At 54.9% G+C, this 230,686-nt stretch carries 218 protein-coding genes, 3 tRNA genes, 1 other RNA gene and 5 pseudogenes (2 of these 227 only partly in view); 97 read left to right on the top strand and 130 right to left on the bottom strand.

The window, feature by feature from the left end:
• A protein-coding gene (locus tag AFK62_RS08185) for a CTP synthase C-terminal region-related (seleno)protein (protein WP_007678244.1) crosses the window boundary here: on the bottom strand, positions 1–283 show its beginning. The gene continues 425 nt to the left of window position 1, outside the view; only the first 283 of its 708 coding nucleotides appear in the window; it begins with the start codon at positions 281–283; its stop codon lies off the left edge, out of view.
• A gap of 205 nt (positions 284–488) precedes the next feature.
• Here AFK62_RS08185 and AFK62_RS08180 point away from each other — a divergent pair, with 205 nt between their 5' ends.
• Positions 489–854, top strand: coding sequence for a DUF488 domain-containing protein (locus tag AFK62_RS08180; RefSeq protein WP_053531839.1), 366 nt, complete (start codon positions 489–491; stop codon positions 852–854).
• Here AFK62_RS08180 and AFK62_RS08175 read toward each other — a convergent pair.
• Positions 851–1,156 carry a hypothetical protein gene (locus tag AFK62_RS08175; RefSeq protein WP_032984319.1) on the bottom strand — a complete coding sequence of 102 codons (306 nt, stop codon included), beginning with the start codon at positions 1,154–1,156 and terminating at the stop codon, positions 851–853. The genes AFK62_RS08180 and AFK62_RS08175 overlap by 4 nt on opposite strands.
• Before the next feature lie 426 nt (positions 1,157–1,582).
• Between AFK62_RS08175 and AFK62_RS08170 the strand changes: the two genes are divergently transcribed.
• Both AFK62_RS08170 and AFK62_RS08165 read left to right on the top strand, forming a co-directional pair.
• The gene (locus AFK62_RS08170; RefSeq protein ID WP_032984318.1) at positions 1,583–2,521 is read left to right on the top strand and encodes a VirK/YbjX family protein; all 939 of its coding nucleotides are present in this window, start codon (positions 1,583–1,585) and stop codon (positions 2,519–2,521) included.
• Positions 2,522–2,640: 119 nt separating this feature from the next.
• Positions 2,641–3,837, top strand: a complete 1,197-nt coding sequence (locus tag AFK62_RS08165) for a DUF4303 domain-containing protein (protein WP_007670865.1) — start codon at positions 2,641–2,643, stop codon at positions 3,835–3,837.
• 40 nt (positions 3,838–3,877) lie between these two features.
• Here AFK62_RS08165 and AFK62_RS22570 read toward each other — a convergent pair whose 3' ends face one another.
• From AFK62_RS22570 to AFK62_RS22565, 3 genes are all read right to left on the bottom strand, one after another.
• Positions 3,878–4,051, bottom strand: coding sequence for a hypothetical protein (locus AFK62_RS22570; RefSeq protein WP_007670864.1), 174 nt, complete (start codon positions 4,049–4,051; stop codon positions 3,878–3,880).
• A 122-nt stretch (positions 4,052–4,173) separates the two neighbouring features.
• The gene (locus AFK62_RS08160) at positions 4,174–5,142 is read right to left on the bottom strand and encodes a chemotaxis protein (RefSeq protein ID WP_007670863.1); all 969 of its coding nucleotides are present in this window, start codon (positions 5,140–5,142) and stop codon (positions 4,174–4,176) included.
• A gap of 240 nt (positions 5,143–5,382) precedes the next feature.
• Entirely contained in the window at positions 5,383–5,553 is a 171-nt protein-coding gene (locus AFK62_RS22565) for a hypothetical protein (protein WP_007670857.1), read from the bottom strand.
• Positions 5,554–5,698: 145 nt separating this feature from the next.
• On the opposite strand from AFK62_RS22565, the gene AFK62_RS08155 reads away from it, so the two are divergent.
• Entirely contained in the window at positions 5,699–5,935 is a 237-nt protein-coding gene (locus tag AFK62_RS08155; protein ID WP_004385763.1) for a hypothetical protein, read from the top strand.
• Positions 5,936–6,095: 160 nt separating this feature from the next.
• Here the strand turns inward: AFK62_RS08155 and ymcF are convergent, their stop codons facing one another.
• Positions 6,096–6,296, bottom strand: a complete 201-nt coding sequence (ymcF, locus tag AFK62_RS21055) for a cold shock small protein YmcF (RefSeq protein ID WP_071884303.1) — start codon at positions 6,294–6,296, stop codon at positions 6,096–6,098.
• A gap of 7 nt (positions 6,297–6,303) precedes the next feature.
• A complete protein-coding gene (gene cspE / locus AFK62_RS08150) occupies positions 6,304–6,516 on the bottom strand; it encodes a transcription antiterminator/RNA stability regulator CspE (protein WP_007670849.1) in 213 nt (70 codons plus the stop codon).
• 508 nt (positions 6,517–7,024) lie between these two features.
• Between cspE and AFK62_RS08145 the strand changes: the two genes are divergently transcribed.
• Positions 7,025–7,678: an epoxyqueuosine reductase QueH gene (locus AFK62_RS08145; RefSeq protein WP_032984331.1), complete on the top strand. Its 654-nt coding sequence runs from the start codon at positions 7,025–7,027 to the stop codon at positions 7,676–7,678.
• Between the two features lie 60 nt (positions 7,679–7,738).
• Here the strand turns inward: AFK62_RS08145 and AFK62_RS08140 are convergent, their stop codons facing one another.
• On the bottom strand, positions 7,739–8,218 hold the full coding sequence (locus AFK62_RS08140) for a hypothetical protein (protein WP_007670840.1): 480 nt from the start codon (positions 8,216–8,218) through the stop codon (positions 7,739–7,741).
• 258 nt (positions 8,219–8,476) lie between these two features.
• Here AFK62_RS08140 and AFK62_RS22810 point away from each other — a divergent pair, with 258 nt between their 5' ends.
• Positions 8,477–8,650: a YnfU family zinc-binding protein gene (locus AFK62_RS22810; protein ID WP_007670837.1), complete on the top strand. Its 174-nt coding sequence runs from the start codon at positions 8,477–8,479 to the stop codon at positions 8,648–8,650.
• 174 nt (positions 8,651–8,824) lie between these two features.
• On the opposite strand, the gene AFK62_RS08135 is transcribed toward AFK62_RS22810, so the two are convergent.
• Both AFK62_RS08135 and AFK62_RS08130 read right to left on the bottom strand, forming a co-directional pair.
• On the bottom strand, positions 8,825–9,274 hold the full coding sequence (locus AFK62_RS08135) for a hypothetical protein (RefSeq protein WP_007670835.1): 450 nt from the start codon (positions 9,272–9,274) through the stop codon (positions 8,825–8,827).
• A gap of 82 nt (positions 9,275–9,356) precedes the next feature.
• The gene (locus AFK62_RS08130) at positions 9,357–9,599 is read right to left on the bottom strand and encodes a hypothetical protein (protein WP_129232760.1); all 243 of its coding nucleotides are present in this window, start codon (positions 9,597–9,599) and stop codon (positions 9,357–9,359) included.
• A 27-nt stretch (positions 9,600–9,626) separates the two neighbouring features.
• Between AFK62_RS08130 and AFK62_RS08125 the strand changes: the two genes are divergently transcribed.
• On the top strand, positions 9,627–10,076 hold the full coding sequence (locus AFK62_RS08125) for a hypothetical protein (protein ID WP_032984316.1): 450 nt from the start codon (positions 9,627–9,629) through the stop codon (positions 10,074–10,076).
• Between the two features lie 97 nt (positions 10,077–10,173).
• Here the strand turns inward: AFK62_RS08125 and tolA are convergent, their stop codons facing one another.
• A complete protein-coding gene (gene tolA / locus AFK62_RS08120; RefSeq protein ID WP_007670814.1) occupies positions 10,174–10,581 on the bottom strand; it encodes a cell envelope integrity protein TolA in 408 nt (135 codons plus the stop codon).
• Positions 10,582–10,806: 225 nt separating this feature from the next.
• Positions 10,807–11,649, bottom strand: coding sequence for an SDR family oxidoreductase (locus AFK62_RS08115; RefSeq protein WP_007670812.1), 843 nt, complete (start codon positions 11,647–11,649; stop codon positions 10,807–10,809).
• 101 nt (positions 11,650–11,750) lie between these two features.
• Between AFK62_RS08115 and AFK62_RS08110 the strand changes: the two genes are divergently transcribed.
• Complete coding sequence (locus AFK62_RS08110; protein ID WP_007670810.1) at positions 11,751–12,647, top strand: LysR family transcriptional regulator; 897 nt, start codon at positions 11,751–11,753, stop codon at positions 12,645–12,647.
• Positions 12,648–12,945: 298 nt separating this feature from the next.
• Positions 12,946–14,484, top strand: a pseudogene (locus AFK62_RS08105) (methyl-accepting chemotaxis protein).
• 151 nt (positions 14,485–14,635) lie between these two features.
• Here AFK62_RS08105 and AFK62_RS22805 read toward each other — a convergent pair.
• Complete coding sequence (locus AFK62_RS22805; protein ID WP_275450215.1) at positions 14,636–16,126, bottom strand: methyl-accepting chemotaxis protein; 1,491 nt, start codon at positions 16,124–16,126, stop codon at positions 14,636–14,638.
• Between the two features lie 733 nt (positions 16,127–16,859).
• On the opposite strand from AFK62_RS22805, the gene AFK62_RS08095 reads away from it, so the two are divergent.
• Positions 16,860–17,330 carry a hypothetical protein gene (locus AFK62_RS08095; protein ID WP_321029371.1) on the top strand — a complete coding sequence of 157 codons (471 nt, stop codon included), beginning with the start codon at positions 16,860–16,862 and terminating at the stop codon, positions 17,328–17,330.
• 199 nt (positions 17,331–17,529) lie between these two features.
• Entirely contained in the window at positions 17,530–19,623 is a 2,094-nt protein-coding gene (locus AFK62_RS08090) for a TonB-dependent receptor (protein WP_053531838.1), read from the top strand.
• Between the two features lie 173 nt (positions 19,624–19,796).
• Here the strand turns inward: AFK62_RS08090 and AFK62_RS08085 are convergent, their stop codons facing one another.
• The 5 genes and pseudogenes from AFK62_RS08085 to AFK62_RS08065 form a co-directional block, all read right to left on the bottom strand.
• Positions 19,797–20,369, bottom strand: coding sequence for a TetR/AcrR family transcriptional regulator (locus AFK62_RS08085; RefSeq protein WP_007670795.1), 573 nt, complete (start codon positions 20,367–20,369; stop codon positions 19,797–19,799).
• 92 nt (positions 20,370–20,461) lie between these two features.
• Complete coding sequence (locus AFK62_RS08080; RefSeq protein WP_235509468.1) at positions 20,462–21,838, bottom strand: multidrug effflux MFS transporter; 1,377 nt, start codon at positions 21,836–21,838, stop codon at positions 20,462–20,464.
• A gap of 154 nt (positions 21,839–21,992) precedes the next feature.
• Positions 21,993–22,620: pseudogene (locus AFK62_RS21030) on the bottom strand (IS3 family transposase); the annotation flags it as partial.
• Positions 22,621–22,857: 237 nt separating this feature from the next.
• A complete protein-coding gene (locus tag AFK62_RS08075) occupies positions 22,858–23,091 on the bottom strand; it encodes a hypothetical protein (protein ID WP_226991889.1) in 234 nt (77 codons plus the stop codon).
• 477 nt (positions 23,092–23,568) lie between these two features.
• Positions 23,569–24,387, bottom strand: a complete 819-nt coding sequence (locus AFK62_RS08065; RefSeq protein WP_032984313.1) for a helix-turn-helix transcriptional regulator — start codon at positions 24,385–24,387, stop codon at positions 23,569–23,571.
• Positions 24,388–24,626: 239 nt separating this feature from the next.
• Here AFK62_RS08065 and AFK62_RS08060 point away from each other — a divergent pair, with 239 nt between their 5' ends.
• From AFK62_RS08060 to AFK62_RS08050, 3 genes are all read left to right on the top strand, one after another.
• Positions 24,627–26,027: an MFS transporter gene (locus AFK62_RS08060; protein ID WP_007670784.1), complete on the top strand. Its 1,401-nt coding sequence runs from the start codon at positions 24,627–24,629 to the stop codon at positions 26,025–26,027.
• Between the two features lie 10 nt (positions 26,028–26,037).
• Positions 26,038–27,993, top strand: a complete 1,956-nt coding sequence (locus tag AFK62_RS08055) for a glycoside hydrolase family 127 protein (RefSeq protein ID WP_007670781.1) — start codon at positions 26,038–26,040, stop codon at positions 27,991–27,993.
• 814 nt (positions 27,994–28,807) lie between these two features.
• On the top strand, positions 28,808–30,043 hold the full coding sequence (locus AFK62_RS08050) for a cation:proton antiporter (protein ID WP_007670777.1): 1,236 nt from the start codon (positions 28,808–28,810) through the stop codon (positions 30,041–30,043).
• A 277-nt stretch (positions 30,044–30,320) separates the two neighbouring features.
• Here AFK62_RS08050 and AFK62_RS08045 read toward each other — a convergent pair whose 3' ends face one another.
• The 5 genes from AFK62_RS08045 to AFK62_RS21015 form a co-directional block, all read right to left on the bottom strand.
• Positions 30,321–31,034: a LysR substrate-binding domain-containing protein gene (locus AFK62_RS08045; RefSeq protein WP_007670776.1), complete on the bottom strand. Its 714-nt coding sequence runs from the start codon at positions 31,032–31,034 to the stop codon at positions 30,321–30,323.
• A 245-nt stretch (positions 31,035–31,279) separates the two neighbouring features.
• Positions 31,280–31,753, bottom strand: a complete 474-nt coding sequence (locus AFK62_RS08040; protein WP_007670775.1) for a hypothetical protein — start codon at positions 31,751–31,753, stop codon at positions 31,280–31,282.
• Between the two features lie 282 nt (positions 31,754–32,035).
• The gene (locus AFK62_RS08035; protein WP_032984312.1) at positions 32,036–32,416 is read right to left on the bottom strand and encodes an FAD-dependent oxidoreductase; all 381 of its coding nucleotides are present in this window, start codon (positions 32,414–32,416) and stop codon (positions 32,036–32,038) included.
• 1 nt (position 32,417) lies between these two features.
• A complete protein-coding gene (locus AFK62_RS21020; protein WP_071884301.1) occupies positions 32,418–32,528 on the bottom strand; it encodes an NAD(P)-binding protein in 111 nt (36 codons plus the stop codon).
• Entirely contained in the window at positions 32,525–32,674 is a 150-nt protein-coding gene (locus tag AFK62_RS21015) for a cupin domain-containing protein (RefSeq protein WP_007670773.1), read from the bottom strand. The genes AFK62_RS21020 and AFK62_RS21015 overlap by 4 nt, the downstream gene beginning before the upstream one ends.
• 40 nt (positions 32,675–32,714) lie before the next feature.
• Between AFK62_RS21015 and AFK62_RS08030 the strand changes: the two are divergent.
• A pseudogene (locus AFK62_RS08030) lies at positions 32,715–33,266 on the top strand (MFS transporter); the annotation flags it as partial.
• A gap of 148 nt (positions 33,267–33,414) precedes the next feature.
• Here AFK62_RS08030 and icd read toward each other — a convergent pair.
• On the bottom strand, positions 33,415–34,665 hold the full coding sequence (icd, locus tag AFK62_RS08025; RefSeq protein WP_007670771.1) for an NADP-dependent isocitrate dehydrogenase: 1,251 nt from the start codon (positions 34,663–34,665) through the stop codon (positions 33,415–33,417).
• 115 nt (positions 34,666–34,780) lie between these two features.
• Between icd and rluE the strand changes: the two genes are divergently transcribed.
• The 9 genes from rluE to AFK62_RS07980 all read left to right on the top strand — a co-directional run bounded on the left by rluE (position 34,781) and on the right by AFK62_RS07980 (position 45,055).
• Positions 34,781–35,440 carry a 23S rRNA pseudouridine(2457) synthase RluE gene (gene rluE, locus AFK62_RS08020; protein ID WP_053531837.1) on the top strand — a complete coding sequence of 220 codons (660 nt, stop codon included), beginning with the start codon at positions 34,781–34,783 and terminating at the stop codon, positions 35,438–35,440.
• Positions 35,441–35,450: 10 nt separating this feature from the next.
• A complete protein-coding gene (locus AFK62_RS08015) occupies positions 35,451–35,900 on the top strand; it encodes an NUDIX hydrolase (RefSeq protein WP_007670758.1) in 450 nt (149 codons plus the stop codon).
• Between the two features lie 279 nt (positions 35,901–36,179).
• Positions 36,180–38,129 carry a methyl-accepting chemotaxis protein gene (locus tag AFK62_RS08010; RefSeq protein WP_007670753.1) on the top strand — a complete coding sequence of 650 codons (1,950 nt, stop codon included), beginning with the start codon at positions 36,180–36,182 and terminating at the stop codon, positions 38,127–38,129.
• Between the two features lie 203 nt (positions 38,130–38,332).
• Complete coding sequence (gene mnmA / locus AFK62_RS08005) at positions 38,333–39,442, top strand: tRNA 2-thiouridine(34) synthase MnmA (RefSeq protein WP_053531836.1); 1,110 nt, start codon at positions 38,333–38,335, stop codon at positions 39,440–39,442.
• A gap of 82 nt (positions 39,443–39,524) precedes the next feature.
• Positions 39,525–40,154, top strand: coding sequence for a high frequency lysogenization protein HflD (gene hflD / locus AFK62_RS08000; protein WP_007670749.1), 630 nt, complete (start codon positions 39,525–39,527; stop codon positions 40,152–40,154).
• A 17-nt stretch (positions 40,155–40,171) separates the two neighbouring features.
• A complete protein-coding gene (gene purB, locus AFK62_RS07995; RefSeq protein WP_053531835.1) occupies positions 40,172–41,542 on the top strand; it encodes an adenylosuccinate lyase in 1,371 nt (456 codons plus the stop codon).
• 167 nt (positions 41,543–41,709) lie between these two features.
• Positions 41,710–42,381, top strand: coding sequence for a two-component system response regulator PhoP (gene phoP, locus AFK62_RS07990; protein ID WP_007670746.1), 672 nt, complete (start codon positions 41,710–41,712; stop codon positions 42,379–42,381).
• A complete protein-coding gene (phoQ, locus tag AFK62_RS07985; protein ID WP_053531834.1) occupies positions 42,382–43,884 on the top strand; it encodes a two-component system sensor histidine kinase PhoQ in 1,503 nt (500 codons plus the stop codon).
• Between the two features lie 49 nt (positions 43,885–43,933).
• Entirely contained in the window at positions 43,934–45,055 is a 1,122-nt protein-coding gene (locus AFK62_RS07980) for a ribosomal protein uL16 3-hydroxylase (RefSeq protein ID WP_007670741.1), read from the top strand.
• A 153-nt stretch (positions 45,056–45,208) separates the two neighbouring features.
• On the opposite strand, the gene pepT is transcribed toward AFK62_RS07980, so the two are convergent.
• Positions 45,209–46,438: a peptidase T gene (pepT, locus tag AFK62_RS07975; protein WP_007670733.1), complete on the bottom strand. Its 1,230-nt coding sequence runs from the start codon at positions 46,436–46,438 to the stop codon at positions 45,209–45,211.
• 287 nt (positions 46,439–46,725) lie between these two features.
• Here pepT and potA point away from each other — a divergent pair, with 287 nt between their 5' ends.
• The 4 genes from potA to potD are packed head-to-tail and all read left to right on the top strand — an operon-like array spanning position 46,726 to position 50,567.
• Complete coding sequence (gene potA, locus AFK62_RS07970) at positions 46,726–47,874, top strand: spermidine/putrescine ABC transporter ATP-binding protein PotA (RefSeq protein WP_007670730.1); 1,149 nt, start codon at positions 46,726–46,728, stop codon at positions 47,872–47,874.
• A complete protein-coding gene (potB, locus tag AFK62_RS07965) occupies positions 47,858–48,715 on the top strand; it encodes a spermidine/putrescine ABC transporter permease PotB (protein WP_053531833.1) in 858 nt (285 codons plus the stop codon). Before potA ends, potB begins: the two co-directional genes overlap by 17 nt.
• Positions 48,712–49,524: a spermidine/putrescine ABC transporter permease PotC gene (gene potC, locus AFK62_RS07960; protein WP_007670726.1), complete on the top strand. Its 813-nt coding sequence runs from the start codon at positions 48,712–48,714 to the stop codon at positions 49,522–49,524. Before potB ends, potC begins: the two co-directional genes overlap by 4 nt.
• On the top strand, positions 49,521–50,567 hold the full coding sequence (potD, locus tag AFK62_RS07955) for a spermidine/putrescine ABC transporter substrate-binding protein PotD (protein WP_007670725.1): 1,047 nt from the start codon (positions 49,521–49,523) through the stop codon (positions 50,565–50,567). Before potC ends, potD begins: the two co-directional genes overlap by 4 nt.
• A gap of 121 nt (positions 50,568–50,688) precedes the next feature.
• On the opposite strand, the gene cobB is transcribed toward potD, so the two are convergent.
• From cobB to lolC, 5 genes are read right to left on the bottom strand one after another with little or no spacing between them, the layout of a single operon-like run.
• On the bottom strand, positions 50,689–51,513 hold the full coding sequence (gene cobB / locus AFK62_RS07950) for a Sir2 family NAD+-dependent deacetylase (protein WP_007670722.1): 825 nt from the start codon (positions 51,511–51,513) through the stop codon (positions 50,689–50,691).
• A 1-nt stretch (position 51,514) separates the two neighbouring features.
• Complete coding sequence (gene nagK, locus AFK62_RS07945; RefSeq protein WP_053531832.1) at positions 51,515–52,435, bottom strand: N-acetylglucosamine kinase; 921 nt, start codon at positions 52,433–52,435, stop codon at positions 51,515–51,517.
• A 15-nt stretch (positions 52,436–52,450) separates the two neighbouring features.
• A complete protein-coding gene (gene lolE / locus AFK62_RS07940; RefSeq protein WP_007670717.1) occupies positions 52,451–53,695 on the bottom strand; it encodes a lipoprotein-releasing ABC transporter permease subunit LolE in 1,245 nt (414 codons plus the stop codon).
• Positions 53,696–54,400, bottom strand: coding sequence for a lipoprotein-releasing ABC transporter ATP-binding protein LolD (lolD, locus tag AFK62_RS07935; RefSeq protein WP_007670714.1), 705 nt, complete (start codon positions 54,398–54,400; stop codon positions 53,696–53,698).
• Positions 54,393–55,592: a lipoprotein-releasing ABC transporter permease subunit LolC gene (gene lolC / locus AFK62_RS07930; RefSeq protein ID WP_007670711.1), complete on the bottom strand. Its 1,200-nt coding sequence runs from the start codon at positions 55,590–55,592 to the stop codon at positions 54,393–54,395. Before lolC ends, lolD begins: the two co-directional genes overlap by 8 nt.
• A 140-nt stretch (positions 55,593–55,732) precedes the next feature.
• Between lolC and mfd the strand changes: the two genes are divergently transcribed.
• Both mfd and ldtC read left to right on the top strand, forming a co-directional pair.
• Positions 55,733–59,179, top strand: coding sequence for a transcription-repair coupling factor (gene mfd / locus AFK62_RS07925; RefSeq protein WP_007670709.1), 3,447 nt, complete (start codon positions 55,733–55,735; stop codon positions 59,177–59,179).
• A 129-nt stretch (positions 59,180–59,308) separates the two neighbouring features.
• Positions 59,309–60,283, top strand: coding sequence for a L,D-transpeptidase LdtC (gene ldtC, locus AFK62_RS07920; protein WP_032984311.1), 975 nt, complete (start codon positions 59,309–59,311; stop codon positions 60,281–60,283).
• 58 nt (positions 60,284–60,341) lie between these two features.
• On the opposite strand, the gene bhsA is transcribed toward ldtC, so the two are convergent.
• Positions 60,342–60,599 (bottom strand): multiple stress resistance protein BhsA, encoded by a 258-nt coding sequence (gene bhsA / locus AFK62_RS07915; protein ID WP_007670706.1) that lies wholly within the window; start codon positions 60,597–60,599, stop codon positions 60,342–60,344.
• Positions 60,600–60,851: 252 nt separating this feature from the next.
• Between bhsA and AFK62_RS07910 the strand changes: the two genes are divergently transcribed.
• Positions 60,852–61,484 carry a TetR/AcrR family transcriptional regulator gene (locus AFK62_RS07910; RefSeq protein ID WP_053531831.1) on the top strand — a complete coding sequence of 211 codons (633 nt, stop codon included), beginning with the start codon at positions 60,852–60,854 and terminating at the stop codon, positions 61,482–61,484.
• Between the two features lie 634 nt (positions 61,485–62,118).
• On the opposite strand, the gene AFK62_RS07905 is transcribed toward AFK62_RS07910, so the two are convergent.
• The 8 genes from AFK62_RS07905 to hinT form a co-directional block, all read right to left on the bottom strand.
• Positions 62,119–62,658, bottom strand: coding sequence for a glycine zipper 2TM domain-containing protein (locus AFK62_RS07905; protein WP_007670690.1), 540 nt, complete (start codon positions 62,656–62,658; stop codon positions 62,119–62,121).
• Between the two features lie 190 nt (positions 62,659–62,848).
• Positions 62,849–64,153, bottom strand: a complete 1,305-nt coding sequence (locus AFK62_RS07900; protein ID WP_032984310.1) for an NAD(P)/FAD-dependent oxidoreductase — start codon at positions 64,151–64,153, stop codon at positions 62,849–62,851.
• 233 nt (positions 64,154–64,386) lie between these two features.
• A complete protein-coding gene (gene ycfP / locus AFK62_RS07895; protein ID WP_007670686.1) occupies positions 64,387–64,929 on the bottom strand; it encodes an alpha/beta hydrolase YcfP in 543 nt (180 codons plus the stop codon).
• Positions 64,930–64,970: 41 nt separating this feature from the next.
• A complete protein-coding gene (nagZ, locus tag AFK62_RS07890; protein ID WP_007670685.1) occupies positions 64,971–65,993 on the bottom strand; it encodes a beta-N-acetylhexosaminidase in 1,023 nt (340 codons plus the stop codon).
• Positions 65,981–66,829: a thiamine kinase gene (gene thiK / locus AFK62_RS07885; protein ID WP_007670683.1), complete on the bottom strand. Its 849-nt coding sequence runs from the start codon at positions 66,827–66,829 to the stop codon at positions 65,981–65,983. Before thiK ends, nagZ begins: the two co-directional genes overlap by 13 nt.
• On the bottom strand, positions 66,807–67,460 hold the full coding sequence (gene lpoB / locus AFK62_RS07880; protein WP_007670681.1) for a penicillin-binding protein activator LpoB: 654 nt from the start codon (positions 67,458–67,460) through the stop codon (positions 66,807–66,809). The genes thiK and lpoB overlap by 23 nt, the downstream gene beginning before the upstream one ends.
• 20 nt (positions 67,461–67,480) lie before the next feature.
• Complete coding sequence (locus AFK62_RS07875; RefSeq protein ID WP_053531830.1) at positions 67,481–67,855, bottom strand: YcfL family protein; 375 nt, start codon at positions 67,853–67,855, stop codon at positions 67,481–67,483.
• A 1-nt stretch (position 67,856) separates the two neighbouring features.
• Positions 67,857–68,216, bottom strand: a complete 360-nt coding sequence (gene hinT, locus AFK62_RS07870) for a purine nucleoside phosphoramidase (protein ID WP_007670677.1) — start codon at positions 68,214–68,216, stop codon at positions 67,857–67,859.
• A gap of 344 nt (positions 68,217–68,560) precedes the next feature.
• Between hinT and fhuE the strand changes: the two genes are divergently transcribed.
• Positions 68,561–70,750: a ferric-rhodotorulic acid/ferric-coprogen receptor FhuE gene (fhuE, locus tag AFK62_RS07865; protein WP_007670675.1), complete on the top strand. Its 2,190-nt coding sequence runs from the start codon at positions 68,561–68,563 to the stop codon at positions 70,748–70,750.
• 214 nt (positions 70,751–70,964) lie between these two features.
• Here fhuE and ptsG read toward each other — a convergent pair whose 3' ends face one another.
• The 14 genes from ptsG to yceD form a co-directional block, all read right to left on the bottom strand.
• Positions 70,965–72,398 (bottom strand): PTS glucose transporter subunit IIBC, encoded by a 1,434-nt coding sequence (ptsG, locus tag AFK62_RS07860; protein ID WP_007670672.1) that lies wholly within the window; start codon positions 72,396–72,398, stop codon positions 70,965–70,967.
• A gap of 299 nt (positions 72,399–72,697) precedes the next feature.
• Complete coding sequence (locus AFK62_RS07855) at positions 72,698–73,492, bottom strand: metal-dependent hydrolase (RefSeq protein WP_007670670.1); 795 nt, start codon at positions 73,490–73,492, stop codon at positions 72,698–72,700.
• Positions 73,493–73,502: 10 nt separating this feature from the next.
• Positions 73,503–74,510 carry a DNA polymerase III subunit delta' gene (gene holB, locus AFK62_RS07850; protein WP_007670667.1) on the bottom strand — a complete coding sequence of 336 codons (1,008 nt, stop codon included), beginning with the start codon at positions 74,508–74,510 and terminating at the stop codon, positions 73,503–73,505.
• Positions 74,510–75,148: a dTMP kinase gene (gene tmk / locus AFK62_RS07845; protein WP_007670664.1), complete on the bottom strand. Its 639-nt coding sequence runs from the start codon at positions 75,146–75,148 to the stop codon at positions 74,510–74,512. Before tmk ends, holB begins: the two co-directional genes overlap by 1 nt.
• Positions 75,138–76,160 (bottom strand): cell division protein YceG, encoded by a 1,023-nt coding sequence (yceG, locus tag AFK62_RS07840; RefSeq protein ID WP_007670662.1) that lies wholly within the window; start codon positions 76,158–76,160, stop codon positions 75,138–75,140. The genes tmk and yceG overlap by 11 nt, the downstream gene beginning before the upstream one ends.
• Before the next feature lie 13 nt (positions 76,161–76,173).
• Positions 76,174–76,971 (bottom strand): aminodeoxychorismate lyase, encoded by a 798-nt coding sequence (pabC, locus tag AFK62_RS07835; RefSeq protein WP_032984309.1) that lies wholly within the window; start codon positions 76,969–76,971, stop codon positions 76,174–76,176.
• Positions 76,972–77,079: 108 nt separating this feature from the next.
• Positions 77,080–78,321 (bottom strand): beta-ketoacyl-ACP synthase II, encoded by a 1,242-nt coding sequence (fabF, locus tag AFK62_RS07830; protein WP_032984307.1) that lies wholly within the window; start codon positions 78,319–78,321, stop codon positions 77,080–77,082.
• 92 nt (positions 78,322–78,413) lie between these two features.
• Positions 78,414–78,650 carry an acyl carrier protein gene (gene acpP / locus AFK62_RS07825; RefSeq protein WP_000103754.1) on the bottom strand — a complete coding sequence of 79 codons (237 nt, stop codon included), beginning with the start codon at positions 78,648–78,650 and terminating at the stop codon, positions 78,414–78,416.
• Positions 78,651–78,804: 154 nt separating this feature from the next.
• Positions 78,805–79,539 (bottom strand): 3-oxoacyl-ACP reductase FabG, encoded by a 735-nt coding sequence (gene fabG / locus AFK62_RS07820; RefSeq protein ID WP_007670647.1) that lies wholly within the window; start codon positions 79,537–79,539, stop codon positions 78,805–78,807.
• Positions 79,540–79,552: 13 nt separating this feature from the next.
• Positions 79,553–80,482, bottom strand: coding sequence for an ACP S-malonyltransferase (gene fabD, locus AFK62_RS07815; protein ID WP_007670644.1), 930 nt, complete (start codon positions 80,480–80,482; stop codon positions 79,553–79,555).
• A 17-nt stretch (positions 80,483–80,499) separates the two neighbouring features.
• Positions 80,500–81,453, bottom strand: a complete 954-nt coding sequence (locus AFK62_RS07810) for a beta-ketoacyl-ACP synthase III (protein ID WP_007670641.1) — start codon at positions 81,451–81,453, stop codon at positions 80,500–80,502.
• Between the two features lie 6 nt (positions 81,454–81,459).
• On the bottom strand, positions 81,460–82,494 hold the full coding sequence (plsX, locus tag AFK62_RS07805; protein WP_071884300.1) for a phosphate acyltransferase PlsX: 1,035 nt from the start codon (positions 82,492–82,494) through the stop codon (positions 81,460–81,462).
• A 72-nt stretch (positions 82,495–82,566) separates the two neighbouring features.
• A complete protein-coding gene (gene rpmF, locus AFK62_RS07800; protein WP_004385196.1) occupies positions 82,567–82,740 on the bottom strand; it encodes a 50S ribosomal protein L32 in 174 nt (57 codons plus the stop codon).
• Positions 82,741–82,791: 51 nt separating this feature from the next.
• Entirely contained in the window at positions 82,792–83,313 is a 522-nt protein-coding gene (gene yceD / locus AFK62_RS07795; protein WP_007670631.1) for a 23S rRNA accumulation protein YceD, read from the bottom strand.
• A 140-nt stretch (positions 83,314–83,453) separates the two neighbouring features.
• On the opposite strand from yceD, the gene AFK62_RS07790 reads away from it, so the two are divergent.
• Positions 83,454–84,041, top strand: a complete 588-nt coding sequence (locus tag AFK62_RS07790; protein ID WP_007670629.1) for a Maf family protein — start codon at positions 83,454–83,456, stop codon at positions 84,039–84,041.
• 54 nt (positions 84,042–84,095) lie between these two features.
• Here the strand turns inward: AFK62_RS07790 and AFK62_RS07785 are convergent, their stop codons facing one another.
• On the bottom strand, positions 84,096–84,812 hold the full coding sequence (locus tag AFK62_RS07785) for a DUF3053 family protein (protein ID WP_007670627.1): 717 nt from the start codon (positions 84,810–84,812) through the stop codon (positions 84,096–84,098).
• 123 nt (positions 84,813–84,935) lie between these two features.
• Positions 84,936–85,889, bottom strand: coding sequence for a 23S rRNA pseudouridine(955/2504/2580) synthase RluC (gene rluC / locus AFK62_RS07780; protein WP_007670626.1), 954 nt, complete (start codon positions 85,887–85,889; stop codon positions 84,936–84,938).
• A 567-nt stretch (positions 85,890–86,456) separates the two neighbouring features.
• Here rluC and rne point away from each other — a divergent pair.
• Positions 86,457–89,615 carry a ribonuclease E gene (gene rne / locus AFK62_RS07775; RefSeq protein WP_007670625.1) on the top strand — a complete coding sequence of 1,053 codons (3,159 nt, stop codon included), beginning with the start codon at positions 86,457–86,459 and terminating at the stop codon, positions 89,613–89,615.
• 56 nt (positions 89,616–89,671) lie between these two features.
• On the opposite strand, the gene AFK62_RS07770 is transcribed toward rne, so the two are convergent.
• The gene (locus AFK62_RS07770) at positions 89,672–90,610 is read right to left on the bottom strand and encodes a LysR family transcriptional regulator (RefSeq protein ID WP_007670624.1); all 939 of its coding nucleotides are present in this window, start codon (positions 90,608–90,610) and stop codon (positions 89,672–89,674) included.
• Positions 90,611–90,726: 116 nt separating this feature from the next.
• Here AFK62_RS07770 and AFK62_RS07765 point away from each other — a divergent pair, with 116 nt between their 5' ends.
• Positions 90,727–91,962, top strand: coding sequence for an MFS transporter (locus tag AFK62_RS07765; protein ID WP_007670622.1), 1,236 nt, complete (start codon positions 90,727–90,729; stop codon positions 91,960–91,962).
• Positions 91,963–92,045: 83 nt separating this feature from the next.
• Here AFK62_RS07765 and flgL read toward each other — a convergent pair whose 3' ends face one another.
• From flgL to flgB, 11 genes are all read right to left on the bottom strand, one after another.
• Positions 92,046–93,008, bottom strand: coding sequence for a flagellar hook-associated protein FlgL (flgL, locus tag AFK62_RS07760; protein WP_053531829.1), 963 nt, complete (start codon positions 93,006–93,008; stop codon positions 92,046–92,048).
• A gap of 14 nt (positions 93,009–93,022) precedes the next feature.
• Complete coding sequence (gene flgK, locus AFK62_RS07755) at positions 93,023–94,681, bottom strand: flagellar hook-associated protein FlgK (protein WP_053531828.1); 1,659 nt, start codon at positions 94,679–94,681, stop codon at positions 93,023–93,025.
• A 75-nt stretch (positions 94,682–94,756) separates the two neighbouring features.
• Positions 94,757–95,719, bottom strand: a complete 963-nt coding sequence (gene flgJ, locus AFK62_RS07750) for a flagellar assembly peptidoglycan hydrolase FlgJ (protein WP_007663437.1) — start codon at positions 95,717–95,719, stop codon at positions 94,757–94,759.
• On the bottom strand, positions 95,719–96,816 hold the full coding sequence (locus tag AFK62_RS07745) for a flagellar basal body P-ring protein FlgI (protein ID WP_007663435.1): 1,098 nt from the start codon (positions 96,814–96,816) through the stop codon (positions 95,719–95,721). The genes flgJ and AFK62_RS07745 overlap by 1 nt, the downstream gene beginning before the upstream one ends.
• A 12-nt stretch (positions 96,817–96,828) precedes the next feature.
• Positions 96,829–97,527, bottom strand: coding sequence for a flagellar basal body L-ring protein FlgH (gene flgH, locus AFK62_RS07740; protein WP_053531827.1), 699 nt, complete (start codon positions 97,525–97,527; stop codon positions 96,829–96,831).
• Positions 97,528–97,584: 57 nt separating this feature from the next.
• Positions 97,585–98,367 (bottom strand): flagellar basal-body rod protein FlgG, encoded by a 783-nt coding sequence (flgG, locus tag AFK62_RS07735; protein WP_007663430.1) that lies wholly within the window; start codon positions 98,365–98,367, stop codon positions 97,585–97,587.
• A gap of 16 nt (positions 98,368–98,383) precedes the next feature.
• Positions 98,384–99,142: a flagellar basal body rod protein FlgF gene (locus tag AFK62_RS07730; protein ID WP_007663428.1), complete on the bottom strand. Its 759-nt coding sequence runs from the start codon at positions 99,140–99,142 to the stop codon at positions 98,384–98,386.
• A gap of 20 nt (positions 99,143–99,162) precedes the next feature.
• Complete coding sequence (flgE, locus tag AFK62_RS07725) at positions 99,163–100,395, bottom strand: flagellar hook protein FlgE (RefSeq protein WP_053531826.1); 1,233 nt, start codon at positions 100,393–100,395, stop codon at positions 99,163–99,165.
• Between the two features lie 26 nt (positions 100,396–100,421).
• A complete protein-coding gene (flgD, locus tag AFK62_RS07720) occupies positions 100,422–101,102 on the bottom strand; it encodes a flagellar hook assembly protein FlgD (RefSeq protein WP_007664300.1) in 681 nt (226 codons plus the stop codon).
• An 11-nt stretch (positions 101,103–101,113) separates the two neighbouring features.
• Positions 101,114–101,518 carry a flagellar basal body rod protein FlgC gene (flgC, locus tag AFK62_RS07715; protein ID WP_007664302.1) on the bottom strand — a complete coding sequence of 135 codons (405 nt, stop codon included), beginning with the start codon at positions 101,516–101,518 and terminating at the stop codon, positions 101,114–101,116.
• A gap of 13 nt (positions 101,519–101,531) precedes the next feature.
• Positions 101,532–101,945, bottom strand: a complete 414-nt coding sequence (flgB, locus tag AFK62_RS07710) for a flagellar basal body rod protein FlgB (RefSeq protein ID WP_007664304.1) — start codon at positions 101,943–101,945, stop codon at positions 101,532–101,534.
• A gap of 153 nt (positions 101,946–102,098) precedes the next feature.
• Between flgB and flgA the strand changes: the two genes are divergently transcribed.
• From flgA to flgN, 3 genes are all read left to right on the top strand, one after another.
• Positions 102,099–102,758: a flagellar basal body P-ring formation chaperone FlgA gene (gene flgA, locus AFK62_RS07705; RefSeq protein WP_007664306.1), complete on the top strand. Its 660-nt coding sequence runs from the start codon at positions 102,099–102,101 to the stop codon at positions 102,756–102,758.
• A 95-nt stretch (positions 102,759–102,853) separates the two neighbouring features.
• Positions 102,854–103,147 (top strand): flagellar biosynthesis anti-sigma factor FlgM, encoded by a 294-nt coding sequence (gene flgM / locus AFK62_RS07700; RefSeq protein ID WP_007664310.1) that lies wholly within the window; start codon positions 102,854–102,856, stop codon positions 103,145–103,147.
• A 3-nt stretch (positions 103,148–103,150) separates the two neighbouring features.
• Complete coding sequence (gene flgN, locus AFK62_RS07695; RefSeq protein ID WP_007664312.1) at positions 103,151–103,576, top strand: flagella biosynthesis chaperone FlgN; 426 nt, start codon at positions 103,151–103,153, stop codon at positions 103,574–103,576.
• Positions 103,577–103,735: 159 nt separating this feature from the next.
• Here flgN and murJ read toward each other — a convergent pair whose 3' ends face one another.
• The 4 genes from murJ to rimJ all read right to left on the bottom strand — a co-directional run bounded on the left by murJ (position 103,736) and on the right by rimJ (position 107,561).
• Entirely contained in the window at positions 103,736–105,271 is a 1,536-nt protein-coding gene (murJ, locus tag AFK62_RS07690; RefSeq protein WP_032983895.1) for a murein biosynthesis integral membrane protein MurJ, read from the bottom strand.
• A 115-nt stretch (positions 105,272–105,386) separates the two neighbouring features.
• Positions 105,387–106,310, bottom strand: coding sequence for a Gfo/Idh/MocA family protein (locus AFK62_RS07685; protein ID WP_007664318.1), 924 nt, complete (start codon positions 106,308–106,310; stop codon positions 105,387–105,389).
• A gap of 2 nt (positions 106,311–106,312) precedes the next feature.
• Entirely contained in the window at positions 106,313–106,966 is a 654-nt protein-coding gene (locus tag AFK62_RS07680; protein ID WP_007664320.1) for a YceH family protein, read from the bottom strand.
• Between the two features lie 10 nt (positions 106,967–106,976).
• The gene (gene rimJ / locus AFK62_RS07675; RefSeq protein ID WP_053531825.1) at positions 106,977–107,561 is read right to left on the bottom strand and encodes a ribosomal protein S5-alanine N-acetyltransferase; all 585 of its coding nucleotides are present in this window, start codon (positions 107,559–107,561) and stop codon (positions 106,977–106,979) included.
• Positions 107,562–107,827: 266 nt separating this feature from the next.
• Here rimJ and mdtH point away from each other — a divergent pair, with 266 nt between their 5' ends.
• From mdtH to AFK62_RS07630, 9 genes are all read left to right on the top strand, one after another.
• A complete protein-coding gene (mdtH, locus tag AFK62_RS07670; protein ID WP_053531824.1) occupies positions 107,828–109,036 on the top strand; it encodes a multidrug efflux MFS transporter MdtH in 1,209 nt (402 codons plus the stop codon).
• A 76-nt stretch (positions 109,037–109,112) separates the two neighbouring features.
• Positions 109,113–109,760: a glutaredoxin 2 gene (grxB, locus tag AFK62_RS07665; RefSeq protein WP_007664325.1), complete on the top strand. Its 648-nt coding sequence runs from the start codon at positions 109,113–109,115 to the stop codon at positions 109,758–109,760.
• A 118-nt stretch (positions 109,761–109,878) separates the two neighbouring features.
• Positions 109,879–110,439, top strand: coding sequence for a lipoprotein (locus AFK62_RS07660; protein ID WP_032983897.1), 561 nt, complete (start codon positions 109,879–109,881; stop codon positions 110,437–110,439).
• Between the two features lie 128 nt (positions 110,440–110,567).
• Positions 110,568–111,614, top strand: coding sequence for a dihydroorotase (gene pyrC / locus AFK62_RS07655; protein ID WP_007664329.1), 1,047 nt, complete (start codon positions 110,568–110,570; stop codon positions 111,612–111,614).
• 82 nt (positions 111,615–111,696) lie between these two features.
• A complete protein-coding gene (gene dinI, locus AFK62_RS07650; RefSeq protein ID WP_007664331.1) occupies positions 111,697–111,942 on the top strand; it encodes a DNA damage-inducible protein I in 246 nt (81 codons plus the stop codon).
• A 324-nt stretch (positions 111,943–112,266) separates the two neighbouring features.
• Positions 112,267–112,521 (top strand): biofilm formation regulator BssS, encoded by a 255-nt coding sequence (gene bssS / locus AFK62_RS07645; protein ID WP_071884298.1) that lies wholly within the window; start codon positions 112,267–112,269, stop codon positions 112,519–112,521.
• Between the two features lie 117 nt (positions 112,522–112,638).
• Positions 112,639–113,763: an N-methyl-L-tryptophan oxidase gene (gene solA / locus AFK62_RS07640; protein WP_007664339.1), complete on the top strand. Its 1,125-nt coding sequence runs from the start codon at positions 112,639–112,641 to the stop codon at positions 113,761–113,763.
• A 322-nt stretch (positions 113,764–114,085) separates the two neighbouring features.
• Entirely contained in the window at positions 114,086–114,640 is a 555-nt protein-coding gene (locus AFK62_RS07635) for a cytochrome b (RefSeq protein WP_053531823.1), read from the top strand.
• A 14-nt stretch (positions 114,641–114,654) separates the two neighbouring features.
• A complete protein-coding gene (locus tag AFK62_RS07630) occupies positions 114,655–115,230 on the top strand; it encodes a YceI family protein (protein ID WP_032983898.1) in 576 nt (191 codons plus the stop codon).
• Positions 115,231–115,284: 54 nt separating this feature from the next.
• Here AFK62_RS07630 and trhO read toward each other — a convergent pair whose 3' ends face one another.
• Positions 115,285–116,334 carry an oxygen-dependent tRNA uridine(34) hydroxylase TrhO gene (trhO, locus tag AFK62_RS07625; protein ID WP_032983899.1) on the bottom strand — a complete coding sequence of 350 codons (1,050 nt, stop codon included), beginning with the start codon at positions 116,332–116,334 and terminating at the stop codon, positions 115,285–115,287.
• Positions 116,335–116,560: 226 nt separating this feature from the next.
• Here trhO and AFK62_RS07620 point away from each other — a divergent pair, with 226 nt between their 5' ends.
• Together AFK62_RS07620 and AFK62_RS07615 are read left to right on the top strand one after the other, a co-directional pair.
• A complete protein-coding gene (locus AFK62_RS07620; protein ID WP_053531822.1) occupies positions 116,561–117,481 on the top strand; it encodes a Kdo(2)-lipid IV(A) acyltransferase in 921 nt (306 codons plus the stop codon).
• A 129-nt stretch (positions 117,482–117,610) separates the two neighbouring features.
• Entirely contained in the window at positions 117,611–117,988 is a 378-nt protein-coding gene (locus AFK62_RS07615; protein ID WP_007680450.1) for a MysB family protein, read from the top strand.
• A 3-nt stretch (positions 117,989–117,991) separates the two neighbouring features.
• On the opposite strand, the gene AFK62_RS07610 is transcribed toward AFK62_RS07615, so the two are convergent.
• From AFK62_RS07610 to mdoG, 3 genes are all read right to left on the bottom strand, one after another.
• The gene (locus tag AFK62_RS07610; RefSeq protein WP_007680452.1) at positions 117,992–118,219 is read right to left on the bottom strand and encodes a YceK/YidQ family lipoprotein; all 228 of its coding nucleotides are present in this window, start codon (positions 118,217–118,219) and stop codon (positions 117,992–117,994) included.
• A gap of 108 nt (positions 118,220–118,327) precedes the next feature.
• Positions 118,328–120,856, bottom strand: coding sequence for a glucans biosynthesis glucosyltransferase MdoH (gene mdoH / locus AFK62_RS07605; RefSeq protein WP_032984027.1), 2,529 nt, complete (start codon positions 120,854–120,856; stop codon positions 118,328–118,330).
• Positions 120,849–122,384, bottom strand: coding sequence for a glucans biosynthesis protein MdoG (gene mdoG, locus AFK62_RS07600; protein ID WP_085960954.1), 1,536 nt, complete (start codon positions 122,382–122,384; stop codon positions 120,849–120,851). Before mdoG ends, mdoH begins: the two co-directional genes overlap by 8 nt.
• Positions 122,385–122,656: 272 nt before the next feature.
• On the opposite strand from mdoG, the gene mdoC reads away from it, so the two are divergent.
• Positions 122,657–123,814 carry a glucans biosynthesis protein MdoC gene (gene mdoC, locus AFK62_RS07595; protein ID WP_007666046.1) on the top strand — a complete coding sequence of 386 codons (1,158 nt, stop codon included), beginning with the start codon at positions 122,657–122,659 and terminating at the stop codon, positions 123,812–123,814.
• A gap of 33 nt (positions 123,815–123,847) precedes the next feature.
• Here mdoC and AFK62_RS07590 read toward each other — a convergent pair whose 3' ends face one another.
• From AFK62_RS07590 to csgB, 6 genes are all read right to left on the bottom strand, one after another.
• Positions 123,848–125,335, bottom strand: a complete 1,488-nt coding sequence (locus AFK62_RS07590; RefSeq protein WP_032984028.1) for a phospholipase D family protein — start codon at positions 125,333–125,335, stop codon at positions 123,848–123,850.
• Positions 125,268–125,810: an O-acetyl-ADP-ribose deacetylase gene (ymdB, locus tag AFK62_RS07585; RefSeq protein WP_007666053.1), complete on the bottom strand. Its 543-nt coding sequence runs from the start codon at positions 125,808–125,810 to the stop codon at positions 125,268–125,270. The genes AFK62_RS07590 and ymdB overlap by 68 nt, the downstream gene beginning before the upstream one ends.
• Positions 125,811–125,884: 74 nt before the next feature.
• The gene (locus AFK62_RS07580) at positions 125,885–126,187 is read right to left on the bottom strand and encodes a type 1 fimbrial protein (protein WP_007666060.1); all 303 of its coding nucleotides are present in this window, start codon (positions 126,185–126,187) and stop codon (positions 125,885–125,887) included.
• 140 nt (positions 126,188–126,327) lie between these two features.
• Positions 126,328–126,657: a curli assembly chaperone CsgC gene (gene csgC, locus AFK62_RS07575; protein ID WP_007666062.1), complete on the bottom strand. Its 330-nt coding sequence runs from the start codon at positions 126,655–126,657 to the stop codon at positions 126,328–126,330.
• Positions 126,658–126,701: 44 nt separating this feature from the next.
• Positions 126,702–127,118: a curli major subunit CsgA gene (gene csgA, locus AFK62_RS07570; RefSeq protein ID WP_007666063.1), complete on the bottom strand. Its 417-nt coding sequence runs from the start codon at positions 127,116–127,118 to the stop codon at positions 126,702–126,704.
• A 42-nt stretch (positions 127,119–127,160) separates the two neighbouring features.
• Positions 127,161–127,616 carry a curli minor subunit CsgB gene (gene csgB, locus AFK62_RS07565; protein ID WP_007666064.1) on the bottom strand — a complete coding sequence of 152 codons (456 nt, stop codon included), beginning with the start codon at positions 127,614–127,616 and terminating at the stop codon, positions 127,161–127,163.
• A gap of 704 nt (positions 127,617–128,320) precedes the next feature.
• Here csgB and csgD point away from each other — a divergent pair.
• From csgD to csgG, 4 genes are read left to right on the top strand one after another with little or no spacing between them, the layout of a single operon-like run.
• Positions 128,321–128,971, top strand: a complete 651-nt coding sequence (gene csgD, locus AFK62_RS07560; protein WP_007666068.1) for a biofilm master transcriptional regulator CsgD — start codon at positions 128,321–128,323, stop codon at positions 128,969–128,971.
• A 4-nt stretch (positions 128,972–128,975) separates the two neighbouring features.
• Positions 128,976–129,365: a curli production assembly/transport protein CsgE gene (gene csgE / locus AFK62_RS07555; RefSeq protein WP_007666071.1), complete on the top strand. Its 390-nt coding sequence runs from the start codon at positions 128,976–128,978 to the stop codon at positions 129,363–129,365.
• Between the two features lie 23 nt (positions 129,366–129,388).
• Positions 129,389–129,802, top strand: a complete 414-nt coding sequence (csgF, locus tag AFK62_RS07550) for a curli production assembly/transport protein CsgF (RefSeq protein ID WP_007666075.1) — start codon at positions 129,389–129,391, stop codon at positions 129,800–129,802.
• 28 nt (positions 129,803–129,830) lie between these two features.
• Positions 129,831–130,661 (top strand): curli production assembly/transport protein CsgG, encoded by an 831-nt coding sequence (gene csgG / locus AFK62_RS07545; protein WP_007666078.1) that lies wholly within the window; start codon positions 129,831–129,833, stop codon positions 130,659–130,661.
• A 37-nt stretch (positions 130,662–130,698) separates the two neighbouring features.
• On the opposite strand, the gene AFK62_RS07540 is transcribed toward csgG, so the two are convergent.
• The 3 genes and pseudogenes from AFK62_RS07540 to AFK62_RS07530 form a co-directional block, all read right to left on the bottom strand.
• Positions 130,699–131,175 carry a DUF1097 domain-containing protein gene (locus AFK62_RS07540; RefSeq protein WP_007666082.1) on the bottom strand — a complete coding sequence of 159 codons (477 nt, stop codon included), beginning with the start codon at positions 131,173–131,175 and terminating at the stop codon, positions 130,699–130,701.
• A 110-nt stretch (positions 131,176–131,285) separates the two neighbouring features.
• Positions 131,286–131,861, bottom strand: a complete 576-nt coding sequence (locus tag AFK62_RS07535) for a TorD/DmsD family molecular chaperone (RefSeq protein WP_053531821.1) — start codon at positions 131,859–131,861, stop codon at positions 131,286–131,288.
• 24 nt (positions 131,862–131,885) lie between these two features.
• Positions 131,886–132,227: pseudogene (locus tag AFK62_RS07530) on the bottom strand (phosphatase); the annotation flags it as partial.
• A gap of 64 nt (positions 132,228–132,291) precedes the next feature.
• Between AFK62_RS07530 and AFK62_RS07525 the strand changes: the two are divergent.
• From AFK62_RS07525 to AFK62_RS07510, 4 genes are all read left to right on the top strand, one after another.
• The gene (locus AFK62_RS07525; protein ID WP_007666090.1) at positions 132,292–134,043 is read left to right on the top strand and encodes a recombinase family protein; all 1,752 of its coding nucleotides are present in this window, start codon (positions 132,292–132,294) and stop codon (positions 134,041–134,043) included.
• Positions 134,044–134,467: 424 nt separating this feature from the next.
• On the top strand, positions 134,468–134,992 hold the full coding sequence (locus tag AFK62_RS07520; RefSeq protein WP_032984029.1) for an HNH endonuclease family protein: 525 nt from the start codon (positions 134,468–134,470) through the stop codon (positions 134,990–134,992).
• A gap of 1,358 nt (positions 134,993–136,350) precedes the next feature.
• On the top strand, positions 136,351–136,917 hold the full coding sequence (locus AFK62_RS07515) for a tyrosine-type recombinase/integrase (protein ID WP_032984030.1): 567 nt from the start codon (positions 136,351–136,353) through the stop codon (positions 136,915–136,917).
• Between the two features lie 74 nt (positions 136,918–136,991).
• Positions 136,992–137,177 (top strand): hypothetical protein, encoded by a 186-nt coding sequence (locus AFK62_RS07510; RefSeq protein WP_369834744.1) that lies wholly within the window; start codon positions 136,992–136,994, stop codon positions 137,175–137,177.
• 315 nt (positions 137,178–137,492) lie between these two features.
• On the opposite strand, the gene AFK62_RS22795 is transcribed toward AFK62_RS07510, so the two are convergent.
• The 7 genes from AFK62_RS22795 to AFK62_RS07470 all read right to left on the bottom strand — a co-directional run bounded on the left by AFK62_RS22795 (position 137,493) and on the right by AFK62_RS07470 (position 142,345).
• Positions 137,493–139,625, bottom strand: coding sequence for a tape measure protein (locus tag AFK62_RS22795; RefSeq protein ID WP_007666092.1), 2,133 nt, complete (start codon positions 139,623–139,625; stop codon positions 137,493–137,495).
• Complete coding sequence (locus AFK62_RS07495; protein WP_007666093.1) at positions 139,625–139,999, bottom strand: hypothetical protein; 375 nt, start codon at positions 139,997–139,999, stop codon at positions 139,625–139,627. Before AFK62_RS07495 ends, AFK62_RS22795 begins: the two co-directional genes overlap by 1 nt.
• 171 nt (positions 140,000–140,170) lie before the next feature.
• On the bottom strand, positions 140,171–140,737 hold the full coding sequence (locus AFK62_RS07490) for a hypothetical protein (RefSeq protein WP_007666094.1): 567 nt from the start codon (positions 140,735–140,737) through the stop codon (positions 140,171–140,173).
• Positions 140,738–140,813: 76 nt separating this feature from the next.
• On the bottom strand, positions 140,814–141,476 hold the full coding sequence (locus tag AFK62_RS07485; protein ID WP_032984032.1) for a helix-turn-helix domain-containing protein: 663 nt from the start codon (positions 141,474–141,476) through the stop codon (positions 140,814–140,816).
• Positions 141,454–141,642: a hypothetical protein gene (locus AFK62_RS07480; RefSeq protein WP_007666096.1), complete on the bottom strand. Its 189-nt coding sequence runs from the start codon at positions 141,640–141,642 to the stop codon at positions 141,454–141,456. Before AFK62_RS07480 ends, AFK62_RS07485 begins: the two co-directional genes overlap by 23 nt.
• The gene (locus AFK62_RS07475; RefSeq protein ID WP_032984033.1) at positions 141,639–141,890 is read right to left on the bottom strand and encodes a hypothetical protein; all 252 of its coding nucleotides are present in this window, start codon (positions 141,888–141,890) and stop codon (positions 141,639–141,641) included. Before AFK62_RS07475 ends, AFK62_RS07480 begins: the two co-directional genes overlap by 4 nt.
• Before the next feature lie 29 nt (positions 141,891–141,919).
• The gene (locus AFK62_RS07470; RefSeq protein WP_007666098.1) at positions 141,920–142,345 is read right to left on the bottom strand and encodes a hypothetical protein; all 426 of its coding nucleotides are present in this window, start codon (positions 142,343–142,345) and stop codon (positions 141,920–141,922) included.
• Positions 142,346–144,425: 2,080 nt separating this feature from the next.
• Here AFK62_RS07470 and AFK62_RS07465 point away from each other — a divergent pair.
• From AFK62_RS07465 to AFK62_RS07455, 3 genes are all read left to right on the top strand, one after another.
• Positions 144,426–144,797, top strand: a complete 372-nt coding sequence (locus AFK62_RS07465) for a hypothetical protein (RefSeq protein ID WP_007666099.1) — start codon at positions 144,426–144,428, stop codon at positions 144,795–144,797.
• 12 nt (positions 144,798–144,809) lie between these two features.
• Entirely contained in the window at positions 144,810–145,829 is a 1,020-nt protein-coding gene (locus tag AFK62_RS07460; RefSeq protein ID WP_007666100.1) for a major capsid protein, read from the top strand.
• A 77-nt stretch (positions 145,830–145,906) separates the two neighbouring features.
• Positions 145,907–146,095, top strand: a complete 189-nt coding sequence (locus tag AFK62_RS07455; protein ID WP_032984034.1) for a hypothetical protein — start codon at positions 145,907–145,909, stop codon at positions 146,093–146,095.
• Positions 146,096–146,170: 75 nt separating this feature from the next.
• Here the strand turns inward: AFK62_RS07455 and AFK62_RS07450 are convergent.
• The 6 genes and pseudogenes from AFK62_RS07450 to AFK62_RS07425 all read right to left on the bottom strand — a co-directional run.
• Positions 146,171–146,581: pseudogene (locus AFK62_RS07450) on the bottom strand (PHP domain-containing protein); the annotation flags it as partial.
• 86 nt (positions 146,582–146,667) lie between these two features.
• Positions 146,668–147,609, bottom strand: coding sequence for a glyoxylate/hydroxypyruvate reductase GhrA (gene ghrA / locus AFK62_RS07445; RefSeq protein WP_053531820.1), 942 nt, complete (start codon positions 147,607–147,609; stop codon positions 146,668–146,670).
• Positions 147,610–147,693: 84 nt separating this feature from the next.
• Positions 147,694–148,722, bottom strand: coding sequence for a fimbrial protein (locus AFK62_RS07440; protein WP_081590322.1), 1,029 nt, complete (start codon positions 148,720–148,722; stop codon positions 147,694–147,696).
• A gap of 15 nt (positions 148,723–148,737) precedes the next feature.
• Complete coding sequence (locus AFK62_RS07435) at positions 148,738–151,194, bottom strand: fimbria/pilus outer membrane usher protein (RefSeq protein WP_082363114.1); 2,457 nt, start codon at positions 151,192–151,194, stop codon at positions 148,738–148,740.
• A 113-nt stretch (positions 151,195–151,307) separates the two neighbouring features.
• Complete coding sequence (locus tag AFK62_RS07430) at positions 151,308–151,997, bottom strand: fimbrial biogenesis chaperone (protein WP_032984035.1); 690 nt, start codon at positions 151,995–151,997, stop codon at positions 151,308–151,310.
• Positions 151,998–152,074: 77 nt separating this feature from the next.
• Complete coding sequence (locus AFK62_RS07425) at positions 152,075–152,608, bottom strand: fimbrial protein (protein ID WP_053531818.1); 534 nt, start codon at positions 152,606–152,608, stop codon at positions 152,075–152,077.
• Between the two features lie 559 nt (positions 152,609–153,167).
• On the opposite strand from AFK62_RS07425, the gene AFK62_RS07420 reads away from it, so the two are divergent.
• Positions 153,168–153,255: transfer RNA gene (locus tag AFK62_RS07420), tRNA-Ser, on the top strand.
• A 324-nt stretch (positions 153,256–153,579) separates the two neighbouring features.
• Here the strand turns inward: AFK62_RS07420 and AFK62_RS07415 are convergent.
• The gene (locus AFK62_RS07415; protein ID WP_032984698.1) at positions 153,580–155,904 is read right to left on the bottom strand and encodes an FdhF/YdeP family oxidoreductase; all 2,325 of its coding nucleotides are present in this window, start codon (positions 155,902–155,904) and stop codon (positions 153,580–153,582) included.
• A 246-nt stretch (positions 155,905–156,150) separates the two neighbouring features.
• On the opposite strand from AFK62_RS07415, the gene AFK62_RS07410 reads away from it, so the two are divergent.
• Positions 156,151–156,238: transfer RNA gene (locus tag AFK62_RS07410), tRNA-Ser, on the top strand.
• 48 nt (positions 156,239–156,286) lie between these two features.
• Positions 156,287–156,427: non-coding RNA, RtT sRNA (locus tag AFK62_RS20980), on the top strand.
• A 154-nt stretch (positions 156,428–156,581) separates the two neighbouring features.
• On the opposite strand, the gene AFK62_RS07405 is transcribed toward AFK62_RS20980, so the two are convergent.
• The 5 genes from AFK62_RS07405 to efeU all read right to left on the bottom strand — a co-directional run bounded on the left by AFK62_RS07405 (position 156,582) and on the right by efeU (position 162,180).
• The gene (locus AFK62_RS07405; RefSeq protein WP_071884297.1) at positions 156,582–157,283 is read right to left on the bottom strand and encodes a hypothetical protein; all 702 of its coding nucleotides are present in this window, start codon (positions 157,281–157,283) and stop codon (positions 156,582–156,584) included.
• Between the two features lie 259 nt (positions 157,284–157,542).
• Positions 157,543–158,331 (bottom strand): phosphate starvation-inducible protein PhoH, encoded by a 789-nt coding sequence (gene phoH, locus AFK62_RS07400; protein ID WP_007674517.1) that lies wholly within the window; start codon positions 158,329–158,331, stop codon positions 157,543–157,545.
• Between the two features lie 545 nt (positions 158,332–158,876).
• A complete protein-coding gene (gene efeB, locus AFK62_RS07395) occupies positions 158,877–160,160 on the bottom strand; it encodes an iron uptake transporter deferrochelatase/peroxidase subunit (RefSeq protein WP_007674515.1) in 1,284 nt (427 codons plus the stop codon).
• A 5-nt stretch (positions 160,161–160,165) separates the two neighbouring features.
• On the bottom strand, positions 160,166–161,293 hold the full coding sequence (gene efeO / locus AFK62_RS07390) for an iron uptake system protein EfeO (RefSeq protein ID WP_007674514.1): 1,128 nt from the start codon (positions 161,291–161,293) through the stop codon (positions 160,166–160,168).
• A gap of 56 nt (positions 161,294–161,349) precedes the next feature.
• Positions 161,350–162,180: an iron uptake transporter permease EfeU gene (efeU, locus tag AFK62_RS07385; protein WP_053531817.1), complete on the bottom strand. Its 831-nt coding sequence runs from the start codon at positions 162,178–162,180 to the stop codon at positions 161,350–161,352.
• Positions 162,181–162,539: 359 nt separating this feature from the next.
• Here efeU and AFK62_RS07380 point away from each other — a divergent pair, with 359 nt between their 5' ends.
• Positions 162,540–163,724, top strand: a complete 1,185-nt coding sequence (locus AFK62_RS07380; protein ID WP_053531816.1) for a NupC/NupG family nucleoside CNT transporter — start codon at positions 162,540–162,542, stop codon at positions 163,722–163,724.
• A gap of 29 nt (positions 163,725–163,753) precedes the next feature.
• On the opposite strand, the gene AFK62_RS07375 is transcribed toward AFK62_RS07380, so the two are convergent.
• Positions 163,754–164,176 (bottom strand): DUF3574 domain-containing protein, encoded by a 423-nt coding sequence (locus tag AFK62_RS07375; protein WP_007674504.1) that lies wholly within the window; start codon positions 164,174–164,176, stop codon positions 163,754–163,756.
• Between the two features lie 137 nt (positions 164,177–164,313).
• Positions 164,314–165,822: a sodium/proline symporter PutP gene (gene putP, locus AFK62_RS07370; protein ID WP_032984483.1), complete on the bottom strand. Its 1,509-nt coding sequence runs from the start codon at positions 165,820–165,822 to the stop codon at positions 164,314–164,316.
• A gap of 413 nt (positions 165,823–166,235) precedes the next feature.
• On the opposite strand from putP, the gene putA reads away from it, so the two are divergent.
• On the top strand, positions 166,236–170,198 hold the full coding sequence (gene putA, locus AFK62_RS07365) for a trifunctional transcriptional regulator/proline dehydrogenase/L-glutamate gamma-semialdehyde dehydrogenase (RefSeq protein WP_053531815.1): 3,963 nt from the start codon (positions 166,236–166,238) through the stop codon (positions 170,196–170,198).
• 68 nt (positions 170,199–170,266) lie between these two features.
• Here putA and rutR read toward each other — a convergent pair whose 3' ends face one another.
• The gene (rutR, locus tag AFK62_RS07360) at positions 170,267–170,905 is read right to left on the bottom strand and encodes an HTH-type transcriptional regulator RutR (RefSeq protein WP_007674495.1); all 639 of its coding nucleotides are present in this window, start codon (positions 170,903–170,905) and stop codon (positions 170,267–170,269) included.
• A gap of 292 nt (positions 170,906–171,197) precedes the next feature.
• On the opposite strand from rutR, the gene rutA reads away from it, so the two are divergent.
• Genes rutA through rutG form a run of 7 tightly spaced genes read left to right on the top strand, consistent with a single transcriptional unit; the run spans position 171,198 to position 176,647 of the window.
• Entirely contained in the window at positions 171,198–172,286 is a 1,089-nt protein-coding gene (gene rutA, locus AFK62_RS07355) for a pyrimidine utilization protein A (protein WP_032984482.1), read from the top strand.
• A complete protein-coding gene (rutB, locus tag AFK62_RS07350) occupies positions 172,286–172,984 on the top strand; it encodes a pyrimidine utilization protein B (RefSeq protein ID WP_007674490.1) in 699 nt (232 codons plus the stop codon). Before rutA ends, rutB begins: the two co-directional genes overlap by 1 nt.
• Before the next feature lie 9 nt (positions 172,985–172,993).
• On the top strand, positions 172,994–173,392 hold the full coding sequence (rutC, locus tag AFK62_RS07345; protein ID WP_053531814.1) for a pyrimidine utilization protein C: 399 nt from the start codon (positions 172,994–172,996) through the stop codon (positions 173,390–173,392).
• A complete protein-coding gene (gene rutD / locus AFK62_RS07340; protein ID WP_053531813.1) occupies positions 173,392–174,195 on the top strand; it encodes a pyrimidine utilization protein D in 804 nt (267 codons plus the stop codon). The genes rutC and rutD overlap by 1 nt, the downstream gene beginning before the upstream one ends.
• Positions 174,192–174,782, top strand: a complete 591-nt coding sequence (locus AFK62_RS07335; protein ID WP_007664809.1) for a malonic semialdehyde reductase — start codon at positions 174,192–174,194, stop codon at positions 174,780–174,782. The genes rutD and AFK62_RS07335 overlap by 4 nt, the downstream gene beginning before the upstream one ends.
• Positions 174,783–174,791: 9 nt before the next feature.
• Positions 174,792–175,292 (top strand): NADH-dependent FMN reductase RutF, encoded by a 501-nt coding sequence (gene rutF / locus AFK62_RS07330; protein WP_007664806.1) that lies wholly within the window; start codon positions 174,792–174,794, stop codon positions 175,290–175,292.
• A 17-nt stretch (positions 175,293–175,309) separates the two neighbouring features.
• Positions 175,310–176,647, top strand: a complete 1,338-nt coding sequence (gene rutG / locus AFK62_RS07325; RefSeq protein ID WP_007664805.1) for a pyrimidine utilization transport protein G — start codon at positions 175,310–175,312, stop codon at positions 176,645–176,647.
• Between the two features lie 87 nt (positions 176,648–176,734).
• Here rutG and AFK62_RS07320 read toward each other — a convergent pair whose 3' ends face one another.
• Positions 176,735–176,908 (bottom strand): con-10 family general stress protein, encoded by a 174-nt coding sequence (locus AFK62_RS07320; RefSeq protein WP_007664804.1) that lies wholly within the window; start codon positions 176,906–176,908, stop codon positions 176,735–176,737.
• Between the two features lie 402 nt (positions 176,909–177,310).
• Here AFK62_RS07320 and wrbA point away from each other — a divergent pair, with 402 nt between their 5' ends.
• The 3 genes from wrbA (at position 177,311) to AFK62_RS23065 (ending at position 178,607) form a co-directional block, all read left to right on the top strand.
• Complete coding sequence (gene wrbA, locus AFK62_RS07315; RefSeq protein ID WP_007664802.1) at positions 177,311–177,907, top strand: NAD(P)H:quinone oxidoreductase; 597 nt, start codon at positions 177,311–177,313, stop codon at positions 177,905–177,907.
• Between the two features lie 25 nt (positions 177,908–177,932).
• Complete coding sequence (locus tag AFK62_RS07310; protein ID WP_007664800.1) at positions 177,933–178,160, top strand: YccJ family protein; 228 nt, start codon at positions 177,933–177,935, stop codon at positions 178,158–178,160.
• Between the two features lie 99 nt (positions 178,161–178,259).
• Positions 178,260–178,607 carry a hypothetical protein gene (locus AFK62_RS23065; RefSeq protein WP_050554993.1) on the top strand — a complete coding sequence of 116 codons (348 nt, stop codon included), beginning with the start codon at positions 178,260–178,262 and terminating at the stop codon, positions 178,605–178,607.
• A 159-nt stretch (positions 178,608–178,766) separates the two neighbouring features.
• Here AFK62_RS23065 and AFK62_RS07300 read toward each other — a convergent pair whose 3' ends face one another.
• From AFK62_RS07300 to AFK62_RS07280, 5 genes are all read right to left on the bottom strand, one after another.
• Positions 178,767–180,095 carry a VasL domain-containing protein gene (locus AFK62_RS07300; RefSeq protein ID WP_007664796.1) on the bottom strand — a complete coding sequence of 443 codons (1,329 nt, stop codon included), beginning with the start codon at positions 180,093–180,095 and terminating at the stop codon, positions 178,767–178,769.
• A 24-nt stretch (positions 180,096–180,119) separates the two neighbouring features.
• A complete protein-coding gene (gene tssE, locus AFK62_RS07295; RefSeq protein ID WP_053531812.1) occupies positions 180,120–180,575 on the bottom strand; it encodes a type VI secretion system baseplate subunit TssE in 456 nt (151 codons plus the stop codon).
• A gap of 35 nt (positions 180,576–180,610) precedes the next feature.
• The gene (gene tssA / locus AFK62_RS07290) at positions 180,611–182,194 is read right to left on the bottom strand and encodes a type VI secretion system protein TssA (protein WP_007664792.1); all 1,584 of its coding nucleotides are present in this window, start codon (positions 182,192–182,194) and stop codon (positions 180,611–180,613) included.
• A gap of 304 nt (positions 182,195–182,498) precedes the next feature.
• Positions 182,499–182,586 (bottom strand) — tRNA-Ser (locus AFK62_RS07285).
• 157 nt (positions 182,587–182,743) lie between these two features.
• Positions 182,744–184,369 (bottom strand): ABC transporter substrate-binding protein, encoded by a 1,626-nt coding sequence (locus AFK62_RS07280; RefSeq protein ID WP_053531811.1) that lies wholly within the window; start codon positions 184,367–184,369, stop codon positions 182,744–182,746.
• Between the two features lie 259 nt (positions 184,370–184,628).
• Between AFK62_RS07280 and yccA the strand changes: the two genes are divergently transcribed.
• Positions 184,629–185,288, top strand: coding sequence for an FtsH protease modulator YccA (gene yccA, locus AFK62_RS07275; protein ID WP_007664775.1), 660 nt, complete (start codon positions 184,629–184,631; stop codon positions 185,286–185,288).
• Between the two features lie 106 nt (positions 185,289–185,394).
• Positions 185,395–185,724 (top strand): sulfurtransferase TusE, encoded by a 330-nt coding sequence (gene tusE / locus AFK62_RS07270; protein WP_032983921.1) that lies wholly within the window; start codon positions 185,395–185,397, stop codon positions 185,722–185,724.
• Here the strand turns inward: tusE and yccX are convergent.
• Entirely contained in the window at positions 185,721–186,002 is a 282-nt protein-coding gene (gene yccX / locus AFK62_RS07265; RefSeq protein ID WP_007664768.1) for an acylphosphatase, read from the bottom strand. The two genes, tusE and yccX, sit on opposite strands and share 4 nt — an antisense overlap.
• Positions 186,003–186,090: 88 nt before the next feature.
• Between yccX and rlmI the strand changes: the two genes are divergently transcribed.
• Positions 186,091–187,281 carry a 23S rRNA (cytosine(1962)-C(5))-methyltransferase RlmI gene (gene rlmI / locus AFK62_RS07260; RefSeq protein WP_032983919.1) on the top strand — a complete coding sequence of 397 codons (1,191 nt, stop codon included), beginning with the start codon at positions 186,091–186,093 and terminating at the stop codon, positions 187,279–187,281.
• A 59-nt stretch (positions 187,282–187,340) separates the two neighbouring features.
• Complete coding sequence (gene hspQ / locus AFK62_RS07255; RefSeq protein ID WP_007664764.1) at positions 187,341–187,658, top strand: heat shock protein HspQ; 318 nt, start codon at positions 187,341–187,343, stop codon at positions 187,656–187,658.
• A gap of 27 nt (positions 187,659–187,685) precedes the next feature.
• Here hspQ and AFK62_RS07250 read toward each other — a convergent pair whose 3' ends face one another.
• Positions 187,686–188,099, bottom strand: a complete 414-nt coding sequence (locus tag AFK62_RS07250) for a CoA-binding protein (RefSeq protein ID WP_007664763.1) — start codon at positions 188,097–188,099, stop codon at positions 187,686–187,688.
• Positions 188,100–188,271: 172 nt separating this feature from the next.
• On the opposite strand from AFK62_RS07250, the gene mgsA reads away from it, so the two are divergent.
• Entirely contained in the window at positions 188,272–188,730 is a 459-nt protein-coding gene (gene mgsA / locus AFK62_RS07245) for a methylglyoxal synthase (protein ID WP_007664761.1), read from the top strand.
• A 1-nt stretch (position 188,731) separates the two neighbouring features.
• Here mgsA and helD read toward each other — a convergent pair whose 3' ends face one another.
• The gene (helD, locus tag AFK62_RS07240; protein WP_007664760.1) at positions 188,732–190,786 is read right to left on the bottom strand and encodes a DNA helicase IV; all 2,055 of its coding nucleotides are present in this window, start codon (positions 190,784–190,786) and stop codon (positions 188,732–188,734) included.
• Positions 190,787–190,912: 126 nt separating this feature from the next.
• Here helD and AFK62_RS07235 point away from each other — a divergent pair, with 126 nt between their 5' ends.
• Positions 190,913–191,359, top strand: coding sequence for a YccF domain-containing protein (locus AFK62_RS07235; RefSeq protein ID WP_007664759.1), 447 nt, complete (start codon positions 190,913–190,915; stop codon positions 191,357–191,359).
• Positions 191,360–191,376: 17 nt separating this feature from the next.
• Positions 191,377–193,509 carry a YccS family putative transporter gene (gene yccS, locus AFK62_RS07230; protein ID WP_085960950.1) on the top strand — a complete coding sequence of 711 codons (2,133 nt, stop codon included), beginning with the start codon at positions 191,377–191,379 and terminating at the stop codon, positions 193,507–193,509.
• Here yccS and AFK62_RS07225 read toward each other — a convergent pair.
• Positions 193,500–194,114, bottom strand: a complete 615-nt coding sequence (locus AFK62_RS07225; protein ID WP_007664757.1) for a TfoX/Sxy family DNA transformation protein — start codon at positions 194,112–194,114, stop codon at positions 193,500–193,502. The genes yccS and AFK62_RS07225 overlap by 10 nt on opposite strands.
• Positions 194,115–194,333: 219 nt before the next feature.
• On the opposite strand from AFK62_RS07225, the gene sulA reads away from it, so the two are divergent.
• Entirely contained in the window at positions 194,334–194,840 is a 507-nt protein-coding gene (sulA, locus tag AFK62_RS07220) for an SOS-induced cell division inhibitor SulA (RefSeq protein WP_007664755.1), read from the top strand.
• Between the two features lie 358 nt (positions 194,841–195,198).
• Positions 195,199–196,242 (top strand): porin OmpA, encoded by a 1,044-nt coding sequence (gene ompA, locus AFK62_RS07215; RefSeq protein ID WP_129232763.1) that lies wholly within the window; start codon positions 195,199–195,201, stop codon positions 196,240–196,242.
• Between the two features lie 180 nt (positions 196,243–196,422).
• Here the strand turns inward: ompA and matP are convergent, their stop codons facing one another.
• Positions 196,423–196,878 carry a macrodomain Ter protein MatP gene (gene matP / locus AFK62_RS07210; RefSeq protein ID WP_007664750.1) on the bottom strand — a complete coding sequence of 152 codons (456 nt, stop codon included), beginning with the start codon at positions 196,876–196,878 and terminating at the stop codon, positions 196,423–196,425.
• Between the two features lie 183 nt (positions 196,879–197,061).
• On the opposite strand from matP, the gene AFK62_RS07205 reads away from it, so the two are divergent.
• A complete protein-coding gene (locus AFK62_RS07205) occupies positions 197,062–198,819 on the top strand; it encodes an AAA family ATPase (protein ID WP_032983917.1) in 1,758 nt (585 codons plus the stop codon).
• Positions 198,820–198,887: 68 nt separating this feature from the next.
• On the top strand, positions 198,888–199,406 hold the full coding sequence (gene fabA, locus AFK62_RS07200; protein WP_032983916.1) for a bifunctional 3-hydroxydecanoyl-ACP dehydratase/trans-2-decenoyl-ACP isomerase: 519 nt from the start codon (positions 198,888–198,890) through the stop codon (positions 199,404–199,406).
• Positions 199,407–199,477: 71 nt separating this feature from the next.
• On the opposite strand, the gene rmf is transcribed toward fabA, so the two are convergent.
• From rmf to rlmKL, 6 genes are all read right to left on the bottom strand, one after another.
• Complete coding sequence (gene rmf / locus AFK62_RS20965; RefSeq protein WP_004385424.1) at positions 199,478–199,645, bottom strand: ribosome modulation factor; 168 nt, start codon at positions 199,643–199,645, stop codon at positions 199,478–199,480.
• 255 nt (positions 199,646–199,900) lie between these two features.
• The gene (gene pqiC / locus AFK62_RS07195) at positions 199,901–200,464 is read right to left on the bottom strand and encodes a membrane integrity-associated transporter subunit PqiC (RefSeq protein ID WP_007664745.1); all 564 of its coding nucleotides are present in this window, start codon (positions 200,462–200,464) and stop codon (positions 199,901–199,903) included.
• A complete protein-coding gene (gene pqiB / locus AFK62_RS07190; RefSeq protein WP_053531810.1) occupies positions 200,461–202,101 on the bottom strand; it encodes an intermembrane transport protein PqiB in 1,641 nt (546 codons plus the stop codon). The genes pqiC and pqiB overlap by 4 nt, the downstream gene beginning before the upstream one ends.
• Complete coding sequence (pqiA, locus tag AFK62_RS07185) at positions 202,091–203,359, bottom strand: membrane integrity-associated transporter subunit PqiA (RefSeq protein ID WP_007664741.1); 1,269 nt, start codon at positions 203,357–203,359, stop codon at positions 202,091–202,093. The genes pqiB and pqiA overlap by 11 nt, the downstream gene beginning before the upstream one ends.
• Before the next feature lie 16 nt (positions 203,360–203,375).
• On the bottom strand, positions 203,376–205,280 hold the full coding sequence (locus AFK62_RS07180) for an ABC transporter ATP-binding protein (protein WP_007664739.1): 1,905 nt from the start codon (positions 205,278–205,280) through the stop codon (positions 203,376–203,378).
• Positions 205,281–205,286: 6 nt separating this feature from the next.
• Positions 205,287–207,404 (bottom strand): bifunctional 23S rRNA (guanine(2069)-N(7))-methyltransferase RlmK/23S rRNA (guanine(2445)-N(2))-methyltransferase RlmL, encoded by a 2,118-nt coding sequence (gene rlmKL, locus AFK62_RS07175; RefSeq protein ID WP_007664734.1) that lies wholly within the window; start codon positions 207,402–207,404, stop codon positions 205,287–205,289.
• A gap of 101 nt (positions 207,405–207,505) precedes the next feature.
• On the opposite strand from rlmKL, the gene AFK62_RS07170 reads away from it, so the two are divergent.
• Entirely contained in the window at positions 207,506–208,612 is a 1,107-nt protein-coding gene (locus AFK62_RS07170) for a YcbX family protein (RefSeq protein WP_007664732.1), read from the top strand.
• Here the strand turns inward: AFK62_RS07170 and zapC are convergent.
• Both zapC and pyrD read right to left on the bottom strand, forming a co-directional pair.
• Positions 208,609–209,154, bottom strand: coding sequence for a cell division protein ZapC (gene zapC, locus AFK62_RS07165; protein ID WP_007664730.1), 546 nt, complete (start codon positions 209,152–209,154; stop codon positions 208,609–208,611). The genes AFK62_RS07170 and zapC overlap by 4 nt on opposite strands.
• Before the next feature lie 166 nt (positions 209,155–209,320).
• Entirely contained in the window at positions 209,321–210,331 is a 1,011-nt protein-coding gene (gene pyrD, locus AFK62_RS07160) for a quinone-dependent dihydroorotate dehydrogenase (RefSeq protein WP_007664728.1), read from the bottom strand.
• A gap of 235 nt (positions 210,332–210,566) precedes the next feature.
• Here pyrD and ssuE point away from each other — a divergent pair, with 235 nt between their 5' ends.
• The 5 genes from ssuE to ssuB are packed head-to-tail and all read left to right on the top strand — an operon-like array spanning position 210,567 to position 214,825.
• Positions 210,567–211,154 (top strand): NADPH-dependent FMN reductase, encoded by a 588-nt coding sequence (ssuE, locus tag AFK62_RS07155; protein ID WP_032983924.1) that lies wholly within the window; start codon positions 210,567–210,569, stop codon positions 211,152–211,154.
• The gene (locus AFK62_RS07150; protein WP_007664724.1) at positions 211,147–212,118 is read left to right on the top strand and encodes a sulfonate ABC transporter substrate-binding protein; all 972 of its coding nucleotides are present in this window, start codon (positions 211,147–211,149) and stop codon (positions 212,116–212,118) included. The genes ssuE and AFK62_RS07150 overlap by 8 nt, the downstream gene beginning before the upstream one ends.
• Complete coding sequence (gene ssuD, locus AFK62_RS07145) at positions 212,115–213,260, top strand: FMNH2-dependent alkanesulfonate monooxygenase (RefSeq protein WP_053531809.1); 1,146 nt, start codon at positions 212,115–212,117, stop codon at positions 213,258–213,260. The genes AFK62_RS07150 and ssuD overlap by 4 nt, the downstream gene beginning before the upstream one ends.
• A 9-nt stretch (positions 213,261–213,269) precedes the next feature.
• Positions 213,270–214,061 (top strand): aliphatic sulfonate ABC transporter permease SsuC, encoded by a 792-nt coding sequence (gene ssuC / locus AFK62_RS07140; RefSeq protein WP_053531808.1) that lies wholly within the window; start codon positions 213,270–213,272, stop codon positions 214,059–214,061.
• On the top strand, positions 214,058–214,825 hold the full coding sequence (ssuB, locus tag AFK62_RS07135) for an aliphatic sulfonates ABC transporter ATP-binding protein (protein ID WP_007664715.1): 768 nt from the start codon (positions 214,058–214,060) through the stop codon (positions 214,823–214,825). Before ssuC ends, ssuB begins: the two co-directional genes overlap by 4 nt.
• 107 nt (positions 214,826–214,932) lie before the next feature.
• On the opposite strand, the gene pepN is transcribed toward ssuB, so the two are convergent.
• Complete coding sequence (gene pepN / locus AFK62_RS07130; RefSeq protein ID WP_053531807.1) at positions 214,933–217,545, bottom strand: aminopeptidase N; 2,613 nt, start codon at positions 217,543–217,545, stop codon at positions 214,933–214,935.
• A 266-nt stretch (positions 217,546–217,811) separates the two neighbouring features.
• Here pepN and pncB point away from each other — a divergent pair, with 266 nt between their 5' ends.
• The 4 genes from pncB to AFK62_RS07110 all read left to right on the top strand — a co-directional run bounded on the left by pncB (position 217,812) and on the right by AFK62_RS07110 (position 223,575).
• Positions 217,812–219,014, top strand: a complete 1,203-nt coding sequence (gene pncB, locus AFK62_RS07125) for a nicotinate phosphoribosyltransferase (protein ID WP_053531806.1) — start codon at positions 217,812–217,814, stop codon at positions 219,012–219,014.
• A 166-nt stretch (positions 219,015–219,180) separates the two neighbouring features.
• Positions 219,181–220,581, top strand: a complete 1,401-nt coding sequence (gene asnS / locus AFK62_RS07120) for an asparagine--tRNA ligase (protein WP_007664700.1) — start codon at positions 219,181–219,183, stop codon at positions 220,579–220,581.
• A gap of 532 nt (positions 220,582–221,113) precedes the next feature.
• Positions 221,114–222,199, top strand: a complete 1,086-nt coding sequence (ompF, locus tag AFK62_RS07115; protein ID WP_007664699.1) for a porin OmpF — start codon at positions 221,114–221,116, stop codon at positions 222,197–222,199.
• Between the two features lie 185 nt (positions 222,200–222,384).
• The gene (locus AFK62_RS07110) at positions 222,385–223,575 is read left to right on the top strand and encodes an amino acid aminotransferase (RefSeq protein ID WP_053531805.1); all 1,191 of its coding nucleotides are present in this window, start codon (positions 222,385–222,387) and stop codon (positions 223,573–223,575) included.
• 60 nt (positions 223,576–223,635) lie between these two features.
• Here the strand turns inward: AFK62_RS07110 and AFK62_RS07105 are convergent, their stop codons facing one another.
• The 4 genes from AFK62_RS07105 to mukB all read right to left on the bottom strand — a co-directional run.
• Complete coding sequence (locus tag AFK62_RS07105; protein WP_007664696.1) at positions 223,636–224,283, bottom strand: MBL fold metallo-hydrolase; 648 nt, start codon at positions 224,281–224,283, stop codon at positions 223,636–223,638.
• Between the two features lie 39 nt (positions 224,284–224,322).
• Entirely contained in the window at positions 224,323–224,871 is a 549-nt protein-coding gene (locus AFK62_RS07100) for a YcbK family protein (protein WP_007664694.1), read from the bottom strand.
• A gap of 180 nt (positions 224,872–225,051) precedes the next feature.
• Positions 225,052–226,857, bottom strand: coding sequence for a L,D-transpeptidase (gene ldtD / locus AFK62_RS07095; RefSeq protein WP_007664693.1), 1,806 nt, complete (start codon positions 226,855–226,857; stop codon positions 225,052–225,054).
• Positions 226,858–227,012: 155 nt separating this feature from the next.
• Positions 227,013–230,686 carry the 3' portion of a chromosome partition protein MukB gene (mukB, locus tag AFK62_RS07090; RefSeq protein WP_053531804.1) on the bottom strand. 775 nt of this gene lie beyond the right edge of the window, so the window shows 3,674 of its 4,449 coding nt (coding positions 776–4,449); its start codon lies beyond the right edge, outside the window — the gene reads right to left on this strand; its stop codon occupies positions 227,013–227,015.

The following is a 230,686-nucleotide window of genomic DNA, read 5'->3' as shown; positions in this document are numbered from 1 at the left end:
CAAGAAACGGAATGGCATTTTCGCGCGCATAGCGAATCGCGGTAAACGCGCCATCTTCGTTTTCATAAGGGCTGCCGGGTACGACCCAGATGGCGTCATAGCCCACCAGGTCTTCTGTGCTCGTAATATCTTTTGTCGGCAGCCAGTCGTAATCAGCGGTCAGTTCCAGCACCGCGGCGGCGTCGTCAATCGCAAGCGGGATAGCCTGATGCGCGACAGTCTCGGAGTGGTAGTCGCCAACAAGCGCAATACGCAGCGTGGAGGTAAGCGGAGAGGTTTCCATGAGGTTTTCCTTATGCCAGAACGAATTATGCACAACATAAGGAACATCAGCATACTGATCTGCGCGCTGTCTAACAACACCAAAATTCAGCAGGGTATCGTGCGCGGTTTTGCGAGATGTCTCGGTCAATCGCACCGCCGATTTGCCTCATTTTCCCGGTATGCGCATAATTTGTAAGGTCATAACAAGAAGCCAGGAGGCATGGATGATTACTTTAAAACGCGTTTATGATGAACCGCAACCGCAGGACGGCTACCGGGTACTGGTAGACAGGCTATGGCCGCGCGGCATTCAAAAAGCCCGGCTGCCGCTCGATGAATGGAATAAAACGCTGGCCCCCTCCACCCCGCTTCGCAAAGCGCTGCACGGGGAAGTTATCGACTTCGCGCACTTTAGCGCGCGCTATCGCGAAGAACTCGCAGAGCAGACGCAAGAAGGCGAACGGCTCGCGGCAATCGCGCGTAACGGCACGCTTACGCTGCTCTACGGCGCGAAAGACCGGAGCCAGAACCACGCGCAGATCCTGGCGGCGTGGCTCAGAGAACTGGCTGGTGAGACGAAAGCGGATTAGCTGAAGTGTAACGTGGTTTCTTCAAGCGGCAGCATCTGGCCGTCCAGCGGCATCAGATGTTCGGCGCGCACAAAAGCAAACCCGGTCTGCCCGTCGGCAGCCACGACATCGCCGGTCACCAGCCACAGCGGGCGAGCACAGGCCATCGGCAGCTCGGTCATAAAACCGGTAACCGGGTTGATAAAGCGCTCGCCTGGCTGACAAAGGCTGAACAGTTCAACAGATTTACCAATGTTTTCCCGTCCGGCGGTGGTACGGGCGCCGATAATCATGGCAAGAGCGCCTGGCTTGAGTGGTTGCATGGGGTCTTTCCGCGTTCGTGATAATAAAACACGCAGATCAGAACATTCTTATGTCGCGATGTAAAGATTTCTGAATCAAAAAATGTGCAGTTCGCGGCGAATCTCCCTGGTTTCTTCATTTTTCCGCTTCGCTTATCCGCTATGCTTTCGCTCTTGCTGTGCTAACCCACAGCATTGCCTTTTTCGCCTCATCTTACCCCGCTGCAGGAAAGGCTGGCGCCACATAAGCGCGCCGTCGTGGCAATTGCCCTGCCCGTCCTGCGCATAACGATCGCCCTTATGTCCTCCTGCGCATCGGCGGGGTATTTTTTCTCTTTGTGATCCCCCCTGGAATTTGCCTGAATGCATTGCATTGAGGTGCCGTTTAGAAAGCGGTTACGCCTGGTCGATATACTTCGGCGATTCGCGCTTTTTCAGGTTTTTCTTATGTCGGTCATTACCTCTCACGCTGCCGAAACGTCGCGCAGCGGCATGGATCTTATTAAAGCTTTGACCACCGGCACGCTGATGCCCGGCGGGTTATGGCAGAAAAAAAGCTATCGTCTGAAATTCGCACTGCGCAGCTGCATTTACCTGCCTGCCACGCTGCGTTTTATGGATTCGCTGGCGATCAACCCACGCTTTGAACAGCTGTTGAGCGTACAGAAAACGCTGCCGGGTAAGATCCATCGTCACTACCTGCGCCTGGGGTTAAGCGCAGGCGAACGCGCCAGCGCCATTATTAACCACTACCAGTTTATGAATGAGCAGGCCTCGCCACGCCTTGCTGATGCGCTTAGCGCTACCAGCCCGCAACCACTCTTTACGCTTGCGGCTAAAGATAAGCAGGTGGTTATCAGCGCCTCGTCCGCCCATAAAGCCGAGCGCGAAGGTGAAAGCACGCTGTGGCTTCGCTGTGACGATGTCTTACTCGCAAGCCTTACGTTCAGCGTGGTTCGCGACGCCAGCGGCTATGGCATCGCCATTGGCGGCTTACAGGGGCCGCGGCGCAGCGTGCCGCATGAAGCCATCCGTGACGCCACCAAAGCTTGCTACGGCGTGTTTCCGAAACGCCTGCTGATGGAAGTGCTGTGGCTGATGATGGATCAGTTCGGTATGACGCATTTCGAGGCCGTAAGTAATAATGGCCACGTATTCCGCGGGCTGCGTTATCGCTTCAGCAAAGGACGGCATTTCTTCGCAAGCTACGATGAGTTCTGGGAATCGATCGGCGGTACGCCTCGCGGTCGTTATTTCGCGCTGCCGCTCACGGCTGCACGTAAGCCGCTCGAAGAGGTCGCCAGTAAGAAACGCTCGGAATACCGCAAGCGCTATGACCTTCTCGATTCACTGGCGCAGCAGTGGCGCGACGTGAACGCGCAATAAATACTACGCGGCCTGAGGGCCGCTTTTTTTTGGCCTGTCCCCTGCGTTTTCGTGGCTTATTCTTGTTGCCATGCACTGCTACACTCCCTTCTCTTTGCAGCCCTTTACAAGGACATATAATGAGCGGACACGCTTTTGACTGGCAGAAGCTTGAAGACGCTGCTGTGGCCATGATGATCGCAGCCGTGCGCGATGTGCGCGAGCAGCACCCGCAGGAACAGCTCTACGGCGCCACGTTTCACGCGTTTTATGGCGACGGCACGGTTATTTACTGGCCGTGTATTGCTGTAGGCACGGAAGAGAGTCTTGCCCGCTGCGTCGCGCGCTATCAGGACAATGGCGATGCGACGCCCACTGAGGCGCTGGCGGCTGACCTGCGCTGGTCGTCGGCAGATTTGCCCTATAACGTCGAGCCGGACGAGGCGCTGGAAGGGCTGGCGCTGGACTGCTGCGAGTTTGGCTCACGTGAAGGGAAATTCAGCATCTGGGAAAAAACATACGCCCGATTTATGCGCCTTTTCCCAAAAGCCGCTAAAAAAGCCCGTCAGCAACTGGTGCGCGACGGCCTTGTCGATAAAGGCTTTATCATCATTGCCGATGATGAAGCGGGTGAACTTATCCCGCTGAGCCTCACCCGCGCGCAACTGCTGCGCCACTTCCCGCACTATGACGCGGATGAACAAGAGCGGCGGCGTATTGGCGCCCTCACCCCGGAAGAACAACTGTGCGAACTGGTGCCGCTGGCACTCGGCGTCACGCGCGGCACGCTTTATGAAGGCTATGAAACGCTGTTGAAAGCACATGGGCTCCGTGCCGTTGCGCCGCTCGCGGCAGTGGTACGCGCAGAGGCGCCTGGCCCGCGCTGGCAGGCCTGCAAACTGATCGCCGAGATTAACGAGGCCACCGATGAGGCCATCAGCGCGCTCTGCGGGCTGATGGATGACGATAACGCGGACAACAGCGACCGCTGCTGGGCGGCCTGCGCGCTGGCGCGGCTCGGCAATATGGCGGCCATCGTCGCTCGGGTGCCCGGTCTGGCACCCGATATTGCGGCCGCAGGACTCACGGCGCCGTATCGCAGCTTTCGCGACGAAGGGCGTTTTCAGCCGCTTGACTACCGCCCACTCGAAGCGGCGCTGGAACAGCACCCGCAGCTTGAAGCCGCTGTGGCGCATGAGCTCCAGCCAGGGCGCGGTTATTGCCGCCTCACGCCAGAGGAGGTTCCGGCTGCCCGCGCCGGGTTGACCTCACCCGTTGCGCTGATTCGCGCCCATGCGCAGGCGGTGCTGGACGAGGCAGAAGATAAGCTTCTCTGACCCCTTACACGCATAAAAAAACCGCCTGGCGGCGGTTTTTTTATTTGGCGTCATCTTCCGAGCGGTACGGCCCTTTTTCGTCGTCATCGCTGTCGTCACGCTTGCGCGTCACTTCCCCTTCCGGGCCCGGCGTGCCGCCCCCTTGCTCTTCCGCCTGTAAGCGAAAAGCCTGCTCTTTTTGCGATTCACCGAAATATCCGAAACCAAAAAACATGATGACCTCCTGTATCCATCAGAGTTAACACATTAAGTGTAGCTGACCAGAAAGCCTTCGCAGGCGAGTACGCTTACCGTCTGTCTGAAAACACGGGCTCCGGGATCACCGGAGCCTGGCGATCAGCTTGCCGCTTTGTCGAGCACCGTCTGGATAATCGACGACAGTTCGTTGATTTCAAACTTCGCTACGTAACCATCCGCGCCGACTTTACGCACGTGATCTTCGTTCGCGCTGCCGGAGAGCGAAGAGTGAATCACCACCGGAATTTTCTTCAGGTTGGCGTCCATTTTGATATTACGCGTCAGGGTAAAGCCGTCCATTTCCGGCATCTCAAGGTCGGTCAGCACCATCGCGATTTTATCGGTAATCGACTGCCCTTCTGCCTGAGCTTCTTTCGCCATCAGCTTGATTTTCTCCCACGCTTCCAGGCCCGTGGTGTGCATGATGGCCGGGATGCCCATGCTCTTAAGGCCATGCTCCAGCATTGAGCGAGCGACTTTGGAGTCTTCTGCGACGATAGCAACCGAGCCAGGCTTGAGTTTAAAGCTACGCTCCTGCACTACGGTGTTCGGCTGGCCGTCACGTACGGACGGGATGATGTCATAGAGGATCTGTTCTACGTCCAGTACCAGCGCGAGTTCGTTGCTCTGGTTGTCGCTGTCAAGACGCGCGATGCTGGTGATGTTACGAGAGCTCACGCCCGATTCCGCCGTGTGGACCTGGCTCCAGTCGAGGCGAATGATGTTTTCTACCGACTCCACGGCAAACGCCTGGGTGCTACGCGCGTATTCAGTTACCAGCAGCAGGTTCAGCCCGGTGCTCGGCTTGCAGCCGGTAACGGCAGGCAGATCCACCACAGGGATTATCTGACCACGAATATTGGCCATACCGAGCAGCGGTGCCTGCATGCCTGCCGCCTTGGTAATGGTTGGCATCGGCACAATTTCACGCAGTTTGAACACGTTAATACCGTACAGCTCAGGTTTCTCCTCTTCACTCGCAGAGCCCAGCCGGAAGAGAAGCAGTTCGAATTTGTTCGATAAAGCGAGATTCGCCCTCTCATCTATATCTTTCTGGAAGTTATCCATATTGACCTCAAAGGTACGCTTGTGGGTGGTGGCTCATGCTGCGAAAGGGAAAACGCGCTGGTGCCTGGTTTCAGGCAAGCCTGGCGCCTGAATTTGCTTTAAATCGTTATCGGCAGCTTTTGGAAAAAATAGAGGGGGTCATAGAAGACAAAATGCGAGCAGGGAGTAAAAAGGAGAGCAAGCGCAAAAAATAAACATGCCGCCCGCAGGCGGCTTAAGGGAAGTGGCATAAAATGGGGTCTACGGCGCCTTGCGCCATGCGTCGCGCAGCGATTCCCGCCCGTGTTCTTCCCCTTTTTCCGGCAGGTCATCCTCTTCCCACGGGTTGAGAACATCCGGCGCGTCTTCCGGCAATCCATGATGCTCATTATCATCCGCAAGCGGTCTGTCGGCGTGGCGGTTGTCAGACATTGTTCTTTCCTCATTTTGAAGGGAGACAGGAAAAGTGTAGCCTGGCCTGCGCGCGACCGCGCTTTTCTGCCTTTCCCCTCGCCAACGTCCTGCCGAGCGGCTAAAGTGAAACGTAGCACCGACGCACTCACCAGAAGAGGTACAAATGACGGGCTCAATTGACGAAATTATTGAAAAACTTCAGACGCGCATCCTGGCGTACGAAATTCTGTTCCAGTCATTACTGGAAGAAGTGCCCGCCGTGCTGAAAGAGCGTGTGGTTGATAACGCGCGCCATCACTTCGCAGGCCTTGAGGCGGGCGTAAACAGCGACCCGGAACGGGCGCAAAAAATTACCGCTGCCCGCGCTGTGGTGGAGCAACTGTTAGCCCGCAAACATTAATTGTCTCGTGACCGATTGAGCGCGACGCCCCGGCGTCGCGTTTTTCTTTTTCGCGTTCGTGCGGGTTACGCTGCGGTATTAACCTCAAAAGGGCTGACGGTCTGAAAAACAAAAAGAAAAAGCCCGCAAGCGGGCTTTTTTTACAGAATTGGGGGTCTTTTTAACGATGCGTATTCGTTTCTGAATGTCTCATCGCATAACTGTCATAACGTTCCGCCGCCGCATTACCCACCAGCATGGCGGATTTGCAAAATATGCATTTTGCGCCATGCGGGTTTTTATCGGTCACGTCGAAACGGGAAGTACGGTACTGCGAACCATGACACGCAGGACACCTGAAATGCAAACCTGCCACTATCATGTTGTCTTTAAAGCGCCACCACGTTCACGGCTGACGGGCCTTTGGCACCATTTTCAACCGAGAATTCTACCTGCTGGCCTTCACTCAGCGAGCGATAATTATCGCTCTGGATTGCAGAGAAGTGTACGAACACATCTTTACTACCGTCAGCCGGAGCGATAAAACCAAAGCCTTTATCCGAGTTAAACCATTTCACTGAACCATTCATTCTGTTAGCCATACTATTACCTTTATACTTGAGCCTTACGGCGAAAAATGGTTTGAATGACAGAAATATTCAGTGCTTAAGAGGAAACTCAAGAGAAGAGATATCAAAGGATAACATCTGGAAATGAGCACAACTGAAGCGGAGGATTCATACCTCCAACTGCACACGGATTCTGCTTATCAAACCGAGGAGTCCATTAACGCACGTCCCCGTTTTTTAAGCAAGCATTACTCCTCCTTTTACAAAACTATATATAAAATAAGCTGCTAGACCATTTTTTAATTAATGCCAGTATGCATGTAAAATAAAATTTTAAACGCGAAGCGGTAATAACAGACGCCGTGTGACGCTTTAAAAATATATTCTTTCGCGTCGCCCGCCTCTTTTTTAACATGCATGTTTTCATTATTTAAACCGCCACCCGCTTTAACCCTGTCGGGCATAAAATCAGGCCTGTGACGTGCGCTCACAGGGAAATATTGTTAAGGTTTATCTGATGACGATACTGGACGAGGTAACCATGAACACGTATGCCAGGCCCATGTTGAGGCTCCCCCTGCAGCAAGAGAAATTACTGCTCCACTCCTGCTGCGCGCCTTGCTCGGGGGAAGTGATGGAGGCGCTACAGGCCTCAGGTATCGATTACACTATTTTTTTCTACAACCCGAATATCCACCCACAAAAGGAATATCTGCTGCGCAAGGAGGAAAATATCCGCTTTGCTGAGCAACACGGTATTCCTTTTGTAGATGCTGATTATGATACCGATAACTGGTTTGAGCGCGCAAAAGGCATGGAATGGGAGCCGGAGCGCGGCGTCCGTTGCACTATGTGTTTTGATATGCGCTTTGAACGCACGGCGCTTTACGCACACGAGCATGGCTTTAAGGTGATCAGCAGTTCGCTGGGTATTTCGCGCTGGAAAAACATGCAGCAAATTAATGACTGCGGTCACCGCGCAGCCGCGCCCTATGAAGGCATGGTTTACTGGGATTATAACTGGCGTAAACAGGGCGGTGCGGCGCGAATGATAGAAATCAGCAAGCGCGAGCGGTTTTATCAGCAGGAATATTGCGGCTGCGTCTATTCACTGCGTGATTCAAACCTGCACCGCAAATCGCAGGGGCGGCCACTGATTAAAATAGGCACGCTTTATTATGGCGATGAATCTTAATTAACACCGCATGGCTAAGAAATTCCCCATTGCTATTACTGGCCCGGCGTCAGACCGGGCTTACGCGTTAATCGCTGCAACCGCTGTCAGAATCCCCGCCTGAACCACTGTCGGAATGGCAGCTATCCCCTTCGCTACCGTGATGAGAAGTGTGCGATGACGTGAAGGCTGAATCATTCGATCCGTGGTTCGTTCCGGGGTGATGGGTGGTGTCGGTGTAGTAGCTGGTATCGCCGTCAGCCCGTGTGGCGCAGTGGTAAAGAGCCAGATAAACGTTTTGATGGCATTCAGCGCCACCGGAATTCCGACCAGTGCCTGAATGGTCCGACCTCCCCATGTCACGGTAGTCATAACATCATCTACCGTCAGATAGTTGATAAGCGGTGTGCGGGCAATAATCTGGAAGGCAACCAGTAATACGCCAGTCAACAGGCAGTACGCGAGCGCGCTATAAAAAATAAATCTGAACAGTTGCTTAATACTGAGCCGGTAACCCCAGCGAAAGGTATTTTTAAGCCAGATAAAGTAGCCGCTGTTCATCCCCGCATTCCCTCTTTTATTTATGTGCTGCATTATTTTTGTACTGCATAAAGTTTATCGGGAAGCCCCGTCCGAATTAAGCTACCAGAAAGGTCGTTGTGCCTGCGGTGACCATGCCTTCGCAGGGCAAGTCGCGGTCAGTGCTTTCAGACTCAGCCTGTATAAAAAATACACCATAGCCAAATAAAAACAGAAATTGCGGGCTATTGCTCCTGGAAGTGTGTAAGGTGCCCCCTTCTCACATCAAAGAAGATACTTATGGCTATTCATAAAAGAAAATCGCAAGACAGTTACTTAAGCCGCGTTACCTGCCCAAAATGCAACGAAAAATCTGAGCACAGCTCCGCCCGCGTCAACAAGAAAAAAACGCTTATCTGCCCCTCCTGCAGTCATTTATTCGTCTCCGCGCCAACTCCTGTTAATCAAAATTAATCTGTCATCCCTCAACCCGGTTAAAAGCACCGGTGAAAGGTGCTTTTCCTTTGCCGGTGAAACGGGGCTGTCCATGACGGCAACACCCTAAGCGCGTGTAAATACGTTCCGCTGACAGATATTCATTACACCGCTATTCCAGACGTAGCCGCCCTTCCTTGTCGATATCCCCTATCAGAGTGCGGGCGCCATCCCATATTTTGGTGATTTAATATTCGCAGCCCACACTTTAATATCCCCCTGCAGTAACACGGTGAAATCCGACTGAAGTTTATTGATAACATCATTCACCGCATCGGCATTGGTTACCAGAAAGTGCTCAATGCGTTCATTGCCGTGTGGCACACAGACATACTGTGAGTAAACGTTGTCGCTGTTAATAGCGAGCCTGCCGGGTTCAGCCGGACACGCGCCGGGGCTCAGATAAGAAATAACCAAATTGGCGTTCTTATGGCCCGGCTGTGAAATACTGATCATTACTGGCCGGCCGTCAGAGGTTTGGGTCATATCGTATAAGACCGCATCTTTTTCGTACCAGACGTTAAATTCACGCTGCTGGAACACGGCATAAACAGGGCTGCACAACAGCTGCGCGGCGCAAAAAAGACAAATCAACGTTTTCATTTTTTTGTGGCTCTGGATAAGACCAGACGATCTTTAATAGATAGTTGAAAAAATCAAGCTAATATTCCCTGCCCCACCTGTTTTAGCAGGCTATTTTGTCGTAAGCGAAATTTCTGGCCAGCAATACGCAGGCAATTTTCCCACCGCCATCAAGACTCTGTGCAATATCCCTGCGATGAGCCACATCTGAGGTGCTCTCAGAATATAACGCATCGATAATCTGGGCGGCGTTTTCCTGAACACGCGAACCACTATGGCCTTGACGCACATGGCTTTCAGTAAGACCATAAACGTAAGACTTTTTAAGCCACACTGCGTTAATCATGACGCGGCACAACGCCCAGGGATGAATATGGACAGTTTCCTCACCGCTGTACTCGCACTTTTGATGTTCGTTCTGCTTCTTATGGCAAATAAGTGGCTGCTTAGCATGCCTCGCAATCCAACACGGATAATCACGGACAGCCAGGGAAGGAAGAAGATCTCGCTTAACCCCTGGATATTTGGCTCGGAGACGAGCAGGGATCAGTTTTTTTATAAAGATAATGTGTTATATAAAATCAAAGGAAACAGCACCGTAACAATTGATTTCAGCGATATTATTGAGATTAAGCCGGGTTTTACCAAGATAAGTAATCGACGTAGCGTGGTAGTGGTTTATCTCCTCTACGGGCAAAAAAAAGAGGTGTATTTTTATCCTAACCTTACGTTCTTTAATCACAATTTTGCGCAATTTTTAATAGAGGTAAAACAGGCGAACCCTGACGCCGATGTTAAATCCTTATCCCGCTTAAGCAGGTAAATGTCAGCCTGTCGCCGGTTAAAGCTTGCAATGACGCGCGTAACGCAGAGTGTTACGCGCGCCGTTATATTCTTATTGATTAAGTGATGTGCAGACTTCACGCGTTAAAATCAAGCGTCGCATTTTTAAATTGCTGATACGCCTCAGGCGTAGGGGGCTTGGGCAGTCTGGCTTTAGCCATTGCGTTCAGAACTTCATGGCAAAAATCCGGATCGCCTGCTGTAACACGTGCATCTAACAACAGCCCATCCGGGGCCATTTTTATCTTTACGCTGCACTGTTTGCCAGGGAACCTTTTTTCATCAAGATGCGCGTTGATAGCGTGATAAAGCTGTAACGCATAGCTCTCTTTAGGCGTTTCTGAAGCGCTGTTCATCTTGTAATCTTCAAAAAGTTTATCCACCTCAGCATTGACCGGCGGGTGCTGAACGCAACCACCTGACAAAAGCGAAGCGAAAAGAAGCCCTGTCCCTTTTTTCTTCATACCCCAATAATCGATCTTCATAGTGTTTCCCGAAAATAAGCAGGCTTACATCATCTACGTATTCACGAAAAATGAAAGTATCAGGATAGCGATTATATTTGCCCACGCTTGTCCGGGTCATGTTAATCGCATCAGGAAAGCACCTTATTGCCGCGAGCGCATTATAAATGGGCTAAGGCGCCCCCTTGTTTTGCAAAGAAGCATATCAGCCCCCGCGTTCTTATTTCAGCGTGCGCGATGTCTCTGTTATCCCATCGGCCTGACATCTTCGCGATCGGCGCCGTATGCCACCGCTTTCATTGCCCGCAGCGCCTCCAGCCGCCGTGTTAACGCCGCTTCTATATTGTCATAGGCGGTGCTGCCGAGCGCCAGACGTAGCGGTGGGTTGACGGCATCGGCCGCAGCCATCATCGCCGTCACACATTTGTCGGCATCACCTTTAATCTCAAAATTTCCGGACATCAGTGCTGCTCGCATCTCCCCCGCCGCGGTATGCGCGTAAGCCGGTAAGGCTTGCGCTATATCCAGGCGCACGCCAAACTGCGTGGCAGTCGGCCCCGGCTCGATGAGCAAAAAATCGATACCGAACGCGGCGACTTCCTGCCGTACCGCTTCGACAAAGCCTTCAATGCCCCATTTCGTCGCATGGTACAAACTAAAACAGGGATAAGCGATTTGCCCGCCTTCTGAAGAAACCTGCACAATACGCCCGCCGCCCTGCTGTCTCAGAAAGGGGATCGCCGCGCGGATTAGGGCAATCGAGCCGGTAAGATTGGTGGCTATCTGTTGTGCGATTTGTGTATCGCTCAGCTCTTCAGCGGCACCAAAAAGGCCATACGCCGCGTTACTGACGACAACATCGATACGCCCTGCCCGGGAGAACGCCGCCTCGACGACAGGTTGAATGGTCGCCGGTTCGCTGAGATCAAGGCGCAACACCTGCAATTGCTCGCCGTACTTAGCCGCCATCGCGTCTGCCGCCTGAGTGTTGCGCACCGCAGCAAAAACACGATCGCCACGGGCCAGCAGTTTTTCGCACATCAATTGGCCAAGCCCGCCTGAAGCACCAGTAATTAGCCAGGTTTTCATTTTGCTTCCTCTTTGTCTTGTGGTCAGGAAATCATCATAGCCCCGATGATTGATGGCATAATCTCCACAAACTGGAATGCGGTGGTGGGAAAAATTCAACAATGAAGCGACCTTCCTGGAGTGAGCTGGAGGCAGTAAAAGTCATTGCCGAACAGCGCAGTTTTCGACGCGCGGCGGACGTGCTCGGCCTTAAACGTTCCTCGCTAAGCCATACCATTAAGGGACTGGAGGCGAGACTGCGCGTACAGCTGTTCCATCGCACCACACGCAGTGTGGCTCTGACCGAGGCGGGGGAAATGCTGATTGCGCGCCTGACGCCGCTGCTGGCGGAGATGGATGACGCGCTGAATGATGTCTCGGCCAGCGGCCATCAGCCTTACGGCATACTGCGCATCAGCGCCAGCGATGCCGCGATCGGCCTCCTGCTGGAAAAGGTATTGCCGCTCTTCATCCAGCAAAAGCCAGGAATCGAAATAGACCTTGTCGCGCAGGGAGCGCTGGTTGATATCGTCGCGCAAGGTTTTGATGCAGGGATTCGGCTGACAGAAGATGTTCCTAAAGATATGGTGGCCATTCCACTTGGCGGGCCACTGCGCTTTGTGACCGTGGCGTCACCCGGTTATTTAGCCGGACGGCATGAGATTCGCCACCCGGAAGATCTCATGCAGCACACCTGTTTGCGCCAGCGTCTGCCGGGCGGTAAGCGTTATCACTGGGAGTATCAACAATCTGCACAACAACTTGCGTTAGACGTACCAGGCAGCCTGACGCTCAACAGCAGTGCATTAATGGTACAAGCGGCTGTCGCCGGGTTAGGCATCGCTTATGTCCCGGAGATCTACGCCCGGCCCTGGCTTGAGACGCAACAGCTGGTCACCCGGCTTGAAGACTGGACGATCGCCTCGCAAGGCCTCGCGCTCTACTTTCCGCCAAACCGCCATATGCCCGTCGCCTTGCGGCTGTTTGTGGATACGGTCAAAGCAGCGCTGCCGCGTTAAGGCAGGCCTCCTGCGGCGTTGCACCGATGTCATGTCCACCAGCCCATAGCATTTTCTGTGCGTGTTTGTGCATCATAAATAAAGACATGACACACCGTGTTCATACCTGCACTATCAATTCGTTAATATTTTTCCAAAATCCACCTGTTTATTAACAACACAAAAGTTGCACATGCATTTCTTTGCTTTTATTTACTTTTTCACTTTATTCACTTGCGCCGATAAAATCCCTGGTTTGTCTGTTTATCATGCTGGAGAGACATCGTTAAATATGAAAACAGGTTTAAAAAGAATCAATATGACCGTAAGACTCTTTTCTTTTGTCACGCTGGGGGCGTTAATACTTATTTTCCTTGTCAGTTCATCCTCTAATTTGTGGTCATTAATGCGCAGCAATCAGGCGCTGAATGATGTGAATAAGGAAATTCGGGTCGTGCTTTCTGTGGTTGACCCGATAAACCACAGCCGGACGGTCCGCGTGCGCCTGATGGAAGCCATGATTAATCACGCTTCAGGCAACACGTCCCGGGCCGCAACGTCACTTGCCGGCGCAAATGAATTTTTTGCAGCACGCGACAGAAACCTTTGATGCGTATCTTGCAACGCCACGCGCGCCCGGTGAAGAAGCGCTCGTCATTCCTTATCAGCAGACCTGGCAAAACTATCTTGAAAAGGGGCTGCGGCCAATGATGGAAGCAGCGAAGAATAACGACTCAGAGAAATTTAATCAGCTCGCCAGTTATACTGTCCCTGCACTGGATTATCAGTTTGAGAATGAATTACTGAAACTCCTCGCCTTCCATGAAGATTATGCGCATAAGCGTAATCTGGACACGCGCGATCAGTTTAAATATAGCATTACGCTGCTAATCGGGTTTGCCTTGGCGTTTACTCTTATTCTTATCGTTGCTTTTATTTTAATCCACCGTCGGATCCTTTCGCCTTTAGCTATTGCTCACACGCATTGCCAGAAAATGGCCGAAGGAGATTTACTGGAACCAATTATTTCTCATTCCGGAGATGAAATTGGCAAAATGCTCCGTGCGCTTGAGCAAATGCGTCAGTCCCTCAGAGAAATCATTATGCAGGTTCGCGATTCCAGCAGCAGCGTCGCCTGTGCGGCCGATGAGATTGCTGCCGGAAATAGCGATCTTTCTGCCCGAACGGAAGAACAGGCGGCCTCGCTTGGCGAAACGGCGGCCAGTATGGAGCAGTTATCTTCCACAGTGAAGCTCACCTCTGAGAACACGCATAATGCAGATATTCTGGCAAGTTCAATGCGCGCATCGGCACAGGAAGGGAATCAGATTATGGAAGAGGCAGTCGAATCCATGACGGAGATTGAATCAAGCGCCCGACGCATCGACTCGATTACCGGCATCATTGAAGGGATTGCCTTTCAGACCAACATTCTGGCGCTGAATGCGGCCGTAGAGGCGGCGCGTGCAGGTGAACAGGGGCGCGGGTTTGCCGTTGTTGCAAGCGAAGTGCGTAATCTTGCGCAGCGTTCTTCTGCAGCCGCCCGAGAGATAAAAGAGTTGATTGAACAATCAGGCACTCACATTATTTCTGGCAGTGAGAAAGTCACCCGCGCGGGTGAAAGCATGAAGGCGATTATCAACGCAATCAATCAGGTATCGGTGTTGATGTCTGAACTGGCGCTCTCAACGCGTGAGCAGAGCCGCGGCATTGAACAGATGACCATCGCGGTGACGCAGAGGGATGCCGTCACACAGCAAAACGCCGCGCTGGTGGAGCAAGCGTCGTCCGCCGCACTGTCGCAAAAGACCAGTCTCACCTGCTAAAGCAAACCGTGGATATCTTCAAAGTGAACTGAGAGGGTCATTGCGCTCGGCGGCCCTCAGAAAAATACAACGCGCTATTACCCTTAGCGCGTTGTCCAGTGATTTCCCCGCAGCGTTAATCGCCATTGTGCGCAGCTAATAAAATAACTGCGCTTTTGCGGGGTTTTTACGATGGCTGCGTTATCAGGCAAGCTTGAAAATCGCAGCGGAGCGGCTAAGCTGAGCGGCCTGCTCTTCAAGCGACGCGGCAGCCGCGGCAGCTTGTTGAACCAGCGCGGCGTTTTGCTGCGTCACTTCATCCATCTGGTTGATAGCGATGCCGATATGCTCGATACCATTCACCTGCTCGCCAGAAGCCGTGTAGATTTCTGACATAATTGCTGAGACATTGCTTATCGCGGTGACGATTCCGGTCATGGTTTTGCCCGCCTGCGCTACCAGATCGGTGCCTTCCGATATCCGGTCATTTGACGTTTCAATTAACGACTTTATCTCTTTTGCCGCTGTCGCGCTTCGCTGTGCAAGTGCGCGCACTTCGCTCGCCACCACCGCAAAGCCGCGGCCCTGCTCGCCCGCACGCGCCGCTTCCACCGCCGCGTTGAGCGCCAGAATGTTGGTCTGGAACGCGATGCTTTCAATTGTCCCGATAATATCGACCACGCTTTTTGAGCTGTCGAAAATCGCCGCCATGGTGGTGACGACTTTATCCACCACTTCGCCTCCCTGCTGCGCGATGTCGGATGCGTCAGACGCGAGGCTGCTGGCATCTGATGCGTTAGAAGCATTTTGCCTCACGGTCGCCGTCAGTTGTTCCATGCTGGCTGAGGTCTCCTCCAGCGAGGCGGCCTGTTGTTCCGTTCGGGCAGAGAGATCCGTATTGCCCATTGCGACCTCTTTAGATGCGCTGTCTATAGAGGAAGCCGCGGTTTGAATATCAGAGACCACCTTTTTGAGCTGTTCCTGCATGGCGGTAAGGGTGACGATCAGCGTGCCGGTTTCATCTTTAGAACGAGCCACTAAATGGGTAGAAAGATCGCCTGCGGCAATCGCCTGGGCCGCTTTTACCGCTTCCTCAAGCGGATGAGTGATGGAACGGGCAAGGACATAGCCTAACGCGGAAGCGATGAACACCCCCAGCAGCGCCCCCATCAATAAGGTGAGCCGGGTCTGCGTCTCAACGGAATCGACAGAACTCTGGCGCTCGGTAAGCAGGCTTTTCTCGGCATTGACGATGTCATCAATGGTTTTACGCATTTGATCCATTTGCAGCTTGCCGGTGTTGGCTTCGAAAGCGGCATTGAATTCAACCTGCGTCATTGTTCCGGCATTAAGCGCGCGACGATGATTAAGCAATTCAGTCACAAACTTATCGTGCCACTCGTGCTCCTGCTTAAGTAAATTATTGAGGCGCGTCTGCTGGGAAGCGTTATCCGCAGTTAACGCTTTCGTTTCCTGCAAAAGTTTACCAAAATCTTCTTTGCCGGAATTCCACGGAGCCAGCATTTCTTCTTTACCATTAATCGCATAGCCGCGCAGACCGGTTTCCATATTCACCAGACTTTGGGTCAGGCCCCGGCTTTTATCGATGACGCGCCAGCTATGAATATTCCAGGCATTGGTATCTACAATGCCGGAAAAATTTTTGTAGAACATTGCGCAGAGTAACAGCAACAAAACCAAAACCGCGCCAAACGCCAAATAGAATTTTTTCTTAATTGGTAAGTTCCTGAACATTTCAACCTCGTTCCACATGGTTTAACTGGGCGCCTCAGGGCCCGGAATACAAATAAGTTATCGGCAGACACATTTATGACTTTAACTAAAACCCAGGAAAATACTGCAACCGGAAAATATATCTTCCCATGCCGTATTTTTGTTACTGCTTTCAATTAGGTACATTCACCAAAACAACAAATTAAGCTGTTGGTGACTGGCGGCGCAACGTAAAGCGCCCCACACGCCTGTGAGAAATTCATTACTGAATGCACTAAACACTGACGACTACGATGAGCTTGAAGGCGCGATAAAAGCCCTGCAAAGCGCCGCCTTCACTGTGATGGCCGGGCTAATGATAGATTCTCGCTGGCGGTGAGCATCCGCAAGGCGTCTTAAATAAGCCTCGTATTTTATAAGGATATAAACCAGTGCCGGTTTGATGGCCTAATAACAGGCTGCAGGAGAATCACCGCAAACCCACAATGTAATAATGGGTATGGGTGCGCCCTCTTGACAGCGCCAGGGTAGGACGTGTGAAATCAAAGCAACGTTTCAGCGTTAATGGTAAAACGCAAAGCCACTCGCTGGCTCCAGAATTAACGTTAATTTCCCTGTATGAAATACGAAAAATTAAAAATACGCTGAACGTTTTTTAACAGCTGGCAAATCCAGAGCGCAAGGGAACATGTACATGATGCAACAGGTTAATTCAGTATCTTTAATAAAGGTTCAGCAAGAGACTGATTTATCACAGGCTCGCTCTGAAGTTATATTCAATGGAAAGATGACAGGTATTGTTATACCAGGGCACGTGCTGGAAGCGGCTGTACAGGTTAATAAAGAGCGTTACGTTCTTTTTTTGACGGATGACGTCATATTCGAAGAATCACTGACCCTGGCTCTTATTGACCTTGATGAAGGCATCAAAGAGATTGTCCGGGTGGGTAATGACTATTCCACCGGAACTTTTGAAATGTTATCTGTAACGGCTGAAGGCATCACCTTCAGATTTATGGGGGATTTTCGCTGGACTGTCACGGTGTCGGATGTCCCACGTTTAAGGCTCCCTTTTGTGTCAGATCCAAAAGGGGTGAAACGTGGTGCGGTATTCAAAAGGTATCTGGCGCTTTCGGCACATACGGCGTCTGAAAACGCCCGTTAGGCTTTTTTGCACAGAAGATGAGAGCCAGAGGCGTTCTCTACGCCACGCAGGTCACAGTTAAGCCTCATGCGCATTCATGGTAATTCAGCGCCCAGAATCAGTGGTAATAGCAATCATTATCATTATCGTTAACCATCCGTTTATGTTCTGTTGATTATTGTAGCCACGCGTTTTTTCTTATTTAATCAACGGACCTGGTATGAAAAAAAATAAACTCGCCGCCGCGATTTTCATCGCTGTGACAATGCCTGCCGCCGCTCAGGATGACACCATGGTGATCACCGCCAGCGGATATGAACAAAAACTCACCAACGCGCCAGCATCGATTTCAGTCATTAACCAGCAACAGCTCGCCCAAAAGAACTACAGCGATCTCGGCGAAGCGCTCAGCGGCATTGAAGGCGTGGATGTCCGCGGCGGAACAGGTAAAACCGGCGGACTGGATATTTCGATTCGCGGCATGCCAGCCAGCTATACGCTTATCCTGATTGATGGCGTGCGGCAGAATGCAAGCGCTGATACCACGCCAAATGGTTTCGATACCCTGAATACGGCCATGATGCCGCCGCTGTCAGCCATTGATCATATAGAAGTGATCCGCGGGCCGATGTCGACGCTGTACGGCTCCGATGCGATGGGCGGCGTCATCAACATTATTACCAAAAAAAATACCGACGGCTGGCACGGCGGCATCAACCTTTCGCATTCGGTGCAAGAGCACAGCAAATGGGGGGATAGTTCAACCTTCGGCATGTACACCAGCGGTACGTTGATCCCGAATACGCTGGATCTGGCGCTGCGCGGTAACGTGGAACATCGCCAGGGCTCAAGCGTCACCAGCCTGAGTGATAGCGGCACCAACACGCGTATCCCCTACCCGACCAAAAGCGATAATTACACGGTCGGTGGTCGACTGAACTACCACACCAGCGATAAAAACACCGTCTGGATTGACGGCGAAACGTCACAGCAACAGTACGATAACCGCAACGGCCAGCTTGGCCCGGTGGGCACCAGCGGCGGCGGCTATCGTGAACAGCTGCGCTACCAGCGTAATAAAGTGGTGGTCGGCCACGACAGCGATCTCAGCATTGGCCGCTGGAGTTCCAGCCTCTCGTATACGGCGACGGAAAACAAAGGCCGCGTCCTGACACCCCGGACGCTGTCGGGTGTCCACAGTAACATGAGCGGCCAGGATCGTCAGTTAAAAAACACCAATACCCTTTTCAACACCAGCCTGGTGGCGCCGGTCGGGGCCGATCATCTGGTAACCGTTGGTGGGGAATACTGGGATGCGAGCCTGAAAGATGGCATCGTGCTTGCCAACAGCGGCGAGACATTCCACCAGCACTCGTGGGCATTGTTTACCGAGGATGACTGGCAGCTTCTCGATTCGCTCTCACTGACATGGGGCGCGCGTTATGAGAAACACGACAGTTTTGGCGGCCACGTTAGCCCGCGCGCCTATCTGGTCTGGAATATGCTCGACGACTGGACAGTCAAAGGCGGCGTCAGCACCGGTTATAAAACCCCGTCGCTGAGCCAGTTACACAACGGCGTCAGCGGCGTGGCCGGTAATGGTCTGGTTACCACCATTGGTAATCCGAATCTGAAACCGGAAACCAGCGTTAACTACGAAACCGGACTCTATTACGAGAATGCCAACAATGTAAAAGCCAATATCACTGGCTTTATCAGCAATTTCCGCAACGCCATTGATAGCGAAACCCTCGACGATTCCACCTATTCTTACCGTAATGTCGGCAAGGCGATTAACCAGGGCATTGAGTTCGCGACCTCCTTCCCGGTGATGACCCCGGAACTGACAATGAACCTGAATTACACCTATACCGACAGCCAGCAGCGCGGCGGGGATAATCCGGGCGCACCGCTGACCAATACTGCGCGTCATATGGCCAACGCCAGGTTGTCCTGGGAGATGAATGATGCGTTAACATCATGGGTGGCGGCGGAATATCACGGCAAAACGCCGCGTTATACCAGCAACGTCAACAACCTCAGTGCTATTGAAAAAGAGGTGTATGACGATCGCGGCGCTTACCTGAAAGCATGGACGGTGGTTAATATGGGTGCGGCATACCGCATTACGCCGCAACTGACCCTCAACGGCACGATTAACAACCTTTTCGATAAAGACTTCTCGGCAGTGAAGCGCTATCAGTCAGGCCGCAGCAGCATTTATGCCGGAGATTACTTCCAGACGCTGGCCTCAACCACCGGCTATGTCACGCCTGGCCGCAACTATTGGATGTCGCTTAATTACACGTTCTGATAGCGACGTCCCCGCAAGCCACATAGCGAACTTGCGGGAGCGTTAGCGATGGCCCGGAAACGGTGTGCGCTCTTCTGCCAGCACCGTTTCCGGCTCAACCCACCTTTCGTTCATTTTATGTACAGATCAGTTCTGGATAACCCTGTGAAACGAAAAAAGATCGGTTCTGGTTATTATGAGCCACGGGTGGCTGCTTCAAAAACGGCCCACACCGCATCCAGCCGACGCCGGTATTTTTCAGGCCCCCCATAAAGCAGCTCACTTTGCAGACTGTCTATCATGCTCATGAACGTAAGCGTGAGCGTCTCCACGTCCAGTGACGTTGAATCTGCGCTAAGCGGCGACTGCTCAATTGCCAGTCTGATGATATTCTCCAGCTCGTCCATAAAAGCATGCAACGGAGCCATCACGGCGTCATACAAATGGGTTGGGGGCATGAACAGGTTCCGTAACCAAAACCCTACGCTATGCGATTGTTCATAGCGTTCCTGTATGCCTTTTAAATACAGCTTCATCTGTAATTTGATATCAGCGCCGCCCCGAAGGGCATGACGCGCATGGTCTAACTCTTTTTCGATGACGAGAGGAATAAGGCTCAGGAAAAGCTCATCTTTATTACGAAAATGGGCATAGATGGACGGTTTTTTTATACCCACGTCATTGGCGATTTCACTCATCGTCGTGGCATCAAATCCCTGTAATGCAAATCTTGCCAGTGCGGCTTCCTGTAACCGTAAAGCTGTCAAATCATCATCCTTATCTTATGATTGCGTTCAGAAATGGCCAGTCTTCCCCCTTGACCCTGCTCTGAAGACTGACCACATCACTGACCATTATCTTATAGGGTTTTGTTGCGCTCCTGCAGTGTACCTGGTTTCAGCGAGACGCGGGTTGCCAGTCGCTGAAAAAGCACTGCCAGCGCGCCGCACAGGGTGATAACGGCAGGCATTAAGGCCGGGCTTTGAACAAAAAACGTCGCAATATAACCAACAACGGCTGCAATAAAGTACTGCAACATCCCCATTAATGCCGAGGCTGTACCCGCCTGTGGCCCGGCATTGTTCATGGTAAGGGCGGTGACATTACCAAATACCAGCCCAAGCGAGCCGATAATAATAGCGAGCACGCCACCATAGGCTACCATTCCCCCGATTTCAGACCTTGCGATAACAAACAATCCCAGGGCTGCGAGCGTATGGATAATTAATCCTGCGGTCAGAATTTTTGACGACGAGAGGCCTTTACTGGCGAGTCTGTTACTGAGCATTCCGCCCATCACCAGCCCTACAGAATTGGCGGCAAAAATATAACTAAACTGCGCAGGCGAAACGTTAAAGTGCCGGGTAAAGATAAACGCAGAACTACTGATATAGACGAACAATGAACTGAGGATAAACCCACCTGAAACCGTATAGGCCATGAATACGGTATTACGTAACTGGAGACTATAAGCGCGCATTATGGCCCCAGGGTTAAGCCTGGCGCGCTTATGCGCCGGCAGCGTATCGGTAATGGTGCGACAACCCCATACAAATCCTGCGGCGCCAAAAGCCGCCAGCATCCAGAATATAAACCGCCATCCCCCATGGCCCAGAAGATAACCGCCAAGAACGGGGGCCAGTATGGGCGCAATCATCATCACCTGCATAAGTAGCGAAAAGATGCGGGCTGACTCTGTCAGCGTGCAAATATCGGCCACGATAGCTCGCGGGGCGACAAGCCCTGCCGCTGCGCCAATCGCCTGCACAAAGCGAGCAAATAAAAGCCATTCAACCGAAGGCGCAACCGCGCCAAGAACTGAACCGGCAGTAAAAATGACCGCGCCCGCCAGTAGCGGCACACGTCGACCATAACGGTCGAGCAGAGGCCCATATATCCCCTGACCTATCGCCAGCCCGGCCAGAAAAATGGACAGCGTCTGCTGGATCCGGCCTGCTGGAACACCAAACTCAGCGGCAATATCAGGCATGCCCGGCAGATACATATCTATTGCCATCGCATCCAGAGCAGTAAGCAGCGCCAGAAGCAAAATGAGCGACAGACTGAGACTGCCGTTGCGCGAAAACCGGTATTTGTTCATATCGTTCCCTGCAAAGTGGCCGGCAGAACCGGCGTTAAAGGCGTTCAAAAAAATCGTGTATCTCTTTTGTGGGTCATCAGGAAAGCTGCCCCTGAAAAGTGATAACTGAGACGTGACTGACACAACGTGCGCCATCTTACCTACCTACCGGTAGGTAGGTAAAGAGCCGGTAATTTTTTTGTCCATTGTCAGGGATGTTTTAGAGCATAAAGCGGGATTTCAGGAACAGAAGAAGGCGTTTTTGGTATTGAAAGAACTCGCCAGGCTGTTCCACAGGCTATAAAAAACGATGCATTGTGTACTGACTACCTTGCTCAGAATAACCAGCGCCTGTTTTTGAGGGTTACGCCGGCACAGGGTCATCAGACGCGAATCAGGGCTATAACTTTTGTCATACGGGGTTGCATTGACCAGCCGGTAACTTTGCGCGAGTACAGATCAACAATGACGGCCAGATACAGCCAGCCTTCGTGGGTTCGGATGTAAGTTATATCCGTTACCCAACGTTCATCCGGTGCTTTCGGATTGCACTGCCGCTGGATCCTGTCGGGTGTCGCGATACTCGCTTCCCCTTTACCCGCTCGTGGGCGTCGGTGCCCGACCTGAGCCGTTATCCCGGCACGCTTCATCAGCCGCAACACGCTGTCCACTTCGCACTGTTGCCCGCTGACTCGCAGATTGAGAGGGATCTTGCGATACCCATAAACGCATCCCGACTCCAGCCAGAACTGTTTTATCTGTCCTGTGAGTCTCCGATCCCGCTGGTAACATTGTGAGTAAGGCTGTTGAAGCCAGGCGTAAAGATTGTGGGTGGAGATATCGAGACGTAGTGCAACGCTGGAAACAGAATGACTGCGCTCAACAACTTGTTTGACTGTTTCAATGTTAAACTCTGCGGGATAACGCTTACCGCTTATAATTACCTCTCTTTAAGACATCTTAAATGACTCTGAGGTACCTGTTAAATCTGTGGCGATTCACCGTCTTTTATTATTCGCAGTGATAATCGAATAACTCAGCGTAACTTTTGTTAGCAGGTGATGGCACGATGACCTGGATAAGCATTTTGACGGCAATCGCAGTTTTTCTCTTACGAAAAAACAGCCGTAGCATTTATGCAGTCCGCTCCTCGCTTAAAGCTGAAACTCACAAGATCACCATCGCTTGGGTTCTTGCCAGGCCCCCTGCCAAAGGTCAAAACGCTTAAATTTTTTAAGTTTGTGTAGAACAACATCTTCACCCACGGATGAGAGAATTCGCTCCGGGATTGAAATACCGAAAAGGCCTTCAGAGACCGAGAATATTTCACATTCTAACACCAGTGCCCCTAAAGTTTTTTCTATCTTCTTACGATCTGCTTTTAGAATTAACTGAAGTCCCATCAGCATTTAAACTCCACAATGGCTACCTGCTCAAACGCTTGTCTGACCTGAGCCAGGACAAGGTCAGGGATTGACTGGCCTCTAATGTCATAGACGACCCGGCAAGTTTGAATGTGCGATGGAAGCTGCGATAGCCCGTAGGTAATTCTGGCAATGTTGTACGCAATACTGAGTTGTATAGATTCCGGGGATGCCAGGCTGTGGTTAGCTACCACTATAAACTCTCCACGCCCTTCATTAATGAAATCTGAGGTAAACATCATACCTTCCTTTTATTACAGTCGCCGGTTTCTATCAGTTCAATGCTTTTCCATCAATGCTTTATCATAACAGGGTTCGTGCCCGAACAATGATGTCCGCTCTTCGCTCAAAGCGAACAGTATATCTGTAAATTTCATCCTCTCCATACCATAAATGGAGCTTTCTTACGCCCGGGAAGGAACCTGGGTTAGCAAGCCAAGGCGTTATATTTTCTGCTCTGGGTTATGAATTGACGTGCTCACGGCAATAAAGCCGTTTCCAGCCTGTTGGCGTCAGCCCGGTGAGTTTACGAAAGATCTGCCGAAAGTAACTGGTGTCGTTAAATCCACACTGGTTAGCAACTTCGGTGAGCGACAACGAATTATTGATTAGCAACTTTTCTGCCATCAGTATGCGCTGGCGATGAATGGCCTCCGTCAGCGTCTGGCGAAAAACACGGCGGTAAACGCGGCCAAGATAATCCGCGTTGCAGTGCAACTCCTTTGCCAACGAAGAAGTGGTGATCTGCAAATGGAACTGGGTACGAATGATCTGGTTAGCCTTCCACGCCAGCGCTATTCCGGGGCTGTCATTGCCGCTTTCCTGCGAGTCGGGGGCGTTAATCTGTTGCAAGAGCAGCAGTAAAATACACTCCAGCGAAATAGTGCGGCGAATATTTTCCTGCTCGCTGAGAAACTGGCGAAACAGGGAAATGACATATTGCGGATCGCTCACCCGCGTGTATTGTGGGATGCTCAGCAGCGCTGCATGCAACCCCTCTTCGGCCACGCCTTGTAGCCAATCAAAATGCAGCCAGTAGAATTTGAGATCGGCTGGAAAAGCGCCCTCGCCCATATGCCGATGCCCGGGGCGTAGCAGCAAGCTCTCGCCCGCCTGTATGATAAACAGGTGATCGTCTTCGCGGATTTGCAGCTCTCCGCGTTCCACAAAAATGATTTCCCATGAAGTCAGCGTACGTACGGGATGGCTCCCTATCCCGCGAGAAATAAACAATCCACCATTTTGTACACGAACCGGAAACGCTATGGATAATTCGAGCATCGATAATCAATTTCTCGCTTTTTAAGTGATATAAATTAAGCTTTCTAACTGATTATTAACTATAAAACACCATCCCTCCCGATCCAGCTCACACTTTCTAAAACAGGTCGGAATCGCTCTCTTTTTATACTTTTCCCTTCTCTTGTTGAACACTGTATTCCGGGCAAAATAGATCCGTATCTGCAAATAAGCCCGTCCTGACACGGGCAATGGACTCTGACCCTGATGAGGAGTTTATTATGACTGCTAGCCCGATTACGCAAACCGAACTGACGCAGCAGGACGCGAGCGATGCCCTTTCCCTGCGCGAGAAAATTGGTTACGGGTTGGGTGATGCCGGTGGTACGGTAATCACCTGCCTTATCATGAATTTCCTGACATTTTTCTACACCGATGTATTTGGCCTTACCCCAGCGCTGGTCGGAACTCTGTTTATGGGGTTGCGCGTATTTGACGCGGTGTCCGATCCAATTATGGGCATTGTGGCCGATCGCACGCAGAGCCGGTGGGGGCGCTTCCGTCCATGGCAACTATGGATTGCAGTGCCGATCGGCGTGATCGGCGTGCTAGCCTTTACCACGCCTGATGTCGGCATGAACCTGAAGATCGTCTGGGCGTTCGGCACCTATCTGTTGCTTTCCGTCAGCTATACCGCGATCAATGTGCCCTATTGCGCTCTTATAAACACCATGACCAGCCGCCACACCGAAGTGATTGCCTGCCAGTCCTGGCGCTTTGTGCTATGCGGCGTGGCGGGTTTTCTGGTCTCGGTGGGCTTGCCCTGGCTGGTATCCGTATTGGGCAAAGGTAACACCGCGCAAGGTTATCAACTGGGGGTTGGCCTTCTGTGTAGCGTGGCGGTGGTGATGTTTCTCTGCTGCTTTTTCTGGGTACGCGAGCGCATCCCACTGGATAGTCTGGGAAAATTTACACTGCGTGAGCATTTCGCTGGGTTGCGCCAGAATGATCAGCTACTGCTGATGCTGCTGATGTCATTCCTGTTGATCAACGTGTTCAACATTCGTGGTGGTGGCTATATGTATTTCATCACCTATGTATTGCAGGGCAGTATAGCTTATACCTCGCTGTTTTTTACTATGGTGACGTTTGCCTCGATTCTTGGCTCTGTACTGGTCAGCCCGCTGTCCAAACGCGTGGATACCGTCAGATTGTATTACTGGACCAACCTCATCCTGGCTGCGCTGGCAATCTTGATGTGGTTCTTGCCTACAGGCCCAGCATGGCAAACTTTCTGGCTGGCAGTGATCTTTGGCAACGGTATTATTCTTGGCTTCACCCTGCCGCTGCATTTTACGTTGATGGCCTTCGCCGATGACTATGGCGAGTGGAAAACTCGCGTGCGATCCTCAGGGATGAACTTCGCCTTTAATCTCTTCTGCATAAAACTGGCCTGGGCCTCAAGCGCCGGAATCATTAGCCTGGTGTTTATTTTCGTCGCTTATCACCCAGGCGCGGGGCACCAGACGCCGGCATCGCTGCATGGCATCACCAGTATGGAAACTCTGCTGCCTGCTTTATTCCACTTGTTGCTGGCGTTCACCATTCTCGCCTGCAAACTTAATAACCCACTCATGGCGCGCATCGCCAGCGAGCTGCGTATTCGCCATGCTCCGGCCTGAGGAGAATAATATGTCTGTGATGGAAGTCGATCTGCATAAGCTGAAAATTAATGATCCCTTTCTGGGTCAGTATCAGCAACTGGTAAGGGATGTCGTGATCCCTTACCAATGGGATGCATTGAACGATCGGATCGCCGAGGCGGATCCGAGCCATGCGATTGAAAACTTTCGTATCGCCGCCGGGCTACAGCAGGGGGAATTTTACGGCATGGTGTTTCAGGACAGTGATGTGGCGAAGTGGCTGGAAGCCGTCGCCTGGTCGCTATGCCAAAATCCGGATGCGGAACTGGAAAAAACCGCCGATGAGGTGATTGAACTGGTGGCAGCCGCCCAGTGTGACGACGGCTATCTCAATACCTATTTCACCGTTAAAGCTCCCAACGAACGCTGGACTAACCTGGCGGAATGCCATGAGCTGTATTGCGCCGGACATATGATCGAGGCCGGCGTGGCCTTCTTTCAGGCCACCGGAAAACGCCGCTTGTTAGAGGTGGTGTGTAAACTTGCCGACCATATCGACAGCGTGTTCGGACCGGGTGAAACACAGTTGCACGGTTATCCAGGGCATCCCGAAATTGAGCTGGCGTTGATGCGCTTGCATGACGTAACGCAGGAACCACGTTATCTGGCGTTGGTGAATTACTTCATTGAGCAGCGCGGAACGCAGCCGCATTTTTACGATATCGAATATGAAAAGCGTGGCAGAACGTCTTACTGGAACACCTATGGCCCGGCGTGGATGGTTAAGGACAAAGCTTACAGCCAGGCGCATCAACCCATTGCCGAACAGCAAACCGCTATCGGTCACGCGGTACGTTTTGTCTATCTGATGACCGGCGTGGCACACCTGGCGCGGCTCAGCAAGGATGAGGCAAAACGGCAAGATTGCCTGCGTTTATGGCATAACATGGCCCAGCGTCAGCTTTATATTACGGGTGGTATCGGTTCGCAAAGCAGCGGTGAAGCGTTTAGTAGTGATTACGATTTGCCAAACGACAGCGTGTATGCCGAAAGCTGCGCGTCGATTGGCCTGATGATGTTCGCCCGACGTATGCTGGAAATGGAAGCAGACAGCCAGTATGCAGATGTGATGGAGCGAGCGCTGTATAACACCGTGCTGGGCGGCATGGCGCTGGATGGTAAACACTTCTTTTACGTTAACCCGCTGGAGGTTCACCCGAAAACGCTCTGCCTTAATCATATCTATGATCATGTTAAACCGGTTCGCCAGCGCTGGTTTGGTTGCGCCTGCTGCCCCCCTAACATCGCGCGTTTACTGACATCGCTCGGTCATTATATTTATACCCCACGCCCGGATGCGCTCTATATCAACCTTTATGTGGGCAACAGCATTGAAGTCCCCGTCGGGGAAAACGTATTGCGGCTGCGCGTCAGCGGTAATTTCCCATGGCAAGAGAAGGTAGTAATTGCAATTGATTCGCCGTTGCCGGTGCAGCATACCCTTGCTTTACGCATGCCTGATTGGTGCGATGCGCCGCAGGTCACGCTTAATGGCATAGAGGTAGAAAAATCGGTTCGCAAAGGTTACTTGCATATTCCCAGGGTCTGGCGGGAAGGCGATACATTAACCCTGACTTTGCCTATGCCGGTGCGAAGAATCTACGGCAATCCGCTGTTACGCCACGTTGCAGGAAAGGTGGCGATTCAGCGTGGGCCTCTGGTGTATTGCCTTGAGCAGGCCGATAACGGTGAGGAGTTGCATAACCTGTGGTTACCGCAAAGCGCGACCTTCAAAACGTTCGAAGGCAAGGGCCTGTTCTCGCATAAAGTTTTAATTCAGGCCGAGGGCATGAAACGCACGTCGGCGAATCCTGAGCAACAATTGCTCTGGCACTATGACCATGCGCCATCAGCCAGGGAGTCGCAGACATTAATCTTTATCCCGTGGTTTTGCTGGGCCAACCGGGGAGAGAGTGAAATGCGGATTTGGGTTAACGAAGAGTAAGTCGTCTTTTCGTCGCCAGATGCTGCGCGATCAGCCCGGCGTGAACACAGGAATCGCAACACTTTTCCAGCACGACCAAAATCGAGACTTAATCCGGCGCCAGGCGCCTGAAAGATGTCATGTATGCCCGCGTTGCCCAACCCGGTGAAGAGAAAAACACCGCTTTCACCGGGTTGGTCGCTGGCTTTTCCGGCCAAAGAAATCGCATTATCCCGCGCTTAAAACATGCGCCATTAAAGACACCGTGAGTTTTTACCAACCCGAATAAGCCACATCGTTAAGGCATCTTTTTTCCATTCGGGAAACGAAAACGCGTCGTTCGACGATAAGCACATTAAGAAAGCGTTTTATGTTACGTTTTTACGTGAGTATTTTACGGCCCGCTTTTGATTTATCCCGCCAAATAGTTAACACATTACCTTTTCACCATGATGATATAAACGAACATTACTGTGCGCGCCGAGGAAATTTGATGGATAAAATAGGCTATTAGCGATAGCGCTGACATTTTCTCTAAATAACTATCTGGCGCTTGCACATTGTCATCGCGTTTAATTAATGAATAAAGCTCTTCTCTCCTTTCGCCAGAAGCGGACGTTGACAGGTCCGCAATGCAATAATTATCAGGGTGCATGTCAACGGTAGTTACTTGTCGTAGAGCAGTTCACTATATTTATCGCCATCAGGACAGGCATTTAAAAGCCCCTGCTAAAATGATTGTGGCTTACAAGGCAGTGTAACTCGTCACGTCTTTGCAAGGCATTCGAAAAATCAGGTAGCTCATGCACAGAATTTCCAATTAAAAGGGGAACATATGCTTAACACTGCAGCAATTTTCTTAGGTGTGACAGCTTTACTGGCATATCTCAATCGACGTTATATCGGATTACCATCGGCTATCGGCGTCATGGCCATTGCGCTGCTGATATCTCTGCTAAACATGGTTGCTGATTCAATGGGACTCCATTTCTTACAGATTTATGAGCAGTCTCTGATGAAATCTTTGGATTTTTCCGAGTTGCTGATGCAGGGGATGCTATCTCTGTTGCTCTTTGCTGGCGCTTTACACATCGATCTGCAAAAGTTGCGTACCTATCGATGGCAGGTCGCTTCGCTGGCATTCATTGGTACGGCTTTATCAACAATCATCATTGGGTTATCTCTGTGGGGAATTTTGACATTTACCGGTCTGGATTTGCCCTTTGCTTATTGCCTAATATTTGGTGCTTTGATTTCCCCCACCGATCCTATTGCCGTGATCGGTATTTTACGTTCCGCCGGGGCACCCAAAAATGTTGAGCTTGTAATGTCAGGCGAATCACTGTTTAACGACGGTGTCAGTGTGGTCTTTTTTTCACTGGTTTTCTCCATGCTCACCAGCGCAGAAACACCCGGATTTAAGGAGGCTGGTTTCCTTCTCATCAAAGAGGTAGGAGGTGGTGCTCTGCTGGGAGGCCTTATTGGGTACATTATTTATTTAATGCTTAAAAGCATCGACAGCTATCAGGAAGAGGTGTTGATTACACTAGCTGCTGTGCTGGGTGGCTATGCCCTTGCTACTTACATTGGGGTGTCAGGCCCGCTTGCCATGGTAGTGATGGGACTAATCGTTGGCAATCAGGGCCGCTCAAATGCGATGTCCGAAGAGACGGAACGTCACGTTGATATGTTCTGGGAACTCATTGATGAAATACTCAATGCCGTGCTTTTTGTATTAATCGGGCTGGAAGTTATAGTGCTTCACTTTACTCATGCACTTGTGGGCATAGCAGGTGTCGTCATTCTTCTTACGCTTTTTACCCGTCTTTTAACTGTGGGGCTCCCTGTCAGACTGTTTAACCGCCTGTTTCGGTTGCCGAACGGCTCCTGGGCGGTGCTTACCTGGGGCGGCTTGCGCGGTGGCATTTCTGTGGCTCTGGCGCTTTCACTGCCCGTTGGAGAGTATCGGGATACGGTTGTATCTCTGACCTATCTTGTAGTGGTGTTTTCAGTGCTTGTACAGGGCATGACTGTTGGGAAGCTTGCCAGTCGTGTTATGCGGGTAAAATAAAGCTTTATCATAATGATGATAAATTACTTAAAACGGCCTGCCGCGCCCTTTTTTTGCATCAGTTGTGGTCGTGAATCGCATAGAACGTGACGTTAATATTGCTTTAAGCTACGGCAGAACGATTACCAATGTCCGTTTTACTCCCACAACTGTCATTCAATGCTGTTTTTAAACTGACTGCTTTTGCCTGAAAAGTGCACTTAAGTGCAAACGGTGAGCCGGTGCACATGGAGCCAGTCTTAGCAGGGCGTTGCGAGAACTTTGCTTCAATTAGTATTTATATCGAACAGGCGATGCGCTCACGTAGCCACTGATGAGCGGGGTCACGGTGAACACGTTCAGGCCAGAGCATAACCATCTCAAATCCCGGAACCTCAACAGGCGGCTCAATGATCTGCAGCGCATCGTTTTCACAAACCAGCCGCCACGGCACCATTGCAACCAGATCGGTGCTCTTCAGGACCGCAGTAAGCAGCAGGAAATTTGGCACAGAGAGTGATACACGGCGCGTCATACCTCTTTCGGCCAGGGCGATATCTGTAACACCATGAAACCCGGCCCCCTCCGGTGAAACAATGGCGTGCTCAAGCAGACAGAACTTCTCGAGTGAAAGTGGGCTATGCAAATGAGGATGTCCTGCGCGACCAGCAAGCACATAACGTTCAGTGAACAACGTGCGTCGATGTAAATTCACTGGCGCTTCATCACCTGTCATAAAAGCAAGATCGATCTCTCCTTGTTCCGCTTTCCTTGCTACTTGTGAAGGAAGACTTTGTACAACAGCCATACGTGTAGCTGGCGCAGCAATGCGTAGCATTGCCAGAGCGGGCTCCAGGATAGTCATTGCACCATAATCAAAGGCAGCGACATGCCAGTGCTGATTTGCCAGAGCTGGGTTGAAGGTACCTGAAGGAGCGATCACTTTTTGGATAGCGGCTAATGCATGCTGCAGCGGTTCACGAAGCTCGTCGGCGCGCGCCGTAGGCCGCATACCACGTGGGCCTGGCAGTGCATATTGCTTATACGTAATAGCGTCCTGAAACTGACATGATCAGTGTCAGGACGGTAAATCTATTGCTTACTAGACGATGACGCCTGCTTTCTGACTCAGTCCGCTTTGTGCCAGGAGCGGACATCGTAAATGCTAAGGTTCTTCAGGTAAGAAATCTGTAATTGTATATGGCCATTAAGCGTAAGACTTACAATCGGGGCGCTGGGAACGGCTATTTTTATTAATCACGAGTCGAAGTTAAATTCCAGTAAGAATAAACCATTCTTCGTCTCGAAGACAAATATTTCCCAGTCTATTGCATACCAGACTGGCGGGCGCATAGTTACACGGTAGATATTAGGTGTATAAATAAGTTGTTTCATCATATCCATAAAGCCTGTGCACAGATCCGATAATTCATCGCTCAAAACCACTGCTTTACCGAAACGGAAAAACCATATATTGATGCTGTCGGAAAGTTGACTTTCACAAATCTGCTCGAGTTTAATGTGCCAGTTCGAAATGATGGTATCCGGATATATCTGAGCGATTTCGCTCTCAACAGACTCAAGCAAAGTATGTTTTTGTGGCAAACGAATAAATGTGTAGTCAACGCAAATATTAGCGGCGATGTTCATCATTTCAATTGCCGACAGATAGCCATTGATTTTTTCGATATCCAGTTGTATTTGTTCTTCTGTCATTTCTTTAAATCGCATCGTGTTTAATTCCTGTGCGGTGATTATTTGTATAGCATTAATATAATTTTTCTACCTTTGGAAGTTAATCCTTATCATTAAACAACTCATAGCCAACTGGTACTCATTAACGATGTCTGCTTCTCGCTCAAAAAAGACTTTCTGTCCAGTTAGCCAGTCCGCTACGTACCCTAAGCGGACGTTTCTGAAGCCAGTCCTTGCCGTTAAATTGGGTCACCTTCAAACCTAAAACGCATGCTTTCAGGCAAAAGACCTTCGGTTCGTACAGGATAATACGGGTTATTACTGCCGTAGCCAGTGCTCAGTGCCCACAGAGGCGGAGTCGATTGCGCCGGCGAGATAGCCTGAAAATTGCGCTGACCATTCGCTGGCAATCCCCGTTATTTTCCCCGCCCACTCACCGCGAGCCGGGAGCTGCTCAGGCAGGGCATGCCCCACATTCTGCAGCAGGTCGGATTCCGTGGCCGTAAACGGATCGGCTGCCCAGTCTTTCAGACACTCCGCTTCAGGGTCGACCGCATCCGGACCAAACAGGCACGCAAGCTGATCACGACAACGTTGCCTGAGGACGTCTTCGCTCACTGTCCATCGCGTTCTGGCCGGTACGCCAATAAAACCAAAAATCACCGTTTTTCCCGAATCAGGTTCGGAGACATCGTGAATTTCAACTGTCCCGCGCTTCCAGAATCACATAATCTACGCCTGCTTTTTCCAGTAGCGTGACGGCACAGAGCCCGCTAACGCCTGCCCCGATAATAATAACGCTGCTTCTCATGATGTGGCTCCGGTCAGGGTGGCAGGGCTGAGGTGCCCGGTTTTCAGATAAAAAAGTGCGCCACTGGCGGTGGCTGTCAGGGCGGGCATGTCGCCAGGCGGAAACCGTAGCCAGCTCCCCTGTTCGTAGCGGCCTTCCGGTGCCATCAATGCCCCTTCCAGAAGCAGCAGTTCAGCACCGCCGATAAGTGGTGCGGTAACCTATATGGTAATGAACTTTTTGATGACGGCTGCCCCGCTCTCGATGCACATGCACGGCATTTCTCAGGAGGCATCCAACCTGGGGATCCAGTGGCACGTTATTGCTATGTACGGCCCGGGATTTTTCACCGGCAAATTAATTAACCGCTTTGGTGCAATGCGTATCGCCGCTACGGGTCAGCTTATCACCGCATGCTCTGTGCTGGCCGGTCCTGGTGGAACCGATATTTTCCACTACTGGTTGTCGCTGATTTTACTGGGGCTTGGCTGGAATTTTGGCTTCACCGGCGCATCGGCGCATCGGCGCATCGGCGCATCGGCGAAGATCATTGACTATCATCGCCCTGAAGAGAAAACCCAGGTCCAGTCCCTGAACGATTTCGTAGTGTTTGGGGTGATGATTGTCGGGTCATTTTCTTCAGGAGCGCTACTCAGTCTCTACGGATGGAATGCCGTCTTGTGGGGTTCACTGGTGCCTGTTGGTCTTGCATTTATAGGCATCATTAAAGAATTACAGGCAAAAGTCAGCGTAAATTAACGTCCTGAGCACGGGTTCTGCTGTATGAAATAGATCCCCCGTTAATAGATCCCCCGTTGATGTGAACAGTCTCTTAAACCCAACGAATTGCCACGACAAAAAAAACGGGAGCGCGATGGCTCCCGTTCTTCTTTAACCCGCCAGCGGATTACATGTTCGCGATGATTGCGTCGCCAAACTCTGAACATTTCAGCAGCTTAGCGCCTTCCATCAGGCGTTCGAAGTCATAGGTCACGGTCTTGTTGTTGATAGCGCCTTCCATACCTTTCACGATAAGGTCAGCCGCTTCGAACCATTCCATATGACGCAGCATCATCTCAGCGGAGAGAATAATGGAGCCCGGGTTCACTTTATCCTGGCCTGCGTATTTCGGTGCGGTGCCGTGGGTCGCTTCGAACAGGGCGCATTCGTCGCCGATGTTCGCGCCCGGCGCGATACCGATACCGCCAACCTGCGCGGCCAGGGCGTCAGAGATGTAGTCACCGTTCAGGTTCATACACGCGATGACGTCATATTCCGCCGGACGCAGCAGGATCTGCTGCAGGAAGGCGTCGGCAATCACATCTTTAACGATGATGTCTTTACCGTTGTTCGGGTTCTTGATTTTCACCCACGGGCCGCCGTCGATAAGCTCGCCGCCGAACGCTTCACGCGCCAGCTGGTAACCCCAGTCTTTAAACGCGCCTTCGGTGAATTTCATGATGTTGCCTTTGTGCACCAGGGTCACGGATTCACGATCGTTGGTGATGGCATATTCAATCGCCGCACGCACCAGGCGCTTAGTCCCCTCTTCCGAGCATGGCTTGATGCCGATGCCGCAATGTTCCGGGAAGCGGATTTTCTTCACGCCCATCTCTTCGCGCAGGAATTTGATCACTTTCTCAGCGTCTGCGGAGTCGGCTTTCCACTCGATGCCTGCGTAGATGTCTTCGGAGTTTTCACGGAAGATAACCATGTCGGTCAGTTCCGGATGTTTAACCGGGCTTGGGGTGCCCTGGTAGTAACGCACCGGGCGCAGGCAGACGTAAAGGTCCAGCTCCTGGCGCAGGGCAACGTTGAGGGAGCGAATACCGCCGCCAACCGGCGTGGTCAACGGGCCTTTGATGGCAACGCGGTATTCACGAATCAGATCCAGGGTTTCCTGGGGCAGCCAGACATCCTGGCCGTAAAGCTGGGTAGATTTCTCACCGGTGTAAATTTCCATCCAGGAAATTTTACGCTCGCCTTTGTAGGCTTTCTCAACCGCGGCGTCGACCACTTTCAGCATCGCTGGGGTAACGTCCACGCCGATACCGTCGCCTTCAATGAACGGGATGATCGGGTTGTGGGGTACATTCAGCTTGCCGTTTTGCGCTGTGATCTTTTCACCTTCCGCCGGAACTACTACTTTGCTTTCCATTCACCTCTCCTTCGAGCGCTTCTGGTTGTGACTCATTTTGTTAATGATTTGTAATAGGCGTGATAATACTACCTTAATGTTGTGCCCCATGCCACGCCCTTATGATTAGGTTATAATGCGGCAATTGACAAAGTCTGAAAATAGTATGAAGAAAACTTCTTTTAGAAATCACCAGCTTGAGCGATTCAGCTCACAACATTCCGCCAGGCGCCGCAAACCTGAAGGCCCGAAACGGCTGATCCTCTTTAATAAACCTTATGATGTGCTGCCTCAGTTCACCGATGAAGCGGGTCGCCAGACATTGAAAGACTTTATTCCCGTTGCAGACGTTTACGCGGCAGGCCGCCTCGATCGCGACAGCGAAGGCCTGCTGGTGCTCACGAACGACGGCGCGCTACAGGCAAAATTAACCCAGCCCGGGAAGCGCACCGGCAAAACCTATTTTGTTCAGGTGGAGGGCGACCCGACGGAAGCGGCGCTTGAACAGCTGCGCCACGGCGTGACGCTCAACGACGGGCCGACGCTGCCTGCGGGCGTCGAACGCGTCGACGAACCTGCCTGGCTTTGGCCACGCAACCCGCCGATTCGTGAGCGAAAATCGATTCCTGTGAGCTGGCTGAAAGTTACGCTCTATGAAGGCCGTAACCGCCAGGTGCGACGAATGACTGCACATGTGGGCTTCCCGACACTTCGGCTGATTCGTTATGCGATGGGCGACTATACTCTTGACGCGCTGGCCTGCGGCCAGTGGCGAGAAATTCCGCTCAAAAAATAAGGAGAACCGGATGTTCAAACCGCATGTCACCGTCGCCTGCGTCGTTCATGCGCAGGGGAAATTTCTGGTGGTCGAAGAGACTATCAACGGCAAGGCGCTCTGGAATCAGCCTGCGGGCCATCTGGAAGCCGACGAAACGCTGGTGGAAGCCGCCCGCCGTGAACTGTGGGAAGAGACCGGTATCCGCGCCGAGCCCCAACATTTTCTGCGTCTGCACCAGTGGCTGGCGCCGGACAACACGCCGTTTCTGCGCTTTCTGTTCAGTATTGAGCTTGATGCGCCGCTGCCAACCGAGCCGCACGACAGCGATATCGACTGCTGTCGCTGGGTGAGCGCAGACGAGATCCTGAACGCCCCTCACCTGCGTTCAGCGCTGGTAGCCGAAAGTATTCGTACCTGGCAGCAGGGCGAACGCTACCCGCTCTCGCTTATCGGTGCGTTCAACTGGCCGTTCCACTAAGCATTTCGCTACCGCCTCCACAATTTTGTTTCGTTACGAAACTTTTAACGGCAGCTTAACGTGCTGCCGCCCACCGCTACAGTCAGCACCTTCTGCCATTTCTGCCGCCTGGGCCGACATACGCCCGCTGTTTCGTCTGTAAAACACCTCTTTTTGCGCCACATCACACGCTACAAATGCCATTAAAGAACAAAAAATAAACGCCGATAGAGCATTGACCAGGAGGCTCTTAACGAAGGGACAGTATTGATATTTCGTGGTTGATCCTGAGGAGCCGTGATGGCCAGACAATCCGCTAATAAAAAAATGAGTACCCGCGCGCAGATGCTGCTGACGGGCGCTTTAACCATCACGCTGGGTTTTGTTGTGACCATCGGCGTGCTGAGCTGGCAGTCCAGCAACGAGCAAAAATCCCTGGCAGAAAGCTATTTAAAACAGATAGCTCAGAGTGAGGCGTTAAAAATTCAGCAGGAGCTGAATTATGCACGTGATGTCGCACACAGCGTCGGACACAGCATGGCGGCGCTGCCGCGTGCGGGCATTACCGACCGTAAGGTTGCCGATAAGCTGCTGGAAGGCGCGCTGCGCGACAACCCCGACTACCTGTCGATGTCGATCATCTTTGAAGAGAACGCCTATGACGGGCGCGATGCGGAGTTTGACGGCAAACCCGGCCAGGCGCCAAAAGGCCGCTACGCGTTCTTTGTCGATCACGACCAGGCGGGGAATTATCAATTCCATCCCCTGCTCTCTTACCTCACACCGGGCCAGGGTGATTATTACCTGATCCCGCAGAAAACCCAGAAAGATACGCTGATCGAACCTTACAGCTACGCCTATAACGGCGTGCCGACGCTGCTCACCTCCGTGGCCGCGCCTATTGTGGTCGACGGCAAACTGCAGGCCGTGGTGACGTCCGATATTTCGCTCGCCTCGTTGCAGCAAAAGGTTAACCAGATCAAACCGTGGGAAGGCGGCGGCTACGCTGTGCTGCTCTCTACCGCAGGCAAAGTGATTTCATATCCGGATAAAAAGCTGACCAGCAAGCCCTTCCCTGGCGATACCGACGGTTTCACCAGCAATGTCGTGGAGCAGGAAGATCCTATCCTCGGCGAACAGGCGTTGGTGACCTGGCAGCCGGTTAGCATTGGCAACAGCACTGACAAATGGTATCTCGGCGTGGTCGCGCCGGTAAGTCAGGTGATGGACGCCGCCAACCGCCAGTTGATGAATGCCATTATTCTGATGATCGTGAGCATTCTGCTGGTGAGCGCGCTGCTCGGCATCGTCTTTAGCCGCAAAGTGTTGAAACCGCTCGGCGGGGAACCGCTGGAAGCAGCCACCATCGCGCTGGCCGTGGCCGACGGCAAGCTTGACAATGTGGTGCCGGTTAAACCGGGCGACCGCGGCAGCCTCTTCTACGCACTCCACACCATGCAGGCGCAGCTGCGTGGCATTGTCGGGCAGATCAAAGAAGCGAGCGACTCGGTGCGTCAGGGCGCGGGCGAGATAGTCAGTGGCAACATTAACCTCTCCTCGCGTACCGAAGAGCAAGCCGCCGCGCTGGAGCAGACCGCCGCCAGCATGGAGCAGATCAGCGCGACCGTGAAACATAACGCCGCTAACGCTCATCACGCCACCGAGCTCACCGCCAACGCCACGCAGATTGCGAGCCGCGGCGAAGCGCTGGTCAGCGAAGTGGTGCAGACCATGGCGCAGATTGATGACAGCTCGAAGAAAATCAGCGACATCACCACCATGATCAATAGCATTGCCTTCCAGACCAATATCCTGGCGCTCAACGCCGCGGTTGAGGCGGCGCGTGCAGGTGAACAGGGCCGCGGCTTCGCCGTGGTGGCAAGCGAAGTGCGCAGCCTCGCACAGCGCAGCGCCAACGCGGTTAAAGAGATTGCCGGGTTGATTGAAGAATCGGGCCAGCGCGTCGCCAACGGCGTACAGCTCGTCAATGACGCCGGGAAAACCATGCAGGAGATGACGCAGGCGGTGCATTCGGTACAGACCATTATCGGCGAGATTGTCAGCGCGTCTGACGAGCAGTCCAAAGGCATCAGCCAGGTGACCATCGCTGTCAACGAAATGGACGGTGTTACCCAGCAGAACGCTGCGCTGGTACAGCAGATGGCTGCCGCTGCAAGCTCGCTCGAAGAGCAGGCGCAGCAGCTGGCGCAAACCGTCGAGCAGTTCAGTCTCGACGAACGTTACGCATAACCCCTCGCGAGGGCGCTACCGCGCCCTCGCCCCTTTCACGCGGCCACGCCGCTGCGCATTACCCCGCCTCACCGCATATCGCAATTCTTGCCGTTAAACGCTTTTCTTGGTGCTCAGGGCGAAACCCGGCGCGCTCAGGGGGTGTTTGCGCCGCCCGCGCGTGCTAGAATACGCCGCCTTTGTTTTATGTCGTGAGTGGTGCAATGTCTGATAACAGCCAGAAAAAAGTCATCGTCGGAATGTCCGGCGGGGTCGATTCCTCCGTTTCCGCTTACCTGCTGCAACAGCAGGGCTATCAGGTGGAAGGTCTCTTCATGAAGAACTGGGAAGAGGATGACGGCGAGGATTATTGCACGGCCGCCTCTGATCTTGCAGACGCCCAGGCGGTGTGCGACAAACTCGGCATCGAACTCCATACCGTGAACTTCGCGGCAGAATATTGGGATAACGTGTTTGAGCATTTCCTGGCGGAATATAAAGCCGGACGCACGCCAAACCCGGATATCCTGTGCAATAAAGAAATCAAATTCAAAGCATTCCTTGAGTTCGCGGCAGAAGATTTGGGCGCAGATTACATCGCGACCGGTCACTACGTGCGCCGTGCGGATGTCGACGGTAAAAGCCGTCTGCTGCGTGGTCTCGACGGAAATAAAGATCAAAGCTATTTCCTCTACACGCTTGGGCATGAGCAGATTGCCCAGAGCCTCTTCCCCGTCGGCGAGCTGGAAAAACCGGAAGTACGTCGTATCGCGCAAGAGTTGGATCTGGTGACGGCGAAGAAAAAAGACTCGACCGGCATCTGTTTTATCGGCGAGCGCAAATTCCGCGAATTTCTGGGCCGCTACCTGCCTGCGCAGCCGGGTAAAATCGTGACCGTTGACGGCGATGTTATCGGTGAGCACCAGGGGCTGATGTACCATACCCTCGGCCAGCGTAAAGGCCTTGGCATCGGCGGTACTAAAGATGGCGGCGAAGAGCCGTGGTACGTCGTCGATAAAGACGTTGAAAACAATATCCTGATTGTCGCGCAGGGCCACGATCATCCGCGTCTGATGTCTGTCGGGCTTATCGCGCAGCAATTGCACTGGGTGAATCGCGAGGCGATCGCCGCGCCGTTTACCTGCACGGTGAAAACCCGCTATCGTCAGACGGATATTCCCTGCACCGTGCGCCCGCTTGGCGACGACCGCATTGAAGTGCGCTTTGACGAGCCGGTCGCTGCCGTGACGCCGGGCCAGTCCGCCGTGTTCTATCAGGGCGAAGTGTGCCTGGGCGGTGGGATTATCGAACAGCGACTGCCGCTGCCGGTTTAAGAAAGACGCCGCCTGTGCGGCATGAATAAGAAGCCGCGCCAGGCGGCTTTCGCGTGAACGCCGCGGTAAAAAAGGAGCACGTGTGGCAAAGAACTTCTACGACATCACCCTTGCGCTGGCCGGTATCTGCCAGTCGGCGCGTCTGGTTCAGGAGCTCGCGCACCAGGGCACGTGCGATGCGCAGGCGTTACGCGTATCGCTAAAGAGCGTCATTGACCAGAATCCGGATTCCACCCTCGCTGTTTTTGGCGGCGAAGAAGCCGGGCTGAAGACGGGCCTGGAAACGCTGCTTGGCATGCTCAACTCCAGCAGCCGTCAGGGCCCGGGCGCTGAACTGACCCGCTATACGCTAAGCCTGATGGTGCTTGAGCGTAAGCTTGCCGCCAGTAAAGGCGCAATGAATACGCTTGGCAACCGCATCGCGGATTTAAGCCGCCAGCTTGAACACTTTGATCTTGAGTCCGACACGCTGATGAACGCGATGGCTGGCATCTATGTGGATGTGATTAGCCCGCTCGGCCCGCGAATTCAGGTCAACGGTTCGCCAACGGTGCTGCAAAGCCCGCAAATCCAGGCAAAAGTTCGCGCCACGCTACTGGCGGGCATTCGCGCCGCGGTGCTCTGGCAGCAGGTCGGCGGCGGACGCCTGCAACTGATGTTTTCCCGTAATCGTCTGACCACCCAGGCGAAACAAATTCTTGCTCAATGCTAACCTCTCAGGAGTGACTGATGGAATTATCCTCACTGACCGCCGTTTCCCCCGTTGATGGACGCTACGGCGACAAAGTCAGCGCGCTGCGCGCCATTTTCAGCGAATTTGGCCTGCTGAAGTTCCGCGTACAGGTTGAAGTACGCTGGCTGCAAAAGCTGGCCGCACACGCTGCTGTCAAGGAAGTTCCAGCTTTTGACAAAAACGCAAACGATTTCCTCGATGCGATTGTTGCGGGCTTCAGCGAAGAAGATGCGGCGCGCATCAAAACCATCGAGCGCACCACCAACCACGACGTGAAAGCCGTTGAATATTTCCTGAAAGAAAAAGTGGCGGAGGTCCCGGCGCTGCATGCCGTCTCTGAATTCATCCACTTTGCCTGCACCTCTGAGGACATCAATAACCTCTCGCACGCGCTGATGCTCTCTACTGCGCGTGACGAGGTGATCCTGCCTTTCTGGCGCAAGCTCATCGACGCGGTGAAAGATCTGGCACACCAGTATCGCGATATCCCGCTGCTCTCCCGCACCCACGGCCAGCCGGCCACGCCGTCGACGATGGGCAAAGAGATGGCAAACGTCGCGTATCGCATGGAGCGTCAGTTCCGCCAGCTTTCGCAGGTCGAGATTCTGGGCAAAATTAACGGCGCGGTGGGTAACTACAACGCACACATCGCCGCCTACCCGGAAGTGGACTGGCACCAGTTCAGCGAAGCGTTTGTGACCTCGCTCGGGATCCAGTGGAACCCGTACACCACGCAAATCGAGCCGCACGACTATATCGCCGAGCTGTTCGATTGCATGGCGCGCTTCAACACGATCCTCATCGACTTCGATCGTGACGTCTGGGGCTATATCGCGCTGAACCACTTTAAGCAGAAGACTATTGCGGGCGAAATCGGCTCCTCCACCATGCCACATAAAGTTAACCCGATTGATTTCGAAAACTCCGAAGGCAACCTGGGTCTTGCGAACGCCATGCTGCAACACCTGGCAAGCAAACTGCCGGTTTCCCGCTGGCAGCGCGACCTCACCGACTCTACCGTACTGCGCAACCTGGGCGTTGGCGTGGGCTATTCGCTGATTGCGTATCAGTCGACACTGAAAGGCGTGAGTAAACTGGAAGTGAACCGCGATCGTCTGCTGGACGAGCTTGATCACAACTGGGAAGTCCTGGCCGAGCCTATCCAGACCGTGATGCGCCGTTACGGCATCGAAAAGCCGTATGAGAAGCTTAAAGAGCTGACCCGCGGTAAGCGTGTTGATGCAGAAGGCATGAAGCAGTTCATTGACAGCCTTGCGCTGCCGGAAGACGAGAAAACGCGTCTGAAAGCGATGACGCCTGCCAACTATATCGGTCGCGCTATTCAGATGGTTGATGACCTGAAATAAACCGCTCGTGACGCCACCTTCGGGTGGCGTTTTTCTGCAGCTTTCTTGTCTTTTCCCCGCAATTTCACCCCCTGCACGATCCCCTGCTGGTTTATCCAATGTTTATGCCCTTTTGGTAATAATTGGCGCTAAACTATTTATCAAATTAATAAATAAGGGGACGTCGCATGCGCGTGCTGGTCGTCGAAGATAACGCTCTGCTGCGGCATCATCTGAAAGTGCAGCTCTCTGAGCTGGGGCATCAGGTGGATGCGGCCGAAGATGCCAAAGAAGCCGATTATTACCTCAATGAACATCTGCCGGATGTCGCGATTGTCGATCTCGGTCTGCCGGACGAAGACGGGCTGAGCCTCATCAAACGCTGGCGCTCGCACGATATTACGCTGCCGGTACTGGTGCTGACCGCCCGCGAAGGCTGGCAGGATAAAGTCGAAGTGCTGGGCGCTGGTGCCGATGATTACGTCACCAAGCCGTTTCACATCGAAGAAGTGGTGGCAAGAATGCAGGCGCTGCTGCGTCGCAACAGCGGGCTGGCCTCGCAGGTGATCTCGATGCCGCCGTTTGTAGTGGATCTCTCGCGCCGTGAAGTGGCCATTAATGACAACCTGATCCGCCTTACCGCGTTTGAATACACCATCATGGAAACGCTTATCCGCAACGCTGGCAAAGTGGTGAGCAAAGATTCGTTGATGCTTCAGCTTTATCCCGATGCCGAACTGCGTGAAAGCCATACCATTGACGTGTTAATGGGCAGGCTGCGCAAAAAAATTCAGGCCGAATACCCGGGCGAGGCGATTACCACGGTCCGTGGCCAGGGCTACCGGTTTGATCTGCGCTAAATGAAAAATGTCCTGCGCCACTTTCTGCCGCTCTCTTTGCGGGTCCGTTTTTTGCTGGCGACGGCCGCCGTCGTGCTTGTCCTGTCGCTCTCTTATGGCGTGGTGGCGCTGGTGGGTTACAGCGTCAGCTTCGATAAAACCACCTTCCGCCTGCTGCGCGGCGAGAGCAATCTTTTCTATACGCTTGCCCGCTTTGAAAATGGCAAACTGACGGTTGAGATCCCCGATCATATCGACCGTCAAAGCCCGACGCTGACGTTTATCTATAACGAAAAAGGCAAACTGCTCTGGTCGCAGCGTGAGGTACCGTGGCTAAAAAAAGAGATCCGGCCTGAATGGCTCTCCACCAACGGGTTTCACGAACTGGAAACGCGCTTTAGCGACACCCGCCTGCTGCTGGGCACCAATCACGCGCTGCAAAAGCGGCTGAACGATTACGACCCCGACAAAGACGATGAAACCACCCATTCGGTGGCGGTGAATATCTACCCGGCCACATCCACTTTGCCCGCGCTGACGGTGGTGGTCGTCGATACCATTCCCGATGAGCTGAAAAGCTCGTGGAGCGTCTGGAACTGGTTTATCTATGTGCTCGCTGCCAATCTGCTGCTGGTTATCCCGCTGTTGTGGCTCGCCGCCTGGTGGAGCCTGCGACCGATTGAGGCGCTGGCGCGAGAAGTGCGCGAGCTTGAAGAACATCACCGCGAACAGTTAAACCCGTACACCACGCGCGAGCTGACAAGCCTTGTCCATAACCTTAACCGGCTGCTAAAAAGCGAGCGCGAGCGGTATGAGAAATACCGCACCACGCTTACCGACCTCACTCACAGCCTGAAGACACCGCTGTCAGTGCTACAAAGCACGTTACGGTCACTGCGCACCGGTAAAACGGATGTGGAGCAGGCCGAGCCGGTAATGCTTGAGCAGATAAGCCGTATCTCCCAGCAGATTGGCTACTACCTGCACCGCGCCAGTATGCGCAGCGGCAATATATTGCTAAGCCGCGAACTGCATCCTGTGGCACCGCTGCTTGATAACCTGACCTCTGCGCTGAACAAGGTTTACCAGCGCAAAGGCGTGAGCATTACGCTCGATATCTCGCCGGAGATAGTCTTTATCGGCGAAAAAAACGATTTTCTCGAAGTCATGGGCAATGTGCTGGATAACGCCTGCAAATATTGTCTGGAATTCGTCGAAGTGACCGCGCGGGTGGCGGACGATACGCTGCATCTGGTTGTGGAAGATGATGGCCCCGGCATCCCTGAAAGCAAGCGCGCGCTGGTGTTTGATCGCGGCCAGCGGGCCGATACGCTGCGCCCCGGCCAGGGCGTCGGGCTGTCGGTCGCCCGCGAAGTGGTGGAGCAGTACAACGGCCAGATCCTCACTGGCAGTAGCCCGCTCGGCGGCGCGCATATGGAAGTGATTTTCGCACGCCAGCAACCGCCCATCGGCGAATCTTCCGCCAGTCTGCGAAAAAACCTGCCCGACAGCCACGCAGAGTGACGCGCGTCCGTTATAATCCGACTCATCTTCAGAGCCTGCGGAAAACAATATGGACTACCACGTAGAGATTAACTGGCCCGATTTTATCGAACGCTACTGGCAAAAACGCCCGGTGGTTTTAAAGCGCGGCATCAAGAACTTTGTCGACCCGCTCTCACCGGACGAACTGGCCGGTCTTGCGATGGAGAGTGAAGTGGACAGCCGCCTGGTCAGTCATCAGGACGGTAAATGGGAAGTGAGCCATGGCCCGTTCCAGAGCTACGATCATTTAAGCGAAAATAACTGGTCGCTTCTGGTGCAGGCGGTGAACAACTGGCATGAGCCGAGCGCCGCGCTGATGCGCCCTTTCCGCGCGCTACCGGACTGGCGCATTGACGATTTAATGATCTCTTTCTCCGTGCCGGGTGGCGGCGTGGGGCCGCATCTGGATCAATACGACGTTTTTATTATTCAGGGCGTAGGCCGTCGCCGCTGGCGTGTGGGCGAAAAATTGCCGATGAAACAGCATTGCCCGCATCCTGATCTCCTGCAGGTCGCCCCGTTTGAAGCGCTGATTGACGAAGAGCTGGAGCCAGGCGATATCCTTTATATTCCGCCAGGCTTCCCGCACGAAGGCTATTCGCTGGAAAACTCAATGAACTATTCGGTCGGTTTTCGGGCGCCGAGCGGCCGCGAACTTATCAGCGGTTTCGCCGATTATGTGTTGCAGCGTGAGCTTGGCAGCCAGCGCTACAGCGATCCCGACGTGCCGGCCCGCGAATTTGCAGCGGATATTGTGCCTGCCGAAGTGGATAAACTGCGCGAGATGATGCTGGACCTTATCCGCGAACCGGCGCATTTCAACGAGTGGTTTGGTGAGTTTATCACCCAGTCGCGACATGAACTGGATGTGTCGCCGCCGGAGCCGCCTTATCAGCCGGATGAAATCTATGACGCGCTGAAACAGGGCGATTCGCTGGTACGTCTCGGTGGTCTGCGCGTGCTGCGCCTCGGCGAAGATGTGTTCGTAAACGGTGAGAAAATAGACACGCCGCATCGCCCAGCTCTTCATCAGCTGGCCAATGAGATGGTGTTGAACGAGGCGATGTTTGGCGACGCGCTGGACGATCCTTCATTCCTGGCGATGCTGGCGGCGCTGGTGAACAGCGGCTACTGGTATTTCGAGGATTAACCCCTCGCGCTAAAGGCGGGGGATGAGGTGCCAGTGCGATGAGTGGCGCCTCGTACAGCCCCTGTCTTTCACCACCCACTGTTAGCCATGTCTTAATTAACAAACCTGAAGGGCGGGTAAGCATTAGCGCCACCTGCCCTTTTCAACAACGGCTCACCCTTCCCGCTGCGCCGTCAACTCGGCGATACGCACGATTACCTGCACCGCTTTTTCCATTCCTTCAAGCGTCGCAAACTCATGCTTGCCGTGATAATTGTACCCACCGGTAAAAATGTTCGGACACGGCAGGCCCATAAACGACAACTGCGCGCCGTCGGTGCCGCCGCGGATAGGCTTCATCTGCGGTTCAATGCCACAATCGATCATCGCCTGACGAGCAATCTCGATAATATGCGGATGCTCAGCCACCTTCTCACGCATATTGTAATAGCTGTCTTCGATGGTGAGTTCGATATAGCAATCCGGGTGCAACCCTTTACCCACCTGTTTGGCGATATCCATCATACGGCGTTTACGCGCCTCGAAATTCTCGCGGTCAAAATCGCGGATGATGTAATGCATCTCGGCGCGATCCACGGACCCTTTGATGGTGTGCAGATGATAAAAACCTTCGTAACCATCGGTGCACTCGGGGCTTTCGTCAGCCGGGACCTGAGCATGAATGCGCGCCGCCAGCGACAGCGCATTCACCATCACGCCTTTGGCTGTGCCAGGGTGCACGTTATTACCGACGATTTTGATGGTTACCGAGGCCGCGTTAAAATTCTCATACTCCAGCTCGCCAATGCCGCTGCCATCCATCGTATACGCCCAACGCGCATCGAACGCCTCAACATCAAAATGCTTCGCCCCTTTGCCGACTTCTTCATCCGGCGTGAAGGCCACGCGGATATCGCCGTGGGGAATATTATTCTGCTTAAGCGTTGCTATCGCAGTCATGATTTCCGCAACGCCCGCTTTATCATCCGCACCGAGCAGCGTCTTACCGTCGGTGGTAATCAGCGTATGGCCGAGCAGCTGATGCAGCACCGGGAACATCACCGGTGACAGGACCTCTTCGCCGGTGCCGAGGGCGATATCTCCGCCGCGGTAGTTTTCAACAATTTGCGGGTTCACGTTTTTGGCCGTGAAATCCGGTGATGTATCGACGTGAGAAATAAATCCAATAGGCGGGACGGGTTTATCGACGTTTGAGGGCAGCGTCCCGGTCAGCGTTCCGTGCTCGCTCAGCGACACGTTGGTCATGCCAAGCGCATCCATCTGGTTTTTGAGCAGATTTAATAGCTTCCACTGGCTTTCGGTGCTGGGAACATGCTTCACCCCGGCACGGGACTGGGTATCCATAGTGACATATTGCAGGAAACGCTCGAGTAATTTATCCATGTTCTCACCCCTGTTATTTTGTGACGTTATTATCATTAAGCATTAAAAGACAAATATTGTTTCAGGTCACCTTTCGCCCGGCGAAGCGGAATAATCCTGCCGGGAAAAAAGGGGTATCTGCTCCCTAATCGCTTGTGATGAATGAATCACGCGGAAAAACACGCGAAACTGGTAAGAAAGCGTCTGTGGCATTGGCGATTTCAATGGTTTGCCGTAGAATGCCTGCCCTTATTACGTGCCAGACCCAAAGGTGGTTCATCACAAACCCCGCATCCAGTTTCTTCTTGATGCGTTTTTTACGGGACAGAGTAAAAAAATTGAATACACAGCCGCGCTCGCTTTCCCCGCTTCTGCAACTTGCGGATATCGGGAAAAGCTTTGATGGTAAAACCGTCATTTCTGATTTCTCGCTGACCATCAATCATGGTGAATTCCTGACGCTTCTTGGCCCCTCCGGCTGCGGTAAAACGACCGTGCTGCGCCTTATCGCGGGCCTTGAGAATGCCGATGCCGGGCGCATTACGCTTGATGCCCAGGACATCACCGACGTTCCTGCGGAACATCGCCACGTCAATACTGTTTTTCAAAGCTACGCCTTGTTTCCACACATGACGGTATTTGAAAACGTCGCGTTTGGCCTGCGCATGCAGAAAACGCCCGCCGCTGACATTACGCCGCGCGTAACAGATGCATTAAAGATGGTGCAGCTTGAGGAATTTGCCCAGCGCAAACCGCATCAACTTTCCGGCGGCCAGCAACAACGCGTGGCGATCGCCCGCGCGGTGGTCAATAAACCGCGTCTGTTGCTGCTTGATGAATCGCTCTCCGCGCTCGACTACAAACTGCGCAAACAGATGCAGAACGAGCTGAAAGCGCTTCAGCGTAAGCTTGGTATTACTTTTGTGTTTGTGACGCACGATCAGGAAGAAGCGCTGACGATGTCGGATCGCATCGTGGTCATGCGCAATGGGCGAATCGAGCAGGACGGCACGCCTCGGGAAATCTATGAAGAGCCGAAAAACCTCTTCGTGGCGAGCTTTATCGGCGAGATCAATATCTTCGATGCGACGGTTATCGAACGTGTGGATGCCCAGCGGGTGCGCGCAACCGTCGAAGGCCGCGAATGTGTGCTGTATGTAAGCTTCCCGGTAAAAGCGGGCCAGAAACTTAATGTGCTGTTACGCCCGGAAGATTTGCGCGTCGAAGAAATTAACGATGAAGGCGACGCCGACGGCCTGATAGGGTTTGTGCGCGAGCGCAACTATAAAGGCATGACGCTGGAGTCAGTCGTCGAACTGGAAAACGGCAAGGTGGTGTTAGTCAGTGAATTCTTCAATGAAGACGATCCCGATTTCGACCATTCGCTTGATCAAAAAATGGCCGTGACCTGGGTCGAAAGCTGGGAGGTGGTACTGGCCGATGAAGAGCTCGCGTAAATTCCAGAATGTGGTGATCGCCACGATCGTCGGCTGGCTGGTGCTGTTCGTATTTCTGCCCAATCTGATGATCATCGCCACCAGCTTCCTGACCCGCGACGACGCGCATTTCGTAAGCCTGGTATTTACGCTGGATAACTACGCGCGCCTGCTCGACCCGCTCTATTTCCAGGTGCTGCTGCACTCGCTGAATATGGCGTTGCAGGCGACGCTTGCGTGTCTCGTGCTCGGTTATCCGTTTGCGTGGTTCCTCGCGAGGCTCCCGGCGAAAATACGCCCGCTGTTGCTGTTTTTGCTGATTGTCCCCTTCTGGACGAACTCGCTTATCCGCATCTACGGGCTGAAACTGTTTCTCAGCACTCGCGGCTACCTGAATGAGTTTCTGCTGTGGCTCGGCGTTATCGACACGCCGGTGCGCATCATGTACACCCCGTCGGCGGTGATTATCGGGCTGGTCTATATTCTGCTGCCGTTTATGGTGATGCCGCTCTACTCAAGCATTGAGAAACTCGACAAACCGCTGCTTGAGGCCGCGCGCGATCTTGGCGCGAGTAAGCTGCAAACGTTTGTGCGCATTATTTTGCCGCTGACCATGCCAGGTATTATTGCCGGTTGTCTGCTGGTGATGTTGCCCGCAATGGGGCTTTTTTACGTCTCGGATCTCATGGGTGGTGCGAAAAACTTGCTTATCGGCAATGTGATTAAAAGCCAGTTCCTGAATATTCGCGACTGGCCGTTTGGCGCGGCAACCAGTATCACGCTGACGCTGGTGATGGGCCTGATGCTGCTGGTGTACTGGCGCGCCGCGCGCTTGCTTAACAAGAAGGTAGAACTGGAATGACAGGCCGACTGCTGCGCGGCGGTTTTATGGCCGCCATTTACGCATACCTTTATATCCCGATCGTTATCCTTATCGTGAATTCCTTTAATAGTTCGCGGTTCGGTATTAACTGGCAGGGGTTTACTACCAACTGGTACAGCCTGCTGGTGAACAACGACAGCCTGTTGCAGGCCGCGCAACATTCGCTGACGATGGCAGTCTTTTCTGCTACCTTCGCCACGCTGATTGGCGCGCTGACGGCTGTGGCGCTCTATCGCTACCATTTTCGTGGTAAAGCGTTTGTCAGCGGCATGCTGTTTGTGGTGATGATGTCGCCGGATATCGTGATGGCGATTTCGCTGCTGGTGCTGTTTATGGTCGTTGGGATCCATCTGGGATTCTGGTCACTGCTCTTCTCGCATATCACCTTCTGCCTGCCGTTTGTGGTGGTGACCGTCTACTCGCGCCTGAAAGGTTTCGACGTGCGGATGCTGGAGGCAGCGCGCGATTTAGGCGCCAGCGAAATCACTATTCTGCGCAAAATCATTCTGCCGCTGGCGATGCCCGCGGTGGCCGCAGGCTGGCTGCTTAGCTTTACGCTGTCGATGGATGACGTTGTGGTGTCATCGTTCGTCACCGGGCCGGGCTATGAAATTCTGCCGCTTAAGATTTACTCAATGGTGAAAGTAGGCGTGTCGCCAGAGGTGAACGCGCTCGCCACTATTTTATTGATGCTCTCGCTGGTGCTGGTACTGGCGAGCCAGCTGATACTTCGTGATAAAACCAAAAGCCTGCCTCGCCAGGCCTTAAACTCAGGGGACGTAAAATGAAACAATGGTCACGCCACCTGCTTGCAGCGGGTGCTCTGGCAATCGGCATGAGCGCCGCGCACGCCGACGACGGTAAAACGCTCTATTTCTATAACTGGACGGAGTATGTCCCGCCAGGCCTGCTGGAGCAGTTCACGAAAGAGACCGGCATCAAAGTTATCTACTCGACTTATGAATCGAATGAGACGATGTACGCGAAGCTGAAAACCTATCAGCAGGGCGCTTACGACCTGGTGGTTCCGTCCACTTACTTTGTCGATAAGATGCGCAAGGAAGGGATGATCCAGAAGATAGACAAAAGCAAGCTGTCGAATTTTCACAACCTTGACCCAGCCATGCTGAACAAGCCGTTCGACCCGAATAATGACTATTCGGTGCCTTATATCTGGGGTGCGACGGCGATTGGCGTGAACAGTGACGCTATCGATCCGAAAAGTGTGACCGCCTGGGCGGATCTCTGGAAGCCGGAATATAAAGGCAGCCTGCTGCTAACCGATGATGCGCGCGAAGTGTTCCAGGTGGCGCTACGTAAGCTTGGGCTTTCCGGCAATACGACTGACCCTAAAGAGATTGAGGCGGCGTATAACGAGCTTAAAAAGCTGATGCCGAACGTGGCGGCCTTTAACTCCGACAACCCGGCGAACCCGTACCTGGAAGGCGAAGTGAATCTCGGGATGGTATGGAACGGCTCAGCGTGGGTTGCGCGCCAGGCGGGCGCGCCGCTGGATGTGGTGTGGCCGAAAGAAGGCGGCATTTTCTGGATGGATAGCCTCGCGATTCCGGCGAATGCGAAAAACGTCGAGGGTGCGCATAAGCTGATTAACTTCCTGTTGCGCCCGGATGTGGCAAAGCAGGTTGCCGAAACCATCGGTTACCCGACGCCGAATCTCGCAGCCCGTAAGCTTCTGAAGAAAGAAGTAGCGAACGATAAATCGCTCTACCCGGATGAAGCCACCATTCAGAAAGGTGAGTGGCAGAATGATGTCGGCGACGCCAGCGCGATTTACGAATCGTATTATCAGAAGTTAAAAGCAGGCCGTTAAGGAACCACCCGGAAGGTGGGTGCGCATTGTTTACCCACCTTCCGGGGATGTCAGGCCAAAGCGCGACAAGGTCTTGCGGGCAAACCTCGCCCCCCGCCAGACCTTCTCATAACAGCACCGCTTACAGTCCCTTCAACAGTTTCTCGACATACTCCGGCACGACCTGGCTTGCCAGCCCATAATGCTTCTCTTCGAATTCGCTGCCGACCTGGCTTGGCTCAAGGTTTAGCTCAACCGTATGCGCGCCCTGCAGCTTCGCCTCATGCACAAATCCGGCGGCTGGATACACATGCCCGGAAGTACCAATGGCGATAAACACATCGGCGCGCGCGAGCGCCTCGTAAATCTGATCCATTCCGAGCGGCATCTCGCCGAACCACACCACATGCGGGCGCAACGGCGCAGGGAACTGGCAACAATGACATTTATCCGCTGGCGTGACATCGCCGGTCCACTCCAGCACTTGCCCGCTCTGTGAGCAGCGCACTTTCAAAAGCTCGCCGTGCATATGCACCACATTTTTATTGCCCGCGCGCTCATGCAGATTGTCGATATTCTGGGTTATCAGTAAAAACCGGTCGCCGAACGCTTCTTCCAGACGCGCCAGGGCCAGATGCGCCGCATTAGGCTGGATCTCCGGCTGCTGGAGCTGACGTCGCCGGGCGTTATAAAAATCCTGCACCAGCTGCGGATTGCGCGCGAAGCCTTCCGGCGTCGCCACATCCTCGACCCGATGCTCTTCCCACAGCCCGTCGGCGGCGCGGAACGTGCGAATGCCCGATTCCGCGGAGATCCCCGCCCCGGTTAACACCACTACCACTGGTTTATTCATCACTTCAGGTACCATAATTCTGTCCCGGAAAAAAATTCGCTGGCGCAACCGCTCGCGCAGGCGACGTTTATTCCTTCGAAACCGGCCCAGCCGGTGCAGACGACGCGATTGCATTTCAACTCCGTGAGCGTGTGAGATGAAGGAAAGCCGCGCCGCGCATACCCCCCGCATCGCCGTGGCGCGCTTGCTCAATGCGCGGCACTTTCGCCACAGGCAGGAGGTGCGCAGGCAGCTTCGCCGTGAGCGCCGCAGTCAGATGCGTAAACGCCGATAACCCCCCGCCCAGCACAATAAGATGCGGATCCAGCACGGTTAACAGACTCGCCACGCAAACTGCCAGCAGGTCAGTGTAGCGCTCAACGTGCGCCTTCGCCTGGGCATCATTACGCTGCCAGCGGGCGATAATTTCCGGCGCTTCCAGTGATTCATGGTAGAAGTGTTGCCAGAGCCATGCAAAGCCCCGGCCGGAAAGATAGTTCTCAATGCAGCCATGTTGGCCGCAACCGCAGCGAATGAGTGGGATATCGCGGCCCAGAATCGCCAGCGCGTCTACCGGCAGACGAATATGGCCAAACTCGCCTGTGATGAAATTGCGCCCGGTCACCGGCGCGCCGTCAACGATGATCCCGCCGCCCACGCCCGTACCAAGGATAAGCCCCATCACGACCGGATAGGCGCGAAACGCTTCATCCCAGGCCTCGGAGAGCGCAAAACAGTTGGCATCGTTATCGATGCGTACGTCGCGCCCCAGTCGCGCGCTAAGGTCACGACGCACCGCCCTGCCGCTGGCGGCGGGCAGATTGGCGGCATAAAGCAGCCCCGCATCGGTTTCCGGAATACCCGGAATGCCTATGCCGACGCTGCCCGCTTTACCAAAGCGGCGGTCGGCATCATCCACCAGCGCGCAAAGCGCCTCAAGGAAGTTGTCGTAGCTGTCATGCGGCGTCGGGACGCGGGTTTGCCATTGCAGACGCCGCGCTTCATCGTAAACCCCGAGGGCGATTTTGCTGCCGCCAATGTCAAACCCGTAATACATTCCCCGCTCCCTGAATTATTGTCCGCTCAGCACGCGTGCCGGGTCGATACGGCTGGCGCGCCGCGCCGGATACCAGCTTGCCAGCAGGCTCAGCACCAGCGCGGTGATAAGCACATAGACCACATCCAGTGCATGCAACTCGGACGGCAAGAAATCGATAAAATAGATATCGCCGGAGAGGAAATGATGACCAATCAGTTTTTCAATCGCGTGAATGATGGCGGTGAGCTGCCATGAGGCCAGCACCCCTACCACTACGCCACTGACCGAGCCGAGCAGCCCCGCGAGGAGACCATACCAGACGAAAATCGCGCGGATCAGGCCGTCTTTTGCGCCGAGCGTACGCAGTACGGCGATGTCGCTGCTTTTATCTTTCACTGCCATAACCAGTGTCGAGACAATGTTAAAGCAGGCGACGCCAATCACCAGCACCATCGCCAGATACATAATGGCGCGGATCATCTGGATATCGCGGTACATATAGCCATAGGTGTTGATCCAGCTTTTGATGAAGACGTAAGCATCGGTCACCTCGCCTGCGTCATGCACCAGCTGGTTTGCGTTGAAAACGTCTTTCACCTTGATAGCGATACCCGTGACACTGTCACCTAAGTTCAGATAACCCTGCGCATCGGCGAGCGGTACCATCGCGAAGCTGTGGTCGAGCTGACCGCTCAGTTGCAAAATACCGGCGACCTGTAAACGCACGCGTTTGGGTTGTAGCAGCTTATGTTCAGCATCAGAATTGGGGATCATGATGGAAAGCCAGTCGCCCTGCTTTACCTTCAGCGCATCCGCCACGCCCTTGCCGATAATGATTTGCTGTTTGCCCGCCTGAAAACGCTGCCAGGCGTTGTCCTGCACGAAGGACGGCAGCGCGCTTAAACGCTGCTCCTGGGCCGGATCAACGCCTTTCACCTGGATGGCGCGAAGATTCGCCCCGCTCTCGACCAGCCCGGTAAAATTCACGTAAGGCGCGGCCGCGACAATCCCGTTAACGTTCTCAACGCGTGTCACGACATTCTGCCAGCCGCGCCAGGGCTGTTCTACCGGCTCGATTTCGCCATGCGGCACGACCGCCAGAATACGGTTATTCAGCTCGCGCTCAAACCCGTTCATGGCACTCAGGCCCACAATCAGTACCGCCACACCAAGCGCGATGCCGACGGTTGAGATAACAGAAATTAACGACACCATGCCGCTGCGTCGACGCCCCCGGCTAAAGCGCAGGCCAATCAGTAACGATAACGCGGAACCCATTTATGCCCTCCCCATCAGGGTCAGTTCAGGGTTCAGATGGCCATCGCGCATCTCAAGCTGGCGCGACAGCCGCTTCGCGAGCAGCAAATCGTGCGTGACGACAAGAAACGCGGTGCCCTGGGTTTTATTCAGCTCGCCGAGCAAGTCGAAAATGCTGTCTGCGTTACGTGCGTCAAGGTTGCCGGTCGGTTCGTCCGCCAGCACCAGACGCGGGTTATTCACCAGCGCGCGGGCGATGGCGACACGCTGGCGCTCGCCACCGGAGAGTTCCGACGGGCGATGATTACTGCGGTGCGCCAGGCCCACGGCGTCCAGCATCTCCAGCGCGCGGCGCTCGGTATCGGCCTTCGGCTGTTTCCCGATAAGCAGCGGCATGGCCACGTTTTCCATCGCCGTAAAATCGGGCAGGAGATGGTGAAACTGGTAGATAAAGCCCAGTTCACGGTTACGCAGCTCCGCCTTTGCGGACGATGACATCGTACTCAGTGGGCGGCCACTGAACACCACATCGCCGGATGTTGGCGTATCAAGCCCGCCTAACAGATGCAGGAGCGTACTTTTCCCGGAGCCGGAGCTGCCGACAATCGCCATCATTTCACCCGCATCGATGCTGAAGCTGACGTTGTGCAACACATCCGTTTGCACTTTGCCTTCCTGGTAGCGTTTGCACAGGTTGTCGCACTGTAACAGCACAGAATTACTCATAACGTAAAGCCTCAGCGGGTTCGGTGGCGGCGGCGCGCCAGGACGGATAAAGCGTAGACAACAGCGCGACGGCCATCGCCGCCAGCGCAATACCGATGACCTGCAACGGTTCAATGACCACCGGCAACGCGGCGCCGTCAAGGAACGCGCCGATAACCGGCATCAGGTTATTCAACTGGCTTGCGAGCAGCGCGCCCAGCAGCGCGCCGAACAGCGCGCCAATAACGCCCGCGCTCGCGCCCTGCACCATGAATACCGCCATGATCTGGCGGCGCGTCAGGCCCTGGGTCTGGAGAATAGCGACCTCGCCCTGCTTCTCCATCACCATCAGCCCAAGCGAGGTAATGATGTTAAACGCGGCGACGGCGACAATCAGGCTTAGCAGCAGGCCCATCATGTTTTTCTCCATGCGCACCGCCTGGAACAGCTCGCCTTTACGGTCGCGCCAGTCCTGCCATTTGGTGTCCGCCGGGAGCGGCTGCTGGCTCAGCACATCGACTTTCAGCGGCTCGTTCAGCCAAAGACGCCAGCCGGTAATATTCCCCGCCGGATAGCGCATCAGACGCGAAGCATCCTGAATGTTGACCAGCATCTGGTAGCCATCCACTTCGCTGTTGGCGGCGAATGTGCCGATCACGGTAAAGAGACGCTGGCTCGGCAGGCGGCCCATCGGTGTGAACTGACTTGCCGACGGCACCATCAGGCGCAGCTGATCGCCGCGTTTAACGCCAAGCTGGCTCGCAAGCTGCTCGCCAAGGATGATGTTGTATTTCCCGGCGGTAAGGTCCTGCTGTTTTACGTTCACCAGATACGGCGTGAGCGGATCGCGCTGTTGCGGGTCGATACCAAGCATTACGCCCACCGCCACGCTGCGTGCGCTTTGCAGCACGACATCGCCGGTGGTGAGTGGCGCAATGCGGTTAACGCCCTGTAAGTGGAGGCTGTCTGCAGGCAACTGCTGCGGATTGACGGAGCCTTTGGATGAACTGATGAGCGCCTGCGGCATCAGCCCGAGAATGTTGTTTTGCAGTTCACGCTCAAAACCATTCATCACGGAAAGCACTGTCACCAGCGCCAGCACGCCAAGCGTGATGCCGATAGTGGAGAGCCAGGAGACGAAACGGCCGAAGCGGTCTGCTGCACGCCCGCGCATATAGCGCAGGCCGATAAATAACGCGACAGGTTGATACATGAAATCCGTCTTGTACGGTTGCTAATGCAAAGTGATCAACGATAATAAAGCCCAGATCTGATTTATGGAACCACTAACCCACTCTGTCGACGGGTTTTTATCCCGGACAAGCGGCACAACCGGAGCACGCTTCGCCTTCTATGCCTGAACAATATCGTTACTCTCTGCCCGTCAAAGCGGGCGATCAGCGTCAACTGGGTGAACTGACCGGCGCGGCCTGCGCCGTCGAGGTGGCGGAAATGGCGGAACGCCACGCCGGCCCATTGGTGCTTATCGCGCCGGATATGCAAAATGCCCTGCGTCTGCACGATGAAATTCAACAGTTTACTGACAGCATGGTGATGAACCTGGCCGACTGGGAGACACTGCCTTATGACAGCTTCTCACCACATCAGGAAATCATCTCCTCGCGTCTGTCTACGCTCTATCAGCTACCCGGCATGCAGCGCGGCGTGCTTATCCTGCCGGTGAATACCCTGATGCAGCGCGTCTGTCCGCACAGCTTTTTGCACGGCCACGCGCTGGTCATGAATAAAGGCCAGCAGCTCTCACGCGATACGCTGCGCACTCAGCTTGACCAGGCGGGTTACCGCCATGTGGATCAGGTGATGGCGCATGGCGAATACGCTACCCGCGGCGCGCTGCTTGATCTCTATCCGATGGGCAGCGAACAGCCTTACCGCATCGACTTTTTCGATGACGAAATCGACAGTCTGCGTCTGTTCGACGTCGACACCCAGCGCACGCTGGAAGAAGTCGACGCGATAAACCTGCTGCCCGCGCACGAATTCCCGACAGACAAAACGGCCATTGAATTATTCCGAAGCCAGTGGCGCGACCGTTTCGAGGTCAAACGCGATCCGGAACATATTTATCAGCAGGTCAGTAAAGGCACCCTCCCCGCCGGCATTGAGTACTGGCAACCGCTCTTTTTCAGCGAGCCACTGCCGGCGCTCTTTAGCTATTTCCCGAAAAACACGCTGGTGGTGAGCACCGGCGATCTTGAGGCCAGTGCCGACCGTTTCTGGGCCGATGCCGTCGCGCGTTTTGAAAACCGCGGCGTCGATCCGATGCGTCCGTTGTTACCGCCCGAAGAGCTTTGGCTGCGCACGGATGAACTTTATGCCCAGTTAAAAGCCTGGCCGCGGGTGCAACTGAACACCGAGCCGCTGGCAGAAAAAGCCGCGCATACCAATCTTGGTTATCAGCCTCTGCCGGATATCGCCGTCCAGGCTCAGCAGAAAGCACCGCTCGACAGCCTGCGCCGTTTCCTTGAATCGTTTACCGGGCCGGTGATTTTTTCTGTTGAGAGCGAGGGCCGCCGCGAGGCGCTCTCGGAATTGCTCGCACGCATTAAAGTTGCGCCGAAGCGTCTTCTGCGGCTTGACGATGCCGAAGACGGCGGGCGTTATCTGAGCATCGGCGCGGCGGAACGCGGGTTTATCGACACCCTGCGCCACCGCGCCTTTATCTGCGAAAGCGATCTGCTGGGCGAGCGCGTGACGCGCCGCCGTCAGGAGAGCCGCCGCACCATTAACCCCGATACGCTTATTCGCAACCTGGCGGAGCTGCGCCCCGGCCAGCCGGTGGTGCATCTGGAGCACGGTGTGGGCCGCTATGCGGGACTGACGACGCTTGAGGCAGGCGGCATCACGGCGGAATACCTGATGCTGACTTACGCCAGCGACGCCAAACTTTACGTGCCGGTGTCGTCGCTGCATCTGATTAGCCGTTACGCGGGCGGGGCAGAAGATAACGCGCCGCTGCATAAGCTTGGCGGCGACGCGTGGAGCAAAGCACGCCAGAAGGCGGCGGAGAAAGTACGCGATGTGGCGGCGGAGCTGCTGGATATCTACGCGCAGCGCGCTGCGAAAACGGGCTTCGCCTTTAAGCATGACAAAGAGCAGTACCGGCTGTTCTGCGAAGGTTTCCCGTTTGAAACCACACCGGATCAGGCACAGGCCATCAACGCGGTGCTGAGCGATATGTGCCAGCCGCTGGCGATGGACCGTCTGGTCTGCGGCGATGTCGGCTTCGGTAAAACGGAAGTGGCGATGCGCGCGGCGTTTCTCGCGGTCGATAACAACAAGCAGGTCGCAGTGCTGGTGCCAACCACCCTGCTCGCCCAGCAGCATTACGATAATTTCCGTGATCGCTTCGCCAACTGGCCAGTGCGCATTGAGCTGTTGTCGCGTTTTCGCAGCGCCAAAGAGCAGGCACAGGTGCTGGAACAGGCCGCAGAAGGGAAAGTTGATATTCTTATCGGCACCCATAAGTTGTTGCAAAGCGACGTCAAAATGAAAGACCTCGGTCTGCTGATTGTCGATGAAGAGCACCGTTTTGGCGTGCGGCATAAAGAGCGCATCAAGGCGATGCGCGCCGATGTGGATATTCTGACGCTCACCGCAACGCCGATTCCGCGAACGCTGAACATGGCGATGAGCGGCATGCGCGATCTGTCGATTATCGCCACCCCACCCGCGCGTCGTCTGGCGGTCAAAACCTTTGTGCGCGAGTATGACACTCTGGTCGTGCGTGAGGCCATCCTGCGTGAGGTGTTGCGCGGCGGCCAGGTCTATTACCTCTATAACGATGTTGAAAATATTCAGAAAGCCGCCGAGCGACTGGCGAATCTGGTGCCGGAGGCGCGTATCGCCATCGGTCACGGCCAGATGCGCGAGCGCGAGCTGGAACGGGTGATGAATGATTTCCACCATCAGCGCTTTAACGTGCTGGTCTGTACCACGATAATCGAAACCGGTATCGACATTCCGACCGCTAACACAATTATCATTGAACGTGCCGACCACTTTGGCCTTGCGCAACTGCACCAGTTGCGTGGTCGTGTCGGCCGTTCGCACCACCAGGCGTATGCGTGGCTGTTGACGCCGCCGCCAAAAGCGATGACCACCGACGCGCAGAAACGCCTGGAGGCAATCGCCTCGCTGGAAGATCTCGGTGCGGGCTTTGCGCTCGCTACGCACGATCTGGAGATTCGTGGCGCAGGCGAACTGCTGGGCGAAGATCAGAGCGGACAGATGGAAACCATCGGTTTCTCGCTCTATATGGAGCTGCTGGAAAACGCGGTCGACGCCCTGAAAGCCGGGCGTGAGCCGTCACTTGAAGATCTCACCAGCCAACAGACTGAAGTAGAGCTGCGCATGCCGTCGCTGCTGCCGGAGGCCTTTATTCCGGACGTCAATACGCGTCTGTCGTTCTATAAGCGCATCGCCAGTGCTAAAAAAGAACAGGAACTCGAAGAGATCAAAGTGGAGCTGATTGACCGCTTCGGCCTGCTGCCGGACCCGGCGCGCAATCTGCTGGATATCGCCGCGCTGCGCCAGCAGGCGCAGAAACTTGGCGTGCGTAAAATCGAAGCCAATGAGAAAGGCGGCACGATTGAGTTTGCCGAGAAGAACCATATCGATCCGGGCTGGCTTATCGGTCTTCTGCAAAAAGAGCCGCAACATTACCGCCTCGACGGCCCGACGCGTCTGAAATTCTTCCGCGAGCTGGAAGAGCGCAAAAACCGCATGGAGTGGGTGCGTCAGTTTATGGCGCAACTTGCTGAACATACCCTTCCCTGATCCTCTACGCCCCGCTACCGGGGCGTAACTTTACAATCCTTTGCATTCGTCCAGGGTTTCTCTGGACGAAGCCCCGCCATACTTCTCTCTTTATTAATCAATAACAAAACTTCTCTCTGGGTGCGGTAAATGAAAAGAGAACATGTGCGTTTTACCCGCTGGCTGTCGTGGCTGGCTTTCGCAGCGAGTGTGACGTTTGGCGCAAGCCACGCGCTCGCGAACACCTATCCGTTACCGTCGGCAGGCAGTCGGCTTATTGGCGAGACGCTTTACCATACGGTGGCGGACGATGGCGGCTCGCTGGAAGCCATCGCTAAACGCTATAACGTCGGGTTTCTGGCGCTGTTGCAGGCCAACCCTGGCGTCGATCCTTATGTGCCGCGTGCAGGCAGCGTACTGACTATCCCGCGCCAGATGCTGCTGCCCGATGCGCCGCGTGAAGGCATTCTGATTAATCTTGCCGAACTGCGGCTCTATTACTTCCCGCCGGGTGAAAATAGCGTCACGGTTTATCCGATTGGCATCGGCCAGCTGGATGGCGACACACTAACCCCGACGATGCAGACCTCTGTTTCGCAAAAACGCGCTAACCCGACCTGGACACCGACGGCGAATATCCGCGCGCGGTATAAAGCACAGGGTATTGATCTCCCGCCCGTGGTGCCTGCGGGGCCAGATAACCCAATGGGCCATCATGCCATTCGCCTTGCGGCCTACGGGGGCGTATATCTGCTGCATGGCACCAACGCTGATTTCGGCATTGGTATGCGCGTCAGCTCCGGCTGTATTCGCCTGCGTGATGACGATATCAAACATTTATTCAGCGTGGTGCCCGTCGGTACGCGCGTCAATATTATTAATGCGCCGGTGAAGGCGTCAGTGGAGCCCGACGGGCGTCATCTGGTTGAGGTGCACCAGCCGCTCTCAAAACGTATTGAGGACGACCCGAAGACGCTACCCATCGTGCTGGATGCCAGACTGCAACGTTTTCAGTCCGCCGCGCAAACTGACCGTGACGTGATGGCGCACGCGCTGCGCCTGCGCTCCGGCGTGCCGGTCAACGTCACTGTGCCATTGCCTGCCCCGTCAACGAACGCTATCTGATGCGCAAATAAAAAGGCCCTGTCCGAAGACAGGGCCTTTTGCTGTGTGTACGTAAGGCTTATTTATAAAGTACGGCGGTGCCGTGAAGGGTGTTATCACCGTTAGCGGAGGTGATACGAAACGATGTTGCGCCCGCCGCATCTGCTTTTTGCGCAAGTTCAGCTTCCAGCGATGACAGATTAGTACCGGCGCTCGCGGAGATGGTGCCCGCTTTATGCTGACCTGCCGGCGCAGATTGCACCTGAACGGCAGCAAAGCTTGCGAAAGGCAATGAACTCAGCGCGGCAGCAGCGAACAGCATTTTAACGTTTTTCATAGGGGTAACCTTGTTTATCATTCATGCAAAATGGGTGACAGAGGTCGTTAAAATTATTAATTAACGATCGATAAGGAAATGATAGTTGTGATCTACATCACATGTCAATATTATTTTTTAATGATCATTATTTTATTAATTCCACGCTGTTCCATACGGCGTCCACTGCGCTGACCACCCGGTTTTACTGGTACTCCTGGTGCAAAAAGGGGTATTTTGAGGGCAGGTTTTCACAAGAGGTTAAACGGCACTATGACAACAGAAGCCAAAAGTTGCGCAAAAAAAAGCCGTGGCCGTCCAAAAGTGTTCGACAGGGAAGCGGCGCTTGATAAGGCCATGGCACTATTCTGGCAGCACGGTTACGAAGCCACGTCGCTGGCGCATCTGGTAGAAGCAACCGGGGCCAAAGCGCCAACGCTGTATGCGGAGTTCACCAACAAAGAAGGGTTGTTCCGCGCCGTACTCGATCGCTATATCGCGCGCTTTGCGCATCAACAGGAAACGTTACTGTTTTGCACCGACAAACGTGTCGATGAAGCGCTGCACGATTATCTGTGTGCCGTCGCGAACTGCTTTGCCAGTAAAGAGACGCCAGCCGGCTGCTTCATGGTAACGACGTCCGCCGCGCTTGCTGCGTCCTCTGAGGAAATTGCCGCCACGCTGAAAGCGCGTCATACGCAGCGCGAAGCTATTCTGCTGCGTTTTCTGAGCGAGCGTCAGGCGAAAAATGAAATTGCGGAAAATTGCAACCTGCCTGCGCTGGTCCGCTTCATCAGTTGCCTGGTTCACGGGATGTCTGTGAGCGCACGTGAAGGCGCCACCCCGGAAGAATTGATTCAGATTGTGAATATGACTATGCGGTTATGGCCGCAGCTTATTCAATAATTGCTACTGCCTTCGTGAGCGGCGCCTGTCGCTCACGCTTTAATCCATTAACTACATGAATACTTTCCCTTTTTCCCTGCCCGTTTCAGTGCCGTTTATTAATAGGTAAAAACTGGCAAATATATCCTCCAGAGTAGCTACTCTTGTACGGTCAAAGAAATGATTATTCGTGTGCTAATTAATTAGCACCATCAATTATTAGAATTGGAGTTATTGACGTCATGAAGACGGGGCCGTGCAGGGACGAGGTTTTTTTCCACACAGTATCCGTGGTGTATCGAGTTTCAAATATGGAAGACAAGAGACGCTTTTTGGCTATACACCTACAGAAGGAAGATGAACATGGCTTTGCTATTACCATTATTTAAGGTGCTAATAGTAATAACATTGTTATTTGGCCTTTGGTTGTTCTGCGGTGGTTCCATTCTTTATGCATTTTTATCAGTGCTGATCACTGGTTTTATTTTGTTCAGACAACACAATGCTATGTAATTCAAACGCTCATGTTTTGCTGCCTCGTGGAACATGAGCGTTTTCTTATTCAGCCTTCCTGCACCGTTGCGCGGGTACAGGTAAAAAAAGCCCCTCCGTCTGAGTGCGAGAGGGGCTTTTTGTTTATGACGCCATGTTATTTTCAGGTTTTCTGGTTCAGCACCAGCTGACCATTGCTGTCCAGCGGAATACGGCTGCCCGGATCGTTTTCCATCCGAATTTTGCCCTGCTCATCCCCGATGCGGTATGTCACATCATAGCCCAGCATTTTCTCTGATTTGTCATAAACGGTTTTACAGCGCTGCTGCTGCGTGGTGTAGGTGTCCCCTTCCTGAAGGTGGCCCTGGATCTGGTTGCCTGCGTAGCCCCCGCCCAGTGCACCCACGACCGTAGCGACATCTTTACCGCGACCGCCGCCGAACTGGTGGCCGATAACGCCGCCTGCGACAGCACCCAGTACCGAACCGGTCAGGCGGTTTTCATCCTGTACCGGACGGCGGTGCGTCACCGTAACATTACGGCATTCCTGGCGCGGCGTTTTTACCGACTCTTTGATAGGCGTGGCAGAAACTACCTGGGCATATTTCGGCGAAGGGCTGAACACATCCAGACTGGCCACTGCCGCCACGCCAAGCGCAGCAACCACCCCAATACCAATACCCGCTAACATTGATTTATTCACAGGAATTCCTCCCGGCTGTGCAATTGGTAACAATTTTGCAATTGAGATGGCGTATAGCAAATCGGAAAACGACCCAAAAAGCGGGATTTTGTGGCAGAGATCAGCGGATTGAGAGGAGTCTGAAGGGAAAGCGGGTCAGAAATAAAATGTCATCAGCCCCGGCGTGTATTACACCGGGGCTGATTCAGACTTAGTGCAGTTTCAGGCGCGGGCGGATCACCCGGTTGATGCTGCCGACCAGCATCATCAGGCCCGTTTTGAAGTAGCCGTGCAGTGCAATCTGATGCATACGATAAAGCGAAATATACACAAAGCGTGCAATACGTCCTTCGATCATCATAGAGCCGCGCATCAGGTTACCCATCAGGCTACCCACGGTCGAGAATTTCGACAGTGACACGAGTGAGCCTTTGTCTTTATAGACATAAGGTTTAAGCGGTTTGCCTTTGATTTGCGCCAGAATGTTGTCCAGTGCGCAAGTCGCCATCTGGTGCGCCGCCTGGGCGCGCGGAGGAACAAAGCCCCCTTCCGGACGCGGGCAAGACGCACAGTCGCCGATGGCGAAGATGTCCGGGTCGCGCGTGGTTTGCAGCGTCTGCTCGACCACCAGCTGATTGATGCGGTTGGTTTCCAGTCCGCCAATCTCTTTCATGAAATCTGGCGCTTTGATACCGGCCGCCCAGACCATCAGGTCAGCCTGAATAAACTCGCCGTCTTTGGTGTTCAGGCCATCTCCCTGCGCACTGGTGACCATCGTGTTGGTGAGCACACGGACACCAAGCTTGGTCAGTTCATTGTGCGCCGCGCCAGAGATACGCGGCGGCAGCGCAGGCAGAATACGTTCGCCCGCTTCGACCAGCGTCACGTTAAGCGCCTCGTTAGTCAGCCCCTTATAACCATAGCTGTGCAGCTGTTTTACCGCGTTGTGCAGTTCAGCCGAGAGCTCAACGCCCGTTGCGCCGCCACCGACAATAGCGATATTGACTTTGCCGTTCGCGCCAAGGTTAGCGGAGTATTTAAGGAACAGGTTCAGCATTTCCTGGTGGAAACGACGCGCCTGATGCGGGTTATCAAGGAAAATGCAGTGCTCTTTGACGCCCGGTGTGTTGAAGTCATTGGAGGTGCTGCCAAGCGCCATGACCAGCGTGTCATAAGGCACTTTACGCTCTGCGACCAGCAGTTCGCCCTTCTCATCACGCAGTTCAGCAAGCGTAATGGTTTTGGCGTCGCGGTTGATGTCGACCACCGAACCCAACTGGAACTGGAAACCATGGTTGCGTGCGTGCGCCAGATAGCTCAACGCATCGACGCCTTCATCAAGCGATCCGGTTGCGACTTCGTGCAGCAGCGGCTTCCACAGGTGGCTATGGTTGCGATCCACCAGCGTGACTTTCGCTTTTTTACCGCGGCCCAGTTTGTGCCCCAGCTGTGTCGCCAGCTCAAGCCCGCCGGCGCCGCCGCCCACGATAACGATCTTTCTTAATGGCGTAGTCAACGTGACCCCCTTAAAGTGTTTAACTAATTGTTAATTCAAAGTTATTAAAAATAGCTTTTAATTAACAACAGTTTAGCAACATGGCCGACAACGAGAATGAGCATAACATGAACGGTGCATTGGTCATACCAAATTTGATGTACATCAAATTTTATGCATTAAAGTTAAACAAAACGGGCCAGCATTTGGCTGACCCGTTTTTCTTTAGGGGATAAGGTGTAGCGCGTGCGAGATTAACCGAGCGCTTTGAAAGCTTTGATACGTTGCAGATGTGGCGAGATGTTTTTAAATTTGTGCGTCTGATCTTCGTCCCAGACTATCTCGTAAAACTGATGCAGCAGTTTCGCCGAACGCTGGCTGTCCAGCGCTTCATCTTCGCGCGAGAGGATAGCGAGGCAGCGGTCGCGGTTTTTCTCGCGAAAGTTTTCTACGCATTTGGTCGCGATGTCCAGGTACTCTTCCGGGCGATCAATTTTGCCTTCCATGTTTTCATACGGAAACAGATTCGGGTTGAAAATCACCTGCCGCATATCGCACAAAAAACCGATGCGCTCTGCCCAGAAGCCACCGAGGCCTACGCCGCAAATAAGCGGTCGCTCGTCGACATTCAGTTGCAGCATTTTGTCCACTTCGCGCAGTAAATGCTGCATGTCATGTTTCGGATGGCGTGTGCTGTAGCTGATAAGCCGCACATCCGGATCGATAAACTGCAGTTGCAGCACTTTCTCATGGTTACCCGGACTGTTTGAATCGAAACCGTGTAAGTAGATAATCATTGCATTTTCATCCCAGCGTAGCAGCTTAAGGGCAAGCGTTATTACCCCGCCTTGTGCGTCTGCCAGCGCTCATGCAGCGCGGTAAGCTCTGCGCTTACCTGCTTCCAGCGCGCTGACGCCATCAGTTCCTGACGCGTAATTACACCTTTATGATACAAACGTGTAACACGCTCTGCTTTGATCGGCGACAGGTTATCCAGAACGCTAACGGCACCCTTACGATTATTACAGACCAGGATCATATCGCAACCGGCATCCAGCGCCGCCTGGCCGCGCTCAGCGTAGCTGCCGAGGATCGCCGCGCCTTCCATCGACAGGTCGTCAGAGAAAATCACGCCGTCAAAACCGAGTTCCTGACGCAGGACCTGCTTAAGCCAGTAAGGCGAGCCGCTGGCCGGCAGTGGATCGATATCGCTATAGACGACGTGTGCTGGCATCACTGCATCTAGCATGTTGTAACTAATAAGTTCACGAAACGGCAGCATGTCGTGACGACGAATGTCTGCTGCCGGGCGCGGATCGCGCGGCGTCTCTTTGTGTGAATCGGCGCTGACGGCGCCGTGGCCTGGAAAGTGCTTGCCGGTCGCTTTCATGCCAGCACTTTGCATACCGGTAATGAAATGTTTCGCCATGGCCAGTACTTTCGCCGGGTCATCATGAAAAGAGCGCTCGCCAATCGCCGCACTGAGGTGTCCGACATCAAGCACCGGCGCGAAACTAATATCAATGTCCATCGCTATCATTTCGCAGGCCATTAGCCAGCCCGCCTCTTGCGCCAGTTTGCCGCCCTCTTCCATCCCAAGCAGCGCTGCGAAACTTTGAGCTGCAGGCAGGCGGGTAAAGCCTTCACGGAAACGCTGGACGCGTCCGCCCTCCTGATCAACGGCTATCAGCAAAGGATTACGGGCACTCGCACGGATCTGACGTACCAGTTCACGCAACTGCTCCGGATCGTGATAGTTGCGCGTAAAGAGGATAAGCCCCCCGACGAGCGGGTGCCCCAGAATGTCGCGCTCTTCAGCATCAAGCTCAAAGCCTTCCACATCCAGCATTACCGGACCCATGTTTCTCTCCCTTCATGTTCGCATTGTTGCAACTGGCACCAGGCCTCGTCTGCAAGTGTCATAAATGTGCGGTCGCCGGTTTCCTGAAAGCGGCGCTCGTACCAGCCCGCCATCAACAATCCGCTCCACGGACGCCAGCGTGCCACCTGCCGGCGCAGCGACGACTCGTCAATATGTGATTTTTGCGCATAATCTGCGATGAGCCTCTGTCGTGTGGGCTCATCAAGCCAGACGCAGGCGAGTTCCAGCGCCACATCGCCATCGCCTGCATATTCCCAGTCAATCAGCATCGGCTGGCCTTGCTGCCAGACCAGATTACCGGGGTGCACATCCATATGCAGCGGCGAGAGGCGCAGCGGGCGCGGCTCACCTGAGCGGCGTAACTGATGCAGAAGGCGCAACCAGAACGGCGTGCGGCGCGATGGCGCGCACTGCTGCCAGTCGCGCATTAGCAGCGGCACTAGCGCAATACGCCAGCCGAAACAGCGCTGGCGGTGCAGATGATACAGCAGCATGCTTAATTGCGGCACCGGCGGCAGCACGTCGTGTATATCGCCTGGTAAAAAACTAACCGCCAGCCAGCCGTTGGTGCAACGTCGCGGACGCGGCGCGAGCGTTGTCGGCAATCTTTTCAGCGCGCGGTACTGACGAGGGCTTCGCGCGCGACTTTTACGTGTGTCGCGTCGCACCACCAGCGGTTCATCATCGACAAACACACGCCAGGCCCCTTCGCTGAGGCCGGGGAGCGCGCAAACGACACCGGCGGCCGAAGCCGCCGGAAAACTCTGTGTTAAAAACCCTTCCGGGCTTTGATTACTGGGTTTGCTGAACTGCACCTTTACCCGACCAGATAATTTCACCCGTCTGTACCAACATCAGCTGCATCTGTAGCGTCGGCGCATTCACGTTGCCGCTGGCGTTGGCGTAAAGCACATATTGCGCGCCCACGTTACGGGCGATACCGATAGCTTTGCTGCGTGATCCCAGGCTGTCCTGAGGAGAAAGCCCGAGTTGCTGTTTCGCCATAGAAAGCTGCTGCGCCGAGACCAGCGTGAATTTACCGTTGTTTGCCAGCGCGCCGCGCAGGGATTCGGTTGCCGGACCAGTTTGCAGCGAACCGTTTGTGCGGTTGTTTACGCTATCGACCAGTAACACGCTGCCTGCATTAACCCCATCTGCCTGAAGCATTTTGCCCACCATTGGCTGCATCGCGCTGTTCCAGTCATAAGTGCGTGTTTTCGGCTCCGGCGTAGCGTTTTCAGCCGGATGTTCAATCGGGCCAGGTTGAGCCGGGATTGACGGTACGGACGGCACGGTAGGCACAGGTTGTGTCGGCGGTGGTACGGGCTGCGCAGGTTGCTGTGTGCCTGGCTGCGCCTCTTCTACTGGCGCCGGTTTCTGCTCGCCGGGCAAAATACAACCCGACAGCGCCAGGGCGACGGTCGCCAGCAGCGCGTAGCGATACATTTTGTTCAACGTTTCCCCCTTCAGAGATAGAGATAAAGACGGGCTTTACGTGCCGCCAGATAGTCAGTCTGGCCATTTACCGTCACGCGGCCCTGGGCCGGGATCACCACCGTTTGCGGGACTTCCAGCGGCTGGCCTTCCAGCCCACGGGCATCGTACCAGTAAAAGCGATAATGCACGGTCACAGGCGCGTCTTTGTTATTGTAAATGGTGGCAGCAGCGCCAGGCTTGCCGTTTTGCAGAGAAAAGTCTGGTTTTTCAGCGGTGATGCCTGCCGCCAGCACGCTGGATTCCATGACGAGCGCCTGATCGTCGCTGACAGGAATCGTCGGCGCGGAGCGGCAGCCTGCCATCAGCAGTGCGGCCAGCAGCCAGCCTGTGCGTGCGCCGTTCATCTTACAGGCCTTTTTGCGCAAGCATCGGTCCCAACGGACGACCACCTACCAGATGCATGTGAATATGGTAAACCTCCTGCCCGCCGTGACGATTACAGTTCATGATGAGGCGATAGCCATCTTCTGCAATGCCTTCCTGTTGTGCAATTTTTGCCGCAACGGTGAACATACGCCCCAGCGCCTGCTCATGTTCCGCCGTCACGTCATTAACGGTCGGTACCAGCACATTCGGGACGATTAAGAGGTGAGTCGGGGCCTGGGGAGAAATATCGCGAAACGCGGTTACCAGTTCATCCTGATAAACGATATCGGACGGGATTTCGCGGCGAATAATTTTGCTGAAAATAGTTTCTTCGGCCATGGTTTTTTTCCTTATGGGATAAACGCTAAGAGTATGAGCGAGATGATCGCTTCCTTTCAACCTTTGGCCTGATTTTTCTTTATAAAGCGGATGCTTATAGCACCGATCCAATGCGCTGTCGTGCCGTGTCACCTGCTTTTTTTTCTCTCACTTCCCGATGTCTGTTTGTGACGGCTCTTACATTTGTTTACACCGCAAAAACAAATGATTATAGTTCTCATTTTTATTGACAATGGAACGTTGTTTTAGTCCCGCGATTTCTGTTCATCAGGCTGGACGCCAGTGATGAGAGTCGTAACTCAAGAGCCTGACATACGGCAATTTATTATTTTTAAGGGCAACACATGGCTAAGCATGCACTCCGTCAGGGCGCCTTTCCGGCGTCTTCCCTTCCCTCTCTGCTGGCATTAAGTATTGCCAGCGCGCTCGCAGCACCTGCAGTTTACGCAGCCCCTGTCACTAACGACACTATTGTGGTCGATGCGGCGGCAGACAATGCCGCGCCTGCTGAATCGCAGGATTACAGCGTTAAGGTGACCAGCGCAGGCACCAAAATGCCTATGATCCAGCGTGATATTCCGCAATCGGTCAGCATCATTAGCGAACAGCGCATGAAGGACCAGCAGCTTGATACGCTGGGAGATGTAATGGATTACACGCTCGGCATCAGCAAGAGCCAGGCGGATTCCGACCGCAGCAGTTATTATTCCCGTGGTTTCCAGATAGATAACTATATGGTCGATGGTATTCCGACTTATTTTGAATCCCGCTGGAATTTAGGCGATGCGCTCTCTGATACGGCTTTATTCGAGCGGGTCGAAGTGGTTCGCGGTGCGAATGGCCTGATGACCGGGACAGGTAATCCGTCTGCCTCCATTAATATGATTCGTAAGCACGCCACCAGTCGTGACTATACCGGCACGGTTTCGGCAGAATATGGCAGCTGGAATAAGCAGCGTTATGTCGCTGATTTACAAGGCCCACTCACGCCAGATGGCCACGTCCGTGGACGTATCGTGGCCGGTTATCAGCATAATGATTCCTGGCTTGATCGCTATACCAATGAAAAAACCTTCTTCTCCGGTATCGTTGATGCCGATCTGGGTGACACCACCAGCCTTTCTGCCGGTTATGAGCATCAGAGCATTGACGTTGATAGTCCCACCTGGGGCGGCTTACCGCGCTGGAATACGGACGGCTCGAGAAGAAGCTACGATCGTGCCCGCAGCACGGCTCCGGACTGGGCTTATAACGACAAAGATATTGATAAAGTCTATGTGACATTCAAACAGCGTTTTGCCGACACCTGGGAAGCAACGCTTAACGCCACGCATTCCGAAGTGAAATTTGACAGCAAAACGATGTATGTGGATGCCTTTGTCAACAAAGCGGATGGTTCGCTCGTAGGCCCTTACGCCAGTTTTGGGCCAGGCTTTGATTACGTCGGTGGAACCGGCTGGAACAGCGGCAAACGTAAAATTGATGCGCTTGATCTCTTCGCTAATGGCGGTTATGAGCTGCTGGGTCGTGAGCATAACCTGATGATGGGTGGAAGTTATACCAAACAAAACAACCGTTACGTCAATACCTGGGCCAACGTCTTCCCGAATGAGATTGGCCGCTTCTCTGACTATAACGGTAACTTCCCGGAAACCCGCTGGGGCGAACAAAGCCTGGCGCAGGAAGATACCACGCACATGAAATCGCTGTATGCCGCAACCCGCATTTCCCTTGCCGATCCGCTGCATCTGATTGTGGGCGCCCGCTACACTAACTGGCGCATCGATACGCTGACCTACAGCATGGAGAAAAATCATACCTCGCCTTATGCGGGCCTGGTCTATGACATCAATGATAACTGGTCGACCTACGCCAGTTATACCTCCATCTTCCAGCCGCAAAACTATCGCGACAGTTCAGGCAAATATCTTGCGCCTGTCACTGGCAATAACTATGAAGTCGGCCTGAAATCTGACTGGATGAACAGTCGCCTGACCACGACTCTCGCTATTTTCCGCATTGAACAAGACAATGTTGGCCAGAATACAGGCCGCCCGATTATCGGCAGTAATAACGATACAGCGTATCGGGCTGTGGACGGTACCGTCAGTAAAGGCGTTGAATTTGAGGTTAATGGTGCCATCACCGATAACTGGCAGATGACGTTTGGCGCGACTCGCTATGTGGCTGAAGACAACGAAGGCAAGGCATTTAACCCTTATCTGCCGCGCACCAGCGTAAAACTCTTTACGAGCTATCGCCTGCCGGTAATGCCGCAGCTGACCGTCGGTGGCGGTGTTAACTGGCAAAATCGTGTCTATAAAGATACCGAGACGCCTTACGGCACCTGGCGTGCGGAGCAAGGCAGTTATGCGCTGGTCGATCTCTTCACACGTTACCAGGTGAATAAGAATTTCTCTCTCCAGGGGAACGTTAATAACCTGTTCGATAAGAAATATGACACCAACGTTGAAGGTTCGATTGTCTATGGCGAGCCGCGTAACCTGAGCATTACGGCCCGTTACCAGTTCTGAGGTGATTGTTGCGCATTAAAAAGGGAGCCATATGGCTCCCTTTTTTACTGGTTCGGTGATATCTAAGAGCGGCAAGTAAACGCAGCCAGCCTGTCCCAGGATGATAGCGATTCATGGCGCATCCAGCCCGACGTTGCCGTATCGCCCATGCGTAAGCCTGCAGGCATAAAAAAAGGGAGGCTTATGCCTCCCTTTATCTCCCCGACAGCCAGGATTAGCTGTTACGGATGTATTCATCCATTTCGGTTTTCAGGTTATCGGACTTGGTGCCGAAAATCGCCTGAACGCCGGAACCAGCCACAACCACACCCGCAGCGCCCAGTTTCTTCAGGCCAGCCTGATCCACTTTGGCAACGTCAGCGACGCTAACGCGCAGACGAGTGATACACGCGTCAAGGTTGGTGATGTTTTCTTTACCGCCAAACGCCGCGACCAGAGCCGGAGCCATTTCGCTGGTTGCGCCAGCTTTAGCGTCTTCGGTAGCGTCTTCACGACCCGGAGTTTTCAGATCCATCGCTTTGATCAGCACGCGGAAGATGGTGTAGTACACCACGGCGTAGCAAAGACCGACAATCGGGAACAGCCACAGTTTGCTGCTGTTACCAGACAGAACGATGAAGTCAATCAGGCCGTGCGAGAAGCTGGTGCCGTCACGCATACCCAGAAGGATACAGATCGGGAAGGCCAGGCCTGCCAGAATCGCGTGGATAACGTACAGGATCGGCGCCACGAACATGAACGAGAACTCGATAGGCTCGGTGATACCGGTCAGGAACGAGGTCAGCGCAGCGGAGATCATGATACCGCCCACTTTCGCGCGGTTTTCTGGTTTCGCAGAATGCCAGATAGCAATAGCAGCAGCCGGCAGACCATACATTTTGAACAGGAAGCCGCCAGACAGTTTGCCCGCCGTCGGGTCGCCTGCCATGTAACGCGGGATATCGCCGTGGAACACCTGACCTGCTGCGTTGGTATATTCACCAATCTGCATCTGGAAAGGTACGTTCCAGATGTGGTGCAGACCAAACGGCACCAGGCAACGCTCGATGAAGCCGTAGATACCGAACGCGACAACCGGGTTCTGGTACGCTGCCCACTGGGAGAACGTCTGGATGGCAGAGCCAATCGGCGGCCAAATGAAGGACAGGATCACGCCAGTGAAAATCGCCGCCAGACCAGAGATGATCGGAACGAAACGTTTACCCGCGAAGAAGCCCAGATACTCAGGCAGCTTGATACGGTAGAAGCGGTTGAACATATACGCCGCAATCGCACCGGAGATAATACCTCCCAGCACACCGGTATCCGCCAGGTGTTTGGCGGCGATCTCCTCGGCAGGCAGGTGCAGCACCAGAGGGGCGACCACCGCCATGGTTTTCACCATGATACCGTAGGCAACGACTGCCGCGAGCGCGGATACGCCGTCGTTATTGGTGAAGCCCAGCGCGACACCGATAGCGAAGATAAGCGGCATGTTTGCGAAAACAGAACCGCCCGCTTCCGCCATGACGTGAGAAACCACGGCTGGCAGCCAGCTGAAGTTTGCAGAACCGACGCCCAGCAGGATACCTGCGATAGGCAGTACGGAGACTGGCAGCATCAGCGATTTACCCACCTTTTGCAGGTTAGCAAATGCATTCTTAAACATAATTGAGAGTGCTCCTGAGTATTTGTGCTTTTTTTACGCGTTATACGCATCAGCCCGGGGGGAGAAACGGGCCATAAACAGGGCATCTGAGTGCCCTTTATTTATTACGCAGAGTAAAATAAATCCCGCGATTGTTGTTTGACGGCTATCACGTTTCAAACAACCCTTGGCCGAAAACTTGCGATTCTTTACATTAAGTGTTTCAGGATGTTTATAAATCGCCGTTCACCGCCTGAATTTTGGCGGTGAACTTTACTCGCTTTGATCATTAATTACGAGCTTTAAAATAACTCGGTTTATCAGGCAGATTGCAGCGCAGAGAGGTCAACGTGGAACAGCGTGGAGAAGTTACGGGTGGTGATTTCCGCAAGGGTATCAACACTGACGCCCTTCAGCACCGCCATATATTCCGCCACGTCGCGCACCAGCGCCGGCTGATTCTCTTTACCGCGATGCGGAACCGGCGCCAGGTACGGCGAGTCGGTTTCCACCAGCATTCTGTCGAGCGGAACATAACGCGCGGCATCGCGAATTTGCTCCGCATTACGGAACGTCAGGATGCCGGAAAAGGAGATGTAGAACCCCAGGTCCAGCAGCTTGCCCGCCGTCTCTTTGTCTTCCGTAAAACAGTGTAGTACGCCTGAACAGTCCGTCACTTTTTCTTCGCGAAGGATAGCAAGCGTGTCTTCCCGCGCATCACGTGTGTGCACGATAACCGGTTTATTCAGCTCACGGCCGATACGAATATGGTGGCGAAAAGAGGTTTGCTGACGGACTTTGGTTTCCGGGGTGTAGTAGTAATCCAGGCCCGTCTCCCCCATCGCGATCACGCGTGGGTCGGCGGCGAGACGGCGTAATTCTTCTGGATCGTACTCTTCATCCTGATTCAGCGGGTGCACGCCGCAGGAATAGGCGACATTTTCACGCTCGCCGATAAGCTCGCGCATCGCCTTGTAGCCTGGCAGCGTTGTGGCGACCGCCAGAAAATATTTAACGTCGCGGGCGGCGGCTTTCGCCAGAACATCATCCACATCATGATGCAGAGATTGATAATCCAGGCCATCAAGATGGCAATGTGAGTCGACTAAAAACATAACGTCTCTCTCAGAGGTGAAAAGAAGGAAGTGGGGCGTCAGGGCGCATGTAGTGCTCCCAGGTAAGTAATAGTTCGGTCAGCAATAGCTCACGGTTGACAGCGGCGACGTTAAGCAGGCGATCGCGGCAGCGGAAAAGCGACTCGACCATTGCTTGCAGCACAGCGGGCGTGAAACGGTGGGCCAGCTCACCGACGAGCGTCGGATAATCCGTATTGACCAGCGCACCATGGGCGCCATATCGCCATTTCAGCGCGTCCATCAGAAAAGCGGCCAGCCAGTGCAGACGAAACGCCGCTTGTTCATGGTTAAGGGCGGGTAATAATGATAGCCAGTCGCCACCTGCAAGCGCAGCCGAGATCTTCTCGCTAAGTACCTCGCGTTGCTGCCACTGTTCAGGCTGGAGAAGCTCAAGCGCGGCGGCGGGCGCGCCGCCCGTCAGGCGTAATGCTGCATGAATACGCGACGGCTCTGCCTGCGTTTCTCGCTCAAGCCATGCCTGAGCGTAGCGTGCCTCAGGGGGAGCGAGATGCCAGCAGAAGCAGCGGCTGCGAAGCGTCGCAGGCAGCAACTCCGGCTCACGGCAGCCCAGCAAAAACCAGGTGTTTTCCGGCGGCTCTTCCAGCGTTTTCAACAGCGCATTCGCTGCCGCCTCCGTCAGTTGCGCCGCCTCTTTGATCCAGACGACTTTCGCGCCGCCCAGCCGCGCGCGATCGTAGAGCTTTTCGCTGATATCGCGAATAGCGTCAATGCCAAGCGTGGATTTGCCTTTTTCTGGCTCCGCCTGGTAATAGTCCGGATGCGTGCCCGCCTGCATAAGCTGGCAGGCGCGGCACTCACCACAGCTTTTCTGCCCTTGCGGCTGCTGACACATACGCCAGCGGCTTAAGGCGTAGATTAGCGCATCGTCGCCCATGCCTGGCAGCGCGTGAACCAATACCGCATGGTGCCCCCTTCCAGCCTGCCAGTTGCCGACCAGATGTTCAAACGAGGGGCGCAGCCATGGATACCATTTCATTATTGTTGCTCCTGCACCCAGCGCGTGACCGCGGCGCGGATATCGCGGCTGACGGCCTCCAGCGGCTGGCTGGCGTCAATGGTCATGATACGTGGGTCAGCTGCAGCCAGCTCAAGGTAACGGGCGCGCGTGCGGTTAAAGAAGTCGAGTGACTCTTGTTCTATGCGGTCAAGCTCGCCGCGCGCGCGCGCGCGCTCAAGCCCAATGCGAGGATCGACATCAAGATAAAGCGTCAAATCCGGTGCGAAATCACCCAGCACGGCCTGTCGCAGCGTACGCAGTAGCTCACGATCGATACCGCGTCCGCCGCCCTGATAGGCTTGTGTTGAGAGATCATGACGATCGCCAATCACCCATTCGCCGCGCGAAAGCGCAGGCTTAATGACCGTTTCCACAAGTTGCACGCGCGCCGCGTAAAACAGTAGTACCTCGGCGTTATCAGTAATAATTTCATCGCCCACCGATTTAATATCCAGCACCAGGCTGCGAAGCTTTTCTGCCAGCACTGTGCCGCCAGGCTCGCGGGTGAACGTCATCTCAGTGATGCCCAGCGATTTCAGCGTCTCTACTACCAGATTACGCGCGGTGGTTTTTCCGGCACCTTCCAGGCCTTCGATGACAATATATTTACTGCTCATTTTTATCCTTAAGCGCCTTGAGATAATCCTGTACTGCTCGATTATGACTGGCAAGATTAGTGGTGAACGTATGGCCGCCCTTACCGTCCGCCACAAAATAGAGATACGGTGTTTTCGCCGGGTGCGCTGCCGCTTTCAGCGAGGCCTCTCCCGGCATTGCGATGGGACCTGGCGGCAAGCCGCTAATGACATAAGTATTATACGGTGTTGGAGTTTCCAAATCCTTACGGGATAGCTTGCCGTTGTAATTCTTGCCCATGCCATAAATCACGGTCGGATCGGTCTGAAGACGCATGCCGATTCGCAGCCGGTTAATAAAGACTGAGGCCACGCGGTCACGTTCGCTTGCAACCGCGGTCTCTTTCTCGATGATAGATGCCATTGTCACCAGCTGGTTCGGATCCTGATAAGGCAGCCCTTCCATGCGGGCTTTCCACACTTCATCCACCGCTTTCTGCATGCGCTGGTGAGCGCGTTTGAGGATCGTCACATCGGCAGTATTGGCGGTATAAAGCCAGGTATCCGGCCAGAACCATCCTTCCACCCATTCGGGATGTTCAAGCTTTAGCGCCTCAGCGACCGTCGCGTACTCATCATCTTTCAGCGTATGTTTAATATAGGGTGCATCACGAAGCTGTTTTAGCCAGTCGCTCAGTTTCATACCCTCAACGAAGCGAATGGGGAACTGCGCCTCTTTACCGCTTGCGAGTAGCTTCAGGGCATCACGTACAGTCATTTTCGGCGTGAATCGATAAGTGCCCGCTTTAAAATGCGAAAGCTCAGGTTCGATGCGCAGTAACCACTGGAACACACGCGGGCGCTTGATGAGCTTCTCATCATATAACTGCTGGCCAAGCGCCAGGCGCCCCGTGCCCGGTTTAAGCGTAAAAATCGTGTCTTTCGTTATTGGCAAAGGGCTTTGCGCCAGCTGGCGTACTTTCCAGTAACCAACGCCTGCCGCAATGGCAAGCACAAGAACCAGTAGTAGCGCGGCGCGCAACATTTTCTTCATGGGAACCCGGTTATCAGCAATGGGGAATGAGGTAGTTATACAGTTCGCGCGAGGCGTAAGCGTGACCGTCAATCTCACGCACCGGTACCAGAGGCATCAGCGCATTACAGATAAAGATCTCATCGGCCTCTTCCAGCGCGCTGACAGGGGCGTAAATTTCAGACAATCGCCAGGATGACTGATTCAGCAGTCTAATAATATGTCGCCGCATAAGGCCATCAACACCGGCTTGATCGAGACGGGGGGTAAACACCGCTTTTCCTGTACGCCAGAATAAATTAGCCGCACAGCATTCCGTAACCCACCCTTCACTGTCAAGTACCAGAGCTTCATCAGCGGGTGTCTGCTCAAGATGCGTGCGGATAAGAACTTGCTCCAGCCGGTTAAGGTGTTTGATGCCCGCAAGACAGGGATTACGTCCAAGCCGAATGGGACTTAAAGCGAGGCTTACACCGCGTTCACGCCATTCGTCATAAAAGGTCGGATAGAGTGCACGTGAAACAATGCGTGTTGGCGTATCACATCCCTCAATACTGTAACCGCGTTTACCCACGCCACGTGTGATAATGACTTTGACGATCGCCCGGCTCTGCCCCTGGCCGACAAGACGCATTTCATCTCGCAATACCCCGATATCCGGTATCGGGATCGCCAGCCGTTCGCAACCTTCAAGCAGACGCGTCAAATGGTGTTCCAGCAGGTGAATTTGACCATCGCGTACGCAGGCTGTCGTAAAGCAGCCATCACCGAACTGGACAGCGCGATCGGTCGCTGGCAGATAATCCTGAGCGATACCATTAATTAACAACATAGGGGCTCCTGAACGAGTAGCACAGTAGTCTCGCAGGATGATCGATGGGGAGCAAGAGGAAGGAGATATGTACAAAAGCCCGCGCGAAGCGGGCCTTTGAGACGGCTATCAGACCTTTTTAAAGATCAGAGAACCGTTGGTGCCGCCAAAGCCGAAGGAGTTACACAACGTGTATTCCATGCCACTCACCTGACGCGCTTCATGCGGAACGAAATCAAGGTCGCAGCCTTCGTCCGGATTGTCCAGGTTAATGGTTGGCGGAACGGACTGATCGCGCAGCGCGAGGATGGAGTAAATAGATTCTACTGCACCCGCAGCGCCAAGCAGATGGCCGGTCATTGATTTGGTGGAGCTCACCATAACGCGTTTTGCCGCATCACCAAATACCGATTTCACTGCCTGTGCTTCAGCAACATCGCCTGCCGGCGTTGAAGTGCCGTGTGCGTTCACGTAGCCAATTTGGCCGGCGTCGATACCCGCATCACGCAGTGCATGAACCATAGCCAGCGCTGCGCCCGCACCGTTTTCCGGCGGAGAAGTCATGTGATAAGCATCGCTGCTCATCCCAAAACCAACCAGCTCGGCATAAATCTTCGCGCCGCGTTTTTTCGCGTGTTCGTACTCTTCAAGTACGATAATGCCTGCGCCGTCGCCCAGCACAAATCCATCCCTGTCTTTATCCCACGGGCGGCTTGCAGCCTGCGGATTATCGTTGCGGGTGGAAAGCGCACGCGCCGCGCCGAAACCGCCAACGCCAAGCGGCGTGCTGGCTTTTTCCGCGCCACCAGCCAACATCACGTCAGCATCGCCATAGGCGATGATACGCGCCGCATGGCCGATGTTGTGCACGCCTGAAGTACAAGCAGTAGCGATTGAGATGCTGGGACCGCGCAGACCGTACATGATAGTCAGGTGACCTGCCACCATGTTAACAATCGTTGATGGCACGAAGAAGGGGCTGATTTTCCGCGGGCCGCCGTTAACCAGCGAGCTGTGGTTTTCTTCGATGAGGCCAAGGCCGCCGATGCCGGAACCGATAGCCGCGCCGATACGGGAAGCGTTTTCTTCCGTTACTTCAAGGCCGGAATCCTGCATGGCCTGTACGCCGGCGACAATTCCATATTGAATGAAGGCATCCATCTTGCGCTGTTCTTTGCGCGAGATAATCTCTTCACAGTTAAAATCCTTTACTAAGCCAGCAAATTTCGTTGCATAGGCGCTAGTATCGAAATGGTCGATCAGGCTGATGCCACTCTGACCGGCAAGGAGAGCTTTCCAGGTAGACTCTACGGTATTGCCGACAGGAGACAACATGCCCAGTCCGGTCACAACTACACGACGCTTAGACACGTTTGTCCTCCAGGGAGGGATGATATTAGTAGATACTTGTGGGACTAAAAGATAAAACTCAGGCGGTCGAGCGACCGCCTGGAGATGTTCACTTACGCCTGGTGGCCGTTGATGTAATCAATGGCAGCCTGAACGGTGGTGATTTTCTCAGCTTCTTCGTCCGGAATCTCAGTATCAAACTCTTCTTCCAGAGCCATTACCAGCTCAACGGTGTCAAGAGAATCAGCGCCCAGGTCTTCAACGAAGGAAGCATTGTTGGTAACTTCTTCCTGCTTAACGCCCAGCTGTTCGCCGATAATTTTCTTAACGCGTTCTTCGATAGTGCTCATACTCTTAAATTTCCTATCAAAACTCGCTTTCGCGATGGTTTTCGTAGTGTATAAAATGTTGAAAAAGTTGCAACTAAATCCCGGCAGGTCTTACCACGATTTTACGCTATTTTGCGGGCAATTGCCCTGATAACGCAAATAATTTTATTCGTGATTAAACCATGTACATTCCGCCATTGACGTGCAAGGTCTCACCAGTGATGTACCCGGCCTCGTCAGAGGCTAAAAATGCAACCGCGCTGGCGATTTCTTTTGCGTCGCCTAAACGACCCGCAGGAACTTCCGCCAGAATACCCGCACGCTGGTCGTCAGACAGCGCACGCGTCATGTCCGTTTCAATAAAACCCGGAGCAACAACGTTTACTGTAATACCGCGGGACGCAACTTCGCGAGCCAGCGATTTACTGAAACCGATAAGACCCGCTTTCGCCGCAGCGTAGTTGGCCTGACCGGCATTTCCCATGGTACCGACCACAGAACCGATTGTGATAATGCGACCGTGACGCTTTTTCATCATAGCTCGCATTACCGCTTTTGACAGACGGAAAACCGATGACAGGTTGGTTTCGAGAATATCGTTCCACTCGTCATCTTTCATTCGCATTAGCAGGTTGTCACGGGTTATCCCGGCATTATTGACCAGAATATCCACTTCGCCAAATTCTGCGCGAATATTTTCCAGAACGGATTCGATGGATGCCGCATCGGTCACATTCAGCATCAGGCCTTTGCCATTAGCGCCCAGATAATCGCTAATCGCTTGCGCGCCATTTTCGCTGGTAGCAGTGCCGATAACCTTCGCGCCGCGTGCAACCAGGGTTTCTGCGATGGCGCGGCCGATACCGCGGCTTGCACCAGTGACCAGCGCGATTTTTCCTTCAAAGCTCATGGTTTTCCTCGTTTTATTGCGCAAGTGCCGCTGACAGGCTGGCTGGCTCGTTAATTGCCGCTGCCGTCAGGGTGTCAACAATACGTTTCGTCAGGCCAGTTAACACTTTACCTGGGCCGATTTCATACAGCTGTGTAACGCCCTGCGCCGCGATGTACTCGACGCTTTTCGTCCATTGCACCGGGTTGTAGAGCTGGCGCACCAGTGCGTCGCGGATCGCTTCTGCCGACGTTTCACATTTCACGTCGACGTTATTAACGACCGAAATCTGCGGGGCGTTAAATGTAATTTTTTCAAGCTCTGCAGCCAGTTTCTCAGCCGCGGGCTTCATCAGCGCGCAATGTGAAGGCACGCTTACTGGCAGCGGCAGCGCACGCTTGGCGCCTGCGGCTTTACAGGCGATGCCTGCACGTTCAACGGCCTCTTTATGGCCCGCGATAACGACCTGGCCTGGTGAGTTGAAATTCACCGGTGAAACGACCTGGCCTTCTGCCGCGTCTTCACAGGCTTTTGCAATTGCGTCGTCATCCAGCCCGATAATCGCAGCCATAGCACCGGTGCCTTCCGGCACGGCTTCCTGCATAAATTTGCCACGCAGGTCAACCAGACGCACCGCATCAGCGAAATCGATAACGCCCGCGCATACCAGGGCGGAATATTCACCAAGGCTGTGACCAGCCATCAGCGCAGGTGCTTTACCGCCCTGCTCTTGCCATACTCGCCACAGCGCGACAGAAGCGGTCAGCAGCGCAGGCTGCGTCTGCCAGGTTTTGTTCAGTTCTTCTGCCGGGCCTTGCTGCACCAGCGCCCAAAGATCATAGCCCAGCGCCGCAGAAGCTTCGCGAAAGGTCGCTTCAATAACGGGAAAATTTGCCGCCATGTCAGACAGCATTCCCACAGCCTGAGAGCCCTGGCCTGGAAATACAAAAGCAAATTGCGTCATTTTTTTATCCTTCTCGATTAAAAACGAACCAGCGCGGAACCCCAGGTGAAGCCGCCGCCGAACGCCTCAAGCAGGACCAGTTGGCCCCGCTGAATACGCCCGTCACGCACCGCTTCATCCAACGCGCAAGGCACGGAAGCCGCAGAGGTGTTGCCGTGTCGGTCGAGGGTCACAACGACATTGTCCATCGACATACCGAGTTTTTTTGCCGTCGCGCTGATAATACGGAGGTTCGCCTGATGCGGCACCAGCCAGTCGAGAGAAGCGCGATCCAACTGATTCGCTTCCAGCGTCTCGTCGACGATATGGGCAAGTTCAGTCACCGCGACTTTAAACACTTCGTTTCCGGCCATGGTCAGGAAGGTTGGGCTGTCCGGATTCACGCGATCCTGGTTTGGCAGGGTTAAAAGCTCGCCGTAGCTGCCATCAGCATGCAGATGCGTAGAAAGAATACCTGGCTCTTCGCTCGCGCCAAGTACAGCAGCGCCTGCACCATCACCGAAAAGGATGATCGTGCCACGATCGTTAGGATCAAGTGTGCGTGCCAGTGCATCGGATCCGATCACCAACGCGTTCTTTACCGCGCCAGATTTAACATATTGATCCGCAATGCTCAGTGCATAAGTAAAACCGGCGCATGCCGCGGCGACGTCAAATGCCGGGCAGCCTTTAATGCCCAGCATGCCCTGTACCTGGCACGCCGCGCTCGGGAAAGCGTGCGTGGCGGAGGTCGTGGCGACGATGATCAGGCCAATCTGTGTTTTGTCGATGCCGGCCATGTCAATTGCACGCAAGGCAGCTTCGTAGCCCATCGTGGCGACCGTCTCGTCTGGCGCCGCAATGCGACGCTCGCGAATACCGGTGCGAGTGACAATCCACTCGTCAGAGGTTTCCACCATTTTTTCCAGATCGGCGTTCGTCCGCACTTGTTCAGGCAGGTAGCTGCCTGTACCAATAATCTTCGTATACATGTACGCTCAGTCACTCTTGGGTAATACAGATTCCAGGCGAGCGGCAATCCGCTGAGGAATTTGTCGCTGCACCGCCTGCACTGCCTGTTCAATCGCGACCGCAAAAGCTCGCTGATTGGCTGCACCATGGCTCTTAATCACCGTGCCGCGCAATCCTAACAGACAGGCGCCATTATACTGGTCGGGGTTGAGGTGACTGAATCGCCTTGAAAGGCTTTTTTGTAACCAACGCTTTAATAAAAGCCACCACCACGACCGTTTTTTCCCTTCGCCCTGCGATTTGAGCAGCGAAAGAAACATCCTGACAACACCTTCCATCGTTTTTAGCGTGACGTTACCGACAAAACCGTCGCAAACCAGGACATCCGTTTTGCCGGTCAGTAATTCATTGGCTTCGAGATAACCGATATAATTTAACGATGGCACAGCTTTTAACAACGCGGCAGCTTCACGGATACTATCAAGCCCCTTCGTTTCTTCTTCACCGATATTGAGCAACGCGACACGCGGATTTTCGATGCCCAGCACCTCTTCCGCCATCACCGAACCCATGATCGCAAACTGCGCGAGCATTGTACTGTCGCAATCGACGTTGGCGCCTAAATCCAACACCACCGTTTTCCCCTTCTGCTGGTGCGGTAACACCGTCATCAACGCGGGGCGCTCAATGCCGTCAATAGGCTTTAGCAAAAGTTTGGCAAGTCCCATCAGCGCTCCGGTATTTCCGGCGCTGATGCAGGCCTGCGCGCGTCCCTCTTTGACCAGCTCAAGCGCAATACGCATCGAGCTGCCACGGCTGTTACGTACAGCCTGCGAAGGGCGGACATCACTGGCAATAACCGATTCTGCCGCAATGATCTGCAGCCGCGAACGTTGTTCAAAATCAGCTCTGGCAAGTAATGGCGTGATGGCGTCGGGATCACCGACTAAAAGAAGATGCAAATGTGGATCAGAATTCAGTGCCTGCAATGCTGCAGGCACTGTCACGGCAGGACCAAAATCCCCGCCCATGACATCTAACGCCAGGGTTAGAGGTGTCAAGGTATCGCCAGGTTACGGTTATCCCCGCTTGAGCGGGGAAAGCGCACTAAGCTTAATCACGCTTACGCGCGATTACTTAGTGATAACCTTGCGACCGCGGTAGTAACCGTCGGCGGTGATGTGGTGACGCAGATGGGTTTCACCAGAAGTTTTGTCTACAGACAGGCTGGTGACAGCGGTCAGCGCGTCATGAGAACGACGCATACCGCGCTTGGAACGAGTGGGTTTATTCTGTTGTACGGCCATGGACCTTACTCCTCAATTACGGCTTATTCCTGCTCGCGCGGGAATCGCCAATTACTTACGCTTTAAATTGGCTAACACGGCAAATGGATTTGGTTTCTGTGCCTCTTCAGGCAGTTCACCAAAGACCATGTCCGCCTCGGACACTTCACAGTGTTCAGAATCATGCACCGGAACTACAGGCAGGGCGAGGATTAATTCATCCTCAACCGTCGCCAGCAGGTCGATTTCACCGAATTCATTCACTTCAATCGGCTCATACGCTTCCGGGAGTGCTTCTGCCTGATCGTCGTTAGAGATCGGGCTGAAACAATACGTTGTGTGAACATGATGACTAAACGGCTGACCGCAACGCTGGCATGCGAGCGTTACCGTAACCGTTGCATCACCTTTAAACACGGCGAGACGCTGGTTATCGATAGCGAACGACATGGAGCATTCGACATCACTGTCCACACTGACCACAGATTCGGCGATACGCTCTACCTGTTCAGGAGTATAGATACCCTGGTAATCGAGGCGTTTTTGAGCCGTACGAACCGGATCAAGAGTCAGGGGTAATTTTACCTTTTGCATAGGGCGCGCATATTAACTTTGTAACGTCATAGAGTCAAAGAAAAAGGCGGGTTTGAAACACCTTTTACCATTTATTCGCACACATTGCGGCCGACAGTTTAAAATAGCGCTCATCGATACGCTATCTTTCACTGAAAAATATGACCTCAATCGTACTGGCTTCCACATCGCCGTTTCGCCGCACTCTCTTAGAAAAGCTGGGCTTACCGTTTGAAACCGCAGCACCCGAGACTGACGAAACCCCACTCGCGAAGGAAACTGCACAACAATTAGTATTAAGACTGGCTTTACAAAAAGCGCAAGCGCTGCGGGAGAATTATCCCCGGCATTTGATTATTGGCAGCGATCAGGTTTGCGTGCTGAATAATACCATTACCGGTAAACCGCACACGTTTGAAAATGCTGTTAAGCAGTTGCGTCAGGCAAGCGGACAGGTTGTCACCTTTTATACCGGCATTGCGCTTTATAATAGCGCCACCGGTGTGCAGCAATGTGATTGTGAACCTTTTCACGTCCATTTTCGCACACTCAGCGAGACAGAAATTGAAAACTACCTGCATCGTGAGGCGCCATGGCAATGTGCGGGCAGCTTTAAAAGCGAAGGGCTTGGTATCACGCTCTTTGACAGGCTCGACGGACGTGATCCGAACACCCTGATTGGCCTGCCGCTGATTCGCCTGTGTGAAATGCTCCGCCGCGAAGGTGTCGATCCCCTCTCCCACCGTTAGATGCCAGAAAGCAAAAAGCCCTGCATCGCAGGGCTTTTTTTATTACAGGGCGGCTTACTGCATTTCCGCCAGCTGACGTGCAACGGCCAGCAGTTCCTGCTGTTTTTCGCGCATCGCGGTCAGTTTTTCGTTGAACAGATCCAACTGCTTCTGGTCAGTAAACTGCGCCATCGCGCCGGTGTACTGTACTTTATTGCCGAGGCTGTTCAGGTAGTTGCCGATATCCAGCGCCTGGCCAAGAATGGCGTCGGTTAGAGAGAGCGTCTGGGTCAGCAGCGCGTTAGGACGCACCACGGTTTTCTGATAAGCCTGATCAAAGACCGTTTTCAGGTCCTCCGGCTGTTTCAGTTTGGAATAACGGTCTTCCACGCTTTTCATGGTATCCGCGCGTTTCGTTTCGATATTCCCCAGTTCTTTACGGGATTTTTCGATAGTCTCGCGTTTTTCCACCATATCTTTTGCGCTGGACACGCCGCGCATCTGACGCATGGCCTGATCGTTGCCTGAAAACGCAGCAGTCATTTCATTGGAGTAATCACTCAGGATCGCGTAATCGTCCGCGTACTTGCCAAAGCTCTCTTTTTCCTGCGCGGTCAGCGTCGGAACCGACAGCGTTTTGGACGGCAGAATACGGGTCTGAAGGAACTGAATAAAGGCTTTACGCTGTTCCGGTTCTTTATTGTTATCGCACCCTGCGAGCTGCCACACCATGCCTGTCAGAAACAGGGTAAAGAAAACACGTTTCCATGTCCGGGAATGTAACCAGGCCATTTTTATCTCCATGCGGTTGTATATGTATAAAAAAACACCCGGCCGGAGCCGGGTGTTCAGTGTAGTTCATTTCATAACGCAGCGCGGGGATGCCAGACGAGAACTACTACATTCAGGAGGCTTTCAGCCGCCCGCACGCAACACTTTCAGACAAGTCTTAAGCTCATCATCCATGGGCGCCTCTACGCGCATCGTCTCGCCAGTGCCTGGGTGTTCAAAACGCAGCGCTGCCGCATGCAGAAACAGGCGATTCAAACCAGTCGCGGCTAACTGTGCATCAAACGCCCGATCGCCATAGCGATCGTCAAAAGCAATAGGGTGACCGGCAAACTGGGTGTGAACACGGATCTGATGGGTGCGACCCGTCACAGGGCTACAGCGTACCAGCGTCGCGTTCGCAAACCGCTCTTCGACCTTAAAACGGGTTTCTGACGGTTTGCCTTCCTGGTTCACACGCACAATACGCTCGCCGCTTTGCAGAATATTTTTCAGGAGCGGCGCCTGGACGCTTTTCACATGTGACTGCCACTGGCCGCGCACCAGTGCCAGATAATCTTTCTGCATCCCCTTCTGGCGTAACTGCTCATGCAGTGAACGCAGCGCCGAGCGCTTTTTGGCTACCAACAGCACGCCGGATGTATCACGGTCGAGTCGATGCACCAGCTCCAGAAAACGTGCTTCGGGGCGTAGCGCGCGCAAGCCTTCAATCACGCCGAAACTCAGCCCGCTGCCGCCGTGAACCGCCGTACCGGACGGTTTATTCAGCACCAGAATATGATCATCTTCATAAAGGATAACGTCGCTTAGCGCCGCTACCTTTTGCAGGTGGGGAGAAACAGCTTCCTCTTCACGTTCCGCCACACGAACCGGTGGGATGCGCACTTCATCGCCCGCCTCAAGCTTGTACTCCGGCTTGATACGTTTTTTGTTCACCCGCACTTCGCCTTTGCGAACGATGCGGTAAATCATACTTTTGGGCACGCCTTTAAGCTGCGTGCGCAAAAAATTGTCGATACGCTGCCCTGCCTCATCGGCGGAAATGGCAACGATTTTTACGGATGGCGTCTCTGTTTTCATGGTGCGCGATTCTAAATACCGGATGCCCGTAGCGCCACACATTTTTATATGCTTATATTTAGTAACTCATCGATTCACACAGCTAATGAGTTCTTTTTGTCACCGCTTCGGCGGAACCGACGAACAAGAAGTTAAAAAACTGTGAGTAAGTCGGTGATAAAGGGCAAAAGTCAGCTTGCTATATCAAGCTTAGCAATGGAATAATGCGACTGTTTTCCGTGTTGAGACTTGTTTAGACAAGGAATTTTGCGGAATTACCAGTTTTGCCTGACAGTCCTTCCACGCGGCAATGGCGTAAGACGTGTTGAACTTTCAGGCAGTTAGCGGGCTGCGGGTTGCAGCCTGGCCGGTAAAGGGAAGCTTCCGGAGAAACAATCCCGGTCATTCCTCTGATAATTGCGCTGTATTTCCACCTGAAATACAGGCTACCGACACTCTGCGCCTCTTAAGCGTTCGACAACCGGGAGGTTGACGGCGCGAACAGTCACGAGGCCATCGGTTCACTCCCGGTCAGCGTCACCATGCCCGCAGCTTTGTCGTCAATGTAAGAATAACGAGTAAGTTACGATGAAAAGAATGCTAATTAACGCAACTCAGCAGGAAGAGTTGCGCGTCGCCCTCGTGGATGGGCAACGTCTGTACGACCTGGATATCGAAAGTCCTGGACACGAGCAGAAAAAAGCGAACATCTACAAAGGCAAAATTACCCGCATTGAACCCAGTCTCGAAGCCGCATTTGTTGATTATGGCGCCGAAAGACACGGTTTCCTCCCTTTAAAAGAAATCGCCCGCGAATACTTCCCTGCCAGCTATGCCTCTCATGGTCGTCCGAACATTAAAGATGTCTTGCGCGAAGGCCAGGAAGTCATCGTTCAGATCGATAAAGAAGAACGTGGCAACAAAGGCGCGGCGCTGACAACTTTTATCAGCCTTGCGGGCAGTTACCTCGTGCTGATGCCGAACAATCCACGTGCAGGCGGTATCTCTCGCCGTATTGAAGGTGACGATCGCACCGAGCTTAAAGAAGCCCTTTCCAGCCTCGAACTGCCTGACGGCATGGGGTTGATTGTGCGCACCGCAGGCGTTGGTAAATCTGCCGAAGCGCTGCAGTGGGATTTAAGCTTCCGCCTTAAGCACTGGGAAGCCATTCAAAAAGCCGCTGAAAACCGTCCGGCACCGTTCCTTATCCATCAGGAAAGTAACGTTATCGTACGCGCGTTCCGCGACTATCTTCGTCAGGACATCGGCGAAATCCTTATCGATAACCCGAAAGTGCTTGAGCTGGCCCGTCAGCACATCGCCGCGCTGGGTCGTCCGGATTTCAGCAGCAAAATTAAGCTCTACACCGGTGAAATTCCGCTGTTCAGCCACTATCAAATTGAATCCCAGATTGAGTCAGCCTTCCAGCGCGAAGTACGTCTGCCGTCCGGCGGCTCGATTGTTATCGACACCACCGAAGCGCTGACCGCAATCGATATCAACTCCGCACGCGCAACCCGCGGCGGCGATATCGAAGAAACCGCGTTCAACACCAACCTGGAAGCGGCAGATGAAATCGCCCGTCAGCTGCGCCTGCGCGACTTAGGCGGTCTGATCGTTATCGACTTCATCGATATGACCCCGGTACGCCATCAGCGCGCGGTAGAAAACCGCCTGCGCGAAGCCGTACGACAGGACCGCGCGCGTATTCAAATCAGCCATATTTCCCGCTTTGGTCTGCTGGAGATGTCCCGCCAGCGCCTGAGCCCGTCGCTTGGCGAATCCAGCCATCATGTCTGCCCGCGTTGTAGCGGCACCGGCACCATCCGCGATAACGAATCTCTGTCGCTTTCTATTCTGCGTCTGATTGAAGAAGAAGCGCTGAAAGAGAACACGCAGGAAGTTCACGCTATCGTTCCCGTGCCTATCGCCTCTTATTTGCTCAACGAAAAGCGCGAAGCCATTACGGCTATCGAAACGCGCCAGGGTGGCGTGCGCTGCGTGATCGTGCCAAACGATCAGATGGAAACTCCGCACTACTCCGTGCTGCGCGTGCGTAAAGGCGAAGAGACCCATACGCTAAGTTACATGCTGCCGAAACTGCATGAAGAAGCGATGGCGCTGCCGTCTGAAGAAGAATACGCCGAGCGTAAACGTCCTGAGCAGCCGGCACTGGCTACCTTCGTCATGCCAGACGTGCCGCCAGCGCCGCCAGAATCCAGCGCCCCGAAAGCCGCCGCACCGGTAGCCCAGCCGACACCAGCGCAAGCGCCTGCGAAAGAAGGCTTCCTGAGCCGCGCTATCAGCGCGCTGAAGAGCCTGTTCGCCAGCGAACCACAGGTACAGCCTGCCGCAAGCGAGCCGGAACAGCAGCCAGCGAAAAACCGCGACGAGAAGCAGCAAGAGCGTCGTAATGGCCGCCGTCAGAATAATCGTCGCGATCGCAACGACCGTAATGATCGCAGCGACCGTGGCGAGCGTCCGTCCCGTGATAATCGCGATAACCGTGACAACAGCGAAGCGCGCGAAGAGAACCGCCGTAACCGCCGTGAGAAACAGCAGCAGAACGCCGAAGTGCGTGAAAGCCGCGCGCCGGTTGCGGAAGATGCCGCTGAGAAACCAAAAGCACGTGACGAGCAGCAGTCACCTCGCCGCGATCGCAACCGTCGCCGCTCTGAAGAGAAACGTCAGGCGCAGCAGGAAGTCAGCGAGCTGAACCGTGACGAGGCTGTTGAAGAGACCGAACAGGAAGATCGCGTTGTTCAGGTGATGCCGCGCCGTAAACCGCGTCAGCTGAGCCAGAAAGTGCGTATCGAATCGGTATCGGATGTTATTGAGCAGGCCGAGGCGCCAGCACCGGTTGCCGAAACGCAACAGGAAGACACTGCCCCACTGGCGCTGCCAGCGAATGTGGAAGCGCCAGCTGCCTCTGACGAGAACGCCCACTCCGGCAGTGAGAACGCCGGTATGCCGCGTCGTTCACGTCGCTCTCCGCGTCACCTGCGTGTCAGCGGCCAGCGCCGCCGTCGCTATCGTGACGAGCGTTACCCGACACAGTCGCCGATGCCGCTGACCGTCGCATGCGCGTCGCCGGAGATGGCCTCTGGTAAAGTCTGGATCCGCTACCCACTGCCGCGTGCGCAGGAGCAGGATGAGCAGCAGACGCTGGAGCAGAACACCGCGCCGGTCGCTGAAACCTCAACGGTAACCGCGCCGGTTGAACCAGTCGCTGAAGCCGTAGTAGTGGAGCCGTCGGTTGCAGAAAGCGCGCCGCAGGCGCCGGTCGTGGAAACGACCCATCCTGAAGCGATCGAAGCACCGGTTGACGCACAGCCGCAGCTCATCGAGCCGCAGGATCAGGCCGTCGCCGAACAGGTTGCGCAGGAAGCCGTTGCGGCTGACGCGCCGGTTGCTGATGACGCCACCCGCGTTAACGCCGCCGCTGAGATGGCAGAAAGCGCGCCGTCGCAGGAACCGCAGCCGCAAGCCATCGCTGACGAACCGGTAAAAGCGCCTGAAGCCGCACCGGCCACTGAAGCGAAAGCACCGGTTATCGAAGTGAAAGCGCCTGTCGTCGCTTCTGCGCCGATGACCCGCGCACCGGCACCGGACTATGTGCCTGAGCCGCCGCGTCACAGCGACTGGGTTCGCCCGACATTCGAGTTCAGCGGTAAAGGTTCAGCGGGCGGCCACAGCGCCACCCAACAGGCCTCAGCCCCTGCAACGCGTCCTCAGCCGGTGGAGTAACCCTCCCCGCACAAAAAAGCCGGTCTCTGACCGGCTTTTTTATTGTCTGCTTTACGCTAACGTTTTGGTGTGGTGACCTGCCGCATGCCTGCAAGCTCGGGCATTACCGCTTTCATCAGTTCGAGAAAACGCCGCAGCCGCGCTGGATAATAGCGCGCCCACGGGTAGAGCAGATATACGGGCAACGGCGGCGCCTGCCAGGCTGGCAACAGTTGCACCAGCCGTCCTTCACGCAGATCATCCTCTACCACCCACGCGGAGACCATGCCCGCGCCCAGCCCGTTCAGGATAGTGCGGCGCACCGCGTACAGGCTGTCGGAGCTTAAACGCGGCACAACCGGGAATGCCTGACGCTCGCCGGTCACGGCATGATTAAGCACGACTTCGCGACGATAAAACGTACTGAGCGCCACCCACGGCAGTGCCGCAAGATCCTCAATCGCGTTCACCGCCGGATAACGCGCCAGCAGCGCCGGCGTCGCCACGACGATACGCGGCACCTCAGCGAGCTGTACGGCAATCACGGACGGATCGACATCCGGCCCGACATGCAGTGCGCAGTCAATATTATCCCCAATAAAATCTGGCGATTTATCGTTGAGCATCCACTCCACGCAGAGCCCTGGGTAGCGTGTTAAAAATTCCGTCAGTGGATCAATAAGCTGGTCCTGGCCGAAGGCATGTGGCGCACGCACGCGTAGTACGCCGACGGGTTCGCCTTCAGCATTTTTGATTTCATCTTCCAGCGCCTGCCAGCTCGCCATGACGCTGCGGGCATGCTGATAGCAACGCTCACCGTCATCAGTGAGCTTCATTGCATGCGTGGTACGCAGCAATAGCCTGGCGCCCAGCAGATCTTCGAGTGACTTCAGACGGCGGCTGACGGTCGCCTGCGTGGTATTCATCTGCACGGCCGCCGCCGAGAGCGAGCCGCTCTCAATAATGCGCACAAACGTGTGCATCAGCTCCACCCGATCTATACGCTCAATGCCCATGAATTTTTCTCTGGTTATACGTTACATGTATAACCGTTTTATCATGTCGGCCTCTACCGCGCCAGCCGCTGCTCGCTGACAATCAACCCGTACTGATTACTCACGAGGGTTTGACCATGAATAACCATAATGACACTGCACACCGCGCCCCTGGGCTCTCACGCCTGTTAATACTGATTCTGGCTATCGCGACGGGCCTGAGCGTCGCATCTATTTACTACGCACAGCCGATTCTGCCGCTGATAGGCAGCGAGCTTCATCTTGGTGTTGACGGCATGGGGCTTATCCCGACGCTGACCCAGGCGGGCTACGCCCTCGGCATTCTGTTTCTGCTGCCACTGGGCGACCGCCATGACCGTCGTACATTAATTCTGGTGAAATGTCTGGCGCTGGCCGTCATGCTTGCGCTCTACAGTTTTAGCGGCGGCCTGCACAGCCTGCTCATACTCAGCCTGCTGGTAGGTATGATGGCGACCATGGCGCAGGATATCGTGCCCGCCGCCGCTATTCTTTCGCCTGCAGGGCAGCAGGGGAAAATTGTCGGCACCGTCATGACTGGCCTGTTGCTCGGTATTCTGCTCTCCCGCTCGGTGAGCGGCGTTATCAGCGCTGCATTCGGCTGGCGCGTCATGTATCAGCTTGCCGCCGCGAGCATTGCGCTGATTGGGCTGGTTCTGTGGCGTGTGCTGCCGCGCTTTGAAACCCACGCGACGCTGAGCTACCCGGCGCTGCTGCACTCCATGGGCGGTTTGTGGAAACGCTATCCGACGCTTCGCGGCGCAGCGCTGGCGCAGGGTTTTCTCTCCATCGGTTTTAGCGCTTTCTGGTCAATGCTTGCGGTAATGCTCAGTGAACATTTCCACATGGGCAGCGCAGTGGCCGGAGCATTTGGTCTGGCAGGCGCAGCGGGGGCACTGGCCGCACCGCTCTCCGGCGCGCTCTCTGACCGCTTCGGCCCGGCGCGCGTCACGCAGCTCGGTAGTCTGCTGGTAATGGTGTCATTCGCCGCCATGTTCGCCATGCCGCTGCTCTCGCCCACCATGCAACTGCTGCTGATTGCGCTTGCGGCCGTTGGTTTCGATTTAGGTTTGCAGTCTTCGCTGGTTGCGCATCAGACGCTGGTATATAGCCTTGAGCCAAAAGCGCGTGGCCGTCTGAATGCCCTGCTCTTCACCGGGGTGTTTGTAGGTATGGCGCTGGGGTCGTTGCTTGGCAGTAAAGCCTGGGAGCTTGGCGGCTGGTCTGCGGTGGTGGCGCTGGCCACAGGCGTAAGCGGAGTGGCGCTGGCCATCCGCCTGATGCAAAAATCACGTCCGGCTGGTTTCGCCGCTGGGCAGGCAGCAGAACGGTAGACAAAAAAAAGCCCGCTTCGGGGTGATGAAGCGGGCACATAAAGCACGCCCAGTTTCATGACATGCTTCAAATCGATAAAAAGTTACTTATTCAACTGGAACAGCGACATCCCTTGCATATCACTGAACGCTTTATAGGAAGCCTGAAGCGCTGCCTGCTGCATCACATAGGAGGAGATGGCCGAGTTCCAGTCCACATCCACAAGGCTACTCATCTGCGCGGTCTGACCCAGAGTACGTTCAGCACCCAGCTCATCGAGGTTTTGCAGCTCTTTCATCTGCGTCCCCACTTCCGCCAGTACCGTCCCGACGTTATCCAGCGCATTGCCAAGACCACGAGAGGTTTTGGTAATCGCATTCAGCGCATTCTGCTGCGTGGTTTCATCCGCGCCTTCGAGCGGCGTTTTCAGCGCAGCAATGGCGGAATCAAGCATTTTGAACACGTTGGTTTCGCTCGGCGAGCCGTCCGGCTCCGGCGTGGCGTTACTGGTGAGGCTGTTGAATACCGTATTGCCGTTGTGGCCGATAACCATCGTACGCGCGGAATCCACCTGCTGAGTGATGTTATCCAGCCCACCGTTATAGGTAATGTTGCCCGGCGTGCCGCTAAACGGCGCCGCATCGGTTTTATAGCCGGCAAAAATATAGCGGCCATTACCGTCAGCGCTGTTCGCGAGGTTCAGCAGCTGATCGCGCATCCCCTGCAGGTCGGTCGCGACCGACGCACGGTCGCTGTCACTCAGCGTACCGTTGTTGGCGTATACCATTTTTTCCTGCGCGGAGGTGATAACGCTGGTCACCTGGCTCAGCACGCTCGACTCCAGTGATACTTTCTGGGTCGCGAAGGTGCGCGCCTGGGTGTACTGTTCGTTCTGCGCCTGCGCCTGAGAAAGCACCACGGCCTGTGCCGCGGCGATAGGATCATCAGACGGACGGTTCACACGTTTGCCGGTGGACATCTGCTCACCGTATTTCAGCCAGGTACTCTGCGAGTCGGTAATGCCCCGCATGTTCTGCTGATACATCATTTGTGTACTAATACGCATTGTTCGGTTCCCTGTTAGCGAATCTGGAGAAGGGCGTCAAACAGCGCGGACGCGGTCTGCAGCACCTGGGCATTCGCCATGTAGTACTGCTGGAAGCGCTGCAGGTTGCCGTATTCTTCATCCAGGTTTACCCCGGAAATGGACTGCTGCTGTTTGGTCAGCTGCGTGGCCACGTTAGTCTGCGTCGTGCTGGAGCTTTTCAGCGTATTCGTGGTGTTACCCACGTTACTGATAAACGCCGCATAGGCATCGTTAAAGGTTTTGCTGCCGCCGATGGTTTTGCTGTTTTGCAGATCCAGCAGCGCTTTACCGTTACGGTTGTCGCTCTCGCCAGACGTCGCATCCGACGCCATCGCGATTTCCGCCTCGTCGTGTACCGCCACATCCATGCTGATGATGACGTTCGCGACCGGTTTCACGGTAAAGGTGTCTTTGTTCGCCGCCGCACCGGTAATGTCGACCTTCAGGCCGTCAAATGCCAGTGAAGCCAGGTTGCCAGAACCATCCAGCGTCGGCGTGGCGTTGACGATAACGTTGTCAGACAGACGCGTCACTTTCCAGTTAGCACCGTCAAACGCCATCTGATAATCACTGGCTTTCACCGCTTTGCTATCAGTGATAGTCGCGGTCAGCGAGGCCGTTCCCGTGTTACGGGTGTTACTCATCGCCGCTGCGGTGCCAAGCTTAAAGAACGCTTTACCGGGATCGCCGTTAGCATCAAAGCCCGCTTCGTGCTGCTTGTTGAACGAGTCGCCAAACGCAAGCGCCAACTGGCCCAGGTTGTTACGCGCCAGATCCAGATCCTGAGAGCGGAAAGCGAACAGACCGCCCAGCGACCCGGTGGTCACCAGTCGCTCCGGGATCTCAATATTGCCCGCAATTTTATCCACGAACGCGATGGTAGTACGGCCCGGATCGGCGCTGGACGGCACGGCGGCAAGCTGGCTGGCTTTGCTGCCCTGCACCAGGTTGTAGCCGTTCGCCATCGTGACGTTAAAGGTGTTGCCATCCTGAACGGTGACATCAACGCCGACGATTTTATTCAGCTCGCTCACCAGTTGATCGCGCTGATCCAACAGATCGTTTGGCGATGCGCCCGCACCCATCCCGGTCAGGCGGGTGATCTGTTCGTTCAGCGACGCAATCTGGGTCGCGAAGTTATTGATCTGCTGGACGTTTGCGGTAACGGCCGTACTGACCTGCTTATCCTGGTCACGCAGATACTGATCCACCACTTTGAACTGGTTAACCAGACCGTCTGCTTTGCCAAGCAGAGTCTGACGCGCGGCCGGATCTTCGGCGTTGCTGGCCAGCGTTTGCAGGCTTTTGAAGAAATCCTGCATCGTGGTAGAGATGTTATTGGTAGTGCCAGAGAGCATATCGTCGATTTTCGACATCTGCTCATAACGGGTGGTTAACCCGCTGCTCTGGTTTTGCGCCGCGTTCAGCTGATTGGTGATAAATGCATCATATTCACGCTGAATACCGGACACATACACGCCGTTGCCAACCCAGCCGCCCTGCGTCATGGTGCTGTTAGACTGCCCCAGAATGGTGGTCTGGCGGGTATAGCCTGCGACGTTGTAGTTAGAGATGTTATTGCTCACCGTGCTCAGTGCGGTTTGCGCCGCACTCAGGCCACTCATGGCGCTATTAATTAAGCTACTGGACATGGAGGTTCCTTTTGAACATTCATACGCGGGTCCTGACGATAATTATCGGCAGCCCTTACGAGAACTTGAGCCGTTTCAGAACAACGTCGAGATATCCTGGCTGTACGCTTTGCTCACCTTTTCACCGACCGCTTTCATCTGCTGAATCATGCTGGTGAGCTTACGGGCGTAGTTCGGATCGGTCGCGTAGCCCGCGGCCTGCAACGCTTGCGCGCCCTCTTCCGCTGAGCCTGCGCTGGTCACCGCCGCATAGCGCGGGTTGCGCGTCAGCATGCCCACGTAATCGGACAGCGCTTCAAGATACGAGCCGTAGACGCGGAACTTCGCTTTCACTTTCTTCGCTTCACCGTTTTCATATTCGGTGGTAGTGATTTCCGTCACCGGCCCTTTCCAGGAAGAGGTCGCTTTAACGCCGAAAATGTTAAAGCTCGGCTCACCGTTCTCTTTGCGGATCTGGCGCTGGCCCCAGCCTGATTCGAGCGCCGCCTGGGCGAGGATCAGGTGATGGGGCACACCGCTCTGCTGGCTCGCCAGTTTCGCCGGCAGTGAAAGCTGCGCGAGGAAGTCTTTGCTGTCACCGGAGAGCGGCTCTTCATTCGACGGCGCCTTCGGCATGGCCTGACGCACAATCTGGGTGATCGCCTGGTTGCGGTAGCTATTCATGGTGTCGATATCAAATTTCATCGGCACCTGAGACGTGGTTTGTGCCTGCGCAGGCTCCGCAGCCGCAGACGGATCGCCGCCCATCTGTTTGACCATCATGTCAGCAAGGCCGAGGCCTTTGCCCGCGGTCATCTGCTGGGCGATTTGCTGATCGTACATGCTGGTGTAAAGCCGTGTCTGATCGCTACTGAACATCCCATCCTTGGGTAACGCTTCGCGCATGCTCTTCAGCATCATTTGCACGAACATCCCTTCCACCTGGCGGGCAACCGATTTCAGGTTGCCGTTCGGATCCTTTCCAGCCTTAGCTTTCAGGTCATTGAGCGATTGCGCATCAAAGGCGGCGCTGGACAGTAATTTGCTATCAGTCAGCATCAGATGATTTCCAGTTTGGCGCGCAGACAGCCCGCGCTTTGCATGGATTGCAGAATTGACATCAGATCCATCGGGGTTGCACCCAGCGCATTCAGGGCGCGCACCACGCTGTTCAGGTTGGCGCTGGAGGTCACACGCTGCAACGCACCGCCGCTCTGGCGCATATCAATCTGAGTTTGCGGCGTGACAACCGTCTGGCCGCCGCCGAACGGCGTATCCGGCTGGCTCACATTCGCCTGCTGGTTAACCGTCACGGAAAGGTTGCCCTGCGCGACCGCACAGCTGTCGAGGGACACTTCGCGGTTCATTACCACGGAGCCGGTGCGTGAGTTAATGATGACTTTGGCGTCCTGAACCGCGACATTCACTTCAAGGTTCTGGATGCCTGCCAGCAGTTGTACCTGAGAGCTGCCGCCGCCTGGCGCACGCACCTGCACGGTACGGGCATCCAGCGCCATGGCGCTGCCATAACCGCGTGCGCGGTTAATGGTGTCAGAGATCTGCTGTGCCAGCGTAAAGTCGTCATTATTCAGCTGCAGGTTGATCGTGTTGCCGTTACCAAACTGGGTCGGCAGTTCACGTTCAATTACCGCGCCGTTAGTGATACGGCCACCGTTAAGCTGGTTCACCTGAACACTGCTGCCGCCAGCGGATGCGCCCGCGCCACCTATCAGAATGTTGCCCTGCGCCAGTGCGTAAACCTGGTTGTCGACGCCTTTCAGCGGCGTCATCAGCAGCGTACCGCCGCGCAGGCTTTTGGCGTTACCCATCGAGGAAACGACAACGTCAATGGACTGACCCTGACGCGCGAACGCCGGGTAAGAAGCGGTCACCATAACCGCCGCCACGTTTTTTAGCTGCATGTTTGTGCCCGCCGGGACGGTGATCCCAAGCTGGGAGAGCATGTTATTCAGGCTCTGCGTGGTAAACGGCGTCTGGGTCGTCTGGTCACCCGTGCCGTCAAGGCCTACCACCAGGCCGTAGCCGATCAGGGAGTTTTCACGTACACCCTGTACGGTGGTTAAGTCACGAATGCGGTCAGCTTGCGCGAAGGTCGCGACGAGCAGCAGCAGGAGTCCTGGGAGCGATTTAAACATTTTTCACCTCTGTTACATCGGCGATAAATTAAGGAAGAAACGCTGTAGCCATCCCATGTTCTGCGCTTCGTTGATATAGCCGTTGCCGACATATTCGATTCGGGCATCCGCCACCTGCGTGGACGGTACCGTGTTGCTGCCGCTAATGGTGCGAGGATTAACCACGCCCGAGAAGCGGATAAATTCTGTGCCCTGGTTGATGGCAATCTGTTTTTCACCTACCACGTGCAGGTTGCCGTTGGCGAGAACCTGATCGACGGTCACAGTCAGCGTGCCGCTGAAGGTGTTGCTGGCGTTAGCGCCGCCTTTACCATTAAAGGTATTGCCACCGGACGCGCTGACATCGGCGCGCGCATTGCCAAAGAGGCCCTGGAGATAGCGCGGTACGGTATCAAGACCGAAGTTGGTCTTGCCGTCGCGGCTGGCGTTCGCCGACGAGCTCTTGCTCGCACTGACGTTTTCTTGCAGCTCAATCGTGAGCGTGTCGCCGACATTACGCGGACGACGGTCTTCGAACAGCGGCTGATAACCGTAGTTAATCTGCTGTACCGACTGGAAAATGGAACCGTTAACCACCGGCGCGGGGGCAGGTGCGGGCTGCGCGGTCGTCGCGCCCTGAACCAGCGGAGTAGAAGGCACCCACGCACAACCCGAAAGGGTCATTGCGAGAGCTATCGCTAAAGGGCAGAGTTGCGCACCGGTCTTTTGCATTGCTTTCATCTTCAGTAGTGGCGTTCGGTGTGGCTTATCGCCACACCGAAACAGGCTTTAGAGTTGCGTCAGTTTTTGCAGCATCTGGTCAGTGGTGGAAACCGCTTTACTGTTAATCTCGTAAGCGCGCTGCACCTGGATCATGTTGACCAGCTCTTCCGCCACGTTGACGTTAGAGGTTTCGACATAACCTTGATACAGCAGCCCTGCACCGTTCAGGCCCGGCGTGCTTTCGTTCGGCGTGCCGGAGGACTGCGTTTCGGTGTAGAGGTTTTCACCAATGCTTTCCAGACCACTGTCGTTCATAAAGGTGGTCAGGTTGATCTGGCCGACCTGAACTGGCGCTGCCGTTCCCTGCTGGGTCACGCTCACCACGCCGTCGCGACCGACGGTGATGCTCAGCGCATTCGCCGGGATAGTAATAGCAGGCTGTACCTGGAAGCCGCCCGCGGTCACGAGCTGGCCGTTCTGATCTACCTGGAAAGAACCGTCGCGGGTATACGCGGAGGTGCCGTCCGGCAGCAGAACCTGGAAGAAGCCCTGGCCTTTAATAGCGACATCTTTACTGTTGTTGGTCTGAGACAGGTTGCCCTGGCTGTGCAGACGTTCAGTGGCGACAGGGCGCACACCGGTACCAATCTGCAGACCGGAAGGCAGCGTCGTCTGTTCAGACGACTGCGCACCCGGCTGGCGGATGGTTTGATAAAGCAGATCTTCAAATACCGCGCGCTGACGTTTGAAACCATTGGTGCTTACGTTCGCCAGGTTGTTGGCGATAACGTCCATATTGGTTTGCTGGGCGTCGAGACCGGTTTTGGCAATCCATAAAGAACTGATCATAGTGTCGTCCTGTTGATTAACTTATCGACAATAACTGGTTAGCGCGTTGCTCGTTCTCATCGACGCTGCTGATGATTTTCATCTGCATTTCGAAGCGACGGGCGTTGGCTATCATGTCGGTCATTGCTTCCACGGGTTTCACGTTGCTGCCTTCCAGCACGCCTGACATCAGGCTGATGGTCGGGTCGGCCTGCAACGTCGCACCGCGGGCGGTCTGCGCCTGCTGGTTTAAACGGAACAGCCCGTCATCGCCACGCACCACTTCCTGCGCGCTGGCTTTTACCATTTTCAGGCGGCCAACCGGGGCAATGGTGTTGGGTGCATCGCCCGGGTTCAGCACGGAGATAGTCCCGTCGGCGGCGATCGTGACTTCTGCGCCTTCCGGCACCACGACCGGACCGCCCTCGCCCATCACAGGATTTCCCTGGATGGTCAGCTGGCCGGTCGCGGTGCGCTGGATGTTACCGTTGCGGGTATACGCTTCGGTGCCGTCCGGCGCCTGTACCGCCAGCCAGCCGTCGCTGCCCTGAATGGCAACGTCCAGCGGACGCGAGGTGTAGTCGAGCGAGCCCTGGCTCATGTTGACGCCAGGGGTGGAAGCCGTGACCAGCGTACGGGTTGGCAATGACAGCCCTTCTACCGGCACGGCGCGCAGCGCGTTGAGCTGAGCGCGAAAGCCAGGCGTTGAGGCGTTGGCCAGGTTGCTCGCCGTAACAGACTGCTGATTCAGCGTCTGGCTGGCTGCGCCCATGGCGGTATAAATTGCGTGATCCATTAAGCCATCCCTTCAGACAATTAACGCAGGTTAACCAGGGTATTGAGGATCTGATCCTGAGTCTTGATGGTCTGCGCGTTCGACTGGTAGTTACGCTGCGCGACGATCATGTTGACCAGTTCTTTACTCAAATCGACGTTCGAGGCTTCGAGCGCGCCGCTGGTCAGCTTACCGAAGTTACCGGTGCCAGCAGAACCCAGCAGTGCCACACCAGAAGCGGTGCTTGCTGACCATACGTTGTCGCCCTGAGAAGCAAGACCTTCCGGGTTCGCAAAGTTCGCCAGAACGATCTGACCCAGCAGCTGGCTCTTCTCGTTGGAGTAGTTGCCAACAAGGCTGCCGTCTTCGTTCACGGAGTAACCGACCAGGTCGCCCGGCTTGTAGCCGTTCTGGTTGGAGGTCAGGATGACGTTCGCGCCAGAGTTCTGCTGGGTGGTGCCCGTCATGTTCATGGTGAAGCTGAATGCCGCAGAGCCGTTCAGCGCAGCCACGGCAACCGGTACCTGCTGAGAGCCCGCCGGTGCAGCGTTAGTGATGCCGGTCAGGGCGCCGCTGTCGCTGAAGGTCAGGCTGGTCAGCGGCGCGGTCGGCGTCGCGGAGCCAACGCTGGTGTCCATGTTGTAGACATCCCATTTGTTGTCAGCGGTTTTCACGTAGTACAGCTTCAGGTTGTGTTCGTTACCCAGGCTGTCGTAAACGGTCAGCGGCACGCTTTTGTTAAAGGTGCTGGAGTTAGCCGGATCAAACGGGGACTGCGCCGGAACATCGTCAGACGAGTTCAGGTTCATTACGAAGTTTGCGCTGGTGGTTTTGCTCGCCGGCATCTGCGCGGTTGGAACGGTCAGCGCAACCGGGTCTGCGCCCTGCTGAATGGTCGGCGGGGTGCCGGTTGCCGGATAGCCGGTGACCTGCATGCCCTGCATGTTGACCAGGTTGCTTTTTTCGTCCAGTTTGAACTGGCCGTTACGGCTGTAGAATACGCCGCCGTTAGAGTCGACCAGACGGAAGAAACCGTTCTGGCTGATAGCGACGTCAAGCTTACGACCGGTGTTGGTGGTCACGCCGTCGCCGAAGTCCTGAGTAATGCCCGCAACTTTAACGCCAAGACCCGCTTTTGAGCCGGCAAACATATCGGCGAAAGAGACGGTGCCAGACTTAAAACCATAAGTGGCGGAGTTGGCAATGTTGTTGCCGATAACGTCGAGGTTAGTGCTGGCAGCATTCAGACCGCTGACCGCTTGTGAAAAGGCCATTTCTTACTCCTGATAAGATTGAAGGCTTAAATAATTTGCCGTACCTGGTCGAGTGAGGCAGTCCCGTAGGTGCCCAGATCCAGCAGGCTCGAACCGTTGCTTCGCGTAATGCCGTTCACTAGCGCGAAGTTAAGCGGCTGAGCGACCAGCTGGGTGCCTCCGTTGCTTGCAGCGATGGAGACGTTGTAGGAGCCATCCGGCGCCTTAGTGCCGTCGCTCATCGAGCCATCCCAAGAGAAGGTATGGACCCCAGCGCTCAGCGCGCCGATTTCGATGGTACGAACGACTTTCCCGCTCTTATCAGTGACAGTGGCGGTAACTTTATCTGCGGCCTGTTGCAACTCAACGCCAAACGGTGTTGTGGTGTCTTTGCCAGTCAGAATTGAGCTGCCCGGGATCATCACGCCGTGACCGATAAGCGCGCTCGCCGCAAGCGACTGGCTGTTATCAATCTGGCCGGAGATAGATCCGAGCGTGGTATTCAGTTTTTCAATGCCGCTAACGGTACTGATCTGCGCAAGCTGCGTGGTCAGTTCGTTATTCTGCAGCGGGTTGGTCGGGTCCTGGTTTTTCAACTGCGCGACCAAAAGCGTCAGGAAGCTGCTTTGCAGATCCGACGCTTTACTCCCGGTCAGGCTGCTGCCGGACGTCGCGCTGCTGGTACTACTGGTGCTATAACTGTCGCTAATGCCTGGCGTAATCGACATGACTCTCTCCTTTATTGACCGAGCGTGAGCGTTTTGAGCATCATGCTTTTCACGGTGTTCAGCACTTCGACGTTAGCCTGATAGCTGCGTGAGGCAGACATGGAGTTCACCATCTCGCCTACGACGTCAACGTTCGGCATACGGACATACCCTTTGGCATCGGCCAGCGGGTTGCCTGGCTCATAGATGAGCTTGTCCGGCGCCTGGCTTTCCACCACATCCGTTACCTTCACGCCGCCTGTCGCCGCACCCGGCGCTGCATCTACCTGGAAGACCACTTGCTTTGCGCGGTAAGGCTGACCATCCGGCCCGGTCGCGCTGTCGGCGTTGGCAAGGTTACTTGCCGCCACGTTCATGCGTTTGGATTGCGCGGTCATCGCTGAGCCGGCAATGTCGAAAATATTTAAAAGCGCCATCGCTTCTTAACCCTTACTGTTGCTGCAGCACGGACATCATGCTTTTGATTTGGCCGCCAAGAACCTGCAGATCGGTCTGATACTTCAGGCTGTTGTCGGCAAACTGGGTGCGCTCACGGTCCATATCGACGGTGTTGCCATCCATCGACGGCTGATCCGGCACGCGGTAAAGCAAATCAAGAGAAGCGCCGGTCGACGCCTGAGCCGGTATATGGCGTGATGAGGTCATGGCGAGCGTCATGGTGCTGCCTGACGCGCGGCCCTGATCCATCACTTTTTTCAGTTGGCTGGCGAAATCAATATCGCGCGCCTGAAAACCTGGGGTATCGGCGTTGGCGATATTGGCCGCCAGAATCTCCTGACGCTGAGCGCGTAGATTGATAGCTTCCTGTTGAAAGCGCAGCGCGGCGTCCAGTTTATCGAGCATGATTCCTCCAATTAGTCTGGTAAGTGTGCAAATCTTACTGCCCCACACGCGTGCGTTATCGTTGGAATAAACGCAAAATGCGTCGCTATTTGTTGCCTTGAACAAAAACAGAGCGGAGTAGAATCCTTCCTGTTCCAAATGTGGAGAAGTGCAATGAAGAGCCTGAAATACTGTCTCGCCGCGGTTTTGCTGCTGTTAAGCCCCGGAATTTTCGCCGATATGCTCAATGCCCAACTGACGCCGTTCTTTCTTCAGCGTCTGACGGGGATAAGTGATGCGGTGGTGGTAACGGTGAAAACGCCGGAGCCGCAGAGACTGACTTGCGACAATCCTGATTTCAGCCTGCCGGGCAACGCCCGTTTGTGGGGCAATCTCAGCGTGCTGGTGCGCTGTGGGAATGAAAAACGGTATATGCAGGTGAATGTTCAGGCCTTCGGGAACTATGTAGTGGCAAGTCAGCCTGTCGCGCGCGGCGGCACGCTGAACGAATCCAACCTCCGCCTTGAACGCGGTCGGCTGGATCTCCTGCCCCCAAAAGCTATGCTCAATCTTGACCAGGCACGTGAAGCTGTTACGCTGCGTGACCTCGCGCCAAACCAGCCAGTCATGCTGTCGATGGTACGCCAGTCATGGCGTGTTAAAGCGGGTCAACAGGTACAGATTATCGCCAACGGCGAAGGCTTTAGCATTAATGGCGAAGGCCGAGCGCTAAACAACGCGGCGGTGGCGCAAAACGCCCGGGTAAGAATGGCCTCAGGCCAGGTGGTAAGCGGCATCGTGGGTTCTGATGGGATTATTCTGATTAACCTGTAATCTTTTAAAGAATTCATTGTGGCTGCCGATATAGTTAATCAACTAACGATGACTATCGGCTCTATGCCGCGAGCCCCTCTATGAGGAAAAAATCCATGACTATTGAACGCACGTCCCCCCTGAAACCAGTGAGTACGGTGCAACCGCGCGAAAACAGTGAACCGCAGGCACCAAAAGCCCGTCCGACGGAAACCGCCGCGGCAGGCAGTGCCAGCGTCACCTTAAGCGGCGCCCAGGCCAAACTGATGAAGCCAGGCGCTGATGATATCAACGTTGAGCGTGTGGAAGCGCTGAAGGCCGCCATTCGTAATGGTGACCTGAAAATGGACACCGGCAAAATTGCCGATGCGCTTATCCAGGAAGCTCAGAGTTTCTTGCAGGATAAATAATCTATGAGCCGTCTGTCAGAAGTGTTAGACCAAATGACAACTGTACTGAATTCGCTGAAGTCTGTGATGGACGCGGAGCAGTATCAGTTATCCGCGGGCAGTCTTAACGGCAGTGCGCTTCAGCGCATCACCGAAGAGAAAAGCTCGCTGCTGGCCACGCTGGACTATCTTGAGCAGCAACGCCGCAGCGAACAAAACACGCAACGTGCCGCCTCGCCTGAAATGGCTGAGCGCTGGCAGACGATCACTCAGAAAACCCTGCACTTGCGCGATCTGAATCTGCATAACGGCTGGTTGCTCGAAGGGCAAATGACGCGTAACCAGCAAGCTCTGGCGGTATTAAAGCCGCATCAGGAGCCCGCGCTTTACGGCGCGAACGGGCAGACTTCCGCAAATATGCATCGCGGCGGGAAAAAGATAGCTATCTGACCGCAAGGTTGATGGGGTAAAAAAGACTATTCCGGCAGGGTTTCCCTGCTGGAAGGTTTTTTTACATCTGAATACTGGCAACGGATACGCTGGTGCCCGCTTATAAAAACAAAAAAACGCCGGGTTACCCCGGCGTGTCGTGATGTAAAACAGCGTTGCTTATCGTGTGCGGCGCGCGAAGTCGCGGAACCGGAAGCCAAGCAGCGTTAGCGTGGCGAAATAGGCAATAACCCCTGCCACCACCACCGCCGCAAGACGCAGCAAACGCACCGGCATCGTACCGGTCGCCCACTCAGGCATAAACTGCATCACACCGACGAGGGCGGCGGACATCACCACCACGGCTATGATAAGACGCACTAAAAAGGCGCCCCACCCCGGCTGCGGCTCAAAAATCTTGCGCTTGCGTAACTGCCAGTAAAGCAGGCCCGCGTTAAGGCAGGCCGCGAGGCCAATGGAGAGCGCCAGGCCCGCGTGCTTCAGCGGCCCAATAAAGGCCAGGTTCATCAGCTGCGTCATGATAAGCGTCACAATGGCGATTTTGACCGGCGTTTTAATGTCCTGTCGCGAGTAGAACCCCGGCGCCAGCACTTTTACCACGATAAGCCCCATCAGCCCGACCGAATACGCCACCAGCGCCCGCTGGGTCATCATCGCGTCGGTTGCGGAAAATTTCCCGTACTGGAACAGCGACACGGTAAGCGGTTTGGCAAGAATACCCAGCGCGACGGCGCTTGGCAGCGCCAGTAAAAAGCACAGGCGCAGGCCCCAGTCCATCAGGCGCGAATATTCATCATGGTTGCCGCTCGCGAAACTGCGCGACAGCGACGGCAGTAAAATTGTGCCAAGCGCGACGCCCAGCACGCCGGACGGAAACTCCATCAGGCGGTCGGCGTAATACATCCAGGAGACCGAACCGGAAACCAGGAACGAAGCGAAAATGGTGTTAATGATAAGCGAGATCTGGCTTACCGAGACGCCGAGGATCGCCGGGCCCATCTGCTTTACCACCCGCATCGCGCCTGCATCTTTTAAATTGATGCGCGGCAACACCAGCATGCCGATTTTCTTCAGGTGCGGCAGTTGATAGAGCAGTTGCAGCACGCCGCCCACCGTTACCGCCCAGGCCAGCGCCAGCACCGGCGGGTTAAAGTACGGCGCGGCAAAAAGCGCGAAGCCTATCATGCTGATATTGAGAAGCGTCGGGGCGAATGCCGGTACCGAGAAGCGGTTCCAGGTGTTCAGGATGGCGCCGGCGAGCGAGGCCAGCGAAATCAGCAGAATATAAGGAAAGGTGATACGCAGCAGTGAGGAGGTCAGCGCGAATTTATCCGCCGTGTCGGCAAAACCCGGTGCCGTCACCAGAATCACCCAAGGGGCTGCCAGCATCCCCGCCACCGTCACGATAAAGAGCGCAAGCGTCAGCAAACCCGAGACATAAGCGACAAACACCCGTGTGGCGTCTTCGCCTTGCTTGCTTTTATATTCCGCGAGGATTGGCACAAAGGCCTGTGAAAACGCGCCCTCGGCAAAGATGCGCCGCAGCAGGTTCGGCAGCTTAAAGGCGACAAAAAAGGCGTCGGTCGCGAGGCCCGCGCCAAACACCCGCGCCACAATGGCGTCGCGCGCAAATCCCAGTACGCGGGAAAACATGGTCATTGAGCTGACCGCAGCCAGCGACTTCAGTAAATTCATTCTTGTACTTTCCCATAAACACCGACGCCTGCAGGGCAGGCGTCAGGGGCTTTTCAGCGAAGCGCTTAGTCTACTCGACTGAAAGGGAAATACTACTGGCAGTTGCGCGCCGCGGTTACTCGCGCATCGCCTCGCGCCACAGGCGTTCCACAACGCGCTGTGCGAGGAGCGCCTGCTCGCCTGCGGTTTCCGGAACCGTCTGATTTTGCACGCAGTCGATGAAATGCCGCGCGCAACCGGCAAAGCCGCGCTGCTCAAGCGTGCTCTGCCAGCCCGGCACCGGCCGGTGCACCACGCCTGCACCGCGCTCTTCACGCCAGTCGCGCATATCCGTGACGTCAATCAGCGCGCCATCGGTCACCGCCTGTACCCATTCGCGCTGGCTGCCTGCACGCCGATGCATACTGGTCGTGATGGAAAGCGTGCCCTTGCGAAAGTGATGTTCGGCGTACCACATTTCGCCCTGCCCGGTCGTTTGCAGCGCGCCGCTCGCAAGCGTCGCCTCACCACCGCCCAGCCACAGCGCGGTATCAACCAGATGCAGATAATCATCGAGTAACGTGAACCGCAGATCGTGCGGGCCGACGCTGTCGGCGCGATGTTTGTCCATACGCAGTGAAGCGGCGTCTCCCAGCGTATTTTTGAGTTCACGATACAGCGGCGCGAAACGACGGTTGAAGCCGACCATCAGTGTCAGGTTGCGTGCCCGGGCCTGCGCGACCAGACGCTCCGCGTCAGCCAGATTTTCCGCAAGCGGTTTATCCACGCAGACATGCACGCCCGCGTTAAGCAGCTCGCTCACCACCTGATAATGGCTGCTGGTGGCGCTGTGTACGAAAACCGCGTCGCACTGTGCGGCGAGCGAGGACAGCGAATCGATATACGGAATACGGTATGCCTCACACACCGGCAGCGCTTTGGCGCGCGTGGGCGAAAACGCGCCCGTCAGCGTCCAGTCCGTTGCCTGCGACAATACCGGCAGCCACGCTTTCTGCGCGATGCCGCCAAGCCCTACCACCCCAACGCGTAATTTTGCCACGGTTATTCCCCCAGATGGCCCAACAGTGATTCAAGGCGCTCGCGCAATTCCGCGACCTCAAGCTCCAGCGCCTCGACGCGGGCGGTCAGCGCGTCGGTATCGGTTACCGGCGCCTCGCTGTCATTCGCCTGCACGGCCGCCTCGGGCTCGCCGCAGAAAAGATGCATATAACGGCTCTCGCGCTTGCCCGGCTCACGCGCAAGACGCGTCACGAACGGGCCATCTTCGCGGGTGGCGAGCGTCTGCAACGCGCGCTCCAGCGCCGCCGTGTCGCTAAACTCATGCATTCTCGCCGCACGACTGCGCAGCTCGCCCGGCGTTTGTGCGCCGCGCAGCAGCAGGGTGGTCACCAGCGCCACTTCGGCGGGCGAGAATTTCAGGTCACCGAATTCTGAATTGCAAAAACGCTGCTCATATTTGGTGACGCGGTTGCCAAACCCGCTGACGGTGCGCAGATAGTGGCGCTTCACCAGGTTATCTAACGTCTCCTGAACCTGCGCCTCGCTCAGGTTCATCACCGGCTCGCGGTTGGTTTTCTGGTTGCAGGCGGTCACCAGGCCGTTGACCGAGAGCGGATATTGCTCAGGCGTCGTGACTTGTTTTTCCAGCATGCAGCCGATGACGCGCGCTTCCAGCGCGCTGAACTGATGTTTCATGATTTTCTCCTCAACGCCCCGGCGTCCATTCGCGCGCGGTAAGCGCGGTCAGCACGTGATCGCGCCAGACGCCGTCAATCAGTAAGTAATCTTTGGCATAGCCTTCTTTTTCAAACCCGAGGCGCGCCAGCAAGTCGCCGCTGCGCTGATTGTGCGGCATATAGTTGGCCATGATGCGGTGCATGTGCTGGCTGCGCTGCATATAGCGAATGGCGCTGGTCAGGGCTTCAAACATCAGCCCCTGCCCCTGCCACTTTTCGCCGAGTGAATAGCCGAGATAGCAGGCGTGGAACGAGCCGCGCACCACATTGGAAAAATTGGCGACGCCGCGAATTTCGTTTTCATCGGGATCAAGCAGCGCAAAATAGAAGGCGTTGCCTTGCTTGTGGAGTTCATTAATCATGCCAAGACGCGCCTGCCAGCCTGACGGGTAGCAGTGACTTTCATCGCGCACCGGCTCCCAGGGTTTGAGGAACTGGCGGTTTTCGGCGTAATAGTCCGCAAGCCGCCATGCGTCGCGATCGTGGACCAGGCGCACCACCAGCCGGTCTGTCGTTAACCTTATCTTCGGCACGTTACTTCGGTAGCCAAACATCGATACCCTACTCCTTTCTCGGCATTATTCCTGACTCCAGCCCCGGACAGCGCGCCATCGCGGGCCTTACGTTTTACTATAACCGCGGTGAACAAAACAGTGAAAACAGCAACATGCCATTCTTTGAGGCGCCACGCGCCCGAACGATGAATTTCATGAATCAATCATAGCGATCGATAAAAAAATATTGTCGCGCAAAACATCACCACTGCACGCGCCAGGCCTTAAGATAGAGCGGTCTCTTCGCTTTTTTCCCTGGAGGGGAAATGTCCAGCGTGTCGCAGGCAAGAAGCCTGGGTAAATATTTCCTGTTAATTGACAATATGCTCGTGGTTCTGGGCTTTTTTGTCGTCTTTCCGCTTATCTCCATCCGCTTCGTCGATAGCCTCGGCTGGGCCGCGCTGATGGTGGGCATTGCGCTCGGCCTGCGCCAGCTTGTGCAGCAAGGGCTTGGTATTTTCGGCGGCGCTATCGCCGACCGGCTGGGCGCGCGCCCCATGATAGTGACCGGTATGCTGCTGCGCGCCGCAGGTTTCGCGACGATGGCTGTCGCCCACGAGCCGTGGGTGCTGTGGCTCTCCTGCGTATTGTCGGGGCTTGGCGGCACGCTTTTTGATCCCCCGCGCTCGGCGCTGGTGGTTAAACTCGTGCGCCCTCAGGAGCGCGGGCGCTTCTTCTCGCTGCTAATGATGCAGGATAGCGCCGGCGCCGTCACAGGCGCGCTTATCGGCAGCTGGCTGCTGCAATATGATTTCCGGCTGGTGTGCGGCGTTGGCGCGCTGCTGTTTGTGCTCTGCGCGGGCTTTAACGCCTGGCTGCTACCCGACTGGAAACTCTCTACCGTTCGCACGCCGCTGCGTGAAGGCATGGGCCGCGTGATGCGCGATAAACGTTTTGTCACGTATGTGCTGACGCTCACCGGCTATTACATGCTGGCGGTACAGGTGATGCTGATGCTGCCGGTGATGGTTAACGATATTGCGGGCGAACCGTCGGCCGTCAAATGGATGTACGCCATCGAGGCCGTGTTATCGCTGACGCTGCTCTACCCGCTGGCGCGCTGGAGCGAAAAACGCTTTCGTCTGGAGCAGCGCCTGATGGCAGGCCTGCTGGTGATGACCTTCAGCCTCGTGCCAATCGGTCTTGCCAGTAACCTGCAACAGCTGTTTACCTTAATTTGCCTGTTTTATATGGGGTCGATCATCGCCGAGCCGGCGCGTGAAACGCTGAGCGCCTCCCTCGCTGACGCACGTGCGCGTGGCAGTTATATGGGCTTTAGCCGCCTCGGGCTCGCCTTTGGCGGCGCGCTCGGTTACGCCGGCGGCGGCTGGCTCTTTGACGCAGGTCGTGCGCTCAATACACCAGAGCTGCCGTGGGCGATGCTCGGCGTAATAGGCATCGGTACGTTTATGATGCTCTGGTGGCAATTCAGCCAGAAACGGCTCGCGACAGGTTTGCTTGAGCAAGAAGGGTAAGAGAGGGGGGGCGATTTGCTCCCCTTGGTTTTCTCCACCATACTGAAAAATCAGTAACCTGAGCAGGAGGAGAAACGTGAAGTTATATATTTACGATCACTGTCCGTTCTGTGTGAAAGCGCGCATGATTTTCGGGCTGAAGAACCTTCCAGTGGAGCTTATCGTAATGTCAAACGATGACGAAGCCACTCCCACCCGCATGATTGGCCAGAAAATGGCCCCGATTCTGCAAAAAGATGACAGCCGTTACCTGCCGGAAAGTATGGATATCGTCCATTACGTCGACAAACTCGACGGCAAACCGCTGCTGACCGGCAAGCGCAACCCGGCCATTGAAGAGTGGCTGCGCCGCGTCAACGGGTATGTCAATCGTCTGCTGTTGCCGCGTTTTGCCAAAGCCGCGTTTGATGAATTCGCAACGCCCGAGGCGCGCCGTTACTTTACGGAGAAAAAAGAGGCATCCATCGGCTCGTTTGAAGAGCACATGGCGCATTCCGCGGGGCTGATTAAAAACATCAGTGATGACCTGCGCGCCCTCGACAAACTCATTGTCCAGCCGAACGCCGTGAACGGCGAGCTTTCGGAAGATGATATTCATCTCTTCCCTGTCCTGCGCAATCTGACGCTGGTCGCAGGCGTCAACTACCCTACCCGCGTCGCGGATTACCGCGACAATATGGCCAAGCAGACGCAAGTTAATCTGCTCTCCTCAATGGCTATCTGACGACCGCGCCGGTGGCTTCCACCGGCGTTTTCAGCCGAATCCGCTTTTGCCGCTTCCACTGGCAGGTCATCCTCCTTTGTGTCAGGATCGCCCGACTGCACCAGAATGAGGGAAGCTTATGAAAAAAATGTTTGTCGCCGCGGCGCTTATCGTCAGCGGTTTGCTGGTGGGATGTAACCAGCTTGCACAGTACACCGTTACCGAACAGGATATTAACCAGGCGCTGGCGAAGCGAAATAATTACGCCAAAGACATTGGCCTGCCGGGCGTAGCCGATGCTCATATCGTTTTAACGAATCTCAACAGCGCGATTGGCCGCGAAGAGCCGAACAAAATTACCCTGACCGGTGATGCGAGCCTCGACATGACGTCGCTCTTCGGCAATCAGAAAGCGCTGGTGAAACTGAAACTGAAAGCGCTGCCTACATTCGACAAAGAAAAGGGCGCGATTTACCTGCGCGAGATGGAGGTTGTCGACAGCAGCATAACGCCGGATAAAATGGCGCCGGTGCTCTCGACACTGATGCCTTATCTCAATAAATCGCTGCGCAGCTACTTTGAGCAGCGCCCCGCTTATGTGCTGAGCGAAGACCGCACCAAAGGCGAGGCACTCGCGAAAAAATTCGCCAAAGGGCTTGAAGTGAAACCCGGCGAAATCGTTATTCCATTGACCGACTAATACCGCACCGGGGGCGCAATGCCCCCGAATTTTCAGGAAAAGGATGCAAAGGAAAACGTTTACGCTTATCCTTAGTGCCCGGCATAAAACCAGCCATTACTGACTGTTTCCCCAAGCCGGAGCCTTCCATGACTGTACAATCCCAGGTTTTAAAAATCCGCCGCCCCGACGACTGGCACGTTCATCTGCGTGATGGCGATATGCTGAAAACCGTCGTGCCTTATACCAGTGAAACGTACGGGCGCGCTATTGTCATGCCAAACCTGGCACCGCCGGTCACAACCGTGGAAGCCGCCATCGCCTACCGTCAGCGAATCCTCGACGCCGTGCCGGAAAATCATACCTTCGAACCCTTGATGACCTGCTATCTCACCGACACGCTGGATGCGAACGAGCTGGAGCGCGGATTTCAGGAAGGTGTGTTTACGGCAGCAAAACTTTACCCGGCTAACGCGACCACCAACTCGAGCCACGGCGTCACCAGCATTGATAACATCATGACGGTGCTTGAGCGCATGGAGAAACTCGGCATGCCGCTACTGGTGCATGGCGAAGTCACCCACAGCGAGGTGGATATTTTCGATCGCGAAGCGCGATTTATTGAAACGGTGATGGAGCCGCTCAGGGCGCGCCTGACGGGCCTGAAAGTCGTGTTTGAGCATATCACCACCAAAGATGCCGCCGACTATGTGCGCGAAGGCAATGCCCGGCTTGCTGCGACCATTACCCCGCAGCACCTGATGTTTAACCGCAATCATATGCTCGCGGGCGGCATTCGCCCTCACCTCTACTGCCTGCCAATCCTCAAGCGTAATGTGCATCAACAGGCACTGCGCGAACTGGTGGCAAGCGGCTGCGAGCGCGTGTTCCTCGGCACCGATTCCGCACCGCACGCGCGCCATCGCAAAGAGGCAAGCTGCGGCTGCGCAGGCTGCTTCAACGCGCCTTCAGCCCTTGGCGCGTATGCCACCGTGTTTGAAGAGATGAATGCACTGCAACACTTTGAAGCGTTCGCCTCACTCAACGGCCCGCGTTTTTACGGCCTGCCGGTTAATGACGGCACGGTTGAGCTGGTGCGTGAAGAGAGCGTGATGCCAGAAGTGATTGATATCGCCGACGACACGCTGGTGCCTTTTCTCGCAGGTGAAGCCGTACGCTGGACGGTGAAACGCTAACCCGCAAAAAAACTTAACCCCCCTGTTGCATGGCGCGCCATGAGCCTGTATATATATACAGTATGATGAACAGGGGGTTGTTATGCGTATTGAAGTGACTATCGCCAAAACCACGCCGCTGCCACCAGGCGCTATTGACGCGCTGGCCTGCGAGCTATCCCGCCGTATTGAAAGCCATTATCCGGAAATGCCGAACCATGTCAGCGTGCGCTATGCCGCTGCCAATCAGCTGTCGGTTCTGGGTGGTGCGAAAGAAGATAAAGATCGCATCAGTGAAATTCTCCAGGAAACCTGGGAGAGCGCTGACGACTGGTTTACCGCCGATTAACCCTCATTCCCGTCTTCTCTATGGTGTCAGTTTTTCCGGGCTTCGCCGCCCGGTTTTTTTCTTTTATTTGCTGCGCCTTTTTCTGCGATAGACGATTTTTTTCTTTTAAGCATTTATCTCATTGATCCCACGCCTTAACAAAAATTTGCGAATAATTTGCCGTTTTATTGTTCAGTGAATTCAAAATGTGAAAAAAATGTGTTTCAGGGTATTTATTTCTGCCCCATTTTCCCTTATTGATTGATATACTTTATTTGCTTCAGAGATAAGAAAACACGCATTGAACCTCATGAGTCGTTGTCTATAAACACGTATAAGGGGGTTATGATGGAAAAAAATGAAGTAATACAGACGCATCCCCTTGTTGGATGGGACATCAGCACCGTCGACAGCTATGACGCACTGATGCTGCGGTTGCACTATCAGACCTCTCCGCAGGTGGATCGCGAAGCAACCGAAGTTGGCCAGACTTTATGGCTTACGACCGATGTAGCACGACAATTTATTTCTATCTTAGAAGCCGGCATTGCAAAAATTGAATCCGGTGAGTACCAGGAAAGCGATTATCGCAAGCACTGATACCGTGCTTTTCTTATAACTCAAAGGCGTCCTCCGGGGCGCCTTTATTTTTTCCTGCTTGAGAATTGTCCTGCTCTTAATTACTCTGCTAACCATTGTTTTTCGCGGAGTAATTTCATGGAATACGATCTGATTATCATCGGCAGCGGTTCAACAGGCGCAGCGGCCGGTTATTATGCAACTCGCGCCGGGCTTAACGTATTAATGATAGACAGCGCCCACCCGCCGCATCAGGAAGGCAGCCACCATGGCGACACGCGGCTTATCCGCCACGCCTATGGCGAAGGCGAGCGTTATGTTCCGCTGGTACTACGTGCCCAGACGCTGTGGGAAGAGCTTCAGGAGCAAGGCGGCGAGCGTATTTTCGAGCGCACCGGCATTATTAATCTCGGCCCGGCTGACTCCACCTTTCTTGCGAATGTTGCCGACAGCGCGGCGCGCTGGCAGCTCCCGCTTGAGAAACTGACGGGTGACGAGGTGATGGCGCGCTGGCCTGAAATCCGCCTGCCGGAAAATTATCTTGGCCTGTTTGAGCCCAATTCCGGCGTGTTACGCAGTGAAAAAGCCATTGCCACCTACATCCGTCTCGCCAAAGAGGCGGGCTGCGCACAGCTCTTCAACTGCCCTGTCAGCGATTTTAGTGCCACACCCGAGGGCGTCAGCGTGACCACGATCGATGGCGTTTACCACGCCCGCAAGGCGCTGATTAGCGCCGGTACCTGGGTCACGCGTCTGGTGCCGGGCCTGCCGGTGACGCCGGTACGTAAAATTTTCGCCTGGTATCAGGCCGATGGCCGCTACAGCACCAATAACCGGTTTCCCGCTTTCACCGGCGAGATGCCGAACGGCGATCAGTTCTACGGTTTCCCTGCGGAAAATAACGAGCTGAAAATCGGTAAACATAATGGCGGGCAGGTGATTTCGCGCCCGGAAGAACGCGTGCCCTTCGGCGCGGTGGCCACCGATGGCGCTGAAGCCTTCCCGTTCCTGCGCCATTTCCTGCCGGGCATCGGCGGCTGTCTTTATGGCGCGTCCTGCACCTATGACAACACGCCGGACGAAGATTTTATTATCGACACACTGCCAGATGCGCCAAACGTGCTACTGGTAACCGGCCTGAGTGGTCACGGCTTTAAGTTCGCATCGGTGCTGGGGGAAATCGCCACGCAGTTCGCTGCTGACAAACCGTATGATGTTGACCTTACGCCGTTCTCGCTGTCGCGTTTTACCTCTCCTGCCTGACAACACGCCTGGCCGGGTGATCACACTGGCCAGGCCCCCAGGTTTAGATATCAAAAATATTGACGTAAAACTGACAAAACCTGATAACGCGCTAAACTATTTCGCTGAAAAATACCCCCTTCATCTTGCAGACTAACGGTTATAACCTCACACACGGGGCATATTCCCGCTGGCTATAGCGGTTTAAACAATCAATTAGCCACTTTTATGCGATGTAACTTTAAAATCAAATTATTTGAATAATTTGTTCCGTTTTTTTGGTTTGCTTTTAAAGTCCCTAAACGCCACTGTTTGAGTCATTATTTCTGACGGACGCATAAACATGCAGTGGCGTAACTCACCAACTCGATATGGACATATTTCGGTACTTCTTCACTGGCTGATGGCGCTGACAGTTTACGGCATGTTTGCGCTGGGGCTTTGGATGGTATCGCTCGGCTATTACGATGTCTGGTATCACCAGGCGCCGGAAATTCACAAAAGCATCGGCATTATTCTGTTTGTTTTTCTGCTGGTGCGGGTGGTCTGGCGCTTTATCTCACCTCCGCCACCGCCACTCGCCAGCTATTCGCGTCTGACCCATTACAGTGCGGTCGCCGCGCACATCATGCTCTATTTGATCCTTTTTACGATCCTTATCAGCGGCTATCTGATCTCGACGGCGGAAGGCAAGCCGATTTCTGTCTTTGGCCTGTTCGACGTGCCCGCGTTGGTGAGCGGCGCGGGAGAGCAGGCCGATCTCGCCGGGGACATTCATTTATGGCTCGCCTGGAGCGTCGTGGTCCTTTCGGTCCTGCACGCGCTGGCCGCGCTGAAACATCACTTTGTCGACAAAGACGTCACCCTGAAGCGGATGCTCGGGAAAGCGTCACATTAACCATGGAGCGAAATATGAAGAAAAGCCTGCTGGGGGTTACTCTGGGTGCCCTGCTGTTCACGACCGGTTCAGCCGTTGCTGCTGACTACAAGATTGATAAAGAAGGGCAGCATGCCTTCGTTAATTTCCGCATTCAGCATCTGGGTTATAGCTGGCTGTACGGAACGTTCCGCGACTTCGACGGTACGTTCACGTTTGATGAGAAAAACCCGTCGGCGGATAAAGTTAACGTTACCATCAATACCAATAGCGTCGACACCAACCACGCCGAGCGCGACAAACACCTGCGCAGCGCGGAATTCCTGAACGTGGCGAAATTCCCGAAAGCGACGTTCACCTCAACCGGCGTGAAGAAAGATGGCGACGACCTGGATATTACCGGCGACCTGACCCTGAACGGCGTGACGAAGCCGGTTACCCTGGAAGCGAAACTGCTGGGCCAGGGTAAAGATCCGTGGGGCGGCGAACGCGCAGGCTTTGAAGCCGAGGGCAAGATTAAGCTTAAGGACTTCAACATCACCACCGATCTGGGGCCTGCGTCTCAGGAAGTGGATTTGATTATTTCGGTTGAAGGCGTGAAGCAGAAATAATCCCGTTACGGGTATAAAAAAACCGGTCATCAGACCGGTTTTTTTGGCTGCGGGTTATTCCGGGTCTGGAATGCCGAGCGTGGTGTTGAGCCGACCGCGGGATTTATTGAAGATTTTGTTGCCGTTCTCGCGTCCAGCGCGGCGGCGGCGCTGTTCATCTTCCGGCAACGCCATCTCTTCTTTACACAGCTCGCTGCAACAACCGTCGAACTTCTGCGCACAGGCCGGACACTGGATAAACAGCAGGTGGCAGCCGTCATTTTTGCAGTTGGTGTGGCTGTCGCACGGCGTGCCGCACTGGTGGCAGTGCGCGATAACATCGTCAGAAATACGCTCGCCCATACGTTCGTCGAACACGAAGTTTTTACCGACAAAACGCACCGGCAACCCCTGCTCACGCGCTTTACGCGCGTACTCAATAATGCCGCCTTCGATATGCCAGACTTTCTGGAAACCGTTGTGGCGCATGAACGCGCTCGCCTTTTCACAGCGGATCCCCCCCGTGCAGTACATGACAATTTTCTTGTCCCTGTACTCCTGCATCATTTCTACCGCTTTCGGCAGTTGCTCGCGGAAGGTGTCGGCCGGAATTTCCAGCGCGTTCTCAAAATGCCCCACTTCATATTCATAGTGGTTACGCATATCAATAAACACCGCGTCCGGATCGTCCAGCATCGCGTTGACTTCCGCCGCCTTCAGATAATCGCCGACATCGCTGGCATCAAAGGTCGGATCGTCGATACCGTCTGCGACGATACGATCACGCACTTTCATGCGCAGCACCCAAAAGGATTTGCCGTCGTCATCCAGCGCAATATTCAGACGCACGCCGTTTAGCGCCGGATGGAAGCCATACAGCGTGGCGCGAAACGCCTCCACCTGACTTTCCGGCACGCTGATTTGCGCGTTGATACCTTCATGGGCTAGATAGATACGGCCAAAAACATTCAGTGCAGTAAACGCCTGCCAGAGCGCGTCGCGCGTGGCTTTCGGATCGTCGATGGTGAAATACTTATAGAATGAGATAGTGGTACGCGGCTCGGTTTCGGCGAGCATTCGCGCCCTCAGCTCCTCATTCGATATGCGGTTGTGTAACACTGGCATGGTGTACGTTCCTGCTATCGGTGGGGGGAATAAATAACGGCCGGCATGATATAGCAATTACCGTTAATTTACATCCCTACATTTTGCGCTACATTTTCCACACCTTAGCGAATATTTTCTTCAGACAGGCGTCACGGCGCGAGCGGCAGAGAATTTTGGTCGCTCGCAAAAAAATGTCACAATACAGGCCGTGAAAGGGCTTCGCCTGCAAATTAATGGAATTTTCATGACGCATTTACCGCAATTTTCTCGCGCACTGCTCCATCCCCGTTACTGGCTGACCTGGCTTGGCATCGGCCTGCTGTATCTCGTCGTGCTGCTCCCCTACCCGGTCATCTGGCGGCTCGGGCGTGGGCTTGGGCGCCTCGCGATGCGGCTGATGAAACGCCGTGCGCGCATCGCGCATCGTAATCTGGAGCTGTGCTTTCCCGCTATGAGCGAAGCCGAGCGGGAGGCGCTGGTGGTGAAAAATTTCGAGTCTGTCGGCATGGGGCTGATGGAAACTGGCATGGCCTGGTTCTGGCCCAACTGGCGTGTCGCCCGCTGGACTGACGTCTCCGGCATTGAGCCGGTAAAAGCGTTGCTCGCGCAGCAGCAGGGCATTTTGCTGATAGGCGTTCACTTTCTGACGCTGGAGCTGGGCGCGCGCATTTTCGGGATGCATACGCCAGGGATCGGGGTGTATCGCCCGAACGACAATCCGCTGCTCGACTGGCTGCAAACCTGGGGCCGCCTGCGCTCCAATAAAACGATGCTCGATCGTAAAGATCTTAAAGGGATGATCCGCGCCCTGAAAGGCGGCGAAATTATCTGGTACGCGCCGGACCACGATTATGGCCCACGCAACAGCGTATTTGTGCCGTTCTTCGCCGTCGATCAGGCCGCCACAACCTCAGGCACCTGGATGCTCACGAAAATGTCGAAAGCGAGTATTGTGCCGTTTGTCCCGCGCCGTAAAGCCGATGGCAGCGGCTACGAGCTGATTGTGCTGGAGCCGGAATGCGCACCGCCGGTCGGCAGCGCTGAAGAGACCGCCGCCTGGATGAATAAAGTCGTAGAGGAATGCATTCTGATGGCGCCTGATCAATATATGTGGCTGCATCGCCGCTTCAAAACGCGACCAGAAGGCGTGCCCTCGCGTTACTAAACCTTTTGCCCGTAGCGCCTTTACGCTTCGGGCCCCTCTTCTTTCGCCATTTTTTTCCATTCATTCTTGCAAGTCTCAATCTTCGACTATTCTTTCCTGAAACAACCATGTCCGTTCAGGGAGAAAGCAATGACTATGTACGCCACGCTTGAAGAAGCCATTGATGCAGCACGCGAAGAGTTCCTCGCCGCCAATCCGGGGCTTGAGGAAGAGGACGCGGTTGTCCAGCTGTTCAGTATGCAAAAATATGTGCTGCAGGACGGGGAAATTATGTGGCAGGTGGAGTTCTTCGCCGATGAAAATGGCGAAGGCGACTGCCTCGCCGTATTAACCGGTGATGCGGCACAGAGCGTCTTTGACGGCGATTTCGATGAGATCGAACTGCGCCAGGAGTGGCAGGAAGAAAATACCCTGCACGAATGGGACGAGGGCGAATATCAGCTGGAACCACCGCTGGATACCGAAGAGGGGCGCACGGCGGCAGATGAGTGGGATACCACCCGTTAAGCGTTACTCATACGGGCCATGATGCATATCGACCGGCAGTAACAGCGTGTCGAAGATAATGGAGAACGGCAGGTCGAGCATCAGGATGAAGCGTAAGGGCCTGTCCCGCACGTCCCATTGCACGCCGGGGTAATACTGGTTGCCGTGCCCTTGCCCCGGCACAGCGCGACTGATAATGCTGCCACAACCGCAGAGCAGCCAGACGGCAAGCAGAACGGCGACAATTCTCAAGAGCGACCTCGCGTTTCAACGTAATGCATCAAGTATAACAGCCCGTCAGAGAGGCAAAAAAAATGCCGGCCATCAGGCCGGCATTTTCATATCAACGCACAGACTCGTTTACCGCGAACTTAACGCCTGCGGGTTGAGCTTCAGCTCTTCGTAATGGTCCACCCAGGAAGAGTATTTCTCCGGGTGCGCCCAGAGGCGATAGTGCATACGCGCCATGGTCACCGGGTCGCTCAGCAGCACCAGACGACGGTCGCGGTTGAGTTTCTCCGGCGTATCGTTCAGCGCCTGCTCAACGTGACGATCGCGCGCGATTTCCAGCACGTGACTGGCGCGGTGACGCGCGGTCGCCATGGCGGTCGCCAGCGCGTTAAACGACGGATGGAACACGGCATGCATGAAACCATCTTCAAGCGTTCGGGTGCGATTCAGCTCCAGATAACGGTCAGTATCTACCAGCACCTGCGGCGGCGAATACTCTTCCGGGATCAGGAACAGTTTCCAGCGTCGCGTGCGCAGACCGACCGTCGAACGGCTTGAAATCACCGACACAAACGGCGACAGGATCAACGAAAACACGATTGGCGCCAGCCAGAACAGGAAGCGCAGATCAAGCCACGCCATGCCGACCGCCCACACCAGGCCCAGCAGCAGCTGCGAGCCATGACGCAGAAACGCTTCGCCCCACGGCGTCGAGTCATCGTCACGCTGCGGTGAATTCCAGACCACTTCCCAACCCAGGAACGCGCTGACCACAAATACGGTGTGGAACAGCATACGCACCGGCGCCAGCAGGACCGAGAACAGCACTTCCAGCAGCAGAGAGAGGGTGACGCGGAAAAAGCCGCCATACTCTTTCGGGCCTTTACACCAGATGAGAATGACGCTCAGCAGTTTCGGCAGGAACAACAGCACCATCGTCGAGGCGAACAGCGCAATCGCGAGTTCAGGACGCCACTGCGGCCAGACCGGGAACAGCTGACGCGGTTGCAGGAAGTATTGCGGCTCGGTGAGCGCATGAACGACCTGCAACGCCGTCGACAGTGCAAGGAACAGGAACCAGAGCGGCGCCGACAGGTATGACATCACGCCCGTCAGGAACACCGCGCGGTGTACCGGGTGCATCCCTTTTACAAGGAAAAGACGGAAGTTCATCAGGTTGCCGTGGCACCAGCGACGGTCACGCTTGAGTTCATCCAGCAGGTTCGGCGGCAGCTCCTCATACGAGCCTGGCAGATCGTAGGCAATCCACACGCCCCACCCCGCACGACGCATCAGCGCCGCTTCCACGAAGTCATGAGACAGGATGGAACCTGCGAAAGAGCCTTCACCTGGCAACGGTGCCAGCGCACAGTGCTCGATGAACGGCTTCACGCGGATAATCGCGTTATGGCCCCAGTAGTGTGACTCACCCAGTTGCCAGAAGTGCAGGCCGGCGGTAAACAGAGGGCCATATACGCGGGTGGCGAACTGCTGGCAGCGAGCGTAGAGCGTATCCATACCGGACGCTTTCGGCGACGACTGGATAATCCCCGCGTTCGGGTTCGCTTCCATCAGGCGCACCAGACCGGTCAGACAGTCACCCGTCATCACGGAGTCAGCGTCCAGCACGACCATGTAGCTATACTGGTTGCCCCAGCGACGGCAGAAGTCATCGATGTTACCGCTCTTGCGCTTCACGCGACGGCGGCGGCGACGGTAGAAAATTTGCCCTTCGCCCTGCACTTCAGCAATCAGCTCCATCCAGGCTTTCTGCTCAGCGACACAGATATCCGGGTTGTAGCTGTCGCTCAGGATGTAAACGTCAAAATGTGCCTGCTGGCCCGTCGCTTTCACCGACTCCCACGTTGCCCGCAGTCCCGCAAACACGCGATCCACATCTTCGTTGCAGATAGGCATGATAAGCGCGGTGCGGTGTTCCGGGTTTATCGGCTCATCCCCAACCGTTGAGGCTGAAATACTGTACTTATCTTTGCCGATAAGCAGCTGTAAAAAGCCCATCAGCGCGGTCCAGAACCCGGCGCTCACCCAGCAGAACAGGATTGCGAACAGAATCAGAATGCCGCTTTGCAGCACATACGGCAGTAACTGCATCAGCGAGACAAGCCAGTCCTGGCCCACCATATCCGCCGGGTTGACTAACGCCCAGCCCTGATACGGCAGAATCGTTTTCATATACCAGGTGGCAACGACGGTCTGCGAGAGCGTCAAGAGCAGCAGAATGTAACGGCGGATAGTGCCAACCGTACGCCATTTCTGCTCCGCGGCGCGCTCTTCTTTCGAAAGGCCCGCCATGTAGCGCGGCAGGACTTCACGACCACGCAGACGATCCCAGAAGCGCCCAATCGGGTTGGTGCGCCACGGGTCCGGGAACATGGATGAACGGGTTGCTTTCGGCATCGCCTGGATCTGGGTGCGGCCTTCGTCGTCTTTGATCAGTTGCTCGCCGTTAAGCGAGTCTGGCCAGCGCTGTTCGAGACGCGTCTTTACTGAACCCAGCGGGGAATCATCCTCGCGGGTCCAGACGCGCCCTTCTGCGTCCAGCGCCTGATGAAGGGCCTGCATGTCCGATGTCGGCAGTGCCGCTTTCTCAGTGTCAGAAAGCGGCAACAGGTCGATATACTCAGTAGACTTATTCATTGGCAGGTAGCTGATAGCTCCAGGTTTCACTCAGCGGCTGATCGCCATTCACAAGGGCAGCACGCATTTCAGTGGTTTTCTTGGCGTCTTTGATTTTCACGCGCAGCGTCATACGCCAGCCTTTGGTGACCGGGTTGTAACGCACGCTGTTTTCCACGATTTCGCCGTTATCGCCAATGCTCGCCTGCGCGGTTACCGGGGTATTGTCCGGCAGCGCTTTCATGTCCGTCCCGGTGAAATCCACCACAAACGCGATAGTGCCGTCCGGTTGACGAATCAGATTGGACTGCTTCACGTCGCCGGTCGAACGGCGAGTCTGCAGCACCCAGGCGTTATCCGGCGCGTGCAGTTTGTCTTCGTCGCGGCTAAAGGTGATGGTGTATTTAAAATTCATCTCCTTACCCGGCTCCGGCAGTTGATCCGGCGTCCAGTAAGCCACGATGTTATCGTTGGTTTCGTCGTTGGTTGGGATCTCCACCAGCTCGACTTTCCCTTTACCCCACTGGCCCTGCGGCGTGACCCATGCGCTCGGACGCAGATCGTAGCGATCGTCAATATCTTCAAAGCGGGAGAACTGACGGCCACGTTGCAGCAAACCAAAGCCCTGCGGGTTTTCGGTGGTGAAGGTGCTGACGGCCAGGTGTTTCGGGTTATTCAGCGGACGCCAAATCCACTCACCGTTGCCGGCATGCAGAGACAGACCGTTGGAATCATGCAGCTCCGGGCGGTAGTTCGTCGCCGGTGACGGCTGGTTCGGCCCAAAGAGGAACATGCTGGTCAGTGGCGCAACGCCCAGTTTGCCTACTTTGTCGCGCAGATAAACTTTGGACTGTACGTCAACAACCGTGTCGCGCCCGGGGGTAATAATGAAGCGGTAGGCGCCGGTTGCGCGTGGAGAATCCAGCAGCGCGTAAATGGTCAGGCGTTTGTCGGTTGTTTTCGGGCGCTCAATCCAGAATTCGCGAAAACGCGGAAACTCTTCGCCGGACGGCAGCGCGGTGTCGATAGCCAGACCACGCGCAGAGAGACCATAAACCTGGCCCTGACCAATCACGCGAAAATAGCTCGCCCCGAGCATGCTGACGATTTCGTCGTTTTTATCTTTATTGTTGATCGGGTAGAGCACTTTGAAACCGGCGAAGCCCAGGTCTTTGACGGTGTCTTTATCGTGCTGAACATTGCCGAAATTGAAGTAATCCGGGTTGTACTTAATTTTGCGAACCGTATTGGCCGTCACCTCGTTAAGGGCAACCGGCGTGTCGAAGTACATACCCTGATGGTAGAATTCAAGCTTGAACGGGGTTTTAAGTTTGCTCCAGTAGGCTTTGTCGTGATTAAACTGGATCTGTTGGTAGTCCGCGTATTTCATATCGCGGAAAACGGAGGGCAGGTTGCTTTTCGGCGCTTCATAGCTTTTGCCCGCTAAGGATTTCGCCTGTTTTGCGACGTCGTCGATAGTGAAGGCCCAACCTGAAGTGGTATAAAGTGACAACATTACTGCTGCACCCAGCCAACCCATTTTCATCATCTGTGTTTTATGTTTCATATAACTAAGCACTTCCCCCTTTGTGTGCTTAAATCAATCCGATCCATTTTAATGGAAACTTGCGGTTTCCGACAACACAATCCCCGCTTTGTTCAGCACGCCGGTTCAGGGATTAAGCAAATGAATGCGCGCCATTTTCGCTTTGCGAATTTGTCCTGGAGACAGTGTGTCGGCCTTCCTGTAGGGTGGGGGCCGAATCTAAAACACAATCAGCCTAAGGGATAAGGCGAATAGTCCGAGATTTATGGAGTTATATGACAACGTCGACACAGAGAGAATTTTTTCTCGATTCCATCCGCGCATGGTTGATGCTGTTAGGCATCCCTTTTCATATTTCGCTGATTTATTCCACGCACCAGTGGCACGTCAACAGCCTGACGCCTTCGGCGAGCCTGACGCTGTTCAACGATTTTATCCACGCCTTCCGCATGCAGGTATTCTTTGTTATTTCAGGCTATTTTTCCTACATGCTGTTCCTGCGCTACCCGCGTAAACGCTGGTGGAAAGTGCGCGTGGAGCGCGTCGGTATCCCGATGCTAACTGCCATTCCATTGCTGACGCTGCCGCAATTTCTCATGTTGCAGTATGTTAAAGGCCGCACCGACGCGTGGCACTCGCTTTCCGGCTACGATAAATACAACACGCTGGTGTGGGAACTGACCTCGCATTTGTGGTTTTTATTAGTGCTGGTGGTGTTTACGACAACCGGTTTATGGCTGTTTCAGCAAATCAAAAAGTGGCCGGAAGAGAAAAGTAAAGCGCTGGCCGAAAGCCTGACATTAGGAAAACTCTCAGCGCTGTTTCTCGTTTTTGGCCTCGCCTACGCCGCGCTACGTCGTCTTATTTTTATCGTTTATGCGCCGATATTAAGCGACGGGTTGTTTAATTTCGTGGTGATGCAAACCTTATTTTATTCGCCATTTTTCCTTCTCGGCGCGCTGGCGTTTAAGCACGCCGCGCTGAAGGTCCGCTTCACGACCTTCTCGCCAGGCTGCGCGCTCGGCGCGACGGCAGCGTTTATCGCTTATTTGCTAAACCAGCGCTACGGCAGCGGCGATGCCTGGATGTATGAAACGGATAACCTCATTAGCATGTTGATGGGGCTGTGGATGGTGAATGTGGTGTTCTCGCTCGGCCACCGCCTGCTGAACTTTAAATCGGCGCGCGTTACCTATTTCGTCAACGCCTCGCTTTTCATTTACCTGGTGCATCACCCGCTGACGCTCTTCTTCGGCGCCTATATCACGCCGCATATCCACTCGAACGCGCTGGGCTTTATCTCCGGACTGGTGTTTGTGATTGGCATCGCGGTTCTGCTGTATGAAGCGCACCTGCGTATTCCGCTCCTGCGCTTTCTCTTCTCCGGCAAACCGCAAAATAAAACCCCGACACCGGGAACGGCAACGGGGTGACATCTCTGACACGCGCCCTGGTGGCGCGTGTGTTTACAGCATCCATTCAACCGGTAAACGATAGACGAGCCGCACCAGCAGGCGCTGCCAGAACCGCGTTTTCGGCTCCTTTTTCCAGACGACCTCTTCACCGTCTTTCTCTTCTATCCAGTTTATTCGCCCCCAGCGGTCAAGGCGCAGCGCCCAGGCCGCTTCGCGTCGCGTACGCGTAAAGCGCTTATGGATAGCGCCCGCCAGCGTTTCGCTCTCAATCACAAATCCCATTTCAGTATTGAGCATCGCCGAGCGCGGGTCGAAATTAAACGAGCCAATAAAGACCTGATTACCGTCCACACTGAAGGTTTTGGCATGCAGGCTGGAGCCGGAATTGCCGGTTAGTCCACGGTCGTGCGGAACACGCCCGGTGTCATGGGTGGGTTTAAGCTCATAGAGTTCTACGCCGTGACGCAACAGTTTTTTACGCCAGCGCGCATAGCCTGCATGCACGACCGCAACATCATTTGCGGCAAGCGAATTGGTAAGGATCGCAATTCTTACCCCTTTGCGACGCAGCGCGAGCAGCAGCGCCACCCCGCCGCGCGTGGGCACGAAATAGGACGAGATAATATCGAACTGGGTTTTCGGCTCTCCGATAAGCGTCATCATCCGCTGTGGCAGCAACGTATGATTGCGCGCCCTCCCCTGCCCTTTACGCGGATCGTCGCTAAGCAGTCGGGTTTTCGCCCACACCAGCGGCAGCGTGCGGGTTTCGATATAACTGGCAAAGCGGGTGCTCTCCAGGCGTTCCAGATAGCGCTGCGCCACGGGGTCGTCCTTCCAGTCCGGGGGCAACTGGACGCGGGCGTCTATCTCTTGCGTCTCAACCTCCAGCACTTTATCAAGCGTGGACACGGATCGGCTCTTCCAGTAGCGCTCAAAATCCTTTGTGACATCCGCGACCACCGGGCCTACCGCCAGCACATCAAGATCGGAGAAAAGCGGCTGTTCTCCCGCGCCGAAATAAGCATCACCCACGTTGCGCCCGCCGATAATCGTCACCTCGCCATCGACCGTAAAACTTTTATTGTGCATGCGGCGATTGAGCCGGGCGAAATCGGTGAGATAGCCCAGCGCGCGCAGTGTGCGAAAAGAAAACGGATTAAAAAGGCGGATCTCGATATTCGGATGGGCGTTGAGCAGACGCAGCGTGCTGTCCATGCCAAGCGTATTGTTGTCATCCAGCAAAATACGCACCCGCACGCCGCGTCGCGCCGCTGCCAGCAGCGCGCCGAATAACAGCCGGCCGGACATGTCGTCTTCCCAGATGTAGTACTGCACATCGATAGTCTGCTCCGCCATCTCCGCCAGCAGATAGCGGGCGGCGAAGGCGTCGAGACTGTCATCAAGCGGATGTAAACCGCTGTGGTGGGGATGCTGCGCCGTGGTCGGGGCAATAGCGCGGCCCAGCCGGGTATTATGCGCCCGGCTGTTCGTTGTATTGTCCCAGTAACCGCTGGTAAAGCAGGAAGTTTTCTTCGTCATAGCAAACAAAGTATACCTGCTGAAGTTGAGGCCGCCTGGTGAGATAATCCGAAACGGTCTCGAAGGCAATTTGCGCCGCGGCCGCTTTCGGGTAACCGTAAACGCCGGTGCTGATAGCCGGGAACGCCACGCAGCTATATCCATTTGCCGTGACCAGCGCCAGGCTGTTGCGATATGCATCCGCCAGCAGCTGCGGTTCGTTATCCTGCCCGCCGCGCCAGACTGGCCCTACCGTGTGCACCACGGCTTTTACGGGCAGGTCGCCCGCTTCGGTAATAACCGCGTGGCCCGGCTGACATTCCCCCTGTTGCTGACGCACGACTTTACACGCGGCAAGCAGCGCAGGCCCGGCGGCCCGGTGAATCGCACCATCCACGCCTCCGCCGCCCATCAGTGAAGGATTAGCGGCATTGACAATCACGTCGGTATCGATGCGGGTTATATCGCCCTGCACCACTGTAATACGCCCGGACATACTTCTCTCCTGACTACCTTCTGTTGTTCCTTCAGTGTAGAACAGCACGCAGGGTGATTTATAGCGAAACCTGGTTAGCGATAGGTCAAGGTCAGAATACCCAGCGTGTGTGTCGCGTTCAGGTAATCAAAACGACTGTGCACCCATGCGGAATCATGCTCGTGCGGCCCGTCGCCACGCAGGAAGAGCGTTTGGCGATGAAGGCGATGGCCGCGAGGGCAGCGAAGATCAATGCGTGCAGTAGCCTGCGTGACGGAACACACCTCTTCGACGATAGCGCCATGAAAGGTGAGCGTCCCTCCCGAACTGGCCAGTACTGGGAGGGATGAAAAAACGGATGCTGCGATGATAAGCGTAGCGAAAAGCGGCTTGCGCATAGTAATGGCTCCTGCAGAGGCGTTATTATTTTAACTTGCAATTAACATATAAATTACAAATCAGAATAATTAAAGCCAATCCCGGAGAAATTATTGACGTGAGAAAAGCAGAAAACGCACGTTAAATCAGCACGCTGTGGTTACGTTCGCTGAGGCGGCGACCATTGCCCGGTAAAGCTCGCCGTTCCACTGTCGCTGACGGTAACCCGCAACGTGACAATATCGTCTGCAGAAACGCTTAAAAAGAAGGTCGATAACGTCCGGGGCGCGTCAGGTGAAAGCGAAAGCACGCTTTTCTGATGCGTAACAATGCTGCCAGAACCGCCCTGGCGGTGCAGTTCTATCTCGATGCGGCAAAGACAAGGGTGCGCCACGGTCACCATCGGCGTTACTTGCCAGCCCACGCCCTGCGGCTGGGCGTTAAACGCGACCTGCCCGCTGAACGCCGCGATCATCAGTAGATCGAGCATTGCGCCTCCTTAAAAAGCAGGGCCGAAGCCCTGCTTTCATGTGGTTAGTACTGAGAAGCGCTGGCGTGGTTGCTGTAGCCCGTCTGGGTCACATAAACCTGCGAACCGGACGCCGTCTGGTTCACCAGCGCGCCGTTCTGTACGCCGTTCTGGTTTACCGTTACGCCGGAATCACGACCATTCCACTGATCAATCGTTGAGTTGTTGGCGAAACCGTTCTGATTGAGCAGGATTTTGCTGTCAGCAGAGCCCTGACCGACATCCGCACCATTGGCGGTGCCAAGCTGGTTAATTTCTGTAGTGGAGTTTTTAGCATCCGACTGCAGAGCGGTCGTGTTGTTATTAACGCCTTGCTGATAAATTTTCAGCGTTGAGTTTTCAGCGGACTGATGGAAAGGAAAAGCCATTGCGCTACCGGAAGCGACCAGTGCGGCGAGAACAGCGATTTTAATCAATTTCATGAGACAACCCCCATTGGAAAATAGTGAAAACACGAAATGGCGTTAACGCTGAATGATGCGAACGGCCATCATTGACTGCCTTTGCACAACAACTGCGGTTTTCTGCGTCCCTGCCTGGATAATGCTCGCCCGGTTCCCCACTCCCTGTTGCGTAACGGAGGCGAGATTGCCATAGCCTTCCTGACTAATCGTGGCCAGATTGGCAGCGCCGGTTTGCATGACAGCGGCCACATTGGCATAGCCTTGCTGATCGATGCTTGCCTGGTTGGCGGCGCCGTTCTGGACAATCGTTGCCTGTAATTTCGCGCCATCCTGGCGTATCAGCGCGTTGTTTCGCGTGCCTTCCTGACCAATCACTGCCGCCTGATTCAACGACGCGCGACTTATTTCATTCACAGCAAAGTTATATTCAGCCCCAGCCATATCCGGGTTAACCGCAAACACGGTTGGTGATGCGAAAAAAGAAACCATCACACTGCTTAGCAATAATTTGTTCATATTACTCCTGGCCCTGAAGGCTTAACTGATTAAACCTCACGCCACAGGCATCAGTGATTACCGCAATGCGGTGATTACGTCGCCTCGGGAAGCAGTATGTCTTGAGCGATTTATAAAATATCTCACCTGTTTTTCGTATTTTAAAAATGACGCTGCGCTTTACGCGTGATGCATTTATAAACACCTTGTGCGAGGGCGCATCACTTCATTAATAAAAATGTCATTGGCTGTTTTATTTTTTTAATTATTTAACTTGCTTCACAGCATGACATTTATTGAGATCCGGATGGGGTATCATGACTGCGCCTGCGCCTTGTTATCGAACATCCCAGAGATGAGAGGATAAGCCTACGCCACTCACCCAACCACCCTTTAAATACTTTTAATTCAATGAATTATATCTGGATGCACTGAAGCTGATAAACAGGGAAGCTATTGCTTCGCTACACGTCGTGTTAAGCAACACTAAAACATAAGAAACATTTAACCATTTTTAGTTACATTTTGTTACTTTTTTAACGCTTGCTTTAAACACCGCAATAGTTAGATTGGACTAATAAGAATTTTCTTGCTTTCTTTTTTTCTCGCCAGCCCTTGGCGGAATGAAATATTTATTTTTTAGCTACTACATAACAATCCATACCGATACGAAAGGCTGTTGTCTTCGTTTCAGCGGCCATGTGTAAATAAAACGGGGTTTCATCATGCTTACTGAATTCCATGCTTTACATGGTCAGTCATTATTGTTGATCACCAAACCGTCCCTGCAAGCCAGCGCTTTATTGCAGAATTTTAAAGCAGCGCTCAACCTGGATGGAAAAATCCATAATATCCAACGTTCTCTGGAAGATATCACCACAGGAACGCTTATTCTTTTGGATATGGCGGAGGCCGATAAAAAAAGCATGGCGTACTGGAAAGATAATCTTGGACGCAGCCATCACGCCTCAAAGGTGATCCTGCTAAATGTGCAAGACGAATACCCCTTTCAGGAAATAGAAAAATGGCCGCACATTAGCGGTGTGTTTTACGCAACAGATGATGAAAACCGCGTAATTGAAGGTATGCAATGCATTCAGCGCGGCGAGTGTTTCTTTAACCAGCGGCTGGCGAGCTATCTGATCACCCGCTCCGGCTTTTATCATTTTCTCAACTGTGACTGCGTGCTGCTGACGCACCGCGAGAAAGAGATCCTTAATAAGCTGCGCTTCGGCGCCTCTAATCTCGAAATCGCGCGATCGCTGTTTATAAGCGAGAACACGGTAAAAACTCACCTCTATAACCTTTTCAAGAAACTGGCCGTGAAAAACCGCACGCAGGCAGTGACCTGGGCGAATCATCACATGAGAGTGTGAAGCCATGAAACGTTGGCCTCTCTGGTGTTTCGCGGTAGTGCTTTGCGGCGTAGCGTTCTGCGGACACGCCGTTGAGCCGGAAATTCCAGGGCTTATTACCGACCGCACCGTGTCTTCTGTCGGCCATGATTTTTACCGCGACTTTGCGGAGAAATGGGATACCCCGTTTGATGGCAACCTGTCGGTTAATGAAAAACCGAGCGCTCGCTGGGGAAGCTGGATAACCATCACGCTCGATCAGGATGTGATTTATCAGACCTTTCTTTTTCCTTCCCGTAGGGGGGCGGACAAAGAAGTGCAGATGGCGATAGCGCAGACGAATGAGGCGTTACAACAGCGGCAGATTGATAAAGCGTTACTCAGCACCGGCGATTTAACCGGCGATGAATTTTAATTCACTGAATGATGGAGGCTGCTATGCGGCGGGCAATTGCTGTTATGACATTATTATTGCTGTCACACCCGGGTCTGGCCGGAAATATGACCTTCCAGTTTCGTAACCCCAGTTTCGGCGGAAATCCTAATAACGGTCCCTTTTTGTTAAACAGCGCGCAGGCGCAAAATTCCTATAAAGACCCGTCTTACGACGATTATAAAATCGACACGCCATCCGCGCTCGATAATTTCACGCAGGCGATTCAGTCTCAACTTTTAGGCGGATTGTTAACCAACATTAATAAAGGTAAGCCGGGTCGCATGGTGACCAACGATTTTATCGTCGATATCGCCAATCGTGACGGTCAGCTTTATCTGAACGTCACCGATCGTAAAACCGGCAAAACCTCCACGATTCAGGTATCCGGCTTGCAGTCCGGCTCAACCAATTTTTAACCGCTGTGATAACAGAAGGATGACTACCATGCAGCGCCTGATTGTCATTATCGCTACCATTCTGTTAAGCGGATGTCTGACCGCACCGCCGAAGGAAGCCGCCAGCCCCACGCTGATGCCGCGTGGTCAAAGCTATCAGGATTTGATTCACCTGCCTTATCCAAAAGGTAAGCTCTACGTCTCGGTTTATAATATTCAGGATGAGACGGGGCAATTTAAACCCTACCCTGCCAGTAACTTCTCAACCGCCGTACCGCAAAGCGCCACCGCCATGCTGGTCACGGCGTTAAAAGATTCGCGCTGGTTTATTCCGCTGGAACGCCAGGGACTTCAGAACCTCCTTAATGAGCGCAAAATTATTCGCGCCTCCCAGGAAAACGGTACGGTGGGTGATAATAACCGTATGCCGCTTCAGTCACTTATGTCTGCTAATGTGATGATTGAAGGCTCGATCATTGGTTATGAGAGTAATGTGAAATCGGGCGGCGCTGGCGCGAAATATTTCGGCATCGGTGCCGATACGCAATATCAGCTCGATCAGGTCGCGGTGAATTTGCGGGTCGTGAATGTTAGCACCGGGGAGATCCTCTCCTCCGTAAATACCAGTAAAACGATTCTCTCTTATGAAGTTCAGGCGGGTGTATTCCGGTTTATTGAATACCAACGGCTGCTTGAGGGCGAGGTGGGATATACGGCTAATGAACCTGTGATGCAGTGCCTGATGTCAGCTATCGAAACCGCCGTCATCTATTTAATTAACGACGGGATCAACCGTGGCTTGTGGGAGCTTAACGATCCAGGAGCGGTAAATGATCCAGTACTCAGGAAATATCGCGATATCGCCGTGCCCGCGGCCTGACTTGATACGAAAAACCCGCTTACGCGGGTTTGCTTTTTTATTCGGTGACGGTCGTTTTTTTCGCCTCATGCCGCGCGCCGAGCCAGTTACCGCTGCACTTCATCGCCACGCCAAACAGCAGCCCCAGAAGCAGCGCTGGCACCACACTTTTCCAGTCGCCCTGCCCTGCGAAAGTCGCGCAGGCGCCGATAAACGTGCCTGGCACAAAAGCCAGCAGCGCCTGGCGGGCCTGCATGCACATCAGAAACGCGACGACGCCTGTCATGGCGTAACTCAAGCCGGAGAGCGCAGGCGCCATCGCACTGCCGGCGATAATAACCTGCGCCCACAGCACACCACTGCACAAGGTAAAGAGGATAGTCAAAAAACCGCTGATGCCGCCCTTTGGGCTGGCGAACCAGGCGGTACAACCAAGGAAGCCCGCCCAGGACGGCAGGCCGAGTGCGACGGCCGCCCACGCCCAGAGGGCAGAGAGTAAGCCGGTTGTGAATGCGAGAGAAAAGTGTCTGTTCATGGCGGCGTATCTTAGCAAAACGCCGCCTGAGAAATGCGATCTGGCGCACGTCATATGAAATAACGCACTGTGAGTTACATTTTAAATGTGATGCACATCACATTTAAAGGTTAACGTTCATCACCGTCTTGCTCGCTTTCTTCCTCTTCCTGCAACTCTTCCCACATTGCCTGGATAGCTTCGCGGGTAATCTGGGCGGCCGTGCGCCAGAATGGCGTAGTGGCATGGGCTTCCACCTTGCCGAGGAACGTTTCATACCACGGGATCAGGTACTCGCCAAATAAGGTCTCCTGCGCCTCGATTTCATCTTCTGCAGACTGATCCTCAAGCCAGGAGGCTGCCAGCAGCAACAGCCCGAAATGATCGGCGGGCGCTTCGCCAAGCGGCATGCCGCGTGCGGTTAAAAACCCCCGGACATCCTGTTCACGGCTCTGCTCGACCCACGCGGAACGGGTCGGTGCGACGCGGGCATCCTCGCCGACAAACAGCGCCTCGTAATCAGCCTGCACCTCGCCTGGCTGCACACTTTTTTGCAGACGCGTCAGCAACTCGTCCTGCTCAAGCGGCCAGTTTTGCGCAAGTTTGCCTTCGCGGATCAGATCATAAATCGGGGTCATCACCGGGTCCTGGGGCGCACGGTACCAGAGAGAGCCCAGCAGGCGACAAATTATTGAAAACTCATTCATTTACAGATTCCATTTCAGGCGATATTAAAAGGCGGCGAATTCAGCAATCGGCGTCATGCCGCGGGTTTCAAGAAAATCGAGCAGACGACGAGGCGTCACGTTCAGGATGCGGTCTTCAGGGAAACCGACCTCATCCAGTACCTTACGGCATTCGTGAAAATCGCCAAGCGTAAAGGCGGTATGCGAGTCCGATCCCAGCGCGACCCAGCCGCCTGCCTCACGCACTGCGGCAGCGATGGCTTTGCAGTTGGGTCCGCTCCCCTTACGAGAATGGGTAAAAGAGGAGTTGTTAATCTCAAGCGCCACCTGATATTTGGCGGCAGCGGCAGCAATTGCCGGAATATCGACCGGATATTTCGGGTTGCCCAACTTCAAATAGATGCCAATCATGATATTATCCCCTCACAGCAAGAAGTAACGAGGAAAAATAATGGCGACAAGGCTCTATTCATATGTCCGTTGGTCCACAGATAAGCAATCCGGCAATACATCATTAGACAGGCAGACAGACAAGGCGAAGGCGTTCGCCTCTCTTCACGGTCTGGAGTATGTCCAAATCCTGGACGCTGGGATCAGCGCCTTCAGGGGTAAGAATACCACACAGGGGGCTTTAGCGGGCTTTATTGAGGCTGTTAAGGCTGGGGCAATCCCAAACGATTCTTACTTGTATGTGGAAAACCTGGACCGACTGACGCGCCAGGACGTTATGACGGCGCTTAACCTGTTCACGGGGCTGTTATCGCTGGGGCTAACCATAGTCACGGGGATGGATGGGAAAGTTTACTCCCAGGACAGCGTAAAAAATAATGTGACCGATCTCATGATGTCCCTGTTTCTATTCTCCCGGGCCAATGAGGAATCACTCACCAAACAGAAGCGAGCGCATGAGACCGCCCTCAAACTAATAGACCGCCACCGCGCCGGGCTACCTGTAAACATTAAAAGCGCCGGATCGGCCCCGTGGTGGATTGATGCCAGCATGGGAACATATGAGGCGGTAAAGCCTCACCCGGTCCACTGGAAAGCCGCACAGAAGGCAGTAGAGCTAATGTTAGAGGGTTGGGGCTGTTTCCGTGTGGCCTCTTATCTCACTGATAACCCTGATTTATACCCACCGCCGAGGGGGAACCGTGGCAAGGGCAAGAAGCGATCAGAATGTTGGGCTGTGGCTAACCTCAAGGCAATGAGGAGCAACCGGGCGCTGTACGGTGAGAAAGTGATCACCATCGACGGCGTTACGCACAGGCTTTCTAATTACTTCCCGGCGGTATGTAGCCAAACAGACTTTGCACGGCTTCAGGATGTGGCCTGTAGCAACCGCCACAAGGTTGGAGAGGTTCGCCAAACAATCACCCTCCTTTCTGGTCTGGGTCTCCTCCGCTGTGGTCACTGTGGCGGCTCTATGAGCTTCTTTTCCAAAGAGGGGCGGATCAGATATGTGTGTGAGACCGGGAAGAATAAGACCTCCGCCTGTCGTGTGTGGTCTGTCTCCGGCTTACTGGTGGAGCGTTGTCTCCTTGCCCCGCTTATCCGGGGCTATATGGATCTAATGATGGGTAAGCAAGGCAAGCGGGAGGATCTCACACAGGCCATAGAGGCCAAACGGGGAGAACTGAACGGGATAGAGAGCCAGATCAGCAACATAACGAGCGCCATTACAATGGGCGGCAATATCCCGGCGTTGGTTGCCTCTCTTCAGGCGTTGGAGCATACAAAATCCGGCGTATTGGTTGAACTGGAGCGCCTCGCCCAGCGCCAGGCCCTACAGGATGGAAAGGATCACCAACTTGAAAGTATGGTTGACTTCTACGAGCTATTGACCCCGGATCTGTTGGAAGATACCACAGACGAAAGGCGGCTAAAGGTCCGGGAAGTGGTCCGGGCTGTTGTGCGCTCTGTGACGCTCTCCAAAGGCCCCGACAAAGCGCTAATCCTGTCTTATGAATTACAGGATAAAACGGCTTACGTGTACACAGGGACGCTTACAGCAGAGGGTAAGAAGGGATACACGCTGGAGGTGGTAAACGGGGATATTCAGATCAACGGGACAGAGGATAACGAGGAGGCTCAACGGCTGATCGGTGTGATACAGGACGCCGAACAGGAATACCACAAAGCAATCTCTAAGATTCTGGCGGGCTTCCCGGCCCCGGTTGGCTCCCACTTCTTTGGAAAACGCTGAAATTTTAATTAACCTGTAAAATCATATACATAGGCTCCTTTTATGGGGCCTTTTTTGTACATAAAATAACCTAATTAATTTTTATTGCATTGTAATGAAAAATGTGTATTGCAAATTGCAACAACCACTGTTAAAATATACAGTATGAGTTAGAGATTACCAAACAGGCCACAGAGCCACCCACCGCCCTAACTCCTGAACCCTAACCACTTTCAGGAGATCCGCTTATGTTTACTGCACCTTCCAAACTGTCACACCGTACCGCGCCGCCGTCCGTTACTGTCCAAACGGTTAACCCTAAAACAGGTTATCGCCCGGTGTACGGGAATCTATTCTCCTGGCCTGACTCTGATCGCATTGTACAGGCAGACGTCCAGATCAAATCCTCTTCTACTCTTCACTAATTCAGCAAGGAGCGCCCAACATGGCTATGAAAGCAACTATCAACACCCTGACCCGTGACAACCTGATCGCATGGGGCTACGAGTACGACGAAAGCGCCCCGTATGCTGTCGTGCGACACTTTAAGACCACAGGCCCCAAACCAGTGGGAAGCCTGAAGAATGGCGCGGCTGTCATCCCGCTGCCGAACGGCGACCGACCACGCGCCGGGGTTGTCTCCTGGATTCTCCACAATGGGGACATTCCAGACGGTTACACTGTGGCCCTTCAGGACCCGGCAGACGGGCGGATCGGTAACACAGAACTGATTACCAAAGAGGAAGCCACAGAACGCCGTAGAGCGGCCCGCGCTGCTGCTGCCAGTGGACCCCGTGGAGTGTCCACCCTGCCCCGTGGGATCACACAGGACAGCCGAGGATATTACCGCGCCGCTTTCATGGTGAACGGTAAACGTGTGAGTAAGACAAGCCGCGATCTGGACTCTCTAACCTTCTGGCTGTTTAAGGAGCGTGACGGGTTGGATCTGACTATGGGCGGCAAGCTGTGATCAGTCTGGTGGGTGCGTACATCGCCGAACAGAAACGCCGGGCCAAACGCCGCAAGCGCAAGTAATGACTAACCCCGCCTCTGTGCGGGGTTTTTTATTGGCTCTTTTCCTCGTGGAGCCGTAGCGCTTTCGCTAACTCCAACTGAAAAGCAAATGACAGGCGGGAGCGGCTGATCTTGATACCGTCAATAATGATGTATGTAGGGTAAGCGGTAACCATGCGCCCGCCATAGGGGAAGCGTTTAGGGTGGGTAGACTTATCGTTATTCAATTATGTGTCATCCGTCTGTGTGGGGGTATTCCCGCCAACGGATGATTGATCTAAAATCGATCAAAATCAATAACTTAACAGATCACCAAATCCAGGGGGTGGTACAGGTCCGACTCCCCCAGCGCCTTATCTTGTGTGGGAAAATATCTTAGTGTTCGGATATAGCTGCCAGGCACCACGAACCGACCCCCCAGGGGGCCTTGATTATGTTTCACAAATATCTGGACTTGTCAATACTGATCATTCATCCACCCATCCACTCTTTACACTTCTTGACATTACAGACCCACACCGATCCGACTCTTCAGGCCATTCCTTTGGATTCAATAACTTAGTAAATACACAATACCATTCTGTTGTTTTACCCTGTGGACCAGTGGCCCCGCCGGGCCACCCCGGAGGCGACCGCCTCCCCTGTGCGCCTGTGGCGCGTTATCTTGTGGCAAGCAATACAAACCCACAGGGTTAAGAGTGGTAGCGCCACAGGCGCATAGAGCGGCCCTTATGAGGGGCGAAGAATTTCGCCCCGATTGGTGATTAAAGATTGATCTGTAATGTGGTTGTGTTATACTGACTTCAAACGGGAGGAGAACATCATGAGATAATTGTAACCCCAACATACGCCACACGGTAGCCGATTCAGTTTCGGAGAGAACCGACCCTGCCCGTCATTCCGTATATGAGAATGATTACCATTGCACTATCGGATTGATTCTTGTTTGCAGATGAGATTGATTTTCATTCTCATAAAAAATTCTTTTAAAAATTTCTTGACTGAAAATTTAAAATTTGCCTGGCAAGGCTATAACGAAATAATAATTAATTGCCCACAAATACAATAACTTAAAGGCGCTGGGGGAGTCAAATCACCTTACCCGCCTTGTGGTGATAGTACATTAAGTAACCATCATTTACCCACTTAAACAGCCCATTACCTCCCCTGCCGGGTCATTACTGTACCATTAAACGCGATTAAACCCGATTTAATTCACTAAAAAGACACATCATAAAATTAATCATTTTTGTCGTTTACAAGTGCCTGTTTTTGATCAAGAATTGATCACAGTTAGGATCTGGAGGGTACAGAATGAATTTCGTAGAGGGCTGTAAATCAGTTCAGGAAGTTAAAGCGGTAGCGACAGAGCTACTCAAACAGGGCAAGGGGCTGACGCTTTACCGTGACGCCTGGTTATTAGGTTATGAATTAATGCTGAGGGTGTCGGATCTGCGCTCTATCCGTTATGACGACATCAAAGGCGATCACCTTGTCCTGTCCCAACAGAAAACGGGTGAATCTGTCCGGGTGAGGCTCACCGATACCGCTAAACGCATCATAGCGGCCCGGAGAGAGGCGAACCCTGATCATGTGTACCTCTTACAGTTGGACAGCCACAGGAGCAAGGGAAAACCTGTGAGCCGCTCCAAATTGCATGAGGAAATTAGCTACGCCGGGGAAAAGCTGGGGCTGAATCTTTCGACCCACAGCATGAGGAAGAGTAAACCAACGATTGGTTATGACAATGGGGAGGATATAGCCGTAATTAGTAAAGCATTAGGGCACAAATCGTTATCCAGTACGCTCCATTACATTGGGGCCACACAACGCAAAGTAGATGATTTTAGTGATAAATATTCAATAGAGGATCTGTTATGAAAAGTCAGGCTGTCCGTAATTCTGCCCGCAAAGCACGTCGCCAAAACATGGTCATATTGCTGGCGGTGGTAATGATGGGGACCTTTTCCGCCGATGAGGCTAAAGCCGGGCGTATTACCATGAGTAACCCACAGGAGGAGACCACAGCGGACGGTAAGCACGTCTGTATTTACTCCAACAGTATTTACACGTTTACCACGGTTACCCGGTCCCAGAATTGCCCATACAGCAAAACGTTTGATACAGAAGATGCCGAATGATTTCGGTGAAACAAAGTTTCATGGCTAAAGCCACAAGAGGAATCAGAATGAAACAGGAGCAAGTCAGGTTTGAATTTGTTTACTGTGGGGCGCGTGTGGTCGTGTATTCGACTTACATCACGCTGGCGGGGCGGAAGATATTCAAACATCTAATGCCGTCCGGCGTAAGGTTAGCTGTCCAACAGGCAGAAAGAGAAGAGGCGCGGAAAGAATCCGGCAAGATAGCAGACCGCGCCACACTTACCAGATAGTAAGCTGTTACAGAGTACCAAAAAGAAAAGGCTCCCACCAGGGGAGCCTTTATTGTATGGGCGGTTACTGTCCGCCCTGCATCAGCATATTGAAAGCGTGCTGGTTATTGGTCTCAACTTCAGAGCGGACCAGATCCCGGATCTGCCCCTCCTGCACTTTCACATTGACGTTCACGTTAAGCGGCTGGTTTAGCCACGCTGGCGGCGTCATCAGTGGATTACCTGCCATATCAACTTTAAGCTGCGGCGCTGTAATCGTCGGCGTAGGAGGTACATAGCCCGGATTGGAGTAAGAGCTAACCCACCCTGTTTTCTCTGCTGGTTTGGCAAAGTCTGGATTAGTCGGAAGGGATGGACTGTGGAGGAAATCCCACAGTTTACCCAGCGGGCTATCTTTCTTCAGATTGCCCCCGGCGGTGGTGTCCTGTCCATACATGGCGTCGTTAGCGTCCATGACTTTATCCCAGGCATAATCCCCACCTACCGAACCGATCGCAATGCTCCAGCCAACAGGACCGCCAGAGAGAGCCGCCGCGCCGCCTACCTTGCCAACTTTCGGACCCCGGCCCGGTTTGTTTGGCTTGTCTTTACCTTCCCCACCAGATCCGCCAGTTGTAGCGGCTTCAATGCCACCAATAGCGGCGATCCCTTTCATGACCCCCAACAGCTTTGTAAGCGGGTTGAGCATGGTCAACAACCATTTAAAGGCCCCGCCCAACTTCCAGATAGAGCCAGCGAACAGAGCCACCCCGGCGGCGTATGCTGCCATTTCGCCCCAGGATTTAAGCTGCTCACCAGTAATCCCCATTTTGGCGGCGTAATACTCAATAATGCGGAAGGTCAGGATCACAGTGTCGTGCAACTCTGTAAACGCATCTGTGGCACCCTCAACGATTTTCCCGGCGATATGCCCGAACATCTCAAAGGCCCCACCAGAGCCGTTAACAGCGGCGCTAATAGCGTCGAAAGCGCTGGTTAGTGAGTTACCAAAGCCAGAAGTAAAGAAGATATTCATAGCGTTCTGCATACTGGTTTGCAGGCGCTGCCAGCTTGCCCGGTTGGACTTCATAGCCTTATCCAGAGCGCCGCCGTTACGAGCTGCGGCTTTCATCTGTTTAGCCACTTCCGGGAGGATGTCCTTAGAGAACAGCTTCCCTTGTTGCATCAGGTCAAACAGATCCTTTTCTGTAAGGTTGGTTGTCCCTTTCATCTGGTTGAGAGCCTTAACGAACAGACCCACAGCGCCGGGGAGAGCTTCGGAAAGCTGGCCTTTGAGTTCTTCACTCATCACCGTTCCCTTAGACATCATCTGGTTCAAACTACGCAAAGCGCGTGATTGCTCATCTGCGGAGGCACCAGTAACAAGGCCCCATTCACTGGCACCCTCAAAGATGGATCTCATCTGGTCTTTAGGGAGTTTGTCACCAACAGCGGCGGCAAACTGAGTGTAATCACGGGAAGTCTCCAGGAGGTTCAGCCCCAAACGGTTGGACTGTTCTTTGAGATACTCAAACTCTTTAGCGGCTTTCTCTGTGGAACCGGTGATCGCTGTAAGACCAGACATAGCGGATTCAAAATCCTGTCCGGTGGTCATGATCTTACCGGAGAGTGCCACAGTGGCGGCAATTGTGATCGCCCCGCCTGCACCCTCGATCATGGAGGTGTCCAGTTTGTTAACTTTGGCGGTTACGGGAATTGTGGCTCCCCTCATGCCTACCCGGCCTTGTTGGCGCATGGTTTGCTGAAGGCGTGACACACGGGCGTTGTACTCGGAAAGGGCAATGCTACCCCGATGAAACTCTTTAGTAAGCTGTCCAAACTCCTGGAGGTGTCCAGCACGTTGGGCCGGGGTCACGTTGGCGTTAGCCGCTGCGGTATTAAAGCGGATGGCTTTAGCTCGGATTGTCTGGAGTTTGCGCTCCGCTGCGATCTGTGCTTTGGCTACTTTGGCCTCCGCTGCCGCTTTGGCTTTGGCTTCTGCCAGTGCTGCTTTTGCGGCGGCGTCCTGCTGTTTCCGGCGGATCTTGGTGTAGGCGTTTTCCTCAAATTTCATCCGTAGAGGCTTCATTTTAGAGGAGACTTTATCCCACTCTTTCCCCACCTGTTTGATACGGTCAACCGTCTTTCTGTAACTTGCTGAATCTATAGTAAAAACCGTTCTATTTACGGTTTTCGTCAGAATCACGTTACCGCTCATTATTCAGCCCCTTCCAGTTTGGTGGCCTTCAGGGTGCGCCCTGCTGCCTTGTTGATGATTACCCGGCGTTTACCTGCTGGCAGGTCTGCGGATTTGGTCAGGAGAGAGACCGGGCGACCGTTGGCGCTGAATCCCTGATCCTTGTGACACAGAGCAATTCCCCGGCTCTTAATGGCGCGGCCCTTCTGGGCGCTGTCTGCGGCCCCGGTGGAGGCTTCCAACTGTGTGGCGTACAGAGCGATAGCCTCATCCAGTGACAGATCGGCCTGTGCCTTGCGGAGTTCGTTCTGTTTGGTTGCCTCTTGGGCTTCCCGCTGGCGCTGTTCAGCCTTCTGAATTTCCAACTGATTGAGGAGGTTCTTAAATGCTTCCATGTGAGAGGGTCCTTATAAGTAAAGTGATTACCACACCCCACAGGAAGAGGGAGGCGGGCTTAAAGGGGATGTAGAGGAGTGAGGCGAGAAAGTTAGAGAGTCTTGTCTGACGCTTAACCAGTTTGGAGCCTAAATAATCCTTTAGACCCCATTCCGTTGGGTTGGGCATAATTACCGGGATTTAATGATTGCCTGGCGGGTCTGCTGACGTGCTTCAGAAACGATTAGACGCACACGGCGCTTATTCGTCCCCTCTTTGTATACAGGGTTTTCCACATAGCGGGCGCTGCGTAGATTCTGCAAAACTTGGTCATACGGGAGCATTTGCTCCACCAGGTAACGGGGTGAAGGTTGGGTAAGAAGTAGGGAGACCATCTTACTGTTAATCCCCAGAAGTTCCGCCATTTTGGAGAGGCTCAGGCCGTCGGCTTCCATCTGTTTAGCCATAACGCCTTTTTCAGCCAAAGTTAGCGGGGTCTTTTGGTACTTCTGCGGGTTGTGGTTGCGCTTTACTTTCAGGACGTAAGCCAGTGACACATTAAACGCCGCTTGGATGGCTTTAGCGCTGTGGCCCTGAATACAGGCCCGCTTGATCTTCAGGATTTGATCCGGGGTTAAGTGGCTCTCATCCATAATCCGGCGGGGCTTGTTTGCTGCCAATTTCTCAGCCAGTGCGTTAACTGCGGCCTCTTCCTCAGAGGATAAGGCTTTGAATTTGGTTGTAATAAATTCATTCATGCGAGAGTCTCCAGAGGGTTGTAAAGCGCGGGGGTTTGGTGTAGAGTGTTATTGGTGGGAAATTAATTGCAGGCTTTTAGAAAGCATCACCAAACTGATCAACGGCGCTTTCTTCTGGCTCCAGATATTCAACAGGCAAGCCGTTGACCATCATCACATTAGAGCCAGCCACAAAATTAATAACAGGGTTGCGTAAATCATCGTTTGCGGCCCCCTGCTCTACTGGCACAGGGACAGGAGCGGGACGAACAGCGCCCCCGCTGTGGTCCACAGGAGAAGCTCCAGGCGACGCCGGGCGGCTTCTATGTACACTTTCAGATCCACACTTAACAATTCCAGGCTGGTTACTTCCTGCATTCTCTACGGTCTCCTTCGGTTGGGGTGCTGCGGTTGGTTTGGTTACTTCAGGTTTGGCGGCTTCAGGGGTTCCCACCATTTCCGGGGTGATCGGGTTAACTGTGTAATGGCAGGTCTTGCCGCCGATCTGCCCGGTCTTGTTAATCAGACCCATCTCCAACATATCGCGCAACAGGTTGCGGACGGTTCGATCTGTGGCCCCCAGGCGACGGGCTAAAAGATCTTGTGAGAAATAGGCCGTTTGCCCATTGTCCTGGTAACCTTTGATCAGGCTGTAGGTGTAAACCATGTTCATGGTAAACGCCTTGCCGCTGATCTGTTCAATGTCCGCAAGGTCATGCGGGATTGCGGTAAACGGCTTACTTACTGCGGCTGCTGTCATTTTGGGAATCCTTAACAGAGGTGGAATTAACGGTTTTCAGGTACTGGCTAACGGCTTTCTTAACAATGGTGTGAACGCTGCCATGTTCACGGGTGGAGGCCAACGCGAAAAGCTGCTCCATCACATAGGGATCGAAGCTGATCCCCAACTCTTTATTTTTACTCACAGGCAAATCTCCTTTAATTCTGCGATGTCTTCAGCGGTGAGGTTGAGGCCGAACCAATCGCCCCACCAGTGCGCCGGGGCGGTGATCGCCGGGTTGCCAATCGTCACCATTTGGGAGGGGCTAACCTGCGTCAACATTTCGTAAATGTCGCTATACAGAGTCGGGTCCAACTGGTTGATCGTCTGTTGTGCATACGCTGACAACACAGGGGAATCACTCAAATCAACATAAGGCTGATATTTGCTCATTGTTTCCTCTCCAAAAAGTAAGTTAAAAATTAATGTACGATTACGGGTAGCTCTCCGGTGATACGCTCAAACTGATCCGCCGCATTCAACATGATGTAGGCCATCACTTCGTCATATTCCATCGGGACGCCTTTAGCCTCAAAGAGGGATTGGAACGCCAGTACAATGGAGGCTTGCAGATCCGTAGACTTGGAAGCGAACAGCGCAACGGTTGCTTTAAGCTCTAATGCCTTCTCTGCGTCCATCTCTGTAATTTTCCCTGTGAGGCGCTGAGACTGGCGCATAACGCCGGAGGCGCTGGATTTGGTCAATTCAAGGGCCTGCGTAATCGCTTCTACTTCTCTCATACGTCCGGCGGCTTTCATCCGGCTGCGGGTTTCTGTCAGGGTCTTACGGGTCAGATCACGCTGATCGACACGTTCAACCATTTTTTCAACATCAAGGTAAATACTCATTGCATTCTCCTGTTAGGTGGGTTACAGTATGATGGGGATTTACATGCCTGATTAACTGCCTCATCACAATATCTATTTTACACTATTTGACAATGATTCGCAATAACTTTATTGATTTATCTTGCGATCAGTTGTTTATTGTGCTATGGACACAGAAAGCCCCTGTAAGGCTCTCAGAGCGCCGGAGGGCGTTTATAAGGTGTTTCCTTGTCTACGTAGGAGAGAGCGCCACAGCGGCGCGTTTAGGTGGGTTCCTGTGGGTTGTGGTTCTGTACGTTATGCCGGGCCGGGGACCCCACCCCGCCGCCCAGAGGTCACCTTACATCGTGCGGTGTTCCAAAGGGGTCTTGCTCGCTGGTGCGAGCGCTGCCAAAGAGGCGCGTCTGTAAGACGCTTAACAGAGATCAGTCTCTTACCAATCAATCTACGATTTCCCCAACACTCCCTTAAAGATCTTGACCTGGCCCCTGGGTGTTAGTCTTATGGGTAGTTTTATATATAGTCTTATTGTCGGAAAATATTTCCTAACAGGCCGGAAAAATCTTCCACCCTGCCCGGAAAATATTTCCGGGGTCCCTGTCTGGAGTGAGCCACACAGGCGAGACTCCACATTGTGGGAACAGGCCCACGGCCTAAAACCTGGTAAGGCCGATCAGGCCGAGAAGGTTTTAAGGGTAATAATATATGAGTGAAATAATTAAGAGCCTAAGCGATTAATTATTGAACGATATATATTATATAAAAGATCTTTTATTTAAGAGTGAAAGAGGACTTGTCAAAGTCCGATTGAACGATTATAATAAAAATCTTTTATTTAAGACGTGTGGGTGTGCGCGGAGGCGCGGGCGTGAGTGCGTATGCACACGCAAATAACATGATCTTTATAGTCTGTCAATAAAAATTAATTACGCCCTCACCTGTTCAATTATCAATCAATAATCCCCTACCCTCTACAACCTCCTGTAAAGCTCTCCAGCGCGTCCGCCACTGTGGCAAGGCCATTTATCATCTTACCCCATTAAAACGCCGTGGCTGTGCTTCTGTGTCGCCGTCGATCCCATCCTGTGGGATTACTCCAACCCTGTGGAATCTCCCCGGGCATCTTCCCGGACCTCTCCTGTAATTTTCGTTAACTACTCCAACCTGTGGAAACACCTCCGGCGCGCCTCATACCGGGCTATAATCAATCTGTCAATTAATTTTTATTGCAAATGATAATCATTCGTGTTAAGATATTATACATGGTGTGGGATGTGGTGAGTATGTCGAAATCGCCGTTTTGCAGCTTACCACCCCGCACCTGTACAGAACTTTCATTAACGTGTGCTTTAGCCAGCCCCTGTGGGTCTGTACTGAGTGAGCCGGGCGGACTTCTCCCCCGCCCCGGCCCTCACCCAAAGCGTTCTTTCAACTCCACTTGCCAGAATGCTTTGTGTGCGGTCCTCTCCTCAAGCTCCGCCAATTGTTATACCTCCTTTTCAAAGCCTCTACTCATAAGCCTTGCGCCAACAGGGCTTATTCTAAAGCGTCGCTCACTGCGGCTCTTCAGAATACAAGCGAGTCTCCTTCGATTGTAGCGACCCTCCACGGGGTCCACAGTTGGGCCGGGAGTGGTTACCCGGTTGCAACGATAAACTATTGATTTGCGTCGATGGTTTTCGGGCGTATTTCAGGCGTCCGTTTTCCTCTGTGGCTTCTTTGCTAAACCATGAAAGCAAATCATGTAAGGCTCTGAGGCTACACAGGAAAAAAGTGATAAAACAGTAAGTTATTAGCATAGCCCGGTCTCTCCTACCGGGTTCTTTTTTGTGGTTATTTGTCCAACGGCTGGCGGTTGCTCCCGTGACGCTGGCGGGCGAGTGACCACAAAAAAGAGGTTTACACCTCCCCCCACCCTGAGAGGGTGAGAGAGAGCCAGATTAGAAAGGGCGGCATGATGCCGCCCTCTTCTATTCACCCCACGGCCTCCCATCTTCCAACAATTCGGATTGTCCTCTGTGGCGGTCCTTATATCCGGTGCAACGCCGGATCACCCTGTGGACTCTCTCCACGTCTAAAACCCTCCATAAGGAAAACCTTTATGAAAACTTCCGAGCGCTACCCGGTAACGCAAGGTGACGTAATCGTAGACTACGCCTCCAGCCTGTTTGACCGCACCGAAGTAACCGCCCCAAGCCTCCCGGCTGATGTCTATTGTGGGGATATTCTGGACAGCAAAACTTTTGCCCTGTTCGACTCCGCCGCCGCTGACGCTGGCAAGCCGATCATTAACCTTTCCAATATGTCCGCCGATGGCAAGCCCAAAACCCTAGTCATTTGTGACAGACACCTCGTGATTACCGATTTTGCCCTACGCGCCAAAGATGACGCGAGCAAAAAAGCCGCACTGGAAGCGCTGACAGCATCCGGTGATGTTCGCCTGGCTATCAACGCCAATTTCTACAAAGCATAAGGAAATCACATAATGGCAATTGATATTTCTAAGTTTGAAAAGCTGGACACCGTTACAGCTATTAAGGATGTCCCGGCAGGCAATCACCTGATCACTGATCTGGGTATTTTTACCCCGGTAATCTCTCAGAATCCACACGCCCAGATCCTGGACATTGTGGAAACTAAAGTTTCTGAACTGGAACAGGTTTCACGCTACGGCACCGAAACAAACGCCATTCAGATCTCCAAGCCGCTGTTGCGCGACCAGGAGATCCCAACCGTGCTTACCACTGCGGACGTTAAACCAGCGGATTGGCAGGGCCTTACCTCTGCACAAGATCCAAACGTTGAAGCCACCGTAATGGAAATCGTTGCACAGAAAGCGATCCGTATGCGTGACGCTAAACTGGAAACCGTTGAAAGCACACTGGCCCGCGCCCTGTTCAAACAGGTAGCCAAAGCCTCTAAGACTGACGACGGTGATATCGACTTCCGCGCGGCGATGGGGGCCGCTCCGCTGAGTTTCGACCTGGACGGATCAGCAGGCGCTAACGTCTATGCACAGCTTGCGAAAATTCGCCGCATGTTGGTTAAAGAGTACGGCGCGAGCCGCTCTTATCTGGATCGCTTCTTTGTCTTCTGCTCCCCGGATCTGTATGACGCACTGGCGAGCCACCCGGAAGTAACCAGCCTGATCACCAACAAGGTGGCGGAAGCTGCAAAAGGCGCTCTGATCCCGATTAACACGGCGGGTTATGACTCCTTCAGCATTGGCAACATTACTTTCATTCTGGCGGACGATGACCGCTACGAAATCGAAGAAGGTTCCGGCCTGTTCGTTCCTAAGTTTAACGGCGCTGACCGTAACCCGTTCAAACTGGTTAAGGGTCCATGCTCCCGTAATCAGAATATTGCCGCTAAAGGTGTAGTGTCTGACCTGTACCAGTGGATCACCACTGATAAGGACGGGATGATCACCATTAAGCAGGAATTTAGTCACATTCCTCTGAACCTGCGCCCGAACTACACGCTGAACGTCAAGCTGAAGTAATGCACATTTCCCCCGGCTCCGGCTGGGGGTTATCTCTTCCGGTCATATTCATTTTTACTTTTACACTGGGGTAACACATGAAAGTTTCAATCAATATCCCCGGCGCTGGTCAAATCTATGTATCTGGCGCGGCGGAGATCGTAAACCGTAAAGAACTGTGCAGGGCCTTGGGCCTGTGTAACGTGATCTTTAGCCGTTTGGAGAAGCAGCACGGCTTTGAATACGCGCTTAACGCCCTACTGGCAAAACAGCGTCACAAGAAGTAACTAACACATTGAATTTTAAAGAGGCTGGCCTTAACGGGTCGGCCTTTTGTCGTTTCTGGGGATTGGAATCTAAAAATATTTTGGGTTACCGGGATGACTGATGATATGCACGGCCCCGCTCGCCATCGCGGCGATCATCGCCTCGGTGTTTGCCGCTTTATCCTGCGGCGCGAAAACCGGCTCATGAAAGCCCGCGACGATAAGATCGAGCGAATCAAGCATCGGGCCGGTACAGTCAATCTCGCCTTCGCGATTTTTGATATTCGCTTCGATCCCACGCAGGATGCCGACGCCGTCAACGACCCGTGGCCAGATGCGCATATTAATAAAGTGCCAGTGATGCGGCGCATCCGCCATATCCGGGCCATGATCGGTGATGGCCAGAAGCCGGATGCCCTTTTGCTTTGCCGCAGCGATATAATCATGCAGGTTACTGTAAGCATGGGTGCTGGCGACGGTGTGCATATGCAGGTCTACGGGATACATGGCGCTCTCCTTTGTGATTTTCATCAAGGATAACAGGTATCCACGGCGATTTTTAGCCGAATCGCCGGGTGCGAGGCGGCTGAAGGCTAGTAACCCCGCGTCACATCTACCTGATTTTGCGGCATATCGCCACGCGCAATCCGCGTGATGCTTTGTGCGATAAACGCCGCCGCCTCATCAGGACGCGTGACCGCAGCCACATGCGGCGTGATGCGTACACGAGGGTGGCGCCAGAGCGGGCTTTCAGAAGGCAGCGGCTCCTTATGAAACACATCCAGCATTGCCCCCTTCACGTTACCGCGCTCAATCGCAAGCAGGAGATCCGCTTCAACGAGATGCGCGCCGCGCGCCAGATTCATCACAAAGGCGTCATCGGCAAGCGATGCCAACAGGCTGGCGTTAATAATGCCGACCGTATCTGGCGTATTAGGCAACAGGTTTATCAGTACGCGGGTGCCCTGTAAAAACTCGGGCAACTCACCTGCTCCGGCAAAGCTTGCGATGCCGGGATAGGCTTTACGGCTGCGGCTCCAGCAACGTACCGGGAAGCCCCAGGCGCTGAGGCGTTGTGCAACCTGTCCGCCGAGAACGCCTGCGCCCAGCACGCCGATAGTGAAATCAGCGTGGCGATATTCCTCAAGCGGCTGCCAGCAAGCCTCTTGCTGAAGCCTCGCATAGTCATCGAAGCGGCGAAACCAGTGCAGCACCTGGCTTACGGCGTATTCCTGCATCTGCGCCGCCATCCCGGTATCTTCCATCCGGTAGAGGGGGACGCCAGCCGGCAGCAGATCCGGGTGCGCATCAAGGCGGCTTAGCAGGGAATCAACGCCCGCACCGAGGACAAAAATCGCGTTAAGATCGGTGCGCCCGCGCAGCATTTCATATGGGGGGTGCCAGACCAGCGCATACTCCGCAGGTTCGTCATCGCCGGGCTGCCAGGCGCGTAATCGCGCATCGGGCAAATGGCGTTGCAGCAGCGGGGCCCAGTCCCGGACATCAAAAGTCGGATGGTAAAAAAGAATCTCCACGGCACTTCTCCTGATAAGTCACTGGCATTAACCATAACAAAATCAGCCGCCTTTGTGGCGGCTTCAAAAGAAATGCGAACGGACTTAGCGAATATTGACGGTAATCGCGGCGGAGCCTGAAAACGCGCCATTTTGCGGCGTTTTACCGCTGAGATTGACGGGCGCCGTGAAAAGGTTGACCGACCCGGTGCGTCGTGAAATATCTGTCGACGGATTAAGCGGCATCGGCAGTTCGCTCGTATTAATCGGGAGCACTTGCTCGCTGCTGTTCTTCATCAGTACACCGATATCAGGATTGGTGGTGGCAAGCGCCTCCGGCATCCCGTCAGCTGCTGCCCCCGAAAAGGTCATCGTTAACGTGACGCCATCGCTGATATTTTTACAGACATACGCAATGACCGTTTTTTTATCAATAAACTGGTCCGGCTTATGACCGCGCGTGGTGAAATTGCTGGCGAAAATGGTGCCGAAATCAACGGAAATGACTTCACCGGCGTTTATCTCGCAGCTTTGCGGCACGGTTACCGTCCCCTGTACAAAGACTTTCGCCATAGGCTCTGTAGCATACTGGCCGGGTCTGACGGTGCCATAAATAGCTGCTACGGCCATTTGTGGGATTACCGATTGCCCCAGAAACGGTTTATTAATACGAAACGTCAGCGAGCCGCTCTGTCCGGTTGTAAAACTATTTAGCGAACAGCCGTTATTTTTTTTATTCCAGATGTCGGTAAACGGTACGTTCACATCGCCGACGTTGGCGATGTTTATTGCCGCCGACAGGTCAATATCATCATTAACATGAATAAATGCGGCGTCGCCATATTGCGTCATTGGCGCCAGATATTCACTTTTATAATAGGCCCCCGGGTGCGGGTCTTTACTAAGATCGCTGTCATCGCAGTCGCAATGCGCCGTGTAATTCTCAGATGAGCCAAACCGCTCCGAAAAGCTTTTTCCGCTCTGGTTATCGTCAGGGTTAGCGACTGTTGTACTGGCATCAACATTAAATATTTTCGGGCCGCCCGTGGTATTACAAAAGCCTGTGGCGGCGCGGCAAAGCGGCATGGTAAGTATCATGCAGACCAATAACCCGCTGAATAGTCTTTTCAACATAATTTGGTTCCTTCCTTATCGGCATGTCGCGGTCAGAGGCAGGAGATCGCCTTGCGCTGACGCCGTGTCGGGTAAAACAATCGCGGCCTGACAGCGCTGATCGGCGCGGTTGCCCCATTTCACCAGGGCCTGACCATTCTCTTTAACGCCCGTCACATAGGCGATGCCACCTTCATCGACAATACTTTCATAACCATCGACACCATTGAGAGTCACCAGTGCGCCAAACGGCACCGGTTCATTATTCGCCCGGCGCAGCGTCAGTAAGAGTCGATGGCCTTCGCGTGCATCGATGTGCGCATACACCATCGCGCCTTTATTAGGGATAAGCGTCAGGTGCGTGTTATCTGCGTCGACGCCTGCGGGTAATGTGGTGGTATCCAGCGACAGTTCGTTTCGCTCATACGGAGAAAGCCAGGGAATGACCGCGAAACCCAGCCAGTCAGTCGCGACGCCGGACTGGTTTTTAAAGCGGATATCGCTGGCGCCGTTGGCATCCACCAGTGCGAACGCATCACCAAGCGGCTGCGATAGCGTGACGCCATGCGGGTGCATAATAACCGCACCGGACGCACCGTAATTCCACTGGCGCGAATCATCGGACTGGTAATAGCCCAGACTCAGGTTAGCGAAACGCGATTTATAATTGAGATCGGCGCTGCTGTCCGTCGCATCCTCGCCCTGCTGGCCCGCGTGGTTATAGCTTTGTTGAAGCGAATAACTGAGCCTGCCGTCATCCATCAGCGTGCCGCTGAGCCCGCTTTGATAGCGTGTGCGGCCATCCTGATCCCGGCTTACGTTAAATGTCGCCCAGCTATTGCTTAGCCAGCGGCTCAGCGGAACACTGACGCCCAGCGCGACTTGCCGGTCAGTCTGATCGTCTGTTTTGTTCCACGCGGCGGAGAGCGTGCAGGTCACGCCGGAGACGGAGAACGCGAGGCCCGTGGAGAGGTTCTGCTCTTTATCAGACCGGTTCCAGAAATCACGCTGATAACCATTCAGGTAGAATGAACCGACGCCGCTCAGCGACTGGTTAATACTGACCTGTAACTGGCTGCGCTGCTGGTAATAGCCGCTGTAGCGGTCGTCATACCAGGATTGCGCATGATTCGCCTCGTCAAAATTGAAATAGCCGCTGGTGGAATAGCGGTAGCCTGCAAGGGTGATAGACGTATCCGTCACCTCAATATTTTTGGAATATTGAAAACGATAGGACTGGCCTGTAGAGGTCGTGTCATTTTGCAGCTGACTGCGCGCATGCGTGACATCTATTGATACCGAGCCCCACTCATTGAGCCCGATGCCGACCCCAAGCGCCGCCGCCTGATACGTATCTGCCCCCATCGCGCCGCCATAGAGCGTTAACTGGTTATTGAGGCCATAAATCACTGTGCCTTGCGCAAACCCGGGTGTCGCATCGTCCGACCAGCTCGAATCGTATTGCCCTGCCGTCAGGCTATATTTTACCTGCCCTGGCCGCTGCATAATCGGTACGGCGGAAAAGGGTTGAATAAAATGCCGCTCTTTGCCATCCGCTTCTTTAATCGTGACGTCAAGATCGCCGCTGTGCGAGGTGGGGTAGAGATCGCTTATCTCAAACGCGCCGGGCGCGACGGTATCCTGGAAAATGATGTAGCCGTTCTGGCGTACTGTCACCTCAGCATTGGAATTCGCGATGCCTCGAATAACGGGAGCAAACCCACGCAGGCTGTCCGGCAGCATGTTATCGTCAGTCGCAAGCTGAGCGCCTTTGAACTTTACGCTGTCGAAAATCAGTGATGGCGAATAGCTTTCCCCGAGCGTGAGCTGCGAGCGCCACGGTTTAATATCCCGCTGCAAATAGGTATAGAGCGAATCCCAGTGCGACGCGTCATCCGCTTTGCTCCAGGTCGAATAGTTACGTACGCGCCACGGCCCGACATTTAACCCGTTCTGTAAATTGAGATAGTGAGAGGCGTCCCCCGCCCCTACATCGCTATGCGTTTCAGAACCATTCAGCGTGTAGTTACTAAAAAGCGCCGGGATGCCATCATCCCAGTACGCAGGGTCGACATAACCGCGGGCGGTATGCCGCAATGCCGCCTGCGGGATACTGACTTCAAGCGACATGTTATGGGTATCCAGTCGCACCGAGGCTGCCGGAATAAGCGCGCCGATGGCGTCAATGGGCGCAAGCGGTGACAGTGCCGCAAGCGCCGGGTACGCGTCGGTTTTTACGTCCAGCTCCTGTAAAAGCGCGGGCGTAATAACCGGCTGGGTCTGTCCCCGCGCATCGACCGTAAGCGGGATTGTCCGGGTGAAGCGTTCCTCACCGTTAAGCCGAATACGTAGTGAATAGTTGCCCGCCGGCAATTGATCTTTGGTACTAAAAATGGAGAGGTCGACGCCTCGTTGCCCAGGATCACCCTGTTCCATTAACAGGGGGTCAAACCAGACCTTTTCTTGCGCCATGACAAGAGGGGGGCCGCTCATGGTCAACGCCAGCGCGGCGCTGACCGTCGCGGCGAGACGGCAAACGCCTCCTTGCAGGCGGTTCTGTGTCGTACAGGACGTTTTTTTCACAACAGCATTCCTTGCAATGCGGCTCACAACTGGCGCGTCTCGGGTTTGGTTACGCCGCCGTAATCATTAATCACACGCCAGCTCACCATTCGCCCGGTTTCACTCGCCGGCAGCGGGAAACGCAGGCTGGCGAATGGGGCCAACATGTCTGCGTTCTGAATACGTGTCGCGCCAATCTGCAGACTATCGAACACGACATAGACTGGTGTCGGGTTTTCGACCACCAGTTGTCCTTGCGCAAGATGAAACGTGAGCTGTTTATAGGCCGTTTGCGCGCCAGATATGAGCGCCTGGGGCCGGTAAAAGAGCTTAATCCGCGTTTTGACCACCAGCTTGAGCGTATTTATTGCCTCCTGTGATGAAGGCGGAATCGCGCGAATATTCAGATAAAATAGCGATTCGCGGTCGTCAGGCAGAGCGCCTGTTTTCGCGATGCGTAATTCATGATCTTCATTAGGCTCAATACGAAACAGCGGCGGCGTAACCATAAAGGGCCCGCGCGTTTTTCCGTCACCATTATCCACCCAGGATTGCAATAAAAAGGGGCTCGTTGCACTGTTGTTTTTAATACCCAGGGCCGCCTCTTTTTTACTACCTTCATAAATCACCCGCGTACCGCCCACCACAATGCCGCCAGCGGATGCAGCATGACAAATAAACAACAACAGGATAAAAATATTCATCCTGAGAATGCATTTTCTTATTGCACGCATAGTCAACCCACGTCCAAAAGGAATAATAAGCCGTTAGCTAATGCTAACGGCTTAACAGGTGTTAACCGGGTAAGCGATTAACGATAATCAAAAGTGATATCCGTTGTACCATTGGCCGCGCCTGCACCAATCGTCGTACTGGTGGATTCATAATAAGCGATAAGGTTGAGATCCATCGTCGCATCGGTTATCTCAAACTTGCGCTGGGAGAACTGATTCATCGGAATCAGCGTTCCTTCGTCATCGGTAATAACAATCGCAACCCCCGTCGCGCCGCCATCAGCCACTTTGAGGTAATCTTTATTCACCGGATCAGCATCACCCGTCAGATAGATACTGAAATGGGGATTGTCTCCTGCCTCGACAACCGGGCAATTTTTAAGCTTAATTTTCACCGGGATCGGCGGCGTCTTTACGCCCACCGTCGCGTTAAATTGTTTTACTGAATAGACACCCATATCCACGTCGAGGATCTTATCATCGTCATCAATTTCACAGGCCTGATCGGTGATTTTTCCGGAAAAATTGATTTTGCCATCTGCTGCCAACGCTGAGGCCGCATTCATTGCAAGCGCGCCAGCGAGCGTCATCAAATAAAGATATTTTTTCATATCTTCTCCATGATTGATTATTCCAATATATATATTTAACGAATAAATACTCGTCCTAAATTAAAGCTCGCGCATATTATCCCCACTTAAATAGCCTGACAATTAGCGCAGTGAATTTTTATTTCTTTTTTCGCGTTCAATAGCAAAGCCTGACTGACCGGTGTTACAGCAAATCATTCAATGGACGTATATATTGTATTTATAGTATCTTTGAATCGAACATTTGCAGTGCAAATATATATATCTGCGAATAGATATCACCTTGTATCCTTTTGTTATTCTGGAAATTAATTCCACGCCCATGCATTATCAGTCTGGTCATTTATTCATGCTGTTTTATTACGAAGCACATAAGGCAGAGTGCGTAAATGTTCTGGATTCACTTATCTACGCACCTTCACTCCTGATACGGACACGGTTAACAAGATTGAATGGTTATTTTAAAGGCATATTGTATGAAGTTTGTTTAAACGCTCCAGAAAGCGCTAAATTTACGTTGACGACTATGGGCCTTTCCCCTACATTAGCGCCCGTCCCGACGGCGTCGGGAAGACAATATGGTGAGGTGTCCGAGTGGCTGAAGGAGCACGCCTGGAAAGTGTGTATACGGCAACGTATCGAGGGTTCGAATCCCTCCCTCACCGCCATATTCAAAGAAAGAGCCTGTACGCAAGTACGGGCTTTTTTGCATTTATATCTCGCCATACCGGGGAGAGATGAGAATCCTCGACCAGGGTTCGACAGGCGGTTTACCGCCTGGACGGCAGGGCCGCTTGCGGGCATGCCGCCCAAAGGGCCGAATCTATCCCTCCCTCACCGCCATATTCAGAGAAAGAGCCTGAGCTAACCCTCAGGCTTTTTTGCATTTATATCTCGTGGCCCCAAGAAAGAGGGCGAGTGACACGTTGCTTCCCCACTCTACTCTGCGCAAGGTGGATAAGCGCCGCCACACCTGTCGTTTAAGGTGTTATCTATCGCCGCGCGCCGGGCATCACTACCGGCTCTGCGACACGTTCCATCATGATCGGAATGCTTTTATAAGCTGGCACCCCACTTTGCGTATCGTGGCTGTCGAGCGCCACCAGCACATTTGCCTCCGGGTAATACGCGCCGACCGAGCCGGGCGCCATATCGATAACCACGACAGTCAGGTTATTCAACCGTCGCGAGGTCGGGTTGCCGTCAGGGTCGAGCGCGGTCACGTTAACCTGATCGCCCACGCGCAACGCACGTTTCTCCGCCTCATCGGGGTTGATAAACAAGACGTCGCGCCGTCCTGTTACGCCGCGGTAGCGGTCGTTCAGACCATAAAGCGTCGTATTGTACTGGTCATGACTGCGCAGTGTGGTTAACACCAGATCGTGGCATGTGAGGGAGCGCGGATCCTCATTAATTCCCTGCATCACCTTAAACTGCGCCTTCCCCGTTGGCGTATTCCAGACGCGCTCGGAAGCGGCGTTGCGTAACCGAAAACCGCCTGGCTGTTTAACCCGCTCGTTAAAATCCGCAAAAGCCGGGAATACCGCTTCAATGGCATCGCGGATAAAGCTGTAGTCGCCTGTCATCTTGTCCCAGTTGACCACCGTATTCGGCAGCGTCGCCTTCGCAAGCCCCGCCACGATAGCGGGTTCCGAGCGCAGATGCGGCGAGGCCGGTTGCAGCATGCCACGCGAGGCGTGCACCATCGACATCGAATCCTCAACGGTGATGCTCTGTTCGCCTGAGGCCTGCACATCCATTTCGGTGCGGCCCAGCACCGGCAGAATATAGTTATGCTTGCCGAGCAGCAGATGCGAGCGGTTCAGCTTGGTCGCCATATGCACCACTAAATCGAGATTACGCATCGCCGGGAAGGTGACCTGTGGGTCAGAAATCGCCTCGGCCAGATTGCCGCCGAGGCACAGCAGCGCTTTGGCTTTTCCGTCGCGCATTGCCTGAATAGCAGCGACCGCGCCATGCCCGTGCTTTTGCGGCGGCGTAAAGCCAAACACCCGCTCCAGATTATCAAGAAGCGACTGCGGCGGGATCTCCGTAATGCCTACCGTCCGGTCACCCTGCACATTGGAATGACCGCGGAGCGGGCAAATACCGGCCCCTTTTTTGCCGATATTACCGCGCAGCAATAACAGATTCGCAATCTGCTGCACGTTCTGTGTGCCGTACTGGTGCTGGGTGATGCCCATGCCATAACAGATAATGGTGCGCTCCGCGCTGGCGTAAAGACGGGCAATATTCTGGATCTCTTTGCGCTCCATACCGGAGACTTTCAGGATATGCGCCCAGTCGGTGGCCTCGATATCTGCCTTCAGCGCCTCAAATCCTTCGGTATGTTCGCGAATAAACGTCTCGTCAAGCACGCCAGGTTCGCCGTTTGCCAGCGCCTCTTCATGCATGGAAAGCAGGATTTTCATTACGCCCTTGAGCATCGCCGAATCACCGCCCACCCGCACTTTATAGTATGTCGAGGCAAGCGCGGTAGAACTCAGCGACAGCATTTCAATCGGGCTTTGGGGCGAGGTAAACCGCTCAAGGCCGCGTTCACGCAGCGGATTAATGGCAACGATGGTCGCGCCGCGTTTCGAGACTTCTCGCAGCGTGCCGAGCATACGCGGATGATTCGTACCGGGATTATGACCGATGCAGAGCACCAGATCGCAGTGGTCGAAATCGTCCAGCTCAACCGTTCCCTTCCCGACGCCGATAGACTCAGGAAGCCCGACGCTGGTCGGCTCGTGGCACATATTGGAACAATCCGGGAAGTTATTTGTGCCGTATTCGCGTGCGAAAAGCTGCCACAGGAAGGCCGCTTCGTTCGAGGCGCGACCTGAGGTGTAAAATTCGACGCAATCAGGATCGTCATAGCTGCGCAGGCGCTCGCCGATTTCCCGAAACGCGGTGTCCCATTCAATTGGCTGATAGGTATCGCTCGCCGCGTCATATTTCATAGGGTGCGTCAGCCGTCCCTCGCCTTCCAGTTCAAAGGCGTTACGCTCCCACAGTTCGCTCACCGTGTGGGCGGCGAAAAATTCGGGCGTGGTGCGCTTGCTGGTCGCCTCCCAGGAGACCGCTTTCGCGCCGTTTTCACAGAACTCGAACGACGAGGCGTGCTGTGGATCAGGCCAGGCGCAGCCCGGGCAGTCAAACCCCTGCGGCTGATTGACTTTGAACAGGGCAATCACGTCCTGCTTCACTGACATCTGGCCGCGGATGGCATCGGCAACGGCCTTCAGTGCCCCCCAGCCGCCGGCCGAACCGCCATAAGGCGCGATGCCAATAGTGCGATTTCGCTCTTTCATAATGCTCCACATTGTCTGTCTCATTGTTGTGTTTTAAGTCTGGTACAGAAAATGGAATTCGCGAAGCAGACCCGGATTTGTCCGGTCGTGCGCGCCGCCCTTCTGACGGGTGCAGGCGGCGAAAAGGGCTTTTCGTTTAACCCTTAATCGAACGAATAAGAAAGAAAAAAATCTGCTTGACCGTTTTCATGCAGATCCCTATAGTAGCGCCCCGTTGCCCCGCTAAGCGTGGTAGCAAGACAATATGGTGAGGTGTCCGAGTGGCTGAAGGAGCACGCCTGGAAAGTGTGTATACGGCAACGTATCGAGGGTTCGAATCCCTCCCTCACCGCCATATTTAAAGAAAGAGCCTGTACGCAAGTACGGGCTTTTTTGCATTTATATCTCGCCGCACCGGGGAGGGATGAGAATCCTCGACCAGGGTTCGACAGGCGGTTTACCGCCTGGACGGCAGGGCCGCTTGCGGGCATGCCGCCCGAAGGGGGAGACCCAAAGGGCCGAATCTATCCCTCCCTCACCGCCATATTTAAAGAAAGAGCCTGTACGCAAGTACGGGCTTTTTTTGCATTTATATCTCGCCGCACCAGGGAAACCACCCGCCAGGACGCCTTATTTCTCCTGAGCGAAAAGCAAAAAAGTCCGGCGTTACCGCCAGACTTTTTTCTCTACCCGTTTCGTTATTGCAGAAACTCGGCCTTATGGGCTTCAAAATCCTTCATGCACGTCTCCATAAAACCACGGGTGACCTCAGTCACTTTCTGGTAGTTATTCGCCTGCCACTGGGCCAGCGGCGCTTTTACTGCCTCTGGAGAACACGACACCGAGGCAGACGCTTCATGGCCGTTTACCAGCGCCGTTTTGGTGCGTCTGAGCGCCGCCTGATAGTGAAGCTCGTAACTATCACCGCCAGAGAGGTTTTCATAGACTAGCATCCAGGTATAAGGACGGATCTCTATGGGGTTTTTTATCTGCCCGGCGGGCAGCTTCGCCATATCTTTCTCAAGTGATTTTTTCACGGCATCAGAAAAATAGGTAAGCGTAGGGTTATTCATCGTGGCGATCGGCGTGCCGACCAACTGATCTTTCGTAAAACCTGATTCCTGGGCGCCGCCCGCAGCCAGGCTTACAATAAAATGCAGCGTCTTTAGCGCCACGACTTTGCTGGTATCGACGCGGGTAATATAGCGCAGCGACGTATCGGTTGGCTGATGCGTATCCGTTCTGAGCTGCTCGTAGCTATCAATCGACAATAATGCCCCACCATCTCCTTTGATGGTGCTGGTACTGACTACTTTTTCTGAAGGTGGTGGCGGTTGATTACTGCACCCGGCTAACGCCAGCGAACACAAGAAAAGAGGCAGTGCGTACAATGCTTTCATAAGATGTCCTTACCTGAATGTCATTAAAGTTAGCCAGTTAACGATTTGGCATTTTCGGTAAGGGTTATCGGTCAGACGATAAAAAAGATAAGGAAAAAAGCAGGCAAATATTAGGGGTTTTCACATGAAAACCGGCGTTGGTTTGTAGAATAAATCAGCAAAGCGCTACCCGGTATTGTGCAAACGCGCCCCCTTCCCTACGTCCCACAACGAAAAAAGCCCAACAGACGTTGGGCTTTTCATTGCATGTTCAATACGTTTAATCGTAAGCGTTAAGCGTGCGCTGGCAGAGCGCGGAGCGCACACAGTCGGCTTTACCAAACCGGACGATGCCAATCATCTCGTCTTCCTCAAAACGCGCCAGCGCGTCGCTTAAACCGGAGGTGACCCCCGCCGGCAAATCGCACTGGGTGATGTCGCCATTGACGATCACCGTCACGTTCTCCCCGAGGCGGGTCAAAAACATTTTCATCTGCGCGGCAGTCACGTTCTGGGCCTCGTCCAGAATCACGACGGCATTTTCAAAGGTACGTCCGCGCATATACGCGAACGGCGCAATTTCGACTTTCCCGATTTCCGGGCGCAGGCAATATTGCATGAAGGAAGCGCCAAGGCGGCGCACCAGCACGTCATAGACCGGGCGGAAATAGGGCGCGAACTTCTCTGAGATATCGCCGGGCAGGAAGCCGAGATCTTCGTCGGCCTGCAGCACCGGGCGGGTGACAATTATCCTGTCGACATCCTTATGAATCAGGGCCTCAGCCGCTTTGGCCGCGCTGATAAACGTTTTGCCGCATCCGGCTTCGCCGGTGGCAAATATCAGCTGTTTGCTCTCAATAGCCTCAAGATAATGCGCCTGAGCGTCGGTACGAGCCGCAATCGGGGCATTATCGCGGCTGTCCCGCGCCATGCCGATTGCTTCAACGCCACTCATTTGCACAAGCGTGGTGACCGATTCCTCTTCACGCTGCCGGTGGCTGCGTGAATCTCGTCTGAGAACGCGTCTGGCTTCGCGACGAGCTTTGATCACTGCTTTCTGTCTTCCCATGGATGGCACCTTGATAAGTTGGTTTACATGAGCCGCATCCTGATGATGGACGCGATTATGCGCACGAACGTCTGAGGTTTGGCTTCCTTTTAAGCCATGAATTGCCGGTCGAAAAGACGCGGTAGTACGGCTACGCGCACCGCTTACCGCATCGTCTGGAACAGTGGAAGAAGGTTGAAACGGGTTTGAGAGGGTGGAGATGGCAATGCCGGAGGAGGCTCCTCCGCGCCGGATAGTGCGGGTTGATTTCCTTTTAAGTCCAGTTCTGGACGCTACCATTCGCGATCTCCATCGTGCTACTGCTGACACAGTCGGGGAACTACCGCTAACACTTTAAGTACAACAAAAATTATCAAACTTGCAACATAAAATTTACTTAAAGATAACTTCTGAGGCTTGCCTGACGGTGAGTCTTTTATGACAGAGAAATATTACAGAAATGTATCAACAGAATAGCCGCCGCGAAAACGGCCTGCCACAGGAGCGGTAAAATTGTTAGCAAATGAAACAATAAAAAAGCCCCGCTTGCGGTGCGGGGCTTAACGTCAGGCCTTCAACAAACCGTCTGCCAGAAAGCGGGATTTATCTGCGACCCCTGGCAGCGCGAAGAAATAGCCGCCGCCGATGGGTTTCACATACTCCTCCAGCGCTTCGCCGTTAAGACGCTTTTGCACCGTTAAAAACCCTTTTTCCAGATCATGCTGGTAACAGACAAACAGCAGGCCCATATCCAGTTGTCCTGCGTTTGTTACGCCCAGCGAATAGCTGTATCCCCGGCGTACCATCAGGCTCGACTGCGTTTGCGGCGTGCGCGGGTTCGCAAGCCGGATATGACTGTCGAGCGCAATCACATTGCCGTCAGGATCGTTGTGGTAATCCGGGACGTCGTGCTCATGCTGCATGCCGAGCGGCGCGCCGGTCTGCTTGTCGCGACCGAAAATCGTCTGTTGCTCTTTAAGCGGCGTCCGGTCCCAGAACTCGACGTGGAACTGAATGATGCGCACGGCCTGATAGCTGCCGCCCACCGCCCACGCGGGTTCGCCCTGATCTGCCGTTACCCAGACGACCTCATCCATCAGCGGCGCGTTGCGCGTGTCCGGGTTCGCCGTTCCATCCTTGAAACCCAGGAGGTTAACTGGCGTCTCTTTCCCGCGGCTGCGCGCCGCGTGATCGGAGATAAACCCTTCACGCTTCCAGCGGACGCTCAGCAGATCCGGCGTATGTTTAATCACGCCGCGTAGCGCATGAATAACCGTGTCCTGGGTATTGGCGCAAATTTGCAGCAGAAGATCACCATGACAGAGCGCGGCATCCAGCGAATCGTTCGGAAAACGCACCATTTTTTGCAGCTTCTTCGGCATCTGCGGCGCCAGTCCAAAGCGCTCATCAAACAATGAACGCCCCAGCGACACGGTTATGGTCAGGTTATCCGGCGCAATAATCGGCCCCAGGATCCCGGAATCCATCGGCGGGAGACGTGGGTTCGGAGTCTGCGGCGCCGGGCCGCCCGCAGTTAAAAATGCGATGCGGTCGGTAAGCAGGCGGAATAACCGTTCGAGATCGGCTTTATCCGTCGCCAGCACGTCGAACGCGACCAGCATCATCGATGCCTGTTGCGGTGTCAGAATACCGGCCTGATGCGCGCCGTAAAACGGCTGCGTCTGCTGACGCGCATCCGGTGAGAGCGTGCCTGGCGCGCTTTTGGTTTGCGCGCCATGCGCCACCGGACAGCCGCCCGCAACGGCCATCGCGCCAGTGAGCGCGCCGAGCCCTTTTAACAGACGGCGGCGCGCCGGTTGCGGCACGCCCTGAGTATCATGTTCTTGCATTACGCTTAGTCCAGTCCGAGCACGCCGCGCAGTAAGGAGAGATCTTCAGCAAGCGACGTAATCGGCCCTTTCAGCGCGTTGCGATCGGCTTCAGTCAGTTTGTCGTAGGTCTCAAAACCGTCTTTAGTGCGATATTTCGCGAGGATAGCGTCCACTTTCTTGAAATTCGCATCCACTTTCGCCAGTAGCGGCGCATGTTCTTTTTGCAATTGCGGACGCAGCAGGTTCACAATCTTCTGCGCGCCATCGATGTTGGCCTGGAAATCCCACAGATCCGTATGGCTGTAGCGATCTTCTTCACCGCTGATTTTGCTGGCCGCCACTTCTTCAATCAGGCCAGCCGCGCCGCCCACCACTTTACCCGGCGGGAACGCCAGTTCGCTGATGCGTTTTTGCAGATCCAGCACGTCGCTGTTGAGTTTGTCTGCATAGGTTTCCATGCCCTTCACGCTGTTGTCGCCAAACAGCGCTTTTTCCAGACGGTGGAAGCCGGTGAATTTAGGATCAGCCGCTTTCTGCTCATAATCGTCTTCACGGGCGTCAATGCTGCCGTCGAGATCAGAGAACAGCTCGGCAATCGGCTCGATACGCTCGTAGTGCTGGCGCGTCGGCGCGTACAGGGATTTCGCTTTTTCGATATCCCCTGCTTTTACGGCGTCCGTAAAGGCTTTCGTGTTCTCAACCAGCGCGGCGGTTTCAGCACTCACCCAGGTTTTGTATTCCGTCACCGCACCTTCAAGCGACATCAGCTCGTTTTTGGCCGCCGCTTTTTCGCCCTCTGCCGCTTTGACAATCAGCTTGCCTTTCGGGTTGCTCAGCAGGCCGCAGGTCATCTCATATTCACCCGGCTCAAGGTTAGCGGTCATCTTCTGGCTAAAGCCCGGCGCGATATTTTCACGCTCTTCCACCACCATCACGCCTTTGAGAATTTCCCATTCCAGCGCTTTCTGGCTGTGGTTCAGGATGGTGAACTGGGTTTTCCCCGCGTTCACCGTAAGCGTCATCGGCTCGCACTGTTTATCGTTAACGGTGACTTTCACCTGCGGAATATCAGCCGCCTTTGCGGTAAACGCAGCGCTGATAAGCGCCAGCAGCGTCACGGAAAGCGCGCTACGGCGAAGTTGTTTCGTCATGACCTGTCCCTCTAAAAGTATGTTGTCACTAAGCCACGTACAGACGCAGCAAAAAATCAGGCATTCCCGGAAACCCGCGCCTCGGTGCGGGCAGGCAGTGCATAAAACGCCACTGCCGGGATCAGATAGATAAACCATGCTGCCACTTCGCTGACGGTCGGCGCTTCCTGGTAGCCAAAAATCCCTTCCAGCAGCGTGCCGGTGAGCGAGTGCGTAGAGAGCACGGCGCTGAGATCAAAGGCCACGCTCTGGAAATGATTCCACAGTCCCGCTTCATGAAACGCGCGAATGGCACCAGCGGCAAGCCCAGCCGCCACCAGCAGAATAAACAGGCTGGTCCAGCGGAAAAACGTGCCGAGATTTAGGCGAATGCCCCCCCAGTAGAGCAGGAAACCGAGCACGACGGCGGTTGCGAGGCCAAGCATTGCTCCAAGCGGCGGCCAGATGCCAACATCCTGGCCAAACGCGGCCAGCAGGAAAAAGACCGATTCCAGGCCTTCACGCGCCACGGCAAAGAAGACCATTATGACCAGCGCCCAGCCGTGTCCGCCGGGGCGTTTCAGTGCGCGATCCACCGCCTGTTCCAGCTCGCCTTTCACATTGCGCGAGACTTTACGCATCCAGAACACCATCCAGGTGAGGATCACGACCGCAATGACCGCCACGATGCCCTCAAAGAGCTCCTGCTCTTTTTGCGGGAACTCGCCGGTGGTTTCATTGATAAAAATACCAAGGCCTAAGCAGAGCGCGGCGGCGAGAAACACGCCAATCCACATCACCCCAAGCCAGTTGCCGCGCTGGGTGCGCTTGAGGTAACTGGCGATAAGGCTGACGATAAGTGCGGCTTCAAGACCTTCACGCAGCATAATCAGAAAAGGAACAAACATGTGGCGCACCTGTAAATGTGAAATCAGGTCAACTGATGCAAAGAAACGTAAACGGGAGTGAAAGTGATTATCATTACCGCCAAAAGAAAAACAAGCGAAATGTGGGGATAAGTATGACTAAGTGTAAAAGTTGCGAAGTTGAGTAGTCACTAAGGTAAATCATTGCCGTGGCGGCAGCGTCTGTCACGCGCTATTACCGCCCGCCCATTCCTCTAAAAACATTCACCACAAAAATAACCGGTCATCGTTTTTTCTTATTCCATTTGCCAGATAACGATGCGGGAAATTATGCTTAGCGCGCTGTTTACCGGCCGGTATTTGTATGGCTAACTATTTTTCTTTCAGACACCTGCGTAACTATGACAACCATACTGCATTTTATTTTCGCCGTCATGGCGATACTCGCGCTCGCCTGGCTTGCAAGCTTTGACCGTAAAAAGATCCGCCTGCGTTACATTCTCCAGCTGATTATTATCGAAGCGTTACTCGCCTGGTTCTTCCTGCACGCGCAGGCCGGGCTTGCGGTGATCCAGTCGATTGCCGGTGCGTTCTCCTCCCTGCTGCATTATGCCGCCCAGGGCACTGATTTCGTCTTCGGCGGCATGAGCCAGAAAGGTCTCGCTTTTGTCTTTCTCGGCGTGCTCTGCCCTATCATCTTTATCTCGGCGCTAATAGGCATTCTGCAACACTGGCGCATTCTGCCGATTTTTATTCGCGTCATTGGCACGCTGCTCTCAAAGGTCAACGGCATGGGCAAGCTTGAGTCGTTCAACGCGGTCAGCTCGCTTATCCTCGGTCAGTCGGAGAACTTCATCGCTTATAAAGGCGTGCTGGGGGATCTCTCCTCGCGGCGTCTCTTTACGATGGCGGCGACCGCCATGTCCACCGTGTCGCTTTCTATCGTCGGCGCGTATATGTCGATGATCGAGGCGAAATATGTTGTGGCAGCGCTGGTGCTTAACCTCTTCAGTACTTTTATTATTTTGTCGGTTATCAACCCGACGCGCCCGCAGGACGAGCCGGAAGTGAAGCTTGAAAAGCTGCATGAATCCCAGAGCTTTTTTGAAATGCTCGGCGAGTACATTCTGGCGGGCTTTAAGGTGGCGATGATCATTCTCGCGATGCTGATTGGCTTTATCGCTATCATCAGCGCCGTGAATGCCCTGTTCCTGACACTCTTCGGAATGAGCTTCCAGCAGCTCCTGGGCTATGTCTTTTACCCGCTCGCCTGGCTTATCGGCATTCCGGCGGCGGACGCCCTGACGGCGGGTGGTATTATGGCGACCAAACTTGTGGCGAATGAGTTTGTTGCGATGATCGAGCTGCAAAAAATCGCGACCACCCTCTCCCCGCGCGGCCTCGGTATTCTCTCGGTGTTTCTGGTGTCATTTGCGAACTTCGCCTCTATCGGCATCGTGGCCGGGGCCATTAAGGGCCTGAACGAATCGCAGGGTAACGCGGTATCACGCTTCGGCCTGCGTCTGGTCTACGGCGCAACGCTGGTGAGCCTGCTCTCCGCCGCGTTTGCAGGTCTCGTGCTGTAAAAGAAAAGGCGGGGTCTTCCCGCCTTTTATCAGAATTGTACGCACACGCCCTGATCGACCCGCATCACCGATTCCTGTGCAAAGCGGGATTTATAAATGCCGCGCAGCGCTTCGATCCCTTTCTCACTCGCGCTGTCGTTGCCGTGGATCAGCATCAGCGCCTTGCCTGGCTCACGCGCCACTTTCCCGTCGTTGCCAAGCCACTGGCCGCGGGTATCAAACACCGTTAGCCCGTCGCGAAAGCGCGGCGTCACGTCGTTGTCCACAAACTGCTGCCACTCCCCGGCGGTGATCACCGGGCCGGCAGGCCGGTTAAGGCCGAAATAGAGCGTGGTTTGCATCATCTGGTTTTGCGCCGCACATGTCGCGGTCCTGGCGGCATCATGCGGGGCGCAGCCTGCGAGCGTCCCCGCCAGCGCGAGAGAAAGCATCACTCTGCGAATTGCCATCATCCTGTCCTTTTTTGTTATGGGTGAACACCAGGATGAAATCGTAAATCGCGGCATCTGGCAAGCGGTGCGCCATTCATTTAGTTGATGGGAAAGAAAAAACCCGCCGGGCGGCGGGTTTTTTCTTCGCTTAACTGCGCTTAGTTGGCGCGAAGTTTCGACGGCGCAGGAGTATGGTACTCCTCATCCGCTTTTTCAAAGCGTCCTTGCATGGAGGCTGACGGCGCTTTGCCCATCAGGCTCACTACCACGATGCCGAGGCTTGCAAAGATAAAGCCGGGGATGATTTCGTAGAGGTTAAACCAGGCAAATTGCTTCCAGACGATAACGGTCACCGCACCGATTACCATGCCCGCGAGCGCGCCGTTGCGCGTCATACGCGACCACATCACTGAGAGCAACACCACCGGGCCGAACGCGGCGCCAAAGCCCGCCCACGCGTAACTTACCAGGCCCAGCACGCGGTTTTCCGGGTTCGCTGCCAGCGCAATCGCGACCAGCGCCACCACCAGCACCATCATACGTCCAACCCACACCAGCTCTTTCTGGCTCGCACCCTTACGCAGGAATGCCTTGTAGAGGTCTTCGGTAATCGCGCTGGAGCAGACCAGCAGCTGGCAGCTTAAGGTGGACATTACCGCCGCAAGAATAGCCGACAGCAAAATACCGGCAATCCACGGGTTAAACAGGATTTGCGTCAGTTCAATGAAGACACGCTCGCCGTTCTGGTTCACGGCCGCTGCCTGATCGGGATGATCTGTAAAGTAGGCGATACCGAAGAAGCCGACCGCCACCGCACCCGCCAGGCAGAGGATCATCCACGCCATAGAAATACGGCGCGCATGAACGATAGTGTGATGCGAATCCGCCGCCATGAAGCGCGCCAGGATATGCGGCTGGCCAAAATAACCCAGCCCCCAGCCCATCAGCGAGATGATCGCAACCAGGTTCAGGCCTTTGAACATATCGACGTTTTCAATGCTCTTCTGCCTGATGACTTCCAGCGAATCGCCAAGGCCACCGACCGCGAAAATGACGATAACTGGCGTCAGGATCAGCGCGAAAATCATCAGACTCGCCTGCACGGTATCGGTCCAGCTCACCGCCAGGAAACCGCCGATAAAGGTATAAAGAATGGTCGCAGCCGCCCCTGCCCAGAGCGCGGTTTCGTAGCTCATGCCAAAGGTGCTTTCGAACAGGCGCGCGCCTGCAACAATCCCGGAGGCACAATAGATAGTAAAGAACAGCAAAATAACGAGCGCCGAGATAATACGCAGCAGACGGCTCTTATCTTCAAAACGGCTGGTGAAATAATCCGGTAACGTCAGGGCGTTATTATTGTGCTCGGTGTGAACGCGCAGGCGCCCTGCCACCAGCTTCCAGTTAATCCACGCGCCAATCGTAAGCCCAATGGCAATCCAGCTTTCGGAGATACCGGAGAGAAATACCGCGCCCGGCAGGCCCATCAGCAACCAGCCAGACATATCCGACGCGCCTGCGGAAAGCGCGGTGACAACGCTCCCCAGACTGCGCCCGCCGAGAATGTAGTCATCAAAGTTTTTGGTGGAGCGCCACGCAATAAACCCAATCAGTATCATCCCCAAAATATAGATAATGAAAGTCACCAACATCGGTGTACTCGTCGTCATTTCACTTCTCCGCGTTATTACCGGGTCGCCCCGTTTTATCACCGCCGGAACGCAGCGGTGGCGTTATTGTCTTGTTATGTGGCGGCAGTATCCTGCCGGAAGCGTTTTTTATTCACAATCGATTTAACACACCATTCACATGTTTTGCATCTGTGAAACCTGACCATTTTTTGAGAGGTTGCACTCGCTCACGCTTTTCCTGGTTGCACCTGTTAAAAATGTTAACCAGGCCCGAATTCTGAGCTTATAACTGCCTTTTACCGGCTGCGTCATAGCAATTTCATATTTAACATTTCATTCATTTTTAAGCTTGCTGGCGAGGTCACATTTAACAAGGTTGCACAAAGTTGCAACATGATAGATATTGCCGATCATCACCGTTTTTTACCGACGCGACACACAGGAGTAAGGGCATGGGCACCACCACGATGGGGGTCAAGCTGGACGATGCCACCCGCGAGCGCATTAAAGCCGCCGCGACGAAAATCGACCGCACACCGCACTGGCTGATTAAGCAAGCCATCTTTAATTATCTTGAACAGCTGGAAAACAGCGACGGCCTGCCGGAGCTGCCTGCGCTGCTCGCGGGCGCGGCCAATGAAAGCGACGACGCCGTCGCGCCGCCTGAGGAAAATCACCAGCCATTCTTAGAATTCGCCGAGCAAATTCAGCCGCAGTCGGTCAGCCGCGCGGCCATTACTGCCGCCTGGCGTCGTGCAGAAACCGACGCGGTGCCAATGCTGCTGGAACAGGCGCGCCTGCCGCAGCCGGTTGCCGAAAAAACCCATCAGCTCGCCTGGAGCCTCGCTGAAAAGCTGCGCAACCAGAAAACCGCCTCCGGGCGCGCCGGTATGGTGCAGAGCCTGCTGCAGGAGTTTTCGCTCTCTTCTCAGGAAGGCGTGGCGTTGATGTGTCTTGCCGAGGCGCTGCTGCGTATTCCGGATAAAGCGACACGCGATGCCCTTATTCGCGACAAAATCAGCAACGGCAACTGGCATTCACACATTGGCCGCAGCCCGTCGCTGTTCGTAAACGCGGCCACCTGGGGCCTGCTGTTTACTGGCCGCCTGGTCTCCACCCATAACGAAGCCAGTCTGTCGCGCTCGCTGAACCGCATTATCGGGAAGAGTGGCGAGCCGCTTATCCGCAAAGGCGTGGATATGGCAATGCGCCTGATGGGTGAGCAGTTCGTGACCGGCGAAACCATCGCCGAGGCGCTGGCAAATGCCCGTAAGCTTGAAGAAAAAGGCTTTCGCTACTCTTACGATATGCTCGGCGAAGCGGCGCTGACCGCCGCCGACGCGCAGGCTTATATGGTGTCCTACCAACAGGCGATTCACGCCATCGGCAAAGCCTCCAATGGTCGCGGTATTTATGAAGGGCCGGGTATCTCCATCAAGCTCTCGGCGCTGCACCCGCGCTACAGCCGCGCGCAGTATGACCGCGTGATGGAAGAGCTGTACCCGCGTCTGAAATCCCTGACGCTGCTGGCGCGCCAGTATGACATCGGCATTAATATCGATGCCGAAGAAGCCGACCGCCTGGAAATCTCCCTCGATCTCCTGGAAAAACTCTGCTTTGAACCAGAGCTTGCAGGCTGGAACGGCATTGGGTTTGTGATTCAGGCCTACCAGAAACGCTGCCCGTTTGTTATCGATTACCTCATCGATCTGGCCTCCCGCAGCCGCCGTCGCCTGATGATCCGTCTGGTGAAAGGCGCTTACTGGGACAGCGAAATCAAGCGTGCCCAGATGGAAGGGCTGGAAGGCTATCCGGTTTACACCCGCAAGGTTTACACCGATATTTCCTACCTCGCCTGCGCAAAGAAACTGCTGGCGGTACCGAACCTCATCTACCCGCAGTTCGCCACCCACAACGCCCATACGCTGGCGGCGATTTACAGCCTGGCAGGCCAGAACTACTATCCCGGTCAGTATGAGTTCCAGTGCCTGCACGGCATGGGCGAGCCGCTCTATGAGCAGGTCGTTGGCAAAATCAGTGAGGGCAAACTCAACCGCCCGTGCCGCATCTATGCGCCGGTCGGCACCCATGAAACGCTGCTGGCATACCTGGTGCGCCGTCTGCTCGAAAACGGCGCGAACACGTCCTTTGTTAACCGCATCGCCGATAACACGCTGTCGCTTGACGATCTGGTTGCGGACCCGGTTCTCGCCGTTGAAAAACTGGCAGCGCAGGAAGGCCGCGTCGGCCTGCCGCATCCGAAAATCCCGCTGCCGCAGGATCTCTACGGACAGGGGCGCGTTAACTCCGCCGGTCTGGACCTGGCGAACGAACACCGCCTGGCGTCTCTCTCATCGTCACTGCTCAACAGCGCCCTGCAAAAATGGCGCGCTTTGCCCATGCTTGAAGACGCAGTGGACGAAGGTGAACTGGCCCCGGTCGTTAATCCGGCCGAGCCGCGCGATATTGTCGGTTACGCCCGTGAGGCGAACGAAGCCGAAGTGGCCCTGGCACTTGAAAACGCCGTCAACAACGCCCCTATCTGGTTCGCCACGCCGCCGCAGGAGCGTGCCGCTATTCTTGAGCGCGCCGCTGTGCTGATGGAAGACCAGACCCAGACGCTTATTGGCATTCTGGTGCGCGAAGCGGGTAAAACCTTTGCCAATGCTATCGCCGAGGTCCGTGAAGCCGTCGATTTCCTGCGCTATTACGCAGGCCAGGTGCGGGATGATTTCGATAACGAAACCCACCGCCCGCTTGGTCCGGTGGTCTGTATCAGTCCGTGGAACTTCCCGCTCGCTATCTTTACAGGCCAGATAGCTGCGGCACTTGCCGCTGGTAACAGCGTGCTGGCGAAGCCGGCAGAGCAAACCCCGCTTATCGCCGCCCAGGGCATTCAGATCCTGCTGGAGGCGGGCGTACCGGCAGGGGTGGTGCAACTGCTGCCGGGGCGCGGCGAAACCGTGGGTGCGCAGCTCACAGGCGACCCGCGCGTGCGCGGCGTGATGTTTACCGGTTCAACCGAAGTGGCGACGCTGCTTCAGCGTAACATCGCAGACCGCCTCGATCCGCAGGGTCGTCCCACGCCGCTTATTGCGGAAACCGGCGGGCTGAACGCCATGATTGTCGACTCCTCCGCGCTGACCGAACAGGTGGTGGTGGATGTCGTCGCCTCGGCCTTCGACAGCGCCGGCCAGCGCTGCTCGGCGCTGCGCGTGCTCTGCCTGCAGGACGAGATTGCCGATCACACGCTGACCATGCTGAAAGGCGCGATGGCCGAGTGCCGGATGGGCAACCCTGGCCGTCTGACTACCGACATCGGGCCGGTGATTGATGCCGATGCCAAAGCCGGTATCGAACGCCATATTCAGACCATGCGCGCCAAAGGCCGTAAAGTCTTCCAGGCGGTGCGCGACAACAGCATCGACGCGCGTGAATGGCAAACCGGCACCTTTGTCACGCCGACGCTAATTGAGCTGGAAAGCTTTGATGAGATGAAAAAAGAGGTCTTCGGCCCGGTACTGCATGTGGTGCGCTACAGCCGCAATAACCTGGCGGGGCTGATTGAGCAGATCAACAAAGCGGGCTACGGCCTGACGCTTGGCGTGCATACGCGCATTGATGAAACTATCGCGCAGGTGACCGGCAACGCGCACGTCGGCAACCTGTATGTGAACCGTAATATGGTCGGCGCCGTGGTCGGTGTGCAGCCATTTGGTGGCGAGGGGCTGTCTGGCACCGGGCCGAAAGCGGGCGGGCCGCTCTATCTTTACCGCCTGCTGGCGAGCCGTCCTGAGGCGGCGGTGCAGACGACGCTTGAGCGTCATGACACACATTACGCCCAGGACGCGCAGGTGAAGGCGCTGATTACGCGCCCGCATCAGGCGCTGACCGAATGGGCTGCGGGCCGTCCGGAGCTTAAAGCGCTGTGCGAACACTTCCTTACGCTTTCCCAAAGCGGCGTGCAACGCACCCTGCCGGGACCGACTGGCGAGCGCAACACCTATACCCTGCTGCCGCGCGAGCGCGTACTCTGCCTTGCCGATAACGAGCAGGATCTGCTGGTGCAGCTTGCCGCCGTCACCAGTGCGGGCAGCCGTGTACTGTGGGCCGACGAGCCGTTGCAGCGCACGCTGGCCAAACAGCTTCCGGCCGCGGTCAACGCGATTATCGACTTCGCGAAACCGGACGTGCTGTACCGCCAGAGCTTCGACGCCGTTATCTATCACGGTGATTCGGACCAGCTGCGCGCGCTGTGCGAAAAAGTGGCCGCACGCGACGGCGCGATTGTCTCGGTGCAGGGCTTCGGGCGCGGGGAAACTAACCTGCTGCTTGAGCGCCTGTGGCTTGAGCGTTCGCTTAGCGTTAACACCGCTGCCGCCGGCGGCAACGCCAGTCTGATGACTATCGGCTGACCTGGCTGACAGTCAGTAAAACGAAAGGCGCCCACGGGCGCCTTTTTCTTTGAAACCAAAAGCAGGCACTACCGCACCCGAATACCTTCAATGATCATCCGCTGGACATTCCCGACGGTGCGGTTAAAAAACGCCTCGTCGGCGAGCGTGGCGCCGGTGACGGCTTCCACCTGGGTGGCGAAGTCAGCGTAGTGCTGCGTGGTAGCCCAGATCATAAAAATGAGATGGTGTGGGTCAACCGGCGCCAGCTTGCCACTCGCAACCCAGCCGGTGATGATGGCGGATTTCGTCTCCACCAGCGCTTTCAGGTCACCCTGAAGTTCCGCCATTAAAAGCGGCGCGCCCTGAAGCATCTCCAGACAGAACAGCCGTGAAGCCTCCGGGTAATCGCGCGACACCTCAAGCTTGAGCCGGATGTATTCACTTATCGCCGCGAGCGGCTGTAAATCGGCGCGAAACGCCCGCAACGGCGCCAGCCAGATATCCAGTATGTGCTTTAGCACCGCCACATACAGCGCCTCTTTGGAGGGGAAATAGTAGAGCAGATTCGTTTTGGACACACCGCAGCGCTCGGCAACCTGTTCAAGGCTGGTGCCGTGAATGCCAAACTGCGAAAACAGTGTCAGGCCGGCGTCCAGGATCGCCTGTTTTTTCGCCGCCACCGCTTTCGAGCGCTTGCCCGTCTCTTTCTGCGCGCCTTGTGCCATGCGCTCTCTCCTTGTGTTTTGCTCAAGCATAGCAAAAGCGCGGCGGCGGCTCGACATTAGCCCCTACTCTCTGCACTTTGATTGCGCAACGCTGCCTGTTTTCTGTGCAACGTTTTTGACCGTTTAGTCTGGTTTTTAACGACCAAAATTTATACATAAAGACAACACAATGATAACAAAGACATTTTCAAAACTGGCATTCGCTTTGCAATTCACTCTCTGAGCGCGGCACGGGACGTGCAGGATGCAACGCCACGCGACGGTTCCTTTACCCGCAAAAGAGAGGTTCGTGATGAAAATTGGTGTCTTCGTTCCCATCGGAAATAACGGCTGGCTGATTTCCACCCATGCCCCGCAGTACATGCCGACCTTTGAGCTGAATAAGGCCATCGTGCAGAAGGCGGAGCAGCAGCAGTTCGATTTTGCGCTCTCCATGATCAAACTGCGCGGCTTCGGCGGTAAGACTGAATTCTGGGATCACAACCTGGAATCCTTCACGTTAATGGCGGGCCTCGCGGCCGTGACGTCACGCATCCAGATTTACGCGACCGCCGCCACGCTCACCCTGCCGCCCGCCATCGTGGCGCGCATGGCGTCAACTATCGACTCTATCTCCGGCGGGCGCTTTGGCGTCAATCTCGTGACCGGCTGGCAGAAACCGGAATATGAGCAGATGGGGCTGTGGCCAGGGGATGACTATTTTGCGCGCCGCTATGACTACCTCACCGAGTATGTTCAGGTACTGCGTGACCTGTGGGACACCGGCCAGAGTGATTTCAAAGGCGACTACTTCACAATGAATGACTGTCGCGTCAGCCCGCAACCCCAACAGCCGATGAAGGTGATTTGCGCGGGTCAAAGCGATGCGGGCATGGCGTTTTCCGCGAAATATGCAGATTACAACTTCTGCTTTGGCAAAGGGGTGAACACGCCTGCCGCTTTCGCCCCTACCGCCGCGCGCATGAAGGCTGCCGCCGAGGAAGCCGGGCGCGATGTTGGCTCTTACGTGTTGTTTATGGTGATCGCGGATGAAACCGACGAGGCGGCGCGCGCTAAATGGGAGCATTACAAAGCCGGGGCCGATGAAGAGGCGTTGTCATGGCTTACCGAGCAAAGCCAGAAGGACACCCGCTCCGGCACGGACACCAACGTGCGGCAGATGGCGGACCCGACCTCGGCGGTCAATATCAATATGGGCACGCTGGTCGGCTCTTATGCGACCGTCGCCCGCATGCTCGATGAAGTCGCTGCTGTGCCCGGCACCGAAGGCGTGCTGCTGACGTTTGACGATTTCCTGACCGGCATCGACGCCTTTGGCGAGCATATCCAGCCGCTGATGCGCTGTCGCGATCATCTGCGCGTGACGCAAGAGGTGGCCTGATGAAAACGGTAACTCTGACGGCGCGCCCCGAGACGCTCACCTTCCCGCCTGAGCAGAGCGCGCTTATCGTCGTGGATATGCAAAACGCCTATGCAAGCCAGGGCGGCTATCTGGATCTGGCGGGATTTGACGTTTCGGCCACCAGGCCTGTCATTGAAAACATCAAAATCGCCGTTGCGGCCGCGCGCGAAGCGGGTATGACCATCGTCTGGTTTCAGAATGGCTGGGACAGCGATTATCTGGAGGCAGGCGGGCCCGGCTCGCCGAACTGGCATAAATCTAACGCGCTGAAAACCATGCGCCGCCGCCCGGAGCTGCACGGCAAGCTGCTGGCGAAAGGCGGCTGGGATTACCAACTGGTGGATGAGCTCACGCCGCAGCCTGGCGACATTGTGCTGCCGAAACCGCGCTACAGCGGCTTTTTCAACACGCCGCTCGACAGCATGCTGCGCGCACGCAATATCCGCCATCTGGTCTTTACCGGCATCGCCACCAATGTCTGCGTGGAGTCGACGCTGCGCGACGGTTTTTTCCTTGAGTATTTCGGCATCGTGCTGGAAGACGCCACCCATCAGGCCGGGCCGCCGTTCGCCCAGCAAGCGGCACTCTTTAATATCGAAACCTTTTTCGGCTGGGTGAGCAACGTACAACGCTTCTGCGACGCGCTCTCACCCGCTGCCCTGGCCCGCATCGCGTAAGGAGGCTTTATGCCAAAACAGGTCATTATCCCACCCGGCACCAGTACGCCTATCGCCCCGTTCGTGCCCGGCACGCTGGCGGACGGCGTGGTCTATGTCTCCGGCACGCTGCCTTTTGATAACGCTAACAATGTGGTGTACCCCGGCGACCCAAAAGCACAAACCCGCCATGTGCTGGAGACCATACGGCACGTTATCGAAACGGCGGGCGGGACGATGGAGGACGTGACGTTCAACTCGATTTTTATTACCGACTGGAAAAACTACGCCGCGATTAATGAAATCTACGCCGAGTTTTTCCCGGGTGATAAACCAGCACGTTTCTGTATTCAGTGCGGGCTGGTAAAACCCGAGGCGCTGGTGGAAATCGCAACCGTGGCCCATATCGGCCCTGCGGGAGGCGCATGATGAAACTGCGCGTTGGCGAGGCGCCCTTCCCCGGCGCGCCGGTAGTGGTAATGATTTCGGGCCTGGGCGGGCTTGGCGGCTACTGGCTGTCGCAACACAGCGCGCTGGCCCGCGCTTATCAGACGGTGGTGTACGACCAGCGCGGCACCGGTGAGAACGCGGATACGCTCCCTGAAGGGTATTCGCTTACCGATATGGCGCAGGAGCTGCACCAGGCGCTGCTTGTCCATGGCGTTCGTCGCTATGCAGTGGTCGGCCATGCGCTTGGCGGGCTGGTCGGTCTTGAACTGGCGCTGGCGTTCCCCGAGGCGGTGAGCGCGCTGGTTATCGTCAACGGCTGGTTGACGCCGAGTGCCTGGACACGTCGCTGTTTTGACACCCGCGAGCACCTGCTGCTGGACAGCGGGCCGGCGGCCTGGGTCGCGGCACAACCGCTTTTTCTCTACCCGCCGCAATGGGCCCAGGAGAACCAGCCACGGCTTGAGGCCGAAGAAGCATTACACAACGCCCATTTTCAGGGCACCGAAAACCTGCTGCGCCGTCTGTGGGCGCTGAAAAGCGCGGATTATCGCGACGCCGCCGCGCGCATCACTACGCCTGTGCAGCTCATCTGCGCCCGCGATGATCTGCTGGTGCCATATACATGTTCACAGGCACTGCATGACGCGCTGCCCGTAAGCCGTCTCGACATCATGGCCACAGGCGGCCACGCCTGTAACGTCACCGCGCCCGCGGTGTTTAATTCGTTGCTGTTAGCCGGGCTTGCGACGCTCACCCCGCAGCCCCACAAGGAGACCGTATGAGCGAAGCTCTGAGCGCCAGCGCGCTCGCCACGTTATTTACTGATGCCCGTACCCACAGCGCCTGGCGTGATACGCCCGTCAGCGATGCGCAACTGCGCGACCTGTTTGATCTGGTCAAGCTTGGGCCAACCTCCGCCAACTGCTCACCGGGGCGGCTGCTGTTTGTCAAAACGCCCGAGGCGAAAGCGCGCCTTAAACCCGCTCTTTCCAGCGGGAATGTCGAGAAAACGATGCGTGCGCCGGTGACTGCTATCGTCGCCTGGGATAGCGCGTTTTACGAGGCACTCCCACAGCTCTTTCCCTACGCCGATGCCCGCGCCTGGTTTACCTCAAGCCCGGCGGTCGCTGAGGAAACCGCCTTTCGCAACAGTTCGCTTCAGGCGGGCTATCTCATCATGGCTTGCCGGGCGCTCGGACTCGACACCGGCCCGATGTCCGGCTTTGACCGGGACGCCGTCGACGCCGCGTTTTTCAGCGGCACCACCTGGAAGAGCAATCTGCTTATCAATATTGGTTATGGCGATGCGGACAAGCTGCACCCGCGCCTGCCGCGTCTTCGCTTTGACGACGCGTGCGCCGTGATTTAAGGAGGGGTTATGAGTGAACAACAGGCTTTTCGCGATGCCATGTCCCGGCTCGGGGCCGCCGTCAATATCGTCACCACAGACGGTCCGGCAGGTATAGCGGGATTTACCGCCTCGGCGGTGTGTAGTGTGACCGACAGCCCGCCAACGCTGCTGGTGTGCCTGAACCGCAATGCCTCCGTCTGGCCGATATTCCAGGCCAACGGCACGCTTTGCGTTAACACGCTCGCCGCCGGGCATGAAGCACTCTCCGGGCTCTTCGGCGGCAAAACGCCGATGGCGGAGCGCTTCGCCGCGGCCCGCTGGCGATACGGCGTCACCGGTTGTCCGCAACTGGAAGGCGCGGTGGTCTCATTCGACTGCCAGGTGGAACAGGTGGTGCCGGTCTCCACCCATGATGTGCTGCTGTGCCGCGTGCTGGAGATTGCACGCACCGACGATACGCACGGTCTGGTGTGGTTTGACCGCTGCTATCACGCCCTGGCACGCCCCGTCTGCGGGCTCGCCTCTTAGCTCCACAGGAGATAAACATGGCCAATTCCTGGTTTCCTCACTGGCGTAAACCTGCCGGCCCCGCCGGCGGCGTAGTGGCTCCCGACGAAACGCTCTCTCCCGGCCAGACGCTGGTAATGGGCGTGCAGCACGCGGTGGCGATGTTTGGCGCCACGGTTCTGATGCCGCTACTGATGGGGCTTGATCCGAATTTATCGATTCTGATGTCTGGTATCGGTACGCTGCTGTTTTTTGTGATAACCGGCGGACGGGTGCCAAGCTATCTCGGCTCAAGCGCCGCCTTTGTCGGTGTGGTTATTGCCGCAACGGGGTTCAGCGGTCAGGGGCTTAACCCGAACATGAGCGTGGCGCTCGGCGGCATCATCGCCTGCGGGCTGCTCTACACGCTTATCGGCGTGGTGGTGATGAAATCGGGGACCCGCTGGATAGAGCGGCTCATGCCACCTGTGGTCACCGGCGCGGTGGTGATGGCGATTGGGCTTAATCTCGCGCCGATTGCGGTAAAAGGTGTCTCGGCGAGCGGGTTTGATGGCTGGATGGCGGTGATGACCGTGCTCTGTATTGGCCTGGTCGCGGTATTTACACGCGGCATGATCCAGCGGCTGCTTATTCTGATGGGGCTGATTGCCGCCTGGGCACTTTATGCGCTCTTCACTAACGTGCTGGGATTGGGTAAGCCGGTGGATTTCACACTGGTGGCTCAGGCCGCCTGGTTTGGTCTGCCGCATTTTGCCGCGCCGACGTTTAACGTCCAGGCAATTATGTTAATCGCGCCGGTGGCGGTAATTCTTGTGGCGGAAAACCTCGGCCATCTGAAAGCCGTTGCCGGGATGACCGGGCACAATATGGACCCGTACATGGGGCGCGCGTTCGTCGGTGATGGGCTGGCAACGATGCTTTCCGGCGCGGTGGGCGGCAGCGGCGTAACGACATATGCGGAAAATATCGGCGTGATGGCGGTAACCAAAGTCTATTCGACGCTGGTATTTGTAGCGGCCGCCGCGATCGCGCTCCTGCTGGGCTTCTCGCCCAAATTCGGCGCGCTTATTCATACCATCCCGGCCCCGGTCATCGGCGGCGCATCAATTGTAGTGTTCGGCTTGATTGCAGTGGCGGGTGCGCGGATCTGGGTGCAAAACCATGTGGATCTGAGCCAGAACGGCAATCTGATTATGGTGGCGGTGACCCTGGTGCTGGGTGCGGGCGATTTTGCGCTGACGCTGGGCGGCTTTACGCTTGGGGGCATTGGCACGGCGACCTTTGGGGCTATCGCATTAAACGCGCTGCTAAGCCGCAAGCCAAAGAGCACGCCCGAGCCGATTCTCGCCCCGCAGGACCCACCTTCACAGGCATAAAAAAACCGCCGGGATACCCGGCGGCAGGGGGTTTGCGATTAACCGTTTCTTTTCAGATGGGGCGGTTAATGTCGGTCATGTGTGGCGCTAACTACGGCCGCCGCCATGACTATTTTTGCCCCCTTTTTTCCCAGCTTCGGAGGCGCGTTGCGGGTCATTTTTAAAGTTCCCGCTGCTCTGCTGGCCACCTTTACGACCTGCTTCTGATGCTCTGTCACGATCTTCTGCGAAATTACCTGAACCACCACGATGGTTTGCCATTTCTGACCTCCAGATTGTGTGAATCATTAGACATCATACTGCATTCAGTAAAAGAGGATTCTTTCACCTCACGGCGTTGGGCCGAAGCCATTATCGTTGCCGCGTGATTAAAAGCTTAGCCAGAACGGCCCCTACCGCCACTCTCCAGAAACATTCTGCAACATCAATCTGTCGTTTCGACGAGGAATCTGACGAAACGATTAATAAGGCATTCTTATGATTAAAAAATTCCGGAGCGGGAAAAATGTGACCTAATGCTACAAATGGATTTGCTATAGATAAATTCTTATTTTTAAAGGTTTTTTATCCGATAATTTGCACTCTGACGCCAGAGGCATATTCTTTATGGATGAACGCAGCGATAGCCGCTGCCGGACAAACACTGATACAGGAGCAAGGCTGATGGCGAAAGTTCTGGTGCTTTATTATTCCATGTACGGGCATGTCGAAACGCTGGCGCACGCGGTCGCGGAAGGCGTAGAAAAGGTCCAGGGCGCGGAGGTGACCATTAAGCGCGTGCCTGAAACCATGCAGGCGGAAGCCTTCGCCAAAGCTGGCGGTAAAACGCAAAACGCCCCGGTGGCCTCCGTGCAAGAACTTGCTGATTACGACGCAATTATCGTCGGTACGCCGACCCGTTTTGGCAATATGTCCGGTCAGATGCGCACCTTCTTTGATCAGACCGGCGGCCTTTGGGCGTCCGGCGCGTTGTACGGGAAACTGGGGAGCGTCTTTAGCTCAACCGGTACCGGCGGCGGCCAGGAACATACTATTTCCTCAACCTGGACTACCCTTGCTCATCATGGAATGATCATTGTGCCCATTGGTTACGGGGCGCAGGAGCTGTTTGACATTTCTACGGTTCGCGGCGGAACGCCTTACGGCGCGACCACCATCGCAGGCGGCGACGGCTCTCGACAGCCAAGCCAGGAAGAACTGGCGATCGCCCGTTATCAGGGCGAATACGTGGCAGGTCTCGCCGTCAAAATGAAAGGCTAACTCACGCACTTCACTGGAGGAACGTATGCCGACACAAGAATCGAAAAACCATCGAGTGGGAGAATGGGCCAGCCTGCGTAACACGTCGCCGGAAATCGCCGAGGCGATCTTCGAAGTGGCCGATTACGATGAGGTAGTGGCAGAGAAAATCTGGGAAGAAGGCAGCGACGAAGTGCTGATCCGCGCCTTCAAAAAAACCGATAAAGACTCGCTCTTCTGGGGTGAGCAGACGATCGAACGTAAAAACGTCTGACCCTTCGGCCCTCTGCCTGCGCAGAGGGCCGCTGTTTTATGGCCGTTGCTGCTCTTCTAAGAGCTGTTTCTCAAAAGCCGCACGTGACTGCGCGACATAGTGTGCCAGCCCGTGTGCGTCGATAAACGCCGTTTTCTCACGAAGCCCAAACCGCTCGCCTTTATTCGCCAGAAAAATATCAACCCGTGGCCACAGCCTGTAAACGAACTCGATCGTCAGCTTGCCCGCGCGGGGCTTGCGCGACAGCTCGCCTTTATCTGCACCGATGACGCGCAACTCCCCGCCGCGCTGCGCGAGGCACCGCTACTGGCTGTCGTGCCGTGGCCGTGGTATGCCACACTAAAAAATAACGCGCAGCTTCATCAGCTGGAGCTGGACGATGAAAAAGCACTCGGCAGCTTTTTTTGCAATACCGAACGTCCACCGTGGCATGGAAAAAACGCCTGACAGGCGCCGTGCGTCAGACGTTAATCCCCTGGTATGTGTGAAATGCTCTCACGGCCTGTGGGGGCAGCACATGAGCCGTTGGCGTAGGCTCCCCGGTACGTTGGATCAAGAAAGGACTCTGATGAGAATGCCTGATGGAAGGTTTTGGTGTCACGCACGTTAGGGCGACACTTTATCAGGCACATCGGACGTCAGCAGTACATAGCGATAAAGCAACTGGTTAAGCCGGATCTCGGTTTGTACGCGAAGCGCTGGTGACACCGCGCCCTGCTGGTGCTCATGAGCCATCTGGCGCAATAGCTCTTCAGCAGGCGGCGTGGCGGCAAACGCCTGCTGAAGAGTAAATACCCGTGTTTTTAACTCGCTGGCCGTCAGGTATTGACCGCGTCGCTCATCCAGCGCGTTAAGCCGCGCGGCAAGTTGCTCAAGCTGTGTCATACCCTCATGCCAGCCATCCAGATCCCGTGGCGGCAGAGCGGCAGTTCTCATTTGCTGACGCCACTGGCGCATCAGCGCCTGCGCCTCGGGGTTTCGCGGCCAGAGCGCGCCCGCCTGACGCGCCAGTTCACCGGCGTAACGAATATGACGCGCAGGCGGCTGGCGGGCCAGCCAGTCAATACGCTGGCGCGTTTGCGCGATGACTGCTTCGGGCATCAACCCGTGAGCCTGTTCAGGCGCCAGTGCGGTTTGCGTTGTCACTTCCGGCCATTCACGCAGCGAGGCGGTTATCTGCGCCTGCGCTGATTCGTGGGGGTTAAAAATGTGCCAGCCCAACAGCAGTGCCCCTCCCGCCACCAGCATTGTTAACATACCGGCCATAAAAGGCTGCCACCGTGCGGAAGCCTTTGTGCGAACCGGCTGAGGCGCTGGCCCGGCGACACAAACCCGGTGGGCGTTATCGGCAGCGAGCTCATCTTCCGGCTCAGGAGGCGTAATCGCATAAGGGATTGCGCTGTTTTCGCAAGCGTCGTTTTCAAGACGCACAGCGGCGTGATGAAGGTGCTCACGAAGCGCAGCCATCTGGCTTACATGCTTGAGATCCAGCCGCTCCAGTACGGCAGTTATCTGCGTCAGGTGCTGCTCCGCCTGATACAACGCACCGAGATCGGCATAGCACAGCGACATGGCGCGCAGCGCTTGCTGCACACGCTGGCTGAGGTGGCGCATTATTTCGGTGCGCGCGTGTACCGGTTGCGGCCACAGCGCAGCCCACTGGCGCGTGATAAGCGCCTCAAGCATAGCAAGCCCTTCGTTGAGACCTGGCACGCCGAGTAAGCGCAAACGCGCCTCGGTGTACCACGCCGCCGTTTGCAGCTCAACGCCATTGCGTTCAAAGAGCGACAGCGAGAGTTGCTCAACCCGACGCCAGTCAACATCCGGGCGCGCCGGGTGAGTCAGTTTGCCGAGTTCGTCGCGAAGCGCGGCATAGTCGGACAACAGGCGCGGATCGCCGCCGACAGGAAAATGGCGTTCAGAAGTAGTCATCATGGCGGTCCTTGTCACTAACGCCACTCAGAACGCGGCGCGGTTATCCATTAGCTGCTGTTGTTTGAGGTGGCGGATAAGCACCCGACCTTCCGGCATAAATGTCGTGCCATAACGTACCAGCCCTGCGCCTTTTAGCTCGGCATCAATGGCGTAACGCAATTCGCCAGGCGTCGTTTGCGCCAGCAGCACGACGTCCAGGCGCTTAAGACGCGGCTCATATTTCAGCAGTACCGCCGAGAGCGTGCTAATCAGTTCATGCGTCGTGCCGGGCATTCCCTGCAGGATTTTGGTCATATCGGGCAGACCGTAATCTGGCAGGTGCTTCAGGCTGCCCGCGCGGGTATTGAGAATACGCTGCATATTGTCGAGCACGGACAAAATGACCTGGTGCTCTTCGCTTATCTCGTTAAGCGCCAGACCGCCGGCAAAATGACCGTAGAGGATTTCATAGAGCGAGGGCCCATGGTGGGTGTCAGGCATCGGTTTCTCCTTCCCTGAGTTAAAGTATGCGCCGCTTAGCTACAAAGCACCGCCGCACGCGCCGGATCGATAGCGATAAGCCCGGCCAGCAGACGATCCATATCCATTTGCAGGCGCGCTTTATCGGTATCGCTGCGCGCGGCTTTCATGCGTAACAGCCGTAACCGTCTGGCGCCTACTTCAAAGAGCCGCGCAGGCTCCCATTGCGACAGCGGAATTTGCTGCGCGGAGGTTTCCAGTTCAGCCAGCAGGTGCAGCGCCAGATCGTTTTTGCCGTAGTGCTCGGCAAGGCGCGCCATGAGCAGACGCACCAGCCAGCGCTGGCGCATTGAAGTCAACGCAGGCCGGGTTTGCAGCCAGCCAAGCGCGGCTTCGATGCCCTGACTGTCGGCTAGCACGATGACTTCTGCCTCCAGTTGCAACACATCGTCGTCGCTGCTTTGCGGCAGCGCGACAGGTTGCGCGTCACTGGCAGAAGTGATGTCTTTCACCTGCTGCACCATCCAGTGTCGGGTGACGTCGTCGGCGAACGGCGTGCCGTCGTTAAACGCCAGCGTCTCAAGCCCCGGCAGACGGTTTAATAGCCCGTTAAGGTCATCGCGAATTATCCCGGCGTAGGTTTCCTGTCCGGATTTCATTAGCGCTTCATGAATGTACCACTGTAAATCAAGCCATAAATGGCAGGCGCCGCGTGAAAACAGACTGTCGGCCTGTTCCAGTAGTTCCAGCCAGCTTTGCTGAAGCCACAGACGTTTTAGCTGTGCCCGCTGTTCGGGTTTCGGCGGTTCGATGCGGGAGCGCCCGTCGCCTGAGAGCGGCGGCAGTTGATGAAGCGTATCGTGGCGCAAGCTTTTCATCATGCGATGCGCGGCGAGCCAACCATCGGGTTGATTGCGAAGATAATCGGCAAGCTGTCGGGCCTGATCGAGCAGATCGCGTCCGGATGTGATAGCGCGGATGGCCGGCGCGGACGCAGATAACGACGCGTCGCTGTCGCTGGTGGTCTGCGGTACCACGGCATCAACGCCACCGGCTTTTATTAGCCTCGCCTCAAGCGCGGCGTAAAGCGCGGAAAGCGGCGGGTGCGCCGCGCTATCTTCCTGCATCAGCGCCTGTTCAATTAACTCCAGAGCACCTGCGGTGCGGCGGGCATCCTCGCGAGTGACTTCCGGGTAGCGCGAGAGGCTGTCAAGCACGCGTGAGCCTGCAAGCCACGCCAGCGCCGCCTGACGGCTACGGGCACGCTGTGGGTGGAGCGCCGGTCCAAAGCGTTGCAGCAGCGCTGCGAGCAGCTCCAGCCCCTCAGCAAACCCCGCTTCGCCATCGCGATGCAACCGCGCCCAGGCGTAATACGTAGCGACACGGATATCTTTTGACGCGGTGGTGAGGACTTTTTCGGCAAGCTCGCCGATAAGCCCCGTATCCGCGCCGGAAAGTTTATTGACCTCCTCACGGATGCGCTGGAAATCGTCGTCATAACCCGGATCGTCGCCTGTCGCGTTATCTGTAAAAACCGGTTTCAGCCACCTCTCCCAGCGCACAAGACGCTGTTGCGCCTGTTGCGCCAGATCCTCCGCGTCTGCCTGACAACTCTCAACGATAGTCTGCAGCGATGCCATTGTTTCTCTCCCTGACACTGCCAGCCCTGCGGTGTTACAGCGATAGGTACAGTCCGGGCCAGCTCAAGGCGCAGATGCTACGCACGAAGACAAGGCGTACAAGCGCTGCGCACGCGCCAGATGTAAACAGACTTTTCGGGGTTATCGTTCAGGAGCGCGCCAGGGCTGCACGTTTTGCGGCAGACATGTTGTCCTCAGTAACAAACGCTGCGTAAACCGTTAAGAAATGACTGAGGGGAAAATAGCGTGGCAATAAACGCCAGAATGAAAAAGGGGACGCCTTTCGGCATCCCCTTAAATTGGTTGGCGGAAGCGCAGAGATTCGAACTCTGGAACCCTTTCGGGTCGCCGGTTTTCAAGACCGGTGCCTTCAACCGCTCGGCCACACTTCCGCAATGACGCGAACTATAAACATCCCCCTGCGCCGTGTAAAGCCCGAATGTGTTCGATTGCCGTAAAAACAGCCAAAAGCGCGCTAATCGACTGAAATATCGGCACAACGATCACATTTACAGCAGTTTTTCGTGCGCTAACAACGCCGCGTTACGGTTAATGTTTTTTGATATACATATCTTTGGTGTAGTAATAACCCAGATTATTCGAGTAAAACCCCCCTACCCACGGTTTGACCATGTGGGTGCGCACATAGTGATAGACCGGGATCGCGGGCACTTCTTCACTCAAAATGGTTTCTGCCTGCTGATAATATTTGCCGCGCGCCGTTACGTCAGCCGCTTTCGCCGCGTTTGCCAGCGCCTCGTCATACGCCTTATTAGTAAAGCGCGAGGTGTTCTGACTGTCGCCGGTACGGTAGTTATTCAGGAACGTCGACGCGTCATCGTAATCGGCGTTCCATGCGTAGCGCACCACATCAAAGTTGCCGGTGTGTTTGTTATCAAGCATAGTTTTCCACTCCTGATTCTGGAGTTTCACCACCACGCCAAGGTTTTTCTGCCACATGGAGCTTGCCGCGATAGCGATGCGCTGATGCGATTCCAGCGTGTTATAGAGCAGATTAAACGTAAGCGGATGCTGTGCATTAAAGCCTGCGGCTTCCAGCAGTTTTTTCGCCTCGCTGACGCGTTTTTCAAGCGGCCAACTGGCGTAATCCGGCGGAGAAATCTTCACGCCGCCGATCTCAGGCTGGCTGATCACCCACGCCGGACGCTGCCCTTGCGCCAGCACTTTTTCGGCGATGACGTCTTTATCCAGCGCCATATTCAGCGCGCGGCGCACGCGCGGGTCGTTAAAGGGCGCTTTGCTGTTATTAAATTCGTAGTAGTACGTGGCAAGCAGTGGCGAGACGTCTACCTGCTCAGGCATCGTTTTTTTCAGTTGCGCGAACTGGTTAAGCGGCACGGTGCTGGTGATGTCGATTTCGCCTGCTTTATAACGATTTAAATCTGCTGATTCTGCAGCGATCGGCAGATAGGTCACTTTATTAATGACTGTCTCTTTATCGTTCCAGTAGCGTTTATTACGCTCAGCAACGATTTTCTCGTTTACAACCCAGTCGACAACTTTATACGCGCCGCTGCAAACGAAATGCTCCGGGCGCGCCCATTTATCACCGAAACGCTCAACGGCAGTTTTATCAATCGGCACCAGCGACGGATGCGCCAGCATCGGGAGGAAAGCCGCAGTAGGCTGCGTTAGCGTTATCTGGATAGTGTTGTCATCCAGCGCTTTGACGCCGAGCGTTTCCGTCGGTTTTTTGCCGTTCGCGATATCGGCTGCATTTTCAATGTGCATGTTGCCAGGCATGCTGGCGTACGGTGAAACGGTTTTCGGGTCGACCAGACGACGCCAGCTCCAGACCACATCTTCTGCCGTAATAGGCTCGCCGTCTGACCAGGTGACGCCTTTACGCAGATGAAAAACCCAGACGGTGTTATCTTTATTTTCCCAGCTTTCCGCCAGACGCGGTTCAATGGAACCATCCTTACGCACCGCTACCAGGCCTTCAAAAACATCGCTAATAACGTTGAATTCAACATCACTTTCCACTTTATGCGGGTCGAGAGAGGCAGGTTCGCTGCCATTATTGCGCACCAGTTCCTGTTTAGCAGCAAGCTCAACGCCTGCCGGCACCTGCGCCGCATACGCCGTCGCGCCTGTGCCGGAAATAACGGCCGCGATGAGAGAAAAAGTCAGGGCCTTATGTTTTGCTTTCATTTTCCACGCCTTGTGTGTTGTTGTGATCTGTCGTTTACACAGATAGACGCGTGCCGGCTTTCGCGCAACGATTTTACGTCATATATAAGAGGGCGATCTGAAAGCGTGCCGCCAGCACCGTTTTTTCAGGGGATAAATGTGCTTACTGAGTCCTTGTTTTTAGAGAGATAAAACAGCGTAAAGATGGGTAAAAGCCCTTTTCCCGTTGCGTGCAAACTTCTATGCTCGGAAACTAAACACCTGTAATGAGAGAAAACTCATGGATCGCTTAATTACCTCTGCGCGCGACAGACAGTCGCTGCTTAGCACTCACAAGGTTCTGCGTAACACCTATTTTATGCTGAGCCTGACGCTGGCGTTTTCCGCGATCACCGCGACCGCCAGCACCGTACTGGCGCTGCCTTCGCCGGGTCTTATCCTGACGCTGGTCGGTATGTACGGCCTGATGTTCCTGACCTATCGTCTGGCCAATAAGCCGAGCGGTATTATCGCGGCGTTCGCCTTCACGGGCTTCCTGGGCTATATCCTGGGGCCGATGCTTAACGCGTATCTCTCTGCCGGGATGGGCGATCTTATCGCGCTGTCTCTCGGCGGTACCGCGCTGGTGTTCTTCTGCTGCTCTGCCTACGTGCTGACCACCCGCAAGGATATGTCCTTCCTGGGCGGTATGCTGATGGCGGGTGTGGTTGTCGTGCTTATCGGTATGGTGGCCAACATCTTCCTGCAATTGCCTGCGCTGCACCTGGCAATTAGCGCCGTGTTTATTCTGCTTTCATCAGGCGCGATCCTGTTTGAAACCAGCAATATTATTCACGGCGGCGAAACCAACTACATTCGCGCCACCGTCAGCCTGTATGTGTCGCTCTACAATATCTTTGTGAGCCTGCTGAGCATTCTGGGCTTCGCAAGCCGCGACTAACGACATACTGATGCCTTACCTAAGCCCCGCCCGTGCGGGGCTTTGTTTTTTCTGGCGTGCGGAATTTGCTACACTGCGCGCAGTTTGAATGAGGGCATGAGTGCGTATGTTAACGTTTGAAGGTAAAGAGTTTGAAACCGACGCCGAAGGTTATCTGAAGGTGTTCGACGCATGGAGCGAAGGACTGGCACAGGTTATCGCAGAGAAAGAAGGTATTACGCTTACGCCAGAACACTGGGAAGTCGTGCGCTTCGTCCGCGATTTTTATATCGAATTTAATACCTCGCCTGCGATTCGTATGCTGGTAAAAGCGATGGCGACAAAGTTTGGCGAAGAGAAAGGCAACAGCCGCTATCTCTATCGCCTGTTCCCAAAAGGCCCGGCAAAGCAGGCAACAAAGATTGCAGGCCTGCCAAAACCGGTTAAGTGCATTTAATAACGAATGCGGAAATCGCGATAATCTTCTGCGGGCGCGTGCGGCTCAGTCAGCACTTTGTCCACCTGCGCGCTGCGCGGCCCGCCCGCTTTTAGCCAGGCAATAAGTTTTTCAACCTGTTCGGCCTCGCCGCAGGCCAGTACCTCTACACTGCCATCATCCAGATTGCGGGCGTAGCCGGTGACGCCAAGCTGCGTTGCTTCGTGTTGTGTGGTATAGCGAAAACCGACACCCTGTACCTGCCCATGAACCCAGGCCATCGTGCATTGTTGAGCCATAGCTGTTCTCCTTTGCAGTAGCGTTGCATTTCCCGGCTGAAGTCGGGAGAATGGCGCCCATTTTCTTTGATTCACAGAATAGCAAATTATGAGCGTACGTTTAGTGTTAGCCAAAGGGCGCGAGAAGTCTCTGCTGCGCCGCCATCCCTGGGTCTTTTCCGGCGCTGTCGCGCGTATGGAAGGTAAAGCCGCGCCGGGTGAAACCATCGACGTCGTCGACCATCAGGGAAAATGGTTAGCCCGTGCCGCCCTCTCCCCCGCCTCGCAGATCCGCGCGCGCGTATGGACGTTCGACCCGAATGAAACCATTGATATCGCCTTTTTCACCCGTCGCCTGACACAGGCTCAGCAGTGGCGCGACTGGCTTGCGCAAAAAGACGGGCTCGACAGCTACCGTCTGATTGCCGGTGAATCTGACGGAATGCCGGGCGTGACAATCGACCGCTTCGGCAATTTCCTGGTGCTACAACTGCTCTCGGCCGGTGCAGAATACCAGCGTCCGGCGCTGGTATCGGCGTTGCAGGCACTCTACCCGGAATGCGCTATTTATGACCGTTCTGATGTCGCGGTGCGTAAAAAAGAAGGCATGGAACTGGCACAAGGCCTGGTAAGTGGTGAACTGCCGCCGGACCTGCTGGCGATTGAAGAACACGGCATGAAGTTACTGGTCGATATCAAAGGCGGCCATAAAACGGGCTATTACCTCGACCAGCGCGACAGCCGTTTCGCCACGCGCCGCTACGTGCAGGACAAACGCGTGCTGAACTGCTTCTCTTATACCGGCGGTTTTGCCGTGTCCGCGCTGATGGGCGGCTGCCGCCAGGTGATCAGTGTCGATACCTCCCAGGACGCGCTGGACGTGGCAAAGCAAAACGTCGAACTCAACCAGCTTGATCTCAGCAAAGCGGAGTTCGTGCGCGACGACGTGTTTAAGCTGCTGCGCAAATACCGCGATCAGGGCGAGAAATTCGACGTTATCGTGATGGATCCGCCAAAATTCGTGGAGAATAAAAGCCAGTTGATGGGTGCATGCCGCGGTTATAAAGACATCAATATGCTGGCTATTCAGTTGCTTAATCCAGGCGGCATCTTGCTGACATTCTCATGTTCCGGCCTGATGACAACCGATTTATTCCAGAAAATTATTGCCGATGCCGCAACAGATGCCGGGCGTGATGTACAATTTATAGAGCAGTTCCGTCAGGCCGCCGATCACCCTGTGATCGCGAGCTACCCGGAAGGTCTTTATCTGAAAGGGTTTGCCTGTCGCGTCATGTAACTTGAAAAGAAATGCTCCGTCCTCATATAGAGGGTATGAACGTTTCCCGGGAGGTGACAATGATTGCCAGCAAATTCGGTATCGGCCAGCAGGTCCGTCATTCTCTGTTAGGGTATTTAGGTGTTGTCGTTGACATTGACCCTGAATACTCGCTGGACGAACCCGACGACGATGACATGGCGGTAAACGCCGAGCTGCGCGATGCGCCGTGGTATCACGTTGTGATGGAAGACGACGACGGCCAACCCGTGCACACCTATCTTGCAGAAGCCCAGTTGAGCGGTGAGATGCAGGATGAACATCCAGAGCAACCCTCAATGGATGAACTGGCGCGCTCCATTCGCCAGCAGCTCCAGGCGCCCCGTCTGCGCAACTAAAAAAACCCGGCAACGCCGGGTTTTTTATTAGCGGGAGAGCCCAAGCCGTGGAATTTCAATCGCCGGGCAGCGGTCCATCACCACATTGAGCCCCGCGTCTCGAGCCAGCACCGCCGCCTGCTCGTTAATTACGCCAAGCTGTAGCCAGAGTGTTTTCGCACCAATTGCAATGGCCTCCTGTGCCACACCCCAGGCCGCTTCAGAATTACGGAACACATCCACCATGTCGACGTTTTCCGGTACGTCAGCAAGCGTGGCGTACCCTTGTTGACCAAGCAGCGTTTTGCCTGCCACTTTCGGCGAGACGGGGATAACGTGATAGCCCTTTTCAAGCAGGTAGGCCATCACCCGGTAGCTCGGACGGTCCGGCTTGTCGCTTGCGCCCACCAGCGCGATGGTTTTGGTGTTTTGCAAAATATCTGCGATATCAGATTCTTTCATTTTCTCTCCCCCATAAATCCGTCTTTCCAAGTGTATGCCAAAGAAACGCCGCTCACCACGCCTCCCCTTGCTTGCCTGAACGGTGTGCTAAACGCGCAGTTTTTAACGGCTTCGCTTGCAGCATCCATCACTTACAGTAATCTGTATCCAGTTATTTAATCTGGAAAATGATATGGAACTGACAACACGCACTCTGCCAGCCCAAAAGAAAATTGCGCTGGTCGCGCATGATCACTGTAAATCGATGCTGATGAAATGGGTCGAGCGCCATAAAGCGCTACTGGCGAACCACACGCTTTACGCCACCGGAACGACCGGCAACCTGGTGCAGCGCGCCACCGGGCTTGATGTTAACGCTATGCTGAGCGGGCCAATGGGCGGCGATCAACAAGTCGGCGCGATGATCGCCGAAGGAAAAATCGACGTGCTGATTTTCTTCTGGGACCCACTGAATGCCGTACCGCATGACCCGGATGTGAAAGCGCTGCTGCGTCTCGCCACGGTCTGGAATATCCCCGTGGCGACTAACCTCTCGACTGCGGATTTTATTATCCAGTCTCCGACCTTTGGCGACACACTGGATGTGCTGATCCCTGACTATCCGCGCTATCTTGCCGAACGCCTGAAATAACTTAAGGCTTGCGGGCCGTCGGAACGCCAAGGCGCGTCAGCGCCTCGACAAACGCCGACGGCGCTGCTTTGTCATACAGTAGCCAGACACGATGCCGCGCGCGCGTCAGCGCCACATACAGCAGCCGGCGTTCTTCGGCATCCGGGAAATCTTCCGGCTGCGGCAGCAGCGCCTGTTCCATAATGGATTCTCGCGCCGGTGCCGGAAACCCTTCCCGGCCCTCGTTGAGCCCCAGAATAATCACGTAATCCGCCTGTTGCCCTTTGCTGGCGTGGATAGTCATAAACTCGAGTTGCAGCTTCGGCCAGCGCGTTGCGGCCATTTCCAGCGCCGCGGGACGCAAATGGTGATAGCGCGCCAGCACCAGTACGCGTTCGTCGGGGCGCACGTAGCCGCTCATTTTGTCGAGCAACGCCTCCAGGTGCGTCTGCGCCAGTAGCGTGACGGCTTTGTTATCGCCTGCGCGCAGACTATTAAGGGGCTTTTCACGCTGATAAGGGTTTTGCTGAATAAACCGGTTCGCAATCTCACCGATTCGCCCGTTGAAACGGTAGGTGGTGTCGAGCGCGCACTGATCCCCTTCGCCAAAATGTTGTTCAAAGGCGGTCGTAAGTGAGAGCTGCGCGCCGCTGAAGCGGTAAATGGCCTGCCAGTCATCGCCGACGGCAAAGAGGCTGGTAGCCGAATTCTGCCGGCGCAGCGCCGCCAGCAGCGCTGCGCGTTGCGGCGAAATATCCTGAAATTCATCCACCAGAATGTGTTTCCATGGGCTGACGAAGCGCCCTTTATCCAGCACATTTATTGCCTGATGGATAAGCCCGGAGAAATCGACGGCCTCTTCAGCTTTGAGCGCAGCCTTCCAGACTTTTAGCAGCGGTGCCATTAATTTGACGCGCTTCTGGAAAACATCGCGCACGTCATCAGGCGCAGCGGCAATCATCTCCGCCTGTGAACCGCCATGCATGCGCATCAGCCCGAGCCAGCGGTCGAGACGGCTGGCGAGCCGTTTGCCAAGCGCCTCGTCCTCCCAGAATTCGCCGTCGTCGATCTCCCATTCCAGCTCTTCACTCAGCCACTGCCGCCAGCCCTTCGCATGTGCTTTTTTCTCACGGCACTGCTCGCGCCACGCGTTCAACAACAATTCGTGCCGCGCCGTCGTGTCGCTTTCAAGCTCGCTGACGCGCGGCGTTTTACGCCCGCCCTGTCCGATTATCTGCAATGCCAGCGCATGAAACGTCCGCGCGGTGATTTCATCGGTGTGCAGGCGCGCCTGAAGCCGCTCTTCCATCTCTTTCGCGGCCTGACGCCCAAACGCCAGCAACAGAATTTGCTCCGCCGTCGCTTCGCCGCGCGCTATCAGCCAGCCTGCGCGTGCTACGAGTACCGACGTTTTGCCACTGCCCGCACCCGCCAGCACCAGCAGTGCACTTTCGCCATTGACCACCGCCCGCGCCTGTGAAGGGTTAAGCGGCGAGCTTTCTATGTGTGAAAAGAAATCGGCGTAGCGTGTCAGCATGGCATCGGTAAACGCCTGATTATGCGCAAGGCGTTTCGCTTCGCTGTCGGCAAGCCACGCCTGACACTCGCGCCAGGCATCACGACAATTGTCGAACGCCTCAAGGCGTGATGTAGGCATCGGCAGGGCCTGTAATGCCCGACGCAGCGCGTGACACAACGCCTCGCTTTCGTCGCGCTTAAGCCATTTGTCCTGAGCTTCGCTGCTGCGCAGCCTCTCCTGCCAGGCATTGAGCACGCCCGCGGCCACCTCGCTCATCTCTTCGCTCCACTGCTGCCAGAGCGTAGTCAGGTGGTGGTAAAAACGCTGCGTTTCGGCCCACTCGGTGCCGTGCAGGCGCACCACTTTATTATCCGGTAGCGCAAATTCCAGCTCCCCCCAGACCAGTCCCCGACGACACTGGATATCCAGCAACTGATTAAACGGGATCAGGTATTCATGTTTATCGCCGGAGACTTTCACCCCGGCGGTGAGAATTTCCGCGCGGTCATAAGGGTGTTGCGCCAGACGTTTACCCAGAGAAGTTGCTTTCAGTTCCATGAGGCTGCCAGTGAATGGTGTAATAGCGCTAAGTTTACCCGCCTGCGATATCACGCTCCAGACCCAAAACGCGTTACAATTGTTGTGGTTAACATTACGGCGCTCTGCCGACGCTTCTGAGGTTTTATGCGTACTGTTTTAAATATTCTTAATTTCGTGCTGGGCGGCTTCGCCACTACGCTCTCCTGGCTTTTTGCAACGCTTATCAGCATCGTTCTGGTGATCACTCTGCCGCTGACGCGCTCGTGCTGGGAGATAACGAAGCTGTCGCTGGTGCCTTATGGCAATGAAGCGGTGCATGTCGACGAACTTGAACCCGCGGGGAAAAACGCGCTGCTGAATACTGGTGGCACATTACTGAATCTCTTCTGGCTGGTATTTTTCGGCTGGTGGTTGTGCCTGATGCATATTACGGCGGGCATCGCACAGTGTCTGACGATTATCGGTATTCCGGTCGGCATCGCGAACTTTAAAATCGCCGGGATAGCGCTCTGGCCAGTTGGCCGTCGCGTGGTGTCCGTAGAGACCGCGCAGGCCGCCCGCGAAGCGAACGCCCGTCGGCGTTTCCAGTAAAACCGGATGCGCTCATGATGCGAAACCTCTTGCTTCAACGCCATGCCTGGACCAGCGCGTGGCTAACCAATGTGCGCATTTTTATCGCGCTTTGCGGTACGGCGGCGCTGCCCTGGTGGCTTGGCGAGGCGAAGCTGACCATCCCGCTGACCCTCGGCGTCGTGGCCGCCGCCCTGACCGATCTTGACGATCGCCTGACGGGTCGTCTGCGCAATTTGCTGATTACACTTATCAGCTTTTTTATCGCCTCCGCCTCCGTGGAATTGCTGTTTCCGTGGCCATGGTTGTTCGCCGCCGGGCTTACCGTTTCCACCATCGGCTTTATTTTGTTGGGGGGTCTTGGGCAGCGCTACGCCACTATCGCCTTCGGCGCGCTGCTGATAGCCATCTACACGATGCTCGGCGTATCGTTATATGAGCACTGGTATCAGCAGCCGCTGCTGCTGCTTGCAGGTGCAGTCTGGTATAACCTGCTGACGCTTGCCGGCCATTTGCTCTTCCCGGTGCGTCCGCTACAGGAAAACCTGGCCCGCTGCTATGAACAGCTCGCGCAGTATCTGGATATCAAATCGCGGCTCTTCGACCCGGATATTGAAGATGAAAGCCAGGTGCCAATGCTGGAGCTTGCAATGGCCAACAGCCAACTGGTCGCCACGCTGAACCAGACCAAGGCATCCCTGTTAACCCGCCTGCGCGGCGATCGCGGGCAACGCAGCACCCGACGCACCCTGCACTACTATTTTGTTGCACAGGATATTCATGAGCGCGCCAGTTCATCCCACATCCAGTACCAGACGCTGCGAGACACGTTCCGCTACAGCGACGTGATGTTCCGCTTTCAGCGGCTACTTTCCATGCAATCACAGGCCTGCCAGCAGCTTGCGCGCTCGGTACTGTTGCGTAAGCCATACCAGCACGACCCGCGTTTCGAGCGCGCCTTTACGCATCTTGATGCGGCTCTTGATCGCACCGCTGCCGCAGGCGGCTCAGCAATGCATCTCAAAGCGGTGCGCTTTCTGGTCGCGAACCTGAAAGCCATCGACGCCCAGCTTGCCACTATTGAGTCGGAGCAGCCGTTTACCCAGCCTGCCGCAAGCGAAAGTGAACACCGTCTGGCGGACGATAGCCTGCACGGCTTTAGCGATATCTGGTTTCGACTGAGCCGCAATCTGACGCCACAGTCAGCGCTGTTCCGCCATGCTGTGCGAATGTCCGTCGTGCTGTGTGTAGGCTATGCCTTTATCCAGTTTACGGGCCTCAACCATGGCTACTGGATTTTGCTCACCAGCCTTTTCGTCTGCCAGCCAAACTATAACGCCACACGCCATCGTCTGACGCTGCGTATTATTGGCACACTGGCGGGCGTCGCAGTGGGCATTCCCGTCCTCTATTTCGTTCCGTCACTGGAAGGGCAACTGGTACTGATTGTGATAACTGGCGTGCTGTTTTTCGTTTTCCGCACCGTGCAGTACGCGCATGCCACGTTGTTCATCACGCTGTTAGTGCTGCTGTGCTTTAACCTGCTGGGTGAGGGATTTGAAGTGGCACTGCCGCGTGTGCTGGATACGGTCATCGGCTGCGCGATTGCCTGGTTTGCGGTGAGTTTTATCTGGCCCGACTGGCGGTTTCGTCGACTCCCGGTGGTGCTCGAACGTGCGCTGAATGCCAACTGCCGGTATCTTGACGCTATCCTCGAGCAGTACCATCAGGGCCGTGACAACCGACTGGCTTATCGTATCGCCCGGCGCGATGCGCATAACAGCGATGCAGAGCTGGCGTCAGTCGTCTCGAATATGTCCAGCGAACCGCGAGTGAGTACTACGATGCGCGATACAGCTTTTCGCCTGCTGTGTCTTAACCACACGCTCACCAGCTATATCTCTGCGCTCGGGGCGCACCGCGAAAAACTGACGCGCCAGGAGATCCTCGCGCTGCTTGATGATGCGGTCTGCTACGTCGATGACGCGCTTCATCACCAGCCTGCCGATGAAGCGCGAGTTGAAAAGTCGTTACAGGCGCTAGCGCAGCGCATTCAACAGATCGAACCGCGTCAGGAGAGCAAAGAGCCGCTGGTACTCCAGCAAATTGGTCTGCTTATCTCTTTATTGCCCGAGTTAAGCCGTCTGCAGCGTCAGCTTGTTCAGGATTGATTCTGTACGGAGAGCTGCATAAACCACTCCAGCAACTCTTCGCGGATTTGCGCGGGCAATGCCGCTTCATGGGTGCCAGTAATGGCCCCCTGAAGCGCATAAAGCACATGAAGGCCCAGGTTTTTGCGAGCCTTACGTAATTTAAGCCAGCACTCTTTTGCCCCGAAGGCGCAGAGCGTATCGACATCTCGAATCCCGGCCTCCCATAACGACACCTCAAGCTGCACATTCAGATTAGGCAGATCTTTCACGCGGCGTTCGCGGGCACGTTCGCTTTTCTCCGCTCGCGCGCAGGCTAGCGCAACCCTCGCATGATCGCGCAGCAATGCAGGCGATCCCCACAACTCATCATCGACCAGATAATAATTAAGGCTGATGTTACGGCCGCGGCGGGTACAACTTAGCATTTCGGGGCTATGCGTATGCTGATAGTCACGGCTGAGGTCGCTTGCGCGTAGATATAAACGCCCTTCCACCAGCATGGCAAATACGGCGTCATCAATGGCAAGGCTATAGCCGCCAAACAGTGAACGATGGGTAACAGTTCCCAAAGATGAAAGAGTATTCTGCACCCGCAGAAGCGTGTCAGATGAACATTTATCCATGATTATTCCTTTTTATATCAACAAGTAACGGATAAAAAATCCCATTAGCTTTTCCCTTAAGAGGAACATATGAAAGTTGTGCCTCATGAGCAATCCGAATTTCATTTTTGAGTCTATTAAGATGCGAAATTTGCGAGATGCTTTCAGAAATTTAGATTGATCTTTGGCCCCCACAGCATTACTGTATATGCATACAGTAACTAGCGAGGCTGGACCTTTATGTACTTTTCTCATCAAAATCGCGCGCATGGCACACGTCGTCTGGCAAAAGAAACGGCTGGCGCTTTGGCTCAGGCTGAAACCAAGGGATTGATAAGTGAAGTGATGTACAACGAAGACCAGCCATGGATGACACAACTGGTGTTGCTGCCCTTATTGCAGCAGCTCGGTCAACAATCCCGCTGGCAGCTGTGGCTCACGCCTCAGCAACGCTTGAGTCGTGAGTGGGTTGAATCCGCAGGGCTTCCGTTGACGAAAGTGATGCAGGTGAGCCAGATGGATCCACAAGTTACCCTCGGTTCCATGATTCGCGCGCTTGAAACCGGCAACTACAGCGTAGTGATCGCCTGGCTGCATGATGATTTAACGGATGAAGAACACCGCCTTCTCACGGAGGCGGCAGAAAAAGGAAATGCGATGGGATTTTTAATGCGCCCGGTGCAACCCTCGCTCGGTGGTGAACGACCACGTTCTGGCTTAAGAATTCACTCAAGAATGGTGCATTGATATTTTTTAGGATAAATCCTGGTACGAATTTGTCTGTGTCTCTTTAGCAGAAGCGATAGTGGCGAATGAACGGCCAGACGGGCATCGAAGTCCGGTTATGTACTTTACGAGTGTTTAAAATTACCTCAAAAATGTTAAATTTTGCTTTCGCAAGTTGTTTTTTTTCATATGCCTGACGGACTTCACACTTGTAAGTTTTCAACTACGTTGTAGACTTTACCTCGCCAGGGTGCTCATCAATAAACCGACAATATCGGTAGAGTAACCATTGAGCTATAACCCCGGTGAAGGATTTAACCGTGAACTTTTCCCCCCGGAAAAGCGCATGGCCTTTTTGGATGATAACGAGGCGCAAAAAATGAAAAAGACAGCTATCGCGATTGCAGTGGCACTGGCTGGCTTCGCTACCGTAGCGCAGGCCGCACCGAAAGATAACACCTGGTATGCAGGCGGCAAACTGGGCTGGTCCCAGTTCCACGATACCGGTTTTATTCCTAACGATGGCCCGACCCACGAAAGCCAGCTGGGCGCAGGCGCGTTCGGTGGTTACCAGGTTAACCCGTACGTTGGTTTCGAAATGGGCTATGACTGGCTGGGCCGCATGCCGTATAAAGGCGACACTGTAAACGGCGCTTTCAAAGCTCAGGGCGTACAGCTGACCGCTAAACTGGGTTACCCGGTAACCAACGATCTGGACGTTTACACCCGTCTGGGCGGCATGGTATGGCGTGCTGACTCCTCTTCTAACATCGGCGGCGACGACCATGACACTGGCGTTTCTCCGGTATTCGCTGGCGGCGTTGAGTGGGCAGTTACCCGTGACATCGCTACCCGTCTGGAATACCAGTGGGTTAACAACATCGGCGACGCACAGACTGTTGGCACCCGTCCGGACAACGGCATGCTGAGCGTTGGCGTTTCCTACCGTTTCGGTCAGGAAGACAACGTAGCACCGGTTGTTGCACCGGCTCCGGCTCCGGCTCCGGAAGTACAGACCAAACACTTCACTCTGAAGTCTGACGTTCTGTTCACCTTCAACAAATCCACTCTGAAACCGGAAGGTCAGCAGGCACTGGATCAGCTGTACTCCCAGCTGAGCAACCTGGACCCGAAAGACGGTTCCGTAGTGGTTCTGGGCTTCACCGACCGTATCGGTTCTGACGCTTACAACCAGGGTCTGTCTGAGAAACGTGCTCAGTCTGTTGTTGACTACCTGATCTCCAAAGGTATCCCGTCCAACAAGATCTCCGCACGTGGTATGGGCGAATCCAATCCGGTCACTGGCAACACCTGTGACAACGTGAAAGCTCGTGCAGCTCTGATCGACTGCCTGGGTCCGGATCGTCGCGTAGAGATCGAAGTTAAAGGCGTTAAAGACGTTGTAACTCAGCCGCAGGCTTAAGTTATACGTTAATAAAAAACCCCGCTATGGCGGGGTTTTTTGTTTTTACAAAACAGACAAAAGGTGTAGTTGCTTAATCAGCACCGCAATGCCGTACCGTACGCCGTTATCGGTGAAAAGGTCTTCAGGGAAGGCTTTAGCCGGACTGGCGTAAATCCCCTGCGCATTACGCTTCGCTATTTATTCTTTCTTGCCTAACAATGCCTGCAAATCGTATTTTAGCGTCGACATATGGTTTTCATACTTCTCCTTACGTTCGGCATCTTCAATCAACTGCACAATCGTTTCGGAAAGCGTAATACCACGGCGCTGCGCAAGGCCAGCCAGCCGTTGCCAGACCATAAACTCCAGGTCGATAGACTTTTTACGGGTATGCTGATGCTCGGCGTTGAAATGCCGCTTACGACGCGCGCGAATCGTCTGCTTCAGGCGATTTTGCAGCGCCGGATTCATATGCTGTTCGATCCAGGTCAGCACTCTTACCGGTTCGTTTTCCATGCCCAGCAAGAGATCCACTGCCTCTTTTGCCGCGCTGGCTTCAACATAGCGGGTTATCAGCTCGCCTTCGCGATGCTTTTTCACCAGATATTTCCACTTCCAGCCGCTTTCGAGGTTTTCGAGTTGTTGGTATTTCATTGCGATCTCAGGATGACCGTGTAACTCATTTCAGGATAACAGTTTTTTTTCGTTTCGCTGAGGGGAAATAACCGTCTGTGACCCGTCGGGAGATTCTGCGGGGCAATATCGGCATTTCCGGTGTGTTGAACCGCGCATTACGCTATAATCTCGCCTTTTACATCAGACTAAAAAACCTCGACATTGACCATTAACAGACTTACATCACAAGCGCTCGTACCTGATACGGAGACCTTCCAGTCCCGGTTTAATGACATCGATGCCACTCTTACTGGTGCGCTTGATTTCGAGGCCCTTCAGCCTCGCCTCCACGACGGGTTGAGCCAGCTGTGCGCTCCGCGTCCTTTAAGTGATTTCATGCTGGTAAAGGCAGACGAAGAAAAACCTTTGCTGGAACTGATTGCCCACACCGCAAAAACATTGCTTCTGCCGCAGGCTGGCCTTGTCGGTGGGCACTATATTATTGACGAATCCAACGTCACGCTTACACCACCAAATGAAATACCCGGCGAGTTCGCCGTCCGCCCCGATGTTGTGGTTACCACGTGGGCCGAAGCGAACGAGTTGTTCGGCTGCGTGCGGCAGTTTGCAGGTCGTATTGCGGTTGAGGCAGGTCTGGTGCATAAGGCGAATGGCGGCATTCTGGTTCTCTCACTGAAAACGCTGCTCATGCAGCCATTGCTATGGCTGCGCCTGAAACAGATGGTCGTTACGAAACGCTTCGACTGGATCGCACCAGACGAATCACGTCCACTGCCGCTTTCCATCCCGTCACTGCCGCTTGATCTGCGCCTCGTGCTGGTAGGCGATCGCGAATCGCTGGCGGATTTTCAGGAGATGGAACCTGTTCTCGCTCAACAGGCTATCTACAGCGAATATGAAGATGATCTGCAAATCACCGACGAAGAAGAGATGTCGCTCTGGTGCAGCTGGGTCTGTGCGCTCGCACATCAGCATCAGTTGCCTGCCCCCGCAAGCGACGCCTGGCCGCTATTGATCCGCGAAGCCGTCCGTTATACCGGCGACCAGGAGACGCTGCCGTTAGATCCGCTCTGGATGGTACGACAGCTAAGCGAAGCCGCCACCTTTTGCGATGAAAGCCTGTTTAGCGCAGCGCAATTCGCCCAGATGCTGGAGCGCCGCGCCTGGCGTGAAGGCTATCTTGCAGAGCGTATGCAGGATGAAATTCTGCTCGGTCAATTGCTGGTAGAAACGGAAGGCGAGCGCATCGGCCAGATTAACGCCCTTTCTGTGGTTGAATTTCCGGGCCATCCCCGCGCCTTTGGCGAACCGTCGCGTATCAGTTGCGTCGTACATATTGGCGACGGCGAATTCACTGATATCGAGCGCAAGGCTGAACTGGGTGGAAACATTCACGCCAAAGGCATGATGATCATGCAGGCGTTTCTGATGGCCGAACTGGATCTTGAGCAACAGATGCCCTTTTCCGCATCGTTGACGTTCGAACAGTCCTACAGCGAAGTGGATGGCGACAGTGCGTCGATGGCCGAGCTGTGCGCGCTTATCAGTGCTCTCTCGAACGCGCCGCTTAATCAGCAGATCGCAATCACCGGCTCGGTCGATCAGTTTGGTCGCGCGCAGCCGGTCGGCGGGCTTAACGAAAAAATCGAAGGCTTTTTTACCGTCTGTCAGGCTCGTGGCTTAACGGGCAAACAGGGCGTGATTATCCCTTGCGCTAACGTGCGTCATTTATCGCTTAGCCAGGAGATCCTGGACGCGGTCGATCAGGGGCAATTTTCTATCTGGGCCATTGATGATGTCACAGATGCGCTACCCTTATTAACCACGCTTCCGTGGGATGGCGAAGGTCAGACGACATTACTTGGGGTTATCGGCGAGCGTATCGCACAGGCGACGCAGCAGGATATCCGCCAGCGTCCGTGGCCGTTACGGTGGATGAACTGGTTTAACCACAACTGATCGGACTTGTTCAGCGTACACGTGTTAGCTAACCTGCGGGCTTCACTAAAATAAGGCATACAGAGAACATGGTAGACAAACGCGAATCCTATACGAAAGAAGACCTTCTTGCCTCCGGGCGCGGCGAGCTGTTTGGCGCGAAAGGCCCGCAGTTGCCGGCTCCCAACATGTTAATGATGGACCGCGTCGTGAAAATGACCGAAACCGGCGGTAACTTTGATAAGGGTTACGTGGAAGCGGAACTGGATATCCATCCTGACATGTGGTTCTTTGGCTGCCATTTTATCGGCGATCCCGTGATGCCGGGCTGCCTCGGACTTGATGCTATGTGGCAACTGGTCGGCTTCTATTTAGGCTGGCTTGGCGGCGAAGGTAAAGGCCGTGCGCTGGGCGTTGGTGAAGTGAAATTTACGGGCCAGATTCTGCCGACCGCGAAAAAAGTCACCTACCGTATTCACTTCAAACGTGTAGTGAACCGTCGTCTGGTCATGGGTATCGCTGATGGCGAAGTGCTGGTGGACGGCAAACAGATTTATACTGCAACTGACCTGAAAGTAGGTCTGTTCCAGGACACCTCTGTATTCTGATAGCCTGACAGACAGGCTTTCAAAAAGGCGAAACCTCCGCAATGCGGAGGTTTCTTTTTAAAGAGACAAGCTCAAGCAATCTGAGCCCTGTCCTCCATGGCTTCTCGCCAGCCTCCGAGCCAGTAAGACCTTTGATTCAAGGTCTGGTAAGGACACATTTCTTTTGAGCGTCCGGTAATACCGGCCTGATAACCACGATGATGTGCCCGTTCCAGGCGATCTCGTTTTTGTCTCTTCATGCCTCGTTTCCCTCATTTCAGGTCTGGTGGAAAAGAAAACAGTGATTACATTTTGCGCAATCACCCTTTACGAATACCCGCAAACCTGAAGAACGTCAATGCGCAACATTCACGCCAATGTCATATTTGTGAGCTACTTTGGATAACATTTATACAAAAAACGAGGGCGCGATGAGGTTATCTGACTGGCATAAAAGAGAAAGCCGCCGCCCTCTTTAAGAAGAAGACGACGGCTTTGCGCGTCATACAATTTTTTTATGGCTGACGTGCAATCTCATCCGCAATGCTTTTCGCCTGCTGCTGCCAGGCCTGCGCCAGCGTTTTCACCATTGCGTCATAACCATCCTGCTGCTGCTTCAGCTCAGTGTAAAAAGGCCGCTTGATGAGCTGCCCGTTATGTTTGAGTAGCCACTCTCCGCTGACAATGACACGTCCGTCATAGCGTCCGTGAAAGCCCGTCACGTTGACGTTGAGCGTATCCTGTTCCGCGCCAAGGGGCTGGGCGGAAACCACCCACCCCGGCAGCGTCGCACTCAGATTTGTCACGAGCGTATTGCGCAATTGCTGATCCAGCGGGCTCGCCCATAAATTCTGGCTGGCAATCACATACTGCACATCCGTAGTCTGATAGACCACGCCATTGCCCGCCAGATAATCGGGCACTGCGACCTGCTCTATCCACAGCAGGTGCTGACTGTTCATCGGTACGTTGTGCGCCACAGGCGCTGTAGACGCCGGGAGCTGATACCAGGTCGTTTGCTCCGTGCTGCTACAGGCGCTCAGCAACGCGACGACGATTAACGGGAGCCATTTTTTCATTCTTTTGCCCTCTTCGGCTGCGGATCCTTTTTCTCTTTTGATTCGAATACCAGCGCGTTGCTCTTCTCGTTAAGCGTACGCAGCACCGGCTGAAGCTCGCGCAGCACCTGATCCAGACGCTGCATATCCGCCACCATCTTGTTATAGGCCGCAGAGCCTGGCTGGAAGCCCTGCATACTACGATTCAGTTCGCGCAGCGTTTTCTGCATATCCGCTGGCAAATCCTGCGCCGACTGACTGGAGGTCAACTGGTTCAGGTTATCAAGCGTGGTCTGCAGACGGCGCATGGTGCGCTGGCTTTCCGAAAGCGTATTAGTTGCCTGTTCAATCATTGGATTGAGCGGCAGATTATTAATCTTATCAAGCGTATCCATCAGGCGCTGCTGGATCTGAGCCAGTCCACTGCTCACGGTTGGAATGACTGGATAGCCATTAAAACTATTCATATCTTCAACCGGCGGTGCTTTCGGGTAAAAATCGAGGTCAACGAATAACTGGCCAGTTACCAGGTTGCCGGTTTTCAGTGTCGCCCGCAGGCCTCTTTTCATCAGATCATGCATATGACTGGCGATGTCCGGATCCTCGCCAATCTGATTTGCCAGACGTTCAGGTTCAATGCGCACCAGCACCGGAATACGGTAATCGGTATTCACCGCCTGACGCAGGCCCGGCACGAAGAACGGCACCTGCGCAACCGTCCCAAGACGGATGCCGCGGAATTCAACAGGCGCCCCTGGCTGTAACCCACGGATGGTATCTTTGAAGAACATCAGGTAATCGATATGTTCGGTGTAAAGCGATTCCTGGATGCTGCGCTGATCGTCATAAAGCGTAAAGGCGGTTTTCTCAGCAACCGGCTGCCCCAGCTCCCAGCCATCCGGGATATCAAAACTGACGCCGCCGCTAAAGAGTGTGCTGAGCGACCCCATCTCGACCCGCATACCGGATGAGCTGAGATCGACTGCAATCCCACTGTCTTTCCAGAAGCGTACGTTACTTGTCACCAGACGATCGTTTGGCGCGTTGATAAAGAGCTGATAGCTGATAGTGCGTTTTTGCGGGTCGAACGTACTGGTTTCAACCGAACCGACGCGATAACCACGAAACAATACGGGATCGCCTGGATTAAGCTGACCAGCTTTATTACTGTCGAGGAGCACGCGGATCCCTTTAGCATCCGGCGGTGCGAGCGGCGGCGAATCAAGCAGTTTATAGGATTCCGGCGCGCTACCTTTTGAGCCTGGTTGCAACTCAATGTAGGAGCCAGAAAGCAGCGTATTCAGGCCTGTCACCCCTTCACGGCCGATTTGTGGCTTCACCACCCAGAAGACGGAATCTTCATAGAGCAGTTTTTCCATGCCAGGGTTCATGCGTGCTTTGATCTCAACGTGATGCAGATCGTCTGTTAACACGGCGCTTTCCACTACACCGACATCCACGCTGCGGCTTTTGATGGTGGTCTTGCCCCCCTCAATACCTTCCGCATTCGTGGTCATCAGCGTCACGACCGGCCCCTGGTGACTGTAGTGATAAAACAGGATCCAGGCGCCGATAAGCGCGGTAATAATCGGGAAGATCCAGACTGGCGACCAGTTTTTCACCTTCTTAATCTTCGCTTCCCCGCGTTTATTTTCCATGTTCGGGTAACTCCTCATAACTTGAATCAGGCTCGCGGTCCCACGAGAGACGCGGGTCGAAGGTCATTGCGGCGAACATGGTGATTATCACCACCATAGCAAACATCACCGCGCCCCAGGCCGGGTAAATATTCATCAGCGCGCCCATGCGCACCAGCGCAGACAGCACCGCAATCACAAAGACATCGATCATCGACCAGCGGCCAACGAACTCCACCACCTCATACATCAGATGCATACGCTCGCGCTCCTGGCGACCGTAGCCTTTGGCATCAAGGCATAGCCAGCCAAGCGCTATCATTTTTAGCGTCGGCACCATAATACTGGCGATGAAAATCACCAGCGCGACCGGATAAGACCCCTCATTCCAGATAAGGATCACGCCTGCGATAATCGTGGACGGCATTCTGTCGCCCAGCAAATCGGTGATCATAATAGGCAGCAGGTTGGCAGGCAGATAGAGCATGATGGCGCAAACCAACAGTGCGACTGTCCACTGAAGGCTATTTTTGCGTCGGACATACCCATGCGTATGGCATCGCGGGCAGCGGCCTTCAGTGCCTGGCAGAATAGCCGTGCAGCACGGGCACGCGCGCAATCCCTGACGAATGCCCGACATACCCACTTTCATCGGCTGGGCGAGCTGCGGCATAGGCGCGATATCGTCCCAGAGCCAGCGGCGGTCCACGCACTGAAACGCCCGCAGCTGAAGCAGGCAAAACAGGCACCACGGGATAAAGCTGCTGCCAATGCCGATATCGCCATAGGCGATCAGTTTCACAAAACTGACTAACACGCCCGCGAGGAAAATCTCCGCCATACCCCAGGCGCGTAGCTGGAAGAGGACACGCGCCATGGCGAGTTTGAGCCGCGGCGACAGCGTAATGCGATTAACGAGCAAAATAATAGTGACAAGACAAAACGCTGGCACAAACTGAACAAAGAGCATGAACAGGGTGCCGAGGCTGCCGTAGTTTTCACTGAACAGGACGCGGGGGATTTCAAGCAGCGTCACTTCGCTACTGACACCCGCCGCTTCCATATTGACGAACGGAAAGAGATTCGAGAGTAACAGCATGAACAGCGCCGCCAGCGCATAGGCGGTAGGCCGCTGACGCGGTGCGGCCCATTCGACGGTCAGCGTCGTGTCACAGCGGGGACATTGCGCCTTTTCCCCCGGCGCGAGCGCCGGGAGCTTAACCAGAAGGTCGCATTGCGGGCAGAGCATATGCTCGCTCGCGTGATGACGTTCATGCATGCGGGTTCCTGAATAATCAGCCGTTTTTGAGAGACTCAAGATACTCCCAGCGCTCGAACGCTTCTTCCAGCGCGGCTTCAGCGGCGCTGAGCTGCGCCAGCACGTCCTGTGTCACGTCATGAGGCTGGTTAAAGAACGCCGCGTCGCTGACTTTCGTCTGTAACGCTTCAAGCTCTGCCTCCAGCGTTTCAAGCCGGGCGGGGAGCTGCTCCAGTTCGCGCTGCAAGTTATAGCTTAGTTTGTTGCTGCCTCGTTTGACAGTTTCTGCCTTCGCGTCCGCGACGGCCTCCGCCTTTTTGGCGGTGGATTGCAGCACAGCGCGCGATGAGGCCTGCTGACCGCGAGCATCATGATAACCGCCGACATACCGGCCGATCCGCCCTTCGCCTTCAAAAATCCAGCATTCGGTCACGGTGTTATCTACAAACTGACGGTCGTGGCTCACCAGCAGTACAGTGCCCTGATAGCTGTCGATGAGCTCTTCCAGCAGCTCTAGCGTTTCTACGTCAAGGTCATTGGTCGGTTCATCGAGGATCAGCAGGTTGCTGGGCTTAAGGAACAACCGTGCCAGCAGCAGACGGTTACGTTCACCGCCGGAGAGCGCACGCACTGGCGTCATGGCGCGTTTTGGATGGAACAGGAAGTCCTGCAGGTAACCCAGCACATGGCGCGGCTTGCCGTTCACCATCACTTCCTGTTTACCTTCGGCGAGGTTATCCATCACCGTGCGTTCCGGATCCAGCTCTGCGCGGTGCTGGTCGAAATACGCCACCTCAAGCTTGGTGCCGCAATGTACGCGCCCGCTGTCAGCCTTAAGCTGGCCGAGCATGAGTTTGAGCAGCGTCGTTTTACCGCAGCCGTTTGGCCCCACCAGCGCGATTTTATCGCCGCGCTGCACCTGTGCAGAGAAATCCTTAACCAGCACTTTATCGCCGAGACGATAATTCACATCCTCAAGCTCAAAGACAATTTTGCCGGAGCGGGTCGCCTCTTCTACCTGCATCTTCGCGCTGCCCATCACTTCACGGCGCTCGCCACGCTCGCGGCGCATCGCCTTAAGCGCACGTACGCGGCCTTCGTTACGGGTGCGGCGCGCCTTAATCCCCTGACGGATCCACACTTCTTCCTGCGCAAGCTTGCGGTCGAACTCGGCATTCTGTAGCTCTTCGACGCGCAGCGCCTCTTCCTTTGCGAGCAGATATTTATCGTAATCGCCAGGGTAAGAAACCAGTTTACCGCGATCGAGATCGACGATGCGGGTCGCCATATTGCGAATAAAGGAACGGTCATGCGAAATAAACACGATGCTGCCGGAGAACGATTTAAGGAACGTTTCCAGCCAGTCGATCGTTTCGATATCCAGATGGTTGGTTGGTTCATCAAGCAACAGCACGCGCGGCGCGCTCACCAGCGCGCGGCCCAGCGCGGCTTTACGCAGCCAGCCGCCGGAAAGGGACGCGAGCGGCGTATCAGCGTCCAGCTCCAGTTGCGCCAGTACTTCCGTGATGCGGTTTTCCAGCTGCCACAGATCATGATGCTCCAGCATCTCCTGCACCTGCGCCAGCTCTGAGAGGTTTTTATCGCTCGGGTCGGTCATCACCAGATGGGAAATCTGATGGTAGCGCTTGAGGTATTCAGCCTGCTCGGCCACGCCTTCCGCGACGAAGTCATAGACGCTACCTGCAACGTTACGCGGCGGATCCTGCTGCAGACGCGCCACGACCAGATCCTGCTCATAGATCAGGCGACCGTCATCCAGAGGCAGTTCGTGATTGAGAATTTTCATCAGGGTCGATTTACCCGCCCCGTTGCGACCAACCAGGCACACACGCTCATTTTCTTCGATATGCAGTTCGGCATTATCGAGCAGAGGCGCGTCGCTAAAAGAGAGCCAGGCGCCATGCATACTGATTAACGACATAATTCTTTAGTCCTTGGTCTGGTGGGTTACGAGCCAGCAGTTATGGATCTGGCGGTTGCGCGCGAAGTCCTGAGAGAGCGTTTTTTGTGTGATGTCTTGCGCTTTCAGGCCCAGGGCGGCAAGCCCTTCGTGATCCATACGGAACCCACGCTTGTTGTTGGAAAACATAATCGTCCCGTCGCGACGCAACAGGCGTTTAAGATCTTTCATCAGACGCAGATGATCGCGCTGCACGTCGAAGGTCTCTTCCATACGTTTGGAGTTTGAGAACGTCGGCGGATCGATAAAGATCAAATCAAACTGTTCGTCGCTTTCGCTAAGCCAGTTCAGACAGTCTGCCTGAATCAGGCGATGCGCACGGCCGCTCAGACCGTTAAGGCGCAGGTTACGTTCAGCCCACTCCAGATAAGTGCGAGACATATCCACCGTTGTGGTGGAGCGCGCGCCGCCCAAGCCGGCATGAACGCTGGCGCTGCCGGTGTACGAGAAGAGGTTAAGGAAATCTTTACCTTTGCTCATCTGGCCCAGCATACGACGCGCGATGCGGTGGTCGAGAAACAGTCCGGTGTCGAGATAATCCGTCAGGTTAACCAGCAGGCGTGCGTTAAATTCCTGCACTTCCATGAACTCGCCCTTCTGGGCCAGTTTCTCGTACTGATTTTTGCCTTTCTGGCGCTCGCGGGTTTTCAGCACCAGCTTATTAGGCGCAAGCCCCAGCACTGAAAGCGTGGCGGCGATAACGTCAAACAGACGCTGGCGCGCTTTTTCCGGCTCAATGGTCTTCGGCGGCGCATATTCCTGAATGACTACCCACTCTGCGTAGCGGTCTACTGCGACGTTATAGTCCGGCAGGTCGGCATCATACAGGCGATAGCAGGCAATCCCTTCCTGTTTGGCCCACTTCTCCAGCTTCTTCAGATTTTTACGCAGGCGGTTAGCGTAATCCTCTGCAATTTGGGCGGGTGCTGCGCCCGGCTGAGTCGGGGCCAGGCGGTAGTTCTTCTGCACGCAATCGAGCGGGCCGTTTTTCGCTTTGAACTGACGATCGGCACGCAATTGCAGACAGCTTAGCAGTTCCGGCGAAGCGCTAAACAGCGACAGATTCCAGCCGCCGAACTGGTTTTTCATAATACGACCGAGCAGGCTGTGCAGCGCAATCAGCGCCGGTTCGCTCTCCAGACGCTCGCCATACGGCGGGTTACTGATGACGGTACCACCAGGCCCTTCCGGCAGCGGATTGGTCAGGTGGGCCACATCCTGCGCCGTAAACGTAATAATGTCGGCAAGACCTGCGCGACGGGCGTTTGTGCGGGCGCGCTCAATCACGCGCGGATCGTTATCAGAGCCGTAAAAGCGGGTGGCGTAATCGGCAAGACCGCGACGTGCGCGAACCTGCGCCTCGGTTTTCACTTCTTTCCAGACGCTCTCATCATGCTGGGCCCAGCCGTAAAAACCCCAGTGGGTGCGATGCAGGCCTGGTGCGCGATCGGTTGCGATCATCGCCGCTTCAATGAGGAGCGTGCCGGAGCCGCACATCGGATCCAGCAGCGGCGTGCCAGGTTCCCAACCAGAGCGCATCACAATCGCCGCCGCCAGGTTTTCTTTAATTGGCGCCTGTCCGGTGCGATCGCGGTAGCCGCGCTGGTGCAAGCCTTCGCCGCTAAGGTCGATGGCAATACTGGCGGTATCTTTATTCAGCCAGACGTTAATGCGCAGATCCGGCTGCTCGCGGTCAACGCTCGGGCGCGGCAGGTTTTTACGGGTGAACGCGTCGACGATAGCGTCTTTGACCTTCATCGCGCCGTACTGGCTGTTGCGAATAGTGTCGTTAAGGCCGCTGAAATGAACCGCGAATGTGGCGTCAGGCGCGAAAATGCTCGTCCAGTCGATAGCCTGAACGCCCAGATAGAGATCCAGATCGCTGTAAACCCCGCATTCGCCAAGCGGCAGCAGGATACGTGACGCCAGGCGACTCCACATCAGGCTTTGATAAACCAGAGCCGCATCGCCCTGAAAATGCACGCCACCCTGAACAACCTGGCACTCTTGCGCGCCCAGGTTTTCCAGTTCAGTTTTTAACAGCTCTTCGAGCCCACGCGCCGTACTGGCAAACAAAGCTTTCATATCGTCACTTCAGTAAAAAGAAAATTGTGGCGCATTATAGCCAATCCGCCACGCATGTCATAAAGTTGCCCTTCTATTTCTTAGCCGGGAGGGCGCACGCCATGGTTTTATCGCAGCTTTTTATTCATCCGGTGAAATCAATGCGTGGGTTGCAGGTCTCTCACGCGCTGGCAGACGTCAGCGGCCTGGCAGGTGACCGCGCCTTCATGGTGACGGAAACCGATGGCACCTTTATTACCGCACGTCAGCATCCGCAGATGGTGCTCTTTACGCCTGCCCTGTTACCGGAAGGTCTGCACCTTACCGCACCGGATGGCAGCAGCGCCGCCATTCGTTTCGTCGATTTTCAGCCCACTCCCGCGCCGACTGAAGTCTGGGGAAATCATTTTACGGCACGCATTGCGCCGCCCGAAATTAACCAGTGGCTGAGCACTTTTTTTAGTCGTGACGTGCAGTTGCGCTGGGTGGGGCCGTCGCTTACGCGCCGCGTAAAACACCATCCTGGCGTGCCGCTCGGTTTCGCTGACGGTTTTCCTTATTTACTGGCCAACGAGGCTTCCCTGCGTGATCTGCAAAAGCGCTGCCCCGCAGGCGTTGCCATGAATCAGTTTCGCCCTAATCTGGTTGTCACCGGCGTTGAGGCCTGGGCGGAAGATACCTGGAAAGTTATCCGCATCGGCGAGGTGATCTTTGATGTTGCCAAGCCGTGCAGCCGCTGCATTTTCACAACGGTCAGCCCCGAGCGCGGACGCAAACACCCCAGCGGCGAGCCGCTGGCGACGCTGCAAAAATTCCGTACAGCGCTTGATAACGGCGACGTTGATTTCGGCCAGAACCTGATTGCGCGTAACAGTGGCGTCATCCGCGCGGGCGATCGCGTTGAAGTGCTGGCGACAGGCCCGGCGCGTCTCTACGGCGCAGGCGTGGTCGAAGAGCGCGCAGCGCCCGCCGCCACGCTCGCCGCGCAGGTCGCTATTGAATGGGAAGGAAAACCGTTTATTGGCAACAACCAGCAGGTCGTACTGGAGCAGCTTGAACAACAAGGCATTCGTATACCGTATTCCTGCCGCGCCGGTATTTGCGGCAGTTGCCGCGTGACGTTACTGGAAGGTGAAGTGACGCCGCTTAAGAAAAGCGCGCTGGGCGATGACGGGACGTTTTTAAGCTGTAGCTGCGTACCGGCGGGTGCGGTGAGGCTCGCCCGTTAAACGGCCTGATCAAGGCTCAGCTGCGGCGCGCACGCCAGCGGTTTGAGCCTGTCATTCATAATCTTTATAGCATCCCCTAACTGCATCGCGCGTCCCGCGAGCGTTAACGATGGCTGCGCCAGCAGGCACAACGTTGCGTTATCGCCAGGTTCCACCACCAGCAAACTGACAGCTTCGCCGCTGTCGCTAAGCCACACACAGGCGGCATCGCCACAGCCAGGCAACCATTCAGCCTCTTCGTGGGCTAAAAAGTGCCAGCTTTTCGGCATCTGGGGTTTGAGAAAACGGATAGCAACGAGCGCATTGAGCACCAGTTCAGCGCGCTGCTCGGCGGAGAGAGGAAGGTCACGGCATTTTTCGTCGAAGGAAAACCAGAGGGCAGCGTCATCGACGCAGAATCCAGCAGGGTCGAACGCATCAGGCGTCAACATTTTGCGTGCGAAACGCGAGCGAAACAGCATGCCGTTGGCGAGATCGAGCATCATTCGGTCGTGCTCTTCATCATAATACCATCGCCAGTTATCATCCGGCTTTATACGCATTGTTATCCCCCTACCGCTCTGAAACTCAAAAATATTTCCCTTATTTTGCCGCTTCGTTTATTCCCTCATTAATCTAAGACTATGACGTTTAAATTAGCAACAACCGCGGAATATAAAACAACCAGGGCTGAAAATAAAGCCCTGGTGCTCTTAGATAAGGAAATGCTTAAAGATGGGTCACAATTTCTTTAACGAGCGGGGGGCCTTTGAAAATAAAGCCGGAATAGATCTGAATAAGCGAAGCGCCAGCGGCCATTTTTTCGCGCGCGGCGATGACAGAATCAATGCCCCCCACACCGATAATCGGCAGGCGGCCTTTTAATTCCTGGCTTAAAAGTCGAATGATTTCCGTACTTTTTAATTGCAACGGACGCCCGCTTAAACCACCGGTTTCATCGCAATGTTTCATGCCCTGTACCAGGCTGCGATCGAGCGTGGTATTGGTCGCAATAACGCCATCAATGTGATGACGTACCAGACTGTCGGCAACCTGGATCAATTCATCGACAGAAAGATCGGGCGCGATCTTCACCGCCACAGGGACATATTTATGATGCTTTTGAGCAAGGATCTGTTGCTGATTTTTAATCGCAGCGAGAAGATCATCCAGTGCTTCGCCATATTGCAGTGAGCGCAAACCTGGCGTATTTGGTGAAGAGATATTAATCGCGATATAACCGGCGTAAGGAAAAACCTTTTCCATACAGATCAGATAGTCATCCTTTCCCTGCTCGACCGGCGTATCTTTATTTTTGCCGATATTAATGCCGAGCACGCCGTCAAAATGCGCTTTTTTGACGTTCTCAACCAGGTTATCCACGCCGAGGTTATTAAAGCCCATACGGTTAATTAGCCCCTCCGCCGCTACCAGGCGGAACAGCCGCGGCTTGTCGTTGCCAGGCTGCGGGCGCGGCGTCACGGTGCCGATTTCAAGGGAGCCGAAACCCAGCGCGCCAAGCGCGTCGATGCATTCCCCATTCTTGTCGAGGCCCGCAGCAAGACCCAGCGGATTTTTAAATGTCAGTCCCATGCAGGTGACCGGTTTGGACGGCACTTTCTGGCGCAGCAGCGCCTCAAGCGGCGTACCGGTGACGCGGCGCATTTGCTGGAAGGTAAATTCGTGAGCGCGCTCTGGGTCGAGCTGGAAAAGGGCTTTTCGAACGAAGGGGTAGTACATGAACTCTCCTGGATTCCCGGTGTGCAAACCGGGGCGCTATTATCTGCGATCCGCTTCACAAAGGGAATTGACCTGCGGCAAAAAAGCGCCGTTGAACGCAAACGTTTTCTTTTTTAACCACGATTATGCGATTTCCGGCAAAGCATCCCCGAAATTTTTAGTTTCTCCCCCCGCCTCCCTCTGCCACTATCTCGTCATATTGTTATTAATGTTAAATATAAACAAACTTTTGGTTATAAGGAGGTGGTATGCAGTTATTACTCTGGCGGGAAGCCCGCGCTTCCCGTCGCGATCCAGCGCCCTGCTTTCCTGGCTTGCTAATGAACTGACCCGGCTCGACGTGGAGGTTTGCCACTGGCATATCCACAATTTCGCCGCCGAAGATTTGCTCTATGCCCGTTTCGACAGTCCGGCGCTATTGACCCTGATTGAGCAGCTCCAGCAGGCGGATGGCGTCATTATTGCCACGCCGGTTTACAAAGCCTCGTTTTCTGGCGCGCTGAAAACGCTGCTTGATCTTCTGCCTGAACGGGCGCTTGAGAAAAAAGTCGTGCTGCCGCTCGCAACAGGCGGATCGGTCGGGCATTTACTGGCGCTCGATTACGCCCTCAAGCCTGTGCTCAATGCGCTGAAAGCGCAGGAGATCCTCCACGGCGTCTTCGCCGACGATAGCCAGGTGCTTGATTACCACCATCAGCCGCGCTTTTCGCCGCTGCTGCAAACCCGTCTCGATGACGCACTGGAAAGTTTCTGGCAGGCCCTGACGCGCCGCCATCTGGCGACCCCTGCGCCACATTTCACAAGGAGAACGTTACATGCTTAATTTTTTGCGCCGTCACGCCGTGACGCTACTGGCCGCAGGCCTGACACTCTTTGTCACCGCCGCGCAGGCCGCCCCGCCGCAGCCGGAGGCCTTACGCATCGGCTATCAGAAAGGCTCAGTGAGCATGGTGCTCGCCAAAAGCCACCAGTTGCTGGAGAAACGCTATCCGAACACGCGCATCAGTTGGGTGGAATTCCCGGCAGGCCCACAACTGCTGGAAGCGCTCAATGTAGGCAGCATTGATCTTGGCAGCACCGGTGATATCCCGCCTATTTTCGCCCAGGCGGCAGGCGCGGATCTGGTCTACATCGGCAGCGAGCCGCCGAAGCCTAAAGCAGAAGTGCTGCTGGTAGCAGAGAACAGCCCGATCAAAACGGTGGCCGATCTCAAAGGCCATAAGGTGGCGTTTCAGAAAGGCTCCAGCTCCCACAACTTACTGCTGCGTGCGTTGCAAAAAGCCGGGCTGAGCTTCAGCGATATTCAGCCCGTATACCTGACCCCGGCCGATGCGCGCGCCGCGTTCACGCAGGGCAATGTCGATGCCTGGGCTATCTGGGATCCGTACTACTCTGCCGCGCTTCGTCAGGGTGGCGTGCGTGTGCTGACCGATGGCACCGATCTCAATCTCACTGGTTCGTTCTATCTTGCCGCACGCCCTTATGCGCAGAAGTATGGGCAATTTCTGACAGGCGTACTGGACAGCTTCAGCGAAGCGGACGCCCTGACGCGCAGCCAGCGCGCCGCGAGCGTCACACTCTTTGCCAAAAGCATTGGTCTGCCGGAGCCGGTTATTGCGCTCTATTTTGATCACCGGCCGCCGACCCGTATTACGCCTGTTAATGAAGAGACGGCCGTGCGCCAGCAACACACCGCCGATCTGTTTTACGACAACCATTTAGTCCCTAAAAAAGTCGACATCCGCAGCCGCATCTGGGCGGGCGCAACCGAAGGAGAGAAATCATGAGTCTGAATCTGTTCTGGTTTTTACCGACCCACGGCGATGGGCATTATCTCGGCAGCGATGCGGGCGCTCGTCCGGTGGACCACGGCTATTTACAGCAGATAGCCCAGGCCGCGGACCGTCTGGGATTCACCGGCGTGCTGATCCCAACCGGACGCTCCTGCGAGGACGCCTGGCTGGTCGCCGCCTCGATGATTCCGGTGACGCAGCGACTGAAGTTTCTGGTGGCCCTGCGCCCGTCGGTCGTCTCACCGACCGTGGCAGCGCGCCAGGCCGCAACGCTCGACCGGCTTTCCAATGGCCGTGCCCTGTTTAACCTGGTGACAGGCAGCGATCCGCAGGAGCTGGCGGGCGATGGCGTTTTCCTCGATCACACTGCGCGCTATGAGGCTTCAGCCGAATTTACCCGTGTCTGGCGACGCCTGCTGGAAGGCGAGAAAGTCGATTTTGATGGCAAGCATATTAAGGTGCGTGGTGCCCAGTTGCTTTTCCCGCCAGTACAGCAGCCGCGCCCGCCACTCTATTTCGGCGGATCGTCTGATGTCGCGCAGGATCTCGCTGCCGAGCAGGTAGATCTCTATCTCACCTGGGGCGAGCCGCCTGAACTCGTGAAAGAAAAAATCGCCCAGGTTCGCGCCAAAGCGGCGGCGCACGGACGTACGGTGCGCTTTGGCATCCGTCTGCATGTGATTGTCCGCGAAACGAATGACGAGGCGTGGCAGGCCGCCGACCGGCTGATTGCGCATCTGGATGACGAGACGATAGCGAAAGCCCAGACGGCGTTTGCGCGTCAGGATTCGGTCGGCCAGCAGCGCATGGCAGCGCTGCACGGCGGGCGTCGCGACCAGCTTGAAATTAGCCCTAACCTTTGGGCGGGCGTGGGCCTGGTACGCGGCGGCGCGGGAACGGCGCTGGTGGGCGATGGCCCAACGGTGGCGGCGCGGATCAATGAATACGCGGCACTCGGCATCGACAGCTTTATTCTCTCCGGCTATCCGCATCTTGAAGAGGCGTACCGGGTGGGCGAGCTGCTGTTCCCGCATCTGGACGTCACCATCCCCGAAGTGCCCCAGCCGCGTACGCTCGCGGCGCAGGGCGAGGCGGTGGCCAACGAATTTATTCCGCGCCGCGTGGCGCAGAGTTAAGGAGGCCACATGGCAAGCGCTTCGCAAAAATGGCTCGAGCGCGCCGCGCCGTGGGTGGTGCCAGTGGGCGTAATAGCCTTCTGGCAGCTCGCCTCACAAACGGGCTGGCTCTCAACACGCATCCTGACGTCGCCACAGAGCGTGGTGGAAACCTTCTGGCGGCTGATGGCAAGCGGCGAGCTCTGGCAACATCTGGCTATCAGCAGCTGGCGCGCAATGGTGGGCTTTACCATCGGCGGGCTGATTGGGCTCACGCTTGGGCTTATCAGCGGCCTGTCGCGCTGGGGCGAGCGGCTGCTCGACAGCTCGATTCAAATGCTGCGCAACGTGCCGCATCTGGCGCTGATCCCGCTGGTGATTCTGTGGTTCGGCATTGATGAGAGCGCCAAAATTTTTCTGGTGGCGCTCGGCACGCTGTTTCCCATTTATATCAATACCTGGCATGGCATACGTAATATCGACAGCGGCCTGCTGGAGATGGCGCGTAGTTATGGACTGTCAGGCTTTAGCCTTTTCCGGCAGGTCATTCTGCCAGGCGCCCTGCCCTCCATTATGGTTGGCGTGCGCTTTGCACTCGGGTTGATGTGGCTGACGCTTATCGTCGCAGAAACGATTTCAGCGAACTCGGGCATCGGCTATCTCGCAATGAACGCGCGCGAATTTTTGCAAACTGATGTCGTCGTGGTGGCAATTATTCTCTACGCCCTGCTTGGCAAGCTGGCGGACCTCAGCGCCCGGGCGCTGGAACGCCTCTGGCTGCGCTGGCACCCCGCTTACCAGTTAAAGGAGGCGAACGCATGACTACCGCACGACTTAACCAGGGCACACCGCTGCTGCTGGAAGGCATCAGCAAACGCTACGGCGCCAAAACTATTCTCAACGGGCTGAACCTGCATATTCCCGCCGGACAATTTGTCGCGGTAGTCGGGCGCAGCGGCGGTGGAAAAAGCACGCTGTTGCGGCTGCTGGCCGGGCTTGAGGCCCCAAACGAGGGCGAGTTGAGCGCTGGCAACGCGCCGCTTGCCGACGCCCGGGAGGATACCCGCATGATGTTTCAGGATGCGCGCCTGCTGCCCTGGAAAACGGTCCTCGAAAACGTGGGGCTGGGCCTTAAAGGTCGCTGGCAGCCGGCGGCACGGCAGGTGCTGGACGAAGTGGGACTTGGCGACCGTGCGGGCGACTGGCCTGCAGCGCTTTCGGGCGGACAGAAACAACGCGTGGCGCTGGCGCGCGCGCTGATTCATCGTCCGGGGTTGCTGCTGCTTGATGAACCGCTCGGGGCGCTGGACGCGCTGACACGTCTTGAGATGCAGGATTTGATTGTATCGCTGTGGCGCGAACACGGGTTTACGGTGCTGCTGGTGACGCACGATGTGAGCGAAGCAGTGGCGATGGCAGAGCGGGTGTTATTGATTGAAGACGGAAAAACTGGCTTTGACCTGACCGTCGATTTACCGCACCCGCGCCGTCACGGCACGCCGCATCTTGCAGAGCTTGAAGCCGAGGTGTTGAACCGTGTGATGCGTAAAACGCCTGCGCCCGTACGGGCAGTAAAGGTGGGGTGACCAGAAAAAGGCGGGTGCGTTGTGCACCCGCCTGACATGGTGATGGACCGTACGATAAATGTGTCGGTCGGGTAAGCGTAATGCGACCCGCCGCTCATGTTTACCGGTTACGCCAGCGCTTTACTCACTTTCTCATACAAATCGCCAGATAACTTCGGTAGCGCTTTTAACTCTTCCAGCGCCGCACGCATCAGCGCCTGACGTTTGTCGTCATAACGTTTCAGGCGGATCAGCGGCTCAATCAGACGTGACGCCACCTGCGGGTTGCGCGTATTGAGCTCGGTGAGCATCTCCACCAGGAAACGATAACCGCTGCCATCCTCGGCATGGAAGGCCGCCGGATTGTTGGTGGCAAACGCGCCGACCAGCGCACGAACGCGGTTGGGGTTACCGAGGCTGAATGAACGATGCTCCAGCAGTGCACGGACATTGGTCACCACCGCTTTCGCCGGGCTCATGGCCTGCAACATAAACCATTTGTCCATCACCAGACCGTCGTGATGCCACTTGTCGTCATATTCGGCAAGCAGCGTATCGCGACACGGCAGCTGTGCTGCCACGGCCGTTGCAAGGGCCGCGAGCGCGTCGGTCATGTTGTCCGCCTCGTGGTACTGCATCGCAACCAGTTTATCGGCCAGTTGTGCATCGCCAAACGCCAGATAGTGCAGGCAGGTGTTACGCAGCGCGCGCTTGCCGATATCCGCATGATCGATACGATAACCGGTCAGCTTATGGGCGTTGTAGACCGCCAGTAGTTCATCGGCCAGTTCAGTGGCAAGCGTGCGCGTCAGTGCATCATGCACAGCGGCGATAGCCTGCGGGTCGATAGTCTGGAACAGCTCGGCAATTTCATTCTGCGACGGCAGTGTCAGGATCTCTGCCGCCAGTGCCGGATCGAGGGTCTCATCAAGCAGGATCGCGCGGAAGGCATCCGCGACGTGCAGCGGCAGCGACAGCGGTTGCTGCTGCTGATAACGCGCGACATTCAGTTTGATATGGGTGGCAAGCAGGCTCTGCGCCGCGTCCCAGCGGGAGAAATCGTTGCGTGCGTGACGCATCAGGAACGTCAACTGCTGATCGCTCCATTTGTATTCAAGCTTCACGGGAGCGGAGAATTCACGCAACAGCGACGGCACCGGCTGGAAATAGACATTGTCGAAAACGAAGGTCTGCTCCGCCTGGGTGAGGTTCAGCACGTGGTGCACCGGATGCCCCTCTTTTTGCAGCGGGATCACGTTACCTTCGTTGTCATAAAGCTCAATATCAAACGGAATATGCAGCGGCAGTTTTTCCGGCTGATCCGCCGTCGGCGGCGTTCTCTGGCTTAGCGTCAGGGTGTACTGCTCGGTTTGCGGGTTGTAGTCATCCTGTACGGTGACAATCGGCGTACCGGACTGGCTGTACCAGCGGCGGAAATGCGACAGGTCAACATTGGACGCATCTTCCATCGCCTGCACGAAATCGTCGCAGGTGGCGGCGCTGCCGTCATGGCGTTCGAAATAGAGCTGCATGCCCTTCTGGAAATTGGCTTCGCCCAGCAGCGTATGCAGCATGCGGATCACTTCGGAGCCTTTTTCATACACCGTCAGGGTGTAGAAATTGTTCATCTCGATGACCATGTCCGGGCGAATCGGGTGCGCCATCGGGCTTGCGTCTTCAGCGAACTGCATAGCACGCATGGTGCGCACGTTGCTGATGCGGTTAACCGCACGGGAGCCGAGATCGGAGCTGAACTCCTGATCGCGAAATACCGTTAGCCCCTCTTTCAGGCTGAGCTGGAACCAGTCGCGGCAGGTGACGCGGTTACCGGTCCAGTTATGGAAATATTCGTGTCCAATGACACGTTCAATATTGAGGTAGTCTTTATCAGTCGCGGTTTCGGCGCGCGCCAGCACAAATTTGGAGTTAAAGACATTCAGCCCTTTGTTCTCCATCGCGCCCATATTGAAGAAATCCACCGCAACTATCATATAGATGTCGAGATCGTACTCCAGACCAAAACGCGTTTCGTCCCACTTCATGGAGTTTTTCAGCGAGGTCATCGCCCAGCCAGCGCGATCAAGATTGCCGCGATCTACATAAAGCTCCAGCGCGACATCACGCCCGGAACGGGTAGTGAAGGTATCACGCAGCACATCGAAATCGCCCGCTACCAGCGCGAACAGATAACACGGTTTCGGGAACGGATCTTCCCATTGCATCCAGTGACGGCCATCGTCCAGCTCGCCCTGCGCGACACGGTTGCCGTTAGAAAGCAGATACGGGTATTTCGCTTTATCAGCGATAATTTTGGTCGTGAAGCGGGCCAGCACGTCCGGGCGATCCAGGTACCAGGTAATATGACGGAAACCTTCCGCTTCGCACTGGGTGCAAAGCGCTTCGCCCGACTGATATAGCCCTTCCAGCGCAGTGTTCGTCGCTGGGCTAATGTTATTGACGATTTTTAAAGTAAAGCGCTCCGGCACGTTTTCCAGCACCAGCGCGCCCTCTTCCAGGCGATGTTGCGTCCAGGGCGTGCCATCAACCTCGACCGAAATCAGGGTAAGGTCTTCGCCGTCCAGACGCAGCGGCGCATTCTCCGCCACACGGCGGTTGACCTGACTGACCGCCGTGACCCGCGTTCTGGCGGCGTCGAGGTCGAAGGTCAGATCAATATCGGTAATCATATAATCCGGCGCACGGTAGTCGTGGCGGTATTTTGCTTGTGGCTGTTGAGTCATAAAAAACCTTATCCAGGGTCCGTATGGTTACGTCTCCAGTCTATTCCTGTTGCGTTAATGTTGCCACGCAGAATCTTTCACTTTTCAGAGGCTACCGGGCAGATTGCTACAATTAAGTAACATGCGGCACGAATTGCCCTCGACCCGCTTCGTCGGTTGTGTTGTGATCCTGCTTCAATAAACCGATAATCAGGGTATACTCCTGCGTCTTTATCTGCTTATGCCACTGATAGACACGCGCCTGTGAGAGGATGCCAGTTCGCACCATGACACAATACGCTTCCCCCCTATTGCAAACGCTGCTGGATACGGACGCCTATAAGCTGCATATGCAGCAGGCGGTTTTTCACCACTATGCTGACGTGCATGTGACAGCAGAATTTCGCTGCCGTGGTGACGATCTGCTGGGCATTTATGCCGACGCCATTCGCGAACAGGTTGACGCTATGCAACATCTGGCGCTTTCCGACGTCGAATTTCAGTGGCTCTCCGGCCTGCCGTTTTTCAAAGCGGACTACCTCGCCTGGCTGAAAAACTTCCGTTATGACCCCTCGCAGGTACAAATTCGTAACGATGGCGGCAAACTCGACATTCGCATGAGCGGCCCGTGGCGTGAAGTTATCATGTGGGAAGTGCCGCTGCTGGCGGTCATCAGCGAACTGGTGCACCGCTATCGTTCCCCGCAGGCGAGCGTCGATCAAGCGCTGACGCATCTCGATGTCAAATTGCAGGATTTCCGTGCGATGACTGACGGGCTCGATCTGAGCGCGTTCCGCCTCATGGATTTCGGCACCCGCCGTCGTTTTTCACGCGAAGTTCAGCAGGCCATCGTTGAGCGGCTCAAGCAGGAACCGTGGTTTATCGGCACCAGCAACTATGACCTCGCGCGTCGTCTCTCTCTGACACCAATGGGCACTCAGGCTCATGAATGGTTTCAGGCGCATCAACAAATAAGCCCGGATCTTGCCAATAGCCAGATTGCAGCGTTGCAGGCGTGGCTCGATGAATATCCGGATATGCTCGGCATCGCGCTGACTGACTGTATTACGATGGATGCGTTCCTGCGTGACTTTGGCCCGGCGTTCGCCGGACGCTATCAGGGGCTGCGCCATGACTCTGGTGACCCGATCCAGTGGGGCGAAAAAGCCATCACGCATTATCAGGCACTCGGTATCGACCCGCTCAGCAAGACGCTGATTTTTTCCGACAATCTCGATTTCGCTAAAGCGATTGAGCTCTATCGCCATTTTGCCGATCGCATTAAGCTCGGCTTTGGCATCGGCACCCGCCTGACCTGCGATATCCCACAGGTGAAGCCGCTCAACATTGTGATTAAGCTTGTCGAGTGTAATGGCCGCCCGGTCGCCAAGCTCTCTGACAGCCCTGGCAAAACCATCTGTCATGACAAAGCGTTCGTGCGCGCGTTGCGCAAAGCCTTCGACCTGCCGCAGGTGCGCAAAGCAAGCTAATGTATTCCTTCAGGGAGCCGCGCGCTCCCTGCTTTCTCTTCCCCTTTCGGATTTCTTTTTCCCGCACCGCGAATTCTGCTTGTCTGATGGCGTATGCCAGGTAACATAGATAACCCCCCGTCCGGGTGGAAAATGTTATTTTTGACCATTAACCAGAGAGAAAATTATGAGCGTTGTGCCTGTAGCCGACGTACTCCAGGGCCGCGTTGCCGTTGACAGTGAAGTCACCGTGCGCGGGTGGGTGCGTACCCGAAGAGATTCAAAAGCTGGCATCTCCTTCCTCGCCGTTTATGACGGTTCCTGCTTTGATCCGATACAGGCTGTCATCAATAATTCTCTGCCCAATTATAATGAAGAGGTGCTGCACCTCACGACGGGCTGTTCTGTTATCGTCACCGGCAAGGTGGTCGAATCCCCGGGCGAAGGCCAGAGCTTTGAGCTGCAGGCAACGCAGGTTGAAGTGACCGGCTGGGTTGACGATCCGGATACCTACCCGATGGCGGCCAAGCGTCACAGCATCGAGTATCTGCGTGAAGTGGCGCACCTGCGTCCGCGTACCAACCTTATCGGCGCGGTGGCCCGTGTGCGTCACACCCTGGCGCAGGCGCTGCACCGTTTCTTCCACGAGCAGGGCTTCTTCTGGGTGTCCACCCCACTGATCACCGCCTCCGATACCGAAGGCGCAGGTGAGATGTTCCGCGTCTCTACACTGGATCTCGAAAACCTGCCGCGCGACGGCCAGGGCAAAATCGATTTCGACAAAGACTTTTTCGGCAAAGAAGCGTTTCTGACGGTTTCTGGCCAGTTGAACGGCGAAACCTACGCCTGCGCGCTGTCGAAAATCTACACCTTCGGCCCTACTTTCCGTGCGGAAAACTCCAACACCAGCCGCCACCTGGCGGAGTTCTGGATGCTGGAGCCGGAAGTGGCATTCGCCAATCTGAATGATGTGGCAGGTCTTGCGGAAGCGATGCTGAAATATGTCTTCAAAGCGGTGCTCGATGAGCGCATGGATGACATGAAATTCTTCGCGGAGCGCGTCGATAAAGAAGCCGTCGACCGTCTGGAGCGATTCATTTCCGCAGACTTTGCGCAGGTGGATTACACCGACGCTGTCGCCATCCTTGAGAAGTGCGGCGAGAAATTTGAAAACCCGGTTTACTGGGGTGTGGATCTGGCATCCGAGCATGAGCGTTATCTCGCTGAGAAACACTTTAAAGCGCCGGTCGTCGTGAAAAACTACCCGAAAGACATTAAAGCGTTTTACATGCGTCTTAACGAAGATGGTAAAACTGTGGCCGCAATGGACGTGCTCGCGCCGGGTATCGGTGAAATCATCGGCGGCTCGCAGCGTGAAGAACGTCTTGACGTGCTCGACGCCCGCATGGCTGAGATGGGTCTTAATAAAGAAGACTACTGGTGGTATCGCGACCTGCGCCGTTACGGCACCGTGCCGCACGCGGGCTTCGGTCTCGGCTTTGAACGTCTGATAGCCTATGTGACTGGTGTTCAAAACGTACGCGATGTTATTCCTTTCCCGCGTACGCCACGTAACGCGAACTTCTAATCCTCAAAGGGCCAGCTTGCTGGCCCTTTCTCTTTCTGCCTGCCCGTTGTGCATTTTTTATTACAGCATCGCTTATCTTTCTGCTGCGCAAAAATCAGCCAATCCTCTTATGGCATTTTTTTGCACCGCTTCGCTATAGCAGATTTGTACACAACTTCCACAGCCATCCAGACTTCCATCCTTGCTCGGCAATAAAAAACCGTTACTGCTTACAATTGTATAAAAATGCAGCTTATCAAAATTAATGATAAGTTTTTCATATATATAAGAAAGGAATGGCCGAAATTTATTCACTTAAGTAATAAATTTGAGGTCTCTCACAAAGTCCCCTCCCATTAACAAAATCTTACACAATATTTCTTTTTGTTACCTGATTTAGACATTTGTAGCACTTTCAGGGTAGCGAAACGATTATATGAATGGAAAGATGCCAGACAGACACAGAAAGACACCAAACTCTCATCAATAGTTCCGTAATGAATTATTGACGGCAGTGGCAGGTGTTCAAAAAAACCAATGAGGGTAATAAATAATGATGAAGCGCAATATCCTGGCAGTGGTTATCCCTGCCCTGCTGGTAGCCGGTGCAGCAAACGCTGCAGAAATCTATAATAAAGACGGCAACAAAGTAGATATTTACGGTAAAGCAGTAGGTCTGCACTATTTTACTAAAGACAATGGCGCAAACGGTTATGATGGCAACGGCGACAGAACGTATGCCCGTCTTGGTTTTAAAGGTGAGACGCAGATCAATGACCAACTGACCGGTTACGGCCAGTGGGAATATAATTTCCAGGGTAACAATGCTGAAAGCGGTACTGGCGTTCAGAACGGAAATAAAACCCGTCTGGCATTTGCTGGTCTGAAATTCGGTGACTTCGGTTCTTTCGACTATGGTCGTAACTACGGCCTGGTATACGATGCTATCGGCGTAACCGATATGCTGCCTGAGTTCGGTGGCGACACTGGTGCCAGCGATAACTTCTTTGCTGGCCGTAACGGTGGTCTGGCAACTTACCGTAACAGCAACTTCTTTGGCCTGGTAGATGGCCTGAGCTTCGGTGTTCAGTATCTGGGCAAAAATGAGCGTGCTGGCTCTATTGCTGATATCCAGCGTTCCAACGGTGACGGCTGGGCAACCTCTCTGGGTTACGAATTTGATGGTTTCAGTGTTATCGGTGGCTACGGCGCTGCTGACCGTACCAACGCTCAGGAAACTCTGGCTCGCGGTAAAGGTGCTAAAGCTGAACAGTGGGCAACCGGTGTGAAATATGATGCTAACAACATCTATCTGGCTGCACTGTATGGTGAAACCCGCAATGCTACCCGTATCACTAACGGTTACGCAAATAAAACTCAGGACTTCTCTGTTGTTGCTCAGTACCAGTTCGATTTCGGCCTGCGTCCGTCTATCGCTTACTACAAATCTAAAGCGAAAGATGTTGAGGGCATTGGTAGCGAAGAATTCATCAACTATATCGAAGTTGGCGCGACTTACTACTTCAACAAAAATATGTCCACCTATGTTGATTACATCATCAACCAGATCGACAGCGACAACAAACTGGGCGTAGGTTCTGACAACACCGCCGCAGTGGGTATCGTTTACCAGTTCTAATCAGCACAACCTCGTTGTCTGATAGCGAAAAAACAGGGCTTCGGCCCTGTTTTTTTATGGGTAAAAGAAAATTCTGCCGACTTTTGCGATCCATGTAACTTTTCCGGGCAAACGGTTGGCATTTTGTAAATCTCCCGTTAACCTGATAGCGAATTTCCCTTCTGAAATCACAATGGAACCTCGTCATGTTTGAGAACATTACCGCCGCCCCAGCCGACCCGATCCTTGGCCTGGCCGATCTGTTTCGTGCCGACGACCGCCCGACCAAAATTAACTTAGGCATTGGTGTTTACAAGGATGAAACCGGTAAGACCCCGGTTCTGACCAGCGTTAAAAAAGCAGAACAATATCTGCTGGAAAATGAAACCACCAAAAACTACCTCGGCATTGACGGTATTCCCGAATTCGGCCGCTGCACGCAGGAACTGCTGTTCGGTAAAGGCAGCCACATCATTAACAATAAACGCGCCCGTACGGCGCAGACTCCGGGCGGTACCGGCGCGCTGCGCGTCGCGGCAGATTTCCTCGCGAAAAACACCGACGTGAAGCGCGTCTGGGTCTCTAACCCGAGCTGGCCGAACCATAAAGGCGTGTTTAACTCCGCCGGGCTGGAAGTGCGCGAATACGCTTACTACGACGCCGCAAACCATACCCTCGATTTTGACGGGCTTTTGAACAGCCTGCAGGAAGCGCAAGCGGGTGATGTCGTACTGTTCCACGGCTGCTGCCACAACCCGACCGGCATTGACCCCACACTCGAACAGTGGGAACAGCTGGCCAAACTGTCCGTTGAAAAAGGCTGGCTGCCGCTGTTTGACTTCGCCTACCAGGGCTTCGCCCGCGGTCTGGAGGAAGATGCCGAAGGCCTGCGTGCGTTCGCCGCACTGCATCAAGAGCTTATCGTCGCAAGCTCCTTCTCCAAAAACTTCGGCCTGTATAACGAGCGCGTGGGTGCCTGTACGCTGGTCGCGGCCGATACCGACGCCGCAGATCGCGCGTTCAGCCAGATGAAATCGTGCATTCGCGCTAACTACTCCAACCCGCCGGCACACGGTGCATCGGTGGTTGCGACTATCCTTAGCAACGAAGCGTTACGTACGATGTGGGAGCAGGAGCTGACCGACATGCGCCAGCGCATCCAGCGTATGCGCCAGCTGTTTGTGAATACGCTTGCGGAGAAAGGCGCGAACCGCGACTTCAGCTTCATCACCAAACAGAACGGCATGTTCTCTTTCAGCGGCCTCACCAAAGAGCAGGTGCTGCGTCTTCGTGAAGAATTCGGCGTTTACGCGGTTGCGTCTGGTCGTGTAAACGTGGCGGGCATGACGCCGGACAACATGGCGCCGCTGTGCGAAGCTATCGTTGCCGTGCTGTAATGTCACGCTAAAAAGTAAAAGGGCCGCGCTATGCGGCCCTTTTTATTGGCAGGGAGTAACTTACCAAACCGGCATTTCATCCTGCAGGAAAGGATTATGCAGACGCTCATGGCCGAGCGTGGACATCGGGCCATGGCCGGGAATAAAGGTGACGTCATCGCCAAGCGGCAGCAGCTTACGTTTAATGGAATCAATAAGCTGACTGTGATCGCCGCGCGGGAAATCACTGCGCCCTACACCGCCTTTAAAGATGACATCGCCCGAAACCAGCAAGTGGGACTGCACGTCAAAAAAGACGATATGGCCTGGCGTATGGCCTGGACAATGCAGCACGCCAAGCGTGATATTTCCTACATTCACCGTATCGCCTTCACTGAGCCAGCGGTCCGGCGTCAGCGGCTGACATTCATCAAGGCCAAACATACGGCTCTGGGCGGGTAAACCCTGTAGCCAGAACTCATCTTCTTTTTCCGGGCCGACAATGGGGATGCCATAATGCGCCGCAAGCTCCGCCGCCGCGCCGACATGGTCAAGATGACCGTGCGTTAACAGGATCTGCTGCAGCACAACACCCTTCTGGGCGACTTCCTCTTTAATGCGCTGCGCATCGCCGCCGGGATCGACCAGCGCCGCCTGTTGCGTCTCCTCACACCAGATTAACGAGCAGTTCTGGGCGAACGCCGTTACCGGAATAATATGATAGTTCATACCGCTCCTTTTACCCGGCGCGCTTGCCGGGGTCGTTAATTACCAGTGCCTTAGCGGCCCGGTATCAATATGCACAAAGTTACTGCTGGGGTAGTATCCTACACCACCGGCGCGCAGAGATAACGCCGCTTTGCGAATATTGCTTAACGAAATACCTTCGATATGAAAATCCATCGCCTGGCCTTTGGTGTGGTAGCTGTGCTTTGCCACACCGCGGCTTTTCGAGCGCAGTTCGTTGTTGGTATCAACGGAGCGATAGCCGGAGATCAGCTGGACTGGCTTACGCGTGCCGAGCAGCCCCTGCAGGCGGAACAGCTGATCAAATAATCGGGGGTCAATCGCTTTTACCTTATTCGCCCGGTAATCACGAAAGAAATGGTTAAGCTTTGCTAATTCATCCTGAATATAGCCCCGGCCATCGAAAAATTCGGCCTTAATCGATTCGCCGGTATGTAAGTTATTCAGCGTAAGAATACGCGGTCGCGGCGTCGACAGGGTTGCAAACGCAGGCGTGGGCAGTATTGCAGCGCCGAGAGCGGCACCGCTAAACGCCAGCAGTTTGCGGCGATGAGCGTCAATTTTATCCATGATATTCAGGTCTACAATCAATATGAACAATAACTATGCACTTCTGGCGCACGAGTGGCACCTTAACCGCCGCGGGAGGGGGAGTCAATACAAGTCAAAGCCGGGAATAACGGGCCTTTTTTTACGTTTGGCCCGTTTTATGTTCACATTGAGCAGGTTAAGTCCGCGGAAATAAACCTGTTAGCGGATGAGTTGCTCTACTTTAGGAAGGATTTGTGCGCCCGATCGCGCCGTGTGATCGTAATTGTAAATATCTGTACGATACTGCGGACGCCCGTCTTCGCCGATAAACGCAGTCAGGTAATAAAGGTTCACCGGAATGGTCTGCGGAATATTCACGTAGCGCGTGTTCCCCTCTTTCAGCGTCTGCGAAATACGCGAATCGTTCCAGCCTGCATCCTGCAATAGCATATTGGCAAGCTCGGAAGCCTTATTCACGCGTACGCAGCCGGAACTGAGTGCGCGCGCGTCGCGCTGGAACAGATTGTGGTTTGGCGTATCGTGCAGATAAATCGCATCAGAACTTGGCATGTTGAATTTATAACGCCCCAGCGAGTTATGTGCACCTGGCGCCTGCTGGAAACGGAAAGGCAGGTTAGACGGCGTAATCGTCGCCCAGTCCACCATCCACGGATCCACAACGTCGGCGTTACTGCTCCAGCCATTCAGCACCGTATAGCCGTGGCTTTCCAGATACCCCGGGTCATTCCATACCTTCGGCAGAATATCTTTGCGCGCAAGTGTCGGCGGCACGTTCCACGGCGGGTTCACTACCACGTTATTGAGCGCACTGCTCATGAGCGGCGTTTTACGATCCGGGCGGCCAACAATCACCCGCGACGCCAGCACCTGATTGCCATTCTGATAGTAGACCAGTGAATATTCAGGAATATTCACCATAATGCCGGTACTCAGTTTCCCTGGCAGCAGACGCAGGCGCTGAATATTGAGTGCCAGCAGAGCGGCGCGCTGCGCGGGCGTGACATTCAGCCATTCACGGGTCGACTGGCCGATAACGCCATCCGCGCCCAGGCCTTGCCATTTCTGAAAGCGTTTCACCGCCGCCACCAGGTCTTTATCGTAAACGGCGCGTGTCGGTTTTGCCGTCACCGTCTGGCTCTCTGTTTTCGAAGTAGCCGACGGGCTCACAACGTGATTGTTATCGCCAGGCAGCACGATGTCCGGGCCGCCGTCCATCATGCCGGTGCGCTGTAAAATCTCTTTCAGGGCAGGAATGTCGCTACTCCACTGACCGGGACGCAACTTCTCTTTACTTGTCATCTGCGGCCATGGACGCGTATCTGCCACCATCTGTAACAGCGAGGCATGCATCGGTGCATATTGCGGGTGCGCCGGGGCCAGCGAACGGACAAAGGCCGGAACGGAACCGTTATCCAGTGCAACCTGCCACTGGTTAAGTACGGTCAGCGCCGGCATCTCCGGTTTGTAGGGCTTTTCACTGTACAGCCAGCGGTTTCCCTGGCTTGGAATGCCGGAAATAAAATGCAGATAGCCGACCATCGCATCGCTCAGCACGATATCGCGGGCAAGACCTGTCACCGCCGGGTTTGTTAGTTGCTCTACCCAGGCAGTAAATTGTGGCTGGAAACCTGCCAGCGCCACTTCAGCGAGCTGCTGCTGGAACGCCTGCACTGCGTCGCGGTTTTCCCACATGGGTTTGAGATCGCGCCCCGCATAAAGCCCGACCAGCGCGTTCATATAGACCGGTGTAAAGCCCGCAGGCAGTGCCGCCTGTAGCTGCGCGCGCGCGCTCGCCAGACGACTTTCCGCGTCTGGCACACTATTTGCTGCCAGGAATACCATCCCCGGCGATAGCGCCATAGGCTGTGCGCTCAGCGTAGTAATACTGTCGGTGGTGATCAGTTCCGGTTCGTCGGCGTACGCGTTAAACAGTGGAGCGATACTGAGAGCCAGACACAAACTCAGTGCTGACCGTCGAAAACCATGCATATTATTAAGCACCATCCCTTGCCCCCTGTTTTTCAGAATAGTTCGGCACTCAGGCTTATTTTGAGTATATAAAGAGAAAAAACCATTTGCCTTGCCGAATGTAAAGAAGTTTAAAGATTTACCGCCCAAAAAGAAAGCGGGCCGAAGCCCGCTCCTTAAGGATTATCTCATCACGACACATCAGCCGTGCCTGGCAACGCTTCTGCCGGTGGGGCGGCAAAGCCACGCAGCCCCACTACATGCACGTGTTCATGGTTCTGGAACACTTTACGCACCAGTTTATAGGTCGTGCCTTTTTCCGGGCTGATATTCTCCGGCGCCGCGATAATAAGCTGCATTTGCAGACGCTCGCAGAGTTCAAACAGCGTTGCAATGGAGCGGGCATCCAGACGCGCCGCTTCATCAAGGAACAGCAGACGGCAAGGAGAAATATCTTTGCCGCGCAGGCGGCTCGATTCATCTTCCCAGCTCTGCACCACCATTACCAGAATGGACATCCCGGTACCGATCGCCTCACCTGTCGACAGCGCGCCGCTTTCCGCGCGCAGCCAGCCATCGGAGCCGCGGTTAACCTCAACTTCCATTTCCAGATAGTTGCGATAATCCAGCAGCTCTTCGCCGATGGTCTGGGCAGTACGCTGGCCCATATCAATTTGCGGATTCAGGCGCTGCCAGAGTTTCGCCAGCGCCTCCGAGAACGTCAGGCGGCTACTGTTAAAGAGATCCTGATGTTGCTCATGCTGCTCGGCGAGCACTTCCAGTAACGTCGCATGGCTTTCACGTACGTTGACGTTAAGGCGCACGCTGTTGACCTGGCCGAAGGAGACGCTCTGTAGCCCCTGGTTGAGCATACGAATACGGTTCTGCTCACGCTGGATGGTCTTGCGAATAATATTCGCCACGCTGCGGGAACTAATAGCCAGTTTCTGCTCACGTGAGGTCAGCTCTTCCGTCAAACGGCCCAGCTCTATCTCCATCTGTTCGATAGCTTCGACTGGATCGTCGGTACGGATAATATCCTGACGGATACGCTCGCGCAGATGCTGATACACCGCGACGAAGAACTGGATTTTGCGCTCCGGCCGTTTGGGATCTTCGGACATTCGCAGCACATCGCGCAGATGTTCGTTATCCGCTACGGCAAGGCGCAGCGCGCCAAGGGCTTTATCCGACATTGAACGCAGATCGTCGCCGGAATGATAGGCCAGCTCACGGCGATGCAGGCGGCGCTCAACACCGTTGTCTTTCACCATGCGCATCACCGCACACCAGCCGGCCTTCGCGCTCACGACCTGCTCGCGCATATCGTGGTAGTTACGCTCAAGGCGTTTCAGGCTGCGGGTCAGGTTATCCATCTCCGCTTCACACAGCGTCAACTGTTTTTCAAGCTGGTTACGGCGCGAGCGGTTGTTGCTAAGACGGGTATGCAGCTCGTCACGACGCTGGCGGGCGCGCTCTTCTGCCCCGGCATCCGCTCGTACGCCGATATCCTGCAATTCACGCTGCAGGTCGCCCAACAGTTCTTTCTTGGTGTCAAAGGAGCTTTTCAGCGATGCCAGCACCTGATGATACTGGCTGAGTTGAGCGGCGTGGGTGCGTAGCGCTTCACGGGCGCGCGTACGCTCGGTTTCCGCGTGTTCCAGGCGCTGACGCAGCTTCTCGTTGAGATCGGTATTGCCGCCGAACATCTGCGCCGAGTCGCTGTAGCTGAAGTGCGCGCGACGCTGCACGACTTCACTTAGCGCGAAGGCTTGCTGACGGGCATCGCGTTGAGTCTGACGCGCCTGCTCATAATCCTGTTTGAGTTGGTCGAACTGCTCAGGGTCGCTTTGCAACACCGAGGCCACAGGCTCAAGCTTCGCAAGCGCCGTGCCGTGCTGGGAGATAAAGCGCGCAGCGTCCTGGGCTTCCGCCAGCCGCTCCTGAATCTCATCCACACGATCGGCGAGGCTGTCATCCGCCAGCAGACTCAGGCGCGGCAGCAGACGGTTAAGCTGGGCCACGCCCTCTTTCGCCTGTTCAAACTGCACACGCTGCTGCTGGTTGTCATTCTCGTGCTGGCTGATGGCGCGCTCAATTTCACTGCGCCGTGTCGTGAGCTTGCGGATTTCCGCTTCCGGATCGGCTTCAAACGCGACGGCCAGATGCTGGCCGACAAAACGGCTGAAGGCCTGATGCAGACGCTGCGTTTTCTGCACATCGAAAGAGAGCGTCGCATAGCGCTCAGACAGCGCTTCACGCTCGGCGTGCAGGCTTTCAATGCGGCTCTCGCGGGCCGCACGACCAAACAGCGGCAATGCCGGGAAACGGGAGTAGCGCCACTGCCGCTCGGCGACTTTCACGACGACCGCTTTTTCGAGCTCCTCGACGCTGAATACGCTGTCATCGAAGGATTGCGGGTCCCCTTCAATCAGATACAGATCTTCCGGACACTCTTCGAGGCCGTCGAGCTGGTCGCGCACCAGCGATAAATCAGGCACCACAATCGCGTGACGCGACGGACCATAGAGCGCCGAGAAGTACGGCGCATCGTCAAGCGAAACGTCATCGTAAATCTCAGAAAGCAGCACGCCGCCAAAGCGTTCGGCAAGCGCGTTAAGACGCGCATCTTCCGCGCCACCCGGCTGGCTTAAACGTTCAATCTCTTCGTCAACCGCGCGTTTGCGGGCACCGACTTCGTCGCGCTCAACAATGGCTTCGCGCTCACGCTCCAGCAACTGCTGCAGATACTCTGTAACCTGCTGGCCGGATTCAAAGGTCTCGCCACTCTGTTCGCTAATTTGATTAAGGCTGTTTTGCGCCGCAAGCCAGGCAGGGGCATGGCTGGTCAGCGTTTTGACACGGCTCTGGATCTGCTCCAGCTCCTGGCGCAGCGTCATACGCTGTTCGCCCGCCTGAGACACGCTGTCAGAAAGCGCGGCGATACGTGCTTCCAGTTCTTCGTTCAGCGCTTCGAGATCGTCTGGATCGTATTCTTTGCCCTGACGCTTACAGAACTCCGCCAGCAGACGCTCGGCGTCCTGCTGTTCGCGCAGGCGCTGTTCCAGCTCGGAGAGCCGCATACGCAGCGGCTGAACCTGTTCAGCCAGATGACGCTGCTGGCTCGCGTCGCGCAGCAATTCGCGCGCTACGTTCCAGGCCTCTGAGCGGCTTACCGGACCGTTTATCGAGGCTACCAACTGGTAGGCCTGTTCAAACTGGCTGTGCGCGGTTTGCGCAACGCTCATTTTCTGCTCAAGCGACAGCAGGCGCTCGGTCGCTTCCTGCTCTTTGGCCTGGAAGGTATCAAGCCACTCGTCAGCGCTTTCGGCATTCAGATCCGGCAGATGGCAAAGCTCGCGGGCGCGCTCCAGCGCCGTCAGCGCCTGCTGGTACTGGATAGCGCGGGTCTGCTGAACGTCGAGCGCTTGCTGATAATCAGCAAGCTGATTTTTAAGCTCGTCCACCTCAAGCTCAGCGGCTTCCGCGCGGGCTTCGTTCTCTTCCTGCTGCTCGGCGGCTTCGGCCACCACTTCGCTCTGTTCTTCAAGGCGAATCTGCAGCTCTTCGAGGTCAGCCTCGTAACGCTCGATTTTTTCCTGCTGGCGCAGCGCGGTCTGCACGAGGTTAAGGTGATCGCTCGCGGCCTGATAATCGGTTTCGAGATCGCCTTCTGCGCCCGCATGTTCGGAGAGTTCACGGGCCATATCGACATGCTTATACTGCTCAGCCGCCAGCTGTTTGCGGCTGGTGAACAGCTCGCGGCGCAGCTCCAGCGCCTGGTCAAGATGAATGCGGCGCTCATTAGCGTGACGCATATAATCCGCCGCCACATAGTTAGTGGCTTCGGAGATCAAATGTTTGA

Origin of the sequence: Cronobacter condimenti 1330, assembly GCF_001277255.1 — a bacterium.
Lineage (GTDB): Bacteria > Pseudomonadota > Gammaproteobacteria > Enterobacterales > Enterobacteriaceae > Cronobacter > Cronobacter condimenti.
This window is presented reverse-complemented; position numbering and strand designations above follow the sequence as displayed.

Coding starts and splice junctions, on each gene's coding strand:
- AFK62_RS08180 (WP_053531839.1), top strand. CDS start 489: ATGATTACTTTAAAACGCGTTTATGATGAACCGCAACCGCAGGACGGC.
- AFK62_RS08175 (WP_032984319.1), bottom strand. CDS start 1,156: ATGCAACCACTCAAGCCAGGCGCTCTTGCCATGATTATCGGCGCCCGT.
- AFK62_RS08170 (WP_032984318.1), top strand. CDS start 1,583: ATGTCGGTCATTACCTCTCACGCTGCCGAAACGTCGCGCAGCGGCATG.
- AFK62_RS08165 (WP_007670865.1), top strand. CDS start 2,641: ATGAGCGGACACGCTTTTGACTGGCAGAAGCTTGAAGACGCTGCTGTG.
- AFK62_RS22570 (WP_007670864.1), bottom strand. CDS start 4,051: ATGTTTTTTGGTTTCGGATATTTCGGTGAATCGCAAAAAGAGCAGGCT.
- AFK62_RS08160 (WP_007670863.1), bottom strand. CDS start 5,142: ATGGATAACTTCCAGAAAGATATAGATGAGAGGGCGAATCTCGCTTTA.
- AFK62_RS22565 (WP_007670857.1), bottom strand. CDS start 5,553: ATGTCTGACAACCGCCACGCCGACAGACCGCTTGCGGATGATAATGAG.
- AFK62_RS08155 (WP_004385763.1), top strand. CDS start 5,699: ATGACGGGCTCAATTGACGAAATTATTGAAAAACTTCAGACGCGCATC.
- ymcF (WP_071884303.1), bottom strand. CDS start 6,296: ATGATAGTGGCAGGTTTGCATTTCAGGTGTCCTGCGTGTCATGGTTCG.
- cspE (WP_007670849.1), bottom strand. CDS start 6,516: ATGGCTAACAGAATGAATGGTTCAGTGAAATGGTTTAACTCGGATAAA.
- AFK62_RS08145 (WP_032984331.1), top strand. CDS start 7,025: ATGAACACGTATGCCAGGCCCATGTTGAGGCTCCCCCTGCAGCAAGAG.
- AFK62_RS08140 (WP_007670840.1), bottom strand. CDS start 8,218: ATGAACAGCGGCTACTTTATCTGGCTTAAAAATACCTTTCGCTGGGGT.
- AFK62_RS22810 (WP_007670837.1), top strand. CDS start 8,477: ATGGCTATTCATAAAAGAAAATCGCAAGACAGTTACTTAAGCCGCGTT.
- AFK62_RS08135 (WP_007670835.1), bottom strand. CDS start 9,274: ATGAAAACGTTGATTTGTCTTTTTTGCGCCGCGCAGCTGTTGTGCAGC.
- AFK62_RS08130 (WP_129232760.1), bottom strand. CDS start 9,599: ATGATTAACGCAGTGTGGCTTAAAAAGTCTTACGTTTATGGTCTTACT.
- AFK62_RS08125 (WP_032984316.1), top strand. CDS start 9,627: ATGGACAGTTTCCTCACCGCTGTACTCGCACTTTTGATGTTCGTTCTG.
- tolA (WP_007670814.1), bottom strand. CDS start 10,581: ATGAAGATCGATTATTGGGGTATGAAGAAAAAAGGGACAGGGCTTCTT.
- AFK62_RS08115 (WP_007670812.1), bottom strand. CDS start 11,649: ATGAAAACCTGGCTAATTACTGGTGCTTCAGGCGGGCTTGGCCAATTG.
- AFK62_RS08110 (WP_007670810.1), top strand. CDS start 11,751: ATGAAGCGACCTTCCTGGAGTGAGCTGGAGGCAGTAAAAGTCATTGCC.
- AFK62_RS08095 (WP_321029371.1), top strand. CDS start 16,860: ATGATGCAACAGGTTAATTCAGTATCTTTAATAAAGGTTCAGCAAGAG.
- AFK62_RS08090 (WP_053531838.1), top strand. CDS start 17,530: ATGAAAAAAAATAAACTCGCCGCCGCGATTTTCATCGCTGTGACAATG.
- AFK62_RS08080 (WP_235509468.1), bottom strand. CDS start 21,838: ATGGCGCACGTTGTGTCAGTCACGTCTCAGTTATCACTTTTCAGGGGC.
- AFK62_RS08075 (WP_226991889.1), bottom strand. CDS start 23,091: ATGCTGATGGGACTTCAGTTAATTCTAAAAGCAGATCGTAAGAAGATA.
- AFK62_RS08065 (WP_032984313.1), bottom strand. CDS start 24,387: ATGCTCGAATTATCCATAGCGTTTCCGGTTCGTGTACAAAATGGTGGA.
- AFK62_RS08060 (WP_007670784.1), top strand. CDS start 24,627: ATGACTGCTAGCCCGATTACGCAAACCGAACTGACGCAGCAGGACGCG.
- AFK62_RS08055 (WP_007670781.1), top strand. CDS start 26,038: ATGTCTGTGATGGAAGTCGATCTGCATAAGCTGAAAATTAATGATCCC.
- AFK62_RS08050 (WP_007670777.1), top strand. CDS start 28,808: ATGCTTAACACTGCAGCAATTTTCTTAGGTGTGACAGCTTTACTGGCA.
- AFK62_RS08045 (WP_007670776.1), bottom strand. CDS start 31,034: ATGCGGCCTACGGCGCGCGCCGACGAGCTTCGTGAACCGCTGCAGCAT.
- AFK62_RS08040 (WP_007670775.1), bottom strand. CDS start 31,753: ATGCGATTTAAAGAAATGACAGAAGAACAAATACAACTGGATATCGAA.
- AFK62_RS21020 (WP_071884301.1), bottom strand. CDS start 32,528: ATGAGAAGCAGCGTTATTATTATCGGGGCAGGCGTTAGCGGGCTCTGT.
- AFK62_RS21015 (WP_007670773.1), bottom strand. CDS start 32,674: ATGGCACCGGAAGGCCGCTACGAACAGGGGAGCTGGCTACGGTTTCCG.
- icd (WP_007670771.1), bottom strand. CDS start 34,665: ATGGAAAGCAAAGTAGTAGTTCCGGCGGAAGGTGAAAAGATCACAGCG.
- rluE (WP_053531837.1), top strand. CDS start 34,781: ATGCGGCAATTGACAAAGTCTGAAAATAGTATGAAGAAAACTTCTTTT.
- AFK62_RS08015 (WP_007670758.1), top strand. CDS start 35,451: ATGTTCAAACCGCATGTCACCGTCGCCTGCGTCGTTCATGCGCAGGGG.
- AFK62_RS08010 (WP_007670753.1), top strand. CDS start 36,180: ATGGCCAGACAATCCGCTAATAAAAAAATGAGTACCCGCGCGCAGATG.
- mnmA (WP_053531836.1), top strand. CDS start 38,333: ATGTCTGATAACAGCCAGAAAAAAGTCATCGTCGGAATGTCCGGCGGG.
- purB (WP_053531835.1), top strand. CDS start 40,172: ATGGAATTATCCTCACTGACCGCCGTTTCCCCCGTTGATGGACGCTAC.
- phoP (WP_007670746.1), top strand. CDS start 41,710: ATGCGCGTGCTGGTCGTCGAAGATAACGCTCTGCTGCGGCATCATCTG.
- phoQ (WP_053531834.1), top strand. CDS start 42,382: ATGAAAAATGTCCTGCGCCACTTTCTGCCGCTCTCTTTGCGGGTCCGT.
- AFK62_RS07980 (WP_007670741.1), top strand. CDS start 43,934: ATGGACTACCACGTAGAGATTAACTGGCCCGATTTTATCGAACGCTAC.
- pepT (WP_007670733.1), bottom strand. CDS start 46,438: ATGGATAAATTACTCGAGCGTTTCCTGCAATATGTCACTATGGATACC.
- potA (WP_007670730.1), top strand. CDS start 46,726: ATGCGTTTTTTACGGGACAGAGTAAAAAAATTGAATACACAGCCGCGC.
- potB (WP_053531833.1), top strand. CDS start 47,858: ATGAAGAGCTCGCGTAAATTCCAGAATGTGGTGATCGCCACGATCGTC.
- potC (WP_007670726.1), top strand. CDS start 48,712: ATGACAGGCCGACTGCTGCGCGGCGGTTTTATGGCCGCCATTTACGCA.
- potD (WP_007670725.1), top strand. CDS start 49,521: ATGAAACAATGGTCACGCCACCTGCTTGCAGCGGGTGCTCTGGCAATC.
- cobB (WP_007670722.1), bottom strand. CDS start 51,513: ATGCAATCGCGTCGTCTGCACCGGCTGGGCCGGTTTCGAAGGAATAAA.
- nagK (WP_053531832.1), bottom strand. CDS start 52,435: ATGTATTACGGGTTTGACATTGGCGGCAGCAAAATCGCCCTCGGGGTT.
- lolE (WP_007670717.1), bottom strand. CDS start 53,695: ATGGGTTCCGCGTTATCGTTACTGATTGGCCTGCGCTTTAGCCGGGGG.
- lolD (WP_007670714.1), bottom strand. CDS start 54,400: ATGAGTAATTCTGTGCTGTTACAGTGCGACAACCTGTGCAAACGCTAC.
- lolC (WP_007670711.1), bottom strand. CDS start 55,592: ATGTATCAACCTGTCGCGTTATTTATCGGCCTGCGCTATATGCGCGGG.
- mfd (WP_007670709.1), top strand. CDS start 55,733: ATGCCTGAACAATATCGTTACTCTCTGCCCGTCAAAGCGGGCGATCAG.
- ldtC (WP_032984311.1), top strand. CDS start 59,309: ATGAAAAGAGAACATGTGCGTTTTACCCGCTGGCTGTCGTGGCTGGCT.
- bhsA (WP_007670706.1), bottom strand. CDS start 60,599: ATGAAAAACGTTAAAATGCTGTTCGCTGCTGCCGCGCTGAGTTCATTG.
- AFK62_RS07910 (WP_053531831.1), top strand. CDS start 60,852: ATGACAACAGAAGCCAAAAGTTGCGCAAAAAAAAGCCGTGGCCGTCCA.
- ycfP (WP_007670686.1), bottom strand. CDS start 64,929: ATGATTATCTACTTACACGGTTTCGATTCAAACAGTCCGGGTAACCAT.
- nagZ (WP_007670685.1), bottom strand. CDS start 65,993: ATGGGTCCGGTAATGCTGGATGTGGAAGGCTTTGAGCTTGATGCTGAA.
- lpoB (WP_007670681.1), bottom strand. CDS start 67,460: ATGTATCGCTACGCGCTGCTGGCGACCGTCGCCCTGGCGCTGTCGGGT.
- AFK62_RS07875 (WP_053531830.1), bottom strand. CDS start 67,855: ATGAACGGCGCACGCACAGGCTGGCTGCTGGCCGCACTGCTGATGGCA.
- hinT (WP_007670677.1), bottom strand. CDS start 68,216: ATGGCCGAAGAAACTATTTTCAGCAAAATTATTCGCCGCGAAATCCCG.
- fhuE (WP_007670675.1), top strand. CDS start 68,561: ATGGCTAAGCATGCACTCCGTCAGGGCGCCTTTCCGGCGTCTTCCCTT.
- ptsG (WP_007670672.1), bottom strand. CDS start 72,398: ATGTTTAAGAATGCATTTGCTAACCTGCAAAAGGTGGGTAAATCGCTG.
- AFK62_RS07855 (WP_007670670.1), bottom strand. CDS start 73,492: ATGTTTTTAGTCGACTCACATTGCCATCTTGATGGCCTGGATTATCAA.
- holB (WP_007670667.1), bottom strand. CDS start 74,510: ATGAAATGGTATCCATGGCTGCGCCCCTCGTTTGAACATCTGGTCGGC.
- tmk (WP_007670664.1), bottom strand. CDS start 75,148: ATGAGCAGTAAATATATTGTCATCGAAGGCCTGGAAGGTGCCGGAAAA.
- yceG (WP_007670662.1), bottom strand. CDS start 76,160: ATGAAGAAAATGTTGCGCGCCGCGCTACTACTGGTTCTTGTGCTTGCC.
- pabC (WP_032984309.1), bottom strand. CDS start 76,971: ATGTTGTTAATTAATGGTATCGCTCAGGATTATCTGCCAGCGACCGAT.
- acpP (WP_000103754.1), bottom strand. CDS start 78,650: ATGAGCACTATCGAAGAACGCGTTAAGAAAATTATCGGCGAACAGCTG.
- fabG (WP_007670647.1), bottom strand. CDS start 79,539: ATGAGCTTTGAAGGAAAAATCGCGCTGGTCACTGGTGCAAGCCGCGGT.
- fabD (WP_007670644.1), bottom strand. CDS start 80,482: ATGACGCAATTTGCTTTTGTATTTCCAGGCCAGGGCTCTCAGGCTGTG.
- AFK62_RS07810 (WP_007670641.1), bottom strand. CDS start 81,453: ATGTATACGAAGATTATTGGTACAGGCAGCTACCTGCCTGAACAAGTG.
- rpmF (WP_004385196.1), bottom strand. CDS start 82,740: ATGGCCGTACAACAGAATAAACCCACTCGTTCCAAGCGCGGTATGCGT.
- yceD (WP_007670631.1), bottom strand. CDS start 83,313: ATGCAAAAGGTAAAATTACCCCTGACTCTTGATCCGGTTCGTACGGCT.
- AFK62_RS07790 (WP_007670629.1), top strand. CDS start 83,454: ATGACCTCAATCGTACTGGCTTCCACATCGCCGTTTCGCCGCACTCTC.
- AFK62_RS07785 (WP_007670627.1), bottom strand. CDS start 84,812: ATGGCCTGGTTACATTCCCGGACATGGAAACGTGTTTTCTTTACCCTG.
- rluC (WP_007670626.1), bottom strand. CDS start 85,889: ATGAAAACAGAGACGCCATCCGTAAAAATCGTTGCCATTTCCGCCGAT.
- rne (WP_007670625.1), top strand. CDS start 86,457: ATGAAAAGAATGCTAATTAACGCAACTCAGCAGGAAGAGTTGCGCGTC.
- AFK62_RS07770 (WP_007670624.1), bottom strand. CDS start 90,610: ATGGGCATTGAGCGTATAGATCGGGTGGAGCTGATGCACACGTTTGTG.
- AFK62_RS07765 (WP_007670622.1), top strand. CDS start 90,727: ATGAATAACCATAATGACACTGCACACCGCGCCCCTGGGCTCTCACGC.
- flgL (WP_053531829.1), bottom strand. CDS start 93,008: ATGCGTATTAGTACACAAATGATGTATCAGCAGAACATGCGGGGCATT.
- flgK (WP_053531828.1), bottom strand. CDS start 94,681: ATGTCCAGTAGCTTAATTAATAGCGCCATGAGTGGCCTGAGTGCGGCG.
- flgJ (WP_007663437.1), bottom strand. CDS start 95,719: ATGCTGACTGATAGCAAATTACTGTCCAGCGCCGCCTTTGATGCGCAA.
- AFK62_RS07745 (WP_007663435.1), bottom strand. CDS start 96,816: ATGTTTAAATCGCTCCCAGGACTCCTGCTGCTGCTCGTCGCGACCTTC.
- flgH (WP_053531827.1), bottom strand. CDS start 97,527: ATGCAAAAGACCGGTGCGCAACTCTGCCCTTTAGCGATAGCTCTCGCA.
- flgG (WP_007663430.1), bottom strand. CDS start 98,367: ATGATCAGTTCTTTATGGATTGCCAAAACCGGTCTCGACGCCCAGCAA.
- AFK62_RS07730 (WP_007663428.1), bottom strand. CDS start 99,142: ATGGATCACGCAATTTATACCGCCATGGGCGCAGCCAGCCAGACGCTG.
- flgE (WP_053531826.1), bottom strand. CDS start 100,395: ATGGCCTTTTCACAAGCGGTCAGCGGTCTGAATGCTGCCAGCACTAAC.
- flgD (WP_007664300.1), bottom strand. CDS start 101,102: ATGTCGATTACGCCAGGCATTAGCGACAGTTATAGCACCAGTAGTACC.
- flgC (WP_007664302.1), bottom strand. CDS start 101,518: ATGGCGCTTTTAAATATTTTCGACATTGCCGGCTCAGCGATGACCGCG.
- flgB (WP_007664304.1), bottom strand. CDS start 101,945: ATGCTCGATAAACTGGACGCCGCGCTGCGCTTTCAACAGGAAGCTATC.
- flgA (WP_007664306.1), top strand. CDS start 102,099: ATGAAGAGCCTGAAATACTGTCTCGCCGCGGTTTTGCTGCTGTTAAGC.
- flgM (WP_007664310.1), top strand. CDS start 102,854: ATGACTATTGAACGCACGTCCCCCCTGAAACCAGTGAGTACGGTGCAA.
- flgN (WP_007664312.1), top strand. CDS start 103,151: ATGAGCCGTCTGTCAGAAGTGTTAGACCAAATGACAACTGTACTGAAT.
- murJ (WP_032983895.1), bottom strand. CDS start 105,271: ATGAATTTACTGAAGTCGCTGGCTGCGGTCAGCTCAATGACCATGTTT.
- AFK62_RS07680 (WP_007664320.1), bottom strand. CDS start 106,966: ATGAAACATCAGTTCAGCGCGCTGGAAGCGCGCGTCATCGGCTGCATG.
- rimJ (WP_053531825.1), bottom strand. CDS start 107,561: ATGTTTGGCTACCGAAGTAACGTGCCGAAGATAAGGTTAACGACAGAC.
- mdtH (WP_053531824.1), top strand. CDS start 107,828: ATGTCCAGCGTGTCGCAGGCAAGAAGCCTGGGTAAATATTTCCTGTTA.
- AFK62_RS07660 (WP_032983897.1), top strand. CDS start 109,879: ATGAAAAAAATGTTTGTCGCCGCGGCGCTTATCGTCAGCGGTTTGCTG.
- pyrC (WP_007664329.1), top strand. CDS start 110,568: ATGACTGTACAATCCCAGGTTTTAAAAATCCGCCGCCCCGACGACTGG.
- dinI (WP_007664331.1), top strand. CDS start 111,697: ATGCGTATTGAAGTGACTATCGCCAAAACCACGCCGCTGCCACCAGGC.
- bssS (WP_071884298.1), top strand. CDS start 112,267: ATGATGGAAAAAAATGAAGTAATACAGACGCATCCCCTTGTTGGATGG.
- solA (WP_007664339.1), top strand. CDS start 112,639: ATGGAATACGATCTGATTATCATCGGCAGCGGTTCAACAGGCGCAGCG.
- AFK62_RS07635 (WP_053531823.1), top strand. CDS start 114,086: ATGCAGTGGCGTAACTCACCAACTCGATATGGACATATTTCGGTACTT.
- AFK62_RS07630 (WP_032983898.1), top strand. CDS start 114,655: ATGAAGAAAAGCCTGCTGGGGGTTACTCTGGGTGCCCTGCTGTTCACG.
- trhO (WP_032983899.1), bottom strand. CDS start 116,334: ATGCCAGTGTTACACAACCGCATATCGAATGAGGAGCTGAGGGCGCGA.
- AFK62_RS07620 (WP_053531822.1), top strand. CDS start 116,561: ATGACGCATTTACCGCAATTTTCTCGCGCACTGCTCCATCCCCGTTAC.
- AFK62_RS07615 (WP_007680450.1), top strand. CDS start 117,611: ATGACTATGTACGCCACGCTTGAAGAAGCCATTGATGCAGCACGCGAA.
- mdoH (WP_032984027.1), bottom strand. CDS start 120,856: ATGAATAAGTCTACTGAGTATATCGACCTGTTGCCGCTTTCTGACACT.
- mdoG (WP_085960954.1), bottom strand. CDS start 122,384: ATGATGAAAATGGGTTGGCTGGGTGCAGCAGTAATGTTGTCACTTTAT.
- mdoC (WP_007666046.1), top strand. CDS start 122,657: ATGACAACGTCGACACAGAGAGAATTTTTTCTCGATTCCATCCGCGCA.
- AFK62_RS07590 (WP_032984028.1), bottom strand. CDS start 125,335: ATGACGAAGAAAACTTCCTGCTTTACCAGCGGTTACTGGGACAATACA.
- ymdB (WP_007666053.1), bottom strand. CDS start 125,810: ATGTCCGGGCGTATTACAGTGGTGCAGGGCGATATAACCCGCATCGAT.
- AFK62_RS07580 (WP_007666060.1), bottom strand. CDS start 126,187: ATGCGCAAGCCGCTTTTCGCTACGCTTATCATCGCAGCATCCGTTTTT.
- csgC (WP_007666062.1), bottom strand. CDS start 126,657: ATGCTCGATCTACTGATGATCGCGGCGTTCAGCGGGCAGGTCGCGTTT.
- csgA (WP_007666063.1), bottom strand. CDS start 127,118: ATGAAATTGATTAAAATCGCTGTTCTCGCCGCACTGGTCGCTTCCGGT.
- csgB (WP_007666064.1), bottom strand. CDS start 127,616: ATGAACAAATTATTGCTAAGCAGTGTGATGGTTTCTTTTTTCGCATCA.
- csgD (WP_007666068.1), top strand. CDS start 128,321: ATGCTTACTGAATTCCATGCTTTACATGGTCAGTCATTATTGTTGATC.
- csgE (WP_007666071.1), top strand. CDS start 128,976: ATGAAACGTTGGCCTCTCTGGTGTTTCGCGGTAGTGCTTTGCGGCGTA.
- csgF (WP_007666075.1), top strand. CDS start 129,389: ATGCGGCGGGCAATTGCTGTTATGACATTATTATTGCTGTCACACCCG.
- csgG (WP_007666078.1), top strand. CDS start 129,831: ATGCAGCGCCTGATTGTCATTATCGCTACCATTCTGTTAAGCGGATGT.
- AFK62_RS07540 (WP_007666082.1), bottom strand. CDS start 131,175: ATGAACAGACACTTTTCTCTCGCATTCACAACCGGCTTACTCTCTGCC.
- AFK62_RS07535 (WP_053531821.1), bottom strand. CDS start 131,861: ATGAATGAGTTTTCAATAATTTGTCGCCTGCTGGGCTCTCTCTGGTAC.
- AFK62_RS07525 (WP_007666090.1), top strand. CDS start 132,292: ATGGCGACAAGGCTCTATTCATATGTCCGTTGGTCCACAGATAAGCAA.
- AFK62_RS07520 (WP_032984029.1), top strand. CDS start 134,468: ATGGCTATGAAAGCAACTATCAACACCCTGACCCGTGACAACCTGATC.
- AFK62_RS07515 (WP_032984030.1), top strand. CDS start 136,351: ATGAATTTCGTAGAGGGCTGTAAATCAGTTCAGGAAGTTAAAGCGGTA.
- AFK62_RS07510 (WP_369834744.1), top strand. CDS start 136,992: ATGGGGACCTTTTCCGCCGATGAGGCTAAAGCCGGGCGTATTACCATG.
- AFK62_RS22795 (WP_007666092.1), bottom strand. CDS start 139,625: ATGAGCGGTAACGTGATTCTGACGAAAACCGTAAATAGAACGGTTTTT.
- AFK62_RS07495 (WP_007666093.1), bottom strand. CDS start 139,999: ATGGAAGCATTTAAGAACCTCCTCAATCAGTTGGAAATTCAGAAGGCT.
- AFK62_RS07490 (WP_007666094.1), bottom strand. CDS start 140,737: ATGAATGAATTTATTACAACCAAATTCAAAGCCTTATCCTCTGAGGAA.
- AFK62_RS07485 (WP_032984032.1), bottom strand. CDS start 141,476: ATGACAGCAGCCGCAGTAAGTAAGCCGTTTACCGCAATCCCGCATGAC.
- AFK62_RS07475 (WP_032984033.1), bottom strand. CDS start 141,890: ATGAGCAAATATCAGCCTTATGTTGATTTGAGTGATTCCCCTGTGTTG.
- AFK62_RS07470 (WP_007666098.1), bottom strand. CDS start 142,345: ATGAGTATTTACCTTGATGTTGAAAAAATGGTTGAACGTGTCGATCAG.
- AFK62_RS07465 (WP_007666099.1), top strand. CDS start 144,426: ATGAAAACTTCCGAGCGCTACCCGGTAACGCAAGGTGACGTAATCGTA.
- AFK62_RS07460 (WP_007666100.1), top strand. CDS start 144,810: ATGGCAATTGATATTTCTAAGTTTGAAAAGCTGGACACCGTTACAGCT.
- AFK62_RS07455 (WP_032984034.1), top strand. CDS start 145,907: ATGAAAGTTTCAATCAATATCCCCGGCGCTGGTCAAATCTATGTATCT.
- AFK62_RS07440 (WP_081590322.1), bottom strand. CDS start 148,722: ATGTTGAAAAGACTATTCAGCGGGTTATTGGTCTGCATGATACTTACC.
- AFK62_RS07435 (WP_082363114.1), bottom strand. CDS start 151,194: ATGAGCGGCCCCCCTCTTGTCATGGCGCAAGAAAAGGTCTGGTTTGAC.
- AFK62_RS07430 (WP_032984035.1), bottom strand. CDS start 151,997: ATGCGTGCAATAAGAAAATGCATTCTCAGGATGAATATTTTTATCCTG.
- AFK62_RS07425 (WP_053531818.1), bottom strand. CDS start 152,608: ATGAAAAAATATCTTTATTTGATGACGCTCGCTGGCGCGCTTGCAATG.
- AFK62_RS07415 (WP_032984698.1), bottom strand. CDS start 155,904: ATGAAAGAGCGAAATCGCACTATTGGCATCGCGCCTTATGGCGGTTCG.
- AFK62_RS07405 (WP_071884297.1), bottom strand. CDS start 157,283: ATGAAAGCATTGTACGCACTGCCTCTTTTCTTGTGTTCGCTGGCGTTA.
- phoH (WP_007674517.1), bottom strand. CDS start 158,331: ATGGGAAGACAGAAAGCAGTGATCAAAGCTCGTCGCGAAGCCAGACGC.
- efeB (WP_007674515.1), bottom strand. CDS start 160,160: ATGCAAGAACATGATACTCAGGGCGTGCCGCAACCGGCGCGCCGCCGT.
- efeO (WP_007674514.1), bottom strand. CDS start 161,293: ATGACGAAACAACTTCGCCGTAGCGCGCTTTCCGTGACGCTGCTGGCG.
- efeU (WP_053531817.1), bottom strand. CDS start 162,180: ATGTTTGTTCCTTTTCTGATTATGCTGCGTGAAGGTCTTGAAGCCGCA.
- AFK62_RS07380 (WP_053531816.1), top strand. CDS start 162,540: ATGACAACCATACTGCATTTTATTTTCGCCGTCATGGCGATACTCGCG.
- AFK62_RS07375 (WP_007674504.1), bottom strand. CDS start 164,176: ATGATGGCAATTCGCAGAGTGATGCTTTCTCTCGCGCTGGCGGGGACG.
- putP (WP_032984483.1), bottom strand. CDS start 165,822: ATGACGACGAGTACACCGATGTTGGTGACTTTCATTATCTATATTTTG.
- putA (WP_053531815.1), top strand. CDS start 166,236: ATGGGCACCACCACGATGGGGGTCAAGCTGGACGATGCCACCCGCGAG.
- rutR (WP_007674495.1), bottom strand. CDS start 170,905: ATGGCACAAGGCGCGCAGAAAGAGACGGGCAAGCGCTCGAAAGCGGTG.
- rutA (WP_032984482.1), top strand. CDS start 171,198: ATGAAAATTGGTGTCTTCGTTCCCATCGGAAATAACGGCTGGCTGATT.
- rutB (WP_007674490.1), top strand. CDS start 172,286: ATGAAAACGGTAACTCTGACGGCGCGCCCCGAGACGCTCACCTTCCCG.
- rutC (WP_053531814.1), top strand. CDS start 172,994: ATGCCAAAACAGGTCATTATCCCACCCGGCACCAGTACGCCTATCGCC.
- rutD (WP_053531813.1), top strand. CDS start 173,392: ATGAAACTGCGCGTTGGCGAGGCGCCCTTCCCCGGCGCGCCGGTAGTG.
- AFK62_RS07335 (WP_007664809.1), top strand. CDS start 174,192: ATGAGCGAAGCTCTGAGCGCCAGCGCGCTCGCCACGTTATTTACTGAT.
- rutF (WP_007664806.1), top strand. CDS start 174,792: ATGAGTGAACAACAGGCTTTTCGCGATGCCATGTCCCGGCTCGGGGCC.
- rutG (WP_007664805.1), top strand. CDS start 175,310: ATGGCCAATTCCTGGTTTCCTCACTGGCGTAAACCTGCCGGCCCCGCC.
- AFK62_RS07320 (WP_007664804.1), bottom strand. CDS start 176,908: ATGGCAAACCATCGTGGTGGTTCAGGTAATTTCGCAGAAGATCGTGAC.
- wrbA (WP_007664802.1), top strand. CDS start 177,311: ATGGCGAAAGTTCTGGTGCTTTATTATTCCATGTACGGGCATGTCGAA.
- AFK62_RS07310 (WP_007664800.1), top strand. CDS start 177,933: ATGCCGACACAAGAATCGAAAAACCATCGAGTGGGAGAATGGGCCAGC.
- AFK62_RS07300 (WP_007664796.1), bottom strand. CDS start 180,095: ATGATGACTACTTCTGAACGCCATTTTCCTGTCGGCGGCGATCCGCGC.
- tssE (WP_053531812.1), bottom strand. CDS start 180,575: ATGCCTGACACCCACCATGGGCCCTCGCTCTATGAAATCCTCTACGGT.
- tssA (WP_007664792.1), bottom strand. CDS start 182,194: ATGGCATCGCTGCAGACTATCGTTGAGAGTTGTCAGGCAGACGCGGAG.
- AFK62_RS07280 (WP_053531811.1), bottom strand. CDS start 184,369: ATGAAAGCAAAACATAAGGCCCTGACTTTTTCTCTCATCGCGGCCGTT.
- yccA (WP_007664775.1), top strand. CDS start 184,629: ATGGATCGCTTAATTACCTCTGCGCGCGACAGACAGTCGCTGCTTAGC.
- tusE (WP_032983921.1), top strand. CDS start 185,395: ATGTTAACGTTTGAAGGTAAAGAGTTTGAAACCGACGCCGAAGGTTAT.
- yccX (WP_007664768.1), bottom strand. CDS start 186,002: ATGGCTCAACAATGCACGATGGCCTGGGTTCATGGGCAGGTACAGGGT.
- rlmI (WP_032983919.1), top strand. CDS start 186,091: ATGAGCGTACGTTTAGTGTTAGCCAAAGGGCGCGAGAAGTCTCTGCTG.
- hspQ (WP_007664764.1), top strand. CDS start 187,341: ATGATTGCCAGCAAATTCGGTATCGGCCAGCAGGTCCGTCATTCTCTG.
- AFK62_RS07250 (WP_007664763.1), bottom strand. CDS start 188,099: ATGAAAGAATCTGATATCGCAGATATTTTGCAAAACACCAAAACCATC.
- mgsA (WP_007664761.1), top strand. CDS start 188,272: ATGGAACTGACAACACGCACTCTGCCAGCCCAAAAGAAAATTGCGCTG.
- helD (WP_007664760.1), bottom strand. CDS start 190,786: ATGGAACTGAAAGCAACTTCTCTGGGTAAACGTCTGGCGCAACACCCT.
- AFK62_RS07235 (WP_007664759.1), top strand. CDS start 190,913: ATGCGTACTGTTTTAAATATTCTTAATTTCGTGCTGGGCGGCTTCGCC.
- yccS (WP_085960950.1), top strand. CDS start 191,377: ATGCGAAACCTCTTGCTTCAACGCCATGCCTGGACCAGCGCGTGGCTA.
- AFK62_RS07225 (WP_007664757.1), bottom strand. CDS start 194,114: ATGGATAAATGTTCATCTGACACGCTTCTGCGGGTGCAGAATACTCTT.
- sulA (WP_007664755.1), top strand. CDS start 194,334: ATGTACTTTTCTCATCAAAATCGCGCGCATGGCACACGTCGTCTGGCA.
- ompA (WP_129232763.1), top strand. CDS start 195,199: ATGAAAAAGACAGCTATCGCGATTGCAGTGGCACTGGCTGGCTTCGCT.
- matP (WP_007664750.1), bottom strand. CDS start 196,878: ATGAAATACCAACAACTCGAAAACCTCGAAAGCGGCTGGAAGTGGAAA.
- fabA (WP_032983916.1), top strand. CDS start 198,888: ATGGTAGACAAACGCGAATCCTATACGAAAGAAGACCTTCTTGCCTCC.
- rmf (WP_004385424.1), bottom strand. CDS start 199,645: ATGAAGAGACAAAAACGAGATCGCCTGGAACGGGCACATCATCGTGGT.
- pqiC (WP_007664745.1), bottom strand. CDS start 200,464: ATGAAAAAATGGCTCCCGTTAATCGTCGTCGCGTTGCTGAGCGCCTGT.
- pqiB (WP_053531810.1), bottom strand. CDS start 202,101: ATGGAAAATAAACGCGGGGAAGCGAAGATTAAGAAGGTGAAAAACTGG.
- pqiA (WP_007664741.1), bottom strand. CDS start 203,359: ATGCATGAACGTCATCACGCGAGCGAGCATATGCTCTGCCCGCAATGC.
- AFK62_RS07180 (WP_007664739.1), bottom strand. CDS start 205,280: ATGTCGTTAATCAGTATGCATGGCGCCTGGCTCTCTTTTAGCGACGCG.
- rlmKL (WP_007664734.1), bottom strand. CDS start 207,404: ATGAAAGCTTTGTTTGCCAGTACGGCGCGTGGGCTCGAAGAGCTGTTA.
- AFK62_RS07170 (WP_007664732.1), top strand. CDS start 207,506: ATGGTTTTATCGCAGCTTTTTATTCATCCGGTGAAATCAATGCGTGGG.
- zapC (WP_007664730.1), bottom strand. CDS start 209,154: ATGCGTATAAAGCCGGATGATAACTGGCGATGGTATTATGATGAAGAG.
- pyrD (WP_007664728.1), bottom strand. CDS start 210,331: ATGTACTACCCCTTCGTTCGAAAAGCCCTTTTCCAGCTCGACCCAGAG.
- AFK62_RS07150 (WP_007664724.1), top strand. CDS start 211,147: ATGCTTAATTTTTTGCGCCGTCACGCCGTGACGCTACTGGCCGCAGGC.
- ssuD (WP_053531809.1), top strand. CDS start 212,115: ATGAGTCTGAATCTGTTCTGGTTTTTACCGACCCACGGCGATGGGCAT.
- ssuC (WP_053531808.1), top strand. CDS start 213,270: ATGGCAAGCGCTTCGCAAAAATGGCTCGAGCGCGCCGCGCCGTGGGTG.
- ssuB (WP_007664715.1), top strand. CDS start 214,058: ATGACTACCGCACGACTTAACCAGGGCACACCGCTGCTGCTGGAAGGC.
- pepN (WP_053531807.1), bottom strand. CDS start 217,545: ATGACTCAACAGCCACAAGCAAAATACCGCCACGACTACCGTGCGCCG.
- pncB (WP_053531806.1), top strand. CDS start 217,812: ATGACACAATACGCTTCCCCCCTATTGCAAACGCTGCTGGATACGGAC.
- asnS (WP_007664700.1), top strand. CDS start 219,181: ATGAGCGTTGTGCCTGTAGCCGACGTACTCCAGGGCCGCGTTGCCGTT.
- ompF (WP_007664699.1), top strand. CDS start 221,114: ATGATGAAGCGCAATATCCTGGCAGTGGTTATCCCTGCCCTGCTGGTA.
- AFK62_RS07110 (WP_053531805.1), top strand. CDS start 222,385: ATGTTTGAGAACATTACCGCCGCCCCAGCCGACCCGATCCTTGGCCTG.
- AFK62_RS07105 (WP_007664696.1), bottom strand. CDS start 224,283: ATGAACTATCATATTATTCCGGTAACGGCGTTCGCCCAGAACTGCTCG.
- AFK62_RS07100 (WP_007664694.1), bottom strand. CDS start 224,871: ATGGATAAAATTGACGCTCATCGCCGCAAACTGCTGGCGTTTAGCGGT.
- ldtD (WP_007664693.1), bottom strand. CDS start 226,857: ATGGTGCTTAATAATATGCATGGTTTTCGACGGTCAGCACTGAGTTTG.